The organism is Dongia sp. (genome assembly GCF_041906375.1).
Taxonomy (GTDB): Bacteria; Pseudomonadota; Alphaproteobacteria; order Dongiales; family Dongiaceae; genus Dongia.
On the sequence record NZ_JAYRJJ010000002.1, the window covers coordinates 671,653 to 893,995 of the forward strand.

222 protein-coding genes and 2 tRNA genes (2 of these 224 running past the window's edge) are annotated in these 222,343 nt (G+C 63.3%); 99 read left to right on the forward strand and 125 right to left on the reverse strand.

Annotated features, from left to right (window positions below; genetic code table 11):
- On the reverse strand, positions 1-1,019 hold the 5' portion of the coding sequence (locus ACE3OA_RS09970; protein ID WP_374310544.1) for a cupin domain-containing protein. 37 nt of this gene lie to the left of the window's left edge; only the first 1,019 of its 1,056 coding nucleotides appear in the window; it begins with the start codon at positions 1,017-1,019; its stop codon lies off the left edge, out of view.
- 66 nt (positions 1,020-1,085) lie between these two features.
- Here ACE3OA_RS09970 and ACE3OA_RS09975 point away from each other — a divergent pair, with 66 nt between their 5' ends.
- The 4 genes from ACE3OA_RS09975 (at position 1,086) to ACE3OA_RS09990 (ending at position 3,270) form a co-directional block, all read left to right on the forward strand.
- A complete protein-coding gene (locus ACE3OA_RS09975) occupies positions 1,086-1,454 on the forward strand; it encodes a DsrE family protein (protein ID WP_374310547.1) in 369 nt (122 codons plus the stop codon).
- A 117-nt stretch (positions 1,455-1,571) separates the two neighbouring features.
- Positions 1,572-2,150, forward strand: a complete 579-nt coding sequence (locus tag ACE3OA_RS09980) for a YqaA family protein (protein ID WP_374310549.1) — start codon at positions 1,572-1,574, stop codon at positions 2,148-2,150.
- A 19-nt stretch (positions 2,151-2,169) separates the two neighbouring features.
- On the forward strand, positions 2,170-2,670 hold the full coding sequence (locus tag ACE3OA_RS09985; RefSeq protein ID WP_374310551.1) for a disulfide bond formation protein B: 501 nt from the start codon (positions 2,170-2,172) through the stop codon (positions 2,668-2,670).
- 27 nt (positions 2,671-2,697) lie between these two features.
- Positions 2,698-3,270 carry a demethoxyubiquinone hydroxylase family protein gene (locus tag ACE3OA_RS09990; protein ID WP_374310553.1) on the forward strand — a complete coding sequence of 191 codons (573 nt, stop codon included), beginning with the start codon at positions 2,698-2,700 and terminating at the stop codon, positions 3,268-3,270.
- On the opposite strand, the gene ACE3OA_RS09995 is transcribed toward ACE3OA_RS09990, so the two are convergent.
- Both ACE3OA_RS09995 and ACE3OA_RS10000 read right to left on the reverse strand, forming a co-directional pair.
- Positions 3,267-3,764 (reverse strand): hypothetical protein, encoded by a 498-nt coding sequence (locus ACE3OA_RS09995; protein ID WP_374310555.1) that lies wholly within the window; start codon positions 3,762-3,764, stop codon positions 3,267-3,269. The genes ACE3OA_RS09990 and ACE3OA_RS09995 overlap by 4 nt on opposite strands.
- A gap of 127 nt (positions 3,765-3,891) precedes the next feature.
- Positions 3,892-5,079: an MFS transporter gene (locus ACE3OA_RS10000; protein ID WP_374310557.1), complete on the reverse strand. Its 1,188-nt coding sequence runs from the start codon at positions 5,077-5,079 to the stop codon at positions 3,892-3,894.
- Positions 5,080-5,347: 268 nt separating this feature from the next.
- Here ACE3OA_RS10000 and ACE3OA_RS10005 point away from each other — a divergent pair, with 268 nt between their 5' ends.
- Both ACE3OA_RS10005 and ACE3OA_RS10010 read left to right on the forward strand, forming a co-directional pair.
- Complete coding sequence (locus ACE3OA_RS10005) at positions 5,348-5,794, forward strand: Lrp/AsnC family transcriptional regulator (protein WP_374310559.1); 447 nt, start codon at positions 5,348-5,350, stop codon at positions 5,792-5,794.
- A gap of 15 nt (positions 5,795-5,809) precedes the next feature.
- Entirely contained in the window at positions 5,810-6,754 is a 945-nt protein-coding gene (locus ACE3OA_RS10010; RefSeq protein WP_374310561.1) for a threonine/serine dehydratase, read from the forward strand.
- Here the strand turns inward: ACE3OA_RS10010 and ACE3OA_RS10015 are convergent.
- Positions 6,735-7,634, reverse strand: a complete 900-nt coding sequence (locus tag ACE3OA_RS10015; protein WP_374310563.1) for a DMT family transporter — start codon at positions 7,632-7,634, stop codon at positions 6,735-6,737. The genes ACE3OA_RS10010 and ACE3OA_RS10015 overlap by 20 nt on opposite strands.
- A gap of 96 nt (positions 7,635-7,730) precedes the next feature.
- Here ACE3OA_RS10015 and ACE3OA_RS10020 point away from each other — a divergent pair, with 96 nt between their 5' ends.
- Positions 7,731-8,414, forward strand: a complete 684-nt coding sequence (locus ACE3OA_RS10020) for a helix-turn-helix transcriptional regulator (RefSeq protein ID WP_374310565.1) — start codon at positions 7,731-7,733, stop codon at positions 8,412-8,414.
- Here the strand turns inward: ACE3OA_RS10020 and ACE3OA_RS10025 are convergent.
- Positions 8,411-9,103 carry a FecR domain-containing protein gene (locus ACE3OA_RS10025; RefSeq protein ID WP_374310568.1) on the reverse strand — a complete coding sequence of 231 codons (693 nt, stop codon included), beginning with the start codon at positions 9,101-9,103 and terminating at the stop codon, positions 8,411-8,413. The genes ACE3OA_RS10020 and ACE3OA_RS10025 overlap by 4 nt on opposite strands.
- A gap of 368 nt (positions 9,104-9,471) precedes the next feature.
- Here ACE3OA_RS10025 and ACE3OA_RS10030 point away from each other — a divergent pair, with 368 nt between their 5' ends.
- Positions 9,472-10,944: a P-loop ATPase, Sll1717 family gene (locus tag ACE3OA_RS10030; RefSeq protein ID WP_374310570.1), complete on the forward strand. Its 1,473-nt coding sequence runs from the start codon at positions 9,472-9,474 to the stop codon at positions 10,942-10,944.
- A 45-nt stretch (positions 10,945-10,989) separates the two neighbouring features.
- Here the strand turns inward: ACE3OA_RS10030 and ACE3OA_RS10035 are convergent, their stop codons facing one another.
- The 5 genes from ACE3OA_RS10035 to trpS all read right to left on the reverse strand — a co-directional run bounded on the left by ACE3OA_RS10035 (position 10,990) and on the right by trpS (position 15,698).
- Positions 10,990-11,493, reverse strand: coding sequence for a universal stress protein (locus tag ACE3OA_RS10035; RefSeq protein ID WP_374310572.1), 504 nt, complete (start codon positions 11,491-11,493; stop codon positions 10,990-10,992).
- Positions 11,494-11,536: 43 nt separating this feature from the next.
- Positions 11,537-12,280, reverse strand: coding sequence for a TIGR02186 family protein (locus tag ACE3OA_RS10040; RefSeq protein WP_374310574.1), 744 nt, complete (start codon positions 12,278-12,280; stop codon positions 11,537-11,539).
- Complete coding sequence (locus ACE3OA_RS10045; protein WP_374310576.1) at positions 12,277-13,236, reverse strand: sulfite exporter TauE/SafE family protein; 960 nt, start codon at positions 13,234-13,236, stop codon at positions 12,277-12,279. Before ACE3OA_RS10045 ends, ACE3OA_RS10040 begins: the two co-directional genes overlap by 4 nt.
- Before the next feature lie 183 nt (positions 13,237-13,419).
- Positions 13,420-14,457 carry a DUF2333 family protein gene (locus ACE3OA_RS10050; protein WP_374310578.1) on the reverse strand — a complete coding sequence of 346 codons (1,038 nt, stop codon included), beginning with the start codon at positions 14,455-14,457 and terminating at the stop codon, positions 13,420-13,422.
- 209 nt (positions 14,458-14,666) lie between these two features.
- Entirely contained in the window at positions 14,667-15,698 is a 1,032-nt protein-coding gene (gene trpS, locus ACE3OA_RS10055) for a tryptophan--tRNA ligase (protein WP_374310581.1), read from the reverse strand.
- Positions 15,699-15,926: 228 nt separating this feature from the next.
- Here trpS and ACE3OA_RS10060 point away from each other — a divergent pair, with 228 nt between their 5' ends.
- The 7 genes from ACE3OA_RS10060 (at position 15,927) to ACE3OA_RS10090 (ending at position 22,367) form a co-directional block, all read left to right on the forward strand.
- Positions 15,927-16,631 (forward strand): Bax inhibitor-1 family protein, encoded by a 705-nt coding sequence (locus ACE3OA_RS10060; RefSeq protein WP_374310584.1) that lies wholly within the window; start codon positions 15,927-15,929, stop codon positions 16,629-16,631.
- A 200-nt stretch (positions 16,632-16,831) separates the two neighbouring features.
- Positions 16,832-17,956 carry an ABC transporter ATP-binding protein gene (locus tag ACE3OA_RS10065; protein ID WP_374310586.1) on the forward strand — a complete coding sequence of 375 codons (1,125 nt, stop codon included), beginning with the start codon at positions 16,832-16,834 and terminating at the stop codon, positions 17,954-17,956.
- Positions 17,957-18,056: 100 nt separating this feature from the next.
- On the forward strand, positions 18,057-19,199 hold the full coding sequence (locus ACE3OA_RS10070; protein WP_374310588.1) for a PotD/PotF family extracellular solute-binding protein: 1,143 nt from the start codon (positions 18,057-18,059) through the stop codon (positions 19,197-19,199).
- A gap of 158 nt (positions 19,200-19,357) precedes the next feature.
- Positions 19,358-20,230 carry an ABC transporter permease gene (locus ACE3OA_RS10075; RefSeq protein WP_374310590.1) on the forward strand — a complete coding sequence of 291 codons (873 nt, stop codon included), beginning with the start codon at positions 19,358-19,360 and terminating at the stop codon, positions 20,228-20,230.
- Between the two features lie 11 nt (positions 20,231-20,241).
- Positions 20,242-21,060, forward strand: coding sequence for an ABC transporter permease (locus ACE3OA_RS10080; RefSeq protein WP_374310592.1), 819 nt, complete (start codon positions 20,242-20,244; stop codon positions 21,058-21,060).
- 96 nt (positions 21,061-21,156) lie between these two features.
- The gene (locus ACE3OA_RS10085) at positions 21,157-21,798 is read left to right on the forward strand and encodes a glutathione S-transferase family protein (RefSeq protein ID WP_374310594.1); all 642 of its coding nucleotides are present in this window, start codon (positions 21,157-21,159) and stop codon (positions 21,796-21,798) included.
- Positions 21,795-22,367, forward strand: coding sequence for a DUF924 family protein (locus tag ACE3OA_RS10090; RefSeq protein WP_374310596.1), 573 nt, complete (start codon positions 21,795-21,797; stop codon positions 22,365-22,367). The genes ACE3OA_RS10085 and ACE3OA_RS10090 overlap by 4 nt, the downstream gene beginning before the upstream one ends.
- On the opposite strand, the gene ACE3OA_RS10095 is transcribed toward ACE3OA_RS10090, so the two are convergent.
- On the reverse strand, positions 22,364-22,717 hold the full coding sequence (locus tag ACE3OA_RS10095) for a DUF1636 family protein (RefSeq protein WP_374310598.1): 354 nt from the start codon (positions 22,715-22,717) through the stop codon (positions 22,364-22,366). The genes ACE3OA_RS10090 and ACE3OA_RS10095 overlap by 4 nt on opposite strands.
- A 145-nt stretch (positions 22,718-22,862) precedes the next feature.
- Here ACE3OA_RS10095 and ACE3OA_RS10100 point away from each other — a divergent pair, with 145 nt between their 5' ends.
- The 12 genes from ACE3OA_RS10100 to ACE3OA_RS10155 all read left to right on the forward strand — a co-directional run bounded on the left by ACE3OA_RS10100 (position 22,863) and on the right by ACE3OA_RS10155 (position 39,879).
- The gene (locus ACE3OA_RS10100; protein ID WP_374310600.1) at positions 22,863-24,194 is read left to right on the forward strand and encodes a tetratricopeptide repeat protein; all 1,332 of its coding nucleotides are present in this window, start codon (positions 22,863-22,865) and stop codon (positions 24,192-24,194) included.
- Positions 24,195-24,386: 192 nt separating this feature from the next.
- Positions 24,387-26,066 (forward strand): hypothetical protein, encoded by a 1,680-nt coding sequence (locus ACE3OA_RS10105; protein WP_374310602.1) that lies wholly within the window; start codon positions 24,387-24,389, stop codon positions 26,064-26,066.
- A gap of 264 nt (positions 26,067-26,330) precedes the next feature.
- On the forward strand, positions 26,331-27,530 hold the full coding sequence (zapE, locus tag ACE3OA_RS10110) for a cell division protein ZapE (protein ID WP_374310604.1): 1,200 nt from the start codon (positions 26,331-26,333) through the stop codon (positions 27,528-27,530).
- A 152-nt stretch (positions 27,531-27,682) separates the two neighbouring features.
- A complete protein-coding gene (gene mdh, locus ACE3OA_RS10115) occupies positions 27,683-28,648 on the forward strand; it encodes a malate dehydrogenase (RefSeq protein ID WP_374310606.1) in 966 nt (321 codons plus the stop codon).
- Positions 28,645-28,797, forward strand: coding sequence for a hypothetical protein (locus tag ACE3OA_RS10120; protein ID WP_208109817.1), 153 nt, complete (start codon positions 28,645-28,647; stop codon positions 28,795-28,797). Before mdh ends, ACE3OA_RS10120 begins: the two co-directional genes overlap by 4 nt.
- Positions 28,798-29,075: 278 nt before the next feature.
- Positions 29,076-30,242 (forward strand): ADP-forming succinate--CoA ligase subunit beta, encoded by a 1,167-nt coding sequence (gene sucC, locus ACE3OA_RS10125; RefSeq protein ID WP_374310608.1) that lies wholly within the window; start codon positions 29,076-29,078, stop codon positions 30,240-30,242.
- 6 nt (positions 30,243-30,248) lie between these two features.
- Complete coding sequence (gene sucD / locus ACE3OA_RS10130) at positions 30,249-31,124, forward strand: succinate--CoA ligase subunit alpha (RefSeq protein ID WP_374310610.1); 876 nt, start codon at positions 30,249-30,251, stop codon at positions 31,122-31,124.
- A 422-nt stretch (positions 31,125-31,546) separates the two neighbouring features.
- Positions 31,547-34,429 carry a 2-oxoglutarate dehydrogenase E1 component gene (locus tag ACE3OA_RS10135; protein WP_374310612.1) on the forward strand — a complete coding sequence of 961 codons (2,883 nt, stop codon included), beginning with the start codon at positions 31,547-31,549 and terminating at the stop codon, positions 34,427-34,429.
- Between the two features lie 50 nt (positions 34,430-34,479).
- Positions 34,480-35,718: a 2-oxoglutarate dehydrogenase complex dihydrolipoyllysine-residue succinyltransferase gene (gene odhB, locus ACE3OA_RS10140; RefSeq protein WP_374310614.1), complete on the forward strand. Its 1,239-nt coding sequence runs from the start codon at positions 34,480-34,482 to the stop codon at positions 35,716-35,718.
- Between the two features lie 5 nt (positions 35,719-35,723).
- Positions 35,724-36,419: a peptidase C39 family protein gene (locus tag ACE3OA_RS10145; RefSeq protein WP_374310616.1), complete on the forward strand. Its 696-nt coding sequence runs from the start codon at positions 35,724-35,726 to the stop codon at positions 36,417-36,419.
- A gap of 132 nt (positions 36,420-36,551) precedes the next feature.
- Complete coding sequence (gene lpdA / locus ACE3OA_RS10150; RefSeq protein WP_374310618.1) at positions 36,552-37,955, forward strand: dihydrolipoyl dehydrogenase; 1,404 nt, start codon at positions 36,552-36,554, stop codon at positions 37,953-37,955.
- A gap of 37 nt (positions 37,956-37,992) precedes the next feature.
- The gene (locus ACE3OA_RS10155) at positions 37,993-39,879 is read left to right on the forward strand and encodes an ATP-binding protein (protein WP_374310621.1); all 1,887 of its coding nucleotides are present in this window, start codon (positions 37,993-37,995) and stop codon (positions 39,877-39,879) included.
- Here ACE3OA_RS10155 and ACE3OA_RS10160 read toward each other — a convergent pair.
- The 5 genes from ACE3OA_RS10160 to ACE3OA_RS10180 form a co-directional block, all read right to left on the reverse strand.
- Positions 39,854-40,849, reverse strand: a complete 996-nt coding sequence (locus ACE3OA_RS10160) for a glycoside hydrolase family 5 protein (RefSeq protein WP_374310623.1) — start codon at positions 40,847-40,849, stop codon at positions 39,854-39,856. The two genes, ACE3OA_RS10155 and ACE3OA_RS10160, sit on opposite strands and share 26 nt — an antisense overlap.
- Positions 40,850-40,866: 17 nt before the next feature.
- Positions 40,867-42,306 carry a sensor histidine kinase gene (locus ACE3OA_RS10165; protein ID WP_374310903.1) on the reverse strand — a complete coding sequence of 480 codons (1,440 nt, stop codon included), beginning with the start codon at positions 42,304-42,306 and terminating at the stop codon, positions 40,867-40,869.
- Positions 42,307-42,436: 130 nt separating this feature from the next.
- Entirely contained in the window at positions 42,437-42,931 is a 495-nt protein-coding gene (locus ACE3OA_RS10170) for a GNAT family N-acetyltransferase (protein ID WP_374310625.1), read from the reverse strand.
- Complete coding sequence (locus ACE3OA_RS10175) at positions 42,928-44,748, reverse strand: LTA synthase family protein (protein ID WP_374310626.1); 1,821 nt, start codon at positions 44,746-44,748, stop codon at positions 42,928-42,930. Before ACE3OA_RS10175 ends, ACE3OA_RS10170 begins: the two co-directional genes overlap by 4 nt.
- Complete coding sequence (locus ACE3OA_RS10180) at positions 44,745-46,622, reverse strand: LTA synthase family protein (protein WP_374310627.1); 1,878 nt, start codon at positions 46,620-46,622, stop codon at positions 44,745-44,747. Before ACE3OA_RS10180 ends, ACE3OA_RS10175 begins: the two co-directional genes overlap by 4 nt.
- Before the next feature lie 397 nt (positions 46,623-47,019).
- On the opposite strand from ACE3OA_RS10180, the gene ACE3OA_RS10185 reads away from it, so the two are divergent.
- Positions 47,020-48,906, forward strand: coding sequence for a sugar-transfer associated ATP-grasp domain-containing protein (locus tag ACE3OA_RS10185; RefSeq protein ID WP_374310628.1), 1,887 nt, complete (start codon positions 47,020-47,022; stop codon positions 48,904-48,906).
- A gap of 30 nt (positions 48,907-48,936) precedes the next feature.
- On the opposite strand, the gene ACE3OA_RS10190 is transcribed toward ACE3OA_RS10185, so the two are convergent.
- The 3 genes from ACE3OA_RS10190 to ACE3OA_RS10200 all read right to left on the reverse strand — a co-directional run bounded on the left by ACE3OA_RS10190 (position 48,937) and on the right by ACE3OA_RS10200 (position 51,344).
- Positions 48,937-49,257: a heavy metal-binding domain-containing protein gene (locus tag ACE3OA_RS10190; protein WP_374310629.1), complete on the reverse strand. Its 321-nt coding sequence runs from the start codon at positions 49,255-49,257 to the stop codon at positions 48,937-48,939.
- A 50-nt stretch (positions 49,258-49,307) separates the two neighbouring features.
- A complete protein-coding gene (locus tag ACE3OA_RS10195; RefSeq protein WP_374310631.1) occupies positions 49,308-50,519 on the reverse strand; it encodes an argininosuccinate synthase in 1,212 nt (403 codons plus the stop codon).
- Positions 50,520-50,741: 222 nt separating this feature from the next.
- Positions 50,742-51,344, reverse strand: coding sequence for a hypothetical protein (locus ACE3OA_RS10200; protein WP_374310632.1), 603 nt, complete (start codon positions 51,342-51,344; stop codon positions 50,742-50,744).
- A 553-nt stretch (positions 51,345-51,897) separates the two neighbouring features.
- Here ACE3OA_RS10200 and ACE3OA_RS10205 point away from each other — a divergent pair.
- Positions 51,898-52,827: an ArsR/SmtB family transcription factor gene (locus ACE3OA_RS10205; protein ID WP_374310633.1), complete on the forward strand. Its 930-nt coding sequence runs from the start codon at positions 51,898-51,900 to the stop codon at positions 52,825-52,827.
- A gap of 30 nt (positions 52,828-52,857) precedes the next feature.
- Here ACE3OA_RS10205 and ACE3OA_RS10210 read toward each other — a convergent pair whose 3' ends face one another.
- From ACE3OA_RS10210 to ACE3OA_RS10230, 5 genes are all read right to left on the reverse strand, one after another.
- Positions 52,858-53,943: a tetratricopeptide repeat protein gene (locus ACE3OA_RS10210; protein ID WP_374310634.1), complete on the reverse strand. Its 1,086-nt coding sequence runs from the start codon at positions 53,941-53,943 to the stop codon at positions 52,858-52,860.
- Positions 53,944-55,113, reverse strand: a complete 1,170-nt coding sequence (gene rlmN / locus ACE3OA_RS10215) for a 23S rRNA (adenine(2503)-C(2))-methyltransferase RlmN (RefSeq protein ID WP_374310635.1) — start codon at positions 55,111-55,113, stop codon at positions 53,944-53,946.
- A 17-nt stretch (positions 55,114-55,130) separates the two neighbouring features.
- On the reverse strand, positions 55,131-55,676 hold the full coding sequence (locus tag ACE3OA_RS10220; RefSeq protein WP_374310636.1) for an invasion associated locus B family protein: 546 nt from the start codon (positions 55,674-55,676) through the stop codon (positions 55,131-55,133).
- A 155-nt stretch (positions 55,677-55,831) separates the two neighbouring features.
- The gene (locus ACE3OA_RS10225) at positions 55,832-56,404 is read right to left on the reverse strand and encodes an RNA methyltransferase (protein WP_374310637.1); all 573 of its coding nucleotides are present in this window, start codon (positions 56,402-56,404) and stop codon (positions 55,832-55,834) included.
- A gap of 39 nt (positions 56,405-56,443) precedes the next feature.
- On the reverse strand, positions 56,444-57,307 hold the full coding sequence (locus ACE3OA_RS10230) for a DMT family transporter (protein ID WP_374310638.1): 864 nt from the start codon (positions 57,305-57,307) through the stop codon (positions 56,444-56,446).
- A gap of 83 nt (positions 57,308-57,390) precedes the next feature.
- Between ACE3OA_RS10230 and ACE3OA_RS10235 the strand changes: the two genes are divergently transcribed.
- From ACE3OA_RS10235 to ACE3OA_RS10265, 7 genes are all read left to right on the forward strand, one after another.
- Complete coding sequence (locus tag ACE3OA_RS10235) at positions 57,391-57,966, forward strand: CGNR zinc finger domain-containing protein (protein WP_374310639.1); 576 nt, start codon at positions 57,391-57,393, stop codon at positions 57,964-57,966.
- A gap of 70 nt (positions 57,967-58,036) precedes the next feature.
- A complete protein-coding gene (locus ACE3OA_RS10240) occupies positions 58,037-59,098 on the forward strand; it encodes an asparaginase (RefSeq protein WP_374310640.1) in 1,062 nt (353 codons plus the stop codon).
- A gap of 13 nt (positions 59,099-59,111) precedes the next feature.
- Positions 59,112-59,486: a VOC family protein gene (locus tag ACE3OA_RS10245; protein WP_374310641.1), complete on the forward strand. Its 375-nt coding sequence runs from the start codon at positions 59,112-59,114 to the stop codon at positions 59,484-59,486.
- Between the two features lie 99 nt (positions 59,487-59,585).
- Entirely contained in the window at positions 59,586-60,860 is a 1,275-nt protein-coding gene (locus tag ACE3OA_RS10250) for a cystathionine gamma-synthase family protein (protein WP_374310642.1), read from the forward strand.
- A gap of 158 nt (positions 60,861-61,018) precedes the next feature.
- Entirely contained in the window at positions 61,019-61,342 is a 324-nt protein-coding gene (locus ACE3OA_RS10255) for a hypothetical protein (protein ID WP_374310643.1), read from the forward strand.
- A gap of 97 nt (positions 61,343-61,439) precedes the next feature.
- Positions 61,440-62,420: an NADPH:quinone oxidoreductase family protein gene (locus ACE3OA_RS10260; protein ID WP_374310644.1), complete on the forward strand. Its 981-nt coding sequence runs from the start codon at positions 61,440-61,442 to the stop codon at positions 62,418-62,420.
- 145 nt (positions 62,421-62,565) lie between these two features.
- Positions 62,566-63,177, forward strand: a complete 612-nt coding sequence (locus ACE3OA_RS10265) for a class I SAM-dependent methyltransferase (protein ID WP_374310645.1) — start codon at positions 62,566-62,568, stop codon at positions 63,175-63,177.
- Between the two features lie 151 nt (positions 63,178-63,328).
- On the opposite strand, the gene ACE3OA_RS10270 is transcribed toward ACE3OA_RS10265, so the two are convergent.
- Both ACE3OA_RS10270 and ACE3OA_RS10275 read right to left on the reverse strand, forming a co-directional pair.
- A complete protein-coding gene (locus tag ACE3OA_RS10270; RefSeq protein ID WP_374310646.1) occupies positions 63,329-63,832 on the reverse strand; it encodes a DinB family protein in 504 nt (167 codons plus the stop codon).
- 277 nt (positions 63,833-64,109) lie between these two features.
- Positions 64,110-64,367, reverse strand: a complete 258-nt coding sequence (locus ACE3OA_RS10275) for a DUF1127 domain-containing protein (protein WP_374310647.1) — start codon at positions 64,365-64,367, stop codon at positions 64,110-64,112.
- Between the two features lie 164 nt (positions 64,368-64,531).
- Between ACE3OA_RS10275 and ACE3OA_RS10280 the strand changes: the two genes are divergently transcribed.
- Positions 64,532-65,470 carry a transcriptional regulator GcvA gene (locus ACE3OA_RS10280; protein ID WP_374310648.1) on the forward strand — a complete coding sequence of 313 codons (939 nt, stop codon included), beginning with the start codon at positions 64,532-64,534 and terminating at the stop codon, positions 65,468-65,470.
- Entirely contained in the window at positions 65,470-66,201 is a 732-nt protein-coding gene (locus ACE3OA_RS10285) for a hypothetical protein (protein WP_374310649.1), read from the forward strand. The genes ACE3OA_RS10280 and ACE3OA_RS10285 overlap by 1 nt, the downstream gene beginning before the upstream one ends.
- Here the strand turns inward: ACE3OA_RS10285 and ACE3OA_RS10290 are convergent.
- From ACE3OA_RS10290 to ACE3OA_RS10305, 4 genes are all read right to left on the reverse strand, one after another.
- The gene (locus ACE3OA_RS10290; protein WP_374310650.1) at positions 66,198-66,518 is read right to left on the reverse strand and encodes a YkgJ family cysteine cluster protein; all 321 of its coding nucleotides are present in this window, start codon (positions 66,516-66,518) and stop codon (positions 66,198-66,200) included. The genes ACE3OA_RS10285 and ACE3OA_RS10290 overlap by 4 nt on opposite strands.
- Before the next feature lie 76 nt (positions 66,519-66,594).
- Complete coding sequence (locus ACE3OA_RS10295; RefSeq protein ID WP_374310651.1) at positions 66,595-67,089, reverse strand: hypothetical protein; 495 nt, start codon at positions 67,087-67,089, stop codon at positions 66,595-66,597.
- A gap of 241 nt (positions 67,090-67,330) precedes the next feature.
- Positions 67,331-67,813: a PAS domain-containing protein gene (locus ACE3OA_RS10300; protein ID WP_374310652.1), complete on the reverse strand. Its 483-nt coding sequence runs from the start codon at positions 67,811-67,813 to the stop codon at positions 67,331-67,333.
- A gap of 393 nt (positions 67,814-68,206) precedes the next feature.
- Positions 68,207-69,703: a M17 family metallopeptidase gene (locus ACE3OA_RS10305; protein ID WP_374310653.1), complete on the reverse strand. Its 1,497-nt coding sequence runs from the start codon at positions 69,701-69,703 to the stop codon at positions 68,207-68,209.
- Between the two features lie 193 nt (positions 69,704-69,896).
- Here ACE3OA_RS10305 and ACE3OA_RS10310 point away from each other — a divergent pair, with 193 nt between their 5' ends.
- The 7 genes from ACE3OA_RS10310 (at position 69,897) to ACE3OA_RS10340 (ending at position 75,483) form a co-directional block, all read left to right on the forward strand.
- Positions 69,897-70,625 carry a glutathione S-transferase family protein gene (locus ACE3OA_RS10310; protein ID WP_374310654.1) on the forward strand — a complete coding sequence of 243 codons (729 nt, stop codon included), beginning with the start codon at positions 69,897-69,899 and terminating at the stop codon, positions 70,623-70,625.
- Between the two features lie 4 nt (positions 70,626-70,629).
- The gene (locus tag ACE3OA_RS10315) at positions 70,630-72,396 is read left to right on the forward strand and encodes an ArnT family glycosyltransferase (RefSeq protein WP_374310656.1); all 1,767 of its coding nucleotides are present in this window, start codon (positions 70,630-70,632) and stop codon (positions 72,394-72,396) included.
- A 154-nt stretch (positions 72,397-72,550) separates the two neighbouring features.
- On the forward strand, positions 72,551-72,922 hold the full coding sequence (locus ACE3OA_RS10320) for a hypothetical protein (RefSeq protein WP_374310658.1): 372 nt from the start codon (positions 72,551-72,553) through the stop codon (positions 72,920-72,922).
- A 100-nt stretch (positions 72,923-73,022) separates the two neighbouring features.
- Positions 73,023-73,394, forward strand: coding sequence for a PilZ domain-containing protein (locus tag ACE3OA_RS10325; RefSeq protein ID WP_374310660.1), 372 nt, complete (start codon positions 73,023-73,025; stop codon positions 73,392-73,394).
- A gap of 13 nt (positions 73,395-73,407) precedes the next feature.
- Positions 73,408-74,127, forward strand: a complete 720-nt coding sequence (locus ACE3OA_RS10330) for a DUF599 domain-containing protein (protein ID WP_374310662.1) — start codon at positions 73,408-73,410, stop codon at positions 74,125-74,127.
- On the forward strand, positions 74,124-74,837 hold the full coding sequence (locus ACE3OA_RS10335; RefSeq protein WP_374310664.1) for a DUF599 domain-containing protein: 714 nt from the start codon (positions 74,124-74,126) through the stop codon (positions 74,835-74,837). Before ACE3OA_RS10330 ends, ACE3OA_RS10335 begins: the two co-directional genes overlap by 4 nt.
- On the forward strand, positions 74,824-75,483 hold the full coding sequence (locus tag ACE3OA_RS10340) for a glutathione S-transferase family protein (protein WP_374310666.1): 660 nt from the start codon (positions 74,824-74,826) through the stop codon (positions 75,481-75,483). The genes ACE3OA_RS10335 and ACE3OA_RS10340 overlap by 14 nt, the downstream gene beginning before the upstream one ends.
- A gap of 15 nt (positions 75,484-75,498) precedes the next feature.
- Here ACE3OA_RS10340 and ACE3OA_RS10345 read toward each other — a convergent pair whose 3' ends face one another.
- From ACE3OA_RS10345 to ACE3OA_RS10380, 8 genes are all read right to left on the reverse strand, one after another.
- Positions 75,499-76,314 carry an acyl-ACP desaturase gene (locus ACE3OA_RS10345; protein WP_374310668.1) on the reverse strand — a complete coding sequence of 272 codons (816 nt, stop codon included), beginning with the start codon at positions 76,312-76,314 and terminating at the stop codon, positions 75,499-75,501.
- Between the two features lie 89 nt (positions 76,315-76,403).
- Complete coding sequence (locus ACE3OA_RS10350; protein WP_374310670.1) at positions 76,404-76,820, reverse strand: F0F1 ATP synthase subunit epsilon; 417 nt, start codon at positions 76,818-76,820, stop codon at positions 76,404-76,406.
- 25 nt (positions 76,821-76,845) lie between these two features.
- Entirely contained in the window at positions 76,846-77,295 is a 450-nt protein-coding gene (locus ACE3OA_RS10355; RefSeq protein WP_374310672.1) for an NUDIX domain-containing protein, read from the reverse strand.
- Positions 77,296-77,312: 17 nt separating this feature from the next.
- Positions 77,313-78,734, reverse strand: coding sequence for a F0F1 ATP synthase subunit beta (gene atpD, locus ACE3OA_RS10360; protein WP_374310674.1), 1,422 nt, complete (start codon positions 78,732-78,734; stop codon positions 77,313-77,315).
- A 35-nt stretch (positions 78,735-78,769) separates the two neighbouring features.
- Positions 78,770-79,651, reverse strand: a complete 882-nt coding sequence (locus ACE3OA_RS10365) for a F0F1 ATP synthase subunit gamma (RefSeq protein ID WP_374310675.1) — start codon at positions 79,649-79,651, stop codon at positions 78,770-78,772.
- A 24-nt stretch (positions 79,652-79,675) separates the two neighbouring features.
- Positions 79,676-81,205, reverse strand: coding sequence for a F0F1 ATP synthase subunit alpha (gene atpA / locus ACE3OA_RS10370; RefSeq protein WP_374310676.1), 1,530 nt, complete (start codon positions 81,203-81,205; stop codon positions 79,676-79,678).
- A complete protein-coding gene (locus ACE3OA_RS10375; protein WP_374310677.1) occupies positions 81,205-81,780 on the reverse strand; it encodes a F0F1 ATP synthase subunit delta in 576 nt (191 codons plus the stop codon). The genes atpA and ACE3OA_RS10375 overlap by 1 nt, the downstream gene beginning before the upstream one ends.
- A gap of 229 nt (positions 81,781-82,009) precedes the next feature.
- The gene (locus ACE3OA_RS10380; RefSeq protein WP_374310679.1) at positions 82,010-82,687 is read right to left on the reverse strand and encodes a glutathione S-transferase family protein; all 678 of its coding nucleotides are present in this window, start codon (positions 82,685-82,687) and stop codon (positions 82,010-82,012) included.
- Positions 82,688-82,856: 169 nt separating this feature from the next.
- On the opposite strand from ACE3OA_RS10380, the gene ACE3OA_RS10385 reads away from it, so the two are divergent.
- Positions 82,857-83,186, forward strand: coding sequence for a GIY-YIG nuclease family protein (locus ACE3OA_RS10385; protein ID WP_374310680.1), 330 nt, complete (start codon positions 82,857-82,859; stop codon positions 83,184-83,186).
- On the opposite strand, the gene ACE3OA_RS10390 is transcribed toward ACE3OA_RS10385, so the two are convergent.
- The 4 genes from ACE3OA_RS10390 to ACE3OA_RS10405 form a co-directional block, all read right to left on the reverse strand.
- Entirely contained in the window at positions 83,150-83,983 is an 834-nt protein-coding gene (locus ACE3OA_RS10390) for a glycosyltransferase family 2 protein (RefSeq protein WP_374310682.1), read from the reverse strand. The two genes, ACE3OA_RS10385 and ACE3OA_RS10390, sit on opposite strands and share 37 nt — an antisense overlap.
- Before the next feature lie 100 nt (positions 83,984-84,083).
- Complete coding sequence (locus ACE3OA_RS10395) at positions 84,084-85,868, reverse strand: ankyrin repeat domain-containing protein (RefSeq protein ID WP_374310683.1); 1,785 nt, start codon at positions 85,866-85,868, stop codon at positions 84,084-84,086.
- Between the two features lie 90 nt (positions 85,869-85,958).
- Positions 85,959-86,954 carry a neutral zinc metallopeptidase gene (locus tag ACE3OA_RS10400; protein ID WP_374310684.1) on the reverse strand — a complete coding sequence of 332 codons (996 nt, stop codon included), beginning with the start codon at positions 86,952-86,954 and terminating at the stop codon, positions 85,959-85,961.
- 137 nt (positions 86,955-87,091) lie between these two features.
- Entirely contained in the window at positions 87,092-89,299 is a 2,208-nt protein-coding gene (locus ACE3OA_RS10405) for a primosomal protein N' (RefSeq protein ID WP_374310685.1), read from the reverse strand.
- 154 nt (positions 89,300-89,453) lie between these two features.
- Here ACE3OA_RS10405 and fsa point away from each other — a divergent pair, with 154 nt between their 5' ends.
- The 3 genes from fsa to ACE3OA_RS10420 are packed head-to-tail and all read left to right on the forward strand — an operon-like array spanning position 89,454 to position 91,825.
- Positions 89,454-90,110, forward strand: coding sequence for a fructose-6-phosphate aldolase (gene fsa, locus ACE3OA_RS10410; protein ID WP_374310686.1), 657 nt, complete (start codon positions 89,454-89,456; stop codon positions 90,108-90,110).
- Between the two features lie 27 nt (positions 90,111-90,137).
- Positions 90,138-90,860, forward strand: coding sequence for a DUF484 family protein (locus ACE3OA_RS10415; RefSeq protein ID WP_374310687.1), 723 nt, complete (start codon positions 90,138-90,140; stop codon positions 90,858-90,860).
- The gene (locus tag ACE3OA_RS10420; protein WP_374310688.1) at positions 90,857-91,825 is read left to right on the forward strand and encodes a tyrosine recombinase XerC; all 969 of its coding nucleotides are present in this window, start codon (positions 90,857-90,859) and stop codon (positions 91,823-91,825) included. Before ACE3OA_RS10415 ends, ACE3OA_RS10420 begins: the two co-directional genes overlap by 4 nt.
- On the opposite strand, the gene ACE3OA_RS10425 is transcribed toward ACE3OA_RS10420, so the two are convergent.
- Positions 91,822-92,238 carry a LysR substrate-binding domain-containing protein gene (locus tag ACE3OA_RS10425; protein ID WP_374310904.1) on the reverse strand — a complete coding sequence of 139 codons (417 nt, stop codon included), beginning with the start codon at positions 92,236-92,238 and terminating at the stop codon, positions 91,822-91,824. The two genes, ACE3OA_RS10420 and ACE3OA_RS10425, sit on opposite strands and share 4 nt — an antisense overlap.
- The gene (locus ACE3OA_RS10430) at positions 92,139-92,699 is read right to left on the reverse strand and encodes a LysR family transcriptional regulator (protein WP_374310689.1); all 561 of its coding nucleotides are present in this window, start codon (positions 92,697-92,699) and stop codon (positions 92,139-92,141) included. Before ACE3OA_RS10430 ends, ACE3OA_RS10425 begins: the two co-directional genes overlap by 100 nt.
- Positions 92,700-92,830: 131 nt before the next feature.
- Between ACE3OA_RS10430 and ACE3OA_RS10435 the strand changes: the two genes are divergently transcribed.
- Positions 92,831-93,604: a sulfite exporter TauE/SafE family protein gene (locus tag ACE3OA_RS10435; protein WP_374310690.1), complete on the forward strand. Its 774-nt coding sequence runs from the start codon at positions 92,831-92,833 to the stop codon at positions 93,602-93,604.
- A 94-nt stretch (positions 93,605-93,698) separates the two neighbouring features.
- Here ACE3OA_RS10435 and ACE3OA_RS10440 read toward each other — a convergent pair whose 3' ends face one another.
- Both ACE3OA_RS10440 and ACE3OA_RS10445 read right to left on the reverse strand, forming a co-directional pair.
- Positions 93,699-94,721 carry a PstS family phosphate ABC transporter substrate-binding protein gene (locus tag ACE3OA_RS10440; protein ID WP_374310691.1) on the reverse strand — a complete coding sequence of 341 codons (1,023 nt, stop codon included), beginning with the start codon at positions 94,719-94,721 and terminating at the stop codon, positions 93,699-93,701.
- Between the two features lie 128 nt (positions 94,722-94,849).
- Positions 94,850-96,193 carry an ATP-binding protein gene (locus ACE3OA_RS10445; RefSeq protein ID WP_374310692.1) on the reverse strand — a complete coding sequence of 448 codons (1,344 nt, stop codon included), beginning with the start codon at positions 96,191-96,193 and terminating at the stop codon, positions 94,850-94,852.
- Between the two features lie 168 nt (positions 96,194-96,361).
- Here ACE3OA_RS10445 and ACE3OA_RS10450 point away from each other — a divergent pair, with 168 nt between their 5' ends.
- Positions 96,362-97,285: a hypothetical protein gene (locus tag ACE3OA_RS10450; RefSeq protein WP_374310693.1), complete on the forward strand. Its 924-nt coding sequence runs from the start codon at positions 96,362-96,364 to the stop codon at positions 97,283-97,285.
- 10 nt (positions 97,286-97,295) lie between these two features.
- Here the strand turns inward: ACE3OA_RS10450 and ACE3OA_RS10455 are convergent, their stop codons facing one another.
- The 3 genes from ACE3OA_RS10455 to ribA form a co-directional block, all read right to left on the reverse strand.
- A complete protein-coding gene (locus ACE3OA_RS10455) occupies positions 97,296-98,132 on the reverse strand; it encodes a class I SAM-dependent methyltransferase (protein WP_374310694.1) in 837 nt (278 codons plus the stop codon).
- 94 nt (positions 98,133-98,226) lie between these two features.
- Positions 98,227-99,369 (reverse strand): hypothetical protein, encoded by a 1,143-nt coding sequence (locus tag ACE3OA_RS10460; RefSeq protein ID WP_374310695.1) that lies wholly within the window; start codon positions 99,367-99,369, stop codon positions 98,227-98,229.
- A gap of 78 nt (positions 99,370-99,447) precedes the next feature.
- Positions 99,448-100,644, reverse strand: coding sequence for a GTP cyclohydrolase II (ribA, locus tag ACE3OA_RS10465; RefSeq protein WP_374310696.1), 1,197 nt, complete (start codon positions 100,642-100,644; stop codon positions 99,448-99,450).
- Between the two features lie 250 nt (positions 100,645-100,894).
- Between ribA and ACE3OA_RS10470 the strand changes: the two genes are divergently transcribed.
- A complete protein-coding gene (locus tag ACE3OA_RS10470) occupies positions 100,895-101,584 on the forward strand; it encodes a response regulator transcription factor (RefSeq protein WP_374310905.1) in 690 nt (229 codons plus the stop codon).
- A gap of 10 nt (positions 101,585-101,594) precedes the next feature.
- Here the strand turns inward: ACE3OA_RS10470 and ACE3OA_RS10475 are convergent, their stop codons facing one another.
- A complete protein-coding gene (locus ACE3OA_RS10475; protein ID WP_374310697.1) occupies positions 101,595-102,749 on the reverse strand; it encodes an MFS transporter in 1,155 nt (384 codons plus the stop codon).
- 191 nt (positions 102,750-102,940) lie between these two features.
- Between ACE3OA_RS10475 and ACE3OA_RS10480 the strand changes: the two genes are divergently transcribed.
- Both ACE3OA_RS10480 and ACE3OA_RS10485 read left to right on the forward strand, forming a co-directional pair.
- Positions 102,941-103,789: an MBL fold metallo-hydrolase gene (locus ACE3OA_RS10480; protein WP_374310698.1), complete on the forward strand. Its 849-nt coding sequence runs from the start codon at positions 102,941-102,943 to the stop codon at positions 103,787-103,789.
- Positions 103,790-103,800: 11 nt separating this feature from the next.
- On the forward strand, positions 103,801-104,322 hold the full coding sequence (locus tag ACE3OA_RS10485; RefSeq protein ID WP_374310699.1) for a L,D-transpeptidase: 522 nt from the start codon (positions 103,801-103,803) through the stop codon (positions 104,320-104,322).
- A gap of 2 nt (positions 104,323-104,324) precedes the next feature.
- Here ACE3OA_RS10485 and ACE3OA_RS10490 read toward each other — a convergent pair whose 3' ends face one another.
- The 9 genes from ACE3OA_RS10490 to ffh form a co-directional block, all read right to left on the reverse strand.
- On the reverse strand, positions 104,325-106,355 hold the full coding sequence (locus tag ACE3OA_RS10490; protein WP_374310700.1) for a methyl-accepting chemotaxis protein: 2,031 nt from the start codon (positions 106,353-106,355) through the stop codon (positions 104,325-104,327).
- 148 nt (positions 106,356-106,503) lie between these two features.
- Positions 106,504-108,975 carry a methyl-accepting chemotaxis protein gene (locus ACE3OA_RS10495; RefSeq protein ID WP_374310701.1) on the reverse strand — a complete coding sequence of 824 codons (2,472 nt, stop codon included), beginning with the start codon at positions 108,973-108,975 and terminating at the stop codon, positions 106,504-106,506.
- Positions 108,976-109,270: 295 nt separating this feature from the next.
- Positions 109,271-110,671 (reverse strand): 3-isopropylmalate dehydratase large subunit, encoded by a 1,401-nt coding sequence (gene leuC / locus ACE3OA_RS10500; RefSeq protein ID WP_374310702.1) that lies wholly within the window; start codon positions 110,669-110,671, stop codon positions 109,271-109,273.
- Between the two features lie 171 nt (positions 110,672-110,842).
- A complete protein-coding gene (rplS, locus tag ACE3OA_RS10505) occupies positions 110,843-111,256 on the reverse strand; it encodes a 50S ribosomal protein L19 (protein WP_374310703.1) in 414 nt (137 codons plus the stop codon).
- A gap of 61 nt (positions 111,257-111,317) precedes the next feature.
- Positions 111,318-112,070, reverse strand: coding sequence for a tRNA (guanosine(37)-N1)-methyltransferase TrmD (trmD, locus tag ACE3OA_RS10510; protein ID WP_374310704.1), 753 nt, complete (start codon positions 112,068-112,070; stop codon positions 111,318-111,320).
- Between the two features lie 11 nt (positions 112,071-112,081).
- Entirely contained in the window at positions 112,082-112,621 is a 540-nt protein-coding gene (rimM, locus tag ACE3OA_RS10515) for a ribosome maturation factor RimM (protein WP_374310705.1), read from the reverse strand.
- Positions 112,622-112,647: 26 nt separating this feature from the next.
- Complete coding sequence (gene rpsP / locus ACE3OA_RS10520) at positions 112,648-113,019, reverse strand: 30S ribosomal protein S16 (protein ID WP_374310706.1); 372 nt, start codon at positions 113,017-113,019, stop codon at positions 112,648-112,650.
- 42 nt (positions 113,020-113,061) lie between these two features.
- Complete coding sequence (locus ACE3OA_RS10525) at positions 113,062-113,466, reverse strand: VOC family protein (protein WP_374310707.1); 405 nt, start codon at positions 113,464-113,466, stop codon at positions 113,062-113,064.
- A complete protein-coding gene (gene ffh / locus ACE3OA_RS10530; RefSeq protein ID WP_374310708.1) occupies positions 113,463-114,863 on the reverse strand; it encodes a signal recognition particle protein in 1,401 nt (466 codons plus the stop codon). The genes ACE3OA_RS10525 and ffh overlap by 4 nt, the downstream gene beginning before the upstream one ends.
- A gap of 259 nt (positions 114,864-115,122) precedes the next feature.
- Here ffh and ACE3OA_RS10535 point away from each other — a divergent pair, with 259 nt between their 5' ends.
- Both ACE3OA_RS10535 and ACE3OA_RS10540 read left to right on the forward strand, forming a co-directional pair.
- A complete protein-coding gene (locus tag ACE3OA_RS10535) occupies positions 115,123-116,283 on the forward strand; it encodes a Fic family protein (protein WP_374310709.1) in 1,161 nt (386 codons plus the stop codon).
- 12 nt (positions 116,284-116,295) lie between these two features.
- Positions 116,296-116,913 (forward strand): imm11 family protein, encoded by a 618-nt coding sequence (locus ACE3OA_RS10540; RefSeq protein ID WP_374310710.1) that lies wholly within the window; start codon positions 116,296-116,298, stop codon positions 116,911-116,913.
- Here ACE3OA_RS10540 and ACE3OA_RS10545 read toward each other — a convergent pair.
- The 3 genes from ACE3OA_RS10545 to xylF all read right to left on the reverse strand — a co-directional run bounded on the left by ACE3OA_RS10545 (position 116,910) and on the right by xylF (position 120,100).
- Positions 116,910-117,659 (reverse strand): ATP-binding cassette domain-containing protein, encoded by a 750-nt coding sequence (locus ACE3OA_RS10545; protein WP_374310711.1) that lies wholly within the window; start codon positions 117,657-117,659, stop codon positions 116,910-116,912. The two genes, ACE3OA_RS10540 and ACE3OA_RS10545, sit on opposite strands and share 4 nt — an antisense overlap.
- A 14-nt stretch (positions 117,660-117,673) precedes the next feature.
- Positions 117,674-118,939, reverse strand: coding sequence for a sugar ABC transporter permease (locus ACE3OA_RS10550; RefSeq protein ID WP_374310712.1), 1,266 nt, complete (start codon positions 118,937-118,939; stop codon positions 117,674-117,676).
- 87 nt (positions 118,940-119,026) lie between these two features.
- Entirely contained in the window at positions 119,027-120,100 is a 1,074-nt protein-coding gene (gene xylF / locus ACE3OA_RS10555; protein ID WP_374310713.1) for a D-xylose ABC transporter substrate-binding protein, read from the reverse strand.
- Between the two features lie 270 nt (positions 120,101-120,370).
- Here xylF and ACE3OA_RS10560 point away from each other — a divergent pair, with 270 nt between their 5' ends.
- The 5 genes from ACE3OA_RS10560 to ACE3OA_RS10580 all read left to right on the forward strand — a co-directional run bounded on the left by ACE3OA_RS10560 (position 120,371) and on the right by ACE3OA_RS10580 (position 125,375).
- The gene (locus ACE3OA_RS10560) at positions 120,371-121,558 is read left to right on the forward strand and encodes an ROK family protein (RefSeq protein WP_374310714.1); all 1,188 of its coding nucleotides are present in this window, start codon (positions 120,371-120,373) and stop codon (positions 121,556-121,558) included.
- 107 nt (positions 121,559-121,665) lie between these two features.
- Positions 121,666-122,619, forward strand: a complete 954-nt coding sequence (locus ACE3OA_RS10565) for a glycosyltransferase family 2 protein (RefSeq protein WP_374310715.1) — start codon at positions 121,666-121,668, stop codon at positions 122,617-122,619.
- Complete coding sequence (locus ACE3OA_RS10570; RefSeq protein ID WP_374310716.1) at positions 122,609-123,058, forward strand: GtrA family protein; 450 nt, start codon at positions 122,609-122,611, stop codon at positions 123,056-123,058. The genes ACE3OA_RS10565 and ACE3OA_RS10570 overlap by 11 nt, the downstream gene beginning before the upstream one ends.
- Positions 123,055-124,209, forward strand: coding sequence for a glycosyltransferase family 87 protein (locus ACE3OA_RS10575; RefSeq protein WP_374310717.1), 1,155 nt, complete (start codon positions 123,055-123,057; stop codon positions 124,207-124,209). Before ACE3OA_RS10570 ends, ACE3OA_RS10575 begins: the two co-directional genes overlap by 4 nt.
- Complete coding sequence (locus tag ACE3OA_RS10580) at positions 124,206-125,375, forward strand: glycosyltransferase family 87 protein (RefSeq protein WP_374310718.1); 1,170 nt, start codon at positions 124,206-124,208, stop codon at positions 125,373-125,375. The genes ACE3OA_RS10575 and ACE3OA_RS10580 overlap by 4 nt, the downstream gene beginning before the upstream one ends.
- Positions 125,376-125,430: 55 nt before the next feature.
- Here the strand turns inward: ACE3OA_RS10580 and ACE3OA_RS10585 are convergent, their stop codons facing one another.
- The 5 genes from ACE3OA_RS10585 to aroA all read right to left on the reverse strand — a co-directional run bounded on the left by ACE3OA_RS10585 (position 125,431) and on the right by aroA (position 130,358).
- Positions 125,431-125,775 (reverse strand): lipopolysaccharide assembly LapA domain-containing protein, encoded by a 345-nt coding sequence (locus tag ACE3OA_RS10585; protein WP_374310719.1) that lies wholly within the window; start codon positions 125,773-125,775, stop codon positions 125,431-125,433.
- Between the two features lie 93 nt (positions 125,776-125,868).
- Positions 125,869-126,231, reverse strand: a complete 363-nt coding sequence (gene ihfB / locus ACE3OA_RS10590) for an integration host factor subunit beta (protein ID WP_374310720.1) — start codon at positions 126,229-126,231, stop codon at positions 125,869-125,871.
- A 271-nt stretch (positions 126,232-126,502) separates the two neighbouring features.
- On the reverse strand, positions 126,503-128,239 hold the full coding sequence (rpsA, locus tag ACE3OA_RS10595) for a 30S ribosomal protein S1 (protein ID WP_374310721.1): 1,737 nt from the start codon (positions 128,237-128,239) through the stop codon (positions 126,503-126,505).
- A 92-nt stretch (positions 128,240-128,331) separates the two neighbouring features.
- Complete coding sequence (cmk, locus tag ACE3OA_RS10600; protein ID WP_374310722.1) at positions 128,332-129,012, reverse strand: (d)CMP kinase; 681 nt, start codon at positions 129,010-129,012, stop codon at positions 128,332-128,334.
- Complete coding sequence (aroA, locus tag ACE3OA_RS10605) at positions 129,009-130,358, reverse strand: 3-phosphoshikimate 1-carboxyvinyltransferase (RefSeq protein ID WP_374310723.1); 1,350 nt, start codon at positions 130,356-130,358, stop codon at positions 129,009-129,011. The genes cmk and aroA overlap by 4 nt, the downstream gene beginning before the upstream one ends.
- 207 nt (positions 130,359-130,565) lie before the next feature.
- Here aroA and ACE3OA_RS10610 point away from each other — a divergent pair, with 207 nt between their 5' ends.
- Complete coding sequence (locus tag ACE3OA_RS10610) at positions 130,566-130,904, forward strand: TIGR02300 family protein (protein ID WP_374310724.1); 339 nt, start codon at positions 130,566-130,568, stop codon at positions 130,902-130,904.
- A gap of 145 nt (positions 130,905-131,049) precedes the next feature.
- Positions 131,050-131,125: transfer RNA gene (locus ACE3OA_RS10615), tRNA-Ala, on the forward strand.
- 78 nt (positions 131,126-131,203) lie between these two features.
- Here ACE3OA_RS10615 and ACE3OA_RS10620 read toward each other — a convergent pair.
- The 4 genes from ACE3OA_RS10620 to ACE3OA_RS10635 all read right to left on the reverse strand — a co-directional run bounded on the left by ACE3OA_RS10620 (position 131,204) and on the right by ACE3OA_RS10635 (position 134,511).
- Positions 131,204-131,341: a hypothetical protein gene (locus tag ACE3OA_RS10620; RefSeq protein ID WP_374310725.1), complete on the reverse strand. Its 138-nt coding sequence runs from the start codon at positions 131,339-131,341 to the stop codon at positions 131,204-131,206.
- A gap of 210 nt (positions 131,342-131,551) precedes the next feature.
- Entirely contained in the window at positions 131,552-133,243 is a 1,692-nt protein-coding gene (locus ACE3OA_RS10625; RefSeq protein ID WP_374310726.1) for a methyl-accepting chemotaxis protein, read from the reverse strand.
- A 213-nt stretch (positions 133,244-133,456) separates the two neighbouring features.
- Positions 133,457-133,963, reverse strand: a complete 507-nt coding sequence (locus tag ACE3OA_RS10630; protein WP_374310727.1) for a PAS domain-containing protein — start codon at positions 133,961-133,963, stop codon at positions 133,457-133,459.
- An 8-nt stretch (positions 133,964-133,971) separates the two neighbouring features.
- A complete protein-coding gene (locus tag ACE3OA_RS10635; protein ID WP_374310728.1) occupies positions 133,972-134,511 on the reverse strand; it encodes an ankyrin repeat domain-containing protein in 540 nt (179 codons plus the stop codon).
- Positions 134,512-134,752: 241 nt separating this feature from the next.
- Here ACE3OA_RS10635 and ACE3OA_RS10640 point away from each other — a divergent pair, with 241 nt between their 5' ends.
- Both ACE3OA_RS10640 and ACE3OA_RS10645 read left to right on the forward strand, forming a co-directional pair.
- The gene (locus tag ACE3OA_RS10640; protein WP_374310729.1) at positions 134,753-135,238 is read left to right on the forward strand and encodes an Hsp20 family protein; all 486 of its coding nucleotides are present in this window, start codon (positions 134,753-134,755) and stop codon (positions 135,236-135,238) included.
- A gap of 2 nt (positions 135,239-135,240) precedes the next feature.
- Entirely contained in the window at positions 135,241-135,504 is a 264-nt protein-coding gene (locus tag ACE3OA_RS10645) for a DUF1150 family protein (protein WP_374310730.1), read from the forward strand.
- 81 nt (positions 135,505-135,585) lie between these two features.
- On the opposite strand, the gene ptsN is transcribed toward ACE3OA_RS10645, so the two are convergent.
- From ptsN to ACE3OA_RS10690, 9 genes are all read right to left on the reverse strand, one after another.
- Positions 135,586-136,053, reverse strand: coding sequence for a PTS IIA-like nitrogen regulatory protein PtsN (gene ptsN, locus ACE3OA_RS10650; protein ID WP_374310731.1), 468 nt, complete (start codon positions 136,051-136,053; stop codon positions 135,586-135,588).
- A 63-nt stretch (positions 136,054-136,116) separates the two neighbouring features.
- Positions 136,117-136,713 (reverse strand): ribosome hibernation-promoting factor, HPF/YfiA family, encoded by a 597-nt coding sequence (gene hpf / locus ACE3OA_RS10655; protein ID WP_374310732.1) that lies wholly within the window; start codon positions 136,711-136,713, stop codon positions 136,117-136,119.
- Positions 136,714-137,080: 367 nt separating this feature from the next.
- Positions 137,081-138,664, reverse strand: a complete 1,584-nt coding sequence (rpoN, locus tag ACE3OA_RS10660) for an RNA polymerase factor sigma-54 (protein WP_374310733.1) — start codon at positions 138,662-138,664, stop codon at positions 137,081-137,083.
- A 12-nt stretch (positions 138,665-138,676) separates the two neighbouring features.
- Entirely contained in the window at positions 138,677-139,432 is a 756-nt protein-coding gene (lptB, locus tag ACE3OA_RS10665) for an LPS export ABC transporter ATP-binding protein (RefSeq protein WP_374310906.1), read from the reverse strand.
- A 104-nt stretch (positions 139,433-139,536) separates the two neighbouring features.
- Positions 139,537-140,418 (reverse strand): LptA/OstA family protein, encoded by an 882-nt coding sequence (locus ACE3OA_RS10670; RefSeq protein WP_374310734.1) that lies wholly within the window; start codon positions 140,416-140,418, stop codon positions 139,537-139,539.
- Positions 140,419-140,429: 11 nt separating this feature from the next.
- Complete coding sequence (lptC, locus tag ACE3OA_RS10675) at positions 140,430-141,110, reverse strand: LPS export ABC transporter periplasmic protein LptC (RefSeq protein WP_374310735.1); 681 nt, start codon at positions 141,108-141,110, stop codon at positions 140,430-140,432.
- Between the two features lie 10 nt (positions 141,111-141,120).
- The gene (locus ACE3OA_RS10680) at positions 141,121-142,173 is read right to left on the reverse strand and encodes an SIS domain-containing protein (RefSeq protein ID WP_374310736.1); all 1,053 of its coding nucleotides are present in this window, start codon (positions 142,171-142,173) and stop codon (positions 141,121-141,123) included.
- A 201-nt stretch (positions 142,174-142,374) separates the two neighbouring features.
- The gene (locus tag ACE3OA_RS10685) at positions 142,375-142,998 is read right to left on the reverse strand and encodes a ribonuclease D (RefSeq protein ID WP_374310737.1); all 624 of its coding nucleotides are present in this window, start codon (positions 142,996-142,998) and stop codon (positions 142,375-142,377) included.
- A gap of 128 nt (positions 142,999-143,126) precedes the next feature.
- Positions 143,127-143,211, reverse strand: a tRNA-Leu gene (locus tag ACE3OA_RS10690).
- Between the two features lie 223 nt (positions 143,212-143,434).
- Here ACE3OA_RS10690 and ACE3OA_RS10695 point away from each other — a divergent pair.
- Together ACE3OA_RS10695 and ACE3OA_RS10700 are read left to right on the forward strand one after the other, a co-directional pair.
- Positions 143,435-144,376: a complex I NDUFA9 subunit family protein gene (locus ACE3OA_RS10695; protein WP_374310738.1), complete on the forward strand. Its 942-nt coding sequence runs from the start codon at positions 143,435-143,437 to the stop codon at positions 144,374-144,376.
- 17 nt (positions 144,377-144,393) lie between these two features.
- Positions 144,394-145,128, forward strand: coding sequence for a type 1 glutamine amidotransferase (locus ACE3OA_RS10700; protein WP_374310739.1), 735 nt, complete (start codon positions 144,394-144,396; stop codon positions 145,126-145,128).
- A 109-nt stretch (positions 145,129-145,237) separates the two neighbouring features.
- Here the strand turns inward: ACE3OA_RS10700 and ACE3OA_RS10705 are convergent, their stop codons facing one another.
- The gene (locus ACE3OA_RS10705) at positions 145,238-146,494 is read right to left on the reverse strand and encodes a glycosyltransferase family 87 protein (RefSeq protein WP_374310740.1); all 1,257 of its coding nucleotides are present in this window, start codon (positions 146,492-146,494) and stop codon (positions 145,238-145,240) included.
- Positions 146,485-147,303, reverse strand: coding sequence for an undecaprenyl-diphosphate phosphatase (locus ACE3OA_RS10710; RefSeq protein WP_374310741.1), 819 nt, complete (start codon positions 147,301-147,303; stop codon positions 146,485-146,487). The genes ACE3OA_RS10705 and ACE3OA_RS10710 overlap by 10 nt, the downstream gene beginning before the upstream one ends.
- A 317-nt stretch (positions 147,304-147,620) precedes the next feature.
- Here ACE3OA_RS10710 and ACE3OA_RS10715 point away from each other — a divergent pair, with 317 nt between their 5' ends.
- From ACE3OA_RS10715 to ACE3OA_RS10730, 4 genes are read left to right on the forward strand one after another with little or no spacing between them, the layout of a single operon-like run.
- The gene (locus ACE3OA_RS10715) at positions 147,621-149,063 is read left to right on the forward strand and encodes an NAD(P)-dependent oxidoreductase (protein WP_374310742.1); all 1,443 of its coding nucleotides are present in this window, start codon (positions 147,621-147,623) and stop codon (positions 149,061-149,063) included.
- A 12-nt stretch (positions 149,064-149,075) separates the two neighbouring features.
- Positions 149,076-153,608 (forward strand): glutamate synthase large subunit, encoded by a 4,533-nt coding sequence (gene gltB, locus ACE3OA_RS10720; RefSeq protein WP_374310743.1) that lies wholly within the window; start codon positions 149,076-149,078, stop codon positions 153,606-153,608.
- 2 nt (positions 153,609-153,610) lie between these two features.
- A complete protein-coding gene (locus ACE3OA_RS10725; RefSeq protein ID WP_374310744.1) occupies positions 153,611-154,099 on the forward strand; it encodes an NUDIX pyrophosphatase in 489 nt (162 codons plus the stop codon).
- Complete coding sequence (locus tag ACE3OA_RS10730) at positions 154,099-154,635, forward strand: RBBP9/YdeN family alpha/beta hydrolase (protein ID WP_374310745.1); 537 nt, start codon at positions 154,099-154,101, stop codon at positions 154,633-154,635. Before ACE3OA_RS10725 ends, ACE3OA_RS10730 begins: the two co-directional genes overlap by 1 nt.
- Here the strand turns inward: ACE3OA_RS10730 and ACE3OA_RS10735 are convergent.
- On the reverse strand, positions 154,632-155,048 hold the full coding sequence (locus ACE3OA_RS10735; protein WP_374310746.1) for a hypothetical protein: 417 nt from the start codon (positions 155,046-155,048) through the stop codon (positions 154,632-154,634). The two genes, ACE3OA_RS10730 and ACE3OA_RS10735, sit on opposite strands and share 4 nt — an antisense overlap.
- A gap of 482 nt (positions 155,049-155,530) precedes the next feature.
- On the opposite strand from ACE3OA_RS10735, the gene ACE3OA_RS10740 reads away from it, so the two are divergent.
- From ACE3OA_RS10740 to ACE3OA_RS10770, 7 genes are all read left to right on the forward strand, one after another.
- A complete protein-coding gene (locus ACE3OA_RS10740) occupies positions 155,531-156,016 on the forward strand; it encodes a hypothetical protein (protein ID WP_374310747.1) in 486 nt (161 codons plus the stop codon).
- 65 nt (positions 156,017-156,081) lie between these two features.
- Positions 156,082-157,185, forward strand: a complete 1,104-nt coding sequence (locus tag ACE3OA_RS10745) for a hypothetical protein (RefSeq protein WP_374310748.1) — start codon at positions 156,082-156,084, stop codon at positions 157,183-157,185.
- A 33-nt stretch (positions 157,186-157,218) separates the two neighbouring features.
- Entirely contained in the window at positions 157,219-157,797 is a 579-nt protein-coding gene (locus ACE3OA_RS10750) for a histidine phosphatase family protein (RefSeq protein ID WP_374310749.1), read from the forward strand.
- Complete coding sequence (locus ACE3OA_RS10755; RefSeq protein WP_374310750.1) at positions 157,794-158,450, forward strand: Crp/Fnr family transcriptional regulator; 657 nt, start codon at positions 157,794-157,796, stop codon at positions 158,448-158,450. Before ACE3OA_RS10750 ends, ACE3OA_RS10755 begins: the two co-directional genes overlap by 4 nt.
- A 90-nt stretch (positions 158,451-158,540) precedes the next feature.
- Positions 158,541-158,732: a DUF2892 domain-containing protein gene (locus ACE3OA_RS10760; RefSeq protein WP_374310751.1), complete on the forward strand. Its 192-nt coding sequence runs from the start codon at positions 158,541-158,543 to the stop codon at positions 158,730-158,732.
- 114 nt (positions 158,733-158,846) lie between these two features.
- The gene (locus ACE3OA_RS10765) at positions 158,847-159,890 is read left to right on the forward strand and encodes a pentapeptide repeat-containing protein (RefSeq protein WP_374310752.1); all 1,044 of its coding nucleotides are present in this window, start codon (positions 158,847-158,849) and stop codon (positions 159,888-159,890) included.
- Positions 159,887-161,059, forward strand: a complete 1,173-nt coding sequence (locus tag ACE3OA_RS10770) for an adenylate/guanylate cyclase domain-containing protein (protein ID WP_374310753.1) — start codon at positions 159,887-159,889, stop codon at positions 161,057-161,059. Before ACE3OA_RS10765 ends, ACE3OA_RS10770 begins: the two co-directional genes overlap by 4 nt.
- On the opposite strand, the gene ACE3OA_RS10775 is transcribed toward ACE3OA_RS10770, so the two are convergent.
- From ACE3OA_RS10775 to ACE3OA_RS10795, 5 genes are all read right to left on the reverse strand, one after another.
- On the reverse strand, positions 161,056-161,832 hold the full coding sequence (locus ACE3OA_RS10775) for a succinate dehydrogenase iron-sulfur subunit (protein ID WP_374310754.1): 777 nt from the start codon (positions 161,830-161,832) through the stop codon (positions 161,056-161,058). The genes ACE3OA_RS10770 and ACE3OA_RS10775 overlap by 4 nt on opposite strands.
- A gap of 11 nt (positions 161,833-161,843) precedes the next feature.
- Positions 161,844-163,667: a succinate dehydrogenase flavoprotein subunit gene (gene sdhA / locus ACE3OA_RS10780; protein ID WP_374310755.1), complete on the reverse strand. Its 1,824-nt coding sequence runs from the start codon at positions 163,665-163,667 to the stop codon at positions 161,844-161,846.
- A gap of 27 nt (positions 163,668-163,694) precedes the next feature.
- Positions 163,695-164,090, reverse strand: coding sequence for a succinate dehydrogenase, hydrophobic membrane anchor protein (gene sdhD, locus ACE3OA_RS10785; RefSeq protein WP_374310756.1), 396 nt, complete (start codon positions 164,088-164,090; stop codon positions 163,695-163,697).
- Positions 164,090-164,509, reverse strand: a complete 420-nt coding sequence (gene sdhC / locus ACE3OA_RS10790; RefSeq protein WP_374310757.1) for a succinate dehydrogenase, cytochrome b556 subunit — start codon at positions 164,507-164,509, stop codon at positions 164,090-164,092. The genes sdhD and sdhC overlap by 1 nt, the downstream gene beginning before the upstream one ends.
- Positions 164,510-164,732: 223 nt before the next feature.
- Positions 164,733-165,794 carry a MaoC family dehydratase gene (locus tag ACE3OA_RS10795; protein WP_374310758.1) on the reverse strand — a complete coding sequence of 354 codons (1,062 nt, stop codon included), beginning with the start codon at positions 165,792-165,794 and terminating at the stop codon, positions 164,733-164,735.
- A gap of 103 nt (positions 165,795-165,897) precedes the next feature.
- On the opposite strand from ACE3OA_RS10795, the gene ACE3OA_RS10800 reads away from it, so the two are divergent.
- The 3 genes from ACE3OA_RS10800 (at position 165,898) to ACE3OA_RS10810 (ending at position 168,947) form a co-directional block, all read left to right on the forward strand.
- Complete coding sequence (locus ACE3OA_RS10800; RefSeq protein WP_374310759.1) at positions 165,898-166,644, forward strand: SDR family oxidoreductase; 747 nt, start codon at positions 165,898-165,900, stop codon at positions 166,642-166,644.
- A 102-nt stretch (positions 166,645-166,746) separates the two neighbouring features.
- On the forward strand, positions 166,747-167,592 hold the full coding sequence (gene pdxY / locus ACE3OA_RS10805; protein WP_374310760.1) for a pyridoxal kinase: 846 nt from the start codon (positions 166,747-166,749) through the stop codon (positions 167,590-167,592).
- Positions 167,593-167,762: 170 nt separating this feature from the next.
- A complete protein-coding gene (locus ACE3OA_RS10810) occupies positions 167,763-168,947 on the forward strand; it encodes a hypothetical protein (protein WP_374310761.1) in 1,185 nt (394 codons plus the stop codon).
- 26 nt (positions 168,948-168,973) lie between these two features.
- Here the strand turns inward: ACE3OA_RS10810 and ACE3OA_RS10815 are convergent, their stop codons facing one another.
- From ACE3OA_RS10815 to ACE3OA_RS10870, 12 genes are all read right to left on the reverse strand, one after another.
- Positions 168,974-169,444 (reverse strand): N-acetyltransferase family protein, encoded by a 471-nt coding sequence (locus tag ACE3OA_RS10815; RefSeq protein WP_374310762.1) that lies wholly within the window; start codon positions 169,442-169,444, stop codon positions 168,974-168,976.
- 138 nt (positions 169,445-169,582) lie between these two features.
- Positions 169,583-170,611, reverse strand: coding sequence for an aspartate-semialdehyde dehydrogenase (locus ACE3OA_RS10820; protein WP_374310763.1), 1,029 nt, complete (start codon positions 170,609-170,611; stop codon positions 169,583-169,585).
- Between the two features lie 134 nt (positions 170,612-170,745).
- Positions 170,746-170,871 carry a hypothetical protein gene (locus tag ACE3OA_RS10825; protein ID WP_374310764.1) on the reverse strand — a complete coding sequence of 42 codons (126 nt, stop codon included), beginning with the start codon at positions 170,869-170,871 and terminating at the stop codon, positions 170,746-170,748.
- Between the two features lie 119 nt (positions 170,872-170,990).
- On the reverse strand, positions 170,991-171,254 hold the full coding sequence (locus ACE3OA_RS10830) for a hypothetical protein (protein WP_374310765.1): 264 nt from the start codon (positions 171,252-171,254) through the stop codon (positions 170,991-170,993).
- A 67-nt stretch (positions 171,255-171,321) separates the two neighbouring features.
- A complete protein-coding gene (locus ACE3OA_RS10835; RefSeq protein WP_374310766.1) occupies positions 171,322-172,203 on the reverse strand; it encodes a universal stress protein in 882 nt (293 codons plus the stop codon).
- A gap of 251 nt (positions 172,204-172,454) precedes the next feature.
- Entirely contained in the window at positions 172,455-173,570 is a 1,116-nt protein-coding gene (leuB, locus tag ACE3OA_RS10840; RefSeq protein WP_374310767.1) for a 3-isopropylmalate dehydrogenase, read from the reverse strand.
- Positions 173,571-173,751: 181 nt separating this feature from the next.
- A complete protein-coding gene (gene leuD, locus ACE3OA_RS10845; protein ID WP_374310768.1) occupies positions 173,752-174,363 on the reverse strand; it encodes a 3-isopropylmalate dehydratase small subunit in 612 nt (203 codons plus the stop codon).
- 232 nt (positions 174,364-174,595) lie between these two features.
- Positions 174,596-175,195 carry a histidine phosphatase family protein gene (locus ACE3OA_RS10850; RefSeq protein ID WP_374310769.1) on the reverse strand — a complete coding sequence of 200 codons (600 nt, stop codon included), beginning with the start codon at positions 175,193-175,195 and terminating at the stop codon, positions 174,596-174,598.
- A 151-nt stretch (positions 175,196-175,346) separates the two neighbouring features.
- Entirely contained in the window at positions 175,347-175,649 is a 303-nt protein-coding gene (locus tag ACE3OA_RS10855) for a SelT/SelW/SelH family protein (protein ID WP_374310770.1), read from the reverse strand.
- Positions 175,642-176,940, reverse strand: a complete 1,299-nt coding sequence (locus ACE3OA_RS10860) for an MFS transporter (protein WP_374310771.1) — start codon at positions 176,938-176,940, stop codon at positions 175,642-175,644. Before ACE3OA_RS10860 ends, ACE3OA_RS10855 begins: the two co-directional genes overlap by 8 nt.
- A gap of 61 nt (positions 176,941-177,001) precedes the next feature.
- Complete coding sequence (locus ACE3OA_RS10865; RefSeq protein WP_374310772.1) at positions 177,002-177,334, reverse strand: helix-turn-helix domain-containing protein; 333 nt, start codon at positions 177,332-177,334, stop codon at positions 177,002-177,004.
- A gap of 86 nt (positions 177,335-177,420) precedes the next feature.
- Positions 177,421-177,924 carry a hypothetical protein gene (locus tag ACE3OA_RS10870; RefSeq protein ID WP_374310773.1) on the reverse strand — a complete coding sequence of 168 codons (504 nt, stop codon included), beginning with the start codon at positions 177,922-177,924 and terminating at the stop codon, positions 177,421-177,423.
- Between the two features lie 378 nt (positions 177,925-178,302).
- Here ACE3OA_RS10870 and ACE3OA_RS10875 point away from each other — a divergent pair, with 378 nt between their 5' ends.
- The 3 genes from ACE3OA_RS10875 (at position 178,303) to ACE3OA_RS10885 (ending at position 183,447) form a co-directional block, all read left to right on the forward strand.
- Entirely contained in the window at positions 178,303-180,066 is a 1,764-nt protein-coding gene (locus ACE3OA_RS10875; RefSeq protein ID WP_374310774.1) for a putative bifunctional diguanylate cyclase/phosphodiesterase, read from the forward strand.
- Positions 180,067-180,156: 90 nt separating this feature from the next.
- The gene (locus ACE3OA_RS10880) at positions 180,157-182,940 is read left to right on the forward strand and encodes an ATP-dependent DNA helicase (protein WP_374310775.1); all 2,784 of its coding nucleotides are present in this window, start codon (positions 180,157-180,159) and stop codon (positions 182,938-182,940) included.
- A gap of 96 nt (positions 182,941-183,036) precedes the next feature.
- Positions 183,037-183,447, forward strand: a complete 411-nt coding sequence (locus ACE3OA_RS10885; RefSeq protein ID WP_374310776.1) for a tellurite resistance TerB family protein — start codon at positions 183,037-183,039, stop codon at positions 183,445-183,447.
- Positions 183,448-183,575: 128 nt separating this feature from the next.
- On the opposite strand, the gene ACE3OA_RS10890 is transcribed toward ACE3OA_RS10885, so the two are convergent.
- From ACE3OA_RS10890 to ACE3OA_RS10900, 3 genes are all read right to left on the reverse strand, one after another.
- Positions 183,576-184,430: a branched-chain amino acid aminotransferase gene (locus tag ACE3OA_RS10890; RefSeq protein ID WP_374310777.1), complete on the reverse strand. Its 855-nt coding sequence runs from the start codon at positions 184,428-184,430 to the stop codon at positions 183,576-183,578.
- Positions 184,431-184,610: 180 nt separating this feature from the next.
- On the reverse strand, positions 184,611-185,096 hold the full coding sequence (locus tag ACE3OA_RS10895; RefSeq protein WP_374310778.1) for a hypothetical protein: 486 nt from the start codon (positions 185,094-185,096) through the stop codon (positions 184,611-184,613).
- Positions 185,097-185,227: 131 nt separating this feature from the next.
- Complete coding sequence (locus tag ACE3OA_RS10900) at positions 185,228-185,941, reverse strand: helix-turn-helix transcriptional regulator (RefSeq protein WP_374310779.1); 714 nt, start codon at positions 185,939-185,941, stop codon at positions 185,228-185,230.
- A gap of 425 nt (positions 185,942-186,366) precedes the next feature.
- On the opposite strand from ACE3OA_RS10900, the gene ACE3OA_RS10905 reads away from it, so the two are divergent.
- From ACE3OA_RS10905 to ACE3OA_RS10915, 3 genes are read left to right on the forward strand one after another with little or no spacing between them, the layout of a single operon-like run.
- A complete protein-coding gene (locus ACE3OA_RS10905) occupies positions 186,367-187,428 on the forward strand; it encodes a quinone-dependent dihydroorotate dehydrogenase (protein ID WP_374310780.1) in 1,062 nt (353 codons plus the stop codon).
- Between the two features lie 52 nt (positions 187,429-187,480).
- Positions 187,481-188,860 carry an EAL domain-containing protein gene (locus tag ACE3OA_RS10910; RefSeq protein ID WP_374310781.1) on the forward strand — a complete coding sequence of 460 codons (1,380 nt, stop codon included), beginning with the start codon at positions 187,481-187,483 and terminating at the stop codon, positions 188,858-188,860.
- A 15-nt stretch (positions 188,861-188,875) separates the two neighbouring features.
- On the forward strand, positions 188,876-189,733 hold the full coding sequence (locus ACE3OA_RS10915; RefSeq protein WP_374310782.1) for a TIGR01459 family HAD-type hydrolase: 858 nt from the start codon (positions 188,876-188,878) through the stop codon (positions 189,731-189,733).
- A 15-nt stretch (positions 189,734-189,748) separates the two neighbouring features.
- Here ACE3OA_RS10915 and ACE3OA_RS10920 read toward each other — a convergent pair whose 3' ends face one another.
- From ACE3OA_RS10920 to ACE3OA_RS10935, 4 genes are read right to left on the reverse strand one after another with little or no spacing between them, the layout of a single operon-like run.
- Positions 189,749-190,363: a flavin reductase family protein gene (locus ACE3OA_RS10920; RefSeq protein ID WP_374310783.1), complete on the reverse strand. Its 615-nt coding sequence runs from the start codon at positions 190,361-190,363 to the stop codon at positions 189,749-189,751.
- Positions 190,364-190,375: 12 nt separating this feature from the next.
- Positions 190,376-190,801, reverse strand: coding sequence for a DUF6691 family protein (locus tag ACE3OA_RS10925; RefSeq protein WP_374310784.1), 426 nt, complete (start codon positions 190,799-190,801; stop codon positions 190,376-190,378).
- 5 nt (positions 190,802-190,806) lie between these two features.
- Positions 190,807-191,259, reverse strand: a complete 453-nt coding sequence (locus ACE3OA_RS10930) for a YeeE/YedE family protein (protein WP_374310907.1) — start codon at positions 191,257-191,259, stop codon at positions 190,807-190,809.
- Positions 191,256-191,573, reverse strand: a complete 318-nt coding sequence (locus tag ACE3OA_RS10935; RefSeq protein WP_374310785.1) for an ArsR/SmtB family transcription factor — start codon at positions 191,571-191,573, stop codon at positions 191,256-191,258. Before ACE3OA_RS10935 ends, ACE3OA_RS10930 begins: the two co-directional genes overlap by 4 nt.
- 142 nt (positions 191,574-191,715) lie before the next feature.
- Between ACE3OA_RS10935 and ACE3OA_RS10940 the strand changes: the two genes are divergently transcribed.
- The gene (locus ACE3OA_RS10940) at positions 191,716-193,383 is read left to right on the forward strand and encodes a methyl-accepting chemotaxis protein (RefSeq protein ID WP_374310786.1); all 1,668 of its coding nucleotides are present in this window, start codon (positions 191,716-191,718) and stop codon (positions 193,381-193,383) included.
- Positions 193,384-193,391: 8 nt separating this feature from the next.
- Here ACE3OA_RS10940 and ACE3OA_RS10945 read toward each other — a convergent pair whose 3' ends face one another.
- Positions 193,392-194,969 carry a winged helix-turn-helix domain-containing protein gene (locus ACE3OA_RS10945; RefSeq protein ID WP_374310787.1) on the reverse strand — a complete coding sequence of 526 codons (1,578 nt, stop codon included), beginning with the start codon at positions 194,967-194,969 and terminating at the stop codon, positions 193,392-193,394.
- A 216-nt stretch (positions 194,970-195,185) separates the two neighbouring features.
- Here ACE3OA_RS10945 and ACE3OA_RS10950 point away from each other — a divergent pair, with 216 nt between their 5' ends.
- Together ACE3OA_RS10950 and ACE3OA_RS10955 are read left to right on the forward strand one after the other, a co-directional pair.
- Entirely contained in the window at positions 195,186-195,962 is a 777-nt protein-coding gene (locus ACE3OA_RS10950; protein WP_374310788.1) for an SDR family oxidoreductase, read from the forward strand.
- Positions 195,963-196,023: 61 nt separating this feature from the next.
- Positions 196,024-196,440 carry a cupin domain-containing protein gene (locus ACE3OA_RS10955; RefSeq protein WP_374310789.1) on the forward strand — a complete coding sequence of 139 codons (417 nt, stop codon included), beginning with the start codon at positions 196,024-196,026 and terminating at the stop codon, positions 196,438-196,440.
- Positions 196,441-196,451: 11 nt separating this feature from the next.
- Here the strand turns inward: ACE3OA_RS10955 and ACE3OA_RS10960 are convergent, their stop codons facing one another.
- Complete coding sequence (locus tag ACE3OA_RS10960) at positions 196,452-197,312, reverse strand: LysR family transcriptional regulator (protein ID WP_374310790.1); 861 nt, start codon at positions 197,310-197,312, stop codon at positions 196,452-196,454.
- Between the two features lie 120 nt (positions 197,313-197,432).
- On the opposite strand from ACE3OA_RS10960, the gene ACE3OA_RS10965 reads away from it, so the two are divergent.
- Positions 197,433-198,431, forward strand: coding sequence for a zinc-dependent alcohol dehydrogenase family protein (locus ACE3OA_RS10965; RefSeq protein WP_374310791.1), 999 nt, complete (start codon positions 197,433-197,435; stop codon positions 198,429-198,431).
- Here the strand turns inward: ACE3OA_RS10965 and betC are convergent, their stop codons facing one another.
- Positions 198,432-199,958, reverse strand: coding sequence for a choline-sulfatase (betC, locus tag ACE3OA_RS10970; protein ID WP_374310792.1), 1,527 nt, complete (start codon positions 199,956-199,958; stop codon positions 198,432-198,434).
- Between the two features lie 112 nt (positions 199,959-200,070).
- Here betC and ACE3OA_RS10975 point away from each other — a divergent pair, with 112 nt between their 5' ends.
- From ACE3OA_RS10975 to ACE3OA_RS10985, 3 genes are all read left to right on the forward strand, one after another.
- Positions 200,071-200,973, forward strand: coding sequence for a LysR substrate-binding domain-containing protein (locus tag ACE3OA_RS10975; RefSeq protein ID WP_374310793.1), 903 nt, complete (start codon positions 200,071-200,073; stop codon positions 200,971-200,973).
- 122 nt (positions 200,974-201,095) lie between these two features.
- Entirely contained in the window at positions 201,096-201,884 is a 789-nt protein-coding gene (locus tag ACE3OA_RS10980; RefSeq protein ID WP_374310794.1) for a sulfurtransferase, read from the forward strand.
- 19 nt (positions 201,885-201,903) lie between these two features.
- Positions 201,904-202,683: a sterol desaturase family protein gene (locus ACE3OA_RS10985; RefSeq protein ID WP_374310795.1), complete on the forward strand. Its 780-nt coding sequence runs from the start codon at positions 201,904-201,906 to the stop codon at positions 202,681-202,683.
- On the opposite strand, the gene ACE3OA_RS10990 is transcribed toward ACE3OA_RS10985, so the two are convergent.
- The 7 genes from ACE3OA_RS10990 to ACE3OA_RS11020 all read right to left on the reverse strand — a co-directional run bounded on the left by ACE3OA_RS10990 (position 202,680) and on the right by ACE3OA_RS11020 (position 209,649).
- A complete protein-coding gene (locus tag ACE3OA_RS10990; protein WP_374310796.1) occupies positions 202,680-203,069 on the reverse strand; it encodes a DUF1801 domain-containing protein in 390 nt (129 codons plus the stop codon). The genes ACE3OA_RS10985 and ACE3OA_RS10990 overlap by 4 nt on opposite strands.
- Before the next feature lie 37 nt (positions 203,070-203,106).
- A complete protein-coding gene (locus ACE3OA_RS10995) occupies positions 203,107-203,883 on the reverse strand; it encodes a substrate-binding periplasmic protein (protein WP_374310908.1) in 777 nt (258 codons plus the stop codon).
- Entirely contained in the window at positions 203,883-204,746 is an 864-nt protein-coding gene (locus ACE3OA_RS11000) for a carbon-nitrogen hydrolase family protein (RefSeq protein ID WP_374310797.1), read from the reverse strand. Before ACE3OA_RS11000 ends, ACE3OA_RS10995 begins: the two co-directional genes overlap by 1 nt.
- 132 nt (positions 204,747-204,878) lie before the next feature.
- The gene (locus tag ACE3OA_RS11005) at positions 204,879-205,682 is read right to left on the reverse strand and encodes a M55 family metallopeptidase (protein WP_374310798.1); all 804 of its coding nucleotides are present in this window, start codon (positions 205,680-205,682) and stop codon (positions 204,879-204,881) included.
- A gap of 91 nt (positions 205,683-205,773) precedes the next feature.
- Positions 205,774-206,994 carry a polyphosphate kinase 2 gene (gene ppk2, locus ACE3OA_RS11010; protein ID WP_374310799.1) on the reverse strand — a complete coding sequence of 407 codons (1,221 nt, stop codon included), beginning with the start codon at positions 206,992-206,994 and terminating at the stop codon, positions 205,774-205,776.
- A gap of 97 nt (positions 206,995-207,091) precedes the next feature.
- Entirely contained in the window at positions 207,092-208,684 is a 1,593-nt protein-coding gene (locus ACE3OA_RS11015; protein ID WP_374310800.1) for a trimethylamine methyltransferase family protein, read from the reverse strand.
- Positions 208,685-208,815: 131 nt separating this feature from the next.
- Positions 208,816-209,649, reverse strand: coding sequence for a pirin family protein (locus tag ACE3OA_RS11020; protein ID WP_374310801.1), 834 nt, complete (start codon positions 209,647-209,649; stop codon positions 208,816-208,818).
- Positions 209,650-209,821: 172 nt separating this feature from the next.
- Between ACE3OA_RS11020 and ACE3OA_RS11025 the strand changes: the two genes are divergently transcribed.
- The gene (locus tag ACE3OA_RS11025) at positions 209,822-210,637 is read left to right on the forward strand and encodes a phosphodiesterase (protein WP_374310802.1); all 816 of its coding nucleotides are present in this window, start codon (positions 209,822-209,824) and stop codon (positions 210,635-210,637) included.
- A gap of 80 nt (positions 210,638-210,717) precedes the next feature.
- Here ACE3OA_RS11025 and ACE3OA_RS11030 read toward each other — a convergent pair whose 3' ends face one another.
- From ACE3OA_RS11030 to ACE3OA_RS11065, 8 genes are all read right to left on the reverse strand, one after another.
- A complete protein-coding gene (locus ACE3OA_RS11030; RefSeq protein ID WP_374310803.1) occupies positions 210,718-212,235 on the reverse strand; it encodes an ABC transporter substrate-binding protein in 1,518 nt (505 codons plus the stop codon).
- Positions 212,228-213,220 carry an ABC transporter ATP-binding protein gene (locus tag ACE3OA_RS11035; RefSeq protein ID WP_374310804.1) on the reverse strand — a complete coding sequence of 331 codons (993 nt, stop codon included), beginning with the start codon at positions 213,218-213,220 and terminating at the stop codon, positions 212,228-212,230. The genes ACE3OA_RS11030 and ACE3OA_RS11035 overlap by 8 nt, the downstream gene beginning before the upstream one ends.
- Positions 213,217-214,218: an ABC transporter ATP-binding protein gene (locus tag ACE3OA_RS11040; protein WP_374310805.1), complete on the reverse strand. Its 1,002-nt coding sequence runs from the start codon at positions 214,216-214,218 to the stop codon at positions 213,217-213,219. Before ACE3OA_RS11040 ends, ACE3OA_RS11035 begins: the two co-directional genes overlap by 4 nt.
- Entirely contained in the window at positions 214,215-215,060 is an 846-nt protein-coding gene (locus ACE3OA_RS11045; RefSeq protein WP_374310806.1) for an ABC transporter permease, read from the reverse strand. Before ACE3OA_RS11045 ends, ACE3OA_RS11040 begins: the two co-directional genes overlap by 4 nt.
- Positions 215,061-215,073: 13 nt before the next feature.
- Complete coding sequence (locus ACE3OA_RS11050; RefSeq protein WP_374310807.1) at positions 215,074-216,018, reverse strand: ABC transporter permease; 945 nt, start codon at positions 216,016-216,018, stop codon at positions 215,074-215,076.
- Positions 216,018-216,905 (reverse strand): proline iminopeptidase-family hydrolase, encoded by an 888-nt coding sequence (locus ACE3OA_RS11055; RefSeq protein WP_374310808.1) that lies wholly within the window; start codon positions 216,903-216,905, stop codon positions 216,018-216,020. The genes ACE3OA_RS11050 and ACE3OA_RS11055 overlap by 1 nt, the downstream gene beginning before the upstream one ends.
- Before the next feature lie 185 nt (positions 216,906-217,090).
- Positions 217,091-218,089: a phosphotransferase enzyme family protein gene (locus tag ACE3OA_RS11060; protein ID WP_374310809.1), complete on the reverse strand. Its 999-nt coding sequence runs from the start codon at positions 218,087-218,089 to the stop codon at positions 217,091-217,093.
- A 122-nt stretch (positions 218,090-218,211) separates the two neighbouring features.
- On the reverse strand, positions 218,212-218,994 hold the full coding sequence (locus tag ACE3OA_RS11065) for a carbon-nitrogen hydrolase family protein (protein WP_374310810.1): 783 nt from the start codon (positions 218,992-218,994) through the stop codon (positions 218,212-218,214).
- 104 nt (positions 218,995-219,098) lie between these two features.
- Between ACE3OA_RS11065 and ACE3OA_RS11070 the strand changes: the two genes are divergently transcribed.
- The 4 genes from ACE3OA_RS11070 to fdhF form a co-directional block, all read left to right on the forward strand.
- Positions 219,099-219,626, forward strand: coding sequence for a GNAT family N-acetyltransferase (locus ACE3OA_RS11070; RefSeq protein ID WP_374310811.1), 528 nt, complete (start codon positions 219,099-219,101; stop codon positions 219,624-219,626).
- A gap of 178 nt (positions 219,627-219,804) precedes the next feature.
- Entirely contained in the window at positions 219,805-220,308 is a 504-nt protein-coding gene (locus tag ACE3OA_RS11075) for a formate dehydrogenase subunit gamma (RefSeq protein WP_374310812.1), read from the forward strand.
- Positions 220,308-221,870: a formate dehydrogenase beta subunit gene (locus tag ACE3OA_RS11080; RefSeq protein ID WP_374310813.1), complete on the forward strand. Its 1,563-nt coding sequence runs from the start codon at positions 220,308-220,310 to the stop codon at positions 221,868-221,870. Before ACE3OA_RS11075 ends, ACE3OA_RS11080 begins: the two co-directional genes overlap by 1 nt.
- Positions 221,871-221,885: 15 nt before the next feature.
- Positions 221,886-222,343, forward strand: the 5' end (the start) of a protein-coding gene (fdhF, locus tag ACE3OA_RS11085) for a formate dehydrogenase subunit alpha (protein ID WP_374310814.1). Its footprint extends 2,377 nt past the window's final position; the window shows 458 of its 2,835 coding nt (coding positions 1-458); its start codon is at positions 221,886-221,888; its stop codon lies beyond the right edge, outside the window.

Consider the following 222,343-nt stretch of genomic DNA (forward strand, 5'->3'; position numbering starts at 1 on the left):
GGCGGCACACCATAGGCCCGCGCGAAGGCCCGGTTGAAGGCCGCTTCCGTACCGTAGCCGGCCTCGAAGGCGATGGCGGAGACGCCTTTGGTGCCGCTGCGCAAGGCCGAGCGCGCAAGCGACAGACGCCAGGCCCGGACATAGCGCATCGGCGCGATTCCCAGCACCGCATCGAACCTTTCCGCAAGCGCCGAGCGTGACAGGCCGCTGCGCGCTGCCAGTTCCTCCACCGACCAATCATGGGCCGGATCTTCATGGACGAGGGCAAGGCAACGTGCGAGCGCCGGATCGCTCAGGGCCGCCAGCCAGCCAGCTTCTTCTGTCGCCGCCGCGTGCATCCGGTGCCGCAGCAACTCGATGAAGGTGACCTCGGTGAGGCGTTCCAGGATCGCCGCGCCGCCGCTCCGGGGCCGGTCGAATTCGGCCACGATCTGCCCGATCGCGGCTTTCAGCCAGGTGGCATCCGCATCGGCGCGGGTGCGGACATGCAGCAGGCTGGGCAAAGACTTGCGCAGCGGCTCGAAGCTCATCGCGTCGCATTGCAGATATCCGCACAGGATGCGCACTTGCGGCCCGTCGCTCCCGTAATGGAGAGTCGGGATGTCGCGCCAGGGCTTGGGCGGCAGATCGTCGACCGGCTTGATCATGCCGCCGTCGCTGCCCGCCCCCAACTGGTGCCCGGTCCCGAACGGAAAGGCCACCACGTCGCCGGGCACAAGTTCGACATGGCGGCCTTCCATCTTCATCCAGCAATCGCCGTCGACCACGATGTGGAATGGGATCGTGCCGCTGCTGCCCAACGCCTTCGCGCCGGCGTCCTTGGCACCCAGATTCTTCAACGACGGCTTGTCATCGGTCATCCAGACGCCGTTCGCCATGAAGCAGAATTGCAGCGAACCGGAGAGGCGGATGTGGCGCAGCACATCCGACAGGACGTCCGCGCCGGCAGCGGCAAGGCCTGGCGAGGCCAGTTCTTGAACCGGCGGCGTCTTGATCAATCCTTTCAGCGATCCGGCCAAAGACGGTGTCCTCCAGCAACGATAAAAAGCCGCCCACCTTAACGCACTCAAGGGTGGAGAATATTCATGAGCCAAGCTACTGACAAACTCGTAATCCTGGTTACCCGCGGTATAGATTCTGAACTGTCCTCGGTCGCCTTCACCATTGCCAATGGCGGCATCACGGCGGGCCTCAAGGTCTCGATCTTCCTTACCAGCACGGCCATCGACCTGGTCCGGAAACGGGGCCAGGCCATGACCCATGTGGCGCCCCTGCAGCCGCTCCTCGCCCTCATCGAGGATTTCCAGAAGCGCGGCGGCGTGATCTGGGCTTGCCCGCCTTGCGTCGAAAGCCGCGGCTACACCCAGGCCGACCTCATCGACGGCGTGGTAATCGTCGGCGCCAGCGCCATGCATGCGGAGATCAAGCAGGGGGCGGCGACCCTGTCCTTCTAGGGACATTTCCGGCCAAGGACATTTCCGGGACCTTCGCTGCAGCGCGGAAAGGCGCGGTTGTGAAGGTCCCGGCGACCTGATAGGAGGTTGGGCAGCCGAACAAGGATCTGGTGCCCTTTGCTGCGTCGTCTTTACGATTGGATCATGCGTTTGGCCGAGAGCCCGCGCGCCCTGTGGGCGCTGGCCCTCGTTTCCTTCGCTGAAAGCTCGTTCTTCCCCATTCCGCCGGATCCGATGCTGATCCCGATGGTGCTGGCCAATCGCCACCGCGCCTGGGCATTTGCGGGTGTGGCGACGCTCGCCTCGGTGCTGGGCGGCATTGCCGGCTATTTCATCGGCGCGTCGCTGGAATCGCTCGGACAATCGATCCTCAGCTTCTACGGCCATCCGGACGCGATGACCGAGTTCCAGCACATGTTCGCGCATTGGGGCCTGTGGATCATCCTGATCAAGGGCCTTACCCCTATTCCCTATAAATTCGTCACCATCGCCTCCGGTATGGCCGGCTTCGACCTCAAGATCTTCATCATCGCCTCGATCGTGACGCGCGGCGGCCGCTTCTTCATCATCGCCGCCCTGCTGCGCATTTTCGGCGAGCCCGTGCGCGACTTCATCGAGCGGCGCCTGACGCTGGTGACGACCCTCTTCGTCGTGCTGGTGGTGGGTGGCTTCGTCGCCTTAAAATACATCTTCTGATATCCGAGCAGGTGCGATCTTGTCCCGACACGGTCAACAGAGCTTCATCGATCCACGGCACGTCCCCTGGCTGACGGCCGGCATGAGCCTCGCGGCACTCTGCGCCGCGTGGCTCGCGCAATACGGTTTCGGCCTGGCGCCCTGTCACCTCTGCTATCTGCAGCGCGATGCCTATTGGGCGGCGATTGTCCTTTCGGTCCTGGCCATCGTGCTGGGCCCGCGTTCTCCCTATCGGCGCTGGGCGGTGGCCCTCATCGGCCTTGCCTTCCTTACCGGCGCCGGCCTCGCCCTCTATCATGTCGGGGTCGAGCAGAAATGGTGGGTGGGCTCGGAAGCCTGCATCGGCGGCATCGCCGGCCTTTCCGGCGCCGATCTCGAAGCGGCCATCATGAACGCGCCGGTCACGCGCTGCGATGAAGCGGCCTTTGAATTGTTCGGGATCTCCATGGCAGGCTATAATGGCTTGTTGTCGCTGGCGCTGGCCGCCTTCGCCTTCTGGGGCTTTGCCCGTGCCCGGTAACGATGGCCCGGTAAGGATGAACAAGACATGAGCGAACCCGCCCTGCCGCCGCAACCCACCCGAAATCGTCCCTTGCCGGGCGACCTCTCGCCACGGTCTCTGGTCGAACGCGTCATCCGCGTCGACCATGCCGGCGAATACGGCGCCAAGCGCATCTATCAAGGCCAGCTGGCGGTCCTGGGGCAAAAGGCCGAGGGTCCGGTCATCCGCCACATGCTGGAACAGGAACTCCGCCACCTCGAGGCCTTCGAGAAGCTGATGGTCGAGCGGCGCGCACGGCCCTCGCTGCTCTTTCCCATCTGGCATGTCGCCGGCTTTGCGCTCGGCGCCGCCACGGCCTTGATGGGGCCGAAGGCCGCCATGGCCTGCACCGTCGCCGTCGAGGAAGTGATCGACGAGCATTACCGGCAGCAGATGCATGAGCTGGCCGACAGCGAACCGGCCATCACCGAAAAGATCGAAATCTTCCGTGCCGAGGAAGTCGAGCACCGCGACACGGGCTTGGCCCATGGGGCCGAACAGGCACCTGCTTATCCGGTACTGAGCAGCGCCATCAAGGCGGGCTCCCGCCTCGCCATCTGGCTGGCGGAACGGTTCTAGCGGATCAGGTCGCCGGTACTGGCTTGCGCACCGGGACCCATCGCTTCCGTCACCAGCCCTTCCAGGCGCTGGGCAAGCTTGGCGCCCAATTCGCCGCCATCGCCGCGGATGCCCTGGGCGAGCACCAGGCGCATGGCGTCGAGATGCGCCTGGATGAGGTTGAGATCGGAATCCGGGAAGGGGCGCTTTCCGCGCGTCAGCCGGCAGAGTGAATCACCGAGCCGCGTCATCAGCGGAAAGCCGAAGGACGACCCCTGGCCCTTGATGTTGTGGGCGATGGCGTAGAGCGCCTGGACGGCGATGATGCGGTCGTCGACAGCGCCTTCGGGCAGATTGCCGGTCGGTGCCGCGGCGCGGGCGAGGGCCAGATGTTCGACGCATTTTTCGACATCGGCCGAGGCCCAGCCGACATAGCTTTTGGCAAGATCGGCCACCGCTGCCTCGGCGCGGGCGAGGCGGCGCGCCATTTCGCCTTCTTTACTGTCATCGGTCATCTGGTTGCGCATTCCGTCGCCACGAATTCCGGCCCTTCCCTGGAGAATCAACGGCTTATCTTACCCGTCTTGTCACATTTCTCCTAGGGGGTTGCGACCCCGGCGGCAGCGCGCGGGAGGGTAGCGGCTAAAGACGCCGGGGCAAGTATTTGGCGAAGACGCCAACCACCAGCATGAGAAGGCCATAAGCGATATAGACCGCGCGCTGGTCGAAGAATTGGAGAAGTGCGCTGAAGACGGCGAAAGGCAGCAGATTGCCGATATCGATATAGGTGCGGAAGACCGACATCATCTGCGGCCGTTCCAGGGGCCGGACGGCGCGCAGGAACGGGATATTACCGAGCGAATCCAGCATTACCACGAAGAAGGCGGCGATGAGGAGCAGGGTGCCCACCGCCAGGGGACTGGCGAAGGCGAAGGGAATGGCCAGCGTGGTGAGGCCGGCGCCGAAGAAGGCCACCATGATCGGCAGGCGCACGCCAATCCGGCGCGCGATCCAGCCGAAGAAGGGAGCAAGGAACAGCAGCACGTTGGCGGCACCCGTGACGAAGCCCGACCAGGTATCGTCGACGCCATGATCGCGGAAATAGAGCGCCGGATAGACGAAGAACAGCGACCACCAGCCGGACCGCCCGAAGGCGATGGTCCAGGCGAGGCGCAGCCGCGGCTGGCCGAAGAAGCGGCCGATGCTGTGCAATGGGTTGGGCGGCGGCTTGGTGGCGGCGGCCACGGCCGGGTTTTCGGTCAGGCGCAGATAGGCAAAGAAGGCGACGGCGACCAGGGCCACCCCCATGCCGACCGCCGCCACGGCCCAGGTGCCGTAGCTCTTGTAGAGCACGACGCCGAGCATCGGCCCGAATCCCCAGGGGAGGCAGCCCAGCAGCAGTTTCAGCGGTTCATAGCGCACGAGATCCTCGCGCGGAATGAAGTCGAGCACGTAGAGCGTGAGGGCGACGATGCAGGCCGTGCCCGACAGCGTGCGCAGCACCTGTCCAGTGAACTGGCCCAGGGGATCGTCGAAGGCCAAAGCGACGACGGCGAGGCCGCCGATGATGAGCCCCATCGAATAGACCCAGCGGCGCCGATAGCGATGGATGAGCCGCGGCACCGCGAAACCGGCAAAGAGGCCGAAGATGGTGACGCCGAGATAGACCGCCGTCACCTTGGCGTCGGAACCGAAGATCTCTTTGGCCTGCAGCGGCATGACCGTCAGCACCAGCGCCCGCGTGGTCGATTCCAGCATGTAGAGAAAGGCAAAGACCATCGCACCGGGCTTGCGCCCGGAAAGCGGCAGAGAGGGGGTTTCGATGGCCATGGGATGGAAATTCCGGGGACGGTGGATTCCGGCAGGCAACGCGCAGCGATCCATGTGAATAGCATGCCCGGCCCCGCCTCACCCGAGCGGAAGCGTCATGGCTTGATTCCAATTCGGCATGACGGTTCGATGAACGGGGGGCGGCGCCCTGGCGGATTGTGCGGTGCAGGGCGGGCGTTCGTCACCCAGACCCGGCCCGCAAAGCTCCTTGCCTTCCGTCCGCAAAAAGGCGACAAGACATAAACTTACCGGCACTTCGACGGATGATATGGCGAAACGCAGCCTGGACGATATCGACCGCAAGCTCCTTTCTCTGCTGCGCAACAATGCGCGCACGCCGACAGCGGCGCTGGGGCGGCAACTTTCCCTCTCGCGCAGCGCCGTGCAGGAACGTCTGAAGCGCCTGGAACGCGACGGCATCATCGCCGGCTATACACTGGTGGTCGGCAAGGATGGCGAAGCGCCGGGTGTGGGCGCCCATGTGCTGCTGTCGGTCGACCCCAAGGCCCATGACCAGGCGATCGGCGCCCTCAAAAAACTGCCTGAGGTGCAATCGGCCTATACCGTTTCCGGCTCCTATGATGCGATTGCCATCGTCAGCGCCAGCAACGCCGCCCATCTCGACGAAATCCTGACCCGTATCGGGCATCTCCCCGGCGTGCAGCGCACCACCTCCTCCATCCTGCTCTCGACGGTGGTCGAGCGCCGTTCCTGATTGGACAGGCCTCCAATGGACAGGATCGGTGCCGACGATATCGAAGCTGCCGCGCGGCGCCTTCACGGCCATGTCCGGCGCACGCCGATCCTGCCGCTGGAACTGGGGTCGCTCGGCACCCGCGCGCATCTCACGCTGAAACTGGAACTGCTGCAGCATAGCGGCTCGTTCAAGGCGCGCGGCGCCTTCAATTCATTGCTCTCGATGTCGGTGCCGCCGGCCGGCGTCGTTGCTGCGTCGGGCGGCAATCACGGCGCGGCCGTCGCCTTCGCCGCCCGGAGCCTCGGCCATGTCGCCGAGATCTTCGTTCCCAGCCTTGCCAGCCCCGCCAAGATCGCCCGTATCGAATCGTTCGGCGCCAGGGTGCATGTGATCAATGGCGCCTATGCCGATGCCTTGGCGGCAGCCGAGAAACATCAGGCAACGACCGGCGCCATCGGCATCCACGCTTATGACGCACCGGCGACCGTGGCCGGGCAAGGAACGCTGGCGCGCGAGCTCGATGCGCAATGCACCCAGATCGACACCGTGCTGGTCGCGGTGGGTGGTGGTGGCCTCATCGGCGGTGTTGCCGCCTGGTTCGACAAGCGCGTGCGCGTGGTCGGCGTCGAACCGGTCAAATGTCCCACGCTGGAAAGCGCCTTCCGCGCCAAGGCGCCGGTCGATGTCGAGGTAAGCGGCATCGCCGCCGATTCCCTCGGCGCCCGGCGCGTCGGCGCCCTGCCCTTTGCCATCGCCAAGGATCTGGTCGAGGGTGTCGTGCTGGTCGAGGACGACGCCATCCGCGCCGCGCAGAATGTGCTGTGGCGCGACCTGCGCCTGGCCTCCGAACCCGGCGGCGCCACGGCGCTGGCGGCACTGCTCTCCGGCGCCTACCAGCCGGCCCTGGGCGAGAAGGTCGCCGTCATCCTGTGCGGCGGCAATGTCGACCCGGCGAGCCTCAACGAGATCGCGTCGTAAGGAGCAGGTAGAGGGCAACGCTGGCAAAGACGATGCCGCCGCCCAGCAGCGTGCCGGAACCAGGCACTTCGGCAAAAGCCAGCCACACCCATACCGGCGCCAGCGGCGCATCGAGCGCGCCGATGAGCGCCGTTTCGACCGGCGCCACGCGCCTGGCGCCGAGCGTGAAAAGAGCAAGACCCAAAGCCGAATTGACCAGGCCGAACAGGACCAGCAGGGTCAAATCGGCAAGCGCGATTTGACCGCCCCCGGTCGTCGCAAACGGTCCGCAGGCGAGACCGCTGAAAAGCGCCGAGAGACAGGCGGCCGGCAGGATCGGAATACCGGGCCGTGCCCGCGCGATGACCATCATCGCCGCCATCATGAACGTCATGCCGAGCGCCAACAGATCGCCCAGCCAGTTGCCCTCGGCCGAAAGACCCACCATGACCATGACGTCAATCAGGGCGGCGAGTGCTGCGAGCAGGGCTGATCGGGTTGGACTTTCGCGCAAGACCAACCAACCCAGAAATGCAGTCGCAAAGGGAACGACAGCATAGATCACCGCCACATGTGCCACCGTGGTGAGGCGCAGGGCATTGATGAAGAAGATCATGCCGACAGCAGAAGCTGCGACGAACAGCCAGCCGGCCCGACCAAGATGCGCAAAACTCTTCCGGCCCGCCCGTCCCTCCAGCCACAGGATGACAAGGAAGATTCCGAGCGCCCCGAAGAGGCCACGCCAAAAGAGCAGCGTCCAGCCGTCGAGCGGGATGGCGCGCGTGAAGAAACCCGCGGTACTCCAGGCGATGGCGGAACCGATGACGGCGAAGCGACCGGCTGACTGGCTGCCGATGATGCCGGCTGTAGAGAGATCGGATTGCCGATCGGCAGACTGCATGGGACGCCTCGCTTCGGCTGCTGTTTTTACTGCGCCGCATGCTAGCCAATGGCTACTGACATCAGGGTGTCAGCAGTCATTGGCTAATGTGCTGCGATGGAAAGATCCTCGCGCCTCTTTGAAATCATCCAGTTGCTGCGCAGTGCCACGGCGCCGATGACGGCCCGGGATATCGCCACCACTCTGGAGGTCACCACGCGCACCATCTATCGCGACATGGCGGTCCTGCAGGCGCGCCGCGTGCCGATCGAAGGCGAGGCCGGCATCGGCTATGTCATGCGGGCCGGGTTCGACCTGCCGCCTTTGATGTTCTCGCCTGAGGAGATGGAGGCCATCGCCATCGGCCTGTCGCTGCTGGGCCGCACTGGCGATCATGCCCTGCAGCTGGCGGCAAGGCGCGTGGCGCAGAAGATCGCCTGCGTGCGGCCCGAAACAAAGCGGGAGGCGACAGGGGAAGCGCATCTGCTGGCATCCGGGTGGCACGCCATCCCGGCGGCACCTGTCGACCCCGGCGCCATTCGCGCGGCGATTCGCGCGGCGCAATGCCTTGCCCTGCACTATACCGATGCCCAGGGGGTGCCATCGGAACGCAAGGTGCGCCCCGTGGCCCTCGTCTATTACGTCGATAGCATTGTGCTTGGCGCATGGTGCGATTTGCGCGCAGCCTTCCGCCATTTCCGGCTGGACCGCATCAGGTCATGCGCGGTGCTGGGGGAAAGCTTCGTGGCGACGGCTGCGGCATTGCGCATCGCCTGGCACCAGCACATCAAGGCGCCTTAATCGAGGGCGAGTCCGGCCTTGAGGGCGGCGAGTTTTTTCTCGTCCGCCTGTTTGGGTGCCAGGGTGGCCCCCAGCGCCATCTTGCCGATGGTGACGGATTGGCCAGCGGCCAACAGCATGGCCTTGTCCTGGTCGGCGCTGGAAAGGCTGCGGAAGCCGAGGGCCGATTCAGCGACGTCGACCTTGCCTTCCAGCACATAAACCGAGGTTTCGGCCTTGGCCGTATTCACGATCCAATCGGTCGAACGGGTGGCGGCCACGGCGTTGCGGGTGCGGATGACGAAGCTGGAGCCCGGCGCCGCCTTGGCGGTGATCGCCTGCAGCAAGCCGTCCTTGAGATCGAAGGCAGCTTCGCGCTTCAGATCCTCGGGCGAAAAATCGAATGCGGCGATGGTCATCTTGGTCAATTCGCCGAGATTGAGCTGCGAGCCGTCCTTGAGGCCGATGCGCAGGCGGCTCTCGGCCAAAGTCGTGACGACGTCGCCGGCAAAAACATCCTCGCCGCCGGCAAGGGCGATCTGCTGTCCGGCGCGCGCGAGAGAGGCCGTGCCGCGCGCCTTGGTGACCGAACCCACGGGCTGGGCAGCTGCTCTGGCAGCTTCCGGCCCGAGCAAAGCAATGGCCCCCAGCGCCCCGCCGAAACCGAGGCCCAAACGCAGGAATTGCTGTCTGCTGAATTGCGCGGTCATTCCCATCCTCCCATTCAGGCGGAAAACTCCACCCCTTCAGGCGGAAAACCTGGGGCGAGCTCCTGGGACAGTCGGAGATATTGGGCCGCATCGCCCTGACCTGCAATGATCGCCGTCACGTTCTAAGCTCTGATCGGGCTAGTAAACGCAAACTAACACAAGCCGCTTGGGAGACAAGGAGAGTGGTACGATCATCGTATCGAAAGCGAACATTTCTGTTTATTTTTCAACTGCTTGATTGCGGTCACCAGTCAATTGAACAGTCTTGGTTTCGGGTTACATGTCGCGGATGTTTTTACACCCAAAGTTTTGGAAAATCCGATACGCTGCCCTATCTGTGGTCTCTGGATTTCGCGGAGAATTGAAAAATGACGTTCAAGTTCACGCCTGAGAATATTGAAGAGCTGTTTGGCGCAGAAGCCGCCGAGCAAGAAGACACAAAGCGACTCAGGAAATACTTCTTTAAGAGCAAAACGTACGAGGACGTTCGCGCGAATCTGCCGCTCAGAATTCTTGTAGCCCATAAGGGCATAGGCAAAAGTGCAATGTTCAAGGTCTGTTTCAGCGAAGACCTAGATCAGAGAAGTTTGAGCCTATGGGTCCGACCAGATGACTTGCTGAATTTTCGGTTCGATGAAACTACCGACCTAAATGCCCTCATCAGAAACTGGAAATCTGGGCTCCTAGATTTGATCGCAAGCAAAGTGGTGTCTTTCGTTGGGGAAGCTCCAACGAGCACAGCAGTCAAGACAATTGCTATTGCGGGTGCTGGTATCACCAATGCATTGATCAGCTTTTTCAAGAAGAAGCTTGGGGATGCTCTTGATCCAGCCATTCAGGCAACGCTCGAAAAGTTCCTTACCTCAAAGAAGATCTTGATTTATATCGATGATCTCGATCGCGGCTGGGAGGGAAAACCTGTCGATATTCGACGAATCTCCGCTCTGCTCAATGCACTTCGCGATATGTCCACAGATTACCCAGGACTTCACTTCCGTGTTGCGCTTCGCGCAGATGTCTACTTTCTAGTAAGAACGTCAGATGAATCGACCGATAAGATCGAGCGTTCTGTTATTTGGTACAGTTGGACTAATCACGAGATTTTCCAGATCTTAGTCAAAAGGGTCGGTACTTTCTTCGATCGTCAACTCAATGAAAAACAACTTTCTGGCATGCAGCAATGGCAACTGGCCAAGGTACTCGACAGCATTATGGAGCCTCGTTTTGCAGGCAAGGGCCACTGGGAAAATGCACCAACTTTTAGGGTCCTACTTTCACTAGTACGGAAGCGACCCCGCGATTTGATCAAGTTATGTTCTGAAGCCGCGAACAATGCGCGACGGAGAGATGGCGAGCTAATCACAACGGCCGATCTAAAGGACGTTTTCGAGAGTTACTCGCAAGGTCGACTCCAAGATACAATAAACGAATACAGGACCGAGCTTCCTGCGATTGAGCGCCTGTTGTTCGGGATGAAGCCGGCGCGGCAGGAGCGCAAAACTGCGCAGGGCTATCAGTACGACACAGCCAAGTTGCTTGAGAAGATCGAGAACATCCAGCAGGGGGGCAAATTCTCATTCGCAACGGGCAAAACAGCGTCGACGAAGGACCTAGCCAGTTTCATGTACAAGATAAATTTTCTCACGGCACGCAAAGAACTTGCTAACGGCGAAATTGATAGAAAGTACTTTGAAGAGAATCGCTATATTTCAAGCCAGTTTGTTGATTTTGGATATGACTGGGAAGTTCATCCGGCATATCGGTGGGCGCTCCAACCTGACTCGATTGAAGATATTTTTGAGAGCCTCAAGTTGAGTAGCATGGACTTCGCCAAGACGTAACCGAACATTCTTAGAAGTCTGTAGGCGCCACCAATTTATTTTAGGTCAGGCGATGTTCTCGATATCGGCTTCCGAAAGGTTGCCGGGGACCACGGTAATAGGAATGCGCAGCTTGCCGATGGCCTTGCCGGTCAGCGCCGAAATGAGGGGGCCGGGGCCCTTGGAGCCGGTGGCGGCACCCAGCACCAGGATGGAAATGGTCGGCTCCTCGTCGATAAGCTTCATCACCTCTTCCTGGCGGTCGCCTTCACGGAAGAAGAGAATGGGGAAATTGCCGGAGAGCTTCTGCACTTCGCCCGCCATCTTCTGCATGATGGCCTCGGCCTGCTGGCGCGCCTCATCGCGGATGAGGTTGCTGACACCGACCCATTCCTGATAGTCGGCCGGCTCCATGACATAGGCCATGGCGACGCGGCCGCCGGATTTCGCGGCGCGCCGGCATGCATAGCGCAGCGCCACCTTGAGTTCGGGCGAATCGTCGATGATGACGAGGAAGACGCGCCCGACTTTGGGCTTCTCGCCCTGGGTTTGATCGCTCGGCTCACTCATCCCATCAACTCCCTGATCCCCCGCGCCAGATTGGATTCCGCCGCTATCTGCGCCGGAAGGCGAGGTGCGCCATCCAGCCGGCAAAGAGCGCCACCAGCACGGCGATGACACCATAAGCAGCGCTGTGGCGATGCGCAAAGTCGTAAATATCGGCGCCGAACCCGACCTTGCTGATGACCAGGGGCGTGGTCTGGGCGCCGACCACCTTCTGGTCGCGCACCAGATAAACCTCGGCCAGATAGGTTCCGGTCGGCACCGTCGACGGCACGCGCAAATTCACCCGGAACAGCCGGTCGCCGATAAAGAGGATGCGCGCCGGCAGATCGGAAAAGAGGCCGTTATGCTGCTTGGCGCGCACCAGCGCCGTGGTGAAGGTCTTGAGGTCGGTATCGTCCGGCGAGACTGGCGTCATGCGCACGTTTTCGATGCCCATCTGGTAGAAGGCGCGCTGGTCCGCGGGCAGCAATTCCTCGAGCGGCTTGGAGGCCGCCAGCATGTAGACCGCCGGCACGTTCTGGAAGCCGAGGCCCTTGCGGTTGATCCAGATGCCCCCCACCCGTTCCTTGCGCAGAACCTCGACATCGGCCGCCGGTCCCTTGACGACGACGATGACGTCGCCGGGGCCGTCAGTCGTGCCGAAAAGCAACACGTCGGCGCCGGCAAAGCCCGTGGTGATGGCGATGAGATGGTCATCGAGATCGGCGATGAGCGGCGCCTGGGCCCCCGCCGGACGAAGTCCGGCCAGCAGCAGAAACGCGAAGGCAAGGATGTGGAGGGAGGCCTTCAATGCCCACCTCCGGCGATGACGATGGAGAAGAGATCGGCCGGATGCGCCACCAGCTGGTAAAGGAGGCCGCCGGCCGTCACCAGGATGACGATGGCCATCAGGAAGCGGAGCTGTTCGCCGGGCAGCTTGGCGCCGAGGCGCCCGCCCACCTGTGCCCCCACGACACCGCCGATGGTGAGGATGAGGGCGAGGAGAATGTCGACGGTCTGGTTGGTGTTGGCCTGCCAGAAGGTGACCCAGGCCTGGACGAAGATGATCTGGAAGAGCGAGGTGCCGATGACGGCACCGGTCGCCATGCCGAGGAGATAGATCATGGCCGGCACCAGCAGGAAGGCGCCGCCGACACCCATGATGGCCGACATGATGCCGACGATGAAGCCGATCGAAGCCGGCAGCAGCGCGCTGATATAAAGGCGCGACTTGCGGAAGCGCATCTTGAACGGCAGGCCTTGCGCCCAATTGTGCTGATGCAGCTTCTTGGGCGCCATGGAGCGGCGCACCCGGCGCAGCGCCCGGATCGATTCCACCGCCATCATGATGCCGATGCCCGAAAGCGTGATGACATAGGCGATGGCGATGACCAGATCGATCTGCCCCAGCGTCTTCAACAGGGTGAACAGGAGCACGCCGATGCTGGAGCCCAGCATGCCGCCGGCCAGCATCACGGCGCCCATCTTCACGTCGACATTGCCGCGCACCCAATGCGCCAGCACGCCGGAGACGGAGGACGCCACCACCTGGTTGGATTGGGTCGCCACGGCAACCGCCGGCGGCACACCGACGAAAATCAGCAAGGGGGTGAGCAGGAAGCCGCCACCGACACCGAACAGGCCGGAGAGCACGCCGACGCCGGCACCCAGGCCCAGCAGCAGGAAGACATTGAGTGCCACTTCCGCGATCGGCAGATAGATCTGGAGCCCCAGAAACCAATCGAGGATGGCTGTCGCCCAGGTCACCGCTTTCCCCTTCATGGACGGGAGCGTGACCGAAACCCTGATCTACCGACGCCGCCGCCGCTCTGGCTCGCTTCTCAAAGGCCTTGCGACTCGGGATTTCGCACGGCTTTCGGCCACTCTAAATCACAGCGATTCCAAGGGAAAGCGATGGATCGCACAGTTTGTGCTGGACCCAGTTTTTTCTCACTTCTGGAGGATGTCGGTGATCTCTTCGAGTTGGGCACGGGCGCGCAGCAGATAGAAGCCCTGTTCGGCAAGATGATTGGGCTGGGCGAGCGAGGCCGTTTCGCCGTTGATGACGAACCAGGGCTGCAGCGCGGCCCCTTCCAGCATCGACCCCACCATGCGGCTCCAGATGCGCTCGGCGCCCTTTTCGGCCAGCACCGATTTGAAATCCTGGCCGAGCGCTTTCAGCAGCAGGCCGTAGGCATAGAGTTCGCCCTTGTTGCGATAGAAGATGTCGTCGGCATTGAGATCGAACCAGGCACCCGATTCCGTGTCGATTTCCTTGTCGATATCGTCCGACGCGGCGCCGAGATCCTTGCCGATGCGGTCGAGGGTCGAGAGCAGATTGTCGGCGCGCCGCTCGAACACGGCATCGCCCCGGGTCAGGCGGCCGTTGAAGTCGTTGAGGGACTTCATGGCGTCGTTGTAATAGCTTTCCGACGGCTTCATCGGCGCCCAGGAGCGGCTGAGGTCGATATACCAGAGGTCCGGCTGGTTGTTGAGATAGCTGGCGGCATCCTGCAGGGCCCGGTCCGAACTGCTGGTCCCGCGCGAGCGGCCGATCTGGTCGCGCAATTCGGTCACCACGCGCTGCAGCGCCTGGATCTCGCCGGATTGGAAGTTCGGCATGTTGTCGAGGATCGCCGCCGGGAAGAACCAGGGCGCATTGGCCGGCCAGGACGTGCCGTTGACCTCGCGGTCGATCAGCGCCGCCGCCATGGCAACGGTCTGGCTGGCCTCGGCCGGCACCGCGGGGGGCGCAAAACTGGGATCGTCGTCGATGTGATGAGTCAGCAGCGCACCCACGGGATAATAGAGCACGATGATCGCGGCGAGCAGGCCACCGCCCCAGCGCAGGGCGGTACCGAGGCGACTGCCGGTCGCCGGCGCGTCCACATCCATCGCGTCGTCCCGCCGCTTCCAGCTGGGCAGAAACCGGCGCCACCCCGTTTTAGTCCCCTGCGGCTGGGGCTCGAGATCGAAGTCGTCGCTCATGGTCTGGCTGTTCCCGTCTGGTGGGTGGCTGAGGGGAGATAAGCAATCTCCTTGGTCAAAACAATGACTCTACCGTCGCGAGGCCCCCTCACCCCAACCCCTCTCCCCAAAGGGGCGAGGGGCTTCGAGCCAATCGCAGCGCTAACTCCCTCGCCCCGCGATAGCGGGGAGAGGGTCGGGGTGAGGGGCACTGCCTGGTAAGGCCCCCCTTACGCCGACAGGAACCCGACCGCCTGCTCGATCTCCTTGAGGATCGGTTCGGAAATGGCGCGCGCCTTGGCGGCGCCGCGCGACAGTACCGCGTCAACCTCCGCCGTATTGGCGAGGAGGCGCTTCATTTCCGCCCCGATCGGCCCCAAAACCGAAACGGCAAGGTCGGTGAGCTCGCGCTTGAAGGCGGAAAATTCCTTGCCTTCGGTCTCGCCGATGACGGTGCCGATTTCCTTGTCGGAAAGCGCTGCGTAGATGGCGAGGAGGTTGTAGGCCTCGGGCCGCAGCGCCTCGGCTTCGGCCTTCACCTGGCCCTTTTCATCAAGGACCTCGAGCCCCGGCAGGGGTGCCGGATCGGTCTTCGCCTTCCTGAGCTTCAGGGCGATGGTATCGGCATCGTCGGTCATGTTGATGCGGCTGTAATCGGACGGATCCGATTTCGACATCTTTTTCGTTCCGTCGCGCAAGGACATGACCCGCGCCGCCGGACCGCCGATCACCGGCGCCGGCTGCACCAGGCAGTCGATCCCGAAATCGGTGTTGAATTTCTGGGCGATGTCGCGCGCCAGTTCCAGATGCTGCTTCTGGTCCTCGCCCACCGGCACATGGGTCGCGCGGTAGCCGAGGATGTCGGCCGCCATCAGCACCGGATAGGTGTAGAGGCCGACCGAGGCGTTCTCGCGATCCTTGCCGGCCTTTTCCTTGAACTGGGTCATGCGGTTGAGCCAACCCACCCGCGCCACGCAATTCAGGATCCAGGCCAGCTGCGCATGCACGCGGTTCTGGCTCTGGGCGAAGATGATCGAATGCGAGACGTCGATGCCGGACGCCATGAAGGCTGCGGTCACTTCGCGCGTGTTCTTGGTCAGTTCCGCCGGATCCTGGAAGACGGTGATCGCGTGCATGTCGACGACGCAGAAGATGCACTCATATTCCTTCTGCATGCGCACCCAATTGCGCACGGCGCCCAGATAGTTGCCAAGATGCAGGGTGTGGGTCGGCTGGACGCCGGAAAAGATGCGGCCCTTCATGATCCTTCAGGTTCCAATAGGGTTACCCAATAGGGTTACGGGGCGGTTTATGGCGGCTAAAAGCCCGATCCGCAATGGGTTTCGGCCGCAGAATCCCGTCTCGTTCGCGCACGGCGCCTATTGAAGTCCAAGCGTTCTGCTCTAAATTCTCTGCCATCCGCGACATTCGCGGGCAAGGTTAAAGAACGGGGAGTGAACAAAATGGTCACTAGACCAGATCAAGGCCGAATGATTGAGCGCGGTTACGCCCAGGCCCAATCGGCAGAAATCGATGCCGGCCTGCGCGCGCATATGCAGAAGGTCTACGCTTATATGGGTGGCGGCTTGGCCGCGACCGGTGGCGTTGCCTATGCCGTCTTCCGCAGCGCGGAGTTTGCGCCCGCCTTCTTCGAGGCGGTCATCCGCAACAACCTCGTCCTCATGCTGGTAGCGCTGGGCGTCGCCTTCTTCTTCAGTTTCCGGATCCACGCCATCCAGGCCAGCACCGCCAAGGCCCTGTTCTGGGTCTATGCGCTGATCCTGGGTCTGGGCCTGGCGCCGATCTTCGTTATGTATACCGGCGAATCCGTGGCGCGGACCTTCTTCGTCACCGCCGGTACCTTCGGCGCGATGAGCCTTTGGGGCTATACGACCAAGCGTGACCTCACCGGCATGGGCAATTTCCTGCTGATGGGCCTTTTCGGCATCATCCTCGCCTCGCTGGTCAACATCTTCCTCGCCTCGAGCGGTCTGCAATGGGCGATTTCGTTGCTGGGTGTGGTGATCTTCACCGGCCTCACCGCCTACGACACGCAGAAGATCAAGGAGATGTATTGGGATGCCGACGGCGCCGAAGTCGCCACCAAGAAGGCCGTTCTGGGTGCCTTCACCCTCTACCTCGACTTCATCAACCTGTTCCTGATGCTGCTGCGCTTCCTCGGCGACCGCCGTTAAGCCAGCGACCAGAGTTCTTCCAACCAACCACGGCGGCATCTTCGGATGCCGCCGTTTCTTTTTATTCCGATCCCAGAATGAAAATTATATCGGTCCTTTTCATTGCGAACCAAACGCAGTAAGACTCGCTGTTAAGGCGGCAGCGGCATCCATGGGTGCCGGACACGACCGCCACGAAAACAGGGAGTACGGCGATCTTGGTGGCAAACGCATCCGAGAAGGCCTTCGACGTCGAGTTTCGTTCGGTCGTCAAACATTTCGCCGACGTCAAAGCCGTCGACGACGTCAGCTTCGGCCTGCGGCAAGGGTCGTTCCATTCCTTCCTGGGGCCCTCCGGCTGCGGCAAGACGACGAGCCTCCGGCTCATCGCCGGCTTCGAGCAGCCCGATAGCGGTGCCGTGGAGATTGCCGGGCAGTCGGTGGTGGGCGTTCCCGCCCATAAGCGCCCGGTCAACATGGTGTTCCAGCATTATGCCCTGTTCCCGCATATGGATGTGGCGGCGAATGTCGGCTATGGCCTGAGGCAGCGGAAGCCGCGCCCCGACAGTGCCGAGATCGATAGGCGCGTCGCTGAAGCCCTGGAACTCGTGCGCCTGCCGCATCTCGGGCAGCGCCGCATCTGGGAATTGTCCGGCGGCCAGCAGCAGCGTGTCGCCCTGGCGCGCGCGCTCATCAACCGCCCGACCGTGCTGCTGCTCGACGAACCGCTGGCGGCACTCGATCGCAAGCTGCGGCGCGAGATGCAGATCGAACTCCAAAACCTGCAGCGCGAGGTCGGCATCACCTTCGTCCTGGTGACGCATGACCAGGAAGAGGCGCTCTCCATGTCCGATACGATCGGCATCATGAAGGACGGCAAGGTGGTGCAGTTCGGCAGCCCCGAAGAGCTCTATGACGCGCCGGTCAGCCGTTATGTCGCCGATTTCGTCGGCGAATCCAATTTCTTCAGCGGGGCGGTTGCCAGCGCCGATGCCGGCGGCGCCGTCATCACCACGGCGAGCGGGCTGAGCCTTGCCGCACCTTTCAGCCGCTTAGGTCCAAAACTGACCCCGGGCAGCCGTGCCGCTATCGCTGTCCGCCCGGAAGTGATCGGCCTGTGGCAGCCGGGGGCGGCACCCGTCGGCCTCGATGTATTGCAGCCGGCGCGTCTCATGAACCGCATCTATCTTGGCGACCACAGCGAGTTTCAGGTCGAGGCGGAAGGGTTGGGGCCGGTGCTGGTGCGCCTGCCCAAGCATTCGACCGAAGGGCAGGCATTGGAGCCGGGCGACGCGGTCGTTATGGGCTGGAAGCGCGAGCGCGCCTTGGCCCTGGCCGATCAGTGACCGATTTCAACGCAGCGCCGCTGGCGGTAGCGCTGCTGCAAAAAGAACAATAACCGCCATGACAGGTTTGGGGCTTCATCGTTTTTCCAGGGAGACTGAGATGACTGATCCACGCAAAGAATTCATCGCGCAACTGCGCCGTTACCAGATGGGCTCGATCTCGCGCCGCCATTTCCTCGGCGTCACCGGCCTTGGCACCGCGATGGCGGTGATGGCCGGCGCCGTTCCGGGCCTGCGCCCGCGTCCCTCTTTTGCCGGCGATATCGGCGACAAGGTGGCGCTGACCTCGTGGCCGAATTATCACGACCAAGCGAATCTCGATAAATTCAAGGAATTGACCGGCGCCGCGGTCGAACTCACCGTTTTCGGCTCGAACGAAGAAATGTACGCCAAGCTGAAGGCCGGCGGCACGGGTTGGGACGTCTTCGTCCCCACCAACTACACCATCGCCAATTATGTCGAGGCCGACCTCATCGACCCGCTCGATGTGTCGCAGATCTCCAATTACGACCTTGCCTCTTATTCCGATCCGCGCATGACCGAGCCCGGTACGGTCAATGGCAAGATCTATGCCCTGCACAAGGATTGGGGCACCACCGGCTTCGTGCAGAACACCAAGAGCCTGCCCGGCAAGCTCAGCAGCTGGAAGGAATTCTGGGACACGACCAAGGACAAGGCCTCGGGCCGCGTCATGGTCCATGACTACCAGCTCACCACCATCGGCAATGCGCTCAAATATTTCGGCTATTCCTTCAATTCGATCGACGAGAAGGAACTGGCCGATGCCGAGAAGCTGCTGCTCGAGGTGAAGCCGCATCTCTTTGGCATTTCTTCGGATTATCAGCCAGCCATGCGCAATGGCGATGCCTGGATGTCGGTCGCCTGGACCGGCGATGGCAAGCAGTTGCACAAGGACATTCCGGAAATCGACTATGTCCTCGGCAAGGAAGGCGGCGAGATCTGGTCCGACTTCTACGCCGTGCCGAAGGAAGCGCCGAACAAGAAAGGCGCCTATGCCCTCATCAACTTCCTGCTCGACCCGGAAGTGAACACCAAGGAATTGCTGTTCCACGGCTATCCGGTCGCCGACAAGCGCGTCATCGCCAAGCTGCCGCCGGAGATCGCCAACGATCCGATCATGTACCCGGCCGCCGAATTGCTGACGCCGCTCGAATTCGGCGCCGGCAATGTGCTGACCAACCCGGCCCGCGCCGAAATCATGGCGCGGTTCAAGTCGGCCTAAAGCAACGCGTCTGCCTCCGCGCTCACGCCCCTCGCCCCGCGCTTGCGGGGAGAGGGGTTGGGGTGAGGGGTCTTTCAACGAGTCCGGCCGTTCCACCCCTCACCCTGCCCTCTCCCCGCAAGCGGGGCGAGGGTTCCTAAAAGAGATCGCCCGCGTAAATGACCTCAGCCGCCATCACCGAAAAACGTCGCCAGCGCCTGTGGAGCACCCTGCTCCTGGCGCCGAGCGGCTTGTGGTATCTGGTGCTGCTGATCCTGCCGCTCATCGTCATCATGATCTATTCGGTGGGCGAGCGGGCGCCGACCGGCGGCTATCAGGCGGCCTTCACCTTCGACAACTACCTCAACATCGGCGCTCGCTGGACGGCGTTCAAGAACACGCTGCTGCTGGCACCCACGGGAACGCTCATCTGCCTGCTGGCCGGCTATCCCCTGGCCTATTTCCTGGCATTGAAGGCGAGCCCGCGCGCGCGGTTGTTCCTCCTCATCCTGGTCGTGGTGCCGTTCTGGACCAGCTTCCTCATCCGCACCTATGCCTGGATGTTCATCCTCGGCGGGCGCGGGCTGCCGCATCTCCTCGAACTCATCGGCATCGAAGGTGTTCGCTTCATCAACACACCTTTCGCGGTGCTGGTGGGCATCGTCTATGCCTATCTGCCGCTGATGGTGTTCCCGATTTTCGTCAGCCTTGAAAAACTCGACAAGCGCCTCCTCGAAGCGTCCGACGATCTCGGCGCCGACCCCATCGCCACCTTCCGCCAGATCACCCTGCCCCTTTCGGCCCCAGGCATGATCACGGGCTGCATGCTGGTCTTCATCCTGCTGATGGGCGAATACCTCATCCCGCAGATGCTGGGTGGCGGCAAAGTCTTCTTCATCGGCAACGCGCTGGTCGATCTCTTCCTGCAGAGCCTCAACTGGCCCTTCGGTTCGGCCTGCGCCATGGCGCTGGTCGTCATCATGGTTGTGACGGTCAGTCTCTACCTCCGCCTCACCCGTGCGACCGGCGGTCGCGACGTGTCGTTGATGTAGGGAGCGGGACCATGCTGCGCGCCTATTCGATCTTCATCTATCTCTTCCTCTATGCGCCGATCGCACTCATCGTGCTGTTCAGCTTCAACAGCGGCAACAATGCTTCCGACTTCCAGGGCTTCGGCATCGATTGGTATTTCAAGGCGGCCAACAACGGGTTGATGCTGTCGGCGCTGGAAAACAGCCTCATCGTCGCGGCGACGGCTTCCGTGCTCGCCACCATCATGGGCACGATGGCGGCGGTGGCGTTGCAGAATGTGCGCGGGCCGCTGCGCGTGCTGTTCGACGGCCTCACCTATATCGCCATCATGGTGCCGGGCATCGTCATCGGCATCGCGACACTGATCGCCCTGGTCACCACATTCGACGCCGCCAATACGATCCTGGCCAGCCTGTGGCCCGGCGATGCGCCGCCCAAGCTCAGCCTCGGTTATGGCTCCATCATCGCGGCGCATACGCTCTTTGCCATGGCATTGGTCATCATCATCGTGCGCGCCCGCATTGCCGGCATGGATAGGAGCCTAATCGAAGCCTCGGCCGATCTCTATGCCGATCCGGTCGCGACCTTCCGGCAGGTGACCTTGCCGCAGCTGCTGCCCGGCATCATCGCCGGCTTCCTCTTGAGCTATACCTTCAGCTTCGACGATTTCGTCATCGCCTTCTTCGTCGCCGGTTCGAAGAATACGCTGCCGATCTATGTCTTCTCCTCGATCCGCCGCGGCGTGACGCCCGAAATCAATGCCATCGGCACGGCCGTGATGATCTTCTCGCTCACGGCACTCATCTCGGCACAGGTTCTGCTGCGGCGCGGCAACAAATCCGGCCGCTGATCCATCCCCGCCGCGCATTCACACCATGCCGGCACGGCATTGGCGCCGGACACGGGCTTGTCCTATAAAACCGGGACGGAAATTGGGGGAGGTTTCATGTACACGCTCTATTGGTCGCATAATTCCGCATCGGTCGCGGCGCATTACTGCCTGGAGGAAGTCGGGGCACCTTATGATCTGGTACTGGTCGACATGGCCGAGGAAGCGCACAAGAAGCCGGAATTTCTGAAGGTCAATCCGGCCGGCAAGCTGCCGGCGCTGAAGCTGCCCGAAGGCGGCACCATTACCGAATGCGCCGCCATCTCGCTCCTCATCGCCGATCGATTCCCGCAGGCGGGCCTCGCGCCGGCCGCCGCCGACCCGCAGCGCGGTCCTTTCCTGATGTGGCTCTTCCACCTCAACAACACGCTGCAGCCGGCGATGCTGCGCTACTATTACCCTGAGCGCATCACGACCGAAGCCAATGGTACCGGCGGCGTGCAGCAAAAGGCGAAGGAAGAGATTGCGGCCTTGTGGTCGCGCATCGATGCACATCTGGCCAAGAACGGCCCATACCTCCTCGGCGACAAGTATTCCGCGGCCGACCCGCTGCTCTACATGCTCTCCACCTGGCAGGAATGCTGCCCGGATCTCTATAAGCGCTTCCCCAGCGTGCGGCGCCTGGCCGAAAAAGTGCGCGCCAGGCCAGCCATCGCCCGCATTGCGGAGATGAACCAGGTGGGGCCGGTCGCGGCGTGAGCGATCCCCGTTCCGTCATCGAGTTCTGGTATGCGGCGCGCGCCAAGGCACTGTGGTTCGAGAAGGACAAGGAATTCGACGCGGAGATCCGAGCGCGCTTCGGCGCCGCCGTGCATGCAGCGCAGATGGGTGAACTCGATGGTTGGGCGGATACGCCGATGGGGGCGCTGGCGCTCCTCATCCTGCTCGACCAGATGGCGCGCAATATCTATCGCGGGCAGGCGAAGGCGTTCCTGGGCGATGCGCGCGCCCTTGCCGTCGCCGATGCGGCCATCGCGCGCGACTTCGACAAGGACCTGCCCTTCAACCAGCGGCGCTTCTTCTATCTGCCCTTCGAGCATGCGGAGGATATGGCGAACCAGCACCGCGCCATCGACCTTTTTACCCGGCTCTATGGCGAGACCGGCGGTGCCGACCGGAAGGATGCCGAGGAACAGCTCGATTACGCCCATCGCCACCGCGATATCATCAAGCGCTTTGGCCGCTATCCACACCGCAATGAGGCCCTGGGTCGCCCTTCGACCGAGGATGAGATTGCGTTCCTGAAAACACCGGGCAGTTCGTTTTAGATGGCCGGGATGCGGCCGATGATCTTGCGCCGGATGGATTTGGGGCGTTCCAGCAGCTTGGTCTGGCCGTCTGCCTTTGATGCATAGAGCTGCGCCAGTTCCAGCAGAGCTGCGCGATCCTCGACCGGGTCGATTTCGGCCAGCATATAGGTGGCCTTGCCCGGAGCGGTTAGTGCCACGCTGAGGGGCCTGGTGCAGTTCGACATGCAGGCCGTCCCCCTTACGGTGAAGCCTGGCGGCAGGTCGGCACCCATGAGGTCCTCGATCAGCCCCGGCCCCAGCAAGGCGCCGTCGGGACCGCGCTTGCAGGTGGTGCAGATAAAGAGGACATGATTCTCGGCCGGTGGCATTGGATTCTGGCTCCGCTTTACGGGAGAGCAGCCTTAGCAAGGGCCAGGAGGGGGCGCAAGCAGGAGGGGGTCGGCTGGCTTTTATGGGACGTCTTGGTTAGATTGCGCGGCGATATCGGCCGTTTCAACCGTTCAGAGCCACAGCATGCGCCGTCTTCTGCTATCCACCGCCGCCCTCTTCCTGTCGGCGCAAGTGATCCTCAGCTCTCCCGCCCGCGCCGACTATGCTGCCGCAGAGGCAGCTTTGCAGGCCGGCAATATCGCCGGCGCGGTGCCGTTGCTGGCCGAGGAAGCCAAGCTCGGCAACCCGGTTGCAGCCTTCAACCTCGGCAAGATCTATCTGGACGGTGCCGCCGGCGCCCCGGATTTCACCCAGGCCGCCACCTATTTCCGCATCGCTGCCGAGATCGACACGGCCCCGCGCTATAACGGTGCGGCCCTCGGTGCGCAGGGACCGCAGCTCATCGCCGCGGCGCAAATGTATGGCCAGTACGAGCTTGGCCGGCTTTATGAGACCGGCAAGGGCGTACCGCAGGATTACAACGAGGCGGTGGGCTGGTACACGCGCGCGGCCGATCTCGGCAACATCAAATCCATGCTGAAGCTCGCCATCGTTCAGCGCGAAGGCCTGCCGGGCATTGCCCCCGACCTCGCCAGTTCCACATCCTGGCTGCAGCGCGCGGCGGAGGCGGGGTCGATTCCCGCTGCACTTGAACTCGGGCGCGCCTATCAGGGCGGCATCGGTGTGACGCCCAACCCGCAGGAAGCGGCGAAATGGTACGAGGCCGCCGCCGCCGGTGGCGCCATCAGCGCCGAATATGGCCTCGGCACGCTTTACCGGAACGGCATGGGCGGCCAGCCGGATTTCGTGCGCGCGGTCGAGCATTTCGAGCGCGGCGCCAATGCCAAGGACGCGGCCTCGATGCTGGCGCTGGGCGATCTCTATGCCAGCGGCCAGGGCGTGCCCGCCGACAAGGTGCAGGCCCATGCCTGGTACAGCCTGGCCGCCGACCAGGGTGCGACAGATGGCAGCGCCAAGGCCGCCGCTCTCGCACAAGGGATGACGCAGCAGGAACTCACCGCCGCGGTCTCGCTCCATGACAATTGGCGGCCGCAGGCGAAGGAAGAGGCCATGCCGGCAGCAGCACCTGCGCCAGCACCTGCATTGGCTAGTCCCGCTCCCGCAGCAGCACCGACAGCCAGCCCCGACTTGCCGCCCCTCTTCGAAGAATCGGCCCCGACGGCGCCGGCTGCAGCCGTTCCGGCGCCGGCTGCAGCCGTTCCGGCGCCGGCCCCTGCACCGGTGATCGTGCCCCCGGCCACGACCGAGGCGGTGCCTGCCGCACCGGCACCGCTGCCCACGACGACACCGCCGACCACAGATCCGTTTGCACCGACCGACCCGTTCGATCCGTTTGCGCCGCCGGCTCCGGGAGCGCCGCAGCCGGGGGCGAAGCCTTTCGAGCCGACGCAGTAAGTATTTCAGAATTGGCGTTGTGCGGCCGATCACACAAACGTCAGCGGAACAGGACCCGCGCCGCCGCTATCTGTTATAGGCGGCGTGATTCGACCCAAGGCATTGGCTGGCGATGGTCGCCGGCCTGCCATGTTTCGGCCGCAATGAACGTATCTGTTGGCGGCCGCTTTTAGCATGCAAGGAGTAGACAAGATGGGGCGTTGGTGGAATTCGGACCGGGCTGCGACATTCGGCTTGGTGTGCAAGGGCAGCCTTGCCGCCGGCAGTGTCGCGGCCATGCTGCTGCTGGCCGCCTGCGGCGACAAGGAAGACGAGCAGGCATCGGGCAGCGGCAACGCGACCGAGACGGCCGCACCCGCCGCGGCGATCGACCCGGCCCAGGCCCCCATCATCCAGAAGGCGATCGAGGATTATCTGCAGGTAGCCGAAGGTCCGGCCGAGCAGCGCATCCTGCATCATGGCGCCGTCAAGGTGACAGCGGGCAGCGACGCCTTCGACGTATCGATCGAGGGTGTGCGTGTCGGGCCCGACGGCGAAGGTAACCTCGATGTCGGCACCATCGGCTACCGCCTGACGCCCAAGGGCACCGACGGCTATATCGCCAGCAACCTCACCCATGCCGGCTCGATGCCGTTCAAGGAGAAGGACGGCAAGGAGAGCGGCGCGCTCACCTTCACCACCAAGGCCTTCAGCGGCGAATGGTCGAGCAGCCTGCAGACCTTCCTGGCGCTGGATTGGCAGGCGGCCGATCTCGTCGCCAAGGACAATGCCCCCGACGGAGGTAATTTCAGTGCCAAGGGGCTGACCGCCAAGATCGCCAGCACCGACAAGGGCAGCGGCCTGTTCGACCAGACCGGCGCCTTCGAACTCACCGATTTTGTCGGCAAGGACACGACGGGCGGCAGCTTCACACTGGCCAAGCTCGATCTTTCGGGCCTGATGACCGCCATCAAGCTGAAGGAATATGTCGCCAAGACCCGCGAGATGCAGACCCTGATGGGCGAAATCGCCGATGCGACGGCGAAGGCCGAAGCGGCCGCCGCTGCCGCCTCGGCCAGCGGCAATACGACGCCGACAGAACCGACGGCCGAACCCGCAACGGGCATCAGCGACGCGCAGGCGGCCAAGCTCGGCACCCTCATCAAGGACATGTCGGGCCTTATCGGCGGCGTCAAATACGACGTCGCCTTCAGCGAGGCCGGGTTCAAGAACAAGGATGGCAGCGAGCCGTTCCATCTCGGCCAAGGCGCCTTCAACATCGCCTTTGACGGTCTCGATAAGGAAAAGGCCGCGGTCAATCTGGGCCTCAGCCACGACAAGCTGGTGATCAACGACCCCGATCTCGCCGGCGATCCGCTGTTCGCAAAGCTGCTGCCGGCCTCCGGCAAGCTCGACCTCAACCTCACCGAGGTACCGTCGAAGGAGCTGTGGCAGCTGGTCGGCGACAACTTCCCGAACCTCGTCACCGCCGATCCGGCACGTTCCGATGCAGCGGCCGGCGTGATGTTCATTGCCCTGCAGCAATTGCTGCAGAAGGCGCCGATGAAGCTCGCCGTGGCCCCCTCGGGCCTCACTTCCGAGGTGATGAAGCTCGATGCCACCGGCAATTTCGACGTGAAGCCCGAAGCGACGCTGGGTGTCATCGGGGCGCTTGATATCGCGCTCTATGGCCTGGATGAAGCCATGAAACTGGCCAATGAGGCGGCACAAAGCTCGCCCAACGCAGCGCAGATCGTCGGTGGGCTGGCCATGATCCAATCCATGGCCAAGCGCGAAGCGGGCAGCGACGGCAAGCCCGTCGACAAGCTGAAGCTCGAGGTCGATGCCGCAGGTGATGCCAAGGTCAACGGCATGTCGCTCTCCGGCATGTGACCGCCGGCATGTGACCGATGGTCGCCATGGCGATGTGAACTCTTTCTTCACCTTCGCAATGTTAGAACCGCGCCGATCGAACAAGATCGGCGCGGTTTCTTTTTGCGGCGTCGATGCCATCCGCGAAGGCGATGAGACACTCCGCAATGATGTGCGAACTGTTGCCGCGATGACTCAGTCGAGACGAAATCTGTGGTGGTCATGCCACGCGCGAATCACTTCTCGGTGGATAAGCGCAAAAAAATATGTTGTGATATGCGCGACATGCATATTGACCGAGTCGCGATTTCAGCAACGACCGATGTGTTGGTCGCATCCATGAGTGATGACGGGCCGCTCCCCGCCTATCGCGCGATGCAGCGTGGCGGTCGCTTGCACCATGATCCTGCGCAGGAGCTTGCGGCTGAGAAGCTGCAGTCGCTCTACAATGCGCTCAAAGACTATCGCCCCGACAATGACAATGGCGGCGCCCTGCGTTCCTGGGTCGAGCGCTTGGGGCTGACACGCCGTCGCGACGAAGCCGCCCCCCAGGGCCTCTACCTCTATGGCGGGGTTGGTCGCGGCAAGTCGATGCTGATGGATATCTTCTTCGCGCATGTGCCGGTGGAGAAGAAGCGCCGCGTCCATTTCCACGCCTTCATGCTGGAAGTGCATGACCAGCTGCATCAGTGGCGGCAGGAGAAACCCAAGCAGATCGACCTTATCCCGGCCCTGGCCGAGAAGCTCGCCGGCGAGCTTACGCTGATCTGCTTCGACGAGTTTCACGTCACCAATATCGCCGACGCGATGATCCTGGGGCGCCTCTTCAGCGCGCTGTTCGAGCGCGGCGTGGTGATGGTGGCGACCTCGAACTGGGCGCCGGACGATCTTTACAAGGGTGGCCTGCAGCGCGACCAGTTCCTCCCCTTCATCGCGCTCCTGAAGGAGAAGCTCGACGTCCTCGAATTGGATGGCGGGCGCGATTACCGCATGGCGCGCCTCAAGGACATGAGCGTCTATCACTATCCGCTGGGCGATCTTGCCGCCCGCCAAATGCGCGAAGCCTTCGCGAAGATGACCGACAACGAGCCGCCGCTCGCCAGCCATCTCACTGTCCAGGGCCGCCGCATCGAGATCCTGCGCCAGGTTTCAAATGCCCATGGCCGCGTCGCCTGGTTCGATTTCGACGAGCTTTGCGCAAGGCCGCTGGGTGCCGCCGACTATCTGGCCATCGCCACCCATTACGATGTGGTGCTGCTGGACCAGGTGCCGACGCTGAGCACCGAACGCCGCAACGAGGCGCGCCGCTTCATGACGCTGATCGACGAACTCTACGAACATAAGGTGACGACGATCGTCGCTGCCGCCGACAAGGCGGAACGACTTTATCCCAGCGGTGACGGTGCTTTTGAATTCGAGCGCACCGTCAGCAGGCTCAATGAAATGCAGTCGGTCGACTATCTAACCCGACCGCATTTGACGTGAGTGAGGGGGAATTTTCGCGAGAAGAGTTAATGCCTCTTGCCCTTGTGGCAAATTCAGGTTATTAACTCAACATCTAGAGGAGTGCGCTAAGAGCGCAGGTACATTGCCTAAGCAAAATCGTGGCAATGCGTAAGAGACATCAGGATTACAGAATGGCACGGAAGAAGATAGCCCTAATCGGCGCGGGACAGATCGGTGGCACCTTGGCGCTGCTGGCAGGTCTCAAGGAGCTCGGCGACATCGTTCTTTTCGACGTGGTCGATGGCGTTCCGCAGGGCAAGGCGCTGGACATCGCCGAGGCCTCGCCGGTCGAGGGCTTCAACGCCACTTATGCCGGCGCGTCCGATTACAAGGCCATCAAGGGTGCCGACGTCATCATCGTCACCGCGGGCATTCCGCGCAAACCCGGCATGAGCCGCGACGACCTTATCGCCACCAATGCGAAGGTCATGGACGCGGTCGGCAAGGGCATCAAGAAATACGCGCCCAAGGCCTTCGTCATCTGCATCACCAATCCGCTCGACGTCATGGTCTATGTCCTGCAGCAGGCCTCGGGCCTGCCGGAAAGCCATGTGGTCGGCATGGCGGGCGTGCTCGATTCCGCCCGCTTCCGCTATTTCCTGGCCGAGGAATTCAAGGTCTCGGTCGAGGACGTCACCGCCTTCGTGCTGGGTGGCCATGGCGATACCATGGTGCCGCTCGCCCGCTATTCCACCGTCGCCGGCATTCCGCTGCCCGATCTGGTGAAGATGGGCTGGACGACCCAGGAAAAGCTCAACAACATCATCCAGCGCACCCGTGACGGCGGCGCTGAGATCGTCAATCTCCTGAAGACGGGTTCTGCCTTCTACGCGCCGGCATCCTCCGCGATCGCGATGGCCGAATCCTACCTCAAGGACAAGAAACGCGTGCTTCCCTGTGCGGCCTATCTCAACGGCCAGTACGGGGTTAAGGGACTCTATGTCGGCGTACCGGTTGTCATCGGTGCGGGCGGCGTAGAGAGAGTGGTCGAGATCGACCTCAACAAGGCTGAAAAGTCGATGTTTGATAAGTCGGTCGCGGCCGTAAGGGGCCTCATCGATGTGGTGAGGAAGCTTCAAAGAGGAGAGAAGCAATGAAGAAGACCATCGAACTGGCGGCCAAGAAGGTTGCCAAGAAAGCCGCCAAGAAGTCGGCGAAGAAGACCACGAAGAAGGCCGCTGCCAAGAAGCCGGCTGCGAAGAAGACTGCCAAGAAGACCGCCAAGAAGGCCGCGAAGAAGAAGTAACTTCCGGTCTGGTCTTTTTTGACCAAACGGCCTGCGACGGCGACAGTCCTATTTCCATGCTGTATCGACGGGTTTCAGTTCAATTGGCTTGAACCCGCCCGGCATGGTGATAGAGTGCGATCTGCTGCACCACAGCAAATCGTCGGCTGTCGCTGTCGCCCGCTTTTTTTCTAAAGAATTCCTAAAGACTTCCTAGGAAATAATCGCGCGGCCCGGTGGCTGGCGAAACGACCGCCGGGGTGCAGTCTTTCGCAACGCAGCATAGCGGGTCACCCCGGATGAACATCCATGAATATCAGGCTAAAGCCCTGATCAGGAAGTTTGGCGTCGCCGTCCCTGACGGTCACGTCGCCTACTCCGCCGACGAGGCGGTCCAAGCAGCCCAGAAATTAGGTGGCGGTCTCTGTGTCGTGAAGGCGCAGATTCATGCCGGCGGCCGCGGTAAAGCGGGCGGCGTAAAGGTCGCCAAGACCGAGGGCGACGTGCGCGACCTCGCCAAATCCATGCTCGGCATGACCCTGGTGACGCACCAGACCGGCCCCGTGGGCAAGGTCGTGAAGCGCATCTATGTCGAAGCCGGCTGCGACATCAAGCGTGAGCTCTATCTCGGCATGCTGGTCGACCGCGCCACCTCGCGCGTCACCATCATGGCCTCCGAGGAAGGTGGCATGGAGATCGAAGAGGTCGCCGCCAAGAGCCCGGAAAAAATTCTTAAAGTTGCCATCGACCCGGTCACCGGCGTGCAGCCTTTCCATGCCCGCCAGATCGCCTTCTTCCTCAAACTGACTGGCACCCAGATCGCCTCGGCCACCAAGTTCATCATGGCGCTCTACAAAGCCTTCATCGATCTCGACTGCTCGATCGTCGAGATCAACCCGCTGGTCGTCACCGGCGCCGGTGACGTGATCGCCCTCGACGCCAAGATCAACTTCGACGACAACGCGCTCTTCCGCCACAAGGATGTCGAGGAACTGCGCGATCCAGACGAAGAGGATCCGGCCGAGCTCGAAGCGGCCAAGCACAGCCTCAACTACATCAAGCTCGACGGCTCGATCGGCTGCATGGTCAACGGTGCTGGCCTTGCCATGGCGACGATGGACATCATCAAGCTCTATGGCGGGTCGCCGGCGAACTTCCTCGACGTGGGTGGCGGTGCCACCAAGGAACGCGTCACCGCGGCCTTCAAGATCATTCTCAGCGACCCGAATGTCGAAGGCATTCTGGTCAACATCTTCGGCGGCATCATGCGTTGCGACGTCATTGCCGAGGGTGTCGTGGCGGCGGCGCGCGAAGTGAGCCTGCATGTGCCGCTGGTCGTGCGCCTTGAAGGCACCAATGTCGAATTGGGTAAGAAGATCCTGGCGCAATCCGGGCTGCCCATCCTGTCCGCCGACAACCTCGCGGACGCGGCCGAAAAGGTCGTCAAAGCCGTGAAGGAGGCTTGAGGAATCATGTCCGTACTCGTCAATAAAAACACCAAGGTCATCTGCCAGGGCTTCACCGGCGCGCAAGGCACGTTCCATTCGGAACAAGCCATCGCCTATGGCACCAAGATGGTGGGCGGCGTCACCCCGGGTAAGGGCGGCACCAAGCATCTCGATCTGCCGGTCTTCGACACCGTTGCCGAAGCGGTCGCCAAGACCGGTGCCAATGCCAGTGTCATCTATGTGCCGCCGCCCTTCGCGGCCGACGCGATCCTTGAGGCGATCGACGCCAAGGTGGCGCTCGCCGTCTGCATCACCGAAGGCATTCCGGTCCTCGATATGGTGCGCGTGAAGCGTGCCTTGCAGGGTTCGGCGACGCGCCTCATCGGCCCGAACTGCCCCGGCATCATCACGCCGGAAGAATGCAAGATCGGCATCATGCCGGGCCACATTCACAGGAAGGGCAAGATCGGCATCGTCTCGCGCTCCGGTACCCTGACCTATGAAGCCGTCGCCCAGACCACGGCGGCGGGCCTCGGCCAGACTACCTGCATCGGCATCGGTGGCGATCCCGTGAACGGCACCAACTTCGTCGACTGCCTGGACCTGTTCCTGAACGATGACGAAACCCAGGGCATCGTCATGATCGGCGAAATCGGCGGCAATGCCGAGGAAGACGCCGCCGCGTTCTATAAGGCCGCCAAGAAGAAGAAACCCATTGTCGGCTTTATTGCCGGCGTCACGGCCCCTCCGGGTCGGCGCATGGGCCATGCCGGCGCCATCATCAGCGGCGGCAAGGGCGGGTCGGGCGACAAGATCGAGGCCATGAAATCAGCCGGTTTCGTCGTGGCCGACTCCCCGGCGGCGCTGGGCTCCTCCATGCTGAAGGCGATGGGCAAGTAACCGGTGCCAGAACGCATCGGGGGGCTTCCCCAAGACGGGCTCATTTCTCCGTCCATGAACACCCTACCGGGTCCCGGGTTGATATCCCGGGACCCGGTTGCTATCTCCAGAAAATCCTTCCCAAATCGGGGACTGCGGGAAACAGTAACCATTGGGTAACCATCCCATGCGCAAATGACCGGGAGCTGGATTTGTCGGGGAAGGTGCCGGGTCAGCCCACCACGCTCTGGTGGGGTCCCGGGCGCCTTCCCCGACGAATCCGCAATGGCCGGACGGGCGGAAGATCCGCCGGCCATTGGCTCGATGACCAGAATTGCCTTCACAAAGGCGAAGCCTCGGGACCTTGGATCAGGGGCCAGATTCCGATGCTAGACCTTTTGGTGGCTTGATCTCTTGTGGGCAGCGGCCCAAACGGGTGAACCATGAACCAGCCAATTCCGAATTTCCTCTCCGGCCCCAACGCGCCCTTCATCGAAGAGCTCTATGCCAAGTACCTGGCCGACCCCAATTCGGTCGACGCATCCTGGCAGACCTTCTTTGCCGAGCTTGCCGAAGAGGCGCCGGCGGCCCTCAAGGATCTGCGCGGGGCCAGCTGGGCGCCGCGCGAGCGCGATATCGAAATCGGAAACGGCGCCCTCAACGGCGGCTATGGCACGCCCGCCAATGACAGCGGCCGGCGCGCGCTTCCCGGCGGCCATGTCAGCGCCGCCGAGCAGCGCGCCGCTGCCCGGGATAGCTTGCGCGCCATCATGCTGGTGCGCGTCTATCGCGTGCGCGGTCACCTTGAAGCCAATCTCGATCCCCTGGAGCTGAAACCGCGGGCCAAGCATCCCGAACTCGACTATCGCACCCATGGCTTCACCGATGCCGATCTCGACCGCGAGATTTTCCTCGACGGTGCCATGGGCTTCGAGACGGCGACCCTCCGGCAGCTCATCCATGCGCTGCGCCAGACCTATTGCGGGTCGATCGGCGTCGAATACATGCACATCCAGGACAATGACCAAAGGAAGTGGCTGCAGCAGCACATGGAAGGCAGCCGCAACCACCGTGACTTCACGGATCGTGGGAAAAGGGCGATCCTCGAGCGCTTGACCGAGGCGCAGATGTTCGAGAACTTCCTCGACAAGAAGTATACCGGCACCAAGCGCTTCGGCCTCGACGGCGGCGAGACGCTCATTCCGGCCCTCGAACAGGTCATCAAGCGCGGCAGCCAGCTCGGCATCAAGGAAGTGGTCATCGGCATGGCCCATCGCGGGCGACTCTCCATGCTCGCCAATTTCATGAACAAGCCCTATGCGGCGATCTTCAGCGAGTTCCAGGGCAACCCCTCGAACCCCGAGGATGTGCAGGGCTCTGCCGACGTCAAATACCATCTCGGCACCTCGTCGGACCGCGAGTTCGACGGCCGCATTGTGCATCTGTCGCTGACCGCCAACCCGTCGCATCTGGAATGCGTCAACACGGTCGTCCTCGGCAAGGTTCGCGCCAAGCAGGACCAGCGCAAGGACAAGAACCGCGAGCAGGTCATGGGCCTGCTCCTCCATGGTGACGCGGCGTTTGCCGGCCAGGGCCTGGTGCCGGAATGCCTCGAGCTTTCCCAGCTCTACGATTACGAGGTGGGCGGCACGATCCATTTCATCATCAACAACCAGATCGGCTTCACCACCAGCCCCACGGCGTCGCGTTCCGGCCCCTATTGCTCGGACATCGCCAAGGCGGTGCAGGCGCCTATCTTCCACGTCAACGCCGACGACCCCGAAGCAACGCTCCATGTCGCGCGCATCGCCATGGAATTCCGCGCCGAGTTCAATCACGACGTCATCATCGACATGTTCTGTTATCGCCGTTACGGCCATAACGAGAGCGATGAGCCGGCCTTCACCCAGCCCTTGATGTACAAGAAGATCGCGACGCATCCCACGACGCGCACGATCTATGCCCAGCGCCTGATCGAAGAGGGCAGCATCAGCCAGGAAGAGGCCGATGCCATCATGAACAACTTCCAGGCGCGGCTCGATGCCGAGTTCGAGGCGTCCGCTTCCTACAAGCCGAACAAGGCCGACTGGCTGGAAGGCGCCTGGGCGGGCCTTGCCACCGCCTCGGGCGACGAGCGCCGCGGCGAGACGTCGGTCACCGAGGACAAGCTGCAGCTCATCGGCAAAGCGATGACGACGGTGCCCGGCACCTTCAATCTCAATCGCAAGATCGCGCGCCAGCTCGCCCAGAAGGAAGAGATGTTCAAATCGGGCGAGGGCATCGACTGGGCGACCGGCGAGGCCCTGGCCTTCGGCTCGCTGCTCGACGAAGGTTTCGGCGTCCGTCTTTCCGGGCAGGACTGCAAGCGCGGCACGTTCAGCCAGCGCCATGCCGTCTTCACCGACCAGGAGAATGAGGACGAATATGTCCCGCTCAACCACATCCGCGACGGCCAGGCCTTCTTCGAAGTGATCAACAGTCCGCTTTCGGAAGCGGGCGTGCTCGGCTTCGATTACGGCTATTCCCTGGCCGAACCGAAATCGCTGGTGCTGTGGGAAGCACAATTCGGCGACTTCGCCAATGGTGCCCAGGTCATCATCGACCAGTTCATTTCCTCGGGCGAGTCGAAATGGCTGCGCATGTCGGGCTTGGTCATGCTGCTGCCCCATGGCTATGAAGGCCAGGGACCGGAACATTCCTCGGCCCGCCTCGAACGCTATCTGCAGCTTTGCGCCGAAGACAACATGCAGGTCGCCAACATCACCACGCCAGCCAACTATTTCCATTCTCTGCGCCGGCAGCTGCACCGGAACTTCCGCAAGCCGCTGATCATCATGACGCCGAAATCGCTGCTGCGGCACAAGCTCGCCGTTTCCAAGCTCAGCGAATTCGGCCCCGGCACGACCTTCCACCGGCTGCTGTGGGACGACAATGCAAAGCTCGTCGACAAGAAGATCAAGCGCGTCGTCCTCTGCTCGGGCAAGGTCTATTACGACCTCTTTGAGGAGCGTGAGAAGCGCGGGCTCGAGGACGTCTACATCATGCGCGTCGAGCAGCTTTATCCGTTCCCGGATAAGGCGCTCGCCGCCGAGCTGAAGCGTTTCCCCGGCGCCGAGATCGTCTGGTGCCAGGAGGAGCCCAAGAACATGGGCGCCTGGTTCTTCGTCTCGCCGGAAATCGACACTGTGATGGAAGAGCTGGGCACCAAGCAGCGCCGCGTGCGTTATGTCGGGCGGCCCGCCTCGGCCTCACCCGCCACCGGCCTTTACAAGCGACACATCAAGGAACAGGCGAAACTGGTCGACGAGGCTCTCAGCTTCAGCTGAGACCCCGTTACCGGCAGCGCCCTCAAACTATCGGCTTTGGGAGAAAGAAGATGACAACCCCGATCACAGTCCCCGCCCTCGGCGAATCGGTCTCGGAAGCGACGATCGCCAAGTGGATGAAGAATGTCGGCGATCTGGTGAAGAAGGACGAGGCCCTGGTCGAGCTGGAAACCGACAAGGTGACCGTCGAGGTCTTTGCCAGCGCCGCCGGCACCCTGGGCGAGATCATTGCCCCGGCCGGCACCACGGTGAATGTCGGCACCGTCATCGGCAACATCGCCGCGGGTGGTGCGGCTGCGGCCCCGGCCGCCAAGCCCGCCGCTGCAGCGGCAACTCCGGCCAAGGCAGCACCGACCAAGGCAGCGCCAGCGCCGGCCGGCAATGGTGACGATCGCCTCTCCCCGGCCGTGAAGAAACTGGTCGACGAAAGCGGTGTCAGCCCCAGCGCCGTCGCCGGCACCGGCAAGGACGGGCGCCTGACCAAGGGCGACGTGCTCGATCATCTGGAAAAGCAGAAGGCCGCACCCGCTGCAGCGCGCCCCGCGCCGGCCCCGGCCCCCATCGTGCCGCATGTGCCGCGCAATCTCGCCGAGCGCGAGGAACGCGTGCCGATGTCGCGCCTGCGCCGCCGCATCGCCGAACGCCTGAAGCAGGCGCAGAACACCGCCGCCATTCTCACCACCTTCAACGAGGTGGATATGACGGCCGTGATGTCCCTGCGCGACAAGTACAAGGACAATTTCGAGAAGAAGCACAAGGTGAAGCTGGGCTTCATGTCCTTCTTCGTGAAGGCGGCCCTGCAGGCCCTGAAGGAGATCCCCGCCGTCAATGCCGAGATCGACGGCGACGACATCATCTACAAGAACCATTACGACATCGGCGTCGCGGTCGGCACCGAGCAGGGACTGGTCGTGCCGGTGCTGCGCAATGTCGATGCGCTGAGCTTTGCCGAAATCGAATCCGGCATCGCCGAGCTTGGCAAGCGCGCCCGCGATGGCAAGCTCGCCATCGAGGACCTCACCGGCGGTACGTTCACCATTTCGAATGGCGGCACCTATGGCTCGCTGATGTCGACGCCGATCATCAACCCGCCGCAATCAGGTATCCTCGGCATGCACAAGATCCAGCAGCGGCCGATGGTGGTCGACGGCAAGATCGAGGCGCGACCGATGATGTATCTGGCGCTGTCCTACGACCATCGCATCATCGACGGCCGCGAGGCGGTCACCTTCCTGGTGCGCATGAAGGAGTGCCTCGAGGATCCGCAGCGCCTGCTGATCGAGCTCTGATCTCGATGGCGCGCGCTGCGGCGAAAGCCGATCGCAAGAAAGCTGCCGCCAAGCCAAAGCGGCAGCGCCTGCCCTATTACAACCAGAGCACCGACTTCACCTGCGGTGCCGCCTCCCTTCTCATGGCCATGAAGGGGCTCGATCCGTCGACCCCTTTCGACCGGGTCCATGAACTGCAGATCTGGCGCGAGGCCAACACGGTCTATATGGGCGCCGGCCATGCCGGCTCGTCGCCCTACGGCATCGCACTTGCAGCCTGGCGCCGGGGCTTCCATGCCGAAATCTGGCTTTCGCACAAGGGCGCCATCCTGCTCGACTATCAGAAGAAGTCGGAATGGCGCAAAGCCGGCAAGCTGATGCAGGACGCGGATGCCCAGAGCGTGCGCGAACTGGCTTTGCCGATCGAGGTTCGCAAATGGGATGTGGCCGACCTTGCCCAGGCCCGTGCCGAAGGCGCCATTCCGATCGTGCTGGTGACGACCCGCGCCTTCCATGGCGACAACACACCGCATTGGCTTGTCTTCGCCGATAGCGACGATCATCAGGTCTATCTCAACGACCCGTGGATTTCGCGCAACAAGGGGCAGACGGCCCGGTTCCAGACCGGCCGTGCCGCCACCCACGCGGCATTCATGAACATGGCGAAATACGGCCCGCGCCAGGAGCGCGCCGTGGTCCTCATCCGGGGACCGCATATTTGAGGCGTCTTGAATTTGACTGTCATGCCCGCGAAAGCGGGCATCCGAGGGCCGATGAATTCCCGCTTTCGCGGGAATGACAAAATGGATCACTGATGCGCGCTCAAGGGCGCTGCGAGAAACGGAGTGCGTATTATGGCGGAAGAAATCTTCGACGTCGTCGTGATCGGCGGTGGCCCCGGCGGCTATGTCTGCGCCATCAAGGCGGCGCAGCTGGGATTGAAAGTGGCCTGCGTCGAAAAGCGCGGCAGCCTGGGTGGCGTCTGCCTCAATGTCGGCTGCATCCCGTCGAAGGCGCTCCTCGCCTCCTCCGAGAAGTTCGAGGAAGCCGGCCATCATCTCTCGGCCCACGGCATCAAGGTCGCCGGCGTTGCCCTCGACCTCAAGGCCATGCTGGCGCGCAAGGACAAGGTGGTCTCGGACCTCACCAAGGGCATCGAATTCCTCTTCAAGAAGAATAAGGTCACCTATCTCAAAGGCAATGGCGCGCTGCTGGGCGGCGGCAAGATTGCGGTGACCGGCGAAACCAGTCAGACGATCAGCGCCAAGAACATCGTCATCGCCACCGGCTCGGACTCGACCCCGCTTCCCGGCCTCACCATCGACGAGAAGAAGATCATCACCTCGACCGGCGCCTTGAGCCTGGAGAAGGTCCCCGAACATATGGTCGTCATCGGCGGCGGCGTCATCGGCCTGGAGCTCGGCTCGGTTTGGCGGCGTTTGGGCGCCAAGGTGACCGTGATCGAATTTCTCGACCGCATCGTCCCCACCATGGACGGTGAAATCGGCGCGATGTTCCAGAAGATCCTTACCAAGCAAGGGATGGAATTCCGCCTTGGCCAGAAGGTCACCGGCGCCAAAGCTAAAGGCGGCAAGACGGAACTCACTGTCGAACCGTCCAAAGGCGGCGCTGCTGAAACCGTGATTGCCGATGTCGTCCTGGTCTCGATCGGTCGGCGCCCCTATGTCGAGGGTCTTGGCCTCGACAAGGCCGGCGTGAAGCTTGACGAGAAGGGCCGTGTCGCCACCAACGGCCATTTTGCCACCAATGTTCCCGGCATCTATGCCATCGGCGACGTCATCGCCGGCCCCATGCTGGCGCACAAGGCCGAGGAAGAAGGCGTGGCGCTCGCCGAGATCCTCGCCGGCCAGAAGGGTCATGTGAATTACGAGACCTGCCCCAGCATCGTCTATACGAGCCCTGAGCTGGCCTCGGTCGGCAAGACCGAAGAGGAATTGAAGGCCGCCGGCATCGATTACAAGGTCGGCAAATTCCCCTTCATGGTGAACTCGCGCGCCAAGGCCGCGGGCGATACCGACGGCACCGTCAAGCTGCTGGCCGATGCCAAGACCGACCGCCTGCTCGGGGCCCATATCCTGGGTGCCGGCGCCGGCACCTTGATCCACGAATGCGTCATGGCGATGGAATTCCAGGCTTCGTCCGAAGACGTGGCACGCGCCTTCCACGGCCATCCGACCCATAACGAAGCGATCAAGGAAGCCGCCATGGCCGTGACCGGCAAGCCGATTCATATGTAGTTGCATTTCATCCTCCGCAGGAGCGCAATTGTCCGCCATGACAGAGGATGCAAAGACAAGGATCGACACGCTGCTGGAGGAGGCGGATGCCACCTTTGAAAGCAGCCACGCGCAGACTCTCAATCTCACGCTGAGGGCATTGGCGCTCGCCCTCGAAGAGGGGGATGAGGAACTGATCGCCGTTTGCCGGCTGGAATGCGCGCGCCAGCAGCGGATCATGTGCCAATATGCCGATGCGCTGGCCAATCTGGAGGCGAGCCACGGCTTCTTCATCGCCTGCGGCGACCGCCAGCGCGAAGGCATCGCACTCAGGACCTATGCCGCCATCTATGACGAAGTAGGCCTGTTCGACGAGGCCTTGGACTGCAACCAGCAGGCCCATGCCCTGTTCGAGGAAACGGGCGACATCTTCTTCCGCGCCATCTGTTTCGAAGATACCGGCAACATCATGCGCCGGCGCGGCTATCATGCCGAAGCCATCGCGGCCTTTGAAAACGGCTTGGCATTGCTCGACGAACTGCCGCCGAGCCACGCCGTCACGCGCTCAAGGGCGCATCTGGGCTGCGGCCTCCTTGACGCCTGCATCGAGGCCGGGGATGACGGCAGGGTGCTCGCCACCATCGGCCGCGTGCTCGATCTGGTCTGCTCGATCGGCAACGGCAATCTCGAAGCCTATTGCCACAGCATGGCAGCCTTGGCACAGGCCCGCCAGGGCGATGCGGCAGCAAGCCTTGCCACGGCCGCCGTCGCCCGCCACGCACTGGCACGCGCGGAATCTCCCTATGAGCGGGTGAGCTGCCTCATGCATCTCGGCCGCGCCCGCGACGCGCTGGGCGATTACGACCAGGCACACGCATTGCTGACCGAGGCACTGGAAGACGCCATCGTCGCCGGCATCCAGGATCTGACTTTGAAATGCCACGCGGAACTGGCACGCATCTGTGAAAGCGCCGGCGCGGTCGAAGCGGCACTGGCGCACCTCAAAGCGCTGCGCCAGCTGGAAGCGGATCTGCTCAATAGCCGCACCGATATCCGCCTCGACCGGCTGCGCCTGGAAGTCGACCGCGAGCGGTCGCGCCATTCCGAGGCCGACCGCGCCCGCCAGGAACTGGAGCGCGAAGTCGCCGCCCGCACGGTCGAACTGCGCGCCGCCAAGGAAGCGGCCGAACGCGCCAACCGGACCAAGAGCATGTTCCTGGCCAATATGAGCCATGAACTGCGCACGCCGCTCAACGCCATCAACGGCTATTCCGAGGCGATGGCGATGGAACTCTTCGGCGAACTCGGTGAGAAGCGCTATGTCGAATATGCTAACAATATCTGGCGCAGCGGGCAGCATCTGCTGTCGCTGATCAATTCCGTGCTCGACATTTCCAAGGTCGAAGCCGGCCGCATGGAGATCGTCTGCGAGACCGTACCGCTGCGCGTGCTGGTCGCCGAATGCCTGGCGCTGGTGCAGGTGCAGGCGGAACAGAACGGCCTGGTGCTGATTGCCGACGATGTACCGGCATTGAACCTCTGGGCCGACCCGCGTGCGCTCAAGCAGGTGCTGGTCAATCTCATCGGCAATGCCTTGAAATTCACGCCGCCCGGTGGCGAAATCCGCATCAGCGGCAGCGCCATCATGGGTGGCACCGAGATCGTCGTCGCCGACAGCGGGATCGGCATGGCGGAAGCCGACATTCCGCGCGCCCTCACCGTTTTCGGCCAGCTCGACAACGCCTATGCCCGCCGCCATGACGGTTCCGGCCTCGGCCTGCCGCTCGCCAAATCACTGATCGATCTGCATGGCGGCACGCTGACCATTGCGTCCAAGCCGGGCCAGGGAACGCGCGTCACCATCCGCCTGCCCCTGGTGGAAAACGCCACCATCAATGACGGCGGCGTGGAAGGCGGGCTCAGTTCGCGCGCAGGTAACGTTTGAGAAAGGCGCCCCAGGGCGTCAGCGAATGGCCATCCGATTTCCTCAAGGTCGGGCCGTAATCGACATTCCAGCACCAGCCCGTATAGGACAGCTTATAGGCATCCATCAGGGCGGCGAAGGGCTCGCCGAAACTCTTGGCGGTTCCGCTCCAATGCTCCTTGGAGCCCGGCTCGAAACCCCATTCGGTGACGATGACGGCCTTTTCTTCCCGCAATGTCGCCAGTGTGCCTTCGTAAGGCGCAAGGTCGCCCCCCGGATAGACATGCCAGACATAGGCGGTATGCGGGTCGGAAAGCGGCGTTTCCGCGACACCTGAAAGATCGAAGGCCCATTGCGCGCCCGCCGCCAGGATCACGTTTCTGTTGCCCTCGCTGCGGATGAGGCGTGTCAGTTCCTGCCAGAACGGCAGCAGCGCGCGCCAGCGCGACCCATCGCTCAAGGGCTGTTCCTCATTGCTCGAAACCGGCTCGTTCCACAACTCGAACAGGATGCCATTGTCCTTGAAGGTGCTGGAAACAGCGCGCCAGAAGTCCCGCGCCAGCGTCATGCGCGTATCGTACCAATCCGTGGTCTTGGTATCGGAGGCCACGAACTTGTCCTGGACATATCCGTCCGGCCAGCCGATGGCATGATAGTCAATGATGACATAGAGGCCGGCACTGCGCGCCCATTCGACATGCTGCGTGAGGCGCGCGAGCGCCCCCACCGCATCGTCGCGCCAGAAGCCGGGATGGATCGACAGACGCACGATATTGGCACCCCAATCACGGGCAATCTCAGGATAGGGATTCTCGTTCGCCGGCAGATCACCCACATCACCCATGGCGATGCCCTTGAGGCGGATGATCTGGCCCTGGTCGATGAAATGGGGTCCGCTGACGTCCAGCGCCGCGGCCGGCAGCGGCAGTGCAGCGACCGCCATGAGAAACCCCGCGAGCCCCCACAGGACCTGATAGACGGCGCGGTGCATTGCCTCGCTCCCTGGACCTAAACGGGGGTCGCTGCCGGTTCCTCGTATTCACGCGGCAGAATGAGTGTCGCCAGCATGCCACCTTCCGCGCGCCGCTCCAAGGTCAGGCTGCCGCCCAGCATTTCAGCGATGCGCCGGCAAAGCGGCAATCCGATGCCGAAACCGTCCTGGAACTGCGTCAGAATGTCCGTTTTCTGCCCGAAGGGCACAAAGACGCCGGGCAGTTCCTCGGCGGCGACGCCGACGCCGTCATCGGTCACGGTGAAGGCCACCATGTCCGGCCCCGGTACATATCCACCCAGCCAGACATGCCCGCCGGCCTTGTTGTAGCGAATGGCGTTGTCGGCAAGGTTGCGCAGGATCTGTCGCAGATAGCGCGGATCCGTCTTTACGTAGGCAAGCTCCGCCGGCAGTTCCTGGCAGGCGATGGAGACATCGGCCGCCAGGGCGGTATCGGCTACCTCGCGGATGACAGCCAGCAACAATTGCTGCGGGGCAATGAGATCGACCGCCGCCCGCACCACACCGCTATCGACCCGGATATAGTCGAGAATATTGTCGACACCGCGCAGCAGGCGTCGCCCGGAATCGAGAATATCGCCGGCATAGCGCACATAGCGCTTGTCGCCGATCGGCCCCAGTCTTTCGCTTTCGATCATCTCGGAGAAGCCGATGATGGCATTGAGCGGTGTCTTGAGATGATGGCTCATCGACATGAGCAACCGGGTCTTGGCATCCGCCGCCGCCCGCAGCGCCGCCATCGACGCCGTCATGGCGAGGCTCGTCTGATGTGCCCGGTCGATGTCGCGGGCGCCGAGCAGGATCACGAGCATAAGCCCGGCATAACCGAAACCGACGATAGAGAGCGTCAGCAATGTCTCCAGCAGGACGGATTGTCGGAAGGCCACTTCGCGATCGGTGACATCGCTGTAGATTTCAAAGAGACCGATGAAATTGGTGCGCGCGGCGTCGCCGAAGATGGGAATATAGCTGGCAACGACATTGCGGTTGGTCAGCTTCCCATGCACCGTATCGATCTGCGGGCGAAAGGTGACGTCGCTGGCGACAACCTTGTCGCGAAAGGCACGCGCGAAGGCCGAGTCTTCCTCGTCGCCCTCCTCGCCGATCTCTTCCGCCTCGGTTGAATAGATCAGCGTGCCCTTGGCGTCGAAGAGTTTTACCTTGAGCAGGGCTGAACCGCGCCCCAGTTGTGCAAAGGCCGTATCGAGCGTCCGCTCTATGCCGTCCGACTGCTGCCGGCTGGCAGCTTGCTGGTCATCCTGCAGAAGAATGCCGACCCGTTCGCGAATGAACAGGGCCAGCGTATTGGCCAGACTCTCGTTGTACGCCTCGGCAGTCGCGCGAATGTCGCGCTGTTCCAGATGAAAGCGGATCGGCGCGATCAATCCCACCGACAGCAGCATGATGACAGCGCCGATCACGGCGAAGCGGCGCACGAAACGCAAGCTGTGAGCCGGGCCGTGAGTTGGGCTGTGAGTCGGGCCGTGAGTCGGGAATTGCGGCAAGATATTCCTCCGCCCCCATATCACCGCGATATGATTAAAGACTGGTTAGAGGCCCGATATCTTAGAGATCTGGCATTCCGTCGGCGAGGTCGAGATACATCCAATCGAGGTCCGCGACCATGCGGCCACCGATGGCGCGGTAGAACGCGGCCGCCAGGACATTGGGACGATATACCGCCCACAGCAATTGGCTGGCCCCGCCGTCGTGCGCGGCGCGCGCCGCTGCGGCCATCAAGGCGCGGCCGGCACCGCTGCGCCGCGCCTTGTCGCGCACCATGAGGTCGATGACGATTTCGATGCGAATACCCTGATCGACATCGTAATTGGGCGCCATCAGCAGATAGCCGAGTGCCGCCCCGCCTCTTTCGGCGATAAAGCCGCGGAAGGCCGGATGGGGGCCGAAGCCATCGGCCAGATATCTTTCAGCCGTAAATCTGTGCTGCCAATTGTCGCCGAGGCTGCGGATGAAGGTGCCGAATTCCAGCACCATCTCCTGCACCGCGTCGACGTCCGCCGCCAGAAGCGGCCGGACCGACACCGTTGCCCGGTCCGTCATCTGGCTTTCGCCACGAGATTCGCAGCGCCCGTTCCCGGCCAGGCTGCGGCATGGCCGGCGCCGGCAAAGATGTCATGGGCGAGAAGATCCGTATCCGCGCGCCACTGCGCCACCCGGTCGCAGGGTGAAGCGGTGTCCGCGCCCTGGCACAGGAAGGGTTGCCCAGCCGCATCGAGACCGACGATATGGCCGGGCAGCGGTCGCAGGGTAAGGCCGGCGGGGGGTGCTGCAAGATCCGCAATGCCCTTCTCAGTCACGCCGACCAGATCCAGGAGCAGCGAGGGCAGGCGGTACATGGGCAGGCTGCCGACGCGCAAGGGGCCATTCTGCCCGTCGATCACGATGAGCGGCGTCTGCGTGCTGCGCGCCTGCAGGGCCGGCGAGACATGATCGTCAGGCCCGCCGAGGAATCCCGATTCGGCATAGCCAGCGAGGTTCTGCCCCAGCAACGGCAGGTGATCGCCGAAGACCACGATGACCGAATCCGGATCCTCACGCTGCCAGCGGTCGATCGCATCCATCATCTCCCGCGACTTCCAATGCACCACGGAGACATAGCGCCGGACCTCGTCGACGGCACTCTTGGTGTCGATGGCCAGGGGGCGCTTGTCGTCGACGTCATACATCCAATGGCCGTAATAGGTCACCGTGTAGTCGAAGACCGGCCGCGCATCCCGGATGGCTTGCAGCTTTTCCGCCACCTGCCGGTGCAGCGAGGCGTCGGAGAGGAAAATCGACGTCATGTCGTCGAGTGCGAAATCGGCGATCGACCAGAAGGTCTCGAAGCCCAGGCGGTCATAGCTCGCCTGCCGGTTCCAGAAGCCCGGCGTGTTGGGGTGGGAGGCCACGGTGCGATAGCCGGCCCGGGCCAGCTGGCGCGGCAGGCAGGGCAGGTCGTCATTGAGCGGCTGCTCGAAGCGCACGGCACCCTGTGCCAGCGGGAAGCCGCATAACACTTCGAACTCAGCATTGGCAGTCTGCCCGCCGAAGGCCGGCGACATCGCCGTCGAATGCCCGGCCGCCGCCCACAATTTCAGGAAGCGCGGATCGAGCGGCGATTCCTTCAGCCCAGCTGCCGTCAATGGCGCAGGGTCCCAGAAACTCTCCTCGAGGACCACATGAAGGTTGCGCCGATGCCCCGCCATTTGCGCCGGCTCGCTGGCTTCCATGCGCCGCGCGATCGTTGCCGCCACGTCATCCGCCTTGGGTGCCGGCGTCGCCAGCGCCACCACGCGCACCAGTTCCTGCAGCAGATGCACGGTACCACCACGCCAGACATAGTTCTCGCGCTGATCCCAGGGCTTGTCGCCCCAGATCTGGTCCATCCAGTCGATGAGGCCGATCGAACCGGCACCGGCGCTCAAGAAAAGGCCCGTGGCCGTCGCCAGCACCGATTGCCGCAACCGCCCGGCAAAGCGCAGATTGCCGAAGAAGAGAATGAGGATGAGGAGGCAGGGCAACCCGGCCACCGCCCAGCCCAGCGGGCCCATCAGCCGGATGAAGGCATCGAGGCTGTAGATATCCTCCGGCATCAAAGGGCGGCCGGTGATCGCACTCTTGGCGGCACTGCCGACATAGAAGGTCGCCACCAGCAGCGCCTGCAGAATCAGGAACAGCGAGATCCGCCGCGACAAGGCAAAGAGCAGCAGCGAGACAAGGAGCAGGGCCGCGAAATCGGCCGGCACGCGCCGCGGCACGATGGCGACGTTGAACAGGAACGATGAGGCGAAATAGGCCGCGCCATAGAAAAACGCGGTCGAGGCGACAGGCAGCAGCCAGACAGGCAAAAGCCGGCGATGCCGCAGCAGCCGATTCATTTGAGCGTCGCGGTGACCGGGTGGCGATGCCGTTCGATGAGACCCAGCGCATGGCCGTCGCCGTCGAAGATATCGCGCGCCACCAGCTTCACATCCTCAAGCCAGCTCTGCACACCGCCGCAGGTACCCGCGGTGACACCCGGATTGCACAGGAAGGGCTGGCCGGCAGCGTCATAGCCGATCACCGTGTCCGGGACCGGACGGATGACGAGGTCCTCGGGCGGCGGCACCAGCGCGCCGATATTGGGCAAATCGACGCCCAATCGGTCCAGCACCAGCTGGTTGAGGCGATAGAGCGGCTGCGTGCCCAGTTTCAGCGGCCCGCGTTCACCGTCGATGACGATGAGCGGCGTGGTGCGCGAACGGGCATACATGGCGGGCGAGAAATCGCCCCAGCCGCCGGCGAAGAAGCCGTTGTTCTTATACTCGCCCCAATTATAGCCGAGGTTAGGCAAGTGATCGCCGAAGGCGATGATGAGGGAAGTCGGATCGTCGCGCCGCAGGCGTTCGATCTCGTCCATCAGTTCGATCGATTTGTAATGCATCGCCGTGGCGAACTGGCCGAGTTCCGTGCGTTCCGGATCGATCGGCACCACGGCGGGCCGCTCCGGCACCATGTCATAGGTCCAATGGCCATAGAGCGTCACGATGAAATCGAGCACCGGGCGCCGGTCGGCATCGGCCTTCAGCTTGGCGGCGATCTGGCGATAGAGCGACCGGTCGGACAGCATCCAGACGATCATCTCGTCCAGCGTGAAGTCGGCCTTCGACCAGAAGGTCTCGAAACCGATGCGGCGATAGGCGTTGATGCGGTTCCAGAAGCCCGGCGCATTGGGGTGCGAGGCGACGGTGCGGTAGCCCTGCCCCTGCAACAGGGCGGGCAGGCACGGCGCCGTGTTGAAGCCCTGCTCGAATTTCACCGCCCAGCTGTCGACCGGGAAACCGCACAGCACCTCGAATTCGGCATTGGCGGTACCGCCGCTGAAGGTGGGCGACATCGCCGTGCTGCGTCCGGTCTCGTCCCACAATTTGTAGAAGCGCGGATCGAGCAGCGGTTCGCTCCGGTCCTGGGCGAGGAGCGGCGTCGGGTCCCAGAAGCTCTCCAGCAGGATGATATGGACATTGCGGGGCTTCGCCGCATCGAAGGCCACCGGCTGCACGGCCGGATCACGGTGCCGGGCGGCCGCGAGGTCACCGCCGGAACGCGCATTGATCCGGTCGAGGGCTGCCGCCACCTGCGCCTCGTCCGGCGCGGGCTTGCGCGTCGCATATGCGCGCAGGGTCTCCTGCAGGATATGCAGGGCCGGTCCGCGCATGGTGAAGTTTTCGCGCTGGTCCCAGGGATGGTTGCCGATGGCGATGTCGGCACCGCGCAGCGCCGTCTCGCCGAAAGCGCCAAAGCCCAGCGGCAAGGCCACCAGCGTCGCCAGCGACGCCTTGGCGGCACGCCCCTGCAGCTTGAGATTGCCGAGCAGCAGCCCGGCCATCAGCATCAGCGGCAGCGCCACGACGACCCAGCCGAGCCAGCCCATGATGCGGACCAGCGCCACCACGCTGTAGATGTCGTCCGGCATGACCGGCCGGCCAAGGAGGGCGATCTTGGCACTCGACCCGATGAAGAAGGCACCGATGAGGAGCGCCATCAGGGCGGCAAAGGCCCAGACCTTGCGCGAGATCGAAAAGACCAGCCGCGCGATGAGTGTGAGGAAGATGAGATCGATGAGCGCCCGGAGTGGTTCGACGATGACGCCGAAGCCCAGCGCCGAGACGGCATAGGCCAGCGCATAGCAGCTGCCCACCACCGTTGCCGGGATGCGCCAACGCTGCCAGTGATGCTGCCAAACTTGGCGCCAATCTTTACGCGATCTCGTCATGATGCCAACAACCGCCCGTCCCTGCGCTCAAAGCCGTGCTGTCTTTCAGAACCGGCAAGCCGTGCCCTCACCCTGCGGCAGCCGGCGCTTTTCTAACTGAATTTAACAAAAGAGTCTTGGATTGGTGCCGAGAAAGGTAACAAAACTGCGTGATCGGCCGGACGCCGGCAGGGTCGGAGGCCGGGAAGGTTGCTGCTGTTAAATATCCTGTTGGAACAATCAATTAACCCGCAAACGGGTGGCGTTAAGGCGTTTGTAAGCTTATTGTCAGGAAAGGGTCACCAGATTGCGGCTAAAGCTGCATCGCCCCCTCGCTTTCGTTAATATCCGGGCCCAACTGGCGCCAGCGGGACCGCCGCGCCAACGCCGCTGCCCTTAAAAGGATCTTCGTCTTTTCATGACCACCTTGACCGCTCCCTCGCTCGATCCTCGCGGCCTCATCGGCTCGGTACTGCTCTGGGCGCTGCTGATCCCGCTGGCGCTCATTGCCTTCCTCGGCGCCGAGATCACGCATCATGACCTGGTCGATCATGTGAACGGCATCGTCTACGCCTTCGGCATGTTGCTGGCCCTGGCGCTCGCCCGGCAGGCGAAACCCCAGCCTGACGGCGCCGACTCGGCCGAGGCCGATCCTTTCGGGCGCGCCTTCTGGCTGGTCGCGGCCGCTTTCTGCGCTGTCTTCGTCGCCTCCGAAATCGGCGGCGGCATGTTCGAGCGTTTTGAATCCCAGGTCTCGCCGGCCTGGATCGGCGACCTGATGTGCTGGCTGGCGGCTGGCGCCTTTGTCATGGCGGTGGCGCGCCTGCGGCCGCGCCGCAAGGTTCACGTCACCCGCAGGGTCACCCCGATCCTGTCGCTGCTGGCGATTGCCTTTGCGCTGCAGAGCATCTCCGTGGGCCTCGATATCGGCGAGCCGCATCTGCGGCATCATTTCGGGGTTGATGCGCAGACCTACGACAATTTCTCGGATCTGCTCGAATTCGCTTTCCTGCAGCTATACCTGCTGGGCTTCATCGCCCTCGCTGCCGAGATCTCGGCCCGCCATGCCTTGCGGGCACAGATTGCTCTGGCGGAAGGCATCGCTGAACCCGCCGCCTGCCTGCGAGCCGCCCAGCTCGCCTTCACCACGGCGGCCTTCAGCTCGCCCAATCTGAGCCGCCGCCGCTTCCGGCGCGCGGTCCAGGGCCTCATGTTCGGCAACGGCATCGGCGGCGTCGCCGCCGCTTACCGCATCACGCGCAAGCTTGGCCCCGGCATCAAGGCACGGACCGGCAAGTCCAAGCTGCGCCAGTTGGCCGAACAGATGCGCTTCATGTGGCGGTTCGGCCTGGCGCCCCATACCTATTATCTGTTCGAGCTCTTCGATCCCGAATGTGCGCGCGTCGCCGGCGCTTATCTGCAACGCAGCGAGACCAAGGCTGCGGCCTATAAGATCATGCATCGGAGCACCGGCCAGCGCCTCAGCGAGAAGCTTGAATTCCACGATCGTTGCCGCGAACTGGGCCTGCCCGTGGCCCCCGTCGTCTTTGCCGCCGCCGATGGCAAGCCCGATCCGCAATTCGCGCAGACCACGGAACTGCCGTCTTGCGATCTGTTCATCAAGCCCCGTAAAGGCAGCGGCGGCCGCGGTGCCGTCAAATGGCAATATGCGGAAGGCATCTTTGTCCATGCCGACGGCCGGCACATGACGCCCGGCGCGTTGCGCCAGGCGGTCGTCGAGCAATCGGCCGAGCTCAGCATGCTGGTGCAGAAGACCCTCACCAGCCATCCGGATCTTCAGAGCGTGAGCTGCGGAACACTCACCACCATCCGCATCGTCACCTGCCGCAATGAAAGCGGCGGCTATGAGGTGACCAACGCGGCCTTCCGCATGCCGCGTGTGTCAGGCTCCCCGGTCGACAATTTCCATGCCGGCGGCATTGCCGCGGCGGTCGATATCGTCACCGGAACACTGGGGCCGGCGACCGACCTCGGCCTCAATCCGACCACCGCCTGGTTCACCGAGCATCCCATCACCGGCGCCCCGATCATCGGTCGCGTCCTGCCCTGCTGGCAGGACGCACGCGAGCTGGTGGAAACCGCGCATCCGCACTTCAGCGATTTCGCCGTCATCGGCTGGGATATCGCCATTCTGGCGGACGGTCCCTGCATCATCGAGGCCAATGGCGCGCCCGATCTCGACATCATCCAGCGCACGGCACGCGCACCGCTCGGCAATGCGCGCCTCGGCAAGCTGATGGCCTGGCATGTGAAGCGCGACCTGCGCCGTGCGCTGCTGGGGTAAACGGGACGAAGCGAAGAGAATGCGCGTCCGTTACTCGACGACGACCGCAGTCCCGCTGACGCTCACCATCAGCATGCTGCCGTTCTTGCCGATCACTTCGTAATCGATGTCGACCCCGACGATCGCGTTGCCGCCGGCTTCGCGCGCGGCCTCCCGCAAATCATTGAAGGCCGTCTCGCGGGCGTCGCGCAGCGACGCTTCATAGGCGCCAGAACGACCGCCGACGATATCGGTCACCGCGGCGAAGATATCGCGAAAGATGTTGGCGCCGAGGATGGCTTCGCCGGCGACGACACCGCGATAGTCGACTATGCGCTTGCCTTCGATACTCGGTGTGGTCGTCACGATCATCGCTTTGATCCCTGCTTGATACACCCTAGCTCGAAGCCCGCGCAGACCCTTTAACCCCGCCCGTATTTCAGCAGTCGCAGGCGCAGCGCATTGAGCTTGATGAAGCCCTGCGCATCGCGCTGGTCATAGGCACCGGCATCGTCTTCGAAGGTGACGTGCTTCAGGCTGTAGAGCGACTTCTCCGACTTGCGGCCGACCACGGTCGCATTGCCCTTGTAGAGCTTCAGGCGCACGGTGCCCTCGACATGCTCTTGGCTTTTGTCGATGAGGGCCTGCAGCATCTCGCGTTCGGGGCTGAACCAGAAGCCGTTATAGACCAGCTCCGCATAGCGCGGCATCAGTTCGTCCTTCAAATGCGCGGCACCACGGTCGAGCGTGATGCTCTCGATGCCGCGATGGGCGGCATGGAGGATCGTGCCGCCCGGGGTTTCATAGACGCCGCGCGACTTCATCCCGACGAAGCGGTTCTCGACGAGGTCGAGGCGGCCGATGCCGTTGGCCTTGCCGAGCGCGTTCAGCTTGGTTAGCAGGCTGGCGGGCGAGAGCTTCTCGCCGTCGATCGAAACGGCATCGCCCTTCAGGAAGCCGATCTCGATATAGGTCGCCTTGTCGGGCGCCGCTTCCGGCGAGATGGTACGCTGATAGACCATCTCCTCCGGCTCCTGCCAGGGATCTTCCAGCACTTTGCCTTCGGATGAGGAATGCAGCAGGTTGGCATCGACCGAGAATGGCGCTTCGCCGCGCTTGTCCTTGGCGACCGGGATCTGATGCTTCTCGGCATATTCGATGAGCTTGGTGCGGGACGTCAGGTCCCACTCACGCCAGGGCGCGATCACCTTGATTTCCGGGTTGAGCGCGTAATAACCGATCTCGAAACGGACCTGGTCGTTGCCCTTGCCGGTGGCGCCGTGCGAGACCGCGTCGGCACCGGTCAACTTGGCAATTTCGATCTGGCGCTTGGCGATGAGCGGGCGGGCGATCGAGGTGCCCAAAAGATACTGGCCCTCATAGAGCGCATTGGCGCGGAACATCGGAAAGACGAAATCGCGGGTGAATTCTTCCCGGAGATCCTCGATGAAGATCTCCTTGATGCCCAGCATCTCGGCTTTTTTCCGCGCCGGTTCCAGCTCTTCGCCCTGGCCGAGATCGGCCGTGAAGGTCACCACCTCGCATCGGTAGGTCTCCTGCAGCCATTTCAGAATGACCGAAGTATCGAGACCGCCGGAATAGGCCAGCACAACCTTCTTGATATCGCGCGACATGAACCACCTTTTTCGAGGAAAAGCGGGCGGAACCTAGGGGAAATGGGGGGTGGTGGCAAGGGTGCCCACGTCGCGGAGTGGAACTGGACGTTTGCAAGAATTTTCGCTTCCGCCCCCCTAAAGGTGGGAGGGCTTTGGATCGAGGCCGATCGAGCCAGCTCGCTCTAAACTCCTCCCACCTTCAGGGGGGGAGGTCGGGAGGGGGGGCCGCCAGTGACGCCTCTATTTCATCCCCGCCATCGCTCGTTCCGCCGCCTGATATTCGAAGACATGCGCGGCGCCGGTCGCAAGGGCGGCGTGGAAATGGGTCTTGGCGGCCTCGACATCGCCTTTCAGATAGGCATGCCGGCCGATGTGGTATTCAGCGGCGCAGACCGCTTCCGCCCGTGCCGCCTGCGGCTGCGCCTCGGCCAGGGCCAGCGTCGCCTCGGGGCTCGCTTCTTCGAGGTAAAGCTCCGCCAGGGCGCGCGGCCAGGCTGGCAGTTGCTTGGCATTCGCCAGATAGGCGGAAAGCTCGGCGGCGCGGCTCTGCTTCAGGGTCGCTGCCGCAACATGGCGCCAGAGCTGTGCGCCGAAATGCCGCGGCTCTCGCCCCGCCGTCGCATCGAAATCCTGGAGGGCCGCGGCATCATCGCCGGCCAGCTCCGCGGCGAGGCCGCGCATGAAAAGGGCGGTGAGATTGCCGGCCTGGGCTCCCAGCACGGCATCGCAGGCTTTGCGGTCGAAGGCGAGGCAGGCGTCGAAATCGGCATTCTGGGCCTGGGCTTTACCGGCTGGCAGCAGCATCGCCATGCCCAGCAGCGCCACAAAAAAAACGGCGGGCAAGAGGGAATGACGCCGGGTCGGCAATCGTTCTGGCATGTGTGCGAGACCTCGTTCGACGGCGACGGTGTCGGAATTGCACCGGAGAGAAAGTTAACGCGAGGTTGAGAAAATGCGCAATCCAAGTGTTTTCCTTCAGCCTTTCGTAATATTTAGGCGTGTAATGTATGTTTACATGTCGCCTCTCTGTACGCGGCGTCGGGATCGGTTTTGCCTGATCCAGGCACCCCCTCGCCGACGTATCAGTTGGGCTTCATAACCGTTATTCGGGTAGCCGCGGTCCAGCGCCCAATCGTTGTCGGCGCCGTTGATCCCAAGCCGCTTGGCTATCTCGTGTTTGCTTGGATTCCCGCCGCAGCCCCGGAGGGAGTCCAAGTGCTCCCGGCGGGCCATCGCTCTTGCACACTCCCCCCATCGTGCAGATGGCCTGCCGGGCGCCCCTCCCTCAAATAAAGCCCAGCTTAACGCCTCGGATTTCTTAAAATCCTTCCTGTTCATCACCTTAAATGTTATAGATTTATCGAATATTCCATTTTTATCGAATTAAAGAACCGGCATGATCCCTGTTACCGTCTGCGCGGCGCCGCGTTTTGAGCTGTTCCTGGCCTTTGCGGCCGAGGCGCCGGAACGGTGGCCTGACAGCCCCTTGCCCGACAACCACCTGCCTGGCAATCCGCTTCCGGCACTTGGCGAGCTTGCCCCCGATATCAGCCTGGCCGAGCTTCTGAAGGCTTTGGAGCAAATGGCGGAAACCCTGCCGGACCGCCGGATCATCGCTTTCGCCGGCACAGCCTTCGCCCCCTTCTGGCGGGCCAACGCCGCCCATTATGCGGCGGCGGCGGCGCGCCTGCAGGCGCGGCTGGCGGCGCATCCACGGGCGGATCTCGGCGCCCTGTTCGGCTTTGAGGTCTCGCTCGACCTGCAGCATCTGGGCCTGCGCCAGCGCTCGGGCGCGGCGCGGCGCATTCCGGTGGGCCAGATCGCCGCCGTGCATCTCTACCCCAGCGCCTTCAACGCCGCTGCCTCCTGGTGCCTTGGCGCGGGCCGGGACGGCAGGCAGCGTGTCCATCTGCCGGTCCAGGACGATTTGCTGGCGGCGGCCATCCTGCCGCTGGCGGCGCCAATGGGGGCTGAGACACGGCTTCCTCGCGCCGGACGACCAGCCCAGGCGCCGCAATTCGCCGCGATCTGCCGGGCGCTGGGCGATGCCAGCCGCCTGGCGATGGCGGAGATGATGGCGCGGGAACCCATTACCGGCGCCGAGATCGGGCGGCGCCTGCATTTATCGACGCCGGCCGTCACCCATCATCTCAACATCCTGCGCCAGGCGGGCCTGGTCGATGAGGTCCGCCTGGGCACCAGTATCCAGCTCAGCCTGCGCCGGCAGACGGTGCAGGAACTGGGCCGTCTGGCCCTCGATCATTTTTCGGGTGCGGGTGCGGCGCCCGTGCCGCGCCGTTCGCGGCGGCGCAAGGGTGCCCTCTAGGCCAGCTGCGCCCTCAAGGGATCTGCGCCCTCAGGGTATCTGCTTCAGGCGCCAGCCGGCATCGATCGCTTCCGGCAGGCTCCGGTCGCCCTTGGCGGCGACGCCGAAATGCGCCCGCGCTGCCTTGGCATCCTTCTTCAGCAGGGCCGCTTCGCCGAGATAGTAATGCGCCTCCGCCTCGATCCGCCGCGCCACCTTCTTGTCGGCGACCGAAGTCGCGGCCAGCAGATCCTTTTCCGGCATCTTTCCGGCAAGGGTCGCCAGCACCGGCATCGGCCATTGCTCAAGTGCCGTCTTCGCCAGCGCGTCGGTGAGGATCTTCGCCGGCACCTTCTCCTTGGGAAGATCCTGGGCGGCCGCGAGATAGCGGCGCAAGGCCGCATAGGGATTGTCGGCCCGCAGCTTTTCGGCTTCAGCAAAATCCTTGGCCGCTGCCTTGAAGTCGCCGGCGAGGAACCCGGCCCGGCCGCGATTGTAAAAAGCCGCGGCCGCTTTCGGATCCTGTTTGGCGATGGCCGAGAAATCGGCGCCCGCTTCCTTGAACTTGCCCAGGCGCAGATAGAGGCCGCCGCGATCCATCAGCGCGTCGACATCGCCCTTGGCCTGAGCCAGCAACTCGCTGAGATCCTGCACGGCGGCATCGTCACGCCCCAGCGCCGCCCGCGACCAGGCGCGGCGATAAAGCGAATCGGGATCGCCCGGCACCAGCTTCAGCAAGGCATCGTAATCGGCGATGGCGAGGTCATGCCGCTTCATGGCGCCATAGACGGAGGCGCGCGCAAAGAGCACGTCGACCGCATCCGGCGTCAGCTTCAGGGCGGCGGAAAAATCATTGGCGGCGGCCGGCGCCTGCGCGCGCTGGACCTGGGTGAGGCCGCGCCGGAAGAGCGCGCTTGCCAGCGCGTCGCCTTTGAGCTGCCGGCTTTCGATCGCTGTCGTGCAGGCGCTGATGACCTCCTGCTGGTCGCCCGGCTTGAGGCAGGCATCGAGCAGGGGATTGAGCGGCGCAACAGCCTTTTCCGGTGCCTTGGGAGCCGGCGTCTCCTCCGCCACCGCCGGCAACGAGATCAGCAGCCCCAGGGTGAGGGCGGTGAAGCCACGCACAAGGAAATGCACTTACGCAGCCTCGCCGGCATTGGCGGCGGCCTTGTCGCTTTCAGCCTTGTCCCTCTCGGACCGGCGCTGCTTGACGCTGTCGCTTTTGAGCTGGCCGCAGGCCGCCATGATGTCCTCGCCGCGCGGTGTCCGCACCGGGCTCGAATAGCCGGCATCGAAGATGATGTCGGAGAAATCGCGGATGGCACCCGGCGTCGAGCGCTCGAAGGGGGCGCCCGGCCACGGATTGAACGGGATGAGATTGACCTTCGCCGGCACCTTGGAAATCAGCTTCACCAGCGCCCGCGCATCGGCGGGGCTGTCATTGACGTCCTTCAGCATGACGTATTCGAAGGTGATGCGCCGCGCGTTGGAGAGGCCCGGATAGTTTTCCAGGGCCTTCATCAATTCCTTCAGCGGATATTTCTTGTTGATCGGCACGATCTGGTCGCGAAGCTCGTCCGTCACCGCATGCAGGGAGACCGCAAGATTGACGCCGAGCTCGGCGCCGCAGCGTTCGATCATCGGCACCACGCCGGCGGTCGAGAGCGTGATGCGCCGCTTCGAGATGGCGATGCCCTCGCCATCCATGACGATCTTCAGGGCCTTGGCGACGTTCTCAAAATTATAGAGCGGCTCGCCCATGCCCATCATGACGATGTTGGAAAGCAGCCGCCCGTCCTTCGGGCTCGGCCATTCGCCCAGATGATCGCGCGCCATCATGACCTGGCCGACGATCTCGTCGGCGGCAAGGTTGCGCACCAGGCGCTGCGTGCCGGTATGGCAGAACTTGCAGGTGAGCGTGCAGCCGACCTGGGAGGAAACGCAGAGCGTGCCGCGATCCTCTTCCGGAATATGCACCGTCTCGACCTTCTGATCGTCGCGGAGGTTCAGCAGCCATTTATGCGTCCCGTCCTTGGAAGCGAGATCGACAGCGATCCCCGGCCGGCCGACGAAGAACTTCTCGTCGAGGCGTACGCGGAATTCCTTGGAGAGGTTGCTCATCCTGGCGAAGTCGCGCTCGCCGCGGTGATAGAGCCAATGCCACAGCTGGCGCGCGCGGAATTTGGGCTCGCCCACTTCCGCCATCAAGGCTTCCAGTTCTTCGCGCGACAGGCCGATCAGGTCGCGGCGCCCCTGTGCATCGAGCGCGGGGGCGGCGAAGGTCTCGGCGTGCTTTTCGGTGCTCATGTCAGTCGTCCGATTCTTCAGCTCGTGCAGGCTTTGCTCATGGTCTGATAGGCCTTGGTGAAACCGGAGAGGTCGTAGGTGTCCTGCACCTTGAGGCCTTTGCGCGTGGTCGCGGTCACGACCATCTGGTTCGACTTGCGCATCGCCTGCACCAGCGCCTTGTCGTCGGCGCGGGTCTTGGCCCAGGCGCGGTCATCCTCGGTCTCGGTGAATTTGAAGGTGAAGCCGCCGATCTTGACGATGACCGGCGATTTGGCCTGCGGCGAGAAACCGAGCACGATCGAGACCTGGTCGAGGGCGCCGATCTCGGGAAAATGGGTCACCATGGCCGCCACCTGGCCGCGGTCCTTCACATTGCCCTTTTTGTCGACCGGCTGGCTCATCGCGTAGCAGGTGCGGTTGCCGTCGGCATTCACCGTCATCGCGCGCCATTTCTTGAAGGCGCCGAGATTCTTGGGCGTCTCGGCATAAGCCGGCGCCAGCGTGCCCGCGGCAACGAGCCCCGCGGCAACGAGCAGGGTCAGCAGCAGCTTTCTGGCAAAGGCAAGACAATCCAAACGCATGGGGTATTTCCGATCACTGGGCATTTTTCGGCAACTGGGAACGCTGTCGGCGCTGCGACCCGCCGACAGCGGGGCCGGGAACGCGCGATCCATTCTCACCCTGTAGCAAGGATCGGCGCGGAAATCCACCCAAAGGGCACAAGGCAGCCTGTGGATCAATCAGAATTGTTCTGTTTTTTCAGTTGTTTCTGCTTCCACACGGGCAATCCGCGCCGATGTGCCGCAAGCGGCTGGGTGGGCCCGCCCACGCGCACCGGCCGCTCGGCAAAGCGGCCGAGGCTGATCATGCGGTCATACATGACGATGGCGCCCGCCACCGAGAGGTTCACGCAGAACCGGGTCGGGATCTTGATGATGAAATCGCAGCGTTCCTGCATGGCGGGGCTGAGCGAGTCCTTTTCGGCCCCCAGCACATAAATCGCCGCCGGCGGATGGGTGAAGGTCGGCAGGTCGATGGCATCGTCCGTGATCTCGATGCCGACGATGCGGCAGCCGAGGGGCGCCGTGAAGCTTGCGACGTCGGGATAGACCTGGACCGGCATGCTATCGAAGGCCACCGACGTGTCGGACGCCAGCACATCGCGCACGTTGAAACAGGCCCCCACGGTGAAGCAGAAGCTGGCATGGAAGGCGTGGGCGGTGCGCAGCACGGCGCCCAGATTCATCGGCTTCGAAATGCCTTCGACGCCGATACCGAAATAGCCGCGATTGACGGGATTGTTGCTCATGATGGCCGGGAAACTAGCGAACTGCCCGGCAAAACGCCACTAGCCGCGTGCAGCCGGCGCCTTGGCCCGGGCGGCGCAGGCAAGACCGATGAGAACGGTCGCCCCGCCGAGTAGCGCGAAATGGCCAGGTACTTCAGATAAAAGGAAAAAAGCGATCACGGAAGCAATCACCGGCTGGGCATAGCCAAGGATTGCGGCGACACTGGCCGCGACCCGGGTGAGGCCGATATTCATCAGGAAATAGCCGGCGAAGGTGATGAGGCCGTAAAGCGCCATGAAGCCGGCCTCCTGCCCGTTTTGGGGGATGCCGTGGTCTTCCCAGAAGAGCAAGGGGATGCAGAAGATTCCTGCGCTCAGCAATTCCCAGAAAGTGACGGCGCGGACATCGTAGCCGCGGCAGGTGCGGGCGGTGATGAGCAGGCAGCCGGCATAGAAGAAGGCGGCGGTGAGTGCCAGGAGGTTCCCGAAAGTGCTGGAATGACCCGTCCCGAATGAGCCCAAACCGGGCCCCAAGGTCATCAGAATCACCCCGGAAAAGGCGATGAGCCCGCCGGCCACCAGCTGCCAGCCCATCGGCCGTTTCAGGAACAGGATCTCGATCGCCGCCACCAGCAGCGGATAGAGCATGACCAGGAGGGCGGCCTCCATCACCGTCGTCGTCATGATGGCGATGTTCCACAAGACCAGATCGGCCGCCAGCAGGAAGCCCGCGAAAATCACCGCAAACAACACCTTGCGCGGCAAGGCGACGCGCAGGCGCGCGAACAGAAGCGACAATACCGCTGCCACCAGCAGCCGCCAGCAGGCGGTGGCCGCCGGATCGAGCGGGGAGAGTCGCACCAGGATCGGGCTGAAACCGGAGAGGAGGATGCCGATGCCGAGGGCGAGATGGGCCGGATGCATGCTGTAACCACCTAATTCGTGTTTGGTGGTTACATTCTCATGTGATATCGTAACCAGTCAATTGAGTTTTAATGGTTACAGATGTGAACCAGATCGACACCGTCCTGCCGGCCCGGGTGCCCAAATCGGAATTCGTGGCCGGGCGCCTCTCCCTCGCCTTCTGCAACACGGTGGCGCTGCCGAATGCGGCCGACCGGCTGGCGGATCCTTTGAGCCTTGCCGCCTGGGCGGCGCGGGCCGGCCGCGCCCTTGATGCGGCGCCGGATCAGGCCGCCTTCGAGGACCTGCTGCAGCTGCGCGACCTGCTGCGCGATATTTTCGGCGACCTTGCCGACGGCCTCGCCCCGCAACAGGCGAGCCTCGACCGGTTGGCAAGCCTGGCCGCCCCGCAGCGTCTGGTCTGGGACGATCGCGCCTATCGCGCCGATCTGCGCCCGGCCGGCGATGCCGTGACAAGGCTGCAACAGGCGCTCATCGCCGATGCGCTCGATCTTCTCACCGGCGACGCCTTGCTGCGGATCAAGCGCTGCCCCGCCCATGACTGCCGCTGGTTCTTCTTCGACACCAGCAAGAACGGGACCCGACGCTGGTGCGCGATGAGCGATTGCGGGGTCAAGCACAAGGTGCAGCGCTTTCGGGCGCAACACGGCGCTTTCTAGCGCCTGTTGCCAGTTGCCGGCGGCGGAGGCATTGTGCGCGAAAATCCGCTGCCGCAAAGAGTGCCTCAAGATGAACCAGCCGCATCCCCATATCCATGCCGAACTGCCGCAAGGCGACACGCCGATCCTGGTCGAGGTGTGGCGCGGCAATCTGGTCGAAAGCCGCCATCGCGCCATCGCCGCCGTGGTCGATGCCGACGGCACGGTGGTGAAGGCCTGGGGCGATATCGAACGACCGATCTATGGCCGTTCCTCGATCAAGCCGCTGCTGGCCATTCCGCTGGTGGAATCAGGCGCCGCCGACGCCTTCGGTCTTAGCGAGCGCGAGATCGCCCTGGCCTGCGCGTCGCACAATGGCGAGAAGGGTCATGTCGACGCGGTCAATGCGTGGCTGGCGAAGATCGGCCTCGATGCCGAGCATCTCGAATGCGGCGCGCATTTCCCCTATCATGAGCCGAGCCTGCACGAGATGCTGCGCGCGGGCGTCACGCCGACGCGTGCGCACAACAATTGTTCGGGCAAGCACAGCGGCTTCCTCACCACCGCCGTGCATCTCAAGGAAAAGACCAAGGGCTATATCAATTACGAGCACAGCGTGCAGCAGCGCCTGCTCGGCATTCTCGAGCAGATGTGCGGGCAGAATCTGGGCGACGTGCCGCGCGGCATCGATGGCTGCGGCATTCCCACCATCGCCTTTCCCGTCGGCCACCACGCTTTGGGCATGGCCAAGATGGCCGACACCAAAGGCCTGTCGGCATCGCGGGCCGCGGCCTGCGCGCGCATTCTCACCGCCATGTCACATGAACCCTGGTATGTTGCCGGAACGGGGCGTTTCTGCACCGATGTGATGAAGGTGACCGGCACCAAGGCCGCCATCAAGACCGGGGCCGAGGGTGTCTATATGGGGGCCTTGCCGGAGCTGGGCCTCGGTATCTGCCTCAAGGTCGAGGACGGCAATGGCCGCGGCGCCGAAGTTGTGATGGGCCAGCTGCTGCGCCATTTCGGCATCATCGATGCGGCTGAGGCGGAGCAGCTCAAGCAATCATTGACGCCCACCTTGAAGAACTGGGCCGGCACCGCCGTCGGTTCCATCAAACCGGCGCCGCTCCTCAATGAAACGGCGCCGTTCTAGCCGGGAGGCAGGCATGGCCTTTGTGAGCATCCGTTACATCGTTGACGACGTCGCCAAGGCTCTCGACTTCTACACCCGGCATCTGGGCTTCACATTGGAACAGGACGCCATCCCCGCCTTCGCCTCGGCGACGCGCGGAGAGCTGCGGCTGTTGTTGAGCGGGCCCTTGAGTTCCGGCGGCCGCACATTACCCGACGGCCGGCAACCCGTGGCAGGCGGCTGGAACCGCCTGCTGCTGATCGTCCCCGACATCAAGGCCGAGGTCGACCGGTTGAAAGCCGCCGGCGTCACCTTCCGCAACGAGATTCTGCCCGGCGTCGGCGGCGCACAGATCGTTCTCGACGATCCCGCCGGCAATCCGGTCGAGTTGTTCCAGCCGAAAGAGTAGACGCAAGATTTACTTTTGCGGTGCGATCGATCTGGCAGCACGCATCGGCAGGTGACATGATGCATGGCGAATGCACCTTTTTCCCAAGGAGCCGCCGCCATGAAGTCCAGCTATCGCCAGCGTTCGATTGGCAATCGCAAGCTCAGCCCAGAGACCTTGATGACGAGCTATGGCTACGATCCCTTCCTGTCGGAGGGGTCGGTCAAGCCGCCGGTCTTCCTGACCTCCACCTTCGCCTTCAAATCGGCCGAGGACGGCAAGGATTTCTTCGACTATGTCGCCGGCCGCAGGACACCGCCCAATGCGCAGGATGCGGGCTTGGTCTATTCGCGCTTCAATCACCCCAATCTGCAGATCGTCGAGGAGCGACTTGCGGTCCTGGAAGGCGGCGAAGGCGCCCTGATGTTCGCCAGCGGCATGGCAGCCATCACCGCGTCGATCCTGGCTTTCGCGCGGCCGGGCGACACCATCCTGCACAGCCAGCCGCTTTACGGCGGCACCGAGACCTTGCTGGTGGGCACACTGGCGCCGTTCGGCCTGAAGGCCGCAGGCTTCATGGATGGCTTGAGCGAGGCGTCCATCATGACGGCGGTCGAGCAGACGAAGACGGCCAAGGTGCCGATCATCTATGTCGAATCGCCGGCCAATCCCACCTGCGGCATCGTCGATTTCGATCTGGTGGTGAAGGCGGCGGACTTGATCGAGAAGCGGCAGGGATCGCGCCCACTCATCGTCGTCGACAACACCATGCTGGGGCCGATCTTCCAGCAGCCGTTGCAGCATGGCGCCGACATCATCGTCTATTCGCTGACCAAATATGTGGGCGGCCACAGCGATCTGGTGGCGGGTGGTGTCATCGGCCGTGCCAGCGACCTCATCGCGATCAAGAAAATCCGCAGCGCCTTCGGCATGCAGCTCGACCCGCATTCTAGTTGGATGCTGGGGCGCTCGCTGGAGACGCTTCATCTCAGGATGGAGCGGGCCAGCGACAGCGCCGCCAAGATCGCGCATTGGCTGGCCAGGCAAGCCAAGGTCGATGCGGTCTATCACCCCGACCTCATCACCCACGACAATTACCAGAAGGTCTACAAGAAGACCTGCCGCGCCGGCGGATCGACCTTCTCCTTCACCGTGAAGGGCGGGCAGGAAGGTGCGTTCCGCTTCCTCAACGACCTTCATCTCTTCACGCTGGCGGTGAGCCTGGGCGGCACCGAATCGCTGATCTCGCATCCCGCCTCGACCACGCATTCGGGCGTCGCCAAGGAGATCCGCGACAAGGTCGGCGTCACCGACAGCCTCATCCGCGTCTCGGTGGGCCTTGAAAATCCCGACGATCTCATCGCCGACATGGAAGAGGCATTGGGAAAAATTTGATTGGGCCGGGCGTCGCGCCCTTTCCTCACGCATTCGTGAGCAAGGCAGCGCCCGCGCCACCGAACAGTCACAGCGCGGTCACCGGCGCCCCACTTAATGTTCGACTCAGGCGGCGACGCTCGTCGCGCGCCGGCAGAACATTATCGAGGAGTGGGGACATGTCCACGGCACTTTCAAAGTCGAAGAGCAAGTCGGCCCTGACGACGGGCGCTGGATTGCTGGTCGCGATCGGCATGGCGCTGGCGGCCACACCGGCTTTGGCCGACGGCAAGCACAAGCATTGGCACGACAACGGCAATCATTACGGCCATTACAAAAAAAGGCCGGAGGTGGTCTATGTCGACCGCTATTACGATGACGGACCGGATGTCGTCTATGTCGACCGACCCGTCTATGTGCGCGAGCGCGTTTATGTCGAGCCGCGCCCGGTTTACGTAGCCCCGCGCCCGTCGATCAACATCGTCGTGCCGCTGTTCGATTGAGCGATGCCGGGGAAGGCGAGTCGGCGACCCGCCTTCCCCATTCCATCTTCCATGCTATATCTGCGCGCGCGAATTTCCTGAGTTGAGGAAGAAGCCCATGCGCGCCCTGATCTGCGACCAGCCGAACGGCTATGAGAGCCTGCGCCTTGCCGAGATGCCCGAGCCACAGGCCGGCCCCGGTGAATTGCTGATCGACATCGCCGCCGCCGCCATGAATTTCGCCGATACCTTGATGGCCGCCGGCAAATATCAGGTGAAACCCAACCCGCCCTTCGTGCCCGGACTGGAACTGGCCGGTACGGTTGCCGCCTTGGGCGCCGGTGTCACCGGCTTCGTCATCGGGCAGCCGGTGATGGCGGTGGTCGATCATGGTGCCTTTGCTGCCCGCGCAGTCGCCAAGGCCAGCGACACCTTCGCCATACCCGCCGGCCTTGGCTTCCCCGCCGCCGCCGGCTTTCCCATCGCCTATGGCACCTCCTATGGCGCACTGGTATGGAAGGCGCGCCTGCAAAAGGGCGAGACCCTGCTGGTGCATGGCGCCGCCGGCGGTGTCGGCCTGACCGCCGTCGAGATCGGCAAGGCGCTGGGTGCGCGCGTCATCGCAACGGCCGGCGGGGCCGACAAATGCGCCATCGCCGCCGCCCATGGCGCCGAAGACGTCATCGATTACAAATCCGAAGATGTGCGCGAGCGCGTCAAGGCGCTGACCGCCGGCCGGGGCGCCGACGTCGTCTATGACCCGGTGGGCGGCGACCTCTTCGAGGCGTCCTTGCGCGCCATCGCCTGGAACGGGCGGCTTGTCGTCATCGGCTTTGCTGCCGGCAAGGTGCAGCAGATTCCCGCCAACATCCTGCTGGTGAAGAATGTCGACGCGCTGGGTTTCTATTGGGGCTCCTATCGCGCTCACGCGCCGGAATTGATGGCGGGGGCCTTCCGGGCCCTGGCCGACATCTACGCCAAGGGCCAGCTGCGGCCCCATGTGTCGCATGAATTGCCCTTGAGCGACTGGCGGGAGGGGTTCGAGACTCTGCTGGGGCGCCGCTCGACCGGCAAGATCGTGCTGCTGCCCCAATCCTGATGCCAAGCCGGGCTGATCCAGGCCAAGCCCCTCAAATAGCCCGATTTATCGTGAACGAGGCCCAAAGCGCATTGCCGACAGCGCGCCGAAGTGACAGATTGGCCCAGATCCAATAGGGCCTTCATCAGGTAATCCGCGCCGACCCATGCTCAAAGACTCCCGCCTGCTTTTCAAACTGTGGCTGAAGAATCCGCGCAGCATCGGCGCGGTCGCCGTTTCCGGTCAGGAACTGGCTGCTGCCATGGCGCGGCAGATCCCGAAAAACGCCGAGGGCTATATCGTCGAACTGGGCGGCGGGACCGGGGCGGTAACACGGGCCATCCTGGCATCGGGCGTCGCGCCGGAACGGCTGGTCGTCATCGAGCGCGATCCCATGCTGCACAAGCATCTGGTCGAGCGTTTTCCGACGGCGAAGGTCCTGTTGGGCGATGCGCTGCACCTGCCCTCGCTCCTCAAGCGCCACGGTATCGCGCCGGTGGCGGCGATCGTCTCCAGCCTGCCGCTGCTCTCGCTGAAGAAATCGATCCAGCTGCGCATCGGCGCCCAGGCCTTCACGGTGCTGGAACCGGGGGCCCCCTTCATCCAGTTCACCTATGGCCTGTTCTCGCCCCTGCCGCGCGGCCGCCTCGGCATCGTCGGCGAGGTCGAGGAACGGGTGCTGCAGAACCTGCCGCCCGCCAGCGTCTGGCGCTATTGCCGCCCCGCCGGCGCGATCGCCCGCGCCCATGGCAAGAGCAAGCTCGACCACGCGGCTTAGTCACCCCTCACCCCAACCCCTCTCCCCGCAAGCGGGGCGAGGGGCTTTGAAAGCCGGGTCGACTGCAAACTCCCTCGCCCCGCGATAGCGGGGAGAGGGACGGGGTGAGGGGTCGTCGTAAAACGCTCTTCTATGGAGAGTTCTTCGCCGCCTAGGCGGCGCTCTCTTCGCGCAGAAACACAATCATATCCAGCGAGGGCGGGGCGACTGTCGTGCCTGAGAGCATGCCATGCGCCTGGCCGCGATGGTGGGTCTGGTGGTTGAACATATGCGCCAGGACCATGTCGACCGGCGTCTCATAGGGTGCCCCGGCCATGGTCTTGTAGACGAGAATCTCACCGAGGCGTGCCGGCGGCAAATCGGCCACGAAACCGATGATGCGATCGTCGAGAGCGGCACGCCGGGCGGACAGATCCGCGAATTCGGCAGCGATGATCTGGTCGAGCGCCCTGGCCTCCGGATCCGGTGTCGCCGTGAGGCGGGAAAGCCAGATACGGTCGGTGACGATGAGATGGTTGAGCGTCTTCAGCAGTGACGGGAAGAAGCCGGTGCGGGGCACGGCGATTTCAGCCGGCGGCAATTCGCCGATTGCACCATAGAGGCGGCGGTTGGCCCATCGGTTGTAGCGGGCCAGGGTCTGGAAATAGCTTTTCATGATGCCAGTCTAGAGAAGGATTGCCCGGGGAAGGATTGCCTGGAGAAGAATTACTGGAGCGGGATCGAAAATATGCCACCGGCCGGGAAGGAATCCAGGCCGGTGGCTTCAAGTCTCCAGGGATGGACCGAATGGGGGTTCGGTCCACAAGGCATCTCCCCAATGGGGCGGGGAAGGATGCCGGACACCGCCCAGGGTCATGGCCAAAGTCATGGCCTGAATCATGGGACCCGTGACGGTGATCTCGAGAAACGCAGGCGCCCGCATGGGCAGCACCTCAGCCGCGCCAGAAAGGCTTTGCGAACTCCTCCTCGGCGTCGAGGCGGTTGAGGCCGATATCCTTGAGCTGGTAGTCGCTAAGGCGCATCAGGTCGCGGCGGGTGCGGTAGCGCTCCTGCCATTCCTGGAAGGCAGCAACCAGGGCGCCGAGGCGGCCCAAAGTGGCAAGCGGCCGGGTGGAAATCAGATGGGTGGCGCGCGGTGCACTGCGCTGCGATGAGGCGGCCGACCCGGAGAACAGGCTGATCTGAGTCATTGTATCCTCACATTTAACTAACCGGCACCATTGCCGTTGAGGAGAAGTTATGCTTGCATTGCTGCGGAGACAAACGACCGTTTCTCACTTGTTCTGTTAGCTGAGATCAAGCATGGTCGGGGTCAATTCACCTGCCCATTGATTCCTTTGTGAAAGCAACGCCGATGCGCCTGCCACCGTTGAAAGCCGTGCGGTACTTCGAATGCGCGGCGCGCCATTTGAGCTTCACCAAGGCCGCGGACGAACTCAACGTCACCCACAGCGCCATCAGCCACCAGATCAAGGCGCTGGAGGAATGGCTGGGGGTGAGCCTGTTCGACCGCGGCGCGCGCTCGCTCTCGCTGACTGAAGCCGGGCGGCGCTTCCTGCCCCCCGTCCGGGCCGCGTTCCACCAACTGGCCGAGGCATCGGCCGAGATGCGCCTCTTCCCCGGCGGCGGGCCGCTCACCGTCAGCACCCTGCCCTCTCTGGCCTCGAAATGGCTGGTGCCGCGACTTTATGATTTCCAGGCGCGGCACCCGGAGATCGAGGTGCGCATTTCCGCGATCGACCGCCTGGACCCCGTGGGCGAGGGCGATGTCGATATCGGCATCCGCTACGGACGCGGCGCCTGGCCCGGGGTCGAAGCCGAATTGCTGTTGCAGGACGAAGTCTTCCCCGTCTGCTCGCCGGCGCTGATCAACGGCACCCAGCCCTTGAAGGAACCGCGCGACCTCGCCCGCTTCTCGCTCATCTCGGACATGGATTGGCGGCGCGCGCAGTTCGACTTCTGGCCGCGCTGGCTGGCCGCGGCCGGCGTGCCGGATCTGGAACTGAAGACCAACCTCACCTTCAACTATTCGAACCTGATGATCCAGGCGGCGATCGATGGGCTGGGCATCGCGCTCGGCAACACCATGCTGGCCGGCGACGATTTGCGGAGCGGGCGGTTGGTGCAGCCTTTCCCGCAGACGGTGCTGCTGGAAACCGGCTATTACCTCATCTATGGCAAGGGGGCGTTGCGCCAGGCCAAGGTGAAGGCATTCCGCGATTGGATCATGGGCCAGATGACGGCGTTCCGTGAAAAATCGGCCGCCACGACCAACAAAGAAGGAGCGGCCTGATGCTGCGTATCGTCCTCGCCATCATCCTGAGCTGCGCGCTGGTGTCGCCTGCCGCGGCGGAAACGGCGCGCTGGCGCATCAACAACATCCCCCTCGACATGCCGCTCAATGACGAACTGGATGGTGAGTTCCTGGAAGGGATCTATCAGGAAAAGCTGATGGACCGGCTGATTTCCAGCGTCCTCAATGAATGGCCGAGCTATCACATCAACTCGACCCTCAAGGTCGGCAAGGGCAAGGTGACGCAGAAGGATTCGGCGCCGGGCGCCGATACCGATCCGAAGAACGAGCAGATGGAGCTCTACTTCTCGAGCGCTGCCGACGGGCACCGTATCTTCTGGATCCGCAGCCGCAAGCCGATGAACGCGCCCGCCGACGCGGAAGGCACCGCCAAGATCATGGCGCTGGTGGAAGCGAGCTTCGGCAAGCCGGACCGCATCGTCACGGAAGCCGAGCGTCCCGGCGATGCCATCCTCATCATGGTCGATCCGCAATTGCCGGCGGATGAGCAGCAGAAAATCAAGGCGGCGCTGCCCGACCCGCTCACCCTCGATCACAACGACTATATGGAGTTCTGGAGCATGGATTTGCAGCGCCGTGCCAAGGTGCTGGGGCCGAATTTCCGCGGCGCCATCGTTGAGCTCATCGCCTTCCAGGGGAAATTGGAGTCGATGCAGGTCGAGCTTCTCGATCTCAAGCGCGCACAGACAGTCTTCAACTTAGGCAACTAAAGCGGCGCGAAGCCGTATCTGGCGCGGGCGATGTTGCATTCCGGGTCACCCGGCTGGCAGGCGCGGCAGACATCGGGCCTCAGGCCATAGATGGTGCAGCCCACATGCCGGCCGATTTCGCCAGAGAGGGCCGCGCAGCGGTGCCCGTCCCAGCGCATGCCGCTCTTGTCGGCGGCAACCAGGTTTTCAGGGATAAGGGCCAAATCCTCCTCGGCTTCCAGCGAGAAGCGCGGCCAGCTGGCGTCATAGGCGCAGCAGGCGCCGCAGCTCTGGCAGGGTGAGATGGCGGCAGGCGCTATGGCGGGAGGCTGGCTCATGGCATCCGATCAGGACGGGGTGTCGGCCAAGCTATAGCCGATCCGCCACCAGCCCGTCACCGCGCCGGCCCGAAGATCAGGCGAGATAGTCGGTCGGCATCATTTCCACGGCCAGGATCAGCAGGGCGTCGACCTCTCCGCCATCGGGTGCCAGCGGCAGATAGAGCACGTCGTAATCGACCAGCATGCCGTCGGCCGAGATATGGCTGACGCGGTCGGCGACCGGCCCCCGCTTGGTCCGCGCGACATTGCAGCCGGCTAGCGGAATATGCTGGAACAGTGTGGGCTCGAGACCCGGGGCTCCCTTCTCGCCGGCCGTCACATGATGCGCCAGGGGATGGAAGAGATAGGGGTGCAGGCTGCTTTCCGGCATGGCCCGCGCAAGCAGGATGCCGTCGAATCCGCCGGCCAGTTCGGCCAGGTCGAGATCAGCGAGCGTCGGCAGCGGTTTGGTCCCGCTACTTGCCTGCCAGGAAGCGTAGAGCTGCTGCTGCTGCGGCGTCTGGTCAGCCAGCCACGCCGGCGGAGTGGGTTGCGGAGTGGCTTCGTTCTCACAATATTGTGTATTCATGATGCAACAATCCTTTTGAAGATCGGCATCCTGGATGTTGGGCTAGTTCTGCTAAATAGCTAGGTAATTTAATGCGTTATCGGGCATTTGACGAGAATTGTGGCCATTGCCCACGGCCCCCGAAAAGCCCAATCATATCCGATGGGTTCCGGGTCATTCTCCGTCTTTCATCGACGAATGAACTCAATTCGAGTTAATCCTGCCAAGTCCCTGTTTTGACACATGTTGCGTCAAGTCGGGTCTAGCTGAGCTTTTCCTGCACCGTATAGACCAGGATGATGTCGACCGCCCGGCCGTCACTCGACAAGGGCAGGAACAGCTTGTCGAGATCGAGGATCATGGCGTCGAAGGAAAGTAGCTGCGCGCGGTCGATCCAGGGCGCACGGGTAGCGACGACCTGATCGTAGTTTTCCAGCGCGTCATCGAGCGAGCGGCCGAAGCAATGCGTGGTGACCGGCTTGCCGGTGGGGTCGCTGCCGCGCACCGCCACCTCGCGGGTGCCGACCAGACGGTAGATGTAATTGGGCCGCTCCGGTCCCGGTTCGACATCCACCAGCATCAGGCTGGGGAGATAAGGGACGAGATCGGCCGGATCGAGATCGGCGCGCGACGGCATCGGCCGGGCGGCCGCCTTCCCGCGCCAATAACGATAGATGGCGACGATGTCGGGATGCACCTCGCCCAACCAGGCAGGGTCGATGCCCGGATCGATAGCGGCGTCCATCAGGGCGATTTGAGACGGTGCTGTCACCGCCCGGCCCGATAGCTGAATTCAGATTGGCGCACGTGAGAAACACCCTAACGCGGAGGTCTGGAGTTTATACGGGCTGCAGCCGAAAAAAGTGAAACTTTTTAATGCGTTAGTTTACAATTTAGCTTTGTTCGAGTTTACTTTGCCTTAACCGTAAGCAGCCTGCTGCGCGGGCGCAGATTATCCTGCCCGTCGAAATGCTTGGCGCAGAGGACATCCCCGCCGCAGGGCGGAAAGGACTGCCGGCGTTAAGCAAACATCGCCATACGCAAATTAGAATGATGCGGCAAAGCGAAGGTACGGGAGCTTCGGGGCCCGACCTTCAGCGCCATGATTTCAACGTCGGGGAGTTCAACGTCGGGGACGTTAACGTCGGGCGCGCGGGCGCGGCAGCGGCCTTTTCGAGGCAGCACGGGAGACCGTCTTGGCCCGAGGCGCGGCGCGGGCCGGCAAAACGGGACTTTTGGTCGCCTGCTTCAGCCAATCCTCGACGAAGGCAAAGAGGCCGCGAATGCCCAATGGCTCGCCACCATCGGGGCGGCCGGCGCCGAGGCCCGCGGTCCAGCCATAGGTGTCGATATGCATCCATTTGGTCGAGGCCGAGACGAATTCGGCGAGATAGAGCGCCGCCGTGATGGCGCCGCCGAAGCTTCCCGGTTCGCAATTGGCGATATCGGCCACCTTGCTGTCGAGCATGCGGCGATAAGGCTTCCACAAGGGCAGGCGCCAGAAGGGATCGCCTTCGGCGCGGCCATGGCGCAGCAGGCTGTCGGCGAGGTCGTCATCATTGGCAAAGAGCACGGGAAGATCCGGCCCCAGCGCCACGCGCGCCGCACCGGTCAGCGTCGCCATGTCGATGATGAGGTCGGGCTTGTGCGCATCCGCCTCGGCCAGGGCGTCGCCGAGGATCAGGCGGCCTTCGGCATCGGTATCGTTGATTTCGACGGTGAGGCCCTTGCGGGTCTTCACCACATCGAGCGGGCGGATGGCATTGCCGGAGACGGAATTTTCGACCGCCGGAATCATCAGGCGCAGGCGCAGGGGAAGCTTGGCCTCCATGATCATCTGGGCGAGCGCCAGCACCGAAGCAGCCCCGCCCATATCCTTCTTCATCATCATCATGCCGCCGCGCGGCTTCAGATCGAGGCCGCCGGTATCGAAGCACACACCCTTGCCGACGAGGGTGAGGAGCGGCCCCTTCTCAGCCCCCGGACCCTTCCAGGCGAGGTCGATGAGGCGCGGCGCGCGGTCGGTCGCCGCCGCCCGGCCGACAGCATGGATGGTCGGGTAGTTCTGCTTCAAGAGGGCGTCGCCGACGATGGTCGTGACCTTGGCCTTGTGCGCGGCGCCCACTTTTTCGACCGCCTTGGCGAGATCGGCCGGCCCCATATGTTCGGCCGGGGTGTTGATGAGATCGCGCCCCAGGCCGATGGCGCGGACGGCGCGCTCAACGGCCGGCTTGTCGGCGGCCTTGGGCCAGACCAGGCTGGAGAATTCCTTGGCGTCGGAGCGGTAGCGGGCGAAGCGATAGCAGCCCATTGCCCAGGCGAAGGCATGCGCGGTGGCCTGGGCCGGCGACAGTTCGTCATCCTCAAGATGATAGGCGCCGTGGGGCAGGCCCGCCGGCAGAGCTGCCAGCGACCAGCGATCGATGCCTTCCTCGACACCGGCCAGAAAGCGGACGGCGCGGCCGGCTTCGTCGGGCAGCAGCAGGAAGCTGCCGGGCTTTGCCTTGAACCCCGCTGCCTTGACCCAGGCCTGCACTGCGGCCGATTGCACCTTGCTCCAATTGCCCAGCGTTTTTTCGCTCAAAGGCAGGATAGCGGTGGATTTGGCGGCGCGCGCGACGAGATGATCAAGCAAGATCGTGGTCCTTGATGGGGGCGGGGTGGGTTGATTCGAGCGCGATCTTAACCGCAGCCAATGGGCGCCGTCACGACCTATCCAATAGTCGGTGCGGGTCGTGATCGGTTCCCGGAAACGCACCCGGGGTGCATGTTCGCGTCCTATCGCCTATGATGCCGGCAATGTCGCAAGCGGGGGCAATGGAAGGCGCATGGCAAAGGATCACAAGACGGGCGATCATAAGACGGGCGACCACAAGACGGGCGATCTGACACTGATCGTCGGCAGCAAGAACTACTCGTCCTGGTCGCTGCGGCCCTATCTGGCGCTGAAGGCGACGGGCTTGCCGTTCCGCGAAGTGCTGATTCCCCTGCGCACCGACGACACCTACCGGCACATCCGGCTCTATTCGCCGAGCGGCACCGTGCCGGTACTGCTGCATGGTGACATCAAGGTGTGGGAGAGCCTCGCCATCTGCGAATATCTCGCGGAACTGGCGCCGGCGGCGCATCTGTGGCCCGAGGATTCCGAGGCACGCGCCTTCGGCCGCTCCATCGCCAATGAAATGCATGCGGGCTTTGCAGCGCTCCGCCAGAACATGCCGATGGATCTGGCGCGCGACCGGCGGCAGGAATCGCGCGCGCATCTGGTGACCGACCAGATCGCACGGATAAGCGCCATCTGGAACGAGGCGCGCGAACGCTTCGGCCAACGCGGCGCCAATGGAGAAGGCCCGTTCCTGCTGGGCGGGTTCAGCATTGCCGATGCAATGTTCGCGCCGGTGGCGACGCGCTTTCGCACCTATGGCGTCGCCCTGGATGAGACCAGCCAGCATTATTGCAATGCCGTTTTTGCCTGGCCCGGGTTCAAGGAATGGGAAGCGGCGGCCCTGGCCGAAACCGCCATCTTCCAATTCGACGTCTTCCAGAAGGCGGATTGACGCGGTGACGCAGCAGGACCCAGACAATGCGCTGAGCCTGCCGGACGAGCACGCGCCGCCGGGGCCGATCTTCCTGCGCTGGGGCCTGGTGGCGCCGTTCCTGCTGTGGCTGATCATCGGCATCGGTGCGCTGCTCGGCCGGCCGCCGACGGCGCCGGCCGAACTCGAAACCCTGGCTGCCGCCTGGCATATCTGGCAGGCCCATGGCTGGGTCCCGTTGCAGAGCGGGCCGGGCAGCGGCGATCAGCCGCCCTTGCCGCTCTGGGTCATCCTGTGGGGCTGGCAATTCTTCGGCGTGGGCGATGTATGGCCGCGCATCATCAGCCTGTTGTCGAGCCTCGGCACTCTGTGGCTGGTCGGGCGCAGCGCCTTGTCGCTGTGGCCGCATCGGCAGATGACTGAGCTTTACGCGCGCATCCTGCTCGGCGGCGTCATTGCCTTTGCCCTCATCGTCACCATGGTGCAGGCCGAACCCCTGGGCCTGCTCTTCACGGCGCTCGGTTTTCATGCCCTGACGCGCCTGTGGCACAGCGGCACGCGTGGTGGTGCTGCGTTGCTGTGGTGGGTGGTCTTCGGCGGCGCCGTTCTGCTCAGCCTTTTTGCCATCGGCAATGCCGCCTGGGCGATGTTGCCGCTCATCGCCGCCTTGGCGCCGCGCCAGAACGTAACACCCGCAAGGCATAATGGCCCAAGACCGCCGGAAGGCGTGGCCGGCTCGGCCCGCCTGATGCTGGGCTTCGCTCCGGCCTGGCATCTGCCGTTGCTGCTCAGCCTGGCGCCGACGGTGATCTGCTGGGTTGCCTGGATCATGTGGCTGCGCCGGGACGGTATGGCCGCCGGATTCCTGAGTTTCGGCAATGGCTGGTTTCATCCGGCCACCGAAGCCAGCAGGCGCGATCTGTGGTCGCTGCTGCTGGTCCCCGTCCTGCTTTACCCATGGATCTGCTGGAAGACGTTGTGGCGGGCGCTGGAAAAACAGCTGCGTGGCCGCGTCGGACGCAGCTTCCGCCTGTGCCTGGCGTTCCTCGGCGCCGCGGTGATCGGCGGCTTTGCCAGCGGCTGGCAGATGCAGGGCATGATCTACATCATCCTGCCCCTGTCGCTGCTGGGTGCGCGGTTGCTGGCGACGCAGGAGATCCGCGCGAAGGATTTTCACGCCATCGTGCCCTCGCTTCTGGCTTTGCTGCTGGGTCTCTTCTTCTTCCTGATGAACATCGTGCCGACGGCGCATCTCGACGCCCTGTGGCGCGAGTTGTTCGACGTACCGCTGCCGATCTGGATCGGCGGCATCGGCATGACGTCGGGCCTGGTGCTGCTGGTGGCCGGTTACAGCATCGCGCAGCTCTCGCCGATGCATCTGCTGTCGCGCACCATCCAGGTGGCGACCCTGCCGGTGCTGCTGCTGACCTGCGTCAACCTCGAATTCCCCTTCAACCTGCGACAGTTCTTCGACCTGGAACCGGTGGCGCAGCGATTGCGCGAGTTGGAGAGTGCGGGCCAGCCTTTGGCTGTCTATGGCCCCTATCGTGGCGAATTCGACTTCTATGGGCGTCTTGCCAAGGCTCCCATAGCACTGCCGGACCGGGCCGCGGCCCTGGCCTGGGCCAAGGCCAACCCAGCCGGCGTCATCGTCAGTTATTTCGACGGCTCGCCCTTGCGCCTGCCGGCTTTGCCCTATTACCGCGGTGTCGCCCGCGATCGCTGGGTCGCTATCTGGCCGACCAGCGCCGTCATCGCCACGGAAGGCAAGACCCTAGACCGCAGCTTCTAGGCGTGCGTTCCAGCAGGCGCCGGAATCCTTACAACTTTTAGAGCATTTTTATCAATTAAATCTTGGCGGCAACGGGAGTTTGCTGTTGCCAAACCCAGCGCTAGGATTTAGGTCAGTACTGCACTCAGGATGTATTCCCAAATCGGATTATTTAATGTCCAGCTACACCATGGGCTTCAGGAAAGTCGGCAATGCCGAGCACCGGCGCGACAAGCGCCTGCGCCTGCCGATCTTTACCGTGAAGATCGCCGGTGGTTGCTATGACAGCCTGAACTGGTCTCTGGGCGGCATCCTGCTCGGCAATTATGACGGGTATTTGTTCCAGGGGATGGCCATCCCGATCAGCATTCGCGTCAAGGATCCAGGCCAGCCCGATTGGGCTGCCGAGGATGGGTTGGTCATCGAGGCCCTGGTCATCCGCCATGATCTGGAGAAGCGCCAGCTGGCGCTGAAGTTTGCCCGCCTCACCCCGACGGTCCTGGACTTCTTCGAACGGGCCTACAATTTTCACGGCCGACGCCGCTGACCGACCGCTGGCCGTTCTAAGGCGCTGGTGCGGGAATCTTTGCATCTGTTACACTTAACCGACAGCCCAACCGGAACGGGCCGAGCGGAAGAGAGTGCGGATGACCAGTTTTACCATGGGATTCACCAGGGTACGGGGTGCGGAGCATCGGCGCGACAAGCGCATGCCGCTGCCCATCTTCACCGTGCGCATCGGCGGGCAGGTCTGCGACACGCTCAACTGGTCGCTGGGCGGGCTCCTCATCGAGAATTACGAAGGCCATCTGCTGGTCGAGATGCCGGTCGATATCGACATCAAGATCAAGGACGAGCATGCCGAATTCAGCATGAAGATCGACGCCAAGGTGGTGCGCAACGACCGCGAGAACCGGCGCCTGGCGGTGAAGTTCGAATCGCTGAGCCCGGCCATTTACGATTTCTTCGAGCGGGGCTTCAGCAAGCGCTTCCACCGCCACGAGCGCAGCCCGGCCTGAGCCCGGCCACCGCATGAGCAGCAACTGGCTCGACGGCAGCATGATGGATGTATTGGCATTCGGCTGGATGCTGGTGCTGTGGTTCGTCTATGGCCGCTTTGCCGACAAGCTGCCGGGCGACGAGGTAGCGCCCGCCAATCTCAACCAGATGATGCACCAGCTGCGGCGGCAATGGATGCGGCGCATGCTCGACCGGCCGGAGCGCATCCTCGATTCCTCGCTCACCGGCCATTCCGTCTCCGCGACCACCTTTTTCGCCTCGACCTCGATGCTGGTGATCGCCGGCCTGCTGGGCGTGCTGGGCCGCGCCGCCGACGCCCATGCGGTGGTGCAATCCTTCGGCTTCACCGTGCTCTCCTCGGAGCTTCTGTTCGAGCTCAAGGTGCTGGGCCTCATCGGGCTCTTCATGGTGGGCTTCTATAAATTCACCTGGGCGCTCAGGCAGTTCAATTTTGCCTGCACGCTGATCGGCGCCGCCCCCCTGCCGCCGGTGACGGGTCCGTCGCGCGACCGCTTTGCCGATCATGCCGCCCGCGTGATGTCGCTGGCCGTGGTGAGCTTCAACGGCGGCATTCGCTCATATTATTTCGCCATGGCGTGGCTTGGCTGGTTCATTCATCCGCTGGCCTTTGCCGCCGGCACCAGCGCTGTCGTGCTGGTCCTGCTGAAGCGCCAGGTCAGGAGCCGCAGCCAATCCAGCGTCGCCGAATTCTACGAAGCGACCGGACGATGAACCTCGTCGATTTCATCGGCCTGGGCTTTTTCCTGATCGTCTTCTTCGGCTATCAGCGCATCGCGCAGATTGTGGGACGCGGCAAGAACGTGAATGCGCTGATGCATCAGACGCGCCGCGTCTGGATGCAGCGCCTGATGGAACGCCCGGACCGCATCGTCGACGCGGCGCTGACCGGCCACACGGTCAATTCGATGTCCTTCTTCAGCTCGGCCACCATCCTGGTCGTGGCCGGTCTGCTGGGCGTGCTGGGCAAGGCCGCGGATGCGCAATCCGTCCTCGCCGGCTGGACTTTCGTCACCCACAGCACCGCCACCATCTTCCAGCTGAAGCTCATCGGCCTCATCGCCATCTTCGTCTATGGCTTCTTCCGCTTCACCTGGGCCCTCCGGCAATACAATTACTGCTGCGCTCTCATCGGCGCGGCACCGCTCGCCAAGAACGATTATCCGCACCGGCTTGAACTCGCCGACCAGATGGCCATCGTCTATACCAGCGCGCTGACGGCGTTCGGTGGCGGCATTCGCTGTTATTATTTCGGCCTCGCCTGGATCGCCTGGCTGGTCGACCCGCTGGCCTTCATCGCCGCCATCCTCGGTATCCTCATCGTGCTGCTGCGCCGGCAGGTCTACAGCCACAGCCATGTGGCCATCCGCCGTTTCGTCGAACTCAATCCGCCGGAGGAAATGAAGCCCGATGACCGCGCGTAAGACCGAACGGCCGCAGCTGCTGGGCGCTCCCTACAGCGTCTACGTGCGTATCGCGCGCCTCGCTCTGGCGGAAAAGGGCGTCGATCATGACCTGGTTGAGATCGACATCTTCGGCGCCGATGCCGGCAATGACGCCTATCGCAAGCTCCATCCCTTCGCGCGCATCCCCGCTTTCCGCCATGGCGAATTCACGCTCTACGAGACGGCGGCGATCACGCGCTATGTCGACGAGGCCTTTCCCGGACCCTCGCTGCAACCCATCGAACCTCGTGCCCGTGCACGCATGGCGCAGATGATCTCGGTCATGGACAGCTATCTCTATCGGCCGCTGGTCTGGGGACTTTATGTGGCACTTGATGATGCGGCCAAGACCGGCAAGCCCGCCGATGCCGGTGCCCTTTCCGTGGCCATGGCCAAGGCGCATCTGGCACTGACGGCTCTCGACGATCTCTGCGCAGATGGGCCGTTCCTGTTGGGCGACGCGTTGTCGCTTGCCGATCTGCATCTGGTTCCGATGCTGGCCTATGGCTGCAGCACCGATGAGGGCCGCGCGCTGCTGAGCGAGCAGAAGAAATTGCAGCACTGGTGGGATGGAATGAAAGCGCGCCGAAACGTTGCCGAAACGCGCTTCGCAGGGGAGAGATAAAGTCTCTGCGGCCCGTCAGGCCCCCGCCGCCGACAGCTTGGCCACGCGGCGTCGCATGAACCAGATGGCGAAATGCGAGAGGGGCTTGTGCAGCAGCCCTTGCGGGTTGAGCCCCGCCGCCTTCAGCACCATGGCGATGCCGCGCTGGATATGGGTCGGCCGGTAATAGGCGTAAGCGCGCTTGGCATAGGCGCTGGAGAAGCGCTTGCGTTCATAGGGCTCGCCGGCGTGATTGGCGGCGTAATAGGCGAAGGCCAGCTCGTCATCTTCCGATTCGGTGATACGCGAGAGGGCCACCTTAAAGCGACCCCAGGCCCCCAATCCTTCCTGCGCCAGATAGCGGTTGAGATGGGTGTAGAAGAGCTTGTAGTGCCGCAATTCATCGGCCGCGATCTTGCGGCAGATTGCCTTGAGAACCGGCTCGTGCGCGGCTTCGGCGAGGGCGGCATAATAGGACGAGGTCCCGGTTTCGACGATGCAGCGCGCCACCAGCTCGCCGCAGCGGCTGCCGCGGACGGAGGCGTTGACGTCGAGTGGGATCTTGTAGCCGTCGATGAAGCGCTTGAAGGACGCGTCGAAATCGAAATCGGGATCGGCGAGCCTGGCCCAGTGAGCCAGCGCCGCCCCATGCTGCACTTCCTCCAGCGCCCAATCCCTGGCGACGGATTGGAAGTCGTCATCATCGTGAAACACGTTGCTGAGATAAGTGGCGTAGTCGCCGCCGTTATATTCGACAAGGGCGGCCGCCTTGACGAGCTTGACGATGTCGGGATCGATCGCGGCCGGCTGGAAGTTGTGCCAGGGAATCTGATCGAGGGTCCAATGCGCCATGATTGGCCGTTGCTCCCGCTGCTAAGTCAGTATCCCGAACTAGGCCCGCCGGAAGTCAGGCAGGCAAGTGGCGATCAAGAAGCGCTCAATCAATAAATGCTGGTACCCAACGCGTGGACGCGCGCCTCGGCGATGGCCAGGGCAGCGGCAGCGGCGGCACGTTCCGAGTCGTTCTTGGCATCCGCCACATCTTCGCGCGCATCGGCGAGGGCCTGGTCGGCGGTGAGGCGATCGATGTCGGCAACATTCTGCGCGCGCTCGGCCAGGACCGTGCAGCCGGCGGCGTTCACCTCGGCAAAGCCGCCTTCGACGAAGATGCGCTCGCTGACCGCATTGCCGTCGCCCAGAATCTGGATGACGCCCGGACGGACGGTCGAGATGAGGTTGCTGTGGCCGGGAAGGACGGCAAAGTCACCCTCGGTGCCGGGAATGACGATTTCGCCGACATTGGCCGAGAACAGCAGCCGTTCCGGCGAGACGAGCTCGAAATGCACCTGATCCGCCATGACCCAACCTTCTCTCTTTGTCTATTCAGAAGCCCAGCTGCGCCGCCCAATCGTGGATGCTGCGCCGATAGCCTTCCGGCATCCGCAGCGCCGCGATCTCGTCGATCGAAAAACGCCCCAGCGCCTTGTGTTCGTGACTGAGCTGCAATTCCGCCTGTTCGAGCGGTTGCAGCCCATAGGTGACGATCAGAACCTCGCGCGCTGGCAGAACCGGATAGCGCCAGCAATCGAGAAGGCCCGCAACCCTCACCGCGATCCCCAGCTCCTCCGTGATTTCACGGATGAGGCAGAGATCAGGTTCCTCACCGGCCTCGAGCCGGCCGCCCGGAAGCTCCCATTCATCGCGCTCGTTCTTCAAGAGAACGACTTGGCCTTCGACGAAGAGAACCCCCTTGATCGAAACCGGCCAGACGGGTGACGAACCGGCCGGCGGTTTCGGATATTCAACAGAAGCGCCGGTCGGTTGTTCCCCCACCGGCGCCTCCCTGTTCCTTACGCCGCTTCGGCCATCTTGCGGGCCTTGGCAACCGCTTCCTCGATCGTGCCGACCATGTAGAAGGCCGATTCGGGGAGATCGTCATAGAGACCTTCGACGATGCCCTTGAAGCCCTTGATGGTGTCTTCGAGCTTCACGAGCACGCCCGGCGTGCCGGTGAAGACTTCGGCGACGTGGAAGGGCTGCGAGAGGAAGCGCTGGATCTTGCGGGCGCGGGCGACGGTGAGCTTGTCTTCTTCCGACAGCTCGTCCATGCCGAGAATGGCGATGATGTCCTGGAGGGCCTTATAGCCCTGCAGCACTTCCTGGACGCGGCGCGCGGTGTTGTAATGCTCTTCGCCGATGACGCGCGGATCGAGCATGCGCGAGGTCGAGTCCAAGGGATCGACCGCCGGGAAGATGCCGAGCTCGGCGATCTGACGGCTGAGCACGGTGGTCGCGTCCAAATGGGCGAAGGACGTGGCCGGTGCCGGATCGGTCAAATCGTCGGCGGGCACGTAAATGGCCTGCACCGAGGTGATCGAACCCTTCTTGGTCGAGGTGATGCGTTCCTGGAGTGCACCCATGTCGGTGGCAAGCGTCGGCTGATAACCGACGGCCGACGGAATGCGGCCGAGCAGCGCCGACACTTCCGAACCCGCCTGGGTGAAGCGGAAGATGTTGTCGACGAAGAACAGCACGTCCTGGCCTTCGGCATCGCGGAAGTATTCGGCGACGGTCAAGCCGGAGAGGGCGACGCGCGCACGGGCTCCCGGGGGCTCGTTCATCTGACCGTAGACAAGGGCGCATTTCGACCCCGGGCCGTCGAGCTTGATGACGCCCGATTCGATCATCTCGTGATAGAGGTCGTTGCCTTCGCGGGTACGCTCGCCGACGCCGGCGAACACGGAGTAGCCGCCGTGGGCCTTCGCGACGTTGTTGATGAGTTCCATGATGGTGACGGTCTTGCCGACGCCCGCACCGCCGAACAGGCCGATCTTGCCGCCCTTGGCGTAGGGGGCCAGAAGATCGATGACCTTGATGCCGGTGATGAGGATCTGCGCCTCGGTCGACTGCTCCGAGAATTCCGGGGCAGCGCGATGGATCGGCAGGGTGTGCTTGTGGCCGATCGGGCCGCGCTCGTCGATCGGGTCGCCGATGACGTTAATGATACGGCCGAGCGTCTCGGGACCGACCGGCATCGAGATCGGGCTGCCGGTGTCGACGGCTTCGGCGCCGCGCACCAGACCGTCGGTCGAATCCATGGCGATGGCGCGCACGGTGTTTTCACCGAGGTGCTGGGCCACTTCCAAGACCAGCAGCTTGCCCTGGTTCTGCACATGCAGCGCGTTCAAGATCGCGGGCAGGGCTTCGCCGAACTGCACGTCAACGACGGCGCCCGTGACCTGCGTGATCTTGCCGACGATGTTCTTCGACATAATGGTTGCTCCTTAAAACGATCTCGTGTTCCGGATCAGACGGCTTCGGCACCGGAGATGATCTCGATCAGCTCCTTGGTGATGTTGGCCTGGCGGGTCCGGTTGTAATTGATGGTCAGCTTGTTGATCATTTCGCCCGCGTTGCGGGTCGCGTTGTCCATGGCGGTCATGCGCGCGCCATGCTCGGACGCGGCATTTTCCAGGAGCGCGCGATAGATCTGCATGCTCATGTTGCGCGGCAGCAGGTCGGCGAGGATCGATTCCTCGTCCGGCTCGTATTCATAGAGCGCCGAAGCCGCCGCATTGTTCTCGTTGGCCGAGGCCAGGGCGAACGGGATGAGCTGCTGCGGCGTCACGATCTGCGCGATCGCCGATTTGAACTTGTTGTAGACGATGGTGCAGACGTCGAACTCGCCCGCTTCGAACATCTGGCGAATCTGCACGGCAATCTTGGCGGCGGCGTCGAAGGTCAGGCGCGGCTTGCCCACATCCTCGATTCCACCGACGATCTGCTGCGCGAATTCGCGCTTCAGCTGGTCCTTCGCCTTGCGGCCGATGGTGAAGATCTTCACCGTCTTGCCGTTGCTCTTCAGATCACGCGCCATCTTGCGCGCCTGGCGCACGATCGACGAGTTGAAGGCACCGCACAGGCCCCGGTCCGAGGTCATGACGACCAGCAGATGAACCTGGTCGGAACCGGTCCCGGCCAGCAATGCCGGGGCGTTGTCCTTGCCCGCCATGCTGGCGGCCAGCGACCCCAGCACGCGCTCCATGCGCTCGGCATAGGGACGGGCCGCAATGGCCTGTTCCTGCGCGCGGCGCAGCTTCGCTGCGGACACCATCTTCATCGCAGAAGTGATCTTCTGCGTGTTCTTGGTGCTGTTGATGCGGACCTTCAGGTCCTTAAGGCTCGGCATTGCTGCCCCTTCTCAACGAACAGATTACGCGAAGGACTTGGAATAGGCCGCCATCACTTCGTGCAGCTTGGCTTCCGTCGCCTTGGAGATCTCGCGCTCGGTGCGGATCGCGTTGAGGACGTCGCCATGCTTCGCCTTGATCTCGCTGAGCAGGCCAGCCTCGAAACGACCGATCTGGTTGACATGGATACCGTCAAGATAGCCACGCACACCGGAGAAGATCGAGACGACCTGCTCTTCGACCGGCATCGGCTTGAACTGGCCCTGCTTCAGGAGTTCCGTGAGACGCGCGCCGCGCGCCAGGAGCTTCTGGGTCGACGCGTCGAGGTCGGAAGCGAACTGAGCGAAGGCCGCCATTTCGCGGTACTGCGCCAGTTCCAGCTTAATGGAGCCCGCAACCTGCTTCATCGCCTTGATCTGCGCGGCGGAGCCGACGCGGCTCACCGACAGACCGACGTTGATGGCGGGGCGGATGCCCTTATAGAACAGCGCCGTTTCCAGGAAGATCTGGCCGTCGGTGATCGAAATCACGTTGGTCGGAATGTAGGCCGAGACGTCGCCGGCCTGCGTTTCGATGACCGGCAGAGCGGTGAGCGAACCGGCGCCGAACTTGTCGCCGAGCTTCGCCGCGCGTTCCAGCAGACGGCTGTGCAGGTAGAAGACGTCGCCCGGATAGGCTTCGCGTCCCGGCGGACGGCGCAGCAGCAGCGACATCTGGCGATAGGCGACGGCCTGCTTCGAGAGATCGTCGTAGAAGATAACGGCATGCATGCCGTTATCGCGGAAGAACTCGCCCATGGCGCAGCCGGTATAGGGCGCCAGGAACTGCAGCGGGGCCGGTTCCGACGCGGTCGCGGCGACGACGATGGAATATTCCATCGCGCCATTGTCCTCGAGCGTCTTCACGATCTGGGCGACGGTCGAACGCTTCTGGCCGATGGCGACGTAAACGCAATAAAGCTTCTTCGATTCGTCGGTGCCGGCGTTGATCGCCTTCTGATTGAGGATGGTGTCGACGATGACGGCGGTCTTGCCGGTCTGACGGTCACCGATGATGAGTTCGCGCTGGCCGCGTCCGATCGGCACCAGGCTGTCGATGGCCTTCAAGCCCGTCTGCATCGGCTCATGCACCGACTTACGCGGGATGATGCCGGGCGCCTTCACTTCGACGCGGGTGCGCTTGACGTCGGTCAAGGGACCCTTGCCGTCGATCGGGTTGCCGAGACCGTCGACCACGCGGCCGAGCAGGCCACGGCCGACCGGCACGTCGACGATGGCGCCGGTCCGCTTGACGGTGTCGCCTTCCTTAATGTCGCGGTCGTCGCCGAAAATGACGATGCCGACATTGTCGGTTTCGAGGTTCAGGGCCATCCCGCGGACACCGCCCGGAAACTCAACCATTTCGCCGGCCTGGACATTGTCCAACCCATGCACGCGGGCAACACCGTCGCCCACGCTGAGGACCTGCCCCACTTCGGTGACATCGGCCTCGTTGCCGAAATTTTCAATCTGCTGCTTGAGGATCGCAGAGATTTCGGCGGCACGGATTTCCATTATCCAACCCCTTTCATGGCGAGCTGCAGTTTTTGCAGCTTGGTTCGAATAGACGAATCGATCATGCGGCTGCCCACTTTAACGACGAGACCGCCGATGAGATCAGGATCGACCTTGACCTCCATCGTGACCTTGGCGCCGTGGGCACGCTTGATGGTTTCAGCGAGGGCGCTCTGCTGTTCAGCAGAAAGCGCACGGGCCGACCAGACCTGCGCGGTCATTTCACCGCGGCGGTCGGCCAGCATCTTCTTGAAGGCCTGGATCATCGCCGGCAGCGCAAAGAGGCGCCGGTTCTGAGCGAGGAGGCCAAGGAATTTTGCGGTGAGCGGGCCGAACTGGGCTGCCTGGACGATGCCGGTGATGGCCTTGCCTTGGTCGGCGCGCGAAATGACGGGGGAATTGATCAGTCGACGGAAGTCGGCCGATTCATCGATCATCTTGTCGATGGCACCCAGATCGCCGACGACGGCGTCCAGCTGATGCTTGGAATCGGCCAGCTCGAAGAGGGCTGCTGCATAACGCTGCGCCAGACCGCCATTCGCGGTGCTTCCCTTGTCGCTAGCTTGGGCTGCCACGATCTCGCCCCCATCCCTGGTCTTAAAGAGTTGATTTTGCGGAGAAATTTTCAGCGGCACGGGTGCCGGCACAAACTCAACCGGCCCGTCTCAGCAGATTTCCGCGCTGCGACAGGCGGCGGGTTAGTAACATATGGTTTCAGGCTAATCAACAGGCCCCAACCCAGTGCGCAGCCGATTCATCAACCGGCTGAAATCGCTTTATAAATCCGCGCTGATAAAGGTCGCGTCAGCGAGCCGCGAGGGCCGGCGACAATTCCCTGTCCGCCGCGGCGATTTCAGCGGCGGCCTTGGCGAAGGCGGGACGCGCCAGTAAACGGCGATACCAGCCCTCCAGCGCCGGGTAGGGGCTGAGCTGCGGCCCGCTGAGGCGCTGGGTGAACAGCACCGTCATGAAGAGGCCGATATCGGCGACCGAGAGGCTGCCGCAGAAGAAATCGCGCCCGGCCAAACGCAAGTCGAGCTCATTGAAGCGCGCTTCTATGAGCTTTTCCGCCTCTTTCCCGGCGGCCACATTCGCCGCGTGCCGGACCGGGTCCGCATGCGGCGGTTCGGTGCGGAAAAGGAGCTGGCGCACGGGCGCAAACAGGATCTCGTCGGCGTCGAGCTCCGCCAAGCGGCAGCGCGCCCGCTCCTGCGGTGTCGCCGGATAAAGCGGCGGATCGGGGTAAAGTTCGTCGAGATATTCGAGAATGACGGTCGAATCGAAGAGGCTGAGGTCGCCATCGACCAGCACCGGCACCTGGCGCTTCGGATTGGCAGCGAGGACGGCCGGGTGCCGCGGCTGATAGCCGCGCTCCTGGGTGAAGGCCACGAATTCCCGCTCATAGGGGATGCCCTTTTCGCCCAAGGCGATCTCAACCTTGCGCGAGAACAGGCTCAGCGGCCCGGAATAGAGCTTCAGCATCGGCGGCCTCGATTGACATTGAGTTGGAACAATATAGGAACATATGATCATGTTCAAGGCACCCGTCACTCTGCTCATTCTGCATCGGCGAATTATTTACCCGGGTAAAACTCTTGCGTCAATATTACCCGGGTGATAATACGCCCCGCACAGGAAAAGGGAGCGACCCATGCCGGACAAAAAAGCAGCCATTGCAGCCTATAAGGAGCGGAAATCTGCCCCCGGCATTTACGTTCTGCGCTGCACCCCCACCGGCCAGTGCTGGGCCGGCCGCGCACCCGACCTCGGCACCATCCGGAACCGTCTCTGGTTCTCGCTCCGCCTGGGCACCAATCCGCATCGCGACCTGCAGGCGGCTTGGGCGACGGCGGGCGCCGATGCCTTCACCTTCGAGCCGCTGGAACAGCTGGCGGACGATGTGCCCGCCATCGCCCATGAACGTGTGCTGAAGGAGCGGCTGGCCTATTGGTGCGAGAAGTTGGGGGCGGCGCCGATCTGAGTGGCGGCGAAGGTCTGATAGTCCAGGCCGGGATTCAACTGGCTCGCCGCGGCAAAAGCCGCGTTCATCTGCTGCCAGCGATCGAAGACGGCGATGGCCGCATCGCGCTGCGCCGCAGGGATGAGTGTTTGCCCATCGCGGATCATCTTCTGCAGGCGGTCATAGCCCGCGCCGATCTCATTCACGAAGGCATGCCCGCGCGTCATCGATTGCGGCCGCAAGCGCAATTGATAGACGGCGTCCTCCGCGAAAGGCGCGGTGCCGCCGGCAAGCGCCAGCGTCTCCATGTCGAACAGCACGTCTTCCGCAAGCTCATCCCGCCAGCGCCGTTCCGGCACATTGCGCGTGAGGCCGTGGAGCGAGGCAAAGGCCGTCGCGAAATCGGGAAGACCAACCGCCCCGTTTTTCCCCCGCACCTCGCGCAGCATGTTGCCTTCCCAATCGGTGAGGCGGGTCCGCCCGAAAGCGGCACCCTGCCCTTGGGCGAGCGGCAGCAGCGACGAAAGATAGTTGGGTGAGATAAGGTCATCGGCATCAAGCAGCGCGATGAAGCCCCCGTGCGCCACATCAAGCGCCCTGTTCCGCGCGGAACCCGGGCCGGTTGGACGCGGCACACCCTGCAGCACGCGCACCCGTGGATCGAGGCTTCCGAGAAAGCCGTAATCCGCCTGCTCGTCGGGCGCGACGATGATCTCGATCTCACGCATATCCTGCGCGCAAGCGGATGCCACCGCCTCAGCGATGAAATCCTGCGCCTTGTAGGCAGCGATGAGGATGGAAATGGTTGGCTCGCTCATGCGACCGCAATTTAATGGAAGGGCCGCGACGAGACAAACGGTTCACGATAAAGTGCCGGCCAGTATCGCTTATCAGAGCCTTTCTGCACCCGGAGAGACGTCAAGGTTGGCTCGCGGCATCAGCATAGCCGGCGTCACGCACTAACCGCTCGGATTTCCGCCGCTCCCGATCCGGCAATGCCGTGTTGCGCGCAAGATATCCCAGCGCACCCCGCCCCTCGGAGTCCCGGGCGTTAGGATTTGCGCCGGCATCTAGAAGCAAGCCGACCATCTGTGGGTCGGCATTTTCCAATGCGTACATGAGTGCCGTCCGGCGCGTGATGCCAATGCTGCGAAAGGCGCTATAGCAATTCCAGGTGATCTCACCGTCCGCGTCTTGGTTGGACGTTTCCCTGTTCGCATCTGCCCCCGCTGCAATAAGAGCTTTGGCGCTCTCCAACTGGTTCAAATGAGCTGCGTACATCAGCGCCGTCTTGCCGAAACCATTCGGCTCGTTCACATCGGCGCCTTGCTTTATTAGCAGGGCGAGGCTTTGCGCATGATCTAGCGCATAGAATAAGCGCGGTTCCTCGAAGCAACTGGGATCAATGCCTGGCCAATCATGCCAATCGTACTCTTCTGACCCGCTCGTGGCCGCTGCCGGCACTCGGCCCTCAAGCAGCGAGGCCCTGGGATTCTGAAGGATAATCGATCGAAGCTTTTCGGTGAGCGCCGGATCGGCAACAATCCGTTCTCCCCATTCGCCACGAAAAATGAAGAAGCTGCTGATGAGCGATTCTGTCGCGGCCTCAGCCAGACCATCCGCAGTGCTTTGCGATAAGTCAAAATCATCACGATAGTATTTCGCGAGATTCTTCTTCGTGGCGCCGGCGACTTTCAACAATCTCTGATATTGCCGATAGTTCCAGATCGAAGCATGGCTCCAGATCCAAAGCGCCAAATCGCGTGGCTGTCGCGTCTCCTCGGTAGTGGCTGCGACGACCCAGGGCCGCAGAGAAATGCGCGCAGCGGTCCGACCAGCTCCCATAAGGATGCGCTCGTGAGCATGGAGTGTGCCACCTGCGAACTCCTGGCCCGAAATTGCACCAAGGACGCTTTGCAATTTCCCCAAGCTTCCTGGTGCCAGCGAGCTGGCAGTGAAACCTCTGTCATCCGAGAAAGTCGCGACCTTGCATGAAACTGAGACCGACCCTTTCGGCGGGATCTTCCACAATGTCATGGCGATATCGTCGTCATATACTTCGCCTTGGTCCAAGACGTAGACCGAGCCATTGATCTTCAAGACGTCGCGCTTAGTCCAAGTCCATTTCCATGAAGACACATCGTCATCGCTCTGCGCATCCGCCGTGCTTTCTGTCCCTGAGGACGCGCCCGGGGTCATGTCCTGCGATGGGGCAAGTATGGTTGGAATCGTGGCCCTCTCACCCACCGGCGGCGCTGTCTCGGGTTCGGCAAGCAGTTTTGCCTGCCGGAAGCTGGAAAAGTCCGGGTAAAGTGCCAGGAAATTCATGTTCCCGCGCCAACTATGCTCCCAGGCGGCTTGGACCAGAAACTCTTCACGGCCGTCACCATTCCGGTCAATTCGCGCGCCCAAAAACTCCTGAGCCGGATAGGCGTATGCTTGCGATGTATGAACGCCAAGGTCTGTGAACTGAAGCCTTTCCACCTTCACCTCGGGCCATTCCAAGCCATCGATCGAGATCTGGAAGTCGGGCCCCTTGAACGCCTCGATCACCACGGATTCAAATGAACCGCAGACCGTGCGCTCATTGTTGATGGTGAGCTGCGGCAGGAAAGGGTAAGCCGCCGGTTCTATTGGGTCGGCCAAGGCGGATTGCGATGCAAGACTTGCGACGAGCACGACGAGGCCAAAAACAGCACGCATTTTATGTATCCCGACCCGATGCGATGGATTGATTTTCTATCGCATAAATTGGGCGGAATTGCGTCCTGATTTGGCGTGTCGATGGGTTTTCTAGAGCTGATCCGCGTTGAAGGTGTCGCAGGCTTCCATGTCGCCGGTGTCGAGGCCGCGCTGGAACCAGCGGACGCGCTGGGCGGAGCTGCCATGGGTGAAGCTGTCGGGGACGATGCGGCCGGTGGATTCTTTCTGCAGGCGGTCGTCGCCGATGGCACTGGCGGCATTCAAGCCTTCTTCGATGTCGCCGGGTTCGAGCCGCAGATTCGCGTCATCCGCCTCGATCTGATGCGCCCAGATGCCGGCGAAGCAATCGGCCTGCAATTCGACGCGGACCGAGAGCGCGTTGGCATCCGCCTTGTTCATATGTGCGGTGGCGGCGCGCACTTTCTTGTCGATGCCGAGCAGGTTCTGCACATGATGGCCGACCTCGTGGGCGATGACATAGGCCTGGGCGAAATCGCCCGGCGCTTCAAACCGGCTGCGGAGGTCGCGGTAGAAATCGAGGTCGATATAGACCTTCTCGTCGGGCGGGCAATAGAACGGACCCATCGCCGCATCGGCATAGCCGCAGGCCGATTGCGTGGCGCCGGAGAAGAGCACCAGCACGGGTTGGCGGTAATCGCCGCCGCCCTGGCTGAAGACCTTGCCCCAGACATCCTCGGTGCTGGCGAGGATCACCGAGACGAAATCCTTGAGCTCGGCCTCGGTTGCGGCATCGCCGGTGCCTGTGGTGGTGCCTGTCGCCGCCGGTTGTTCATAGCGCGACTGACCGGAGAGGATATCGCCGACCTCGGCATTCCCCGAACCGGTCGAGGAGCTACCGGAGAGAATGGCCATCGGGTCGAAGCCCATCAGGCTGGCGATGATGAAGAAGGCAATGATGCCGACCAACCCCAGGCCGCCGACGCGCGGGCCGCGGCCGAAGCCACCACCACCCAGGCCGCCACCCAGCCCGCCACCCAGGCCACCGCCAAAACCGCCACGACCGAAACCGCCGCTGCCGCGCTGGTCAGAAACATTGGAACTGCGCCGCCCACCGCGCCATTGCATGATGCAGGCTCCCCGAGACGAATTGTTTTATTATTCTAGCACAAACATGATCGCGCGCCGAATACCCCGGCACGTAACAAGGCCGTGACGGCGAAGTTCCGCCCCGCTGCGGAATCACCGGCTGCGAAATCACCGGGTCACATGAAGCTATAAGGGTCGATGTCGATCTGCAGCCTGAGATCGCCCGGGAACTTGTGGCCGCGCAGCCAGGTTTTCAGCACCCCTTGCGGAGCGATGTCGCGCCTTGTCTTGAGGAGGAAGCGGATGCGGTGCCGGCCGCGGAGCAGCGCCAGCGGTGCCGGCGCCGGGCCCAACACATGGACGCCTTCGCCGTGCGGGGCACTTCGCGCCAGTTCCTGCGCCTTGGCCGTGATGGCGCCCTGGTCGCGGCTGGAGAGAATGAGGGCCGCCAGCCTGCCGAAAGGCGGCATGCCGGCCTGGCGCCGGTCGTCGGCCTCGGCCGCCATGAAGGAATCGCGGTCGCCGGATTTCAGCGCCTGCATCACGGCACGATCGGGATCGTAGGTCTGCAAATAGACGCGGCCCGGCTTCTCGGCCCGACCGGCGCGGCCCGCCACCTGGCTCATCAGCTGATAGGTGCGCTCGGCCGCCCTGAGATCGCCGCCATGAAGGCCGAGATCGGCATCGACCACGCCGACCAGCGTGAGGTGCGGGAAGTTGTGACCCTTGGCAATGATCTGCGTGCCGATGACAAGATCGACCTCGCGCTCGGCCACCATGCGCATGAGGGATTCCGCCTTGGCCGGTCCCGTCACCGTGTCGCTGGTCAGCACCAGGCGCCGCGCATCGGGAAAGAGTGCTGCCGCTTCCTCGGCCAACCGCTCGACGCCGGGACCGCAGGCGGCAAACGATCCTTCCGATTGGCAGGCGGGACAGGATGGCGGCATGGGCGATTCGAAGCCGCAATGATGGCACATCAGCTTCTGATGGAAGCGATGCTCGACCAGCCAGGCCGTGCAGCGCGGACATTGCAGCCGATGCCCGCAGGTGCGGCACAAGGTAAGTGGTGCATAGCCGCGGCGATTGAGGAACAGAAGCGCCTGTTCGCCGGCTTCCAGCGTGCGTTCGATCTCGGTCTTCAGGCTGGGTGCGATCCAGGAATTGCGCGCGGGCTTGTCGAGCCGCAGATCGATGGTGTGGATGCTTGGGAGTGTGGCACCGCCATGACGGTTGGGAAGATGCGCCGCGCGGTAGCGGCCGGTCTCGACATTGACCATGGTTTCCAGCGACGGCGTCGCCGAGGCGAGCACGACGGGGATCTTGGCAAGGTGCCCGCGCACCACCGCCATGTCGCGCGCCTGATAGATGACGCCCTCTTCCTGCTTGAAGCCGCTTTCATGCTCCTCGTCGACGATGATGAGGCCAAGATCGCGATAGGGCAGAAAGAGACCGGAGCGCGCGCCCACGACAACCTTGGCCGAACCATCGAGCACCGCACGCCAGGTGAGCCGCCGTTCCAAGCCCGTCAGTTCCGAATGCCATTGCGCCGGCAGCGTGCCGAAGCGCGCTTCGAACCGCTTCAGCCATTGCGGCGTGAGGGCTATCTCCGGCACCATCACCAGCGCCTGCTTGCCGGCGCGAAGTGCCGCCGCCACCGCTTCGAAATAGACCTCGGTCTTGCCGGAGCCGGTGACGCCGTCGATCAAGGTGACGCCGGGTTGCAGCGTGCTCAAGCTCGCGGCCGCCCGCGCTTGGGCGTCGGACAGTTTGGGACCTGACGCATCGGCATCCGGGTCGCCGAACGGCCGCTTCAGAGGCAGCGGCACGGATTTCAACAAGCCCGCCTTGCCCATATCGGTGACGACGCCGGCGCTGACGCCGGCGAGGCGCGCCAGTTCGACCGGCGGCAAGGGTGGCGACGCACCGAGTACGTCGACCACGCGCTGCCGGGTGGGTGTGAGCTTGGCGCCGGCGATGTTGCCCAGCGTCCAGGCTTTCAACGTCCGTTCCGCTTCCAGCGCATCGGGGACGCTCATCGCCATGCGCAAGACGGCACCCAGCGGCGCCATCGTGTACTGCGCCACCCAATCGACGAAGTCGCAGCTCATTGCCGGCAAGGGCGGCACCGGGAGGCGCTGGACGACCTGTTTCAACTTCCCGGGCTCGACATCGCCCATGGCGGCGCCCCAGACCACGCCGGTAACGCTGCGCCGGCCGAGCGGCACCGTCACGAAATCGCCGCGCGCCAGCGACAAGCCCGCCGGCACCAGATAGTCATAGGGCTGAAACAGGGCGAGCGGCAGCAATACGCCGATTGCCTGTGGCGCGGACGTCACAGCACCGTCGCTTTCATCGCCCCAGAGGCTATCGGTTTCGGTTGGCATTGCGGGGCTCGGGGGCTAGACTCGAAGAATGAGATTCGGGGGCGTGGTTGATTCGTCGCTGAGGCGCGATGAGTAGCACTTGCATCTGCCATCTACATAGCCTAGTGCGTGGCGCATCGCCGATAAAGGCCACCATTATTCCAGGGACACCATCATGAAGTTTTTTGTCGACACCGCAGACGTCAAGGAAATCCAGGAGCTTGCCGCCACGGGCTTGCTTGATGGTGTAACAACGAACCCGTCCCTGGTCGCCAAATCCGGGCGCCCGTTCCTGGAAGTCATCAAGGAAATCTGCGGCATCGTCGACGGCCCGGTCAGCGCCGAGGTGACGGCGACCGATCACAAGACCATGCTGCTCGAAGGCCATAAGCTTGCCGGCCTTGCCAAGAATGTCTGCGTGAAGGTGCCGCTCACCATGGACGGACTGAAGACCTGCAAGGTCCTGTCCTCGGAAGGCATCCAGGTCAATGTGACGCTTTGCTTCTCGGCGGCACAGGCGCTGCTGGCCGCCAAGGCCGGCGCCACCTTCATCTCGCCCTTCGTCGGTCGCCTTGACGATATCGGCCAGGACGGCATGGAACTCATTGCCGACATCATCCAGATCTATTCCGCCTATCCGGCGCTGAAGACCGAGGTGCTGGTCGCTTCCGTGCGCCACCCGATTCACGTGGTTGCCGCCGCGAAGATGGGCGCCGATGTGGCGACCCTGCCGCCGGCGGTGCTGAAGCAGATGTTCAACCACCCGCTGACCGATAAGGGCCTTGCCGCCTTCCTCGCGGATTGGGCCAAGACCGGCCAGTCGGTTCTCTGATCGTCAACGGCGCGAGCAAAGGGCGCAATGTCCGATCCTGTCGAAGAGGTCAAAGCCAAACCGAGCGCCGGTGTCACCGCGGCGCAGGTTGCGGCCTATCTGAAGCGCAACCCGGACTTTCTCGCCCGCCATCCCGAATTGCTCGACGCACAGGTCAGCCCCAAGCGCCACAAGGGCGACGGCGTGGTCGATCTGCAGCAATTCATGATGGAGCGGCTGAAGACCGACGTCGCCAAGCTGCGCGCCGACCAGGACGAGATCATCGCCAACAGCCGCGACAATCTCAACACCACCGAGCGCATCCACAACGCCGTCATAGCCCTCCTTGAAGCGGAGAGCTTCGAGCAGTTCATCGAGATCGTCACCGGGGACCTCGCCTTCCTGCTCGAAGTCGATGTCGTTTGCCTGTGCCTCGAGCTCACCGACGTCACTTCACGCCGCCCCAAGCATGACGGCATCCAGTTCCTCGACCGGGGTGCCGTCGACCGGCTGATCGGCAAGAACCGCAAGGTGTGGCTGCGCGACGAGGTCGAGGGCGATCCCGAGATTTATGGCGGTGCCGCTGATCTGGTGCGCTCCGACGCGGTCCTGCGCCTTGCCATCAGCAAGGTGGCACCGGCAGGGCTCATCGCCTTCGGCACGCGCCATCCCGGCTATTTTCATGCCGGGCAGGGCACCGAGCTGATGAATTTCTTAGGCCGGATCATCGAGTTCGGCATCCGCTCATGGCTGGACCTGCCAAAACCATGAGCCAGCCCGCAGCGGTGAAGGTCGATGCCAACCCGCTGCTCTTCGCCAAGGCCGATCTGGTCGCGGCCCTCAAAGGCTGGCTTGGTCACCTCGCCCAGGAACGGCGCGCCGCCAGGCTCACCATCGAGGCCTATCAACGCGATGTCGGCGACTTCCTGCGTTTCTTAAGTTTCTATGACGGCGATGCGCCGAATGTGGCGCGCCTGGGCGCCCTCACCCGCGCCGATATTCGCGCCTGGCTGTCGGCGAGACGGGAGCGTGGCCTGATCGCCGCCAGCAATGCCCGCGCGCTCTCGGCCGTGAAGAGCCTGGCCCGCCGCCTGGTGCGCGACGGCAGGATCGAGATCGGCGTGCTCGGCACGCAGCGCGGCCCCCGCCTGCCCCGCTCGGTGCCGAAACCCTTGAACGCCGCCGAAGCCGAAACCCTGTTCGACAATGTCGAGCTGGCCAGTGACGAGCCCTGGCTGCAGAAGCGCGATCTTGCCGTGCTGTTGCTGCTTTATGGGTGCGGCCTGCGCATCTCCGAGGCGTTGGGTCTTACCCGCGCCGATGCGCCGAAAGCCGGCGGCACCCTGCGCATCACCGGCAAGGGCGGCAAGACGCGGCTGGTGCCGGTCCTGCCCGTGGTGGCCGAGGCGATCGAGGATTATCTCGCCGCCTGCCCCTGGCCAGTCGCCAAGACCGGATCGCTTTTCCTCGGCGCCAAGGGCGGGCCCCTCAATCCCCGCATCATCCAGCGCAATCTGCAAAGTTTAAGGGCGCAATTGGGCCTGCCGGAGACGGCAACGCCGCATGCCCTGCGGCATTCCTTCGCGACGCATCTGCTGGCCGGCGGCGGCGATCTCAGGGCGATCCAGGAACTCCTGGGCCACGCCTCCCTCTCCACCACCCAGCGCTACACCGAGATCGACGCCGCCCAGCTCCTCAGCGTCTATCAGGCGGCGCATCCACGGGCACGCAACTAATCCCCTACCGCCGCGAAGAGTCCTGCCAGCCAATCAATCACGACGGCAAATCTGGCCAGCGGGCGCAAGTCACGATGTGCGAGCAGCCAGAGCTCGCGTCTTGGCGGCGATAACCCTGGGAGATCGACACGCTTCAGCCCGGAAATGCGGTCGCCGATCAAGCGCGGCAGCAGCGTGCGGCCCAGCCCTGATTGGACGCAATGCACCAGGACGTCGCCGTCATTGACCGCCACGGCAGCCAGGCCACCGTGTTTAGGCGCCATTTCCGCCATCCAGCGCGCCTGCGGCAGATGGGCCATCCCGGCCTCAAGGGTCAGCCAGGGCAGCTCGGCGCCCCTGCCACGCGCTGCGGAAGGCACATAGACGGCATAATCGAGCGTTGCAATTCGCCGTGCCAGCACCCTTGTCCCCAGCGACGATTCCGGGCGGGCGAAACGCAGGGCGATGTCCGCCTCGCGCCGCACCAGATCATAGCCGCGCGCATCGGCGATGAGTTCGATGGCAGGCCGCGATGCTTGTCCAGCAAGGCCGGCAGGGCTGGAATGAGCAGCCGGTTCGCGATGATCGGCACCGTGGTCAGTCTGACATTGCCCGTTGCTGGCTGATCGGCGCCTTTTACCGTTGCGGTCAGGCTGCCTATCTCGGCCTCGATCGCCTCCGCCCGCGCAATCGTGATCTTGCCCGCAGCCGTGGGAGCAAGGGCGCCGTTGGCATCGCGCGTGAACAGGCTGACAGCCAGAAGCGATTCGATTGCCTTGATCCGCCGCGCCACCGTTGTGCTGTTGACCTGCAGCAGGCGGGCGGCACCGGAATAGGACCCGGCCCGACCGAGCGCGAGGACGTGGCGCAGGTCGTTCCAATCAGGTGTCTGCATTATTGCAGCTCCATTCGGCAGCAATAGATCGTGACCTGCAATTCTGCAGCATTATCCTGCCATGATCCAGTCGGGAAGCGACCCCGGGCTGGCCCGGCACGCACGCCTCGCGACATTGAAATGAGCGGATCATGTCGACCTTTTGGAATGAGATCGCCACCGGCTACGCCAGCCATGAGATCGGTCTGCTGATCGGTGTCGCCTTCATAGCCGGCCTGGCGCGGGGCTTTGCGGGTTTTGGCGCCGCGCTCATCTTCGTGCCGGTCGCCAGTTCGGTGATCGGACCTGTTCTTGCAGCGCCGATTCTGCTCTTGATCGATACGAGCATGGCCCTGGGCCTCCTGCCCGATGCCTGGCGGCGCGCCGACAAGCGCGATGTCGGCTTCATGGCATTGGGTGCGCTGCTGGGTGTTCCGCTCGGCACCACGGTTCTTGCCGTCGCCGACCCGCTGCTTGTGCGATGGGCGCTGCTTGCTGTCGTGGCCGGGTTGCTGGTCCTGCTGACGTCGGGCTGGCACTATCGGGGGCAACCAAGAAAGCTGCTGACCGTCGGCGTCGGCGGCATTGCCGGGCTCTTCAGCGGCGCGGCGCAGATCGGCGGCCCGCCGGTGGTGGCATATTGGCTGGGCGGTGCGCTTCAGAGCGTCAACATCCGCGCCAACATCGTGATCTATTTCGCTGTTTCCAGCTCGCTCTCGATCGCGAGCTACGTGGTCGGCGGACTGATGACGCGACCGGTCTTCCTCCTGGCAGTGGCGACCGGTCCGGCCTATGGGCTCGGCACCTTCCTCGGCGCGCGCCTCTTCAGGAAATCCAACGAGATCCTGTTTCGTCGGATCTGCTATTCACTGATCGGCCTTGCCGCTCTCGTCAGCATGCCCCCGCTCGATCATGTGCTTCGTTGAGGTGCCGGCCGCACAGATGGTTCCGTCCAAAGAAAAACCCTCCCCCGTTTCCGGGGGAGGGTTCTTTCTTCCGTGAATGTCAGCGCGGGGGCGCTTACATCATCGGGGTGAGGCTGGCGGCCTTCTGCTGAACGTCCTTCAGCATGTCGGCGGGAAGCGGGATCATACCCTTGTCGGCAAGATAGCCCTCGTCGCCCGCGGCCTTGTCGCTGGTGAATTCGGCGATGAATTCGCGAATGCCCGGGACCTGGCCTTCATGCTGGTTCTTCACATAGAAGTACAGCAGGCGCGAGACTTCGTACTTGCCTTCGACGATGTTGTCGAAGCTCGGCTCGACGCCATCCATCAGGCTGCCCTGCAGCTTGTCTTCGTTCTGCTCGAGGAAGGAGTAGCCGAAGATGCCCAGAGCGTTCGGGTTGGCTTCGAGCTTCTGGACGATCAGGTTGTCGTTCTCGCCGGCATCGATATAGGCGCCGTCTTCACGGATCGAACCGCAAGCGCCCTTCTTGGCCTTCTCGTCTTTGATCGCGTCGACTTCGGGAACGCCCTTGCAGCCCTTGTCCATGACGAGCTCGACGAAGGCATCGCGGGTGCCGGAGGTCGGCGGCGGGCCGAGGACTTCGATCTTCTCGGCCGGAAGGGCCGGATTGACGTCCTTCCAGGTCTGGTACGGGTTGGCGGCGAGCGCGCCGTTCACCGGCACTTCCTTCGCCAGAGCCAGCCAGAGATCCTTCACGGTGAGTTCAAAGCGGCCGTGGCTCTTCGAATTGGCGACGACGATGCCGTCATAGCCCACGGTCACTTCGGTGATCGAGGTGACGCCGTTGGCCTTGCAGGTCTCGATTTCGCTGTCTTTGATCTTGCGGCTGGCATTGGCGATGTCGGGGGTATCTTCGCCGACACCGGCGCAGAACAATTTGATGCCGCCGCCGGTGCCGGTTGATTCGACGATCGGCGTCTTGAACTTGCCGCTCTTGCCGAATTCCTCGGCGACCGCGGTCGAGAACGGATAGACAGTCGACGAACCGACGATGTGGAGTTGGTCGCGGGCCTCGGCAGCACCGGCCGTCAGAACGACGATGCCGGTCGCGGCGAGAGCAAGAGAGATGCGCTTCATGGCAGAAACCTTTTTTGGGTGAAACCAAGCAGCGCTGTATTAGGTCTCTTCCATGACAGCCGGTTTTCGATTTCGTGACGCTTATGTGACAAGCGCCTCGGAAAGCGCGGAAATCCGCGGCTTTCGGCTCAGGCGGCTGATTCGGAAGGGGTTTTTGCCGGGGGGCCGGCGTCGAGCGGCAGGTAAATGGTAAAGATACTGCCATCACCCAAGACGGATTGGATTTCCAGCTTGCCGCGATGCCTGTTGACGATGTGCTTGACGATGGCAAGGCCAAGCCCCGTCCCGCCCATCTCGCGCGAACGGGCGGTATCGACCCGGTAGAAGCGTTCGGTGAGGCGCGGCAAGTGTTCGCGGGCGATGCCCGGACCCTGGTCGCGGAAGCTCAGGCCGACGGCGGCCGGGACGCCCTTGGGATGCGGCAGATGCAGGCGCAGCAAGGCGGGATCGGTGATGATTTCGGCCTTGATCGTCACCACCGCCTGGTCGCGGCTGTATTTGAGCGCATTGTCGACCAGGTTCTGCACCACCTGCGTCAGTTCATCGGCATCGCCGGGCACCACCGGCAGCAGTTCGGGAGCCGGGCGCTGGATGACGATGCCGCGCCGCTCCGCCTTCAGCGCCAGCCCGTCGACCACGCTGCCGACCAAGCGCTTCAGATCGGCCGCGCCTTCCGGCGGCTGGTGCTCGTTAAGCTCGATGCGCGAGAGGGAAAGCAGATCGGCGACGATGCGGCTCATGCGCTGCGCTTCGGTCAGCATGATGTCGAGGAAACGGCTGCGGGCCTGTTCGTCGTTGCGCGCCGGGCCTTTCAGCGTTTCCAGGAAGCCGATCAGGGTGGCGAGCGGCGTCTTCAGCTCATGGCTGACATTGGCGACAAAATCGCTGCGCAAGCTCTCGGCCCGGCGCAGGTTCGAGACATCGTGGAAGACGATCAGCGTCCGCCCGAGCTCCGCGCCGGCGGGATCGATCGATGCCAGCTCGGCCACCATCGAATGGCCGGCGAGTTCTGGGAGTTCGATCGGCTCGGGCGTTTCGCCGCGCGCCAGCGCATCGAGGGCGGTAAGCAGGATCGGCTGGCGCAGGACCGAGAGCAGGCTGCTGGCCTCGATTTCGGTACCCAGGAGATCGCGCGCGGCGGTGTTGGCCAGGCTGATCCGCCGCTGGGCGTCGAGCACCAGGACCGGGTCCGGCAGGGCATCGAGCAGGGCGCGTGGCGCCTCCAGCAGGATTGCCACCCCATCGGTCTCGGCCCGATCGGCTTCTCCAAGGCGATCGGGGGCGGTTTCTCGCGGTTTTTCGTCCTGCGGCGCCTGGTGGCGGAGGAGAATGAAGGCCAGCGCCGACAGGGACGCCGCCAGAAGGACCACCAGGAGGGGCCAATCGCTGCGTCCGGTGAAGCCCACCAAGGCAGCCATGGCCACCACGACCACGGCGAGGTCACGAAAAAGTGTCGCGAAGCCCTTCCGCACGCAAGCCCTCTCATCCCATAATGGGATCGACGTGATGTGGATCGACTGTGGCCGGCAAGCGTTACGACAATCAGGCGTTATGACAAGACGCTTGCAACCGCGGCGGATCGGTAAACGGACGAATCCTTATAATATTAAAGAAAACTGCCGAAGAGAGGAAACCCTGTCATGGATAATTCATCACACGCCCCCCGAGGGCTGAGGAAGGCATTGCTGGCCAGCGCCGTTTCGGCGGCCCTCATCACCGGCTCCCTGCTGCTGCCTGCCGCTGACGCCCAGGCGGAGAACGCCGTTCCGACCTATCAGCCCTGGACCGGCACGACCCAGGGCAAGGCCACCCAGAAGCTCATCGCCGACCTCAAGGCCAAGATTGCACAGGCGGAAAAGGACCAGGCGGCGTCGCCGGACTTCCTGGACGACCTGAAGAAGACACTCAACGAATATGAAGCGGCGACGATGGTGTCGCAGGCGCAGCCCTTCCTCGACAATTTCAGCGACGGCGAGTTTACCACCAATGCCACCTGGAAGGTGACCGCCGGCCAGTGGCAAGTCGACAAGTCCGGCAGCAATCGCGGCCTGGTGAGCAAGATCCGCCAGCAGGCCAATCTCAACAATCTGCTCGGCAATCTCCTCAACCCGCAAGGAACGCAGCAGCAAGGCACCGGCGCGCAATATGCCGCGATCTACACCAAGGCGAAGCTGCCCGGCGCGTTCACGGCCAGCACCAAATTCACCTCGAAGGATCGTTACGGCGGGCTGCAGCTCAGCCTCTATCAAGGGGCCTCGGCGCAGAACCAGTACCGCGTCGCCTATCAGCCGGGCAATAATCAGGGCCTGATGCTGCAGAAGGTCACGGCCAACGGCGCGACCACGCTGGGTGCCTATAACGGCGCCATCAACCTCGAAGACGGCGGCGCCCACGAATTGACGATGACGCGCGATGCCAATGGCAAGATGACCGTGCTGCTCGATGGGCAGCTCGCCATCAATGCCAGCGACACCAGCCTCAAGGGCGATCTCGATGGCATCCTCATCACCAATGTCGGCGGCAGCTATTGGCTGCGCGAAGTCTCGGTGAAGCCGCTGCAGTAACCCCTGCTGCTCAGGCTTTCTCCAGCCACAACGACGTGGCGAGATTTTCATGTCCAGGCAGCGTCGCGACCAGCGACGCTGCCACTTCCTTACCCATGCGCGACTGCACATAGCGGCTGGCAAAGAGCGGTCGGTAGGCCCCGCCCGCAAGCAGCGGCAGGACTGCCAGCTGCTCGTTATAGCCGCGCCAGACCCAATGGACCGGATAATCGTCGGGCAGGAAGATGTCGTGGATATGCACCAGGACACCGCGCGGCAAGGCTGGCAGGATGCAATTGAAGAGCCGGTCGACATCTGTTCCCGGCATCAGGATATGGCTGGAATCGACGAAGAGAATGTCGCCCTTGCCGAGCGCCCCAAAGAGCGCGGAATCGGCATCGTCCAGCACCTGGCGATGCAGGTCGACCTTTAGCCGGCTGCAATCGGCGCGCGGCGCGGGGTCGATCGCAACATGGGCGGTCGTCAGTCCGCCATCGGCGATGGCGCGCGCGGCAAAGCGCGTCGAATGGCCGGAGCCTACCTCCAGCAGACGGGCCGGGCGGTGCGACCGGATGATGGCATAGAGCATCGCCGCGTCGAGGGTCGCGAACCAATCCTGGCCCCAGCGCGGCGACGGTGCCGGTGCTTGCGCCGGAATGCGCAGCAATTCATCGCGGTAGTCGGCAAGGTCATGCAGCGCCTTGGCAAAGATCGGCTGCGCCGCCGCCAGCAATGCCTCGGCCGGCGGATAGGAGGCGGGCGCGCGCAATTGATCGGCATAGCGATAAGGGATGAAGAAGCCCCGCGGCCTTGCGCCCAGCAAAGTAGACAGACCGAAGGTCAATTTTCGCCAATAGGCCGACGGCATGAACGCTGCCTTGGATGGTAGCCGGAAGTGGTGGGTTGATGGCGGCGAAAATGACCGCTCAGCGCTACTTAGGCAAGGGGCGCCGCGAACCCGATCAATCGCGGCCGATTCCGGCGCTGTCCCGGGTCCAGGGTTCCGCCGTCGGCACCGCGGCCACCTGGATGTTCGGGTCCTCGGCAACGGGCGCCGCCGCGGCCTGATCGGTCGGCTGTGTCACCAGATGGAGATTGGCTTCTTCCGGCGTGCGATTGTCGATGCCGAGCACCCTGGCCGCCATATCGGTCCCGGCATCGCGCCCGGTTTGCGCCCGGATCACGGTATCCGCGACGGCGCTGGCGACGGAAACCACGCCAAAGGGCAAGGCACCGATGAAGTTCGACAGGCCATAGGCCTGGTCCCCGGTCACCGCCCGGTAGATCTGGGCCACGACCGGGATGTGCTGCAGCGGGTTGATGATGTCGATGAAATCGTCCCAGCCGAACTCACCATCAGGACCCAGGAAGAGTTCACGGGCTCCCGGCGTTTCCTTCATGCGCCAGGTCTTGCCCTGCGCCGCAATCTGGCGCTGTTCCTCGCGGTCGGGATAGGTATCCAGCATCACCACCCGGCTGTTCTCGTCGCTGGCGGGTTTTGCGGTGGCGGCCGGGACGTCGGCGCCGTCGGAAGGCAGGACGGGAATGCCGTCCGCCGTGCCGTCCGCCGCATCGGCGGTTTCGGGGACTGCGGCCGTTTGCGACATGGCTGCCACGGCGGGATCGGATTCCGTCACCGTTTCGACCGGCCCGGTGGCGAGCGGCACACCGCTTTGCGCCGAAATGGGCACGGTTTCAGGGACGGCATTGGGCAGCGGCATGCCGGTGAGGGCGGCAAATTGTTCCAGGCTCAGGGTCGGAATGCCGTCCCCGGCCGCAGGCGCCGCCGCCTTGACCTGTGGCGCTGCCTGGGGTGCCGCCTGGGTTGGCGCCTGGGTTGCCGGGGCCCGCTGGGCGGTCGGGATTCCGGCAAGCTTGCGATAGTCGGCAAGGGTCAGGCCCTTGACCGGCTGGACCCCCTTGCCCTGCTGCTGCGCTCTATATTGTGCCTGCAGCATCTGCTGGAACTGGCTCTGGTCGATGGCTCCCGGGCGCAGCGCATCGCCGGGGATGGAGCCGCTATCCCCCTGCGGTGGAATCTGGCTCATCCCCGCATAGGTGGGGTAAGGCGCCGATGTCGCTGCGATGGTCGGAAATTCCGCCAAGGGGGCCATCCCTGAACCCGCGCCGACACCATGTCGGCACTCCGTCAGGAAAGCATGAGCAAACCCCGTGCCAAGCTCTTAGAACATATGGCCGAAACGGATGGCCTTGGTGGAGAGATAGCGTTCGTTATGGTCATTGGACGGGAACACGTGCGGAACGCGCTCCGTCACGTTGATGCCGCATTGGGCGAGGCCGGTGACCTTTTCCGGGTTGTTGGTGAGGAGGCGCACTGCCCCCACGCCGATCTGGCGCAGCATTTCCGCCGCCGGCTGATAGAGCCGTTCATCGGCACCGAAGCCCAGTTGCAGATTGGCGTCCAGCGTATCGGCACCGGCATCCTGCAGGCGGTAGGCGCGCAGCTTGTTGACGAGGCCGATGCCGCGCCCCTCTTGCGCCAGATAGAGCAGCACGCCGTTTCCGGTCCCATCGGGCGCCGAATTGGCGATGGCCGAAATGGCGCCGCGCAGCTGTTCGCCGCAATCGCAGCGCAGGGAACCGAGTAGGTCGCCCGTGAAACATTCCGAATGCAGACGGGTCAGCACCGGTTTGGTCGTGTCGAGCTTGCCGATGATGATGGCGAGATGCTCCTTGCCGCCGTCATGGGGGCGGAAGGCGATGATTTCGGCGTCTTCAGCGCCTTCGAGCGGCACGCGGGCCGAGCTTACCCGGCGCAGATCGGCGGCGGCATTGCGGCGCCAATGGGCCAGATCGCGCGCTTCCATGCGGAAGGCTGCATCGACCCAATGATCAAGACCGGCCCGGGGCACCAGTACCAGGATCGCCGCCGGCAACAGGCGCGCGGCCTTGGCCAGTTCGATGGCGCCTTGGCAGAGGGCCGGCGAGACGTCATTGGTGGCCGCAACCCCCAGAGCCTGGGCATCGAAGGCCGCAACGGTAGGATCGGCCAACTGGCGTACCGCTTCAGCGGCCAGCGTACCGGCGACGGCAAGCAGGCGATAATCCTGGACCGGCAGATTGGCCGGCAGCATCAACCCCCGCTTCTGCAGGGCCTGGGCACGTTCAATGGTGAGGACCAGGCGCACCTCGCCCTTCTTCCCGGCAGCACCGGTCATGCCATTGCTGGCGGTCTGCAGGGTCGCCAAAGCCGGCTGTTCGACCGTTTCGGCCGCCAGCACCAGGGCCGCAAGGTCGCCCTCCAGCAACGCCACGACGCCGCCGCGGCGCAATTCGGCCACAGCGCGTTCAACTTGGGCAAGGCAGGTGGCAGTCCAGACACTGGGGTCGAGGGCCGCCGGATCGATCGGCGTCATCATTTATCCGATGTTGGCAATCCAGGATGGGCTCGTTCCCCGCATATGGGGATTATTTAATGATCCGGTCAAGCCCACCCCGGGCGACCCACCCATGCGCCCCCGGGGGAGCCTCCCTCGACCTTGTCGTCCTATCGCTAAGTCCGCGAGAATACGGAACTTTCCGGGAGTCGGCCGGGGAGGATACCTTGTCAGGCGGATGGGGCAATGTTATCTCACACTTATAAAGAGGGGAGTTCCCGTATCCATGAGCTTGACCCACCAGCGCCGTATCCTGCTCGTCGATGACGACGAGGCCCTGCGCAAGACCCTGGCAGAGCAGTTGGCCATCGATGGCGAGTTTGCCTGTGTCGAAGCCGGGACGGCTGGCGACGCGCTCAGCGTGGCGCTGAAGGAAAAACCGGACGCGATCCTGCTCGATGTGGGCCTGCCCGATGGCGACGGCCGGCAGGTCTGCGAGGCCATGCGCAAGGCCGGGATCAGCGTCCCCATCATCATGGTGACGGCGTCGTCAGGCGAGGCGGATACGATCCGCGGACTCGACATGGGCGCCAATGATTACATCTCGAAGCCCTTTCGGCTGGGCGAATTGCTGGCGCGCTTGCGCGCGCATCTGCGGCAGCACGAGCATAGCGAGGACGCGCTCATTCCGATCGGCCCCTATGTCTTCAAGCCCAATGTGAAGATGCTGGTCGACGAGAAGGCCAACAAGAAGATCCGCCTGACCGAGAAGGAAACGGCGATCCTCAAATATCTCTATCGCGCCGAACAGCGCGCGGTCGGGCGCGAGACCCTGCTCGGCGAAGTCTGGGGCTACAATGCGGGCGTCACCACACACACGCTGGAGACCCATGTCTATCGCCTGCGCCAGAAGATCGAGAAGGATCCGGCCAAGGCGCAGATCCTGGTCACCGATGCCGGCGGCTACAAGCTGATACCCTGACCCGTCCGCTCTATTTGAGACGCCGCGCCAGGGTCAGCGCCAGCAGCGCGGAGAGCACGCAGATGGCTGCGATGACGACGGCGGCGCCGGACCAGCCGAGGCTGCCCTGAAACAGCCAAGCCATGAGGATCGGCCCCAGAAACACGCCTGAATTGCGGCCCGTCATCAGCACGCCATAGGCCTTGGGCCCGGCCTGCATGCCATCGAGATTGTGCGGCAGATGGAAGAAGCAGGCCGGCGCCACGCCGGCGCCGATGCCGAAAACGATCAGCATGAGAATGCCCGGAACACCGTCGAGCCATGGTGCGCTGAGCCACACAACGGCCTGCAACAGCAGCGCTGTGAACAACGCCGGCAGCAGCTTCAACCCGCGCGCCAGGGCCCAGCCGGTGGCGATGTTGCAGCTCATCACCACGATGACGGGAAGCAGATAGGCCAGGATCGCCGCGGCGGCGCTCAAATGCAGTTCGCCGGTGAGGTATTTGGTGAGCCAGGTCATGAAGGCGAAGAATTGCAGCGACCAGAGCAGAAAGATGCCGGCCCCAATGATGAGGCCCGGATGCGTCTTGGTGGTGCCGGCACCGCCGCCCGGCCGCTTCACCGGACCCAGCCAACGCCGATAGAGAAGGGCTGCGGCAATGAGCGGCAGCATGAGGGCGAGATTGATCAACCACAATTCCCGCCAATCGGCGCCGGCCAAGGCGAGCAGGCCCGCCAGAAGCTGGCCGATCGGAATCCAGGCGGCAATGAGGCCGGTCACCAGGCCGAGGTCGCGCCGCGCCGTCGCCGAATTGGCGATGACCGGGCCGATCACCGCGAAGATGGCGAAGGTGAGCCCCTCCAGCCCGCGCGCCAGCAGCATCAGCCCCGCCGATTGCGGTGCCGCCAGCCCCAGAACGATGCCGATGGCGGCGATGCCGAGGCCCAGGCTGAAGGCAATGGAAAGCGCGTGATGCTCGATCAGCCGGCCGAGCGGCGCCGATGCCAGCAGGCCCACCAGGGCGAAGACCGACATGAACCAGGCGGCAATTGTGGCGCTGTGGGGATAGGCCGCCAGGAATGCCGGCAGGACGGGGGGCAGCTTGAATTGCAGAAAGGCACCGAAAGCACTGATGCCAACGCCCAGCAAGGCCACGGGCCAGCAGGTCCGCTCAACCGAGGTCAATAACCATACTCCTTTTGGCAATTTATCTGCCGCAATCTGACAAATGCTGGCGCGGCAAAAGCTTACAGGCTCACTTTGCAAGCGGCGCAAACAATGCCATCATTCGCCCGCGCCGGATAGCGGGGTGAAACCGGGCGGTTCAAGGGATGGCGGTCTAAGAAGACGGGGACGCCGAAAAAGGATTGAGTGTTTTGTCGCAATCGGTTGGTGCCTCGACGGCTGATTTGTCCGTTCGCTTTTGGGGAGTACGTGGCTCCCTTTCCTGTTCCGGTCCAGAATATGTGCGCTATGGCGGCAATACCTCCTGCCTGGAAGTGCGCGCTGGCCCCTATGTGCTTGTCTTCGATGCCGGCACCGGCATCCGGCAACTGGGCCGCGAGCTCGCGGCGAAGGGTCCCGTCGAAGCGGAACTCTTCTTCACCCACACGCATATCGATCATGTTGTCGGCCTGCCTTTCTTCGCGCCGCTCTATCTGCCGGGATCGAAGATCCGTATCTGGGCCGGGCACCTCAAACCGGAGCGCGGTCTCAAGGAAGCGCTGTCGGGCCTGATGGCCGAGCCTTTCTTTCCGGTGCCGCTCGAGATCTTTTCGGCGCAACCCGATTATCACGACTTCATCGCCGGCGAAGTGCTGGAGCCGCGTCCGGGCCTCAAGGTGCAGACCTGCCCGCTCAATCATCCCAACGGCGCCACCGGCTACCGTGTCGATTGGCAAGGGAAGTCGGTCTGCTACGTGACCGATTGCGAGCATGACACCAAGCAGCTCGACCCGGTGATCCTGGCGCTGATCGAAGATGCCGATGTGGTCGTCTATGACGCCACCTACACCGATGAGGAGTTCACGCGCTTCAAGGGCTGGGGCCATTCGACCTGGCAGGAAGCGGTGCGCCTGGCGGATGCGGCCAGGGTGAAGACGTTGGTGCTTTTTCACCATGATCCGTCGCATGACGATGCATTCATGGACCGAGTCGCCATCGATGCCGAAAAGGCGCGACCCGGAACCCTGGTGGCCAGGGAAGGCCTGATCCTCACCCCTTAAACCGAAGGCGCATGATGGAATTGATCGTCACGGCCGAGAGCAAAGGCGCCACGCAAGGCTGGGCCACGTTGAACGGCCAGCGCTTTCGCTGCGCGCTGGGCCGTGGCGGCATCATTGTAGATAAGCGCGAAGGCGACGGCGGCACGCCGGTCGGCGCCTTTCCGCTACGCCGGCTGCTCGTTCGCACCGATAAGGGCCGGCAACCTGCGACCCGCTTGCCGGTAACGGTGATCGAGGAGGATGACGGCTGGTGCGACGCGCCGGAGGACATCGCCTATAACCGCGCCGTCGCCCTGCCCTATGCCGCCAGCCATGAGCGATTGTGGCGCGGCGATCATCTCTACGACCTTGTTCTGGTCATCGGCCACAATGACGATCCGGTGGTACCCTTCATGGGCAGCGCCGTCTTCGTCCACCTCGCCCACGCGGATTACCGGCCGACCGAAGGCTGCATCGCCTTCGACCGCCCCGATCTGGAAAAGATCCTGGAGACCATGGGGCCGGGCGACCGGGTGGTGGTCCGGGAACCCTGATATCAGGCGACCTTGCTGGCCTGCCGCGTCTCTTTTGCCCGTTCGATAAAGCCGGCAAGCGCGCGCGATTCAGCGTCAGTGAGTTCAAATTTACCGCGCAACATGGTCTCCACCTGCTCCTTGACCGTGAGGCGCAGGCTGCTCAAGGAGGGCCCCAGATCGAGGTTGATCTGTGCAGCGGGTTTCCTGTCCGCCGGCCAGTTGAGACGCGCCCCGCCCAACGAGAGATCGACGAGTTCGGCAGTGAAACGATCGGCACCGCTGCTGATGTCGACCTTGCGGGAGATACCATAGCGTTCGTGCCGGCGCCGGTTGACCGAGGCATCGACATGCCGCACGGCGCGAACCACGGCAGAGCGCAGATCACGGATGGAGCCATCGACGTCACCGGCCAGCGAATGAACGTTGGCGGCCTGGTCGCCGGTCATTTCCGCCTGATCGGCCACGAGATTGATGCGTTCGGCAACTTCCTTGGCGGCTTCCGCCGCCTGGCCGACATTGCGCGCGATCTCGGCTGTCGCAGCTGATTGCTGTTCAACCGCCGAGGCGATGGAGGTTGCAAAACTGTCCACCTCGCGGATCTTGTCGACAATGGCATTGACGGACGTCACCGAGACGTTCGTGGCCGCGCGCACTTCGCCCACGGTCTTTTCGATTTCCGCCGTGCTGTTCGCAGTCTGAGCGGCGAGGTTTTTCACTTCGTTGGCGACCACAGCAAAGCCCTTGCCGGCATCACCGGCACGGGCCGCTTCAATGGTGGCATTGAGCGCCAGCAGATTCGTCTGCGCCGCCACATCGCGAATGACGCCCGTGATGACCGATATCTGATCGACCACGTTGGACAGCTTCTGAATGTCCTGCATGGTCGATTCGGACGAGGCCATGGTGGCCCGGCTCACCTTGACGGTCTGGTCAAGCTGGCCGGCGATTTCGCGGATCGACAGGGCCAGTTCTTCGGTGGCGGAGTTGACCGTCTGGGTGTTGGAGAGCATCTGCGTTGCCGCGGCCGACACGGCCTGCGAGTTCTCGCTGACCTTTTGCGCTGCCTCCGCCATGTTGCGCGCGCTGCCGGACATGTTCTCGGTAAAGCCGGCGACAGTGCCGACCGCACCGGCGATCTGTTCTTCGACCGTATCGGCCATGTCGCGCAGCACCTTGTTGCGCTTGGCGACGGAATGGCGATCGAGTTCCACTTTTTCTTCCACCGCGAAACTGAGCTGCGCCTTCATGGCACGGACGATGTTGCTGATGGGGCGGAACTCGACGATGGGATCGTCCGGTACGGCACGGCCGAATTCGCCGCGCGTGATGGCGGTCAGCTGCTGCTGCAACCGGCCGAGCGGCGCGTTGACGTTGCGGTAGATGAGGACGCACATGAGACCGGCGAAGGCGAAGCCGAACGTCGCCACGATCCACATCGCTTGCAGCGCAGCACTCGATTCTTCCGCGCCGCCCGATTCTTCCACGCCGCCAAGACCGATCGCGGTAATGGTGATGAGACACCCGATCATGATGGCCAGGGTCGCCACGATGCGGGCGGCAAGGCTCTGCTTCACTTCGCGCAGCTTGGCCAGCAAGCCGCCTTGCTTGACGCGGCCCCCTTCGACCTTGAGATTGCCCTGCCGACCGGCGCGGATCAGGTCGTAGATCTTGCCGGCCGCCGTCACTTCGGCGCGGCTCGGTTTGGCGCGCACCGAGATATAGCCGGTGACGGCGCCATTCTCGATCACCGGAGTGACATTGGCGCGGACCCAGTAATAGTCGCCCGATTTGGCGCGGTTTTTGACCGGCGCCTCCCAGGCATGGCCAGCCTTGATCGTCGACCACAGATCGGCAAAGGCTTCCTTGGGCATTTGCGGATGCCGCACGATGTTGTGCGGCTGGCCCATCAATTCCTCCTCGGTATATCCGCTGATCCTGAGGAAGGCCTGGTTGACGAAGATGATGCGCCCCCCGGCATCGGTCCTGGTTACCAGGACGTCACCGTCCTGCATCTGGATTTCATGATCGGTGATGGGTTCGTTGAGGCGCAAGATTGACTCCGTCCGGACAAGGTGACGGGATCAGTTACCTATTCTTGTGACAACAAAGGATTAACATCTCAGCCCTCCGGCACCGGCAAACCGCCGCTTTCCTGCCACGGGCGCCGAATGGGCTGAAATAGTAGCAGACCTAGATTGCTTACTCGGCTGCCAGCCGAATCATTTCCGGATGTTCGATCGCGCTGATGAATTTAACCAACGGTTGACGAGCAGCCTCCTGAAGCTCCCATTTTCCGCGCAGCAGTCCGCCACTATGTTCTTTCACGGTGAGATATATTTCGGGCACGCCGTTGCCCAGGCGAACGATGACCGACCGGCCGATGCTGGAGCCTTCAGGGATCGAGAATCTGGCGCCGCCCATGGAGACGTCAGACAGCGCCGCGCCAAAGGTCTTGCCCTCGGAAATGAGCTGAACGGTCGTCGACATGCTGGGTGCAACGCGCTTATTGCGGCGGCGATCCACATCCTTGTCGAATTCGCGCACGACCCGAACAATCGTGCCACGCAAATCCTGGATGCTCTCATCGACATGGGAGGCAAGTTCGTTGACATTGGCCGCCTGCTGGCCGGTAAGCTCAGCCTGCTCGGCGACCTTGTTGATCCGCTCCGCCACTTCCTTGGCTGCGTCCGCCGCCTGACCGACACTGCGGGCGATTTCACCGGTCGCCGCCGACTGCTCCTCGACCGCTGAAGCGATGGAGCTTGCATAGGAATCGACGTCGCGGATCTTGGTGACGATGCCGCTCACCGAATGGACGGTAGCCTCGGTCGCGACGCGGATCTCGTCGACGATCTTTTCGATCTCGGAAGTACTGTTGGCGGTCTGGGCGGCGAGGTTCTTGACTTCGCCTGCGACGACGGCAAAGCCCTTGCCGGCATCACCGGCCCGGGCTGCCTCGATCGTGGCATTGAGCGCCAGCAGGTTGGTCTGCGCCGCAACTTCACGGATGACGCCGGTGATGTTGGAGATGCGCTCGACAACGCCGGACAGTTTCTGCATGTCCTGCATCGTTTCTTCCGAGGCAGCCATGGTCTGCCGGCTGATGGCAACGGTGCTGTCCAGCTGGCTGCTGATCTCGCGAATCGAGGCCGCCAATTCTTCGGTCGCCGTGCTGACGGTCTGCGTGCTGGCCAGCATCTCTGTCGCCGCTGCCGAAACGGCCTGTGAATTCTCGCTCACATGCATCGCGGCATCCGACATGTGGCGGGCGCCATCGGACATGTCGCCGGTGAATTTGGCAACGGCGGCCACCGCACTGGTCGTCTCAAGCTCAACCGAATTGGCCATCTTTTCGAGCGCCGTCTTGCGCTTTTCGGCCGCCTGCGTATCCAGCTCTCGCTTCTCCAACACGCCATAGGCCAATTGCGAGCGCATGGCGCGAACGATGGCGCTGATCGGCCGGTACTCGACGATGGGATCGTCATCGACCGCCAGATCGTATTCGCCGCGCGCGATGGCCGACAATTGACGGTCGAGCCGGACGACGGGGCCCCGCAGACTGCGATAAACCACGATGCACATGATGGTCGCAACGATGAGGCCGACAACTGTCATGGCCGCGGCGATTGCGGCGTGCAGGTTGAAATCGGCATTGACTCCGGCCACCATCTCGCCGGCCACGCGCGGCTGCAGCGCAACCAGTTCAGAAATCTTGGCCGAGATCGGGTCGATTTCCTGGTAGAGCCTGTCCTTGACGAACGTGTCGAGCGCCGCCTTGTCTTGGGCGGTGAAGATCTTCTCGAGCTCGTCGATCGCCGTGCCCGCTTCCTGCATCAAGGGCAGGGCTTCATCCTTCAGCTGCGTTTCCTCTTGTGTATGAGGGCTCGCGGCGTAAGTCGACCATTGCTCGGCGATCGTCTTGCGGGCCTGTCCGATCGACGCAAGACCGGCATTCCAGTCCAGGCCGCTGCTGCCGCCATTGCGTACCTTGTGCGTCGTATCGACGATATTGACTGCATACATATCGGCGACGGATTTCAGCTGCTGCAGCGGGATGACACGGTCCTGGTACACGGAATCGGCGGATTTGTGCGCATCGCTCATCCCAGTCAGTCCGATGGCGGCGACGGCCGCCACGATGACCGTCAGGATAGCGACGGTGGCGCCGACACGCGCGATGATGCTTTGCTTGAGGCGCGCCAGCCGGGAACCGATGCCGGTCGTCACCACGCGGCCACTGGCGATCTTGCGGTTGCCCTGGCGCTTGTTGCGGAAGAGTTCGTAGGCACCTTCTGCCGCCGCGATGTCCTCGCGGCTGGGCTTGCTGCGCACCGACATGTAGCCGACGACGGCGCCCTCTTCGACCAGCGGCGTCACGTTGGCGCGGACCCAATAGAAATCGCCGCTCTTGGTGCGATTCTTGACGAGGCCCTCCCACGCCTTGCCGGCCTTGATGTCGGCCCAGAGGTCGGCGAAGGCCTCCTTGGGCATGTGCGGGTGGCGCACGAGATTGTGCGGCTGTCCGATCAGTTCCGCTTCGGTGAAGCCACTGATGTCGATGAAGGCGCGATTGACGAAGGTGATGCGACCACCGGCATCCGTCTTGGATACCAGGGCCTCGCCTTCCTTCATTTGGACTTCGCGATCGGTGATCGGTTCATTGACGCGCACGGCAGTCTCTCCTCCAATATGCTTGGGAAGAGAATGAACGTCGCGGGAAAATAAGTCGTAAATACCTTTGCGTGTAGGTTCCGATCCAATTCCTCGCTTTAAGCGATTATTGCCAGATCGCTACGCGCATTCTGCCAAACCGAGGAAGAACAACCCAACTGAGACAATCGACCCATGAGACATCTCGCCGCATAGGCCAGCAGGTGCCGGGCCCTGATCACAGATTCGAAACACTGGCTCGAATCCCAGACTCGAATCACTGACTCAAATCATTGGCCCGGCACGGCCGGTTTCATCAGGCGAGTTCGCGGACGTCGGCAAGATGGCCGGTGATGGCGGCGGCGGCGGCCATCGCGGGGCTGACCAGATGCGTGCGGCCACCGCGACCTTGACGCCCTTCGAAATTGCGGTTCGAGGTCGAGGCGCAACGTTCGCCTGGCGCCAGCTTGTCCGGGTTCATGGCAAGGCACATGGAGCAGCCGGGCTCACGCCAGTCGAAGCCGGCTTCGATGAAGATCTTGTCGAGGCCTTCGGCTTCGGCCTGCGCCTTCACGAGACCGGAGCCGGGAACCACCATCGCGTTGACATGGGCCGCGACCTTGCGGCCCGCGGCGAGCTTGGCAACTTCGCGCAGATCCTCGATGCGGCCATTGGTGCAGGACCCGATGAAGACACGGTCGACCTTCACTTGCGTCAGCGGCGTGCCGGCAGTGAGGCCCATATAATCAAGCGCGCGCTGCATGGCACGGCGCTTGTCCTCATCGGCCACATCGGCCGGGTTCGGCACTTTGGCGGTGATGGGCAGCACGTCTTCGGGGCTGGTGCCCCAGGTAACCTGAGGGACGATGTCCTCGGCCTTCAGCTCGATCTCGACATCGTATTTTGCGTCCGGGTCCGAGGGCAGGGTTTTCCAAAAGGCCACCGCCTGTTCCCAGGCAGCACCCTTGGGCGCCAGCGGGCGGCCCTTGATGTATTCAAAAGTGGTTTCGTCCGGTGCGATGAGGCCGGCGCGGGCGCCGGCTTCGATGGTCATGTTGCAGACCGTCATGCGGCCTTCCATCGACAGGCCGCGAATGACGGAGCCGGCGAATTCGACGACATAACCGGTACCGCCGGCCGTGCCGATCTTGCCGATGATGGCCAGCACCACGTCCTTGGCGGTCACACCCGGCAGCAGCTTGCCTTCAACCGAAATGCGCATGTTCTTGGCCGGGCGCTGGATCAACGTCTGCGTTGCCAGCACATGTTCCACTTCCGACGTCCCGATGCCGAAGGCAAGGGCCCCGAAGGCGCCATGGGTCGAGGTGTGCGAATCGCCGCAGACGATGGTCATGCCCGGCTGGGTGAAGCCCTGTTCCGGACCGATGATGTGCACGATGCCCTGGCGGATATCGTCCATCGAGAAATAGGGCACGCCGAAATCGCGGCAATTCTGTTCCAGTGTTTCGACCTGGATGCGGCTTTCGGGTTCGGTGATGCCCTTGGAACGGTCCGAGGTGGGCACGTTGTGGTCGGCGACGGCAAGGGTCGCCTGCGGACGGTGCACCTTGCGGCCGGCCGTGCGGAGGCCTTCAAAGGCCTGCGGGCTGGTCACTTCGTGCACGAGGTGGCGGTCGATATAGATGAGACAGGTGCCGTCATCCTGACGATGCACCAGGTGATTTTCCCAGATCTTGTCGAACAGCGTCTTCGCCATTTTGCGTCCTTGGGGCCCCTAAACGCGCGAGCCGGTATTGCCTTGATTCCCTCCCGCTCCGCGATCGCCCCGAAAATGGGACGATCGCGAACGAGAAAGGACTGGGTCGTTCATCGATCCCCGACCAAGCCGAAACGCCCGGCCAAGGTTCGCCTTTGCAGAAGGGCTGGCTTACTCGCCGGCCGCTTCCGCCGCCGCGTTCGCGCCCGTATTGGCCCCGGTGTTCGCCTGGGCGCGCTCGCTGATGCGGGCAGCCTTGCCGCGCAGGCCGCGGAGGTAATAGAGCTTCGAGCGGCGCACGTCGCCGTGACGGACAACTTCGATGCTGACCAGGCGCGGCGAGTACAGCGGGAAGACGCGCTCGACGCCTTCGCCATAGGAGATCTTGCGCAAGGTGAAGGAGGAGTTCACGCCGGCATTCTTGCGGCCGATGCAGACGCCTTCGAAAGCCTGCACGCGCTCGCGCTCGCCTTCGACGACCTTCACGCTCACCTTCACCGAATCGCCCGGACGGAAATCCGGCACCTTGGTGGCGCCCTGGAGCTTCGCGAGCTGGGCGGCTTCAAATTCATGCAACATGGTCATGGTCTAGGTCCTTTCTTCTTTCAACTTCTTGGACAGCGTTCGCACGCAGCCCGATTTTCTTTCAGCGGTTCTTTTCAGCACCGCGTTTCCGATAGACGTCCCACAGATCGGGCCGCCGCAATCTTGTCGTCTCCTCGGCTTGGGCATTCCGCCAGCTCTGGATCTTATCGTGATGCCCGGAGATCAGGACCTCCGGCACCTTGCGCTCATTCCATTCAGCCGGCCTGGTGTAATGCGGATATTCCAACAGGCCGGCTTCAAAACTCTCCTCGTCCAGCGTCGCTTGCGCCCCCATCACCCCGGGCAGGAGCCGGACGCAGGCATCGATCAAGGCCAGGGCAGCCGGTTCGCCGCCCGAGAGCACGAAATCGCCGAGGCTCACCTCCAGCAACCCACGCGCCTCGATCACCCTTTCGTCCAACCCCTCGTAGCGGCCGCAGAGCACAACCACACCCGGTCCCGCCGCCAGTTCCCGCACCAGTTCCTGCCTGAGCAGGCGCCCGCGCGGGGTGAGGTAGATGGCTGGCCCATTACCCTTGGTGCCGAGCCCATCCGCCGTCGCTGCGGCCAGAGCCACGTCGACCACATCGGGCCGCATCACCATGCCGGCACCACCGCCGAAGGGTGTGTCGTCGACCGTGCGATGCTTGTCGGTCGCGAAATCGCGAATCTGCATCGTCTCCAGCCGCCAGATCCCCTTCTCCAAGGCCTTGCCGGCTAGGCTCTGACCCAGGGGCCCCGGAAACATTTCCGGGAACAGGGTCAGGATCCGTGCCGTCCAGGCGCTCTTGGGTGGCTGCGTCGCTTGCGTCACCTCCACTTGCCTTAGTTCAAGACCGGGTCTTCCGGCTCACCTTCGGGACGGTCGAAGAAACCGTCGGGAAGATCGAGCTGGAGGCGACCGGCCTTGACGTCGACCACCGGCACCAGCGCCCTGGTGAAGGCCACGTCGAAGGCACCCTTGGGGCCACCTTCGAGCGAGAGCACGTCACCGGCGCCGTAATTCTCGACCGCGACGACGCGGCCGTGCTGGGTGCCTTCCTGATCGACCGCAGAAAGGCCGATAAGGTCCGCCAGGTAGAACTCCTCCTCATCCGCAATCTGTGGCAGGCGATCGCGCGCCACAAAAAGTTCGACGCCTTTCAGCGCCTCGGCTGCGTTGCGATCGGCCACACCTTTGATGCGGGCGATGAGGGTGTCCTTGCCGGCGGTTGCCTTGCCGACCAGAGCAAGATCGAAGGTCCGGCCCTTGGCATCGACCAGCGCCCCATAGGTCGCGATGGCCGCAGGCGTGCCGGCGAAGGACTTCACCTTCACCTCGCCCTTGATGCCATGCGCACCGATGATGGCGCCCATCAAGACCATTGCCGGCTTCTCCGCCAAAACGGACCTTAGGCCTCGGCAGCCGGAGCTTCAGCGGCCTTGGCAGCGGCTTCGGCATTCGCCTTGGCGCGTTCCTGGGCCTTCGCTTTCGGCTTGTCCTGCTTGGTCTGCTCGTGGCGCTTCGGGGCTTCCATGAGGCCGAGCTTGGCGAAGAAGTGCTGCACGCGCTCGGTCGGCAGGGCACCCTTCGACAGCCAATGCTTGGCGCGCTCGACTTCGATCAGAACGCGGTTCGGGTCTTCCTTGGTCAGCATCGGGTTGTAGGAACCGATACGTTCCACGAAGCGGCCATCGCGGGCGAAGCGGCTTTCGGCCACGACGATGCGGTAATACGGACGCTTCTTGGCGCCACCACGGGCGAGACGGATCTTCAACGACATGAGGGTAGTTCTCCTTTCAGATTCGAAACTTCGTAAATGTTGTTATTCCGGTAGATGACAGCACGCTTCGATCTTGTTCCCGTCGGGATCGAAGACGAAGGCGCCGTAGTAATTGGGGTGGTAATGCGCGCGGATGCCGGGAGCGCCGTTGTCCTTGGCACCGCCGCGGATGGCCGCGAGGTAGAAGGCGTCGACCTCAAGGCGGGTCTTGGCCTGGAAGGCGAAGTGATTGCCGCCGTTGCGATTGGCTTCCGGATTGATCTTGTCGGGAACGCCGATCCAGAAGCGTGCCTGGGAGCCGGCCTCGCCATAGCCATGGGCAACGAGGCCCTGGCCGGGGATTTCGACGTCATGCACGCGCACATAGGAAAGCGCCAGGAAGACGACGTCGTAGAATTCGCGCGCCTTCTTCAAATCGGAAACGCCGATGGAGACGTGATCGATCATCGCATCCCTCCGAAGCCGCCACCGCCACCCATACCGCCCATGCCACCCTTCATCAGGGCCGCCATGCCGTGGCGCATCAGGCCTTTCTGGCCCATCTTCGAGACCTGCTTCATCATGCGCGCCATTTCCTGGTGCTGCTTCAGAAGCTTGTTCACATCCTGCACTTGGACCCCCGCACCTTTCGCAATGCGGGTCTTGCGCGACGCCTTGATAATGTCGGGAACGCGGCGTTCCTTGGGCGTCATCGCCGAGATAATGGCGAGCGAGCGCTTGACGATCTTCTCGTCGACCTTGCCTTCGAGCTGCTTCTGCATCTTGCCGATGCCCGGCAGCATGCCGATGATGCCGCCAAGGCCGCCCATCTTCTGCAGCTGCTTCATCTGCTGGGCGAGATCATTGAGATCGAACTGGCCCTTCTGCATCTTGAGGGCGAGTTTTTCGGCTTCTTCCTGTTCCGTCGCTTCCATCGCCTTTTCGACGAGGGAGACGATGTCGCCCATGCCGAGAATGCGGCCGGCGACGCGGTCGGCGTGGAAGTCTTCGATCTGGTCCAGCTTTTCGCCGGTACCCAGCAGCTTGATCGGCTTGCCGGTGACGGCGCGCATCGACAGGGCCGCACCACCGCGCGCATCGCCGTCGATGCGGGTCAGCATGATGCCGGTGATGCCGATCTTGTCCTGGAAGTGCTTGGCCGTATTGACCGCGTCCTGGCCGGTCATCGCATCGGCGACGAGCAGGCTCTCATGCGGCTTCACCGCATCGCGGACTTCGGCCAACTCCGCCATCAGCTCGTCATCGATCGCCAGGCGACCGGCGGTGTCGAGCATGACGATGTCATAGCCTTCGAGGCGGCCCATATTCATGGCGCGCTTGGCGATGGCGACCGGCGGTTCGCCGGGAACGATCGGCAACGTCTTGACGCCGGTCTGCTCGCCGAGGATGGCGAGCTGCTGTTGGGCGGCGGGGCGGCGCGTGTCGAGCGACGCCATCAGCACCTTCTTGCCCTGTTTCTCAGCAAAGCGGCGCGCGATCTTGGCGGTCGAGGTGGTCTTGCCCGAACCCTGCAGACCCAGCATCAGGATCGGCACCGGCGACGGGTGGTTGAGGTCAAGGCCGGTAGCCTCATTGGCCGCCGGCTTCAGCACGTTCACCAGCTCGTCATGGACGATCTTGATGACCATCTGGCCGGGGGTGACCGATTTGATGACCTTTTCGCCCACCGCCTCGGCGCGGACGGAAGTGATGAAATCCTTCACGACGGGGAGAGCGGCGTCAGCCTCGAGCAGGGCCACGCGCACTTCGCGCAGCGCCTCGTCGACGTCAGCCTCCGACAACTGACCGCGTTTGGTCAGTTTATCGAGGACACCGCCTAATCTTTCGCTCAGCTTCTCGAACATACCGTTCCCGTCAAAATCCCTTGTTCGTCAAGGCCTTAAGGTATGAGCGAATGGCCCAAAACGCATTCGCGCCCGTGTGCGAAACTCGCAGACGGGCGGGGCCCCTCGGGGCCAAGGCTCTGCCAAAGAAGGTAAAGCGGGCCGCAAACTAGGCTTTTCGGGGGGAGGAGTCAATGTGGCGGGGCGAGCGATAGGCGCACTTCCTATAGCTCAATATTCTCCCTACTATGAGGCATAGAAACAATCTCTATAGCTCACCATGTGGAACTGGCAGGCACCCGGCTGGCCCTTTTTTACCTATGAAGCCGGCGCCCTGGAAGCGCTGGAACGACGCTTCCTGCTGCGTGCCGGCGCCTTCATGGGGACCCTGAAGCATGTCAGCGCCGAAGACGGCGCCGCTTTCCGCATTGAGCTGATCAGCGACGAGGCCTTGAAGACCTCCGCCATCGAAGGCGAGATCCTGAACCGTGAGAGTGTGCAGATGTCGCTGCGGCGGCAATTCGGCCTGGGACCCGCCGACGCGGGAGGTGGCCCGGCGCGCATCCCGCCCCGGGAACAGGGCATCGCCGAGATGATGGCCGATCTCTATCGCCATGGTCCCGCCCCGCTCGACGAGGGGACGCTGTTCGGCTGGCACCGCATGATCATGAGCGGCGATCGCCGGCTGGGCGTGATCGGCGGCTACCGGACGCATGCGGAGCCGATGCAGGTGGTGTCCGAAAGCCTGCACGAACCGGAGGTCTTTTTCGAAGCGCCGCCATCGGCGCGCGTGCCGGATGACATGGCAGCCTTCCTGCGCTGGTTCAACGAATCCGGACCGCAAGGGCGCACACCCCTGCCGGCGCTGGCGCGAGCGGGCATGGCGCATCTCTATTTCGTCTGCATCCACCCGTTCGAAGACGGAAACGGTCGCATCGCGCGGGCGCTGGCCGAAAAGTCACTGGCGCAGCATCTGGGCCAACCCAGCCTCATTGCCCTCGCCTTCACCATTGAGCGGGCGCGGAAGGACTATTACGCGGCCCTCGCGCGGAACAACCGCAGCACCGAGATCACCGATTGGCTGGTCTATTTCGCCGAGACAATCCTGGCAGCGCTGGAGAACACCCAGGCGCGGATCGATTTCTATATCGCCAAGACCCGTTTTTGTGACGCCCATCGAGGCCGGCTGAATGCACGGCAGGAAAAGGCGATCTTGCGTTTGTTCCGCGAAGGGATCGATGGATTCAAGGGCGGGCTGAGTGCCGAAAACTATATCAACATTACCAAGACATCCCGCGCCACCGCGACACGCGACCTACAGGATTTGGTCGAGAAGGGTGCGCTGACGAAAACCGGATCGCTGCGGCACACGCGCTATTGGCTGAAGCTGCCGGTCGTTGCAGATATTAAACTGGGTACGAGCGATCGAACGCATTCGTGAGATGGTGGCGAGATGGCATGGTATATCGAAGGCTTCAGCAACTGGGATAAGCGCTATAGCGTGCGGTGCAATCTTGTCCCCTCTTCATACTGGTTAAAAGGCGAGGACTTGGGGAAAGGCGTGCGCGTTGACGGCTATGCAGGACAAGTCCTAAAGGCGACGCAGGTTAGCAATCATAAGGTGCTCCCAGACTTCTTTAGAGTTGGAACCATGCCTGTCTGTTCCGATGCTTTCCGGGTAATCGTCGAGAAGCTCGAACCGAATATTCATCAGTTCTTTCCAATTGAGTTCGACGGCGGTGAAAGGGGCATAAATGATCCAAAATACTTTGTCTTCAATGTTCTAAGCGCGCTAGACGCGATTCTGGTCGAAAGATCAGCGGTCTTTCAACGTGAATGGGAAGCGCTATCCGGGACTGGAAAGATGACAAGATACTCCCGAGTGGAGATCAGTTCGCCAGCAGGCTTGGTCGTGAAGAAGGAAGAGATCAAGGAGCACCACATGTGGCGCACAGCAAATGTGCTCCCACGCTTGCTGTTCTTCTCGGATGAGCTAATGACACAAGTCGCTGCGGCGAAATTAAAGAAGCTCACCGCTTTTCCTGCGGCCGAAGAGTATTTCGCGCACTAAGCCGCCGCCACCGCCGGCTGTTTCCCCAGGATAATCATCCCCAGCACGTCGTCCTTGGTGACATCCTCGGTCCGCACGGTGCCGACGAGTTTGCCGTTCTTCATGACCGAGAGGCGATCCGAGAGGTCGAACACGTCGTGGAGGTCGTGGCTGATGAGGAAGATGCCGATGCCTTCCTTTTTGAGCTGCTGGATCAGCTCGGCAACCATCTTGGTTTCCTGGACGCCCAAGGCCGCGGTCGGTTCGTCCATGATGAGGATGCGGGCGTCGAAATGGACGGCGCGGGCGATGGCGACGGATTGGCGCTGGCCGCCGGAGAGGGCGGAAACGGGCGCGTGGTATTTCTTGAAATTGGGATTGAGGCGGCCGATGACCTTGCGCGCCGCCGCTTCCATGGCCGGTTCGTCGAGAAAGCCCGCCGCCGTCATCTCGCGCCCTAAGAACAGATTGGCGCAGGCGTCGAGGTTATCGGCCAAAGCAAGGTTCTGGTAGATCGTCTCGATGCGGTGGTCGCGGGCATCGCGCGAGGAGCGGATATCGGCCACCTTGCCGTCGATCAGGATCTCGCCCTTATCGGCCTGGTAGGCGCCGGAGAGAATCTTGATGAGGGTAGATTTGCCCGCACCATTGTGGCCGAGAAGGCCGACGACCTCGCCGGGGTAAAGATCGATCGAGACATCGTCGACGGCGCGGACACCGCCGAAGCTGATCGAGATGTTACGCATTTCAACGAGAGGCGTTGCCATCGGTTTCACTCCTCTCAGGACGGGCGGCGTTGCTGATAAAGGCGGTCGATATAGACCGCCAGCACCAGGACGAGGCCGGTCACGATATTCTGCAGGGACGCGTCGTAACCCAGCAGCGACATGCCGCTCTGCAATGACTGGATGACGACGGCGCCGAGGATGGCGCCGGCAATCGTGCCGGACCCGCCCGCAAGGCTGCAGCCGCCGATGACCGCGGCGGCGATGACGCGCAGCTCGTCCAATGAGCCGATGGAATTGCCGGCCGATTGCAGGCGCGCGGACGCCACGATGGCAGAAACACCGACGAGTGCCCCCATCAGCACGAAGACAAGTACGGTCATGCGCTTGACGTTGATGCCGGCACGCTCGGCGGCCTCGAGGTTGCCGCCCATGGCAAAGACATAGCGGCCGAAGCGGGTCTTGTTGAGGAGCAACGAAACGATAACCGCCAACGCGGCGAGAATGAGGACGGGAATGGGAATGCCCATGAAGATATGGAGGCCGCCCTCCGGGATCTCCCAGCCCTTCATCTCGGCCAGCTTCTGCGCAGCGACGGCCGGCATTTCATAGGCGTTGAGGACGGCTGCGAAACCGATCGGCAGCAGGCACTGCACAGCCACCACGGCGATCTCGGCCCAGGCCGGGCGCACGGGAAAGCCATAGGCGATATGCTGGCGCCGGCGGCGGTGGGCGGCAAAGGCGATGGCGACAGCGGCGATGAGGGCCACGATCCAGCTGGCCGTTTCACCGATCGTGCCATAGACGCCGCCACCCAGCAGGGTGAAGGTCTCGTCAAGCGGCGCCACCGTCTGGCCCTGTGTCACCCACCAAGCACAACCGCGCCAGATGAGGAGGCCGCCCAAGGTCACGACGAAGGACGGCACGCCGAGATAGCCGACCATCAATCCGTTGATGCCGCCGAGCGTCGCCCCAATGAGGATGCCGGCGAGGGCCGCGATGATCCAGATGAGTGGATGCCCACCCCCCAGCAGCTGCGGCAACCAGAAGGTCTGGATGACACCGATGATCATGGCGGTGACACCCAGCATCGATCCCACGGAGAGATCGATCTGGCGGATGATGATGATCAGCACCATGCCGATCGCCATGATGGCGACGGAGGTCGTCTGCAGAGAGAGGTTATAAAGATTGCGCGGCGTGATGAAGCGGCCGTCGGACAGGATATGGAATCCCACCCAGATACCGATGAGGCAGAGGATCATTCCGAGCAGGCGCTCGTCGATCTCCAGCCGCGCAAACAGACCTCGCACTGCGTTCATGGCGTCAATTCTTCAAAATCAGATAGGCCGGAAAAAGAATACCGTGGTTGGCGTTGCTGCCAACCACGGTACAGGCAGGCTCAAGCTTTATTGGCAGGCCGGCACTTTGGATGCATCGGCGCCCTGGCAGGCCTCTTCCTTGCTGATCCAGCCGGCCTTGATCACCACGTCGAGATTGTCCTTGGTGATCGGCACGGGCTTCAGGAAGGTGGCATTCATCGCGACGCCCTTGGGGCTGGTCCATTTCTGGGTGCCCGGCACGTCGGCCAGTTTGGTGCCCTTGGCGAGGTCGATGGCGATGGTCGCCGCCGCCTTGCCGAGGTCGCGCGCGTCTTTCCACACCGAGACCGTCTGCGTGCCGAGAGCCACACGGTTCAAGGCCGCCTTGTCGCCATCCTGGCCGGAGACCGGGATGCCGGCGAGACCCTGCGCCGTCAGCGCCGCGATGACGCCGCCCGCGGTGCCGTCATTCGAGGCCACGACCGCATCGACCTTGTTGTCGTTGGCGGTGAGGATCTGTTCCATGTTGCGCTGGGCCACGGCCGGTTCCCAGTTTTCGGTGTACTGCTCGCCCACCACCTTGATGTCGCCAGCATCGATGGCGGCCTTCAGCACTTCGAGCTGGCCTTCATGCAGGAAGTCGGCATTGGGGTCGGCCTGGTTGCCTTTGATGAAGACATAATTGCCCTTGGGCTGAACGGCGAAGACGCCAGAGGCCTGCATGCGGCCCACTTCCTTGTTGTCGAAAGTGAGGTAATAGGCATTGGGGTCTTCGATGAGGCGGTCATAGCCAACCACGGGAATGCCGGCATTGCTGGCAGCGGTGATGGCCGGGCCGATCGAGGCCGAATCCTGCGCCAGGACGATCAGCGCATTGGCGCCGCCGGCGATGAGGCTTTCGATATCGGACAATTGCTTCGACGGATTGCTCTGCGCGTCGGCGCTGATGTATTTGACGCCGGCGGCATCGAGCACGGCCTTGATCGCGGCTTCGTCGGTCTTCCAGCGTTCTTCCTGGAAGTTCGACCAGCTGACGCCGACGACGAGGTCTTCCGCCTTGGCGGCATGAATGCCGGCCAATGACGTGCCGGCCAGCAAGCCGGCGCCAAACATTGCGAGCGCCACGCGCCGAGCGAACGGACGCGCCAGAAAATTCTTCATTTGGATCTCCTCCCAGAGCTAAAACTTTCAGCGTTGGCGTTGTGCCAAGAACTGGTTGCGTCAGGTTTGTCCTGATCTTTTATTTCGTATGTTGAAATTAATATCACTCGCGTCTCGCGCATGCGTCAAGCTGATTCCTCTATTTCGCAACCGCAGCAAGATTTGTGTGATTAATTAAGAGATTCTGATCCGCATTAGCGCTCGATTTCTTTCGGATGTTGAAATAAAAAGGCCTATCCCATGTGCGCCCATTCGGAACTACAACACGCGATGGATAGAATCGAACACGACCACAGCCAGTCGCAGAACCGCCACCGCATCCTGCAGGCCGTCAGGCTGCATGGTCCCCTGGCGCGGGTGGATCTGGGCAGCATCGTCGGTCTGTCGCCGGCCAGCGTTTCCAGCATCACCGGCGAGTTGATGCGCGACGGCCTCATTCGCGAAGTGCCGGGCGGCGATGGCGGCCGCAGCCGCGGTCGACCCAAGGTGATGATCGAGCTCACCCCCACCGCCGCCTGCATGATCGCGGTGAAGCTGTCCATCAACCGCATCGAGGTCACCCTAGGCGATTTTGCCGGCGGCATCGGCAAGGTGACGGTGCGACCCCTCAACACGCTGGAACTCAGCGGCGACGATCTCATCGCCGTGCTGGGTGACATGATCGCCACCTGCATCGGGTCGATACCGGCTGATTTCGGGCCGCTGACCGGCATCGGTCTCGCGGTCCAGGGCCTGGTGCACAAGAACGAGACCCTGGTCTGGTCGCCGGCCCTGTCGGTACGGCAGATCAATATCGCCGCCCCCCTGGCGGCGCGCTTCAACCTGCCCGTCATTGCCATGAACGATGCCGATTGCATCGCCCTTTCCATCCGCCATCGCGCCGAATTGCAGTTGGTCGAGAATCTCGCCGTCGTCATGCTGGGCACCGGTATCGGCATGGGCCTCGTCATCGGCGGCAGGCTGCATTCCGCAAGTTCCGGCGCCGGCGCCGAATTCGGCCATACGAAATACCAGATCGACGGGCCGCTCTGTCATTGCGGCAGGCGCGGCTGTATCGAAAGTTTCGTCGGCGACTACGCGCTCTATCGCGACGCGCGCTCGATGCTGGATTTGCCCAATACAGATGCCCTTCACCCCTCGGAAGAGCAGATGCAGGCACTGGTCGATCTGGCGCGCAGCGGCCACCCGGTCGCCACCAGCCTGTTCCAGCAGGCCGGCCGGGCGCTGGGCTATGGCCTTTCCAACCTCATCGCCCTCATCGGGCCGGACCTCGTGCTGATCACCGGCAGCGGTGTGCGCGGCTATGACCAGATGGAAGCCGAGATGCGCCGCAGCCTCGACGAGGCCCTGGTCGACACCCTTCTCGCCCAGACCGAGATCCGACCCTATCCGTGGACCGCGGACCTCACCATCCGTGGCATCGTCCTGCAGGTCCTGGACGGCGGCCGCGCGAACTGAACGCCTGCTTTTAGGGAATGGGTATGCCCGGAATGGGTACGCTCAGGTGATGCACTGAGAAGTCCGGTCTGCTACAGTTCCGCCGCGATTGGGGGTGCTGGCGGTTCATGAGCGATTTGACGAAAACTGTTTCGATCGTGGCCCCCTTCTTCAATGAAGGTGAGAATGTCGATCACTTTCAGCGCGGCCTTGCGCCCCTGCTGGACCGGCTGCCGGGCATCGCCTTCGAGATCATCTGCGTCGATGACGGCAGCAGCGACGATACGCTGGCCCGGCTGATCGCCCTTGCCCGCAGCGACCACCGGTTCAAGGTGATCGAGCTGTCGCGCAATTTCGGCAAGGAAGCGGCGCTGACCGCCGGCATCGACCATGCCACGGGCGACGCCGTCATTCCGATCGATGCGGATCTGCAGGACCCGCCGGAAATGATCCCGCACATGATCGAGGCGTGGCGGAACGGTGCCGAAGTGGTGCTGGCGCGGCGCAGCGACCGCAGCGTCGATCCGGTACTGAAGCAGCAGACCGCCGCCTGGTTCTATCGCATCCACAACCGGCTTTCGAATCTCAAGCTGCCGGAGAATGTCGGCGATTTTCGCCTGATGGACCGCATCGTCGTTGATGCGCTGAAATCGCTGACCGAACAGCAGCGCTTCATGAAGGGGCTCTTTGCCTGGGTCGGCTTCAAGACGGTGACGCTGGATTACCAGCGGCGCGCCAGGGCCAGCGGGACCAGCAAGTTTTCCGGCTGGAAGCTATGGAACTTTGCGCTGGAGGGCCTCACCAGTTTCACCACCCTGCCGCTCAAAGTGTGGACCTATATCGGCGTCATCGGCGCGCTGACGACGGGGTTTTATGCGATCTTCATCATCCTGCGCACGCTCATCGTCGGCGTCGACGTGCCGGGCTATGCCTCGCTGCTGGTGGCCGTATTGTTCATCGGCAGCCTGCAATTGGTAAGCATCGGGGTGCTCGGCGAATATATCGGCCGCATCTACATGGAAAGCAAAAGGCGGCCGACCTATATCGTGCGTCGCCGCTATGGCGGCAGCTATGCGGGCTAAGCTCCGCGCCGGAATCGACCAGACACGCAGCGCATGGAACCGGGACGGGGTCGCGGCGATTCTGTCACTGCCGATCGTGAAACGCGCCCTGCGGTTCGGGACGACCGGCGTGATGCTGACATTCCTTCATGCCGCCGTTGCGACCGGCCTGATCGAAGGTGTGGCGCTGAACCCAGTTGCCGCCAACATCATCGCTTTCATCTTCGCCACCCTGGTTTCATATCTCGTCAACACCTATTGGAGTTTTTCACAGCGGCCGGATGCCGGTAGCCTGGTCCGCTTTGTGATCGTGGCGCTGTGCGGCCTGACGGCAACGGCCTGTGTTTCGGGATTCGCCGAATGGCTTGGCCTGCCCTATTGGATCGGCATCATGGGTGTCGTGGTGACGGTGCCGCTCATCACCTTTCCGCTTCACGCCTTCTGGACCTACCGAAAATGATCGACAAGCTGTCATCACACCGGATCGGCGCGTTCTTCCTGTTCGGCCTGGGGCCGCTGGTCTCGCTGATCTATCTCGTCGCTTGTGAGGATCCGTTGCTCGGCACCGAGCGCGATTTTAGCGTCTTCTGGACGGCAGGCGCGCTGGCAGCCAAGGGCGATATTGCGACGATCTTCAATCCGAGCGCCTTTGAACAGGCGTTGGCAAACTTGGTTGGCTCCAAGGCAAGTAATCTGCCTTTTCTCTATGCACCAAACAGCCTGCTGTACTTCGTCCCACTTAGCTTTGTGCCCCCCCTGGCCGGGCTGATCATTTGGCTCATCGCGACTTTCAGCTTGATGACCGTGATGCTTTGGCCCGGCTTGGTGCGACCGCGGGCAATGGTGGCGGCACTGCTGCTCTGCCCCGCCAGCACCGTCAACATCATCTGCGGCCAGAATGCCTATCTCTCGACCGCACTTCTTGGTGGCGCCTTACTATTGTTGGAGAAAAGGCCAGTTCTCGCGGGTGTTTTGCTGGGGCTGCTCAGCTACAAGCCGCAATTTGGACTCATGTTGCCCCTCCTGTTACTGGGAACAGGGAATCTGCGGGCATTCTCCGCTGCCACCATGACGACCCTGGCTTTGTTGTTCGCCACCACCCTGTTCTTCGGCACGGAGGTATGGGCAAGCTATCTTCAAGGCGCGGCGGGACTGAGGGGCTTCGTCGACCAGTGGAACTTCATCTCCTATACTTTCTACATGGCCTTCCTGCGCTATGGTCTGGCCGGCTGGCAGGCGGGGCTGATCCACGCAACGGCAGCCTTGTTCACTATCGCAGCGACGATATGGATATTCCGCCAATCCGTTCCGCATACATTGAAGTGCAGCATCGCGATGGTGGGTGTCACGCTGGTTGCTCCCTATTTCCTGCCCTACGACATGACGATCATTTCTGCCGCCGTCTTGCTGGCATTGCCGAGCTTCATTAAATCCGGCTGGGAACGGTTCTTTCTGGGTTTCATCTGGGTGCTGCCGGCCCTTGCCTTCGAGGCCGGAACGCCAGCAGGACCTATCCTGATCATGGTCCTGTTCCTGCTGCTACTGCGCCAGGCGTTGATTATTTCTGCAGTCGATCGGCCCGGCATGGCAGACGGAGGAGCCGTGGCATGACCGGCTTCGTTGAAGCGCTGCGCAAAGTGAACGCGTCCCGAATTCTCACCTGGGTCCTGCTTCTCGGGGTTGGACCGCTATTGTCGCTGGTCTATGCCCGCAGCATCGACGACGTCATCTTCAGTGAGCATCGCGATTTCGGCGTCTTCTGGACAGCATCGACATTGCTGTGGCATGGCGAGGTTCTGCAGCTTTTCGACCCCACCGCTTTTCGAACGGCATTGGCGCAGGTGATGGGGACCGACTTTCCCTATCTTTCCTTCCCCTATCCGCCGCATAGCCTGTTCCTGTTGGCGCCTCTCTCCTTCTTTCCTTACCTTCTTTCGCTGGTCTTCTGGTTGACGATCACTTTCGCTGCCATGACCGTCGCGCTCTGGCGGCGGCTTGAACAGCGCTGGGTCATGATGCTGGGCCTTCTGTTATGCCCGGCCGGTGCCGTCAACATGGCCGGCGGACAAAACGGCTTTCTGTCGACTGCCTTTCTGGGCGCAGGCCTGCTCTGTCTCGAGCGGCGGCAGATTCTTGCCGGCATCTGCATCGGCTTCTTGAGCTATAAGCCGCAACTGGGTTTGCTGTTGCCGCTGCTCCTCATTGCCGGCGGGTATTGGCGCGCGTTCCTCTCCGCCAGCGCTACGGTAATTCTGCTGGTGCTGCTCAGCACATTGTCGTTCGGTTCCGAATCCTGGCTGCTCTATCTCACCAAGAGCGGCCCCTATCAGATGGAGATTGCACAGCATTGGATCGGCCGGTTCCAGTTCATGTCGCCGACCTATTTCATGGCCGGACGGCTGCTGAATTTGCCATTGCCGCTGGCCTGGACCATCCAGATCGCCGCCACTGTGCTGGCATCAGCGGGCGCTGTCTGGACCTTCCGTCAGGATACACCCCACATGTTGAAAGCGGCTCTGGCCATGGTCGCCGTCTTTCTCGTCTCGCCCTACGCGCTGACTTATGACCTCACCATCGTCAGTGCCGCGATTGTTCTGGCTCTTTCGAGCTTCACGCCCAAATTGTGGGAATACGCCGCCTTCGTGGCGGTCTGGCTGCTGCCTGCCTTGACCCTGCCCGCGAGCATGCCGATCGGCCCGGTGCTCATATCGATATTGTTTCTGATTCTGCTGCGCCGTGTCCTGTTGATGCGCGCGCCCGGCAGGGCGGCGGCATGAAAACAGTTTCCGTCGGGGCCCAAGGGTCAGAGGCCGCGCATCGCCTTGTGTCGCTTTAAGCCGCCGGCGGCAGGGCAGTGGGCGGGCGGTGCAGGATCGCTTTGCCTGTCTCGGCTGGGCCCTGCTGGCGCTTGAGGATGGCAAGCTGGTCATGGGCGTCGGCGAGTTCGCGCTTGGCGGCCCGCAACTTCTGGCGCGTGGTGCCGCCCGAGAGCCAGGTTGCGAGAGCGCCGAACAGAAAACCGAACAGGATGGCGCCGAGGGTGAAGAGAAAAAGCGGCGCGGTGAGATCCCAGGGCAGCGGCCACAGGCTCAGGCTGACTTCCTGACGGTTCATCAGCGCGAAGAGAATGACCAGCAGAGCAACCGGCAGGGTGACGATCCAGGCAAGGCGGTTCATGGGCTTTGCTTCCCTTTGATGACACATCAAGCCGTGGCTTGAGCGCCAAGCGACCGAGGCCAGCCTTGCTTAACGCGAGAGCCGACCGGCGGCTCAGTTGCTGCCAGGTTCCTTGGCGGGCTGGCTGGACACCGGGGCTTGGGCGGCGGCTTCCGCCGGCTTTGCCGGCGCGTCGCTGCGGGCATTGAGGCGGTCGCGCAATTCCTTGCCGGTCTTGAAGAAAGGCACCACCTTCTCGTCGACCGCGACGGTTTCGCCGGTCCGCGGATTGCGCCCCTTGCGCGCATCGCGCTGCTTGACCGAGAAGGCACCAAAGCCGCGCAACTCGACGCGGTCCGACCGCGCCAGCGCGTTGGTGATTTCCTCAAAAATAGCAGTGACGATCCGCTCCACATCCCGGTGATAGAGATGCGGATTGAGTTCGCCGATGCGCAGAATCAATTCCGATTTGGTCATGTTTTAGGTCCCCATCCGCCCGTGAGCCCCAAACGGTCATTTTTCTTGCCCGCCCAAGGCCCTGGGCGCATCCCCTGCCCATATTGTGGTGGCAAGCGTGCCGGGAAAAATCGGCCTCGTCAAGGATAAGCCGCTCATTTCTCTATGTTTTTTGGCGGAGAGGGAAATCCGAAACGGCGACGGGCCGGAAAGGTCGCCCTTTCCGGCCCGTCTGGACCCATTTTGACACTTCTAAGGCGTCAAATGCGCAACAAAATTACTCAAATTTGAGTTATTCGTCGTCGCCCTTCTTCTTCTTGGCCTTGTTCAAGGCCGCACCCAGGATGTCGCCAAGGCTGGCGCCCGAATCGGACGAACCGAATTCGGCCATCGCCTGCTTGTCTTCTTCCATTTCGCGCGCCTTGATCGACAAGGTGAGCTTGCGGGTCTTGGCATCGACCTGAGCGATCTTCGCATCGACCTTTTCGCCGACGGCGAAACGGTCGGGGCGCTGCTCGGCCCGCTCGCGCGAGAGGTCCGCCTTCTTGATGAAGCCCGGGATGCCGTCACCGACGGTAACCTCAAGGCCGCCATCGGTCACTGCGGTCACGGTGCAGGTGACGACGTCACCCTTCTTCATCGTGCCGGCGGACTCAGCGAAGGTGTCCTTCTTGAGCTGCTTGATGCCAAGGCTGATGCGCTCTTTCTCGATGTCGACATCGAGCAGCTTCACCTTGACCATCTGGCCCTTCTTGTAATCCTGCACGGCTTCTTCGCCCGGGCGATCCCAGTCGAGGTCCGAGAGGTGGACCATGCCGTCGATATCGCCGGGGAGACCGACGAACAGACCGAATTCGGTGATGTTCTTGATCTCGCCTTCAAGCTCGGAGCCAGCCGGATGCTTGTCGATGAAGGACGACCACGGATTGTCCATGCACTGCTTGAGGCCGAGGCTGATACGACGCTTGGTCGGATCGACGTCGAGCACCATCACTTCGACTTCCTGGCTGGTCGAAACGATCTTGCCCGGATGCACGTTCTTCTTGGTCCAGCTCATTTCGGAGACGTGGACCAAGCCTTCGATGCCCGGCTCGAGTTCGACGAACGCGCCGTAATCGGTGATGTTGGTGACGCGGCCCTTGAGCTTCGCACCGACCGGATACTTCGCGGCAACGCCTTCCCACGGATCGGCCTCGAGCTGCTTCATGCCGAGGCTGATGCGCTGGGTTTCCGGATTGAAGCGCACGACCTGAACGTTGACGTTCTGGCCGATGTGCAGAGCTTCAGACGGATGGTTGATGCGGCGCCACGCGATATCGGTGACGTGCAGCAGACCGTCGACACCGCCGAGGTCAACGAACGCACCGTAATCGGTGATGTTCTTCACGACACCCTGCAGAACCTGGCCTTCCTTGAGGTTGGCGACGAGTTCGCTGCGGGCTTCCGCACGGCTCTCTTCGAGCACGGCGCGACGCGAGACGACGATGTTGCCACGCGCACGGTCCATCTTGAGGATCTGGAACGGCTGCGGCGTGCCCATGAGCGGGCCCACATCGCGCACCGGGCGGATGTCGACCTGGCTGCCGGGCAGGAAGGCGACGGCGCCGGAGAGGTCGACCGTAAAGCCACCCTTCACGCGACCGAAGATCACGCCGGTGACGCGCTGGTTGTCCTTGAACTGCTTTTCGAGGGCGGTCCACGCTTCTTCGCGCTTCGCCTTCTCGCGCGAGAGCATCGCTTCGCCGTTCTTGTCTTCCATGCGCTCGAGATAGACTTCGACGACGTCGCCGATCTTGATCTCGGCCTTGCCGGCCGGGCCGCCGAACTCACGCAAGGCCACGCGGCCTTCGGACTTCAGGCCGACATCGACCAGAGCGAATTCGCCATCGATGGCGACGACGGTGCCGGACAGCACCGAACCTTCGAGACCCTGGGCAAAGCCCAGCGATTCTTCGAGGAGGGCCGCAAAGCTTTCCTTGGCGGCGGGAATGTCGTGGGTGGCAACGCGGGCCACAGCAGATTTAGCCATTAGAGGGTAGTTCCTTTCTCAATCATCTTTTCCGGCCAGCCGGTTGTCTCCGGCGGTCTGGGTACGCGGTTGAAAAAAACGGATGCAGGAGATCAGCGCCCAAGACCTGACGATGGTTTCAGGCGCTCATCCACGATCGCCTTGGCTTTCGCAAAGACCTGATCGATATCGAGATCCGAGGTATCGAGGTGGACGGCGTCATCGGCCGGCTTCATCGGGGCATCGGCGCGCGCTGCATCGCGGGCGTCGCGGGCCCTGATATCCTCTAAAACCCGGGCGTATATAGCTTCTTCGCCACGGGCTTGCAACTCTTTGAGGCGGCGGTTGGCACGGGCTTCGGCGCTGGCCGTGACATAGATCTTAACCTCCGCCTCGGGGCAGATCACGGTGCCGATATCCCGCCCATCCAGAACAGAACCAGAACGCGCCGACCCATCCGCTGCCGGTTGTGGGTCGGCCGCAAAACGACGCTGCCAGTCGAAGAGCGCTGCCCGGACGCCGGGAATGGCTGCCACCTTGGAGGACGCGTCGCCGGCCGCCGCCGAGCGCAGATCCGGGTCCTGGAGCAGGTCATGGGAGAGGGTTTGAGCGGCCGCCGTCGCCGCGGCGGCATCGGTCGGGTCCTTGCCCAGGCGCAAAACGGCCAGGCCGACCGCCCGGTAAAGCGAGCCCGTATCGAGGTAAGCGAGGTTGTAATGGGCGGCGAGACGCTTGGCGAGCGTGCCCTTGCCGGCCGCCGCCGGCCCGTCGAGGGCGATAACGAAGGGCTTCATGCCGTCACCGCTGCGATCGTGGCGCCGAGGCCGTTCATCAGTTCGACAAAGCCGGGAAAGGAGGTGTCGATGGGTGAGCCGTCATCGATGCTGACCGGCTTCTCGGCGGCAAGGCCCAGGACCAGGAAGGACATGGCCGGCCGGTGGTCGAGATTGACGGCGATATGGGCACCACCCTTGGGCCGTTTGCCATTGCCTTTGACAGCCAGCCAGTCGGGCCCCTCTTCGACCAAGACGCCGCAGGCAGCAAGACCACGCGCCATGGCGCCGAGACGGTCGCTTTCCTTGACGCGCAGTTCCGCGAGCCCCAACATCTTCGTCTCGCCTTCGGCAAAAGACGCGGCGACCGAGAGGATCGGATATTCGTCGATCATGGACGGTGCGCGTGCCGCCGGCACGGTGACACCCTTAAGATGCGAATGCTTGACATGCAGGTCGCCGACCTTCTCGCCGGCCTCGATGCGCGCATTCCTCACCTCGATCGCAGCGCCCATTTCGAGCAGCGTGTCGATGAGGCCGATGCGATGCGGGTTAAGGCCGACATTTTCGATGAGGATATCGGAACCGGGCAGGATGAGTGCGGCCACGATGGGAAAGGCGGCCGAGCTCGGATCGCCCGGCACCACCACCTTGCGGCCCTTGAGTTCTACCTGGCCGACCAGCGATGAGGCCCGTCCTTCAGGCGTTTCTTCCACTTTTACTTCGACGCCGAAACCGCGCAGCATGAGCTCGGTATGATCGCGCGTCGCTTCCGGCTCGATCACCGTGGTGATGCCGGGCGTGTTGAGGCCGGCCAGCAGGATGGCCGATTTCACCTGGGCGCTCGCCACCGGCAGCTTGTAGGTGATCGGCACCGGCGACGCCGTGCCGATGACGGCCAAGGGCGGTCGACCTTTGCTGCGCGTCACGAACCGGGCACCCATCAGCTGCAGCGGATCTGTGACACGTGCCATCGGGCGCGAGCGCAAGGATGCGTCGCCGGTGAAGAAGGTCGTCATCGGATAGGGCGCCACGAGGCCCATCAGCAGGCGCGTGCCGGTGCCGGCATTGCCAAGATCCAGAACGTCGGCCGCTTCGGCCAACCCACCGTTCCCACGACCGCGCGCGCGCCAGATGCCGTCGGCGCCCTTTTCCGTTTCGCCGCCGAGGAGCCGCATCGCCGCCGCGGTGCGCAGCACGTCCTCGCCTTCCAGCAAGCCGTGGATTTCGGTCTCGCCCAGGGCCAGGGCACCCAGCATGAGAGCGCGGTGCGAGACCGATTTGTCGCCGGGCACACGCAGGGTCCCGCGCAATCCGCTGCCGCTGCCCGAGGTCAGGGCGCGGGGGGTCGATTGATGCTTGCTCATGCCAATTCCGGTCAGTAGAGATTCTCCGGCCCGGGATGCGGGCGCCGCGTTTCTCTAGCACAGGGCGGGCGGCCAACGGAAATCCCGATTTTCCGCGCTTCCGCTGGCCTCCCTGCAGGGATGTTTCCGGCTCAATTTGAAGGCGTTGACAGTCCGTCGGGGCTATGGCAATTGGCACCCCGATCCAGAATTCAGCGGAGAGATCACGTGACCAAGCCGGAATGGGGCACCAAGCGCATCTGTGGCAGCTGTGGCGCGCATTTTTACGACATGCGCAAGGCAACGATCGTCTGCCCGAAATGCAAGACCGTCTATGACCCCGATGCCGTGATGAAGAGCCGTCGCCGGGTCGCCGAGAAGATGACCCCGGTCAAATCCGCCGTGGCGGAGCCCGGCGTTGACGACGTCGTCGTTGATGTCGAGACGGATGTGGAGGATGAGGATCTCGGTGATGAGGAGGATGTGGTCCTAGAGGACGCGTCCGAACTCGGCGAGGATGACGAGGATATCTCGGAGGCGATCGAGAAAGGTGAGGATGAAGGCTGAGTTTCAGCCGCTCCCGCGCTCTACCTTTGAAATCATTGTCCTTTTTTCTTCTTGAATTCCGGGCGGCGTCCACTTAGGTTCCAGCCCGTTCGATCGCCCCCCAGAGAGGGTCCTGCAAAGACCTTCCGGCGATCACCCGATCTTCGGGCCCATAGCTCAGCTGGGAGAGCGCCACAATGGCATTGTGGAGGTCAGCGGTTCGATCCCGCTTGGGTCCACCAAATCAAAACCCCCGCACCGGGCGATCCGGGCGGGGGTTTTTTCATCGCAATGGCGGAAACGCTGATGTTTGCCCGGACCTACTTCTTCTTGTTGGCATAGGCCGACGAAGCGGGGTTGGATGAGGCGGACGCAAAAGTGCCAGTCGGGCTGGCCTTCGCCTTTTCCTGTTTCGGCTTCTTCTTTTCGCGGTTGCTGCGCATTTGACCTTTAGCCACGGCGTCTCTCCTGTCTTGAGCGGAACAATAGCGCGGGCCCAGGAAGCCTTGTCCCGGATCGGATCCGGAACGGGGCAGACTGAAAGCTGGTCATTCAAGACGAGAATGCCGGCGCGAGCGCAGCCGACAGGATAGCTGAAGGTCCGCCCCAAGTAACCAACGCATATGCGCCGGCCGGCTTGGGGCGGAGAGTCTTCGTATGGTGCCGTGTCAGCCGGCGCGGATACGATCGAGGAAGCGGCTGATCTCGCTGCGCATGATATCCGCCTGCTGCGAAAGATCCGAGGCGGCACCGAGCAGACCGCCGGCAAGGCGACCCGATTCAGAGAGCGCACCGGAAACACCGGCGATGTTCTGCGACACGTCCCGCGTGCCGTCAGCCGCCTGTTGGATGCTGCGCGAGATTTCACGGGTCGCTGCACCCTGTTCCTCGACCGCGGCCGCGATGGTGCTGGCAATCTGGTCGATGCGCCCGATCGTGTCGGTGATGCCACGAATGGCCTGCACTGCATCGCCCGTCGCATTCTGGATGCTGCTGATCTGCCCGGTGATTTCCTCGGTCGCCCGTGCCGTCTGGCTGGCGAGATTCTTCACCTCCGACGCCACCACCGCAAAGCCCTTGCCGGCGTCACCGGCGCGGGCGGCTTCGATGGTCGCGTTGAGCGCCAGCAGGTTGGTCTGGTTGGCGATGTCGCGGATGAGATTGGCAACGTCACCGATGCGTTGGCTGGCCTGCGCCAGACCATTGATGGTCTGGTCGGTCTGCTTGGCTTCGGTCACCGCCTGCGAGGCGATCGCCGTCGATTGCGCCACCTGCTGGCTGATCTCGGTGATAGAAGCGCTCAGTTCCTCGGTCGCCGCGGCAACGGATTGCACGTTGCTGAAGGCGAGTTCCGATGCATTGGCGACGATCGACGCCTGGCTGGTTGTCTGCTCGGTATTCCCGGCCATCGATTCGGCCGAGGCCTGCAGTTCAACCGACGCGCCGGAGACCTGATTGACGACGCTCTGCACCGATCCTTCGAAGGAATCGGCCAAGGCCAGCATCGACTGTCGCTTTTCCTCGCGGGCCCGTTCTTCCTGGGCGGCACGGTCGCGTGCCAATTGCTCCATCGCCAGCGCGTTCTCCTTGAACACCGACAGCGCGCGGGCGAGATCGCCCATTTCCGCCTTATTGTCGGTGTCCTCGACCGAGATGGTCTTATCCCCATCGGCCAACCGCATCATGCTGGCCGTCGTGCGGGCAAGCGGCCGCGAGATGCTGCGGGCGATGAAGAAGCTGATGACGACGGTGACCAGCAGGATGGCGACAATGACGCCGCCCTGAACCATCATCTGCCGATAGAAGATGCGATTGACGTCATCGATGTAGATGCCCGAACCGACGATCCAACCCCAGGGCGCATAGCCCTTCACATAGGAGACTTTCGGAACCGGCTGATCGGAACCGGGCTGCGGCCACATGTATTCGACGAAACCGGCACCCTGTGCTTTCACGACAGCAAGCATTTCGGAGAAAATCGCCTTGCCGTTCGGATCCTTGAGATCGGCCAGCGTCGGCGCCTCAAGCAACTTCTTCGAGACAGGATGCATCAGCATCCGCGGCGTCATATCGTTGATCCAGAAATACTCCTTCTCGTCATAGCGGAGCTTTTCCAGCGCCGCCATGGCTTCCTTCTTGGCGTCGTCCTCAGAAACAGTGCCGGCTTTGGCCTCTTCGGCGAAATGAGAAATGATGCCATGCGCCACTTCGACGACATGTTGAGTCTTGACCTTGCGATCCTCAAGCAGAGTGGAACGCAGCTCGATGCCACCGAGAACGCCGATCGCTATCATGCCCGCCACGGCGACGAGCACGACCAGTGCGAGACGCGTCGCAATCCGAAAATCTTTGAAGCGCATGTGCACTCCTCCTTCCGAGGATGTCCCAGGCGCCGACAAGACCTTGCTGCCGAAACGCCTATCTATATGCCCGGAGAATAGGAGGGGTCTCTAAAGTATTACTTAAGGTCAACAGATCGATTTGTGTGTGAGTCTAGGCCTAATTTCTTGAGTCGCGGCGATTCTAGGCCTCAGTTCCTTGAATTGATCCGTTTCACCTCAAACACAGTTCCGTCAGGCCAGATCAGCGCGGGTCAGATCGCCATAATCCTCGGCGGCAAGGCAGCGGTCGACGACGCCGTCGGCGGGACGCACCAGCGGCCAGATGCCGGTGAACAGGCGCCGAGGCGCGCCGCTGGTGGTGATGATGTTGACCTCGCCGAAGAGCGGGGCGCGGCTGGCGATCACGCGCTCGAACGCCTCGCGCGCATTGGCCTGGCCTGTGGGCGAACTCCATGGCACCTGGCCCAGGTAGTGGCCGGTAATTTCGCCGCGGAATTCGACGATCAATGTTCCGGCCAGGCGATAATAAATGTGCAAGGGATCGTGTTCGATACCGGCGACGATGAGGTTGGGCAGCAGCGTCGGAATTTCCGTCGGATCGATGTCGGACCAGCTTGGCAGCGCCTCGCCGCGGCGCTTGCTCTGCCAATAGGCATCGACCCCGCGGATGACGGCCGAGGCGATGCGACTTACATCCGTTTCGCGTCGCAGGACCTGATGCTGGGTCTGCCCGCTCATCGGCCGGCCTATGGCACGAGGAGTAGCGCTGCGTCGCGATGCCCCTTGAATTCGGCAATCTGCTGCGGAATGCCACCGCGATACATCTTGGCCCGCTTGTTGGCGCCGTGCTTCAGCAGCACTTTGATGGCGTCGATGGAGCCGGCTTCGGCCGCATGGTGCAGCGGCGTGAAGCGGGTGCGGTTCTGCGATTCGATATTGGCACCGGCCGCGAGCAGTGCTTCGATCACGTCCGGCTTGTTATTGAGCGCCGCATAATTGAGCGCCCGCCGGCCATTCTTGTTTTCGGAAAAATCGATGCCTTCGATATCGGCGCCGGCGGCCAAGGCCGCCTTTACCCCCGCGACGTCGCCATCCTGTGCCGCCTGCCACAGATCCTTGGTGGCGGCGCTGGCGGGCTGATCGGGGATTTCCAGGCGCCCCAAGCCGCTATCGGCACCGCCGCCGCCCGGACCGGCACAGGCGGCCAGGAGCGGTGCTGCAAACGTCAGGATGCCGAGACCGCCAAGATGGCTCAACAATTGGCGGCGCGTTTCTTTCACGATCATGTAATTCCCCCAAATTCCCTGTCCCCTGAATACTTTAGCGTGCAACGAGAACAGCGCAAGGGGTTGCGTCACCAGCCTGACTTGATTTCTTAACCTAGATTACTATTTCTCTATGCAAGGTGCCCAAGGGATTGCAACGTCATCACGGGTTCGACGTTGGAGAGGATGGGACCGAATGCCGGTGCGCCGCCTGCGGGCGCCGGAAGGAATTCAAAGCGTCGCTCGCTCGAAAGGAGGAGCCATGTCGCGCCTGTCACTCTTCAACAGCCCGCTGCTGCTGGGCTTTGACCAATTCGAGCGCACGCTCGACCGGGTCGCCAAGGCCGGAGCCGAGGGCTATCCACCCTATAATATCGAGCAGATCAACGAGCATCGCCTGCGCATCACGCTCGCCGTGGCCGGTTTCAGCCTCGACGATCTCGATATCCAGCTTGAAGACAACCAGCTTACCGTGCGCGGCAAGCAGAAGGACGATCCCGCCCGCGTCTTTGTCTATCGCGGCATCGCCGCGCGCCAGTTCCAGCGCAGCTTCGTGCTGGCCGAAGGCATCGAAGTGGCAGGCGCCACCTTGGACAACGGTCTGCTGTCGATCGACCTCGACCGGCCCAAGGTCGAAACCCAGATTCGCACCGTGCCGATCCGCAAAGCTGGGTCCGAGCACAGTGAAGGTCGCGTCGCCATCGACAAGAACGCCGACACCGCACGCACCGCAAGACAGGAGCAATAATCATGGCCAAGAGCAACACGACGGGCAACACGACGGGCAAGACCGCGGCCAAGACCGAGCATACTGACGTGCACGCCATCACACGCCAGCAATTGCTGGCCCTCGGCCTCAACGACGTTGCCTATGTGCGCGACGTGGAAGTCGACGGCGCCACCGCCTTCGGCATCTTCGCCGCCAATGGTCAGCAACTGGCCGTGATGCCCGACCGCGAGGCGGCCGTGGCGGCGGCCTGGGAGAATGGTTTGGCGCCCGTCACCATTCACTGATCCGATTTTCGGCGCTGTCCTGAAATGCCAACGCCCCGCGTAGAGCGGGGCGTTGTTGTTTTCTGCGTCGCGTTGCGGGCGTTACGCCGCGTGCGAATGCGCCCCGTCGGTGAGCAGGGCATAGATCGCGTCTGCTTCCGTGGTGCCGCGCAGCTTTTCGCAGATGGTGCGGTCGCGCAGGAGGCGGGAGACTCGGGCCAAGGCCTTCAGATGATCGGCACCAGCGCCTTCGGGCGCCAGCAGCAGGAAGATGAGATCGACCGGCTGTTCGTCGATGGCGTCGAAATCGATCGGCGTTTCCAGCCGGCCGAACAGACCGAACATCTTCTTGGCGTCAGGCAGCTTGCCGTGCGGAATGGCGATGCCGTTGCCGACACCCGTGGTGCCGAGACGCTCGCGCTCCAGCAGCACGTCGAAAATGGCGCGTTCATGCAGGCCGGAAAGTTCGGCCGCGCGCCGCGCCATATCCTGCAGGGCCTGCTTCTTGTTGCCGGCTTTCAGCCGCGCCAGAACATGAGCCGGGCTTGCAAGGAGGTCTTCGATTTCCATTTGTCTTGCCTCGTGCGGCGCCACCGGCCTTGACCCGGCCGATGGCGCCCTAAAGAAACGCGCCTATTGGCGCGTGGCAACTTCGAGACCGGGATCGACCCAGCCGATATTGCCGTCATTGCGTCGATAGACCATGTTCAACCCGCCATGGGCGCGGTTGTGGAACATCATGGCCTGCTGATTGGCGAGGTCGAGGCGCATGACCGCTTCACCGACCGTGAGAGTCGGGATGTTGGTCTGCATTTCCGCCACCACCACCGGATGATGCGCGTCGCCCGAGCCGTTCACATGTTCCGGCTCTTCGGCCTCTTCCGGCTCCTGGGCAAGCACGTAATATTGGGAACGACGATCCACCGTCTCGGCGCGATGATGATCGCGCAGGCGCCGCTTGTAGCGTCGCAGGCGCTTGGCCAGCGTCTCGGCCGCCGTGTCGTAGGCGGCGTTGGCCGTTTCGGCGGCGCCTTCCGACTGCAGCATGATACCGCGTCCGACGTGGACGGAGATCTGCGCAGTAAAGAGATGCGCCTCGCGCGACATCGTGACCGCGGCTTCGATCGGATTCGAGAAATACTTCCCGAAGATATGATCGAGGCTGTCCGCCGCGCGCGTCTTCAGCGCGTCGCCGACATCGATGTTCTTACCTTTGACGGTCAGGTTCATGGGCGTGTTCCTGCAAACATGGCGCGATGGTCGGTCGTATCCGGGACCATCGAACTCATCGATACTTCAGTTGGTCATTTCAGCGATTGCCGGAATCAGCGGATCGCAATGCCAACCAATGGAGATCCACAACCCTTGGGAATCCCTCTAGAAGCATCACGCCGCCGGTCTCCATGGAGGACCGGCGGCGCGGCCGGGACCATAGCGACCTTCCTGGCGATGTCAACGTCTAGAGCGGGGGGTCGAGGACCGGTCTTCAGGGCCTCATCCTTCCGGCGTTAACACCTCCTATACTCTGGTGGGCGTTAAGGAATTGCTGCGATCTGGAACGACCGCCGATCCCCTCACGAAGATGATGTGGCCCCTCTCAGGCCGAACGCAAGGCTTTCTCGCGGCGGCGCTGCACCGATGATGAAATTCTTAATGATTCCCGATACTTGGCGACAGTCCGGCGCGCGATATCGACACCCTGCCCCTGCAGGATCGTGACCAGTCGGTCATCCGACAGAATGTCGCTGGCCCCTTCGGCATCAATCAATTCCTTGATGCGCTGCCGCACGGCTTCGGCCGAATGGGCGGCCCGGCCGTCGGCGCCCTGGATGGCGGCGGTGAAGAAATAGCGCAGCTCGAACACACCGCGCTGTGTCGCCATGAATTTATTGGTGGTGACGCGGCTCACCGTGCTTTCGTGCATGCCGATCGCATCGGCAATGTCGCGGCGAATGAGCGGCTTCAGATGCTGCACGCCGTGCAGAAAGAACGCTTCCTGCTGGCGCACGATTTCAGTCGCCACCTTGAGGATCGTGGTGGCGCGCTGATGCAGGGTCTTCACCAGCCAGTTCGCCGTGGCGAGACGTTCGTTGAGATAGTCCTTCTCCGCCTTGCTCTGGGCCTTAGGCAGGATGCGCGCGTGATATTGCTGGTTGACCAGCAGGCGCGGCAATTGTTCGGAGTTGAGTTCGATCGACCAGGAACCGTCCTGGCGACGCCAGACCATGATGTCGGGCACCACCGCCTGCACGTCGGCCTGTTCGAAACTGGCGCCTGGCTTTGGGTTCAAGGCGCGGATCTCGGCCACCATGTCGGCCAGGTCCTCGGCATCGATGCCGCACAGCTTCATCAACTGATGACGGTCATGCTTGGCCAGGAGTTCGAGATTGTCGAGCAGCGCCTGCATCGCCGGATCGAGGCGGTTGCGCTCCTTCAACTGCAATGCGAGACATTCGGACAGGGACCGCGCAAAGACGCCGCAAGGATCGAATTGCTGCAGCCGGGCAAGAACGGATTCAACCTGCGCCAGCGAACAGCCGAGCCGTTCGGCCAAGGACGGCAGGTCGCCCACCAGATAGCCGGCCTCGTCGAGCATGTCGATCAACTGCAGGCCGATGAGGCGGTCGGTCGGGTCCTGAATGTCCAGATAGAGCTGGCGTTCGAGATGCTCGCGCAGCGTCTCCGGCTTGCTCAGCGTCTGCTCGAGGCCGAATTCCGAATCGGAGAAATCGTTGCGTCCGGTCCCGGAGCTGCTGCCCGACCAGTTTTCGGCAAAGCCCGTCTCTGGGGTGCCGCTACCTTCGCCGCTGCCGCGTTCCGCCGCGCGGTCCTCGGCGGTGTTGTAGAGATTGTCGTAATCGGTATCGAGCGGCGACTGGCGGTCGTCGCCCATGGATTCGCTTTGCACATATTCGCTGCTGTCCATGACCCGGTCGGGGGCCGGCGCATCGACTGGCTCGCTGGTCATGGCTTCCTGGGTCGCCAGGCGTCCGCCTTCCTCGCCCAGAACCGCGCGCTCGTCTTCGCCGCGCTCGAGCAGGGGATTCTGCTCCAGCTCCTGCTCGACATAGGCCGCCAGCTCCTGGTTGGAAAGCTCAAGCAGCTTGATCGCCTGCTGGAGCTGCGGCGTCATCACCAGGCTCTGGGCCTGGCGTAAGTCCATGCGCTGCGTTATCGCCATAGCTTAAACGTACTACAGCGAGAATCTTTCTCCAAGGTAAACGCGGCGGACATCCTCGTCGGAAACGATGTCGGCGGGGCTGCCTTCGCGCAGCACTTCGCCTTCGTGCAGGATATAGGCGCGATCGACGATTTCCAGCGTATCGCGGACATTGTGGTCGGTAATGAGGACGCCGATCCCGCGATCCTTGAGGTGCGAGATGATGTCGCGGATGTCGTTGACCGCAATCGGATCGATCCCGGCCAGGGGTTCGTCGAGCAGGATATAGCTGGGGCGGGTCGCCAGCGCCCGAGCGATTTCCACCCGCCGCCGCTCGCCGCCGGAAAGCGCCATGGCCGGCACCTTGCGCAGGTGTGCAATCGAGAAGTCACCCAGCAACTGGTCCAGCCGTTTCACGCGCGAGGCGGCGTCGCTGTCGACCACCTCCAGCACGGCCATGATATTGTCTTCGACCGACATGCCGCGGAAGATCGAGGCTTCCTGCGGCAGATAGCCGATGCCGCTGCGCGCCCGTTCGAACATTGGCTGATCGGTCACTTCCTGGCCATCAAGGTAGATGGCGCCGGCGTCGGCCTTGATGAGGCCGGTAATGATATAGAAGCAGGTCGTCTTGCCGGCGCCGTTGGGCCCCAGCAGGCCCACCGCCTCGCCACGCTGGACGCCGATCGAGACGTCGCGCAGCACCGGCTTCTTTTTGTAGCGCTTGCCCAGATGATAGGCGCAGAGCCCCTCGACCACCGTCGGGTCGATCGCCGCGCCGTTGACCATGTAGGAAGGATGGCCGTTGACGGCGCCCTCCGGCGACGACGCTGGTTCACGGGCCACTGTCGGCGACGGCGATTCTTCCCGATCCGTATTTTCTCCGCCGACGGTCATTGGGCTGTATTGCTCGATTTCGGTTTGATGAAGGTATGCACGCGGTTGGAGGCGCCGCCCCCAAGGATGCGGCTGATCTTGCGCTTGTTGTCGATCTCGGCACGCTCGCCCGTATACTCATTGCCGCCGTCGATGATGCGGACACTGCCGGTCATCAGCGCAATATCGGTATCCGGATTGTAGGCGAAGTGCTTCGAATAGATGGTCTGGCCGTTATTGAGCACCTTCACCTTGCCGTCGGCCTCGATCTGGCTGAGCTTGCTGTTGCCTTCCGCATCGTCGGCAAAATAGAGGGTCGCCGTATTGCCGTTGATGCGCGTGTCGTCGCGCACCACGGTGGCATTGCCGATGGCGGTAATGGCGTTGCGGCCGGTCCAGTATTCGATGCGGTCGCGCGCCGTCACGGTGTCGCTGTCGCTGACGATCTTCAGATTGGAACCGGTCAGCAGCAGCAGCTTTTCGGTGGCGTTGTATTCGCCCTTGTCGCCATAGCCCACCGAACTGCCGGAGGTTACTTTGACATTGCCGGTCGCCACGATGCGGTCGAATGAGCCTTCATCACCGCTAGTATAGAAGACCAGCGTATCGGCGGCGATGGAGGAATTTCCCTGCTTGGCGACGGCGTTGCCGCGGGCGGTATAGGTCTTTTCCTTGCTGCGCCATTCGATGCCCTGATCGGCACCCAGTTCGAAGGGCTGCGTATCATCGCCGAAATCCATGCCGCCGCCCGTCGCTGGGGCCGTGACCGGCGCTGCGGCGGCAGCATCCTGCGTCGCCTCATCCTGTGCCAGGGCCGGTGCGGCAAAAGCCAGCGGCAGCAGCATCGCAGCACCCAGCAGCCAAGCTTTCTTGCACCGCGCGCGACGCGCTTCGGTCATGGCAAGCCCCCTCATTCGCCGCTTCCCTTCTCTTTGGGCAGTATCTTGAGATTCGACCGGCCCTTGAACAGCACGGTGGCACCGTCATCGATCATCTCGAAGCCTTCCGCCGACAATTCGCGCCGTTCGTCGCGGCCTGTCACGGGCACTGAACCGGAGGCGGTATTGGTCTTGAGATCCATCGCTGCCCGTTCGGTCGAAAAGGTCAGTCCATTGTCGTGATAGACGGTGACTGCGCCGTCAAGGTCGACCTTGTCGAGCTTGCGGTCATAGCGGCCATGTTCGGCCGTGACGGCGATCCAGGTCTGCTCTGAAAGTTCGATTTCGGCCTGCGGCTCTTCGAGGTCGATGATGTCCTTGTTGTCCTTCGTCTCGGTGGCGCTGATCGCCGTCACCGAGAAGGGGCGATCAGATTTGCTTTTGCCTTCAAAAGCGATCCCGCTCACCTTCATGCCGGCATCGAGCTTGGGCATGTCCTCAACCACGGGGATGCTCACCACCGTGTCGCTCTGATGCTTGTAATTGAGGTAGGTCAGCAAACCGATGATGCCGATCGCCACCAGGGGCAGCCCGTATTTGAGCCAGGCGAGGCGGCTGCGGCGGCGATTGAAGATGGCGCGGGGATCAGAGACCGCTGGACCGACCAGGCTCTTCGGCGCTCTCAGTTTGTCGATGAAGTCGCGCATTGCCATGGCGTCTACCTCAAGCCACGCCGGCGCGCAGGCAATCGTGCAGCCGGATGATGCCCACCGGCTTCGTGCCGTCGACCACGAACAGCGTCGTGATGGAGCGTTCGTTCATGATCAGCACCGCTTCGGCAGCGAGCGCCTGTGCGGTGATGGTGAGGGGCCGCGCCGTCATGACGGCTGCCACATCCTGTTTCAGCAGCGCATCGCCCATGTGCCGGCGCAAATCGCCATCGGTGATGATGCCGACCAGGTCGCCCTCGGCATCGACGGCACCGACACAGCCGAAGGTCTTGCTGGTCATTTCGATGAGCGCCTGGCCCATCGGCGCGGAAGCAGCGATGAGCGGCACTTCGCTGGCCGCGGCCCTGTGCATGAGGTCGCCGACGCGGAGCAGCTTCTGCCCGAGCTTGCCGCCGGGATGCAGCTGGTGGAAATCCTCGGCCGAGAAGCCCTTGCGCTCCAGCAGGCCCAGGGCCAGCGCATCGCCCAGCGCCAGCATCATCGTGGTCGAGGAGGTGGGCGCGAGACCCAGGGCACCGGCTTCGCCGGTCGGCGGCAAGGCCAGCGTCACGTCGGCGGCATTGCCGAGGGTCGACTTGCCGCGGCTGGTCATGGCAATGAGCGGAATGCGCCAGCGCCGCGAATAGGTGATGAGGTCGGCCAGTTCCACCGTCTCGCCGGAATTGGACAGCGCCAGCACCGCATCGGCCGAGGTCACCATGCCCATGTCGCCATGGCTGGCTTCCGCCGGGTGAACGAATTGCGCGGGCGTCCCGGTCGAGGCCATGGTCGCGGCGATCTTGCGCGCCACATGGCCGGATTTGCCCATGCCGGTGACGATGACCCGGCCAGTGACGGCATGAAGGATGTCGAGGGCGCGGCCGACCAGCTGGCGTCCATCGCCGGAGTCGAAGGTCGCAAAGAGATCGCGGAGTGCTTCGCTTTCCTGACGGAGCACGGTCAGAGCTGCGCCGAGCCCGGCTGCGGCGTGATCCGCCTGCGGCGCTGGGCCGGGATTCCGGGGCGAGGTCGTTTCCCCGGCTTTCGTGGCGCTCGCTTGGCTCATTCTAGGGCACCCAAGCCATTCTCAAATGGTCAGAATCAGGAAGTTTGGATTGATGAATTTCTCTGTCGGGTCATCAAACTAGCGCCAAATGAGGGGCGAATCCACCAAGAGCGCAAGTGCCGCCCTAACTAGGGTGGGCACCAGGCCCTGTCAAGGAAAAGCCCCCAATTCCGACAAGGGGTTAGAGGGCTTATGACGGCTTCAATGCGCGAAGATGTCGGGGTCGTCGTAGCCCAGCAGGTCGACCTTGGCGCGGGTCGGCAGGAAGTCGAAACAGGCGCGCGCCAGATCGAGGCGTCCTTCGCGCGCCAGCAAATCGTCGAACTTCTCTTTGAGGCGGTGGAGATGGAGGACGTCGGAAGCGGCGTATTTCAGCTGCTCCTCGGTCAATTGCGGGGCGCCCCAATCCGAGCTTTGCTGCTGCTTGGAGATCTCGACGCCGAGCAATTCCTTGCACAGATCCTTGAGCCCATGGCGGTCGGTGAAGGTCCTGGTCATCTTGGCGGCGATCTTGGTGCAATAGACCGGCTTGCAGTCGATGCCGAGATAATGCCACAGCACGCCGAGGTCGAAGCGGGCGAAATGGAACAGCTTGAGGACCGCCGGATCCTCCATCAGCGCCTGCAGGCGCGGGGCGCGATGGGGCTTGTCGGGACGGCAGAGGGGGATCTGGACAAGGTGGCAGATGCCGTTGCCGGAGGACAATTGCACCAGGCACAGCCGGTCGCGATGGGGATTGAGACCCATGGTTTCGGTGTCGATGGCCACGGAGGCACCGAAATCGAGGCCTTCCGGTAGATCGCCCTGGTGCAGATGAATGCTCATGTCGCCTCCCGCCAGCGCTGCTGAATGCGAACGCAACTTCATGCCGAAGCTTCGGCGACTCAAGCCGATGCTGCGCGGGGCCTGTGCTCCGATAAGGGAGGATGAGCCCCCAACATGAAGCTGGAGTTTGGTGCCCAGGAGAAGACTCGAACTTCCACGGGTTGCCCCACAGGTACCTGAAACCTGCGCGTCTACCAATTCCGCCACCTGGGCAGGGGGCCGAAAGCCCGCGCATTCTCGTCAGGGGCGGTCGAAAGTCAACCCCGATCTGACCCTTTGCGTGGAGTTTTTTGCAATAGACTCAAAGGGGCTGGATATCCTCGATTTCATTGCCAAATTGCCGTCTCTGTCCCTATTTTAGGGATATTGCCGAACGGGCGGTGGCTGGACCCGGATCCGTTTGGCGTATGGCTCGGCAGTAAATGGGGATGATCAGATGGCGCGCGGCTTGGTGACCGTATTCGGCGGCTCGGGCTTCATTGGCCGTTATGTCGTGCAGCGCCTGGCGCGCGCCGGCTGGCAGGTGCGGGTGGCGGTGCGGCGCCCCAACGAAGCCCTGTTCCTCAAGACCAGCGGCGATGTGGGCCAGGTGACACCGGTTGCCGCCAATATCCGCGACGACCGTTCGGTGGCCGCGGCCGTTGCCGGGGCCGATGCCGTGATCAATCTGGTCGGCATCCTCTATGCTTCCGGCAAACAGAGCTTCGACGCCGTCCAGGCCAAGGGGGCGGCGCGCATCGCTGCCGTCGCCAAGGCTGCCGGCGCCAAGCGCTTCATCCAGATCTCGGCGATTGGGGCCGACCCGGCTTCCGATTCTGCCTATGCGCGGTCGAAGGCCGAGGGCGAGCAGGCGGTGAAGCTCGCCTTCGCCAACGCCACGATCCTGCGCCCCTCGATCGTGTTCGGGCCGGAGGATGATTTCTTCAACCGTTTTGCCCGCATGGCGATGATGTCGCCGGCCCTGCCCTTGATCGGCGGCGGCCACACCAGGTTCCAGCCGGTCTATGTTGCCGATGTCGCCGACGCCGTTGCGCGCGCGCTGGAGGATGACGGCACGATGGGCAAGACCTACGAATTGGGCGGCCCGCGCAGCTACACCTTCCGCGCCCTCATGGACATGCTGCTCAAGGAGATCGGTCGCTGTCGCCTGCTGGTGCCGCTGCCGTTTGCGCTGGCCACGCTGAAGGCCTCCTTCCTGCAATTGCTGCCCATCAAATTGCTGACCGTCGACCAGGTGCGGCTGCTCAAGCGCGACAACGTCGTGGGTGCGAATGCGCTGGGCTTCAAGGATTTGGGCCTCACCCCCACGGCGCTCGAAGCCATCCTGCCCAGCTATCTCGATCAATACCGCCCGCTCGGCTATTACAACCGGGCCTGAACCGGAGGGAGGCCCACATGCGATTTCTGGTTTTTCAGCACATCGCCTGCGAACATCCCGGCATCTTCCGCGACTTCCTGAAGGCCGACGGCATCACCTATGACGCCGTCGAGCTCGACGAAGGCGAGGCCATCCCGTCGCTTGAGCGCTATGACGCGCTCTGGGTCATGGGCGGACCGATGGATGTGTGGGAGGAAGACCTGCATCCCTGGCTGATGGCCGAAAAAGCCGCCATTCGCGAAGCCGTCCTGGAACGCGGCATGCCCTATATGGGCCTGTGTCTGGGCCATCAATTGCTCGGCGCTGCCTTGGGCGGCAAGGTCGGTAAGATGAAGTCGGCCGAGGTCGGCATTCTGGATGTCGAGCTCACGGCGGAGGGCCGCGCCGATCCGATTTTCGCCGGCATGGCGCAAAGCCAGAAGGCGCTACAATGGCACGGTGCCGAAGTGCAGCTGGCACCGCCGGGCGCGGTCATCCTCGCCGCCTCGCCACTCTGCCCGAACCAGGCGATGCGCGTGGGGCGTCACGCCTATGGCCTGCAATATCACGTCGAACTCACCAGCCGCACGGTGCCGGAATGGGGCGACGTGCCGGCCTATGCCTGCTCACTAGACGAAACCTTGGGCAGCGGCGCCCTGCCGCGCCTGCGCGATGAGGCAGCGGGGTTGATGCCGGAATTCAACCGGTCAGCCAGGCAGCTCTACGACAATTTCCTGAATCTCATCCGCAGCCGGGCGAAAGCGGCGCAATAGAAATCGGGCATCGCTGCCGGCTCTTGGGGAACCGGCGGCGACACCCGAGGCAGCCGCCCTGGCACAGGGGACGGCCGGCCGGAATCGGCTGCCGGATATTCCGTCGCGCCTAGGGCGCTTTCGGTTCAAAACGATTTGCGGTGCGGAACAGCAACAGCACCAGCAAAGTCAGCAGCACCGGGGCCACGATGATCTGCACCTGGTGCAGCGGGATCATCAGCCAGGGCAGCAGCCAGGCGAGGATCAGCAGCAGGCGTCGCCAGTGGTTATCGAGGTTGAGGAGCGCCGGGTCGCGCCACGCCCACAGCACCACCGGCGCCGTCAGCACCAGGTCGTAATTGTGGATGTAAGGCGTGACGAGCACGCTGCCCAGCAGCAGCAAGGCAAGTTCCGGCCGTGAGGCGACGGCATTCGCGCCGCGATTGCGCCAGGCGAGACGCAGCCAAAGGGCGGCGATGACGACCGAGATGATCGACTGGATGAGAAATGCCGCCTGCGTCGGCACGTCAAGCAGCTGAAGAGAGCTGGCCCAATTGGGCCGCATCAACCTCGCGGCCGGCAATTCGCCCGACAGCATCACCTCGCGCATCGCCGGCGTGGTGACGTTGATGAAGCCTTCCCAGGCCGGCCAGCCGACGGTGGCGATGCTGATCGCTATCAGCAGCAAGGTCGCCAGGATGGCAAAACCGATCGCCCTGAAGCGCCGTTGCAGCAGCCAGGCGATCGGCAGCAGCATGCCGTATTGCGGCTTCACCGTGAGGAGTGCGGCGGCGATGCCGGCCAGGAAGGGGCGGCGCGCGGCATAACCCAGCGCCAGCATCAAGCAGCCTGCGGCCAGCGCCCCGGTCTGGCCGACAACGATGTTCATGGCGATCGCCGGCGAGGTGGCGAGGAGCAGGAGATCAACGCCCCTAAAACCCAGCGACCGCGCGCCCCAGAGGAAGAGCAGCAGCGTGAGCGCGCACCAGAGCGCGTAGCCGGCAACATAGGGAACCGCTCCCAAAGGCGCGATGAGGGGCAGCAGATGCGGTGGATAGGACCAAATATGGCCGGGCAAATCGGCCCCGAAGAATCCCTGCAGCAGCTTGTTATACGCGCCGAAGTCGAACAACGCACCGACATCGCCGGCCAGGGTCAGTCTTGCGCCGAGCCAGGTGTTGACGAAATCGAGGCCGATGACATGGTCGCGGAAACCGAGATCGCCCGTGATGATGGCTTTGAGCCATTGTGTCAGCAGCGCCAGAACGACCAGGAAATTGGCAAAGACCAGCGGCCCCATGCTGCGCCACGCATTACTGCGCCGCACATTGCTGCGCCACGCGTCGCCGCGCCACGCATTCGAGAGGGGCGCCTCCCTCAGGGACATGCGCTCTGCCAGCCGCCATAGATCGACCACAGCAGCACGAGCCCCAGGATGATGCGATAGGCAACGAAAGGCGCGAAGCTGGCGCGGCGCAGCCAGTACATCATGAAGGCGATGGCAAGGAAGCCGGTGACGGCGGAGAAGCCCGCCATCATCGCGGCCCGCTCCATTTCGGCAAAATTGCCGGAGCTGACCAGCTGATAGCCTTTGTAGAGACCGGCCGCGGCGATGGTCGGGATCGAAAGCAGGAAGGAGAAGCGCGCCGCCTCCTTGCGCTCATATCCTAGGAGCCGCGCCATGGTCATGGTGATGCCGGAGCGGCTGGTGCCGGGAATAAAAGCGAGGCACTGGAAGAAGCCGATGGCCAAGGCCGAGCCGGCCGTCATGTGTTCGATGCGGCGCACGGTGAGGCCCAGACGGTCGGCAAGATAAAGAAGGATGCCGAAGCCGATGAGCGTTGCCGCGATGATGCGCTCGTCGCGCAGGGCATCGCCCGCCCAGCGGTCGAGCACGAAGCCGACCGCCAGTGCCGGGACCGAGGCCACCAGCAGCAGCCAGACCATGCGGGCGCGGTTATCGCGCTTGCCGCGGGCCAGCTTGACGAGGCCGCCGCCCATATTGGCCACGTCACGCCAGAAATAGACGAGAACCGCGACCAGGGTCCCGATATGGGCCGCGACATCCAGGGTCAGGCCCTGATCCGGCCAGCAGAACAGCTTCGGCACCAGGATGAGGTGGCCGGAAGAGGAGACGGGCAGAAACTCGGTAATGCCCTGAACCACCGCCAGGACCAGAATGTCGATATTGGGCACGCTGCGGCCATCCCCATGGCAAGCAGCCGAAGAAGCTGCCGCCGTTCCAAGAGACTCAAGTGAATCAGTGCCTTGGCTTATAGCACGTGACCGGAATCCTGCCGATTGGATATTTGGTACCGTTTCGGTCCTATTTTTTGGGTTTTTCCATCGCGCCGCAAGTGCGTACCGCGTCTTTTGACCTTACGGACAGAAAATAAGACAGCTTAATTGTCCTAAAGACGCATTTCGTCATTGCTCTGACAAATCACTTTGCTAATGTGTCCCGCCCGGACCTGCCGGGCGCAAGAAAGCGGTCGAGCCAAAGCGAGGAAGCCATGGCGGAGAAGTTGCTGAAATTCGTGTCCGTCAGCCGGGCCATGCCGGATAAGCGCCAGGCCGCCGAGCGCCGGGCCGATTTCGGCGAGATCTATGCCGATTTCGCTGCCCGGATCGCGCAGACCCAGGCCAGCCGCTGCTCGCAATGCGGGGTCCCCTTCTGCCAAGTGCATTGCCCGCTCAGCAATAACATCCCCGACTGGCTGAAACTGACCGCCGAGGGGCGCCTTGAGGAGGCTTATGAGATCTCCTCGGCCACCAACACTTTCCCCGAGATCTGCGGCCGCATCTGCCCGCAGGATCGCTTGTGCGAAGGCAATTGCGTGATCGAGCAATCCGGCCACGGCACGGTGACCATCGGCGCCATCGAGCGGCACGTGACCGACACCGCCTTCGAAATGGGCTGGGTGCAGCCGGTGAAGCCCATTCACGAACTGGCGCAGAGCGTCGGCATCATCGGCGCCGGCCCGGCGGGACTTGCCGCCGGCGAGGCTTTGCGCCGCAAGGGCTATCAGGTCACCATCTATGACCGCTATGACCGCGTCGGCGGCCTGCTCATCTACGGCATTCCCAATTTCAAGCTCGACAAGCAGGTGGTGGCGCGGCGTGAGAAGCTGCTGCGCGAAAGCGGCATCACCTTCAAGCTGAACGTCGAGATCGGCCGTGACATTTCCCTGGACGATCTGAGGCAGCGCCATGACGCGGTGCTGATCGCGACCGGCGTCTACAAGGCGCGCGACCTGGCCGCTCCCGGTTCGGGCGCCAAAGGGATTGTGCCGGCACTGCAATACTTGACCGCCGCCAATCGCGATGGCCTCGGCGACCAGGTGGCCGAGATTGCCAGCGGTGAACTCAACGCCAAGGATAAAGACATCGTCGTCATCGGCGGGGGCGACACGGCGATGGATTGCGTGCGCACGGCCATCCGCCAAGGCGCCAGATCGGTGAAATGCCTCTATCGCCGCGACCGCGCCAATATGCCGGGTTCCCAGCGCGAAGTGACCAATGCCGAGGAAGAAGGCGTCGAGTTCATCTGGCAATCGGCACCGGCGGCCTTCCTCGACGACGACATGGGCAAGGTCAAGGCCGTCCGCGCCGAGCGCATCCATCTCGGCATGCCGGACGCAACCGGCCGCCAGACACCTCGCCTTATCGAGGGATCGGCCTTCGACCTGCCTGCCGATCTCGTCATCAAGGCCCTGGGCTTCGAACCGGAAGATTTGCCGCAGCGCCTCAAGGCGCCAGCCTTGTCCATCACCAAGGCCAGCACGGTGCGCGTCAACTGGCGCAATCTCACCACCACCATTCCCGGCGTGTTCGCCGCCGGCGACATCGTGCGCGGTGCGTCCTTGGTCGTCTGGGCGATTCGCGACGGCCGCGATGCGGCCACCGGAATCGACGCATACCTGCAGGAAACCTCGCGCAAAGCCGCGGCGGAATAAGGAGCAGCACCCATGTCGCAAGAAATCGAGCTGTTCCGCCGGAACGCTGTCCACCTTTCCGCCACCGGCATGTACGATCCCGCCGATGAAGGCGATGCCTGTGGTGTCGGGCTAATTGCAGCACTCGATGGCAAGCCGCGGCGCGAGGTCGTGCTGATGGGGATCGAGGCGCTGAAATCGGTCTGGCATCGCGGCGCTGTCGACGCCGATGGCAAGACCGGCGACGGTGCCGGCATCCATGTGCAGATCCCGCACGCCTTCTTCGAGGATTTCATTCGCCGCGCCGGGCAGACCCTGCAGCCGGGAAAGTTCGCTGTCGGCCAGATCTTCCTGCCGCGCAACGATCTGGGCAAGCAGGAGAGCTGCCGCGTCATCATCGAGCAGGAAATCCTCAACGCCGGCTATACCATCTATGGCTGGCGCCAGGTGCCGATCGACATCAGCATCATCGGCGAGAAAGCTAACGCGACGCGGCCTGAGATCGAGCAGATCATGATCGCCAATTCGCGCGGCGTCTCGGAGGAGGATTTCGAGACCGATCTCTACGTCATCCGCCGCCGCATCGAGCGCGCGGCGGTGGCCGCCCAGGTGCCGGAGCTTTACATCTGCTCGCTCTCCTGCCGCTCGGTCATCTATAAGGGCATGTTCCTCGCCGAACAGCTGACCTCGTTCTACCCCGACCTCCTCGATGAGCGCTTCGTTTCCAATTTCGCGATCTACCACCAGCGCTATTCGACCAACACCTTTCCGACCTGGAGCCTCGCCCAGCCCTTCCGCGTCATCGCCCATAACGGCGAGATCAACACGCTGAAAGGCAACGTCAACTGGATGAGTGCCCACGAGACGCGGCTCTATTCCAGCGTCTATGGCGACCGCATGGCGGATTTGAAGCCCGTCATCCAGGCCGGCGGGTCGGATTCGGCACAGCTCGACAATGTGTTCGAGATTCTCACCACCCATGAACGGCCGCTGCCGATGGTGAAAAGCCTGCTCATCCCCGATGTCTGGGACGGGCGCGTGACCATGCCCCAGAACATCAAGGACATGTTCAGCTACTGCAATTCGGTGATGGAGCCCTGGGATGGCCCGGCCGCCATCTGCGGCTTCGCCGGCACCTGGGTCGTGGCAGGGCTCGACCGCAACGGCCTGCGCCCCCTGCGTTACGCCATCACCGAGGACGGCATCCTGGTGGCCGGGTCGGAAACGGGCATGGTGCGGCTCGATGAATCGCGCCTGAAGACCAAGGGGCGCCTGGGGCCAGGACAGATGCTGGCGCTCGATCTTTCCGAAGGAAGCCTCTACGACAACAATTCGATCCTCGACAAGCTGGCTGCCACGGCCGACTTTTCGGCCTGGGTCAAGAACATCACGGTCATCGACGACCTCATCAAGAAGACGCGCGGCGAACCCGCCATCTTCGAGAAGGATTTCTTGCGTCGCCGCCAGGTGGCGGCCGGCCTCACCATGGAGGACATGGAAGTCGTCCTCCAGCCGATGGTCGAGGAAGCGAAGGAAGCAATCGTCTCGATGGGCGACGACACGCCGCTCGCTGTCCTCTCCGACCGCTATCGCGGCCTGCATCAATTCTTCCGGCAGAATTTCAGCCAGGTCACCAATCCGCCGATCGACTCACTGCGTGAGAAGCGCGTGATGAGCCTGAAGACGCGGCTCGGCAATCTCGGCAACGTGCTCGACCAGGATGAAAGCCAGTGCCGGTTGCTGCAGCTGGATAGCCCCGTGCTCACCACTGCCGAGTTCCAGGCGATGCGCGCCTATATGGGCGAGAGTGTGGCCGAGATCGACTGTACCTTCGACGTCACCGGCAATGACAATGCGCTCCGCGAAGCGATCCAGCTGGTCCGCCGCCAGGCCGAGGATGCCGTGCGCGGCGGTGCCACGCATCTCATCCTCTCCGACGAGCATGTGAGCGCGACGCGCGCCGCCATCCCGACCATCCTGGCGACGGGTGCGGTGCATGTGCATCTCTTACGCCAGCAGCTTCGCACTTTCACCAGCCTCAACGTGCGATCGGGCGAATGCCTCGACGTCCACCATTTCGCCGTCCTCATCGGCGTCGGCGCCACCACGGTCAATGCCTATGTGGCGGAAGCGGCGATCGAGGATCGGCGTCAACGCGGCCTCTTCGGTGAGTTGCCGCTGGAGGACTGTCTCGACAATTACCGCGCGGCCGTCGACCAGGGCCTCCTCAAGGTCATGTCGAAGATGGGCATCTCCGTCATCTCCTCCTATCGCGGCGGCGCCAATTTCGAGGCGCTCGGCCTGTCACGCACGCTCGTCGCTGAGTACTTCCCCTCCATGCCCAGCCGTATTTCCGGCATCGGCATGACCGGCATCCAGCATCGGGTGGTGGATCTTCACAGGCGCGCCTGGCATGAGAATGTCGTGGCGCTGCCGGTCGGCGGTTTCTACAAGTTCCGGAAATCCGGCGAGACCCATGCCTGGGCGCCGGAGCTCATCCACACGCTGCAATCGGCGGTCGCCAGCGAATCCTACCAGACTTTCAAGCGCTATTCGGAAGCGGTCGCCAAGCTGCCGCCGGTTGCCATTCGCGACCTCCTCGATTTCGTACCGGGCACCACGCCCATTTCGACCGATGAAGTCGAAAGCATCACCGAGATCCGCAAGCGCTTCGTGACACCCGGCATGAGCCTGGGCGCCTTGGGGCCGGAAGCTCACGGCACGCTCAACATCGCCATGAACCGCATCGGCGCCAAATCCGATTCGGGCGAAGGCGGCGAGGACCCGCTCCGCTTCAAACCGCAGCCCAATGGCGACAACGCCAATTCGGCGATCAAGCAGATCGCCTCGGGCCGTTTTGGCGTCACAGCGGAATATCTGGTCAATTGCCGCGAGATCGAGATCAAGGTGGCGCAGGGCGCCAAACCGGGCGAAGGCGGCCAGTTGCCGGCTTTCAAAGTAACATTGGAGATCGCCAAGCTGCGCCACGCCACGCCTGGCGTCTCGCTCATCTCGCCCCCGCCGCATCACGACATCTATTCGATCGAGGATCTGGCCCAGCTGATCTATGACCTGAAGCAGATCAACCCCGAGGCCAAGGTCTGCGTGAAGCTGGTGGCGCGATCCGGCATCGGTACCATCGCCGCCGGTGTGGCGAAGGCCAAGGCGGATGTGATCCTCATTTCCGGCCATGTCGGCGGTACCGGCGCCTCGCCCCACACCAGCATCAAATATGCCGGCATCCCGTGGGAAATGGGTCTGGCGGAAGTGCACCAGGTGCTGACGCTCAATCGCCTGCGCCACCGCGTGAAATTGCGCACCGATGGCGGCATCAAAACGGGGCGCGATGTGGTCATCGCCGCGATCCTGGGCGCCGAGGAATTCGGCATCGGCACCGCCTCGCTCGTCGCCATGGGCTGTATCATGGTGCGGCAGTGCCATTCCAATACCTGCCCGGTCGGCGTCTGCACGCAGGACCCGGCCTTGCGGCAGAAATTCACCGGCACGCCGGAAAAGGTCGTCAACCTGTTCAGCTTCATCGCCGAGGAAGTGCGCGAAGTGCTGGCCCAGCTCGGCGTCAAGACCTTGAACGACGTCATCGGCCGCACCGAGCTGATCGAACAGGTCAGCCGCGGTGCTGCCGATCTTGACGATCTCGACTTGAACCCGATCCTCAGCCAGGCCGATCCGGGGAACGAGGCCCGCTATTGCACGCTGGAAGGCCGCAACGAGGTGCCAGACACCTTGGATGCGCGTATGGTGACGGATGCGGCGGCCTTGTTCCAGGCCGGCGAGAAGATGCAGCTGCAATACAATATCCGCAACACCTACCGCGCCATCGGCACGCGGCTCTCCTCCCACATCACCAAGCGATTCGGCATGGCGGGGCTGAAGCCCAATCATCTGACCGTGCGCTTGCGTGGGAGCGCCGGGCAGTCGCTGGGCGCCTTCGCGGTGCAGGGGCTGAAGCTCGAAGTCTTCGGCGATGCCAATGACTATGTCGGCAAGGGATTGTCGGGCGGCACCATCGTGGTGCGCACCTTGCCTTCCTCGCCGCTGGAAAGCAACCGCAACACCATCATCGGCAACACGGTGCTTTACGGCGCCACCGCTGGCAAATTGTTCGCCGCCGGCCAGGCCGGTGAACGCTTCGCCGTGCGCAATTCCGGTGCCGACGTCGTTATCGAAGGCTGCGGCTCCAATGGCTGCGAATACATGACCGGCGGCACGGCCGTCATCCTAGGGCCCGTCGGCGACAATTTCGGCGCCGGCATGTCGGGCGGCATGGCCTTCGTCTATGACGAGGACGGCCGCTTCCCCTTGCGCCTCAATGGCGACAGCGTCACGTCACAACGCCTGGAAAGCGCCCATTGGGAAGGTCACCTGAAGGCGCTCATCGAGGCGCATGCCGCCGAAACGCAATCGAAATGGGCGGGTTCCATCCTCAACGATTGGGCTGAGGAGAAGAAGAAGTTCTGGCAGATTGCGCCCAAGGAAATGCTCGACAAGCTGGAGCATCCCTTAAGTGATCAACCGGCCAGGCCTGCCGCCAAGAAGGCGAAATAGGGATGGGCGGCCGCTATGGCGACGTGCCCTTGCGGTGCCGCGCCGTGGCGGCGGCCATCATCGCCGGACCCTTCGGTTCAGAGGGGGGTGACACCGCGCGCATTCTGGCTTTGCGCCGGGCGGGTGAGGTTGCCGGTGGCGCCTGGGGATTGATTACCGGCAGCATCGAGCCGGGCGAAACCGCCATCGAGGCGATCCTGCGCGAAGTGGCGGAGGAAACCGGCATTCGCGCCACCGAGCTTTTCACCGCCGGCCTCACCGAGACCTTCTATTTCGGTCCGGATAACGTACTTGAACTGATGCCGATCTTCGTCACCTTTGTGCCGGAGCCGGTCTCGGTGACGCTCGATCATGGCAGCGATCAGTTTCGCTGGTGCAGCCTTGCGGAAGCCCGCGACCTGTTCAGCTTCGCCGGCCAGCGTCGCGCCCTGGCCGACATCTGGCATGACTTCGTCGACCGGGCCCCGGCCCCGTTCAGGAGACTTCTTTAATGCTTCCCGTCGTGATCGTTCCGGGTCTCGGCAATTCCGGACCGCAGCATTGGCAGCGCCTGTGGCAGGCGGAACTGGGTGGGGATGCACACGCTGTCGAGCAGGCAGATTGGGACCAGCCCGATTTCACCGACTGGCTGGCCCGGCTCGACATGGTGGTCGCGGCGATGCCGTCGCCGCCGGTGCTGGCAGCGCATAGCCTCAGCTGCGCACTGGTGGCGCATTGGGCGACACGACAGGCGCGTCCCATTGCCGGCGCCCTGCTGGTGGCGCCGGCCGATGTGGATTCGGATACGCACACACCGCCAGAGACCCACGGCTTCCGGCCGATGCCGCTATCGCCCTTGCCCTTTCCCAGCATCGTCGTTGCCAGCAGCGACGATCCCTTTGTGGCGCGCGACCGGGCGGCCGACTTCGCGCGCCACTGGGGCAGCCGCTTCGTCGATATAGGTCCCGCCGGCCATATCAACACCGATGCCGGTTTCGGCGCCTGGCCGCTCGGCCGGCTGTTGCTCGACGAACTGTGCCTGATTTAGCGCAGACTGAGGATCGGCGCCCATGGCTTTTGCCGGGTGCGTTTTTCCGCCTCATCCAATGCCACGGCATGCGCGACGCGCCAGCGACCCTCGACATGGCGCAGGGTGTAGTGGCTGGCAAAGCTCGCGACATCGTGTCCACGCGCATTGCTGAGCGACCAGATCGCCCGGGCTTGCGCGAAATCGCCGGACAAGGTGGAGATCGTCAATGAAGCAAGGCTGGCGCCGGTGAGACCTTGTTGCCGGTACCCGGCGAACACCCGTGCGAAAGCGGCACGCAATTCGCCGCGCGCGGTGAAACTGCCGTTTCCCTGCTGCGCCGAGAGCAGGCAAGGCAGGTCATAAAGGCTTGCCACCGCGTCGGCATCGAAATCGAGGTAGGCGGCATCGTAGGATTTGAACAGGCGCTGCAATTCGGCCCTTGGATCGGCCGGCGCTGTGGCAGCCGGTGCAGGTTGCGGTCGGTGACGCGATTGAGCTCTGAGAAGAGATTCAACAAACATGGGTTTCGACCTTGGCTGGCGGCGGCGCGCCCGCTGATCTGGCGGGGCACGCGCATGCCGCAATGCTGAAGAAAAAGCGCCGCTGCGAAGGATCGACGGATCTCGAAAGATCGGGACGAGACTTGCGGGCGCTAGCCGACGGGCCCGGCCTGAATGGATCAGGCCGGGTTGCTAATTCGCGCCCGGGAAACCCGCTGGGGGCGGCGCATGCGGGCACACGCCATGTCAAGGTCTCGATGCATGCGGACAGGATGCGCGAAGCAAGGCGGCGGCGTCAAGCGCGCCGCCGGAAACAATCTTCCGTTGTTTGAAAGAAAGACCCATCAAATGCCTACCATTAATGGTTGACATGATTCTGTGCCGCAGGCAGCTTTGCCGTGTGGCCGCGAATCATGACGGGCTGGGTGAAGACGGATGGGAGCCACACATTGACAAAATTGCTGCTCGGCCTGTGCGGCATGTTCGCTCTTTTTCTGCTGCTGGTGAGCCCGCTGCGTTTCGCAGATTTCACGCCACCAGAGAAGGCAACCGAGTTCGTCGATACCTCACCTGAGGCAGTCTGGCTGGCGCAACAGATAAGCGAAGGCAGGCTGCGACCCGCCTATCATGGCGAAATAGTGACCTGGTTGGAAGCGGAACCGACTCTCAGTCCATTCGATGCCGATATGCTGACGGGGGCCAAACTTTTCCCGCCCGGCCTCGAGCTCAGCGGCTCATACGTCATCCTCGCGCCGGTCGATTTCAATACCGCGCCACCTTCATTGAACAGCGGGCGGTTCCTCGCTGAATCGGCGGCGTTGGTCCCCGGCTATGCGCCGCGCGGCATAACGATCTGGTCCATCAGTCCGCATCAATGCTTCGGCAGCTCGTGCCGGTGAATCCAGGCGTGATATTCCATTCGGGCGGCGTTGCCGCCCTTCACCACAACCAACAAGGATCCTGAATGTTTGGGCGCGCTATCTACTACACAGTCCTGATCATCGCGGCCGGTGCCTTTCTCGTCATCTTCGGACCGGTCATCATGCTGAGCATCGGCATCGGCGGCCGCAGCGATATGGAGGACGCGACGCCGCTCAACAACGATGATCCGATTGCAGAGGAGGTGAGCATCGCGACGCCGGTCTGGGCGCTGCGACCCAGTTGTGAAATCAACTCGCGCCCGCCCAACGCGCGAATTCATGCGGTGACCCTTTACAAGGGCGGTATCGAGACACCCGCACAGGCCTTTGGCACGCCGGCGCGACAGGTCAATGTGATCGTCACCGACAAGAGCGGCCCCGTTTTTCTGCTGCTTTCCGCGCGCAATGCCGTGATCTGGAATATACGCATGGCACCCAAAGTTGTTCTGGGCGGCATCGTGACGACCGGGTTCGACCGCCAGACGGTGGTCACCAGGGGTGCGCGTGTGCCCATGCTGGCGGCGGCGGTCGCCGACAAGCAATGCAGCAACGTATTCCGCCGCGGCATGAACATGGGCATGCTCGACGCTGTTTCGGCCGACGAAATTGCCCAGATGTCGACACAGGCTTTCGGCCGCGTGCCGGACAATTTGGTCGACAAACATTCGCTTGAGTCGATCGTCCTTGGGCCGGAGGAGGATGCGGCCCAATTGCCGGCCGAAGCCGAGCCGTTCGTGGTGCCCGATTTCCTGGTCGACCAGCATCGGCCCATCCTGTTCGGCCGCCCGGCATTGGCACGCCTGGTCAGCGAAGGCATTCTTGCGCAGGCGACCGAGGCCGATTTGGCCAGTTGGCGTGCCGCCGGACCCCTATCGCCCAATTTGCCGAGCTACATCGTCAATCTTGACCTGGCGCGCACCTATGTCATCAAGCGGCCGTTCCGGCTGCCTCTTGGACTCGTGGGCGAGGCATCGGCAGCGTTCATTCAGCCGGCCGGCATGAAGCAGCCGGATGGCTGGGTTGGCGAAAACGCCTTTCTCAAATACAGTCCGTTCGGTTGTGCTGCGGCCAGGATCTGGAACGGAAATTGTGACAAGAAGGATTTTGGCGACTTCGAAAGCGTGGGCACAACTTTCAAATCTCAATAGAGCCCGTTGCCGAACAGGATCCAATGACCCGAAATGCCGCTCGCTTCCCTTCCGCTCACCGCCTTTCACTTCGTGCGCCATGGCGAGACCGATTGGAACCGGACCGGACGGATGCAGGGCTGGCGCGACATTCCCCTGAACGCCACAGGCGAGGGGCAGGCGCGGGCCCTGCGTGCTGCGATGTCGGGCTACCGCTTCGGCAGCATCGCGGCCTCGCCCTTGTCGCGCGCGCGTCGGACGGCCGAGATCCTCAATGCGAGGCTCGGCCTCGACATGCATTTCATCGAGGATCTGCGCGAATTCGACGTCGGTCCTTATGAAGGTTCCGAGGCGCGCGGCTGGTTCGCCGACTGGCGAGCAGGCGCCACGCGCGATGGCGTCGAGAGCTTCGCCGACTTCACCAGGCGCATCCACCGCGGCATGACAACGGCACTTGCCCTGCCGGGTCCCATCCTGGTCGTTGCCCATGGCGGCGTCGTCTGGGCTTTGGAGCATCTGCTGGCCCTCCCCGTCGGCATGGATATCGCCAACACGACGCTGGTGCATTTTCGGCCCGAGGGGGATCACTGGCAGCTCGACATCGTCGCGGACGGGTTGGAGAGCGAAGCATGATCGACCGCGCCTTGCTGGCCGCCTTTCCGCCACTCAGCCAGCTGGACGCGGCAGCGACAATGCGCCTTGCCGAAGGCGCGCGGCCGGTCGCGGCCCCCGCCGGTGCCATCCTGGCGCGGCCGGGCGAGTCGCTGCCGCATTTCGTCCTGCTCACCCAGGGTATCGTCAAAGTCCGCGGCGTTAGCGAAGGTGGGCGCGAGATCGTGCTCTACCGTGTTGCTGCCGGCGAGACCTGCGTGCTGTCTGCGGCAGCCTTGCTCGGCCAGCTGTCTCTGGGTGCCGAACTCATTGCCGAAACCGACATAGCCGGCTTCGCCCTGCCCGACAGCCTGTTTCAGGAGCTGGTCGCCGACGCCCCCGCCTTCCGCCAGTTGATCTTCGCCACGCTGGCGGCGCGGCTGCAGGAGATCGTTGCGCTGCTGGAAGACGTCGCCTTCCGTCGCATCGATGCGCGCCTCGCCGGCCACCTGATGGCGCCAGGCAGTGCGTTGCTCACCATGACGCACCAGGACATCGCCGCCGAACTTGGCACCGCCCGCGAGGTCGTTAGCCGGCAATTGAAGGAATTCGAGCGACGCGGGTGGCTGAAGCTCACGCGCGGCCAGATTCAGATCATCGATCGGGACGCCTTGTCGCACCTTGCCGGCACCTGAAAACTCGCCTGCGGTGACCAAGTCACAGAGTGTGTGTCAAAATCCGGCTAACCTCTTTCTATCGCTCAATCCACGAGAGGAGATTTTGTTATGGGGAAGAATGTCGGCGGCATCGACCGCGCATTGCGTCTCATCGTCGGCGTCGTGCTGATTGCCCTGGTCTTCGTCGGCCCGCAAACACCGTGGGGCTGGGTCGGCATCATTCCGCTGGCGACGGCGCTTTTCGGCTATTGCCCGGCCTATCGCCTGATCGGCCTCAATACGTGTAGCGCCGGCAAGTAATCCAACCGCTTGGAAGGCCCGGAGTTGGGCGGGCCCTGGCGCAACATGGCGCTTGTGAGGCGCTGAGGGGAACGGCACCATAGCGGCATCCGAGTCGCTTTATTGGTGCCATGAATGGATCCGCAGGCGCCCAAAGTCCTGAAGAAACTCACGCTCAATGCCGGGGCGCTTCGCCGGCTGGCTGAAGTGCATCGCAATTGGCGGCTGGGCCGGGTCAACGGCCAGCGCCTGATGCTGAGCGAGTGCAATCTTTCCAAGCTCGACCTCAGCCATATGGACTTCACCGACGCCTATATGGTGCGGTGCAACCTCGAGCGGTCGACCTTGCGCGGAACCTTGTTCCGCGGCGCCATCCTGACCGGCACGATCTTCGATGAAGCTGACATGACCGGCGCCAATTTCGAACGCGCCGATATGCGTGGCGCCGTCTTTCACGGCAGCGACATGACGCGGACGGCGCTATCCGCTGCCGATCTCAGGCAGGATTTCACCCAGCGCAGCGGGGGTGATGCCAATTGGGATGAGGCGCCGGCCTGCCGCTTCCGGGGTGCCAAGCTTGCCCAGACGGTGTTCAAGGACGCCAAGCTCGTCAGCGTCGATTTCTCCGGCGCCTATCTGCTGGAGACCGATTTCTCAGGCGCCGACATGCGTCGCGCCAATTTCGCCGCCGCCGAATTGCAGGCGATCCGCCTCAACCAGGCGGAGCTTGAGCAGGCCGATTTCAGCCATGCCTCGGTCGATCAGGCGACCCGCGACCAGGTCCGCGCCGCGCAATTGCCCGTCGGCTCGGCGCCGCGCCTTTCGGAGGCCGAAGTCCGGGAACGCCTCGGCCAGCATGCGCGCTGGGTGAGCACGCTGGGCCAGGCCGGACAGCGCCTGGAACTCGAGGGTTTCGACCTTTCCGGCCTCGATCTCTCGCGCACCAATCTCGCCGCGGCGAGGCTGGTGGGTTGCCGCCTCACCCGCGCCAATCTGAAGCGCGCCTGGCTGCTGGCGACCGACCTGCAGGGTGCCAATCTGTCCGACGCCGATATCAGCGACGCTGATCTGCGCGGGGCCGATCTGCGGGAGGCACATCAGCGCGGCCTGGAATCAACCGGCGCCAAGACCGGCGAGATTCCGGGCCTCTCCGTGAAGACCCGCGGCCTGCGGAATTGACGGCGCCGGATTCCGAGCTCTACGCCTGGCTTGCCGAAGCAAGCTTGCGCGGCACGCCGCTCAGGAACGTCATGGAGGGCTTCTGCGCGCAGATCAATGCGGCGGGCCTCGATCTTGCGCGGGCACTCATCGCCACGGCAGCACTCGATCCGTCGATCCGCGCGCAATCGCTGATCTGGGAGCCTGAGACGGGCTCGCAGATGGAGAGTTTCCCGCATGGTGAATCGAGCATCGCCTGGCGCGAAGGGCCGCTCGTCGTCATGATTCGCAGCGGTACCGGCATGATGCGCCGCCGCCTCGGCCAGCCTTTGGCCATCGACGATTACGCGCTCTTTGCCGAGCTCAAAGAGCAGGGCTTCACCGATTGGATCGCCTATGCGCATTGGTTTCATTGGGAAGTCGAACATATCGAAGGCGGCGGCATGGGCATGGTGAGCTCATGGGCGACGCGCGATCCGGCCGGCTTCTCGGATGGGCAGCTTGATTTCCTGCGCCCACGCGTGGGCGCCCTGGCCGCCGCCGTCAAGTCGCTGGTCGTCGTCGAAAGCGCCTGCAATGTCCTCTCTGCCTATGTCGGCGAAGATGCCGGACATCGCGTCATGCGCGGCGCCATCACGCGGGGCAGCGCAACCGATGTGCGCGCGGTCCTGCTGTTCGCGGATCTGCGCGGCTTCACCCGCTTCAGCGCCGAACAGCCGATCGACGTGACGCTGGACACGCTCAACCGCAGCTTCGATTGCGTTGGCGAAGCGATCGCCGCGCAAGGTGGACAGATCCTAAAATTCATGGGCGACGGCGTTCTGGCAATCTTCCTGCTGGGTCAGGAAACACCTGACGAGATGGTGGCTGACCGGGCCATCACGGCGGCGGTGGAAGCCCAGCGCCGGCTCGGCGCGGCGGAACTCCCGCTCTCCCTCGACATCGCCCTCCATGTCGGCCATGTGAGCTACGGCAATATCGGCACCGCGCGACGGCTCGACTTCACCGTCATCGGCCAGGCCGTCAACGAGGTGGCGCGCATGGAATCGCTCTGCGGTAAGCTCAGCGAACCGATCCTGATCTCGGGAGCGCTGGCCGACATGGCGTTGACAAACAAAAAGCGCCTGCGACCCTTGGGATCGCAGGCACTGCGCGGATTGGACGGAAAGATGCCGCTCTACGGGCTCTAGCGGCGCTCGACCATCAGCTTCTTGATCTCACCGATGGCCTTCGCCGGGTTCAATCCCTTCGGGCAGGTCTTGGTGCAGTTCATGATGGTATGGCAGCGATAGAGGCGGAAAGGATCTTCGAGTTGATCTAGCCGTTCGCCGGTCGCCTCGTCGCGGGTGTCAGCGATCCAGCGATAGGCCTGCAGCAGGATGGCGGGACCGAGATATCGATCGCCGTTCCACCAATAGCTGGGGCAGGAGGTCGAGCAGGAGAAGCAGAGGATGCATTCCCACAAGCCGTCGAGCTTGGCGCGCTCTTCCGGCGATTGCAGGCGTTCGCGGGTTTGCGGCGGCGTATCCGATTTCAGCCAGGGCTCGATCGTCTCGTACTGCGCGAAGATATGGGTGAGGTCGGGCACCAGATCCTTCACCACCGGCATATGCGGCAGCGGATAGATCTTCACGTCACCCTTCACTTCCGCGGTGAACTTCGTGCAGGCCAGCGTGTTGGTGCCATCAATGTTCATGGCGCAGGAACCGCACACACCCTCGCGGCAGGAACGACGGAAGGTGAGGGTCGAATCGATCTCGTTCTTGATCTTGATGATCGCGTCCAGGATCATCGGGCCGCAGGAATCCATGTCGACTTCGTAGGAATCGACGCGCGGATTGGCGCCGGTATCCGGATCCCAGCGATAGATCTTGAACACCTTGATGTTCTTCGCCCCCGCCGGCGCCTTCCAGGTCTTGCCGATGGTGGGTTTCGAATTTGCTGGCAGTGTCAGCTCGGCCATGATGCTGGTCCTTAGTACACGCGGGCTTTGGGCGGGAAGACCTGAACGTCGTTGCTCAAGGTCGTCAGATGGACGGGACGATAGTCGAGCGTCACCTTGCCGCTTTCGTCGATCCAGGAAATGGTGTGCTTCATCCACTTCTCGTCATCGCGATTGGGGAAATCCTCGCGCGCCTGGGCGCCGCGGCTTTCCTCGCGATTGGCGGCCGATTCAATCGACACCAGCGCCTGGTACATGAGGTTGTCGAGTTCCAGGGTCTCCACGAGATCGCTGTTCCAGATGAGAGAGCGGTCCTCGACCTTGACGCGGTGACGCTGGCCGAACACGTCGCGGATCTTGTCGACGCCTTCCTTCAGCGTCTTCCCCGTGCGATATACCGCGCAATCGTTCTGCATGATCTTCTGCATGTCGAGGCGCAGCTTCGCCGTCGGAATATCGCCCTTGGCATTGCGCAGGCGGTCGAGGCGTTCGATCGCCTTGTCGCCGGCATCCTTGGGCAGGTTGCGATGCTTCTCGCCGCTCTTCACCAGTTCGGCAGCGCGGATCGCGGCCGAACGACCGAAGACGACGAGATCGAGCAGCGAATTGGACCCCAGGCGATTGGCGCCGTGGACCGAGACGCAGGCCGCCTCGCCGATGGCCATCAGGCCCTGAACGACGCTGTCCGGATTGCCGTCCTTCTTGGTGACCACTTCGGTGCGATAATTCGTCGGCACGCCGCCCATGTTGTAATGGCAGGTCGGCAGCACCGGAATCGGTTCGCGTGTCACATCGACGCCGGCGAAGATCCGCGCCGTCTCGGCAATGCCCGGCAGGCGTTCGTGGATGATCTTCGGGTCGAGATGTTCGATATGCAGATGGATGTGGTCCTTGTGCGGGCCGACACCGCGGCCTTCGCGAATTTCCATCGTCATGGCGCGGGAGACGACGTCACGCGACGCCAGGTCCTTCGCCGACGGCGCATAGCGTTCCATGAAACGCTCGCCCGCCGAATTGGTGAGATAGCCGCCCTCGCCGCGCACACCTTCGGTGATGAGGCAGCCGGCGCCATAGATGCCGGTCGGGTGGAACTGGATGAATTCCATGTCCTGGAGCGGCAGGCCAGCGCGGAGCGCCATAGCGTTGCCGTCGCCGGTGCAGGTATGGGCGGAGGTGGCCGAGAAGAAGACGCGGCCATAGCCACCGGTCGCCAGCACCACGAGCTTGGCGTGGAAGCGGTGGATGGTGCCGTCATCGAGGTTCCAGGCGACGACACCCACGCAGGCGCCGTCCTCATCCATGATGAGGTCGAGGGCGAAATATTCGACGAAGAATTCGGCGCGGTGCTTGAGCGCCTGCTGGTAGAGCGTGTGCAGGATGGCGTGGCCGGTGCGGTCGGCAGCGGCACAGGTGCGCTGCGCGATGCCCTTGCCAAATTCCGTGGTCATGCCACCGAAGGGACGCTGATAGATCTTGCCTTCCTGGGTGCGGCTGAAGGGGACGCCGTAATGCTCGAGCTCGATGATCGCCGGCACCGCCTCGCGACACATATATTCGATGGCATCCTGGTCGCCCAGCCAATCGGAGCCCTTGACCGTGTCGTACATATGCCAGCGCCAATCGTCCGGCCCCATATTGCCCAGCGAAGCGGAGATGCCGCCCTGGGCTGCCACGGTGTGGGACCGGGTCGGATAGACCTTGGAAATGCAGGCCGTCTTGAGGCCTTTTTCCGCCATGCCGAAGGTGGCGCGCAGACCCGCACCGCCGGCGCCGACCACGACGACGTCATAGACGTGATCGACAAAGGGATAGGCAGTCCCGTTGATGTTCGGCGCGCTTTTTGCTGTATCAGCCATGATGCTTCACTTCTTGAATGTGCTGGCTCAACCGGCGAAGGCGATGACCAGCAGCGAGACGATCGCCGCGACCACCAATGCTACGCCGCTCATCGGCAGCAGGATCATGAGGATGAGCTTGGTCGGCTGGGCATGGATGTAATCCTCGACCACGACCTGCAGGCCAAGGACCGCATGATAGACGGTGATGAGGATGGTGAGGCCGAGCGCGCCCAATGTGAACGGGCTGGAGAGCCATTGGCTGACCACGGCGTAATCGGCGCCGGCATTGCAGACGAGGGCCGCCACCAGCCACAGACTCAAGGGAATGAGCGCCAGGGCCGACATGCGCTGCGCCCACCAGTGATGGACACCTTCATGGGCCGAGCCGAGGCCGCGCGCCTGGCCGAGCTTGGAGCGCAGCGAGTTTTCCGAATGCGCCATCAGAACGCCCCCATCTGGAAATAGCCGATGACCCAGGCGGCAACGGTCAGGATCGCGGTGCCGATGAAGACCGCATAGCCGGATTTGGCGGCGGTGGGCAGCTCGAAGCCAAAGCCCGCATCCCAGGCCAGATGCCGGATGCCGTTCAAGAGGTGATAGAAGAAGGCGACCGACCAGCCGAACAGCAGGGCGCGGCCGATGAGCGAACCGTTGAAATCCTGCAGGCGGTCGAAGGCTTCAGCGCCTTGCGCGGCGGCGATCAGCCAGCACAGCAGATAGAGCACACCGCCCGACAGCGCGATGCCGGAAAAGCGGTGCAGGATCGACGTAATCGAGGTCAGCTGCGGCTTGTAGACCTGCAGATGTGGGCTGAGCGGTCTTGGATGGCGTTTTGCGCCCGAGGACTGGCTTTCGGCCATGATATTTCCCGTCCGATACCTTGCACCTGCCCTTGGGAGGATTTGGGCGGCCGGCGCAAGCTGGTTTACCTCAGGAACCCACCCTCTCCCGATCGAGCTCCTTGGGTTCTGGACCCTTGGATAACGGTCCAAATGCTTCTGCAGTGCAGCAGAAGGCGTGATCTTGATACTGAATTGTTACCACACCGTCAACGAACGCAAGCCGATAGCGACAAGTTTATGCTCAGCCGCGCCGTTTCATCAAAACAGTATAGTCCAAATCGAGGACGACGCTTTCGGGATATTTTCCTGTCGCATCCGAACCCGGGAAGCTGGAACAGGGAAGGTCCTTGGTGGCAATGGTTCGCAACCGCAAGGCGCCAAGATCGGCGCGCCCGGGCAACGCGATCTTCTCGATCACCTCCGACCAGGCATAGATCGTATCGCCCGCGAAGCTCGGATTGACGTGGCGCCCGCCATTGATGGCGGCGATGCGGAACGCATTGGCAAGGCCGTTGAACGAGAGCGCGCGGGCCAGGCTGATGATATGCCCGCCATAGATGAGGCGGCGGCCGAAACGCCCCTGCCCCTCGGTATGCTGGTTGAAATGCACCTTGGCATTGTTCTGGTAAAGGCGCGTCGCGGTCATATGGTCGGATTCTTCCAGTGTCATGCCGTCGACATGGTCGATGCGCTCGCCCGCCTCGTAATCCTCCCAGAGGAAAGGCGAACCCGCGAGTTCGGCATCATAAGCCGTGAGGTCGAGATCCTCCGGCACCTCGAACTCGCCCACATCGAGCATGGGCGGCAGCTGCGGAAGATGCGCCTCCGGCGCCGGGGCGACACGGTCGCGCTTCCTCACCATCACCCAGCGCACATAATCCAGCACCACCTCGCCGGCCTGGTTGCGCCCGACCGAATGCACATAGACGATGCCGGTCTCGTGGTTCGAATTCTCCTTGAGCCCGATCACCTTCGACTGCGCGATGATCGTATCGCCGGGATAAAGCGGCACCCCGAACTTCCCCACCGCATAACCCAGGTTCGCAACGGCATTGAGCGAGATGTCGGCAACCGTCCGCCCGAAGATGAGATGAAAAGCAAGGAGGTCGTCGATCGGGGCGCCGGCAAAACCGATGCTCTGGGCAAAACTGTCAGACGAGGGCAAGGCAAAGCGCGAACCAGTGAGCCCGATATAAAGCGCCACATCCCCTTCCGTCACCGTACGCGGGACGGCATGCAGGATCTCTTGGCCCAGCCTGAAATCCTCGAAGAAATTGCCTGGGTTGGTCTTGGGTGTGGTCACTGGCCGGGTTCCTGTCGATCGCTTGTGCCTAGTCAGGATGCCAGCATATCGCATAGGCTTTGCCGCAGTGCAAATCGAGACCAAGGTCGCAGACGGAGGCAACATGTCGCGCAATATCCTCATCACCGGCGCATCGCGCGGCATTGGTCGCGCTGTCGCTATCCAATGCGGCAAGCGCGGCTGGTCGGTGGGCGTCAATTATGCCGGCAATGATCAGGCGGCAATGGCGACTGTGACAGCGGTCGAGGCAGAAGGTGGCAAGGCCGTTGCCATTCAAGGCGACGTGGCGGTCGAGGCCGATGTCATCCGCATGTTCGACGCGACGGAGAAAGCCTTCGGCCCCATCACCGGTGTCGTCAACAATGCGGGCATCGTGGCGCCCGCTTCGAAGGTGGCCGATATGAGCGCCCTGCGCCTCACGCGCATGTTCGCGGTGAACGTCACGGGCGCCTATCTGGTGGCGCGCGAGACGGCGCGGCGCATGGGCACGGATCGCGGCGGAAAAGGGGGGAGCCTCGTCAACCTCTCCTCCGCAGCCGCTCGCCTCGGCTCGCCGGGTGAATATGTCGATTACGCCGGCTCCAAGGGCGCCATCGACACGATGACGGTAGGCCTCTCCAAGGAGCTGGCGCCGGTCGGCATCCGCGTCAATGCGATCCGCCCCGGCCTCATCGATACCGAGATCCATGCCAGCGGCGGCGAACCCGACCGCGCCTTCCGCCTCGCCGTCAATGTGCCGCTGGCCCGCCCCGGCACGGCGGACGAGGTCGCCAACGCCATCCTCTTCCTGCTGTCCGAGGAATCCTCCTACATCACCGGGGCGTTGCTGGATGTGAGCGGCGGGCGTTAACGCCCAACTGTACCGAGACATGATCGGCGTTGCGGAGCCCCGGCCGATTGCCTAGGCTCCGGGCCGTGTTTGCCCCCTAACGACAGCGCCAGTACCAAGCCCATGCCCATCCTTTCCATCCAGTCCGAGGTCGTTTACGGCCATGTCGGCCACCAGGCCTCGCGCTTCATCCTGGAGCGCATGGGGCATCCGGTCTGGGCGGCGCCCACGGTGCTGTTCTCCAATCATCTGGCGCACAAGACCGTCACCGGGCGCGTGCTCGACGCAGCACAGGTGCGCGAACTTATCGACGGGGTAAGGAAGCTCGGCGTCCTCGGCAAGGCCAATGCGATCCTCACCGGCTATCTCGGTGCCCCTGAAACGGCCAATCTGGTGGCCGAAGTGGTGGCCGAGATCAAGGCGCTCAATCCGCGCGCGATCTATATCTTCGATCCCGTCATCGGCGACCAGGGCGCCATGTATGTGAAGCCGGAACTGGCGCTGGCGCTCTCCTCGATCCTGGTTCCCATCGCCGACGTGCTCTCGCCCAATGTCTATGAGCTGGGGCATCTGACGGGGCGTGAGGTGGGCAGCCGTGCCCAGGCGGTCGAGGCCCTTCACGCCTTGGCCAGGCGCACCCCCGCCCGCGCCATCATCGGCACCGGCGTTCCCGATCCCGACCACCCGGACGAGCTTGCCGTCATCGCGCTGGCGCGAAAGAGCGCCGGCGATCCCGGTACCATCTCGATGGCCACGACCCGCCGCCACCCGCTCTTCGCCTCCGGCACGGGCGACGCCTTCGCCGCCCTCTTCACCGCCCGCTACCTGCGCGACCAGGACCTCAAAGCCGCCATCGAAGCCGCCGTCGCCGGCATGAGCCACATCGTCGCCGAAACCGCCGCCACGGGTTCGGATGAATTGAAGATCATCGAGACCCAGGACAAGTGGGTGGCGGCGCTAGCGCGCTGATCTCCTATCCACCGGGGTTTGAAAAGGTTTTTCGACCTGGTGTCAGCGCAACTATAAAAAGGACAAACAGCGAACTTATCCTGATGACCCGGATCTGCCCGCAACACCGCCGCGCTGAGTTTTATGGGCTGTTATTTTAGGCCTTTGACATTCTCATGGAGTGGCACGCAATGGCACGCAGGAACGAATTCGTCCGCATGAGCTGGTGGGAAGTGGCGCCATATCTGACAATGCAGGATGTGGCGGCGCTCCAATCAGAACTCAAGCGTCTCTATCCGACCCTTGTGATGTTTCCGCGATCGCATCATTTTCATGAACTAGGTCAAGAGCCGCGCCGGCCCGATTTCGTGGACGACATGGTTGAGCATTTTAAGCCGAAGCTGAACGCCGCCGGCAAATATGCACATAACTATGCGCTCGCTCTCAGGGTGCCGTGGCCTGAAGATATAGCAACCGGCAATCCGCAGCGCTTGATCGGCCGGCCGCATCGCCGACCCTATCAGGATTCGAAAGAGGCTTTTCGACGATTCGGCAGGACGGTCTACTTCAAGGCTCCAACCACTGAATGCGGTATGATGTTGTGCGGCATAACCATTGAACCGCCACCCGCCGCCGTCGCGGCCGCGCTTAAAATACCGGAAAAGGCGATACCACCTTTCCGGATACTCGCTTCGCTCGGCGGGTTCAGGGCGGAGCTTCCCTATGACACCGAGGATCCGGAGGTCACCGCTTTTGCCAAGACCGTTTCCGGCATTCTCAGCAGACAAGCCGTCAGAACCTCCTGCACCTATGACGGCATGACCCGGGAACCGGTTTTCACTTCCTCTCACCTGCCGATCAGCAAGAGCTTCCTTCAGCGCTGCGCCATCGAACCTGGTCTTCATCTTCACTTGGGCGGCGTCTACCAAGGACGCCTGTTGTTCTGCGGGCCGACACCGGCGCAACGATGGAAGTGGCGGCGCGAGGCGGGCCTGCCGCCGGAGCCAAAGCCCGCCCCATTGCAAGTGCCAAAATTTCTGCCACATGAATCGCTGAAATGGTCCCGGGAAAACTCACAGCAGAGGATCCCTGTCGATCTGCATGTTGCAATGAACAAAATGGCCAATCGCGCGATGTATGAGCACGTGGCTGCTCAAACCATCGGCTTTGTTCCTTCCGCTGACATTCCAGTTCCAACAATTCTGCCGGAGACGGATATCTGGGAAGGAGCTAGGAAGGCAGAAGAACAACTTAGATTGTTTGAGGCGGGAGTTATCACGGTTTATCCCGGAACGGAATCGCTTCAGCGGCGCCTCGACGAGATTGAAGCGAAAAGATCAAAGCGGAGCCTGAAGCAGTCGAAGCCACGAGAATAGATTGGGCGCGAAGGCAACGTGCGCCGCTATTTGCTGAGATTGCAGCGCAATCGAACGCTATCTTCGACAAACCCGGTCCTTTCATAGAATCGCCGGGCGGTCTCATTGCTCGCAAACACGTCTAGCAGCAGTGACGGATATCCCTGCTCCCTCGCCCAGCTCTCCGCCGCTTCCATCAGCTTCCTGCCAACGCCCTGGCCGGCTGCCTCCTCGGCGACGGCGATGATGCTGACATAGCCGGTCTCGCGGTCGAGCACGTCGCCATGGGTGGGTTGAAGGTGGATGTAGCCGAGGATTTTGCCGTCGCCATCGGCTGCAACAATGAGGCGGCTTTTGGGGTTGGTGTCGGCGAGGGCCTTGTCGGTGAAGCGGCGTTGGAAGCGCTGGAAATCGGTGCGGGTGGCGCCGGGCAGGCTTGCTTCGGCGATGAGGCGATCGTCGAGAGCGCGCAGCGCCTCGTGATCGGCTTCAGTCGCGGGACGGAGGGTTGCGGGCATTCTTCTAATATCTAGACCATTGAAGCGCCCCTCACCCCAACCCTCTCCCCGCGAGCGGGGCGAGGGAGTTTTTCGGCACCTGCTGCAAGCCCCTCGCCCCACGACAGTGGGGAGAGGGGTTGGGGTGAGGGGTATTGCTTACGCCGCCTTCTGCTTCAGATAGTCCTGCGCCAGGACTTCGGCGATCTGCACGGCGTTGAGGGCCGCACCTTTGCGGAGGTTGTCGCCGACCACCCAGAGCACGATGCCGTTCTTCACGGTCGGGTCCTTGCGGATGCGGCTGACATAGACATTGTCCTCGCCGGCGACTTCGAGCGGCGTCACATAGCCTTCATCGGCGCGGTGATCGACGACGGTGATACCCTTGGCCGAGCGCAGGGCCGCGCGCACTTCTTCGACCGAGATGTCGCGCTCGAATTCGATGTTCACGGCTTCGGAATGACTGATGAAGACCGGCACGCGCACACAGGTCGCCACGACATTGATGTTCGGATCGAGAATCTTCTTGGTCTCGACCGTCATCTTCCATTCTTCCTTGGTGAAGCCGTCCTGCATGAAGACGTCGATATGCGGAATGACGTTGAAGGCGATCTGCTTGGTGAACTTGGTGCGTTCCGGCGACTGGTTCATATAGACGCCGCGGGTCTGGTTGAAGAGTTCGTCCATGCCTTCCTTGCCGGCGCCCGAGACCGATTGATAGGTCGAGACGACCACGCGGCTGATCTTGGCGATGTCATGGAGCGGCTTCAGCGCCACCACCATCTGGATGGTCGAGCAGTTCGGGTTGGCGATGATGTTCTTCTTGGTGTAGCCGGCGATGGCCTGCGGGTTCACTTCCGGCACCACCAGGGGCACATCCGGGTCCATGCGGAAATGGCTGGTATTGTCGATGATCACGGCGCCGGCGGCAGCAGCCTTCGGCGCGAAGGCCGCTGAGATCTTGGCGCCGGCCGAGGAGAGGACGATGTCGGTACCCTTGAAATCGAACTTGTCGAGCGAGCGAACCTTGAGCACCTCATCCTCGCCGAAGGAGATCTCGGACCCCGCCGAGCGCTCGGATGCGAGGGCGATAACTTCCGAAACCGGGAATTGGCGTTCGGAAAGGATCTGCAGCATTTCCCGCCCGACATTGCCCGTGGCGCCGACCACGGCTACGCGATAACCCATGATGTCCTCACTTCTTTCTCACACATGGCGCCCAGCCAAATCCTGCTGGGAAAACCGGTCAACAAATGCCCAAAAACAAAAAGGCCGCATCGAACTGCGGCCTTTGTCCTGGGATGAAAACCCAATGGCCGCGTTTAGACCCCGGTGGTTTTGCCGGTGGTCTTGGTGGCGGTCTTGGTGGTGGCGATAGCGCAGGCGAGGATGCCGGCCGGCAGAGCCGTCCCCATCACCTTCGTCCCATGATCCGCAAAAACGCGCATCGCCATCGATCCTGACAAAACGACGGCTGAACCGTCGAAACGGCGTTTTTTATACCGGACCGGCCGGCCTTGTCGAGAGACTTTGCGCCGCAGGTGGCTCGGGAAAAACACGCGCAACTTTATTGCGCGACGAAGATCGGGTCCCAGAGCAGCGGATTGGCCATCCGATCGAGCGTGGGGGTCGGCATCTGCCGCGCTATCTGCTCCATACTGGGCAAGGCCGTGACCGCCACGGCCGGTTTTGGCGCCACGCGCTGCGGCTGGTGGAGGCGCGGCCCAGGCAGCTGCGGCGGGAACATCGAGACCGTGCCGTAAAGCTCGATCATCTTCGATTTGGGGCAGGGGCAGTTGGCGGCGGCGGGGAGGCTGCTCCCCGCCAGCACGACCAAACTCAGCAGAAGCGATCGCCGTCCCGCTCCCATCGCGCCCTCGCGCCCATCGCCCCTTGTCTCAATGCGCCATCAGCACCGGCAGATCGGCGGCATCGATCATATGACTGGTCACCCCACCCAAGACTAGCTGGCGCAAACGGCCATGGCTATAGGCGCCCATGACGATGAGCGTCGCCTTCGCTTCGCGCGCGGCGGCAAGGAAATGCTCGGCGGTCGCCTTGTGGGCGTCGCCCGGCACTTCGCCGACGCTGCACGAGACACCGTGCCAGGCCAGGAAATGCGTGAGGTCGCCGGCGGGATGGGCATCGCGCTTGCCTTCCTTGATCGAGACGACACGTACCTTGCCCATCGCCTTGATGAGGTCGAGCCCGGCGGTGACAGCGCGGGTCGCTTCGATCGAACCGTTCCAGGCGACCAGCGCCGGCCCGTCTTCGAGATGCGCCAGCGTCTCGGCTGACATGCCGTTGGGCACCAGCAGCACCGGCCGGCCGGCGCCGAACAGCACATCCTCGATGCGGACGGCGATGAGGTCGGCCGCTTCGTTCTTCTTCGGGCGCGCCAGCACGACGAGATCCGTGAGGCGCCCATAGCGGCTGATGAGGTCTTCCTCATTCCCCTTGATGTTCTGGAAGGCCGTGGTGACGGCCGGGTGCACGCTAGGCTGCGCATCGACCGGGATGCCGGTCGCCGCCTGCCAATCGGCAAAGGTCTTGGCGGCATTCTTGGCGCGGTGCTGGGCATGGCGCTCGGCCGCCTCGACCAGTTCGGTGATGGCGACGCCGACATCGACCATCAGCGGCGTCTGTTCCAGCGGGTCGGTTTCGACATGCAGCACCGCGATATGCGCGCCGTGGCGCTTGGCGACCACCAGGGCGGCGTCGAGCGAAGTGCGGTCGCCGTCATAACCGAACAGCGGCACGAGGATATGTCGGATGGCCATGGCGGAAACTCCCGATGTCAGATGCGGATGATTGTCAGTTAGATCGATGTCACTCTGGCGCCTGCCGAAGCGATGCGGCTTGATCGAAATCAATCCGACGCATCGCGCCGGCGCTCAGCCTTAAGAGGTGTAAGGTCTTATTGTTTCGGGCAGATGATGGGACGCCGATGGGGGCCGTGGCAAGCACAAACAAAACGCCGGCAACGAACCCGCTGCCGGCGTTTCTGACCTGCTGAGATCGAGCCGCGGCGTCAGGCGGCGAGCCGGTCCAGTTCCTTCAGGATCTCGTCGCCCATTTGGCTGGTGCCGACCAGCGTGCAGCCGGGCGCCATGATGTCGCCGGTGCGGAAGCCCTTGGCCACCACATTGTTGGCGGCCTTGTCCAGGAGATCGGCATCGGCGCCGAGGTCGAAGGAATAGCGCAGCATCATCGAGAGCGAGAGCAGGCAGGCCAGCGGATTGGCCTTGCCCTGGCCGGCGATGTCCGGGGCACTCCCATGCACCGGCTCATAGAGTGCCTTGCGCTTGCCGCCGGCATCGGCAGCACCCAGGCTGGCCGAGGGCAGCATGCCGAGCGAGCCGGTGAGCATCGCCGCGCAATCGGAGAGCAGGTCGCCGAACAGATTGTCGGTGACGATGACATCGAACTGCTTGGGCTGACGCACCAGCTGCATCGCGCAATTGTCGGCATACATGTGGGAAAGCTGCACGTCCTTGTATTCGGTATCGCCCAGCTTCTGCACTTCCTCGCGCCACAGCACGCCGGATTCCATGACATTGGCCTTCTCGACCGAGCAGAGCTTGTTGTTGCGCTTGCGGGCGAGTTCAAAGGCCACGCGCGCCACGCGCTGGATCTCGCTGGTCGTGTAGACCTGGGTGTTGATGCCGCGGCGCTCGCCATTGGGCAGGGTCTCGATGCCGCGGGGACTGCCGAAATAGACGCCGCCGGTGAGTTCGCGCACGATCATGATGTCGAGGCCCTTCACGAGCTCGGTCTTCAGCGACGAGGCCTCGGCCAGTGCGTCGAACACCAAAGCGGGGCGCAGGTTGGCGAACAGTTCCATGTCCTTCCGCAGGCGCAGCAGGCCGCGTTCCGGCTTGTCCTTGAACGGCAGATTGTCCCACTTCGGTCCACCGACGGCGCCCAGCAGCACCGCATCGGCGTCGATCGCCTTCTGCATGGTGGCGTCGGTCAGGGGCGTCCCATGCTTGTCGAAGGAACAGCCGCCGACCAGCCCGTCCTCGGTCTCGAAACCACGGCCGCGGCGCTTCTCGAACCAGGAAAGCACACGCTTCACTTCGCCCATGACTTCAGGGCCGATGCCGTCGCCGGCCAGGATCAGGATCTTCTTCGAATTGCTGGACATGTTTTTTTCTCTGGATCGGACGGAGTTGGCGGGAAAAAGTCCCCTCACCCCAACCCCTCTCCGCCGTCGGCGCAGGCCGACATTCGTCGGCTGGGGGCCGAGGGGCTATGTGCCGATCTCGGCAGGAACTCCCTCGCCCCGCGATAGCGGGGAGAGGGTCGGGGTGAGGGGTGTTAGCTCGTTAGTTCCACAGCCAGGGCTGGCTGAGCTTGTTCTTGGTCTCGAAATCGTCCATCGACGACTTCTTCTGCAGCGTGAGGCCGATATCGTCGAGGCCGTTCAACAGGCAATGCTTGCGGAAGGCGTCGACTTCGAACTTGATGCAGCCGCCGTCGGGGCCGCGGATTTCCTGGGCCTCGAGATCGACCGAGACGACCGCGTTCGAGCCGCGCTCGGCATCGTCCATCAGCTTGGCGACGTCTTCCTTGGAGACCTTGATCGGCAGGATGCCGTTCTTGAAGCAGTTGTTATAGAAGATGTCGGCGAAGCTGGTGCTGATGATGCAGCGGATGCCGAAATCGGCGAGCGCCCAGGGGGCGTGCTCGCGCGACGAGCCGCAGCCGAAATTGTCGCCGGCGACCAGGATCTGCGCCTTGCGGTATTGCGGCTTGTTCAGCACGAAATCCGGGATCTCTTTGCCATCCGGCGTATAGCGCATCTCGTCGAACAGGTTCTTCCCCAGACCGGTGCGCTTGATGGTCTTCAGGAACTGTTTCGGGATGATCATGTCGGTATCGACATTGCGGATCGGCATGGGTGCTGCGATCCCGCTGAGTTTGGTGAATTTTTCCATGTTCCGCCAACTTGTTCCCTAGGGTTCCAGAGCCGTTCTGGAACGGGCGGCGGGTGTTATGTCACGCGGGGGGCCCCCATGCAAGATTGGGGGCAATATTGGGGGCCTTCCGGTCGTCTTCCCCGGGCTTGACCCGGGGATCAGGGGCGACCGGGCGCGATAGTCATTGCTTGCCGGCAGATCCCCGGGTCAAGCCCGGGGATTACGTGTAACTATATGATATTCATAATATTTAAGCTGCCGCGAAGCCATCGATCCGGGCCCGGCGCCAGGGCAGCAGCGACTTGGGCGGCGGGGCGTGGAACAGGGGCACGCCGTTGGGGATGCGCTCGCGGCGGGAAAGGCCGGCGAAGCGCTCGATCGCCCAATAAATGCCGCCATGGGCGACGATGAGGACCGGGCCGGGATTGTTGCGGGGGCTCATCAGTGCCTCGTTGAGGCCATCCAGCGCCCGTTCCATGAAATGGCTGAAGCGTTCCGCCCCGCGCGGGGTCTCGCCCCCATTTTCCTCACCTCTGCGCCAGGCATCGTACCAAGGGCCCTTGGGATGACCTTCGCGTTCGCCGAAATTGCATTCCTTGAGCGCCGCGATCTCGCGCACCGGCACATGAAGGCCGGCTGCCACGATATCGGCGGTGAGGCTGGCGCGGTCGAGGGGGCTGGTGCAGATCGTACCGATGCCCTGATCCCGCAGGATGTCGCGCGCCGCGCGCGCCTGGGCAAGGCCGGTGCCGTTCAAGGGCATGTTGACCTGGCCCTGCACGAGGCCGATGCGGTTCCAGTCGGTTTCACCGTGGCGCAGAAAGAAGAAGGTCTGGCGGAGAAGCTGCATGGGATTCCCCTTCCCTGTTGAGCAAGTGTGTCACGCGATTCGTGATGCGCGGGAGACTCGCTCTCAATCGGGGCGGAAATGGGGCAGCGCGATGAAAATTCGACGAACTTCGCCCGCCGGATCGTCAGCAATTCGACAGGTCACGAATTCATCACGGCGTGTCGCCGTCGGCCTTCTTGTCCGAATGTCCAAGAGGCCGCTCCGGCGCCACCAGATCGCGGATGCGCTGCTTGAGTTCCTTGAGCTCGGGAAAGCGGCCCTCGACTTTGCGCGACCAAGCGATGACGCCGTCCACCGTCACATCGAACACGCCGCCGCTGCCGGGAATGAGCGTCACCCCGCCCAATTCATCCTCGAACGTCACCAGCAATTCCTGCGCCGTCCAGCCAGCCCGCAACAGCCAGCGGCATTGTGTGCAATAGGTGATGGCGACGATGGGCTTGGTGTCAGTCATTCGGTTTTTGGGTAAGGCCCTGCGGATAGAGCCGCGCGATCCAGAGCAGCAACAGCAGGCCCGGGACCGCCATGAAAGCGGTAAGCGCCCAGAAGCTGATCCAATCCATGTGATCCGCAAGCCACCCGCTGCCGCTCGACATCACCGTGCGGCCCTGCGCCATGAAGGAAGTCAGCAGCGCATATTGCGTGGCGGTGAACGCGACGTTGCAGAGGCCCGAGAGATACGCCACGAACGCCGCCGCGGCAATGCCGCCGGCAAGATTATCGGCGGTGATCGCAACGCCCAGCCAGAGGAGGTTGTTACCCTTAAGGGCCAGATAGCTGAACAGCAGATTGGTGACCGCCTGCAGCACGCCGCCGATGAGCAGCGTCTTGAACAGGCCGATCCGTGCCACGACGAGCCCACCCAGCACACCGCCCACCAGCGAGGCGATCAGTCCATAGACCTTCGACATCGCCGCGATCTCGGTGCCGGTAAAGCCGAGCTCGTTATAGAAGGGCGTCGCCATCGTGCCACCGAAGGCATCGCCGAATTTGTAGAAGAGGATGAAGAGCAGGATGACCACCCAGCCGCGCCGCCCGATGAAATCGGCGAAGGGCTGGATGACGGCCTCGGTCAGCCATTCGGCATAGCTTCCCTGGCGTTGGGCTCTGACAGCGACCTTCGGTTCCGGAATGAGAAGGGTGAAGATCGCGCAGAGCAGCATGGCGCCGGCCAGAATGGCGAAGATGGTGGGCCAGGCGATGAAGTCCGACATGGCAACCGCACCCGCACCCGCCAGCAGCATGCCGATGCGATAGCCGACTTGCGTGGTGCCGGCGCCGGCGCCCTGCTCGTCATCGTCCAGCAATTCGATGCGATAGGCGTCGATGACGATGTCCTGGCTTGCTGCAAAGAAGGCCACCAGGATCGTCATCAGCGCCGTCGCCGTCGGTGCTGCTACAGGGTCGGTCTGTCCCATGCCGAAGATCGCCGCAGCCAGCAGGATCTGCAACACCAGCAGCCAGCTCTTGCGCCGGCCAAGCAGGCGAGTCAGCACAGGCAGCGGCATCTGATCGATGATCGGCGACCAGGCGAATTTGAAGGTATAGGGCGCGCCGACCAGCGCAAAGAGGCCGATTGTCGTCTTGTCGACGCCGAGTTTAGAGAGCCAGTAGGACAAGGTCGAGAGCGTCAGCAGAAGCGGCAGACCGCTGGCAAAGCCCATGACCAGGATGATGATCTGGCGCGGCGTGAAATAGACGCTCAGCGCCTCAGCCCAACCGCCGGTCCGTTCGACTGCCATCATATGCCCTTCAAAACAGCACGCCCGACTCGGGATGCTCAACGGGGTGCATGCTGAAGGAAGTCTATTTCGGCTTCAATTGCTCGTTGAGGCTGGTCAAGGTTGCGGCGTCTAGATCGCCGATGCGTTTGGCGAGGCGATTGGCGAGTTCGGTGGCGAGCGGCGAGAGGCCGCCGGTATCGATGCTGATCTTGGGATCGGAGAGGTCGGCCAGCGCCTGGAGGTCGTCGACTTCGTCCCAGGCGAGGTTGAAATAGGCCGCCACCTGCTGCACGAAGCCGGTCTTGGGCCGCGCCCGGTGGCCATGTTCGAGGGCCGAGAGATAAGCGGAGCTCACTTTCAGCGCCTTGGCCATGTCCTTGAGCTGCCGGCCATGGGCCTGGCGCAAATCGCGCAATCTTTGTCCGAAAGGTGTCATGCGGGGCCGAGCTTAACGACCCCGCCGTGACCGCCGCAACAAGATCAGCGGGCGATCAGTTCAGATCAGACCGCGATCTTGAAGCGCGCGGTTGCGGTCTCGGCATCGTTCAAGGGCGGCTCGGCGCCGGCCTGACGATAGGCGCGGTCGGCGGCCTTGACCGGGGGATCATAAAGACCCGGGGCCAGTTGTTCCTGGGCGATGAGTTGCGCGAGAAAAGTGGCGACCGGGGTCCCGGCCGGCACCGTACCATTGCCGGATTTGCTGGCCGATGGCGTGCTTCCGATGGCGGCACGACCTGAGCGGGCGCTGGCCGTGTCGGCCTCGGCCGCGTCCCTTTGCGTACGCGCCGGCACCTCGGCATTGCCAAGCTGATCGCTGCGCCCGCCGTCGACAACACGGAAGCGGAAATTCTTGGCGCGGGGGCCGCCGGTCGCATCGCCGGCGGCTTCGACCTGCGTGAGCGCGGCATCCTCGCGCGCGTCGCCCTTGCCGTTCCGCACAGACGTGACGCCACGGCCGCTGAGGGCGGTCGGTGGCGGCAGCAGGAGCGGACCGATTTCGGCCATGCGGCGGAAGTTCCCCCGGGTGACATTGACGTAACGGTGCGGCGCCCGAACCGAAGGCCCCAGCGTGCGGTCAGGCCTCAGATCCGAATTAGATAGAATTTTAGATAAATTGGAGTTAGGGACAAGCCCATTCAAGGGCGACCCTTGAGAATCTGATCACATCATCGTGCGACTCCGGCATTAATTTCGTCAATTTTACCAAATATTTACCATGCCACCCGAGACTCCTGTGGATATCTCCGCGTCGCTCCCGCGACCCCTCTCTGGCGCCTCCCGGGGGCCGGAAAAATACCCAACCAGTCAGCTTTTAGGACTTTGTTTAGACTCTGGCGTTAGGGTCGCTGGATGGTACCGAGTGACGGCGACAGAGGAGCGCTCGTGACGGCTTTGAGGAACGAGCAAGGGCTGACTTCCCTGGCGCCGGAAACGGCACAGGACCCTGCTTATGCCGAGCCGGTCCACGGTGGCGCAGCGACCCCGAATGCGGATTGGCTGCGCACAGCCATCGGCGCATCGGGCGATATTCTTTACAAATGGGACATCCTCTCCGACCGCCTTTCCTGGGCGGGCGAGATCGAGGAGGTGCTGGGCGAGGGCGAGAACGCCATCGCCAGCGGCCATGGCTTCAACAACCGCATCCACCCCGAGGATCTTCCCCGGCGCTTGAAGGCCCTCTCCGACCATTTCAGCCAGGGCGACAATTACGATTGCGAATACCGCGTCCGCAATGGGCAGGGTGTCGTCATCTGGGTACATGACCGCGGTCGCGTTGAGATCGACGCCAACGGCATGCCGGTCGCCATGTCCGGCGTCATGCGCATCATCACGCAAAGGAAGCAGAACGAGGCACGGCTCGAGCGCATCGCCAATTACGACGAGCTCACCGGCCATTTCAACCGCGCGCGCCTGCGCGACGAGCTGGAGCACGCCCTTTCCTTCAGCCGCCGCTTCAAGGTCGACGGCGCCTTCTTGGTCATCGGCGTCGACAAGCTCGCCATGGTCAACAACGCTTATGGCTACGAAATCGGCGACGCGGTCCTGGTGGCCATTGGCCAGCGGCTCGACCGCATGCTGCGCGCTTCAGACGTCATCGGCCGGCTGGGCGGCGACCGTTTCGGCGTCCTCCTCACCAATTGTCCGGACGAATGTATCGTCAGCTGCATGGACCGCATCATCCAGACCATGCGCGAACAGGCGATCGAGATCGACGGGCAGTCAATCCCCATCACTGTTTCCGTCGGCTGCGTCATGTTCCCGGGCCTGGTCAACACCGCCTATGAAGTGATGACCAAGGCGGAATCGGCCCTCACCTATGCCAAAAAGGCTGGACGCTGCTGCTACAACGTCTATCGGCCGTCGGAACAACAGACCCTGCTGCATCGGCGCGCCATGGATATCGGGACCCAGGTGCAGCAGGCGATGCGCGAGCAGCGCCTCATCTTCACTTATCAGCCGATCATCCATGCGCAATCGATGACGGTCTCGAAATACGAATGCCTGCTGCGCATGAAAGACCCCAAGGGCGAGATCCTGCCGGCCGGCGCCTTCATCCCGGTGGTCGAGCAACTGGGTATGACGCGGCTCCTGGATCGCTACGTGCTCGACATGACGGTCGAAGAGCTGCGCAAGGATGCGGCCACGGTCCTCTCGCTCAATATTTCCGGCCTCACCGCCACCGATCAATCCTGGCTGCGCGCCCTCATCGCCGCGGTCAAATCGACGCCGAATATCGCGCCGCGCCTGATCGTCGAAATCACCGAGACGGCGGCCCTCCACGACATCGAGGAATCGGCCCGCTTCGTCAATGTCGTGCGCGATGCCGGCTGCCGCGTCGCCATCGACGATTTCGGCGCCGGCTTCACCAGCTTCCGGCATTTGAAGGCACTCACCGTCGATCTGGTGAAGATCGATGGTTCCTTCGTGCGTAACCTTGCCAACAATGTCGACCAGCAGCTCTTCATCCGCAACCTGATGGGATTGGCCGGCACCTTCGGCCTGGAGACCGTGGCCGAATTCGTCGAGAACGAGGCCGATGCCCAGGTCCTCATCAAGGCCGGCGTCCACTACCTCCAAGGCTATCATTACGGCCGCCCCCAATTCGACCGCCCCTGGACCGTCGGCCAGCGGATCTTGTCTGCGTAAGCCGAGCTCCGATTCCAATCCCCTCCCTTCACCCCCTAGTTGATCCCCCTTAGTTGATCTGGGGCCGCTGCTGGTTCATAAAGCGGCGTGATGAACGAAACCGGTACAATCAGCCAGCGCGCCGCCAACCTAGCCGAGCTTCCGGCCCTCATCGCCTATCATGGCGAGGCGGTATGGCTGGAGCACGCAGCGGCGACACCACAGCGTGTCAGCCATGGCACCGCCTCCTTGTCGGGACGCGCCCGGGCGCCGCTGCTGGTGCATGCGCCGGCCACCGCCCGGCGCCTGAAGGTCGAGCGATTCTTCGCCTTCGATCTCCTCGAGCTTTATGCCTTCGTGCGCCCGGCCAGTTTTTCGCTACCGACACCCAAGGGTCTTGCCGAGATTCTCGGCCTGCCCGTACCGCCGCATCATGACCCGCTGGTGGAAGCAAGGCTGCTGCATGAATGCGCGCGGTTGCTGCTGACCGAGCTTGCCACCCTGTCGCGGCAGCGGCGGCGCACCACCGGCATTGCCTGGGCGATGGCGCGGGCCGGCTGGGCCTGGGGCCCCTTCGTGCTGCGCGCCCTCGACTTCCAGGCGGAGGGCGGTTCGTCCCCCGGAATTAACATCTGGGACGAGCTTCCGGAATGGAGTGATGGCGCACCACCGCCGGAACCAGATCATCTGCCCATCACGGCCGAGGAAACTCGCCGCCGCCTTGCCGACCTCATCGGCGAAGGGGCCGAGCAGCGCGCGGCGCAGGCTGATTTTGCCGCCGGCCTCACCCCCGCCTTCTGCCCGCGCCCCGAAGAGGGTGCCCCCAATGTCGTTCTGGCCGAGGCCGGCACGGGTGTGGGCAAGACGCTGGGCTATATCGCGCCGGCGAGCCTCTGGGCGCAGCGCAACCAGGGACCGGTCTGGATCAGCACCTATACAAGGCATCTGCAGCACCAGATCGATGGCGAGCTCGACCGGCTTTATCCCAACCCGGCGCAGAAGGCGCAGAAGGTCGTCATCCGCAAGGGGCGCGAGAATTATCTCTGCATCCTCAACCTCGCCGAAATGGGTGGGCAGCTCGGCAGCCGCCCGGTCGATGCGGTGGGCTTCGGCCTGGTCGCGCGCTGGGCCATGACGACGCGCGACGGCGACATGGTGGGCGGCGACTTTCCGGGCTGGCTGCCCGATCTCATCGGGCAGGGCCGCTCCTATGGTCTCGCCGACCGGCGCGGCGAATGCATCTATGCCGCCTGCCCGCATTACACGCGCTGCTTCATCGAACGCTCGGCACGCCGCGCCAGGAAAGCCGAGATCGTCATCGCCAATCATGCGCTGGTGATGATTCAGGCAGCGATTAATGGCGGCAACAATGACGAGCAGCGCCTGCCGACACGTTACGTGTTCGACGAAGGCCATCATCTTTTCAGCGCGACCGATGGCGCCTTTGCGGCCCATCTCACCGGCCAGGAAATGGGCGATCTCCGGCGTTGGCTGCTCGGTGCCGAAGGCGGCCGCTCCAGCCGCGCGCGGGGTCTCAAACGCCGTCTCGATGATCTCATCCTCGACGATGCCGAGATGCCGGCACTGGTGGATGCGATCCTGCAGGCGGCGAGAGCGCTGGTGAGCGAGGGCTGGCAGCAACGCATGGCGGAGAACCAGTCATTGGGTGCTGCTGAGAAGTTCCTCCACGCCGTGCGCCACCAGGTGCTGGCGCGGGCTGCGGCACCGCGCAGCGGCTACAGCCTGGAATGCGCCTGCGCGCCGCTGGAACCGGACGTCGCCTTGGCCAGCGTCGCCCTCGACCGCGCGCTCAGCGCGCTGATGGAGCCGATGCTGGCGCTGGCGGCAAAACTGCTGCGCCGTCTCGACGATGAGGCGGAAGCGCTCGAGAGCGCGGAACGGCAACGCATCGACGCGATGGCGCGCGGCCTGCAGCGGCGCGGCGACATGGAGATCGGCGCCTGGCGCGCCATGCTGAAGGCGCTGGCCAGCAACCAGATACCTGATCCGATCGGCGATGCACCGCTCTTCGTCGATTGGTTCGGACTGGAGCGCAGCGACGGGCGTGAGCTCGATGTCGGCATGTATCGCCATTTCCTCGATCCCACCCGTCCCTTTGCCGAAGCGGTGATGAAGCCCGCCCATGGCGTGGTCGTGACCTCGGCGACGCTCACTGACGGCAGCGGGTCGGAGCAATCCTGGGCCGGGGCCGAGGCGCGGGCCGGCACCAATCACCTGCCCCTCCCCGCCTATCGCCTGCGCGTGCCCTCGCCTTTCGATTATGCCAAGCAGACCCGCGTCTTCATCGTCACCGATCTCGACAAGGACGACATGGCGCAGGTGGCTGCGGCCTACCGCACGCTCTTCCTCGCCGCACGCGGTGGCGCGCTTGGCCTCTTCACCGCCATCCAGCGCCTGCGCGAGGTGCACCGCCGTATCGCGCCGGCGCTGGAGGCGGAAGGGCTCAACCTCCTCGCCCAGCATGTCGACGCGATGGACAATGCGACCCTCATCGACATTTTTCGCGGCGATCTCGATGCCTGCCTGCTTGGCACCGATGCGGTCCGCGACGGCGTCGACGTGCCGGGGAATGCGCTTCGGCTCATCGTCTTCGACCGCGTGCCATGGCCGCGACCCGACCTCCTCCACCGCGCCCGGAAGGCGGCCTTTGGCGGCACGGCTTACGAGGACCAGCTGACGCGGCTGAAGCTCAAACAGGCCTTCGGCCGGCTCATCCGCCGCGCCGACGATCACGGCGTTTTCGTGCTGCTCGACAAGGCCATGCCCTCGCGCCTGCTCACGGCCTTTCCGGCGGATGTGGCGGTGGAACGCATCGGCCTCAAGGCCACGATCGACCTCACCGCCGCTTTTCTGGCCGAAACCGTTAATAAATAAGGCCCCGGAACGGCTATTGGCCCAGGGGTTGAGCGGGAACCCGCCCACCGCTATTGTGCGGGCGATTTACGTCATCAGGTATAGGAACGAATGAAAATGGCCGTGCAAGCTCACCATACCGCCCTCATCTACACCATGGTGCTGATGGCGGCGGCGGACCGCGACATGTCGGATGCGGAGATGTCGTCGATCGGCGATATGGTCGGCCATCTGCCGGTCTTCCGCGATTTCGACCGCGCGCATATCGCCAAGACGTCGGCCTCCTGCGTTGATCTCTTGAACGGCAAGGACGGGCTCGATGCGGTGCTCAAGAAGATCAGCACCTCCCTGCCGGAAAAGCTGCGCGAGACGGCCTATGCCATCGCCTGCGATGTCGCCGCGGCCGACAGCACGGTGACGGAGGAGGAATCGCGCCTCCTTGACCTGCTGCGCTTCGAGCTGAAGATCGGCAAACTCGTCGCCGCCGCCATCGAACGTGGCGCCCGCGCGCGCCATCTGACGGTTTAATCCCGAACTTAGCTTTTGTCGTCATGCCCGGGCTTGACCCGGGCATCCGTCAGCAACCGATAGACAGAGCGCAATCACGCCAGATCCCCGGGTCAAGCCCGGGGATGATGGTGGAAAGTGATTGCTGGCTACGCCGCCGAGCGCAGGCCGCCATGGGCGAAGTCCATGTAGAGTTCGCGGGCGCGGCGGGTGATCGGGCCGATTTCGAGCTTGCGGTCTTCGATCTGCCTCATCGGCATCACCTTGCCGAAATTCCCCGATGAGAACAGCTCGTCACATTCGAGAATGTCCTTGGGCGTCAGCGTGCGTTCATAGACTGGGATCTTCGCCGCGTTGAAGAGGCGGATGAGGCGCTGGCGCGTGATGCCGTTCAAGAAACAGCCGCTGGCGGCCGGCGTGATCGCCGCACCATCTTTGGCAATCCAGAGATTGGCCGAGGCAAATTCGGCGATGTTGCCGAGCGGGTCGAGCATCACCGCTTCGTCGAAGCCCTTGGCACGCGCTTCACCCGAGGCGCGGCCGGCCTGGGCATAGAGGCAGACGGCCTTGGCATCGGTCGGCGCCATTTCCGGCGAGGGCCGGCGCCATTTGGAAATCATCGCACTGGCGCCCTTGGTGGCGTCGGGCAGCGGCGTCAGCACGACGGAAATGCAGATGCGCGTCGAGGCAGGATCCGGCGCCATCCAGCCGTCTTCCGACCACATGAAGGGGCGGATATAGAGATGGCTGCCGCGCGGAAAGCGCGCGATGCCGTCGCGGCAGATTTCCTCGATTTCGCCCGCCGACAAGGGCGAACGCAAACCCACATTGCTGGCGGAACGGACGGCACGGCGGCAATGGAGGTCGAGATCGGGCGTCACACCGTCGAACGCGCGGGCACCGTCGAAGATACCGCCCATCAGCCAGGTCGCATGATCGAATGCGCGCATCAGCGGCGGATTGCCGGTGACCCATTTGCCGTCAACAAAATGCCATTGTTCCATGGCCAGCCTCACTCATGAAGAAGACCCCGCCGCAGCCAAGCAGCATCGCGCGAGAGGATCATCGGATAGCAGAGTGAAACGCTAGGACGCTTTTTCCCGCCGCGCAAGCGCCGTGGCAGTGGCGCGCGGTCACCCTTTTCAGGCGCCGCCGCACGCCAGCCATGCCAAGTTCAGTCGGAATCAGTCATTTCGGTCGTAATAGCGCGCGGGCAGCGGACGCGGATGCAGCTTCTGCTGCGTCACCTGTGACAATTCTTCGCCGTCGCGGAAATAGAAGAGGACATTGCCCATCTCGCGCAACGCGGCGCGTTCCCGCTCCAGGGCCGCGAGATCGCGCGGAACCGATGGGACTGACGACCGAATGGGATCGGCATTGCATTCCTGCCCTAGGACAGGAGCAATTTCCCCCGCGCCAATTTCCCCCGCGCTAATTTCCCGGGGCCGCAGGATTTCCCGGAGCCGGGCAGCGACGATGCGGGAGCCGAGCCCCGTGACCTGGCGGTCGACCAGGCGCAGCTGGGCCCGCCGCTCGGCCGCTTCCGCCGCAGCCTCGGACCCGAAGCGGCGGCGGTGCCGCAATTCCTGGGGCAGGAAGTCGAAAGTGGCCTGCAGGACCGCCTCATCTGCTTCGAGGTCGAGATCGATACGCCGGGCTGAACGCGCCATCGCCATTCTCCTTCAAAACTTGAATAAGAACATATAGGGAACAATATGAACATGTCAAGCCGCCGGCGGGATTTCTCACCCGCCGGCGGCTGAAACGAGGTTATCGCCCGTGGATTACAGGCTGACGGGAATTACTGGCTGACCCACTGGATGCGGGCGGTGAACCGCACCTGGTCCTGGGGCACGAATTGCGGCTGGCCCGGCTGGCGGACGGCTTCGAGGTAGTAGCCGTCGGCATCGTGGCGCACCACCTTTCGCACCAGGACTGTGCCGGCGCTGGTGCCGATAATGATGCGATCGCCGCGCCGGATTTCCGCCCCGCGGGCGGCGATCAGCGTATCGCCGTCGCGGTAGATCGGGTCGAAATCGGTGCCGGTGATCTCGACGCCGAAATAGTCGCGCCCGGCGCCGGTGAATTCCAGATGGCCCCAATCCGGGCCCATCGGCATGCCGCTGGCGTCAAAGCAATCGCCGGCAGCGAGGCGATCGAGCGTGATGACGGGAATGGTGCGGGATTGCCCGCGCGCCACGACGCGGCCACCGCTGACGGCCTGGTCATAGGCCGCGGCACCGCCATGGCCGTTGCCATTGGCCTCGCCATTGCCGGCGCCAGTGAGGAGAACGAAATCGACGAAGGGCTCGCCGGTGACGGTCAGGATCTTGGAAAGCGATTCCGTGCTCGGCCAGCGTGGGCGGCCTTCGCGCGTGATCCGCTTTGAAGGGTTGAACGCCGTCGGGTCGAGGCCGGCGCGACGCGCGAGACCCGAGGCGGATAGCCCGTGCTTGGCGGCGAGCCTATCAATGCCGCGCCAAACATCAGCATGCTGCAACATGGGAACTGACACGATCGCTTCTCCTAAAGTTCAAGCTATGACGACGCGCTTGCCGCAGCCCAGGACGAAGCGTCTCCCTTCCTAAATCCGACACTGAACCCATGAGGTTCAGGATCATCTTCCGATGATTACACCGCCTCCCCCCGAAGGCTCTGCATCACCAGCACGATGAAAAGCATTTTAGCCGATGAAATCGATAGAAAGAACATCTCATTTATAAATAATAGGATTAGAGCGCTCTATACTTCGGTATAAGTATGAATGCCGTTAAGTTCCTCTTAACAATACTTTTTCGGAATGTTCTCGTGTCTTTTCAATACCTTTAGGGAAACGGTCGGCGGGAACAGGAAAATTTCGCGTCATGAGGAATAGACCCTCATGAAAAATCGTTACGGCGCTTGCCCCGGCCCGGCGCATCCGTTAGGTCCAGTTTCCACATGACCTGTCTCGATTCACTTTATCCGTTTTTGCGCCCGGCCCTGTTCCACCTTGATGCGGAGAATGCGCATCGCCTGGCCGTGCGTGCGCTGGCTGTACACAGCACCGTGCGGCGTGGCCCCGTTGATACGCGGCTCGCCCAGCGCCTGTGGTCGCTGGATTTTCCAAATCCCATCGGCCTTGCCGCCGGCTTCGACAAGAATGCCGAATGTTATCGCGGGGCGCTCTGTCTCGGTTTCGGCTTCGTCGAGATCGGCAGCGTCACGCCGCGCCCGCAGTCCGGCAATCCGCGCCCGCGCCTCTTCCGCCTTGTGGCCGACCGTGCCGTCATCAACCGCATGGGCTTCAACAATGACGGCATGGAGGCAGTGGCCACCCGGCTGGCCACGCGCGAGCGGGGTGCGGGCATCGTCGGCGTCAATCTCGGCAAGAACAAGGAAACCGAAGACGCCGCCGCCGATTACGAATTGGGCGTGGCGCACCTTGGCCCCCTGGCCGACTATCTCGTCATCAACGTCTCCTCGCCCAACACGCCGGGCCTCCGCGCACTTCAGGGCAAGGAGAAGCTGGCCGAGCTCATCCGCCGCACGCGCGCGGCACGCGACGCTTTGCCGAAGCGCCCCCCGCTGCTGCTCAAAATCGCCCCCGACCTCACCGAGGATGACCAGCGCGACATCGCCCTTGTGGCGCTGGACGAAGGGCTCGACGGACTCATCATCAGCAACACCACCATCGCGCGGCCGCCTTTGGCTTGCAGCGACCTTGCCAAGGAGACCGGTGGGCTTTCCGGCGCACCCCTGCTGCAGCCATCGACGGCGCTGCTGGGGCGCATGTACCGGCTGACAGAGGGCCGCCTGCCGCTGATCGGCGTCGGTGGTGTCGCCAGCGCGGCCGATGCCTATGCCAAGATCCGTGCCGGCGCCTCGTTGGTGCAGATCTATTCGGCCATGGTCTATGAAGGGCCGGGCCTTGCCGCCAGGATCATCGCCGGCCTGGGCCCGTTGTTGAGCGCCGACGGTTTTGCGCGGGTGACGGATGCGGTCGGGGCCGATCATCGCTAGGATGCCGCATCTCTTAACAGGCTCTTAACCAAAAGGTTGCTAGGGCTAATTCATGACTCAGCGCGCGCATATCCTCATCTTCCTGCTTTATGCCCTGGGTGCGGTCGTGCTGGCCCTGTGGCTGCCCGAATTCCTCCCCAGCGTCTCGCCGATCCTCGGCGCCATCGCCGGCGGCTTCGTCGTCATGGCGGGTGGCCTTGCGCATCAGGCGGCTCTCGGCAAGGCGCGCAACCGGGCGAGCGCGCAATCGCTGACCGAGCTCAACCGCCTGCTCGCCGACGTCCTCCGCGACCAGCGCAAGCTTGAAGACGACATGCTGCAGCTTCGTGCAACCCTCGCCAACCTCGCCACCGCCCCGCAGCAGGATGTGGGCGAGGTGGTCAATGAGGTGAAGGTGCTGCAGAAGCTGATCGAACAGCTCTACGGCGCCCGCACCGCGAAAGGTGCCGCCAAGCCGACGGGCGCCAAGCCAGCGGTGGAAGCAGCCAAGGTGCAAGCTCAGGCACAGACTCCGGCTTCGGCCCCGGCAAAGCCCGTGGCGCCCAAAGTCGTGCCGGTCGACGAGCCCGTGGTGGTGGCGCCAGCGGCGCCCCCGGCATCACCCGCGGCCGCAGCAACGCCCGCTGCTGCCGGCAGCGCCAGCCTGCCCATGCCGCCCATCGCCTATGACCTGGCCGAGGACGAAATCCTCGACGCCTTGCGCGACGGCCTGCGCGAGAACGGGGTCGAGCTCGCTTTGCAGCCCATCGTCACCCTGCCCCAGCGCAAGCGCCGCTTTTTCGAATGCTTCTCGCGCGTGCGCATCAGCGACGGCCGCGTGCTGACGCCGGAACAATATCTCGACCTCGCCGAGCGGCACGGGTTGGTGACGGCGATCGACAACATGCAATTGTTCCGCTGCATCCAGATCCTGCGCCGCATCCGCAAATCCAATGCCGGTGTCGGCTTCTTTCTCAACATCTCGCACCACACGCTGGGCGACCGTGACTTCTTCCGCGAATTCATCAATTTGATGGCGCAGAACGCGGAGCTGGCACCGGCCATCGTGTTCGAGTTCTCGCAGCGCGCGATGGAACTGGCCGACGAGGCACTGCTGCGCGACCTCGACCGGCTGGCGCAGCTCGGTTATCGTTTCAGCCTGGACCAGGTGACGCATTTCGATCTCAACCCGGCCCAGCTGTCGCGGCATCATTTCCGCTTCATGAAGATCGAGGCGGAACGCCTCATCGCCGCCGCCCGCGCCGGCGCGCTCGGTGACGATCCGGAAGAATTCAAGCGCATGCTCGATTCCTTCGCCATCGACCTCGTCGCCGACCATATCGAATCCGAACCGATGCTGCTCGAACTCCTCGACATGCACCTCGATTTCGGCCAGGGCTATCTCTTCGGCGAGCCCCGCATCGCCCGGGCCGAGACAACCGCCCTCCACTAAGCAGACAAGAGCATCATGACCCAATTTCCCGCTGGCCTCGAAGCCATCATCGGCGATGTCGACCTCGTTGTGATGGATCTCTGGGGCTGCATGCATGACGGCATCAAGGCCTATCCGGCCGCGGTCGAGACGCTGCGTCGGTTGAAGCAATGCCGTATTCCGGTGGCGCTGGTATCGAACGCGCCGCGCCGCATCGAAACGGTGCGGCCGCGCCTCCAGGAGATGGGTATCGGCGACGATCTCTATGAGGGCTTCTATACCTCGGGCGAGGAAGTGTGGAACCACATCGCCAGGCGCGACCTGCCGGGCTATGCGGCGCTTGGTGAAAAGGCCTACCAGATCATCGGCGCGCAGGACCGCACTTTCACCCATGGCCTCGAGCTCGACGTCGTCCATGATATCGACCATGCCGACTTCCTGTTGGTGCTCGGTGTCGCGAGCCCCGATGACCGGGTCGCCGATTTCATGCCCGTGCTTGAGAAGGCCCGGGCGCGCAACCTGACCCTGGTCTGCGCCAATCCGGATCTTGTCGTGCATCGCGGCGGTGTTGCCGAGATCTGCGCCGGCGCCATCGCGGAAAGCTATCAGCAGATGGGCGGCAGCATCCTCATCGAAGGCAAGCCGCATGCCGGCATCTATCGCCGCGTGCTGGCCGATTTCGGCGTGCCGGCGGAACGGCTGATCGGCATCGGCGACGCGCTGCGCACCGATGTGGCCGGCGCCAAGGGCATCGGCGCCAAATCGCTGCTGATCGGCGGCGGCATCCACCATGCCGTGCTGCTGACCGCGCAGGGGATTGACCAGGCGGCATTGGCAAAGCTTGTCGCCGGCGGCCCACAGCCAGATTTCGTACTGCCTTATCTTCGCTGGTAGATCGATCGGTTCGGATTAATCGGGCCGCGTCATGCGGAAAGTCTGGTCGACCACCGTATAGAGCGAATAGCCCATGCGTGCGATGGGCTTCGCCTTGGTGATGTCGACGCGGCCGTTCTCGATGAGGTGATCGGCCACATGCACGCCGACCACGTCGCCGAACAGCACCGTATTAGGTTCACCCGGATCGAGGCTCGGCAGCTCCACGCTCTGGAGGTAGCGGCATTCGAGGGCCACCGGCGAAGCCTTGACGCGCGGCGGCGCCACGATGGTCGAGGGCACCATCTCCAGTCCAGCCACCTCCGCCTCGTTGACGCCCGCGGGCTGCCTTGCCGAAGTGGCATTCATCTGCTCCCGCAGATCCCAGGTGGCGAGGTTGACGACGAAGGCACCGACCGCTTCGACATTGCGCAGCGAATCCTTCGGGCTGCCGTCAGGCTTCAGCCCGCTGGGAGCGAACATGACGATGGGCGGACTGTCCGCCACCATGTTGAAGAAACTGAACGGCGCCAGATTGACGCGGCCCGCGAGATCGACGCTGGAAATCCAGCCGATCGGCCGCGGCACGACCAGCGCCTTCAAGGGATCGATGGCAAGCCCGCTGTTCTGCAGCCGCGGTTCGTAGAACATGCGGGGGCCTTTCTAGCGTCGCGCGGTGACGGCGAAGAGGACCATGCCACCCAGCATGGCGGCGAAGAAGATGAGCGCCGCGGAACCGTCGAGCGCCAGCAGGGTCAGTGCCGGTCCCGGGCAGATACCGGCCAGGCCCCAGCCGATGCCGAAGATGACACTGCCGAATATCAGTTTCCCATCGATTGCGTTGGCTTGGGGCCATTGGAAGCTGTCCGCGGCGATCGGATGGGCGCGGTGCCGCGCGAAGGCAAAGCCTGGCAGGGTGACGGCCAGCGCACCGCCCATGACGAAAGCGAGGCTGGGGTCCCAGCCGCCGGTGGAAATGGCGCCGAGATCGAGAAAGGCCAGCACCTTGGTGGGATCCGCCATGCCGGAAACGACAAGGCCGACGCCGAAAACGAGGCCGGCAACCAAAGCAAGGATCGGTCGGTTCATGATGGTCAGCCTCCGATCAGATGACGGGTGACGAAGACGGTCGCCATGGCACTGGCCATGAAGATAACAACTGCCGCCAGCGAACGGGGTGACAGGCGCGCCAGACCGCAGATGCCGTGGCCGCTGGTGCAACCGGCACCGAGGCGCGTGCCATAGCCCACCAGCAGGCCGGCGACGATCAGGCCCGGTGTGTCGGTGACAAGGCGCGGAATGAAACCGCCAAGCAGCTGCGCTGCGGCGAGCGCCCCCAGCGGCAGGCCGATGAGAAAGGCGAGCCGCCAGGGTGTATCGGTATCGGGTCGCCGCAATAGGCCACCCAGAATGCCGCTGATACCGGCGATGCGGCCCAGCATGAGCAGTAGCAGCAGCGACGCAAGACCGATGAGGGCGCCGCCGGCCAAGGCGGCGAGAGGGTTGAAGGCGTTCCAATCCATGATCTTTTCCTTATGCTTGTTCAGCGCCGCGTTGGCGGTGGACAGAAGGCAGCCTTGAGCACGCCGGCGATCTCGCGCGCCGGTTCGCTTGCCACCTCATAGAAAATGCTGGTGCCTTCGCGCCGGGAGGCAACCAGCCCCTCGGTGCGCAGGCGCATCAGATGTTGCGACACCTTGGGCTGGGCGAGTCCCAGCTGGCCCGCGATCTCGCCCACGCTGAGCGGCCCGGCCTCCAGCGTGCACAGGATCGCCAGCCGATGCTCATGCGCCAGCGCGCGCAGGAAGGCCGCAGCCTCGGCCGCCTTGGCCAACAGATCGGCGCCCTCAGCGGCCGCCATGCGCATTTTCTGTCCATTCATATATGCGAATATACGAATAAAACTTAGGTAATCAAGTAAATTGAATGCATTTATAATCTGTTAAATCAGCGACCCTAAGCTGCCGCCAACAATATAAAATATACGCAACTTGGGGGATCCAATGACCATCGGCGGCAAGCTCGGCATGGCTTCGGGCATCAATATCTTTTTGATCCTGGCGCTGACGGCGCTCAGTTTCTTTACCGTCTCGCAGTTGCGCGGGTTGCAGGACGAAGGCGCTGAGCGGGCCGAGGACGCCGTCTACGTCACCGGCGCTTCCGCCGCCGGGGCCGAACTCTACCAGATCATCGCCGATGCCGTGATCAACCGCGACCTCGCCGCGACAGCCGCCGATTGGTCGGCCAAGAAGCAAGCGGTCGAACAGGAATTCGTCAAAATCGGCGAGATTGTCGATACCGATGCTGAAACGGCCAAGCTTGCGCAGGCGCAGCAGGCTTATCGGGATCTCACCGCCGCTTTTGAGACCGAGATGCTGCCGCTGCTGCAGCAGGGTGGCGCCGTCGACGAACAGGTGCGGGCCATCGACGACAAGATCGACGGCGCCGCCGCCGGGCTGGCCGAAGGCCTGCTGGCGATCCGCCAGTCGATCGACGCTGAATCCGTCGAGCATGACGCTGTCTTCGACGAGACCGGTGCGCGCAATGCCTGGGCGGGCATGGGCCTTGCCGCTGTCGCCGCCCTGGTGGCACTCGGCGTCGCCTTCGCCCTGACGCGAACCATCGCGCGGCCCGTGAAGTCGATGACCACCGTCATGAACCGCCTGGCCGGCGGCGACACCGGCGTCACCATCGAGGGGACCGGCCGGCGCGACGAAATCGGCGACATGGCCAAGACCGTGCGCGTGTTTCAGGAGAACATGATCGAGAGCGACCGGCTGCGGGCCGAGCAGGAACGCATGAAGGAGCAGGCGGCAGCCGAGCGCCGTTCCGCCATGATGAAGATGGCCGATGAATTCGAGGCAGCAGTGGGCTCGGTCATCCGCGTCGTGTCGTCAGCCGCCGCGGAATTGCAGGCAGCAGCGGAATCCATGTCGGTCACTGCCGAGCGTGCCGCAAAGCAATCGACCATCGTCGCTTCGGCCTCGGACGAGGCTTCGACCAATGTTCAGACCGTGGCGGCAGCGACCGAGGAACTGACCAGCTCGGTCCAGGAAATCTCGCGCCAGGTGGCGCAGTCGAACACCATGACCGCCGACGCCGTGGCCGATGCCGAACGGACCAATGCCCAGGTCGAGACCCTCGCGCAGGCCGCACAAAGGATCGGCGATGTCGTGCGCTTGATCAGCGATATTGCCGGCCAGACCAATCTGCTGGCGCTCAACGCCACCATCGAGGCAGCACGCGCCGGCGAAGCGGGGCGCGGTTTCGCCGTGGTGGCGTCGGAGGTCAAGAATCTGGCCGGCCAGACGGCCAAGGCCACCGAGGAGATCACCGAACAGGTCAGCGGCATCCAGACAGCCACCGAAGGATCGGTCCGCGCCATCGCCGGCATTGGCGCGACTATCCGCACCATCAGCGGCATCACCAGCACCATCGCCGCCGCAGTCGAGGAGCAGAGTGCTGCCACCCAGGAGATCTCGCGCAACATCCAGCAGGCGGCGATCGGCACCGGCGAGGTTTCGTCGAATATCGGCGCCGTAAACCAGGCAGCGAGCGATACCGGCAGTGCCGCCACGCAGGTCCTGTCCGCCGCCCGCGAATTGTCGCAACAGGCGGAGGCGCTCGGCACCGAAGTCGGTCGCTTCCTCGACACGATACGCGCGGCCTAAGCGGCGAGCTATTCGGGCAGTCCCGCTTTTCGGAGACCGTCGGCGAGCGTTATGCGGTCTTCCGGGCGCCGAAGCGGCAACCAGTCTTTTAGCATCGCGACGCGCAAATCGGGATCGAGCTTGCGCAGATGATCCATGGCATGGCCGGCCGCTGTCACCCGGCCGGCCAGCGCATGGCTGGCAGCGACGACACAGGCGGCGAGAAGAAAACTCGGCAATGTGCCGGCGGCCTTTTCGCCCCAGGACGATGCCTGGTCGAAGCGGCCCGCCAAAAGATGCGCCAGTCCGGTTCCCGCCTGCATGCGCACCATCTCCGGGTCCAGCGGACTGAGGCGCATGGCGCGCGAGATATGCCCGATCGCTTCGTCCTGCTCGCCGCGGGAGATGCGCTGGAAGCCGCCGAGATACCAGGCGGCCGCCAGATTGGGATTGAGTATCAGCGCCCGGTCGAGCAAGCCGATGCAGCTGTCGAGATCGCCGCCGAAATGGCCCAGCGCATGACCCCCGCGCGTGAGCGCCACCGCATCGTCCTTGCCGAGATCGACCGCCCGGCGCGCCAGCCTCGCACCTTCCGCCATCTCCGCCGGCCGGTCCGTCATCCAGCCGTTGATCTTGCGCCAGAAATAGCACCAGGCCCCCATGCCATAGGCCGAGGCGAAATCGGGGTCGTGCTCTATCGCCTCGTGGAAGAGCGGCAACGCTTCTTCGATGGCGTCCCGCGTTCCCAGATGAAAATTCGCCATGCCGCGCAGATAGAGGTCGTAGCCATCGAGATTTTCGGTGGGCTTCCGTTTCGCGCGCTCGATTTCAGCCCGCTCCAGCTGGGGCGAGACGGCGCCGACGACGCTCACGGTGATCTGATCCTGCAGATCGAAGATATCGTCGAGCGTGCCGTCGAACCGGTCCGCCCAGATATGTGTGCCCGTCGTGGCGTCGATGAGCTGGCCGGTGATGCGCACGCGATTGGCCGCCTTGCGCACGCTGCCTTCCAGCACATAGCGCACACCGAGTTCGCGCCCGACCTGCTTCACGTCGACGACCCGGCCCTTGTAGGTGAAGCTTGAATTGCGCGCGACGACGAACAGCCAACGCATGCGCGACAACGCCGCGGTGATATCTTCGACCACGCCGTCGGCGAAATATTCCTGCTCGGCATCGCCGCTGAGATTGTGGAACGGCAGGGCGGCGATGGACGGCTTGTCGGGAAGTGCCAAGGGGCCGGACGGCACCGCTGCGTCATGTGGTTCGGCCGACATGCCCGGTTGATGGGCAGCCATTTCCTCGCGCACTTCGCCCACGAAGCGCAGGCCTTTGCGGGAAACCGTGCGGATCAGGCGCTGCTCGGTGCCGTTGTCGCCGACCGCCTTGCGCACCGCGTTGATATGGCTGGTGAGGGTGGATTCCGAGACGATGCGCCCGCCCCACACCGCGTCCAGCAGATCGTCCTTACTGGCGACCCGGTCACGGTTGCGCAGCAGGTAAAGCAACAGGTCGAAGACCTGCGGCCCGATGGCGATCACCTCGGCACCGCGGGTGAGCTCTCGCCGCTCCGGGTCGAGCCGGTAGTTTTCGAAAGCGAACCGCAATTCGACGCTCCATGGCCCGGCATAGCTGAATGCCCGGCATACCTGAATGGTCCGGTGTCACCGAGATATTACCGGGCCGTGCCGTCCTTTTGGACAAATATTCAAGGCAAATCCAAGGACGCTTGAAGGCGCTCGCAAAGTCTTCCGGCCGGCCTCCAGGCATCCTCCATCCATCGACCGCGATCACCGCGGCGATTCTTGAGACAGGAGGTTTCCATGGGCAATCAGCAATCATCTAAAAAAATTGTGGTCATTGGCGGCAGCGGTCTTATCGGCGGCAAGCTGGTGAGCCGGCTGCAGGGTCTTGGCCACGACGTTCTCGCCGCCTCGCCCAGCACAGGCGTCAACAGTGTCACCGGCGAAGGTCTGGCCGGCGCCTTGGCCGGTGCCAGCGTCGTTGTCGATGTGGTGAACTCGCCTTCTTTCGAGGAGAAGGCCGTCCTGGAGTTCTTCGAGAAATCGGGCCGCAACCTGTTGGCTGCGGAAGCGGCCGCGGGTGTCGGCCACCATGTGGCCTTGTCGATCGTCGGCACCGAGCGCCTGGCCGATAACGGCTATTTCCGCGCCAAGCTCGCCCAGGAAAAGCTGATCAAGGAATCGAAGATCCCCTACACGATCCTGCGCGCCACGCAGTTCTTTGAGTTCGTCGGCGCCATCGGCGAGGCCGCGGCCGAGGGGCAGACGATCCGCCTCTCTCCGGCGCTTTTCCAGCCGATTGCTTCGGATGACGTCGTCGCCGCCCTGGCCGACGTGGCCCTTGGCGCACCGGTCAATGGCACGGTCGAAGTGGGCGGCCCGGAGAAGATCAGCCTCGACGAATGTGTGCGGCGCTTCTTCAGCGCCAGGAAGGACACGCGCAAGATCGTCCCCGATGTCCATGCGCGCTATTTCGGTTCCGAGCTCAACGATCTCTCGCTGACCGCCGGTGCGGGTGCCCGCCTCGGCACGGTGCGGTTCGACGAATGGCTCGGCCGTTCGGTGCACTCCGCCTGATGCCGGCAGCTTGGCCGCGCGCCTTCACCCGCCAAACTGGATCCAGATAGGGAGAATTGAGATGTTCGCAAAATTCCTCGTCGGAATTGTCGTCGCCGGGCTCACGCTCGGCGCGGTGTCGACCCAGGACGCGCATGCCGACCAGCGCAAGGTGACGGTGGTATTCGACCGCGTCTTGCCGAACGTACCCGGCATGAGCATGCGCGGCGTGCTCGTCGAATATGGCCCGGGCGGTGCCTCGCCGTCGCATACCCATCCGGCCTCGGCCTTCATCTATGCGACGGTGCTCGAGGGTGCCGTTCGCATTCAAGTCGATGACGAGCCGGAAAAGATCTACCACACGGGCGAAAGCTTCGTCGAAATGCCGGGCAGCCATCATCGCGTCAGCGCCAATGCCAGCGACACCGAACCGTCACGGCTGCTGGCCGTCTTCGTCGTCAAGACCGAAGAGACGAAGCTGGTGACCGAAGACAGATAGCGATCCGCGGCTCAAGCCAGCCGCTGAGCCACGAAATCGAGCAGGGTGCGCAGCCGCGCCACGCGCTTGAGATCGCGGTGATAGCCCACCCACACGTCACGGCCCGGAATATCGTTTCCGGGTCGTGTTTCACCAAGATCGATGGGCATAAGCCCCGGCATTCCGTCGCCGAGGAGGCGCGGCAGCACCGCGAGCCCGGCACCATTGAGGCAGGCCCGGGCCTGGACGTCGCGGTTGTTGCTGCGAAAGCCGATGCGCGCCTTAGGGAATCGGCGCTGCAGCCAGATCATATCGGGCAAATCGCCGAAGGCTGCATCCATCGTCACCAGCACCAGCCCGCTGCCGTCGCCCAATAACGGCGGCGCCGCATCCTTGGGCGCATAAAGTGCGTATGCCATGTGCAGGCATTTGCGCTGCACGATTTCCGGCTCGTCGAAGGGCGCTATGCGGAAGGCAAGATCCGCTTCGCGGCGGGCCAGGCTGAAGGGGCGCTGATCGGTGATAAGTTCGATGCCGATGGCGGGATGTGCCCGGCCGAACGCCGCAAGAATGGGTGTCAGCACATGGGCGCCGAACCAGTCCGACGACGCGATGCGGAGCTGGCCCAGCAATTGCCCGCCCCCCGCCCCCAGGCGCTCGACCGCCAGCGTCTCCTCCTCGATCCGCTCGGCATGCGGCAGGACCTCCTGGCCTTCGTCAGTGAGGATGAAGCCCTCGCTGCTGCGCTGGAAAAGCGTCTGCCCCAAGGCCTGTTCCAGGGCACGCAGGCGCCGCCCCATGGTGGGCTGCGTGAGCCCGACCTGCCGCGCCGCTGCCCCCAAGGTGCCGGCGCGGGCGATCGCCAGAAAGATGCGCAGATCACTCCATTCCATGGCGCATCCTAGACTATTCCATGCAGAATTGCATGGACTTTAGTTTTTCTTTTTGCTCTCGAAATATCCTTGCATGGCGTATCTCTGTTGCATCTCAGCCAAGCATTCGAGGAGAGAGCCATGAGCATCCCGACTATGCGTGCCCTGCAGGCGACGGACCCGGCCTCACCCCTGCGCTTGATCGACCTGCCGCGCCCGGTCCCGGGCCGGGGCCAGGTTCTGGTCCGCATCAAGGCCAGCGGCGTCAACCCGCTCGATCTCAAGATCCGATCCGGGACGGCCGCCCATGCCCGCCATGCGCTCCCCAACATTCTCGGCATCGACCTCGCCGGCGTGGTGGCGGATGTCGGACCCGAGGTCAACCGCTTCCGTGCCGGCGATGAGGTCTTCGGCATGGTGGGTGGTGTGGGCGGACATCAGGGCACGCTCGCCGAATATGCCGCGGTCGATGCCGATCTGCTGGCCCTGAAGCCCCGCGCGCTCGACATGCGCGCCGCCGCCGCCTTACCGCTCATCTTCATCACCGCCTGGGAAGGCCTGGTCGACCGCGCCCAGGTGCAGGCGGGCGAGCGCGTGCTCGTTCACGGCGGTGCCGGCGGTGTCGGCAGCATGGCCGTGCAATTGGCCAAGGCCCGGGGTGCCGAGGTTTTCGCGACGGAAAGTGCGGAGCGCCGCCGCCTCGTTGAACAACACGGCGCCACCTTCATCGACCGCCGGGATGATGTCGCGACCTATGTTGCCACCCATACCGGCGGCGAGGGATTCGACGTGATCTACGATACCGCCGGCGGTCCCACGCTCGATGCGTCCTTCCAGGCCGTGCGGCCTTATCGGGGTCGCGTGGTGAGCTGCCTCGGCTGGGGCACCCATGCGCTGGCCCCGCTTTCCTTCCGGGCGGCAAGCTATGCCGGTGTCTTCACCCTGCTGCCGCTCCTCACCGGCAAGGGCCGCGCCCATCACGGCGACATTCTCGCCGCGGCGTCCCTGCTGGCCGATACCGGGCAGTTAAGGCCGCAGCTCGACGCCCAGCGCTACACACTGGAAACGGCCGATGCCGCCCATGACGCCATCAACCAGCGCCGCAGCAGCGGCAAGGTCGTGATCGAGATCGACGGCTGATTACTCCGCCGCTTTCTTGAACGCCGGGAAGCGGGAGCGCATTTCGAGTTCGAAGATCGGTACGGTATTGCGGATATAGAGGTTCCGCGCATCGGCGATCGGCTGGTAGTCCCAGGCAACACCTTGCGCTCGGATGATGTCGTTGAGGTAGCGGCGGCGACGCTGGCTCGCCACCACCTGTTGGCGGATGCCTTCCATGTCCCAGCCCTTGGCGATCTCGGCGCGCAAGGCAGCGACGCGCGCGGCATGGGCAGGATCGTTCGCAAGATTGATGACTTCCAGCGGATCGGCCTCGATGTCATAGAGCTGGTCGGGGTCGGTCTGGAAATGGACAAACTTGTAGCGCCCGCGCCGGATCATGATTCCCGGCGCCTTGGCGCCCTCGCCCATATATTCGCCGATCACTTCGTCATGGCCCTCACCGCCGGTGAGATGCGGCACCAGCGAACGGCCCTCGGTCACCACTTGCTCATGCAAGGGCGCCCCGTCGGTGGCGAGGTCGAGGAGGGTGGGGAGGATGTCGATCTGCGAAACCGCTGCCTTCACGCGGCCGGTCTTGAGGCCGGGCCCGTTGATGATCATCGGGATGCGCGCCGAATTTTCGTACCAGTTCATCTTGAACCACAAGCCGCGCTCGCCCAGCATGTCGCCATGATCGCCCGTGACGATGGTGACCGTGTTGTCGGCAAAGCCGCTTTCCTTCAAGGCCTGCATCAGATCGGCGAAGCGCTCGTCGATATAGGAGACCGAGCCGTAATAGGCGTGGCGCGCATTGCGGATGGCATCCTCGGTCGGTGCCGGGTCCAGCATGCCGATGCCGTTGGCAATGCGTTGGCTGTGCGGGTCCAGGGGAACCGCGCCGGCTTTCACTTTCGGCATGTCGATATCGTCATGCCGGTAGATATCCCAATGTTCCTTCCGCGCCAGATAGGGATCATGCGGACTGATCAGCGAAACGACCAGGCAGAAGGGCTGGTCGCTGTCCTTCCGGGCGAGGTCGAAGAGATGGCGTTTGGCCTGGAACACGACCTCGTCATCGAAATCGAGATAGGCCGAGCGCGTGCAGATGCCGGCCTGATGGACGACGTCCATATTGTGGAACCAATCGAGCTTGGCCTCCGGCCGGTCCCAATCGGGGACCCAGGCGAAGTCCGACGGATAGACGTCGGTGGTGAGACGGCGGTGGAAGCCATGGAGCTGGTCCGGCCCGCAGAAATGCATCTTGCCGGAGAGGGTCATGTCATAGCCCAAGGCAGAGAGGTGATGGGCGAAGGTCGGGATCTCGGCCATGAACTCGGCCGCATTGTCCCAGGCGCCGATCTTGGTGGGGAGGCGTCCGGACATGAACGAGTAACGCGCCGGCGCGCAGAGCGGGTAGTTGCAATAGGCCGCATCGAAGACCATCGATTTTTCCGCGAAAGCGGAGAGGGCAGGGGTCTTCACCACCTTATGCCCATAGCTCGGCATGAATTGGGGCGCCAACTGGTCGAGCATGAAGATGACGAAATTGGGTTTCCGCTTGGTCATCTGGGTTCCCTCTCATTCTTGGATGCTAGGCCAAGTGTCCTCTTTGCATATGGCTTCGACAAACGAGAAATATTAGAGTCATAGGCTAAGTTGGACTTAGCCTGGAGTCACCATGACCTTCCGCAAGCTGCCGCCCTTGGGCATGTTGCGCTCCTTTGAGGCGGCGGCGCGCCATATCAGCTTTGCCCGCGCCGGGGAGGAGCTCGGCGTCACCGCCGCTGCCGTCAGCCAGCAGGTGAAGGGGCTTGAGGAGCATCTTGGTCAGACATTGTTCCTGCGCCGGCCGCAGGGATTGAGCCTGACCGAGGCCGGCCTTTCCTATCTCACCATCATCCGCGACGCCTTTGACCGGTTGGGGGCGGGGACCGACGAGCTGTTTCATGGCCGCTCGGGCAGCGACGTCTCGGTCCGCGTCACGGCGGGCTTTGCGCATCTGTGGCTGGTGCCGCGGCTGCATCGGTTCCTGAATGTCGCCCCCGATCTGCGCCTGCGCCTCCTCACCACCTTGTGGACACCCCTTGAGATCGATGCCGAGGCGGATTTTGAGATTCGCTGCGGCATCGGCGCGTGGCCGCAGCTCACCGCCTATAGGCTCACCCGCGACCGGCTGTTTCCGGTCTGCGCGCCGGCGCTCGTCGCGCATTTGCCCAAACCCCTGGCGCCGGAATATCTGGGCGCGCAGCGCCTCATCCATGTCGCCAATTTTGCCGAAGGCTGGGCCGACTGGTTCCGCGGGGCGGGCGGAAGCGCCGCGCCGGCCGCGACAGGCGGCATCGTCTTCGATACGGCGACACTCGCCGTCGACCTCACCCTCAATGGCGGCGGTTTCATGCTGGGCCGCTCCTGCTTCGTCGACAGCCACCTCGCCGACGGCCGCCTGGTGGCGCCCTGCGCCGCCAAGATCAAGAGCACCGAGGCCTTCTACCTGGTCGAGCGGGCCGGGGAACGCCTGGCGCCGCCGGCCCGGCGCTTCCGCGATTGGGTGCTGGCCGAGGCCGCTCAACAGAATTCCTGAAGGCTCGCCTGAATTTTTCTCTCTTTACTCTATCGGTCTAATAGTGTTTAAAGTCGGATGAATAGGTTCGCTTCGCTGACCTTGTGTCGGCTGATCAGGCGGGCCCAGGCATTTGAGGACGGATGATGCTTCAGCCCAAATCCTTGATCATTCTGGCTTTTCTGGCAGCAACCCCGATCGCCGTCGGGGCCGTGGCGACCCTGACAGGCCTGGCCTCCACCCCAGCGGTCGCCGTGGACGTCATCGGTTTTGACCGCAAATGGTTGCTGTCGGTCGACGAGGCCCGCGCCCTCATCGCCAGCGGCGCCTTGGTCATCGACGCCCGCAATGCCGAGCTACGCGCCCATGCGCCGATCCGCAACGCGCTGGCGCTGCGCGCAGAGGATCTGGCCGGCAGCGATGCCGATCTCACCGCCAGGCTGCGCGATTTCGGCCTTGATGCCGCCACCCCGATCGTCGTGCTGGGCGATTCCGCCCATGGCTTTGGCGAGGATGCCGAACTGGTCCTCGCCCTCCGTTCGCTCGGCCATCCGCGCGTCGCCATGATCGATGGCGGCCTGCCAGCGCTCCTTGCCGCCGGTCTCCCCACCGTGCAGGCCCCTTTCGGCCGCGGCAATTTCACCATCGCCCGCAACGACAGCTGGTCGCTCGCAGCGCCGGAGATGAAGCGCCACAGCTACCAATTGCTGGCAAATGATCTTTCAGAAGATCTCTCAGGCGACCTCCTCGCCAATGACGGTCGTCTGAAGACCGCGGACCAGATCGCCGCCATCCTGGCCGCCAGGGGCATCGACCGCGATTCCCGCGTAGCGACCGAGGCCGCCTGGCTCACGACCGTGCTGCTCGACCAGGGCTATGACGCCCGCCACCTGGTAAACGCCGCCGATAACCAGTTGACCGCAGCCAACTGAAAGCCGCTCTAATGGCTGCATGAACGAAGCCGCCTTCCGTCTTTCCGTTTTTCTCATCCTCTTTGCGCTGCTGGGCCTCGCCGAACTGCGCTGGCCGCGCCGTCCCTTGCGCGATGACAAGGCGCGGCGCTGGCGCACCAATCTCGGCCTCGTCGCGCTCAACATCCTAATCCAGCGCGTCACCTTGGGTGCCGCGGTTCTCGCGACGGCTCTTTATGTCGGCGACCGGGGCTTCGGCCTCTTCAACCAGATCATCCTGCCCCTCTGGCTGGAAGCGGCTCTCGCCCTGCTCGTGCTCGATGCCGCCATCTATCTGCAGCATGTGGCAACGCATAAGGTCCCCTGGCTGTGGCGGCTGCACCGGGTGCACCACACCGATCTCGATGTCGACATCAGCACGGGCCTGCGCTTCCACCCGGTCGAGATCATGCTGTCCCTGCTTTACAAGGCGGCCATCGTGGCGCTGCTCGGCGCCGACCCGCTCATCGTGCTGATCTATGAAACGCTGCTCAGCGCCTTCGCGCTCTTCACCCACGGCAATATCGCCCTGCCGGAAAGATGGGACGGGACTGTCCGCCTTTTCTTCTGCACGCCCGACATGCACCGGCGCCACCATTCGACGCAGCCGGACGAAACGGATTCCAATTACGGCAACATCCTCTCGCTGTGGGACCGGCTGGCGCGTACCTATTTCGAAAGCCCGGCGCTCGGCCAGCAGGGCGTCATGCTAGGACTTGCCGAGGAGCGCAAGGGCGAGAAGCTTGGGCTCAAGCGCCTGCTCTTGATGCCCTTCCGCTAGCGCGCCGGCTTTCGCTTGGCCGCATTCAAGGCGATTGCGGCGCGGATGAGCGCCTTCAGCGCCGCCTCGTCTATCTTCTCGCCTGCATGAATGTCGATGGCGCGCCTGGTGTTGCCATCAAGGCTGGCATTGAAGAGACCCTTCGGGTCTTCCAGGGAGGCTCCCTTGGCGAAGGTCAATTTGACGGCGCTTTTGTAGGTCTCGCCCGTGCAGACGATGCCGTCATGCGACCAGACGGGAACGCCGCGCCATTTCCATTCCTCGACGATCTGCGGATCTGCCTGCTTGATCAGGGCGCGGACCCTGCTCAGCATCTCGCCCCGCCAATCGCCCAGCTCCTTGATCCTGGCATCGATCAGCTGGGAGGGCGATTTCCTGTCCGTCATGCCCGATTCTCCCGAACCAACACTTTGCAACCCGCCCTTAAGGTGCCCCGGCGACGCTGAAGCGCACGGCCCAGCGCTGCTCGATTTCGTCATAGATACCGTTGGCGCGGATGATCTCCAGCCCGCGATCGAGGGCTGCCATCGCCGCCGCCGCATCCGGCCGGCGCTTCGAGAAGGAGACATAGAGCTCGGGCCGGGCCAGCAGCCCAACTACCTTGACCTTTCCGGCCAGCTCGCCGCCATGTTCGGCGAGCAGATGCGCCATCACCTTATCATAGATGACGCCGTAAGCCGCGCGCTTCCGCGCCACCAGCCGCAAGACACCCAGATCCGACGTCGCATTGTCCTTGATGACGCTGCCGTCGCTCTGGAACGGCTCGCCATAGGTATAGCCGTTGGTGACAGCGACGCGCTGGCCCTTGAGGTCGGCCGGCGTCAGATCTTCCGCCACTGAATCAGCCGGCGCGATGATGACGATGGCGGCAGAGAAGAGCGGCTTCTCATGAAACAGGAAGCGCGCTTCGGTCGAGGGCTCGCGGATCGTGTCGAAACAGCCGAGCTGCAGCCCCGCCTCGACTTCGCCGAGACAGCGCGCGTAGGGCAGGCTCACCAACTCGACCTTGGCGCCTGCAGCTTTGTAAGCCGCACGCACCAGATCGACTGCCAGACCTTCTGGCCCGCCATGGCGTTCGGCGGAAAAGGGGAACCAGTCATTCTCGGCCACCAGCCGAATCGGCTCGTCGGCGCGAGCGTTTGAAAGCGCCATACCGAGGAGAAGCAGGGCGGCGCAGCCCAGTCGCCGTAATTTCCACATCACGGCCGCGTCGTCTTCACCGCCACCTGGCCATAGAGGTCGGGGCGCGTCTGGTCGTTGAGCGGCCACCAATTGCGCACCCGCCGCACCTGGTCGAGGTCGATGGTGGTGGTCAGCATCGCCTCTTCATCCGGCGCCCCGGCGAGGATAACGCCCCAGGGATCGACCACGCTGGAGCGGCCGATGAAGCCGATGCCGGTGACCTTCTCCTTGCCCGTCATGCCGGAGGCGGCGATGAACATCTGATGATCGGTGGCGCGTGCTTTCAACAGGAAATCCCAATGGTCGAAGCGGGGCGAGAGGAAGGCGGTCGGCAGCAGGATGAGCTCGGCCCCCGCCTTGGCATAGGCCCGGAACATCTCCGGGAAACGGATATCGGCGCAGATGCCTAGCCCAAAGCGGCACAGATTGGTGTCGTAGAGCTGCAGCTCCTTGCCCGGTGTCACCTTGCTTGATTCCATGATGCCGGGCGGCAGATCGGTGCGGTTGGGCACGTCGAAGAGATGGGTCTTGCGGTAGCAGCCCAGCAGGTCGCCGCCAGGGCCGATGACCGGCGCTGTGTTGTAGATGCGCCCGTCGGCGCCTTTTTCGTAGAACGAGCCGGTCACATACATCGCATGTTTGCGTGCGGCCGCCGCCATCATCGCAAGCGTCGGTCCCGGAATGGGCTCGGCCAGCATCTGATGGGCCGTGCCGCTGGAAAAGCCGGTGCCGGTGAAAAGTTCCGGCAGCACCACGATGTTGCTGCCGCGCGTGCCGGCGAGATCCAGGTAATGCTGCGCCTTGGCGAGATTGCCTGGCTTCTCGTCATCCTGCGCGTTGAACTGGGCAATCGAAATGGTGACCGGCCGCGCGTCGCTCATATCCCGCCTCTCATTCTGCGGGAGCGACGATAACCGAAGCGGCAGCGCCGATGTAGCCCCTATTTAGGTAGGGGCGGAGACCCCTCACCCCGCCCCTCGCCCCGCAAGCGGGCGAGGGGCCTCGCTTGCCGATCAGATCCCTAAGATGAATTTCTGCGCCCGCATGATCTCGAAGAAATCGGCGGCCGCGAACTGCACCGTGCGGTTGCCGGTATGCTTGGCGCCGGGATACCAGGACGCCCGGTAGGCATCGGTCGGGTTGTTGAACACAACCTCCAGCACGGTCACATCGGCGATGGGCAGCAGCAATTTGCTGCGGTCGAGGCCCAGCGCCTTCTTGACGCCAGCCTTGATCTTGGCGCGGGCGACCGCGGGAGCGACCGAAATGGTCGACCGGCCGATCCCTTCCAGCACCGGCACAGTCACCATGCCCGGATTGAGCTTCTCGGCATCGGCGCAGATCCCCTTGTCGCCGGAGATGAAGACCGCCGGTACCTTGTAATAGGCCGCGGCGGTGCCGTGGAGATGGAATTCCGAGGCCGGCACGCCGTTGAGGCGCAGCTCGGAAATGCGCAGATTCATCGTATGCGCCAGCGGATTGGTCTCCGACCCGGCGCGACTGTGATAGCCGGTGAAAATCACGGCATCGAAACCGTCCTCGATACCCTGCACCATGCTCAAGGGACTGCCGCTCCAGCCGCGGATGATCTTCACGCAAGCGGGTAGCTTCTCGGTGATGATGTTGCGCCCTGAATCATGGGCGTCCTTGAGAAGGATCTCGGTGGCCCCCGCCTCGATGGCGCCGTCGATCGCCGCCAGTACCTCACCGGTCATCAGTTCGCGAAACTCCGGATAGGAATCATGCACCTTCTCGGCCTCGTCCCAATGCGTGATGCCGGCGGTGCCTTCGATATCGCTGCTGATGAAAACCTTCATGAAACTCCCCAATCATACGGCCAGAACCCGCCGCGATTGATGCATGATCGACCGGGGAAATGCAATCGGGCTCGGTAGCAGCCGCCGGCGCTCAACTCCGCTTGGAGAGGAACAGGCTCGATTGCATGCCGGCGCGGTCGATCACATGGGTGGCAGACCCGACGATCAGCGGATCGGGTGTCGCCGCCACCAGGGGATCCTTGTTGGGATAGGGCAGTTGCGAGAGGAAATGCAGCATGCAATTGAGCCGCGCGCGCTTCTTGTCATTGGATTTGATGATGGTCCAGGGGGCGTCGGCGGTGTCGGTATAGAAGAACATCGCCTCCTTGGCCTGGGTGTAATCATGCCATTTGTCGATCGATTGCAGATCGATCGGGCTGAGCTTCCACAGTTTCAGCGGGTCGTTCTTGCGGCCATGGAAGCGCTTCTTCTGCTCGTCGCGGCCGACCGAGAACCAGTATTTGAAGAGCCGCAAGCCGCTATTGACGAACATGCGTTCCAGTTCCGGGCATTGGCGCATGAATTCCAGATATTCGCTGGAACTGCAGAAGCCCATCACGCGCTCGACCCCGGCGCGGTTGTACCAGGAGCGGTCGAACAGCACGATCTCGCCCACCGTCGGCAGCTGCTCGATATAGCGCTGGAAATACCATTGCCCGCGTTCCTTGTCGGTAGGCTTTTCCAACGCCACCACGCGGGCACCGCGCGGATTGAGATGTTCCATGAAGCGTTTGATGGTGCCGCCCTTGCCGGCGGCGTCGCGCCCCTCGAACAGCACGACGACACGTTGCCCGGTATCCTTGACCCAGGCCTGCACCTTGAGGAGTTCGACCTGAAGCTGCGCCTTCTGCGCCTCGTAATGCGCCGTCTTCAGTGCTGTTTCGTAGGGATAGGCATCGCTCTGGAAGTTGGCGCGGAGCTTGGCTTCATCCTGCAGCATTTCCCTGAAGCCCGGCGTCGCCAGTGCTTCCGTGAGGCCTGCGCGCACCCAGGGCTTGGCCGGCCGTCCTGCCGCCTGATGCGCCGTATCATCCTCGCCGCCGATCCTCAGGTCATGCAGCTTCGCCGCGCCGGCCTTGATTTCCTTGGCGATGGATTTGGCGGCCCTGGGCGTTTGGGTCTTGGCTATCACCGCCGCCGCATCCGCCTTTGGTTCGGCCGCAATGGGTTCGACCGCAGTCGGTTTGGCTGCAGTCGGTTTGGTTTCCGGCGGCACGCTTCCCGCTGCAGCGCTCGGGGATGCAGCCGGCGCGACGCTCGGGGCTTCTTCCGTCGCGGTCGCGGTGATCATCGGTTTCGCTGCTTGCGCCATCCATTTCCTCCTGCCGGCAGGTGTCACGAATATGACGTCCCGATGACAGGGGCCCCGCATTGATCTGCGTCAAGCTGCGGCTTGATGGATTGGGTGCTTAGTCCTGCGCGTTCTTGCGCTCGACCTTTCGGCGCGTCACGAATTCCTGCAAGGCTTCGGCGACGCCCGCATCGAGCGGTGGCGCCGCATAGGTGTTCAGCGCCTGCTGCCACACGGCGGTAGCGCGTTGCGTCGCGTCCCTGGCGCCGTCCTGTGCCCAATTGGGATAGGAACGCCAATCGGCGATAAGCGGCTTGTGGAAAGCTGTCTGATAGCGCGCCAGCGTGTGCTGGGCGCCGAAGAAATGGCCACCCGGCTGAACTTCGCGCTGCGCATCGAGGCCCAGTTCGGCATCGTTGATGGTGAATGGCTGCACCAAGGCCGCCATCATCTGCAGCATTTCGACATCGAGCACGATCTTTTCGAAGGAGGCGCAGAGGCCTCCCTCCATCCAGCCGGCACCGTGATAGACCAGATTGGCCCCGCCCAGCACCGAGGACCACAGCGACATTTCCGATTCATAGGCCGCCTGCGCATCCACGGTGTTGCTGGCGCTGGCATTGCTGGCGCGGTAGGGCAGGCCATAGCGCCGCGCCAATTGCCCGCCCACCAGCGTCGCGCGCGCATTTTCCGCCGTGCCGAAGGCCGGGGCGCCGGAGCGCAGATCGACATTGGACGTGAAGGCGCCATAGACCACCGGAGCGCCGGGCCGGGTCAGCTGGGTCAGCACGATGCCGGCCAAGGCTTCCGCATTCTGCTGCGCGAGGGCCGCGGCCAGACTGACCGGCGCCATCGCCCCCATCAGGGTAAAGGGCGTGATGACGGCCGCCTGGCCCCATTCACTCATCGCCATCAGCCCGTCGCTCATCGCCTCGTCAAAGCGGCGCGGCGAGTTGACCGAAATGATGGTGAGAACGGAAGGATCGTCGATCAGATCTTCGCGCGTCTTGCCCCTGGCAATCGCCATCATGTCGATACCGTCGAGGGCGCGCTCGGCCCCGATCGCCGTGCAATGATAGACCTTGTCCGAGTAAGTGAGGTTGGCGAGATAGCAATCGAGATGGCGGCTTTGCGCGGGCAATTCCTGCGGCGCCGTCGGCTGGTTGCCGATCAGATGGATGATGTCGAAACTCTGCGCCAATTGAATGAGGCGCTGATAGTCGGGGAGATTGCCGGCGCGCCGGCCATTGATGCGATCTTCGACCGTGGGCGGACCGGCGACCAGGCCGAAGGCCAGCGCATCGCCGCCGAGTTCGATGCGCCGCGCCGGATTGCGCGGCGTCAGCGAGAATCTGCGCGGCGCGGTCTTCAACGCGTCCTGGATCAGTTCGCCGGGTATGCGCACCAGGCCGCTGCTATGATCGACCTTGGCGCCCGCCTTGGCGAAAACGGCACGCGCCTTGGCGCCCATGAATTCGATGCCGATCTCATCGAGGATGGTCAGCGAGGCGCTATGAATGGCCTGCAGCTGCTCTTCATCCAGCGGCTCGACAGGTTTGAGGCTGCGCCGCAGGATGGAAGGGAAATGCCCCTGCGAGAGCCCGCTTTCTCGCGGCCGCCGCGGATGATCCTCGCCCCGCCGCCGCACCCGCGCCCCGCTTTCGATCTCGCCGGTCATGCCTGGCTGCCCGTCCCCATCATTCTCCGTCATGCCCGTGCCAAGCACGGGATGACGCGTGGTACTGGGGTGGAGCTTAGCGAGCCGCGCTCGGCCTGAACAGAACGCGCGATAACAATTATGAACTGGCGCGATGCGATATGCTCATGGCCGCATCGCGGCGTTCAGCCGAAGCGGCCGGCCTGGTAATCCATGAAGGCCTGCTCGATCTCGGCCCGCGTGTTCATGACGAAAGGCCCGGCGCGCACGACCGGTTCGCCGATGGGACGGGCGGCGAGGATAAGCACCCGGGCGCCCGCCGGTCCTGCCTTGATCGCGATTTCGTCACCGTCGCCCAGCACCGCCATCTGCGTCGTGCCAAGGCTGCGGCCGCCAATTTCGGCCCCGCCCTCGAACACATGGGCGAGCACGGTGGCGGCCGGATCGACCTTGTGGCGCCAGGCGATGCCCGCCGGCAGGGTCACGTCGACCAGCAAGGGCTGGCGCGATACGCCGTTCACGGGTCCACTCACCCCTTCCGCCTCGCCCGCCACCACTTTCAGCACGGTCCCGTCGGCCAGCGTCTTCACCGGCACCTGGTCGGGCCGGTAATCCTGATAGCGCGGCGCCACCATCTTTTCCGCCGCCGGCAGGTTGATCCAGATCTGGAAGCCGCGCATCAGCCCGTCCGTCTGTTCCGGCATTTCCGAATGGATGAGGCCGCGCCCGGCCGTCATCCATTGCGCACCGCCCGGTTCCAGCAGGCCGCTATTGCCGCGATTGTCGAAATGGCGCATCAGCCCGGCCAGCATATAGGTGACCGTTTCGAAGCCGCGATGCGGATGGTCGGGAAAACCGCCGATATAGGTGTCGGGATCGTCCGAGCCGAATTCGTCGAACAGCAGGAACGGGTCGATCTGCAGGATGCCCTGGGCCGGGAACAGGCGTTTCATATGCACCCCGGCCCCATCCGAGGTTTCCTCGCCCGTGATGATGTGCTGGGTCTGTCGCAACGTCATGGTTCTGGCCTCATTGGTTGGGGCAAAGATAGGGCGGTCCGCCGGTGCGAACAATGCGCAGGATTGTGACCAGATTGTTCACCAACCCACAACAGTCCCACCGGAACCCATTCGCGACACCACCAAGCCCCGCTATAGTCGCGGCCAACTCTTGATTGCGCGGGCCCCTGCCATGCTGAAATTCATCCACGTCACCGACCCGCATCTGGTCGAACCGGGCCAGGCGCTTTACGGAACCGATCCTGCGCAGCGCCTGCGGCGCTGTGTCGGCGATATCGCGGCACGCCATGGTGACGCCGCCTTCGTCATCGTCACCGGCGATCTCACCCATGTCGGCGGGATGCCGGCTTTCTCCGGCTTGCGCGACATCCTGGCGTCCCTGCCCATGCCGGTGCATCTCATCGTCGGCAATCACGACACAAGGGAGGATTTGGCTGCGGTCTTTCCCGGAACGCCGCGCGATCCCAACGGCCTCATCCAGGGCGTTGTCCCGTCGCCCGAGGGCGACTTCATCCTCCTCGACACGCTTGAGACCGGTGTTTCACACGGTGTCTTCTGCGCGCGGCGCGCCGATTGGTTGGGGAGGGCCTTGGCCGGCGGCACGGGGCCGGTCTATCTCTGCCTCCATCACCCGCCCTTTCCGCTGGGGATCACCGGCATGGACGGCATCAGCCTGCGCGACCCGACGGATTTCTGGCGCGCGATCGAACCGCACCGGGCGCGCATCCGCCACATCTTCTTCGGCCATGTGCATCGGCCGGTGTCGGGCAGCTGGCGCGGCATCCCTTTTTCGACGCTCCACGGCACCAACCATCAGGTCGCGCTGCATCTCGGGACAGGCCTTTCGGTCGCCAAGGCGATCGCGGCCGACGAACCGGTGTGGAGTTCCGACGAGCCGCCGCATTACGGAATCGTGCTCATTGACCAGGACCATGTCGTCGTCCACCAGCAGCCCTTCCTGCGTGAGCCGGAATCGGTCGAGCTCTAAAGGAAGACGCCGCGGGCAAGGTGCCCGCGGCGTCATTAAAGTCTCAAGGCCCGGCAAGTCTTTAGGCCTGAGATGACGGGTCAGTTCTTCACCGTGTCCTCGAGGAAGAAGCGGCCGAGCGGGTTCTGGTAGAACCCCTCGATGTTCTTGCGCGTCACATTGCGATAGGGGCTGTAATAGAGATCGATCCAATGCGCCTCGTCCTTGGCGATGGTCTGGATCTCGATATACATGGCCTCGCGCTTCTTCGGGTCCATCTCGACGCGGGCTGCCGCCACCAGTTCCTTGACCTTGTCGTTCTTGTAATGGGTCATGTAGTTGTTGTTGGCGTCATGGCCCAGCACGAAGGTCGTCTTCTGGTCCGGGTCGATCACGTCATTGGTCCAATAGTTGATGGCAAGATCGTATTCGCCATCCACTTCCATCTGCCAGGACGAGCTTGGATCGACCTTGGTGATGTTGACCGTGACGCCGGCCTTGGCCAGCTGTTCCTGGATGAGGATCGCCGTCTGCTCCTGCACCTCGTCGCCGGTATCGACGATGAAGTTGAGATTGAGGTCGCTCACACCGGCATCCGCCAGCAGCTTCTTGGCAGCTTCCGGATCGTAGGGCCGCAGCAGGTTGTTATCGTTGTGATAGAGGGCGCCCTTGGGCACATAGGAATTGGCGACCTCGCCGAAGCCGAAGGTCGCGGTGTCGACGATGGCCTTCTTGTCGATCGCCATGTCGAGCGCCTGCCGGACCGGAATCTTCGCCAGGGTCTCATTGCGCTGGTTGATGAGGAGATGATCCTCGCGCGTCGAGGGATCGAGATGGACGGCGAGATTGGCGTCCTTCTGCAGTTCGGCGATGCGCGAGAAGGGCACGAAGATGGCGGCGTCCAATTCGCCCGCCTGCACTTTCAGCATGCGGGTATTGTCGTCGGGGATCGAGACCCATTCGACACCGTCGAGCTTGACGCGGTCCTTCTCCCAGAAATTCGGGTTCTTCTTGAGGACCACTTTTTCGCCGCGCTTCCACTCGACCAGCTCAAAGGCACCTGAGCCCAGCGGATGGTCCATGATCGCGTCCTCGCCCTTTTCCGTGACATATTTTTCGGAAAGGATCGAGGCGCCCGGCATGGCGAGCGAAGCAAGGAAGGGGGCCGCCGGCTGGTTGAGCGTGATTACCAATGTGTGGTCATCCTTGGCTTCCGCCGTCTTGATCACCTTGTAGCTGTCGGCCCAGAGCGAGCCGGGATTGTCGCGGATGCGAATGAGGCTGAAGGCCGCGTCCTTGGCGGTGAGCGGGGAACCGTCGGAGAAGGTCTCGTTGCGGATCTTGAAGGTATAGACCAGGCCGTCCGGCGAAATTTCCCAGCTTTCGGCGATGCCTGGCTCCAGCTTGGTGCCGGTCTTGTCGACGCGCACCAGCACGTCGAACACATTCGAGAACACCCAGAAATCGACGTTCTGCGTGGTCTTGATCGGGTCGAAGGTGGTACCGTCCTCGCGCCGGCCGATGCTCAGCACGCTGTCGGCCGAGGCGATGCTCGTGCCGACCGTCAGCAGCGCGAAGATGCTCGCGGCGCCGATACTCAGCCATTTTCTGTTAAGCATGGATTGTCTCCCTCTCCTGTTCACTGTGGATGCTTGGTGCGTCGTAAAGATGGCAATTCACGTCTGATCCGCCGATGGTTCGCTTCTGTGGAAGTTCGATGCGGCAGATGGGCAGGGCTTGCGGGCAGCGCGGATGAAAGGCGCAGCCTTGCGGGATGTCGAGCGGGCTCGGCGGTTCGCCGCCCAAAGGATCGTCGGGCAGGCCCCGATCCGGGTCGATCTCCGGGATCGCGCGCATGAGCGCCTGGGTATAAGGATGCTTGGGCGCCCCGAACACGTCCTCCGTCGCCCCTTCCTCGATAATGCGCCCCAGATACATGACGGCAACGCGGTCACACAGACGCCGCACCACGCCGAGATCATGGGCGATGAAGATGAGGGCGAGGTTCATGCGCCCCTTGAGTTCGATCAGCAGATTGATGATCTGCGCCTGGATCGAGACATCGAGGGCCGCCACGCATTCGTCGGCGATGATGAGCTTGGGTTCGATGGCCAGCGCCCGGGCGATGCCCGCGCGCTGGCATTGCCCGCCGGAAAGGGCCCGCGGCCGACGCGCGGCAAGATCGGGCGAGAGGCCGACGAGGCGCATCAGTTCGGCAACGCGCATGTCGATCTGCGCCGGCGGTACTTTCTGATGGACACGCAGCACTTCGGCGATCGCCTGGCCGATGGTGAGGCGCGGATTGAGCGCGTTATAGGGATCCTGGAAGATCATCGCCGTTTCGCGCCGGAGCCGCATGATGGCGTTGCGATTGCCGCCGCCCACATCGATGCCGTCGAAATCGACCCGGCCCTCGGTGATGTCGCCGAGCCGCAGGATAGCGCGGCCGAGCGTGCTCTTGCCGCAACCGCTTTCGCCGACCAGGCCCAGGGTTTCGCCCGGCTGCAGGCTGAAACTGACGCCGTTCACTGCGCGCACCAGCTTGCCCTTGGGACCACGGAAATGCACGTTGAGCCCATCGACATGCAGCAAGGCACCGCTCATGGCTGCACCTCCGCCGTCACCGGACAGGCCGCCAGATGATGGGGTGCGCGCGTGACCAGCTCCGGCATGCTCTCCCGGCAGCGCGCCTGCGCGAGATCGCAGCGCGGATGGAAGCGGCAGCCCGGTGGCATGTCGCCGGCACTGGGCGGCTGGCCCGGAATGCTCGGCAGAAGCCCGCTGCCCGCGCCCTGCGCCGCCAGTGAATGGTTTGGCTGGCAGGCGATGAGGCGGGCGGTATAGGGATGAAAGGGCGCCTTCAGCACGTCGCGCTTTGGTCCCGTCTCGACGATGCGCCCGCCATACATGACGGCGATGGAATCGCAGGCCTGCGCCACCACGCCCAGATCATGGGTCACCAGGATGATGGAAAGGCCGCGCTTGTCCCGGAGGTCCAGCAGCAGCCGCAGGATCTGGGCCTGCACCGTCACATCGAGCGCCGTGGTCGGTTCGTCGGCGATGAGGAGCTGCGGATCGCAGGCCAAGGCCGCCGCGATCATCGCGCGCTGGCGCATGCCGCCGGAAAATTCATGGGCATAGCCTCGGGCGCGCCGCGCGGGGTCGGGAATCCCCACTTGGCGCAGCAGGTCGATCGCCTGGCCCCAGGCTTCCGCGCGGGAGACGCCGCGGTGAAGCACGATCGATTCCGCCACCTGGTCGCCGATGCTCATGACGGGGTCGAGATGACTGGCCGGGTTCTGGAAGATCATGCCGACCGAGGCGCCCCGTTCGGCCCGGATATCGGCTTCCGACATCGCCGTGAAGTCACGGCCATCGAAAAGGATCCGGCCTTCGGGGATGGAAAGATTGGCGCCGGGGAGGAGCCGCAGGATGGCACGACAGGTGACCGACTTTCCCGAGCCGCTCTCGCCCACCAATCCCAGCACCTCGCCACGGCGCAGCGAAAAGGACGCTTGTTCCACTATGTTGAAGACACGCGACCCCAAACGGGCCCGCACGGAAAGGTCTTCGACGCGCAGCAGGGTGTTTCCGGGGCTCATTCCCTGACCCCCAGCTTTTCGCCCAAGCCATCCGCCAGCAGGCTGAAGCCCAGCGCCATGACAACGATGGCAAGGCCCGGAAAGGCCGTGATCCACCACGCGGTGGTGATGAAGTTCTGTCCTTCCGAAATCATGATGCCCCATTCCGCGGTCGGCGGCTGGACCCCGAGGCCGAGATAGGAAATGGCGGCACCGTTGAGCACTACCAGCACCACGTCCGACATCGAAAAGACGATCGAGCCGGTCAGCACATTGGGAAGGATGTGGCGAAAGAGGATGCGCGGATGCGAATAGCCGAGGCTCCTGGCCGCCAGCACGAAATCGGCCGATTTCAACACCAGCACCTGGGCGCGGATGAGCCGCGCATAGGAGACCCAGCCCACCAGCGCCATGGCGATGTAGAAGCTGGAGAGGCCCGGCTTCAGGATGGCGATGATGGCCAGCATCAGAACCAGGAAGGGAAAGGCCAGCACGATGTCGACCACCCGCATTGCCACCGCATCCACCGCCCGTCCGGCATATCCGGCGATGGCGCCGATGGTGGTGCCGATAAGGAAGGGGAAGGCGACGCCGATGAGGCCCATCTGCAGATCGATGCGCGCCCCCCAGATGATGCGCGAAAGGATGTCACGGCCGAAATTATCGGTACCGAACGGATGGGCGAAGCTCGGCGGCTGCAGCTTCACCTCGAGATTCTGCGCAATCGGGTCGAACGGCGCCACGATGGGCGCCAAGATCGCCAGCAGCACGATGGCGCCGATGAGCGAAGCGCCCAGCACCAGGGGCAGCGGATGCTTGCCGAGCCGCGGCAGCCAGGCAGGTCGCAAGGCGACGGCGCTCATAATTCTACCCCCGTCATAGCTCAACTCGGGGATCGATGGCGACGGTCAGCACGTCGGCCAGGAAATTGACGATGACCGTGGCACAGGCAAAGACCATGGCAACCGACTGCACCACCATGTAATCGCGCGTGAAGATGCCGCGCACCAACAGCTGGCCCATGCCGGGAATGGAAAAGACGGTTTCGATGACGACACTGCCGCCGATCAGCCAGCCGATATTGACAGCGAGGAGGTTGATGGCCGGGATGACCGCGTTGGGCAGCACATGGCGCCAGAAGACGCGGGCCTCGGAAAGGCCCCGCGCCCGCGCCGCGGTGGCATGGTCGGAGGCAAGCTCGGCGATCATGCTGGCGCGCAGGTTCCGCGTGATGACGGCGGAGAGTGCCAAGGCCACGGTAAAGCAGGGCAGCACCAGATGGTGGAGCTGGTCGCCCCAGGTGTCGCCATAGCCCGCCACCGGAAAGAGGTCGAGTTTCACGCTGAAGATGATGATCAGCATGATGGCAAGCCAGAAGGGCGGGAAGCCGAGCCCGGCGGTGGAAAAGAGGCGAATGGCATGATCGGCAAGGCGCCCGCGCCGTGTGGCGGCAAGCGATGCCAGCGGAATGGCCAGCGCCAGCGCCAGCAGCACGCTGCCGCCGATGAGGAACAGGGTCGGCAGCAGCCGCTCGGCGATGAGCTGCAGCACGGGAATCTTGTAGAGGATCGACTTCCCCATGTCGCCCAGGCCCAGATTCTTGAGGAAGTAGAGATATTGTAGCCAGATCGGCTCATCCAGGCCGAACTGGGCGCGGATGCGGGCGATGGCTTCGGGCGTCGATTTGGCGCCCAGCAGCACCCGCGCCGGATCGCCGGGAATGAGCCGCACCAGGACGAAGGTGATGACGCTGATGCCGAGCAGAACGGGCAGAAGCTGCAGCGGTCGCGTGAGGATGAAGCGATAGCGGTGCAGGTTCATCAGTTGCTGCGTCGCTTCAGGAAGCTGGTCAGCACCGGATAATAGGCGTCCGGCTCTTCGTAGAAGGGCATGTGGCTGGAATTGGGGAAGACATGCAGCTCGGCATTCTTCAAATGCAGCTTCATGCGCATGGAACAGGCCGGCGTCAGTTCGTCATGCTGGCCCGTGGTGATGAGAACCGGGCAAGGAATCTTGTGGAGGTCCGGGACGCGGTTCCAATCCTTGAGATTGCCGGTATAGAGGAATTCATTAGGCCCCTGCATGGTCACATAGGGTCCCATGTTCCAATCGTCGAGCGAGCGTTTCACCGGCGCCGGCCATTCCTGCAGACGGCAGACATGGCGGTAATTGAGGATGGTGACGGCGGCCTGGTATTCGGGATGGGTGAGCGTCCCTTGCGCTTCGTGACGCTGCATCATGGCAACCGTCTCGGACCCCAAGGCGTCGCGCAGGCGCATCAGTTCCGAAACCAGATGCGGCATGTCAGCATTGGTGTCTTCGAGGATGAGCGTTTTCAGATTCTGCGGATGCGTCAGCGCATATTCGATCGACAGCCAGCCGCCCCAGGAATGGCCGAGCAGATGCACCTTGCCGAGGTTCAATTTGGTGCGGACGGTTTCGACCTCGGCCACATAGCGTGTGATGTTCCACAAATTCGCATCGGTCGGCCGGTCGGACGCACCCGTGCCGAGCTGGTCGAAAGCAACCACGCGGTAACCTTGGTCGATGAGGCAGGAATGCGCCTCGCGCAGGTAGTCGCAGGGAAGGCCCGGCCCGCCATTGAGGCACAGCACGGTTTCAGGACCCTTGCCGAAGCTGTAGGCGATGACCTTATAGCCATCGACCGTGATTTCATGCCGTTCGTCGGCGGCAATCTCGCGCCACATCACCCGTCCCCTCTCGACCTCAAACCCCTGTATCGCCACGCGCTCTTATTCGGCACATGTGCAAGAACGATGCTAGGGCTTTCGCAGATGCGATATCAAGCGCATTCGCTGCCTGATGAGTGCAAAGCTAGGCTGCGCGGAGTGCAGGCGCTTGACGGGTGAACGCGTTCGCTTGACAGGGTGTGTCACCCGAAACGCGTGAGATACTTCTCTGCCAGTTCCGCGGTCCCCAGCGCGTAGCCCGGTCCTTCAGCGCGCGCGAGATCTGTTTCGCTATGCGAACCCATCCAGGCGAACAACGTGAGGCGTCGAAGCAGAATGAAGCTGTCGATTTCATCTTCTTCGGCAAGGCTCAAGAGGCGCCGGCGGCGATAGCCTTCCTTCCAGGCATCGATCAGCTCCGGCACGTCGGCCCGGGTCTCGAAGAAGCTGACCGCGGTCGCAGCGTCGTAGAGGAACCAGCCGAGGCCGCTATCGTCGAAATCGATCACGCGCACGTCGCCTTCGTGCAGCAGCAGGTTGGCGAGGCGGAAATCGGCATGGATATAGCCGTAGCGCTCGCGCTGCTGGCCGAACGCCGCGAGGCGCGTTTCCAGAAGATCGACCGCGCGCTGGATGATCGCCGCGCGATCGGGGGAGCAATCCGGCCCCTGGCGCCAATCGCCCCAATTGGGTGCGGCGCCGACGGCATGTTCGAAATCCCAGGCGAGGCGGTCGAAATATTGCGGGCGCTGCCAGCCTTCGCTGTGATTGTGGCAACGCGCCGCCACCTCTCCCAGTTGACGGAAGGGAGCGATGAGATCGTCCTGCGGCGGTTCGATGCCGTCGATGAATTCGAACAGCACGCAATGGCGAGACTCCTCCAGCGCCGGATGCGCCACCGTCTGGATGTCCGCGTGATCTCGCCCCGGAATGGCCTGTGGTGTCATCACACCGGCTTCAGCCTGGAGGGCCCGCATCCAGGCAAGCTCGCTGCGGATGCCATCGCGGCTGTGATAGCCCGCGCGGTGCACTCGCAAGATCACCGGCCGCGCGCCATGCCCGCGTTCGACGTGATAGGTCCAGTTCTCCGAATGATTGATCAGCCGGAGATCGGCCCCATCCAGGTCCCAGCGCGGCAAGGCGGATCTGGCGAGGTCGCTGACGAAGGGGGTCAGTTCGGCGGAGGTGAGCGGGTGGGTCATGTGTCTGTTCAGGTGATGCGTCGGCGAGCCAGTATTTTAGAGACAGTCTCTTAGAGTGTGGCCTGACACATTTGCAAGAGAGCGGCATGGTCTTGCCAAAAGATGCGATCACCGTCTGGGCGCTAGACCGGCCCCGTCACCTTAAAGCGTGCGTCGGCAAGATAGGGCAGCAGGGCGCGCGCCCGGGCGACCTGGGTTTTGTCGAGTTCGGCAAGAATGACCGCGGGCTGGTCGCCGGCGCGGGCCAGGGCTTGGCCTTCGGGATCGATGATGCAGGAGAGGCCGGCATAGTCCCAATCGGCTTCGGTGCCGGCCTGGTTGGCATAGGCCAGGAACACACCGTTTTCGAGGGCGCGGACCGGGATCATCATTTCGGCGATCTGAGCCCAGTGCTTGCGCAAGGCCGTGGGGGCGATGACGAGGTCGGCGCCGGCCCCGGCACAGGCGCGTACCGATTCTGGAAACTCGACATCGTAGCAGATGAGGGGCGCCACCTTGAATCCCTTGAGCTCGAAGGTGACGAGCCGGTCGCCCGCCTTGAACATGGCGCGCTCCTCGGCGGAGGGGAGATGGAGCTTGCGGTAGCGGGCGATGCTGTTGCCGCCGCCATCGAATACCTGGACCGAATTATAGACCAGCGCGCCGTCGCGTTCGGGAAAGCCGTAGAGGATGGCAACGCCGGTTTCCTTGGCAAGGGCTGCTACGCGCCGGGCGAAGGGGCCATCGGCGGGTTCGGCCAGGCGCCGCATGTCGTCGGCCGGGATGCGGTAGCCGGTCATGAAGAGTTCCGGCGTCACCAGCAGATCGGCGGCGCCGGAAAGATGCTGCGCCACCTCCGCCAATGCCGTGAATTGCCATTCGGTATCGAGCGGGACGGAATCGTTCTGCAGCAAGGCCAGACGCATGTTTTCCCCGGTTTCTTCGATCAAATTCGCGTGTCGCCAACCTAGCTTAAGGTTGGCGTCAGCCGACACAGGCTTATATCTCATGCTTGCAGAGGAAATCTGGCATGGATATCAAAGCCGCGCACCGCTCGGACCTTCCGGCGCTCATCGCCCTTCACGATGCCGCCTTCGGCACGCCCTATGAGGGGCGGCTGGTGGCGGATCTGCTGGCGGCGAACCTCGATGCCATTTCGCTGGTGGCCAGCAATAGCGTGGAGCTGCTCGGCCATATCCTGTTCAGCCCGCTGCTCGTCGAGGTGGATGGCGAAGCGATCGCCGCCTTGGCGCTGGCGCCCCTCGCGGTCATGCCGGGACGGCAAGGCCAAGGCGTCGGTACGGCGCTGATGGAAGCCGGGCTCGCCCAGGCCCGGGCGGAAGGCTGGGACGCGGTGGTCGTGCTGGGCCACCCCGAATATTACAGCCGCTTCGGCTTTACCGCCGCCGCACTGCAGGGTTTCGCGGCCCCCTTCGACGGCCCCGCCTTCATGGCGCTAGAATTGCGCAAAGGCGCATTAAGTGGTAGAAGGGGAAGGATAATTTATCCAGCACCCTTTGCCACCACTGACGCTCCGGCGGCTGCCCTGGCGATCTGATAGCGCTCAGCTATCAGCTTTGATAAATTTCTTTTATCAGATCATAATATCAAGCGATTTGAATCCCGCTGCCCGGTTGTGGATTTACTAGTCGGATGTCGTTTTCAGGACACCAAGGCCGGTGCCTCCGTCCTACACCAGACGGCATAAGAGCCGGCCATCGGGAGAAGTGACGCCAATGTCGGGATTAGCCGCCGCGAGGTCCCCAGGAAAGTCTTGGGATAAAGACGCTGCCTTGAGCATCGTCCAGGAGAAGAAAACGCTGGATGGCGCCTTGATGCCCATCCTGCACGCCCTCAACGACGCATTTGGTTATGTCGATGCCAGCATTGTGCCGGTCATCGCCGAGGAGCTCAACCTCTCTCGCGCCGAAGTGCATGGTGTCCTCACCTTCTATCACGATTTCCGGAAAAACCCGGCCGGCCGCCATGTGGTGAAGATCTGCCGCGCCGAGGCCTGCCAGTCGATGGCTGGTCGCGAGCTTGAAGAGCACATCAAGCGGCACCTCAAAATAGGCCTGGGTGAAACCACGTCCGACAAGAAGATCACCTTCGAGGCGGTCTATTGCTTAGGGCTTTGCGCCTGCGCCCCCTCGATGATGATCGACGGCAAGCTGCATGGCCGGGTCACCCCGGAAAAATTCGACAGCATCATGGCCAAGACTGCGGCGGGGGCACGCTGATGAGCATAACCCTTTATATCCCCGGCGATTCCGGAGCCCTGGCGCTCGGTGCCGACGAAGTGGTCGATGCGGTCAAGGTCGAGGCGTTGACGCGCAAGGCCGACCTCAAGATCATCCGCAACGGCAGCCGCGGCCTGTTCTGGCTGGAGCCGATGGTCGAAGTGGTGACGGCGGAGGGCCGCATCGCCTATGGCCCGGTAGCCCCCGAAGACGTGGCGGGCCTGTTCGAGAGCGGCTTCCTCACCGGCGCCAAGGGCCATAAGCTTTATCTGGGAAAACCCGAAGAGCTTTCCTATCTGAAGCGCCAGGAGCGCGTCACCTTCGCGCGCTGCGGCATCGTCGATCCCAGCGATATCGAAGACTATATCGCCCATGATGGCTATCGCGGCCTCAAGAACGCGGTGGCGATGCAGGGTGCGGCCATCGTCGAGCAGGTGCTGGAATCGGGCCTGCGCGGACGCGGTGGCGCGGGCTTCCCCACCGGTATCAAATGGAAGACGGTCGCAGGGCTGGAAGCGGACCAGAAATACATCGTCTGCAACGCCGATGAAGGCGACAGCGGTACCTTTGCCGACCGCATGATCATGGAAGGCGATCCCTTCCTGCTCATCGAGGGCATGACCATCGCTGGCCTTGCCGTCGGCGCCACCAAGGGCTTCATCTATATCCGCAGCGAATATCCGGATGCCTACAAGGCGATGGAAACGGCCATCGTTGCCGCCAACCGCAAGGGCTATCTGGGGCCCGACATCATGGGTTCCGGCAAGCGCTTCGATCTTGAACTGCGCTTGGGCGCCGGGGCCTATATCTGCGGCGAGGAGACCTCGCTGCTGGAAAGCCTGGAAGGCAAGCGCGGCATGGTGCGCGCGAAGCCGCCGCTGCCGGCGATCAAGGGCCTGTTCGGCAAGCCGACCGTGATCAACAACGTGCTGTCCTTCGTGGCGGTCCCCACCATTCTCGACAAGGGTGCCACGTTCTACAAATATTTCGGCATGGGCCGCTCGCGCGGCACGATGCCGTTGCAGCTCGCCGGCAATGTGAAACATGGCGGTCTCATCGAGATGGCCTTCGGCATCACCATTCGCCAGGTGATCGAGGATTTCGGCGGCGGTACGGCGACCGGCCGGCCGGTGCGCGCGGTGCAGGTGGGCGGACCGCTCGGCGCCTATTTCCCCGCTTCACTGCTCGACACGCCGCTTGATTATGAAGCGATGGCGGCGGCCAAGGGCATGCTGGGTCATGGCGGCATTGTCGTCTTCGACGACACCGTCGATCTTTCCCTGCAGGCGCGTTTCGCCATGGAATTCTGCGCGGTCGAATCCTGCGGCAAGTGCACGCCCTGCCGCATCGGCTCGACCCGCGGCGTCGAAGTCATCGACCGCATCCGTGCCGGCGAAAACCGGCAGAAGAACATGGAACTGCTGGCCGACCTTTGCGACACGATGCTGGATGGTTCGCTTTGCGCGCTGGGGGGCCTCACCCCCTTCCCGGTGCAGAGCGCCGTCCGCCATTTCCCGGAAGATTTCAACCGGCCCGCCGGCCAGCGCGCTGCGGCTGAGTGACGAGGAACCCAAATCATGTTGATCAAAGAAACTGATTACGGCACCCCGATCCGCCTTTCCACCAAGATGGTGACCCTTTCCATCGACGGCCAGCACGTGACCGTGCCGGAAGGCACCTCGATCATGCGCGCCGCGGCCGAGATGGGCACCAAGGTGCCCAAGCTCTGTGCCACCGACAGCATCGAGGCTTTCGGTTCCTGTAGGCTCTGCGCGGTCGAGATTGAAGGCCGCAAGGGCACGCCGGCGTCGTGCACGACGCCGGTCGAAAACGGGCTCAAGGTCTGGACCCAGACCGGGAAGCTCGCCAAGCTCCGCCGCAATATCATGGAGCTTTATATCTCCGACCATCCGCTGGATTGCCTGACCTGCCCGGCCAATGGCAATTGCGAATTGCAGGACATGGCGGGTGTCGTTGGCTTGCGCGACGTGCGCTACGGCTTCAAGGGCGCCAATCACCTGGATAGCGCCAAGGA

What these genes read in the sequence shown, in the direction of transcription:
- ACE3OA_RS09975 (WP_374310547.1), top strand. Translation starts at nt 1,086, where the DNA reads ATGAGCCAAGCTACTGACAAACTCGTAATCCTGGTTACCCGCGGTATA.
- ACE3OA_RS09990 (WP_374310553.1), top strand. Translation starts at nt 2,698, where the DNA reads ATGAGCGAACCCGCCCTGCCGCCGCAACCCACCCGAAATCGTCCCTTG.
- ACE3OA_RS09995 (WP_374310555.1), bottom strand. Translation starts at nt 3,764, where the DNA reads ATGACCGATGACAGTAAAGAAGGCGAAATGGCGCGCCGCCTCGCCCGC.
- ACE3OA_RS10000 (WP_374310557.1), bottom strand. Translation starts at nt 5,079, where the DNA reads ATGGCCATCGAAACCCCCTCTCTGCCGCTTTCCGGGCGCAAGCCCGGT.
- ACE3OA_RS10005 (WP_374310559.1), top strand. Translation starts at nt 5,348, where the DNA reads ATGGCGAAACGCAGCCTGGACGATATCGACCGCAAGCTCCTTTCTCTG.
- ACE3OA_RS10010 (WP_374310561.1), top strand. Translation starts at nt 5,810, where the DNA reads ATGGACAGGATCGGTGCCGACGATATCGAAGCTGCCGCGCGGCGCCTT.
- ACE3OA_RS10015 (WP_374310563.1), bottom strand. Translation starts at nt 7,634, where the DNA reads ATGCAGTCTGCCGATCGGCAATCCGATCTCTCTACAGCCGGCATCATC.
- ACE3OA_RS10020 (WP_374310565.1), top strand. Translation starts at nt 7,731, where the DNA reads ATGGAAAGATCCTCGCGCCTCTTTGAAATCATCCAGTTGCTGCGCAGT.
- ACE3OA_RS10025 (WP_374310568.1), bottom strand. Translation starts at nt 9,103, where the DNA reads ATGACCGCGCAATTCAGCAGACAGCAATTCCTGCGTTTGGGCCTCGGT.
- ACE3OA_RS10030 (WP_374310570.1), top strand. Translation starts at nt 9,472, where the DNA reads ATGACGTTCAAGTTCACGCCTGAGAATATTGAAGAGCTGTTTGGCGCA.
- ACE3OA_RS10035 (WP_374310572.1), bottom strand. Translation starts at nt 11,493, where the DNA reads ATGAGTGAGCCGAGCGATCAAACCCAGGGCGAGAAGCCCAAAGTCGGG.
- ACE3OA_RS10050 (WP_374310578.1), bottom strand. Translation starts at nt 14,457, where the DNA reads ATGAGCGACGACTTCGATCTCGAGCCCCAGCCGCAGGGGACTAAAACG.
- trpS (WP_374310581.1), bottom strand. Translation starts at nt 15,698, where the DNA reads ATGAAGGGCCGCATCTTTTCCGGCGTCCAGCCGACCCACACCCTGCAT.
- ACE3OA_RS10060 (WP_374310584.1), top strand. Translation starts at nt 15,927, where the DNA reads ATGATTGAGCGCGGTTACGCCCAGGCCCAATCGGCAGAAATCGATGCC.
- ACE3OA_RS10070 (WP_374310588.1), top strand. Translation starts at nt 18,057, where the DNA reads ATGACTGATCCACGCAAAGAATTCATCGCGCAACTGCGCCGTTACCAG.
- ACE3OA_RS10075 (WP_374310590.1), top strand. Translation starts at nt 19,358, where the DNA reads ATGACCTCAGCCGCCATCACCGAAAAACGTCGCCAGCGCCTGTGGAGC.
- ACE3OA_RS10080 (WP_374310592.1), top strand. Translation starts at nt 20,242, where the DNA reads ATGCTGCGCGCCTATTCGATCTTCATCTATCTCTTCCTCTATGCGCCG.
- ACE3OA_RS10085 (WP_374310594.1), top strand. Translation starts at nt 21,157, where the DNA reads ATGTACACGCTCTATTGGTCGCATAATTCCGCATCGGTCGCGGCGCAT.
- ACE3OA_RS10095 (WP_374310598.1), bottom strand. Translation starts at nt 22,717, where the DNA reads ATGCCACCGGCCGAGAATCATGTCCTCTTTATCTGCACCACCTGCAAG.
- ACE3OA_RS10100 (WP_374310600.1), top strand. Translation starts at nt 22,863, where the DNA reads ATGCGCCGTCTTCTGCTATCCACCGCCGCCCTCTTCCTGTCGGCGCAA.
- ACE3OA_RS10105 (WP_374310602.1), top strand. Translation starts at nt 24,387, where the DNA reads ATGGGGCGTTGGTGGAATTCGGACCGGGCTGCGACATTCGGCTTGGTG.
- zapE (WP_374310604.1), top strand. Translation starts at nt 26,331, where the DNA reads ATGCATATTGACCGAGTCGCGATTTCAGCAACGACCGATGTGTTGGTC.
- mdh (WP_374310606.1), top strand. Translation starts at nt 27,683, where the DNA reads ATGGCACGGAAGAAGATAGCCCTAATCGGCGCGGGACAGATCGGTGGC.
- ACE3OA_RS10120 (WP_208109817.1), top strand. Translation starts at nt 28,645, where the DNA reads ATGAAGAAGACCATCGAACTGGCGGCCAAGAAGGTTGCCAAGAAAGCC.
- sucC (WP_374310608.1), top strand. Translation starts at nt 29,076, where the DNA reads ATGAACATCCATGAATATCAGGCTAAAGCCCTGATCAGGAAGTTTGGC.
- sucD (WP_374310610.1), top strand. Translation starts at nt 30,249, where the DNA reads ATGTCCGTACTCGTCAATAAAAACACCAAGGTCATCTGCCAGGGCTTC.
- ACE3OA_RS10135 (WP_374310612.1), top strand. Translation starts at nt 31,547, where the DNA reads ATGAACCAGCCAATTCCGAATTTCCTCTCCGGCCCCAACGCGCCCTTC.
- odhB (WP_374310614.1), top strand. Translation starts at nt 34,480, where the DNA reads ATGACAACCCCGATCACAGTCCCCGCCCTCGGCGAATCGGTCTCGGAA.
- ACE3OA_RS10145 (WP_374310616.1), top strand. Translation starts at nt 35,724, where the DNA reads ATGGCGCGCGCTGCGGCGAAAGCCGATCGCAAGAAAGCTGCCGCCAAG.
- lpdA (WP_374310618.1), top strand. Translation starts at nt 36,552, where the DNA reads ATGGCGGAAGAAATCTTCGACGTCGTCGTGATCGGCGGTGGCCCCGGC.
- ACE3OA_RS10155 (WP_374310621.1), top strand. Translation starts at nt 37,993, where the DNA reads ATGACAGAGGATGCAAAGACAAGGATCGACACGCTGCTGGAGGAGGCG.
- ACE3OA_RS10160 (WP_374310623.1), bottom strand. Translation starts at nt 40,849, where the DNA reads ATGCACCGCGCCGTCTATCAGGTCCTGTGGGGGCTCGCGGGGTTTCTC.
- ACE3OA_RS10170 (WP_374310625.1), bottom strand. Translation starts at nt 42,931, where the DNA reads ATGACGGACCGGGCAACGGTGTCGGTCCGGCCGCTTCTGGCGGCGGAC.
- ACE3OA_RS10175 (WP_374310626.1), bottom strand. Translation starts at nt 44,748, where the DNA reads ATGAATCGGCTGCTGCGGCATCGCCGGCTTTTGCCTGTCTGGCTGCTG.
- ACE3OA_RS10180 (WP_374310627.1), bottom strand. Translation starts at nt 46,622, where the DNA reads ATGACGAGATCGCGTAAAGATTGGCGCCAAGTTTGGCAGCATCACTGG.
- ACE3OA_RS10185 (WP_374310628.1), top strand. Translation starts at nt 47,020, where the DNA reads ATGACCACCTTGACCGCTCCCTCGCTCGATCCTCGCGGCCTCATCGGC.
- ACE3OA_RS10190 (WP_374310629.1), bottom strand. Translation starts at nt 49,257, where the DNA reads ATGATCGTGACGACCACACCGAGTATCGAAGGCAAGCGCATAGTCGAC.
- ACE3OA_RS10195 (WP_374310631.1), bottom strand. Translation starts at nt 50,519, where the DNA reads ATGTCGCGCGATATCAAGAAGGTTGTGCTGGCCTATTCCGGCGGTCTC.
- ACE3OA_RS10205 (WP_374310633.1), top strand. Translation starts at nt 51,898, where the DNA reads ATGATCCCTGTTACCGTCTGCGCGGCGCCGCGTTTTGAGCTGTTCCTG.
- rlmN (WP_374310635.1), bottom strand. Translation starts at nt 55,113, where the DNA reads ATGAGCACCGAAAAGCACGCCGAGACCTTCGCCGCCCCCGCGCTCGAT.
- ACE3OA_RS10220 (WP_374310636.1), bottom strand. Translation starts at nt 55,676, where the DNA reads ATGCGTTTGGATTGTCTTGCCTTTGCCAGAAAGCTGCTGCTGACCCTG.
- ACE3OA_RS10225 (WP_374310637.1), bottom strand. Translation starts at nt 56,404, where the DNA reads ATGAGCAACAATCCCGTCAATCGCGGCTATTTCGGTATCGGCGTCGAA.
- ACE3OA_RS10230 (WP_374310638.1), bottom strand. Translation starts at nt 57,307, where the DNA reads ATGCATCCGGCCCATCTCGCCCTCGGCATCGGCATCCTCCTCTCCGGT.
- ACE3OA_RS10240 (WP_374310640.1), top strand. Translation starts at nt 58,037, where the DNA reads ATGAACCAGCCGCATCCCCATATCCATGCCGAACTGCCGCAAGGCGAC.
- ACE3OA_RS10245 (WP_374310641.1), top strand. Translation starts at nt 59,112, where the DNA reads ATGGCCTTTGTGAGCATCCGTTACATCGTTGACGACGTCGCCAAGGCT.
- ACE3OA_RS10250 (WP_374310642.1), top strand. Translation starts at nt 59,586, where the DNA reads ATGAAGTCCAGCTATCGCCAGCGTTCGATTGGCAATCGCAAGCTCAGC.
- ACE3OA_RS10255 (WP_374310643.1), top strand. Translation starts at nt 61,019, where the DNA reads ATGTCCACGGCACTTTCAAAGTCGAAGAGCAAGTCGGCCCTGACGACG.
- ACE3OA_RS10260 (WP_374310644.1), top strand. Translation starts at nt 61,440, where the DNA reads ATGCGCGCCCTGATCTGCGACCAGCCGAACGGCTATGAGAGCCTGCGC.
- ACE3OA_RS10265 (WP_374310645.1), top strand. Translation starts at nt 62,566, where the DNA reads ATGCTCAAAGACTCCCGCCTGCTTTTCAAACTGTGGCTGAAGAATCCG.
- ACE3OA_RS10270 (WP_374310646.1), bottom strand. Translation starts at nt 63,832, where the DNA reads ATGAAAAGCTATTTCCAGACCCTGGCCCGCTACAACCGATGGGCCAAC.
- ACE3OA_RS10275 (WP_374310647.1), bottom strand. Translation starts at nt 64,367, where the DNA reads ATGACTCAGATCAGCCTGTTCTCCGGGTCGGCCGCCTCATCGCAGCGC.
- ACE3OA_RS10280 (WP_374310648.1), top strand. Translation starts at nt 64,532, where the DNA reads ATGCGCCTGCCACCGTTGAAAGCCGTGCGGTACTTCGAATGCGCGGCG.
- ACE3OA_RS10285 (WP_374310649.1), top strand. Translation starts at nt 65,470, where the DNA reads ATGCTGCGTATCGTCCTCGCCATCATCCTGAGCTGCGCGCTGGTGTCG.
- ACE3OA_RS10290 (WP_374310650.1), bottom strand. Translation starts at nt 66,518, where the DNA reads ATGAGCCAGCCTCCCGCCATAGCGCCTGCCGCCATCTCACCCTGCCAG.
- ACE3OA_RS10295 (WP_374310651.1), bottom strand. Translation starts at nt 67,089, where the DNA reads ATGAATACACAATATTGTGAGAACGAAGCCACTCCGCAACCCACTCCG.
- ACE3OA_RS10300 (WP_374310652.1), bottom strand. Translation starts at nt 67,813, where the DNA reads ATGGACGCCGCTATCGATCCGGGCATCGACCCTGCCTGGTTGGGCGAG.
- ACE3OA_RS10310 (WP_374310654.1), top strand. Translation starts at nt 69,897, where the DNA reads ATGGCAAAGGATCACAAGACGGGCGATCATAAGACGGGCGACCACAAG.
- ACE3OA_RS10320 (WP_374310658.1), top strand. Translation starts at nt 72,551, where the DNA reads ATGTCCAGCTACACCATGGGCTTCAGGAAAGTCGGCAATGCCGAGCAC.
- ACE3OA_RS10325 (WP_374310660.1), top strand. Translation starts at nt 73,023, where the DNA reads ATGACCAGTTTTACCATGGGATTCACCAGGGTACGGGGTGCGGAGCAT.
- ACE3OA_RS10330 (WP_374310662.1), top strand. Translation starts at nt 73,408, where the DNA reads ATGAGCAGCAACTGGCTCGACGGCAGCATGATGGATGTATTGGCATTC.
- ACE3OA_RS10335 (WP_374310664.1), top strand. Translation starts at nt 74,124, where the DNA reads ATGAACCTCGTCGATTTCATCGGCCTGGGCTTTTTCCTGATCGTCTTC.
- ACE3OA_RS10340 (WP_374310666.1), top strand. Translation starts at nt 74,824, where the DNA reads ATGACCGCGCGTAAGACCGAACGGCCGCAGCTGCTGGGCGCTCCCTAC.
- ACE3OA_RS10345 (WP_374310668.1), bottom strand. Translation starts at nt 76,314, where the DNA reads ATGGCGCATTGGACCCTCGATCAGATTCCCTGGCACAACTTCCAGCCG.
- ACE3OA_RS10350 (WP_374310670.1), bottom strand. Translation starts at nt 76,820, where the DNA reads ATGGCGGATCAGGTGCATTTCGAGCTCGTCTCGCCGGAACGGCTGCTG.
- atpD (WP_374310674.1), bottom strand. Translation starts at nt 78,734, where the DNA reads ATGTCGAAGAACATCGTCGGCAAGATCACGCAGGTCACGGGCGCCGTC.
- ACE3OA_RS10365 (WP_374310675.1), bottom strand. Translation starts at nt 79,651, where the DNA reads ATGCCGAGCCTTAAGGACCTGAAGGTCCGCATCAACAGCACCAAGAAC.
- atpA (WP_374310676.1), bottom strand. Translation starts at nt 81,205, where the DNA reads ATGGAAATCCGTGCCGCCGAAATCTCTGCGATCCTCAAGCAGCAGATT.
- ACE3OA_RS10380 (WP_374310679.1), bottom strand. Translation starts at nt 82,687, where the DNA reads ATGCTGAAGCTCTATTCCGGGCCGCTGAGCCTGTTCTCGCGCAAGGTT.
- ACE3OA_RS10385 (WP_374310680.1), top strand. Translation starts at nt 82,857, where the DNA reads ATGCCGGACAAAAAAGCAGCCATTGCAGCCTATAAGGAGCGGAAATCT.
- ACE3OA_RS10390 (WP_374310682.1), bottom strand. Translation starts at nt 83,983, where the DNA reads ATGAGCGAGCCAACCATTTCCATCCTCATCGCTGCCTACAAGGCGCAG.
- ACE3OA_RS10395 (WP_374310683.1), bottom strand. Translation starts at nt 85,868, where the DNA reads ATGCGTGCTGTTTTTGGCCTCGTCGTGCTCGTCGCAAGTCTTGCATCG.
- ACE3OA_RS10400 (WP_374310684.1), bottom strand. Translation starts at nt 86,954, where the DNA reads ATGCAATGGCGCGGTGGGCGGCGCAGTTCCAATGTTTCTGACCAGCGC.
- ACE3OA_RS10405 (WP_374310685.1), bottom strand. Translation starts at nt 89,299, where the DNA reads ATGCCAACCGAAACCGATAGCCTCTGGGGCGATGAAAGCGACGGTGCT.
- fsa (WP_374310686.1), top strand. Translation starts at nt 89,454, where the DNA reads ATGAAGTTTTTTGTCGACACCGCAGACGTCAAGGAAATCCAGGAGCTT.
- ACE3OA_RS10415 (WP_374310687.1), top strand. Translation starts at nt 90,138, where the DNA reads ATGTCCGATCCTGTCGAAGAGGTCAAAGCCAAACCGAGCGCCGGTGTC.
- ACE3OA_RS10420 (WP_374310688.1), top strand. Translation starts at nt 90,857, where the DNA reads ATGAGCCAGCCCGCAGCGGTGAAGGTCGATGCCAACCCGCTGCTCTTC.
- ACE3OA_RS10430 (WP_374310689.1), bottom strand. Translation starts at nt 92,699, where the DNA reads ATGCAGACACCTGATTGGAACGACCTGCGCCACGTCCTCGCGCTCGGT.
- ACE3OA_RS10435 (WP_374310690.1), top strand. Translation starts at nt 92,831, where the DNA reads ATGTCGACCTTTTGGAATGAGATCGCCACCGGCTACGCCAGCCATGAG.
- ACE3OA_RS10440 (WP_374310691.1), bottom strand. Translation starts at nt 94,721, where the DNA reads ATGAAGCGCATCTCTCTTGCTCTCGCCGCGACCGGCATCGTCGTTCTG.
- ACE3OA_RS10450 (WP_374310693.1), top strand. Translation starts at nt 96,362, where the DNA reads ATGGATAATTCATCACACGCCCCCCGAGGGCTGAGGAAGGCATTGCTG.
- ACE3OA_RS10455 (WP_374310694.1), bottom strand. Translation starts at nt 98,132, where the DNA reads ATGCCGTCGGCCTATTGGCGAAAATTGACCTTCGGTCTGTCTACTTTG.
- ribA (WP_374310696.1), bottom strand. Translation starts at nt 100,644, where the DNA reads ATGATGACGCCGATCGATCCGGCGGCCCTCGACCCCAGTGTCTGGACT.
- ACE3OA_RS10485 (WP_374310699.1), top strand. Translation starts at nt 103,801, where the DNA reads ATGATGGAATTGATCGTCACGGCCGAGAGCAAAGGCGCCACGCAAGGC.
- leuC (WP_374310702.1), bottom strand. Translation starts at nt 110,671, where the DNA reads ATGGCGAAGACGCTGTTCGACAAGATCTGGGAAAATCACCTGGTGCAT.
- rplS (WP_374310703.1), bottom strand. Translation starts at nt 111,256, where the DNA reads ATGACCATGTTGCATGAATTTGAAGCCGCCCAGCTCGCGAAGCTCCAG.
- rimM (WP_374310705.1), bottom strand. Translation starts at nt 112,621, where the DNA reads ATGGTCTTGATGGGCGCCATCATCGGTGCGCATGGCATCAAGGGCGAG.
- rpsP (WP_374310706.1), bottom strand. Translation starts at nt 113,019, where the DNA reads ATGTCGTTGAAGATCCGTCTCGCCCGTGGTGGCGCCAAGAAGCGTCCG.
- ACE3OA_RS10525 (WP_374310707.1), bottom strand. Translation starts at nt 113,466, where the DNA reads ATGATCGATCACGTCTCCATCGGCGTTTCCGATTTGAAGAAGGCGCGC.
- ffh (WP_374310708.1), bottom strand. Translation starts at nt 114,863, where the DNA reads ATGTTCGAGAAGCTGAGCGAAAGATTAGGCGGTGTCCTCGATAAACTG.
- ACE3OA_RS10535 (WP_374310709.1), top strand. Translation starts at nt 115,123, where the DNA reads ATGTGGAACTGGCAGGCACCCGGCTGGCCCTTTTTTACCTATGAAGCC.
- ACE3OA_RS10540 (WP_374310710.1), top strand. Translation starts at nt 116,296, where the DNA reads ATGGCATGGTATATCGAAGGCTTCAGCAACTGGGATAAGCGCTATAGC.
- ACE3OA_RS10545 (WP_374310711.1), bottom strand. Translation starts at nt 117,659, where the DNA reads ATGGCAACGCCTCTCGTTGAAATGCGTAACATCTCGATCAGCTTCGGC.
- ACE3OA_RS10550 (WP_374310712.1), bottom strand. Translation starts at nt 118,939, where the DNA reads ATGAACGCAGTGCGAGGTCTGTTTGCGCGGCTGGAGATCGACGAGCGC.
- xylF (WP_374310713.1), bottom strand. Translation starts at nt 120,100, where the DNA reads ATGAAGAATTTTCTGGCGCGTCCGTTCGCTCGGCGCGTGGCGCTCGCA.
- ACE3OA_RS10560 (WP_374310714.1), top strand. Translation starts at nt 120,371, where the DNA reads ATGGATAGAATCGAACACGACCACAGCCAGTCGCAGAACCGCCACCGC.
- ACE3OA_RS10565 (WP_374310715.1), top strand. Translation starts at nt 121,666, where the DNA reads ATGAGCGATTTGACGAAAACTGTTTCGATCGTGGCCCCCTTCTTCAAT.
- ACE3OA_RS10570 (WP_374310716.1), top strand. Translation starts at nt 122,609, where the DNA reads ATGCGGGCTAAGCTCCGCGCCGGAATCGACCAGACACGCAGCGCATGG.
- ACE3OA_RS10575 (WP_374310717.1), top strand. Translation starts at nt 123,055, where the DNA reads ATGATCGACAAGCTGTCATCACACCGGATCGGCGCGTTCTTCCTGTTC.
- ACE3OA_RS10580 (WP_374310718.1), top strand. Translation starts at nt 124,206, where the DNA reads ATGACCGGCTTCGTTGAAGCGCTGCGCAAAGTGAACGCGTCCCGAATT.
- ACE3OA_RS10585 (WP_374310719.1), bottom strand. Translation starts at nt 125,775, where the DNA reads ATGAACCGCCTTGCCTGGATCGTCACCCTGCCGGTTGCTCTGCTGGTC.
- ihfB (WP_374310720.1), bottom strand. Translation starts at nt 126,231, where the DNA reads ATGACCAAATCGGAATTGATTCTGCGCATCGGCGAACTCAATCCGCAT.
- rpsA (WP_374310721.1), bottom strand. Translation starts at nt 128,239, where the DNA reads ATGGCTAAATCTGCTGTGGCCCGCGTTGCCACCCACGACATTCCCGCC.
- cmk (WP_374310722.1), bottom strand. Translation starts at nt 129,012, where the DNA reads ATGAAGCCCTTCGTTATCGCCCTCGACGGGCCGGCGGCGGCCGGCAAG.
- aroA (WP_374310723.1), bottom strand. Translation starts at nt 130,358, where the DNA reads ATGAGCAAGCATCAATCGACCCCCCGCGCCCTGACCTCGGGCAGCGGC.
- ACE3OA_RS10625 (WP_374310726.1), bottom strand. Translation starts at nt 133,243, where the DNA reads ATGCGCTTCAAAGATTTTCGGATTGCGACGCGTCTCGCACTGGTCGTG.
- ACE3OA_RS10630 (WP_374310727.1), bottom strand. Translation starts at nt 133,963, where the DNA reads ATGAGCGGGCAGACCCAGCATCAGGTCCTGCGACGCGAAACGGATGTA.
- ACE3OA_RS10635 (WP_374310728.1), bottom strand. Translation starts at nt 134,511, where the DNA reads ATGATCGTGAAAGAAACGCGCCGCCAATTGTTGAGCCATCTTGGCGGT.
- ACE3OA_RS10640 (WP_374310729.1), top strand. Translation starts at nt 134,753, where the DNA reads ATGTCGCGCCTGTCACTCTTCAACAGCCCGCTGCTGCTGGGCTTTGAC.
- ACE3OA_RS10645 (WP_374310730.1), top strand. Translation starts at nt 135,241, where the DNA reads ATGGCCAAGAGCAACACGACGGGCAACACGACGGGCAAGACCGCGGCC.
- ptsN (WP_374310731.1), bottom strand. Translation starts at nt 136,053, where the DNA reads ATGGAAATCGAAGACCTCCTTGCAAGCCCGGCTCATGTTCTGGCGCGG.
- hpf (WP_374310732.1), bottom strand. Translation starts at nt 136,713, where the DNA reads ATGAACCTGACCGTCAAAGGTAAGAACATCGATGTCGGCGACGCGCTG.
- rpoN (WP_374310733.1), bottom strand. Translation starts at nt 138,664, where the DNA reads ATGGCGATAACGCAGCGCATGGACTTACGCCAGGCCCAGAGCCTGGTG.
- lptB (WP_374310906.1), bottom strand. Translation starts at nt 139,432, where the DNA reads ATGGTCAACGGCGCGGCGATCGACCCGACGGTGGTCGAGGGGCTCTGC.
- ACE3OA_RS10670 (WP_374310734.1), bottom strand. Translation starts at nt 140,418, where the DNA reads ATGACCGAAGCGCGTCGCGCGCGGTGCAAGAAAGCTTGGCTGCTGGGT.
- lptC (WP_374310735.1), bottom strand. Translation starts at nt 141,110, where the DNA reads ATGGCAATGCGCGACTTCATCGACAAACTGAGAGCGCCGAAGAGCCTG.
- ACE3OA_RS10680 (WP_374310736.1), bottom strand. Translation starts at nt 142,173, where the DNA reads ATGAGCCAAGCGAGCGCCACGAAAGCCGGGGAAACGACCTCGCCCCGG.
- ACE3OA_RS10685 (WP_374310737.1), bottom strand. Translation starts at nt 142,998, where the DNA reads ATGAGCATTCATCTGCACCAGGGCGATCTACCGGAAGGCCTCGATTTC.
- ACE3OA_RS10695 (WP_374310738.1), top strand. Translation starts at nt 143,435, where the DNA reads ATGGCGCGCGGCTTGGTGACCGTATTCGGCGGCTCGGGCTTCATTGGC.
- ACE3OA_RS10700 (WP_374310739.1), top strand. Translation starts at nt 144,394, where the DNA reads ATGCGATTTCTGGTTTTTCAGCACATCGCCTGCGAACATCCCGGCATC.
- ACE3OA_RS10705 (WP_374310740.1), bottom strand. Translation starts at nt 146,494, where the DNA reads ATGTCCCTGAGGGAGGCGCCCCTCTCGAATGCGTGGCGCGGCGACGCG.
- ACE3OA_RS10715 (WP_374310742.1), top strand. Translation starts at nt 147,621, where the DNA reads ATGGCGGAGAAGTTGCTGAAATTCGTGTCCGTCAGCCGGGCCATGCCG.
- gltB (WP_374310743.1), top strand. Translation starts at nt 149,076, where the DNA reads ATGTCGCAAGAAATCGAGCTGTTCCGCCGGAACGCTGTCCACCTTTCC.
- ACE3OA_RS10725 (WP_374310744.1), top strand. Translation starts at nt 153,611, where the DNA reads ATGGGCGGCCGCTATGGCGACGTGCCCTTGCGGTGCCGCGCCGTGGCG.
- ACE3OA_RS10730 (WP_374310745.1), top strand. Translation starts at nt 154,099, where the DNA reads ATGCTTCCCGTCGTGATCGTTCCGGGTCTCGGCAATTCCGGACCGCAG.
- ACE3OA_RS10740 (WP_374310747.1), top strand. Translation starts at nt 155,531, where the DNA reads ATGACGGGCTGGGTGAAGACGGATGGGAGCCACACATTGACAAAATTG.
- ACE3OA_RS10745 (WP_374310748.1), top strand. Translation starts at nt 156,082, where the DNA reads ATGTTTGGGCGCGCTATCTACTACACAGTCCTGATCATCGCGGCCGGT.
- ACE3OA_RS10750 (WP_374310749.1), top strand. Translation starts at nt 157,219, where the DNA reads ATGCCGCTCGCTTCCCTTCCGCTCACCGCCTTTCACTTCGTGCGCCAT.
- ACE3OA_RS10755 (WP_374310750.1), top strand. Translation starts at nt 157,794, where the DNA reads ATGATCGACCGCGCCTTGCTGGCCGCCTTTCCGCCACTCAGCCAGCTG.
- ACE3OA_RS10760 (WP_374310751.1), top strand. Translation starts at nt 158,541, where the DNA reads ATGGGGAAGAATGTCGGCGGCATCGACCGCGCATTGCGTCTCATCGTC.
- ACE3OA_RS10765 (WP_374310752.1), top strand. Translation starts at nt 158,847, where the DNA reads ATGGATCCGCAGGCGCCCAAAGTCCTGAAGAAACTCACGCTCAATGCC.
- ACE3OA_RS10775 (WP_374310754.1), bottom strand. Translation starts at nt 161,832, where the DNA reads ATGGCCGAGCTGACACTGCCAGCAAATTCGAAACCCACCATCGGCAAG.
- sdhA (WP_374310755.1), bottom strand. Translation starts at nt 163,667, where the DNA reads ATGGCTGATACAGCAAAAAGCGCGCCGAACATCAACGGGACTGCCTAT.
- sdhD (WP_374310756.1), bottom strand. Translation starts at nt 164,090, where the DNA reads ATGGCGCATTCGGAAAACTCGCTGCGCTCCAAGCTCGGCCAGGCGCGC.
- sdhC (WP_374310757.1), bottom strand. Translation starts at nt 164,509, where the DNA reads ATGGCCGAAAGCCAGTCCTCGGGCGCAAAACGCCATCCAAGACCGCTC.
- ACE3OA_RS10800 (WP_374310759.1), top strand. Translation starts at nt 165,898, where the DNA reads ATGTCGCGCAATATCCTCATCACCGGCGCATCGCGCGGCATTGGTCGC.
- pdxY (WP_374310760.1), top strand. Translation starts at nt 166,747, where the DNA reads ATGCCCATCCTTTCCATCCAGTCCGAGGTCGTTTACGGCCATGTCGGC.
- ACE3OA_RS10810 (WP_374310761.1), top strand. Translation starts at nt 167,763, where the DNA reads ATGGCACGCAGGAACGAATTCGTCCGCATGAGCTGGTGGGAAGTGGCG.
- ACE3OA_RS10815 (WP_374310762.1), bottom strand. Translation starts at nt 169,444, where the DNA reads ATGCCCGCAACCCTCCGTCCCGCGACTGAAGCCGATCACGAGGCGCTG.
- ACE3OA_RS10820 (WP_374310763.1), bottom strand. Translation starts at nt 170,611, where the DNA reads ATGGGTTATCGCGTAGCCGTGGTCGGCGCCACGGGCAATGTCGGGCGG.
- ACE3OA_RS10825 (WP_374310764.1), bottom strand. Translation starts at nt 170,871, where the DNA reads ATGCGCGTTTTTGCGGATCATGGGACGAAGGTGATGGGGACGGCTCTG.
- ACE3OA_RS10835 (WP_374310766.1), bottom strand. Translation starts at nt 172,203, where the DNA reads ATGGCCATCCGACATATCCTCGTGCCGCTGTTCGGTTATGACGGCGAC.
- leuB (WP_374310767.1), bottom strand. Translation starts at nt 173,570, where the DNA reads ATGTCCAGCAATTCGAAGAAGATCCTGATCCTGGCCGGCGACGGCATC.
- leuD (WP_374310768.1), bottom strand. Translation starts at nt 174,363, where the DNA reads ATGGAAAAATTCACCAAACTCAGCGGGATCGCAGCACCCATGCCGATC.
- ACE3OA_RS10850 (WP_374310769.1), bottom strand. Translation starts at nt 175,195, where the DNA reads ATGCAGCTTCTCCGCCAGACCTTCTTCTTTCTGCGCCACGGTGAAACC.
- ACE3OA_RS10855 (WP_374310770.1), bottom strand. Translation starts at nt 175,649, where the DNA reads ATGACTGACACCAAGCCCATCGTCGCCATCACCTATTGCACACAATGC.
- ACE3OA_RS10860 (WP_374310771.1), bottom strand. Translation starts at nt 176,940, where the DNA reads ATGATGGCAGTCGAACGGACCGGCGGTTGGGCTGAGGCGCTGAGCGTC.
- ACE3OA_RS10870 (WP_374310773.1), bottom strand. Translation starts at nt 177,924, where the DNA reads ATGGCCGAAATCGGTCCGCTCCTGCTGCCGCCACCGACCGCCCTCAGC.
- ACE3OA_RS10880 (WP_374310775.1), top strand. Translation starts at nt 180,157, where the DNA reads ATGAACGAAACCGGTACAATCAGCCAGCGCGCCGCCAACCTAGCCGAG.
- ACE3OA_RS10885 (WP_374310776.1), top strand. Translation starts at nt 183,037, where the DNA reads ATGGCCGTGCAAGCTCACCATACCGCCCTCATCTACACCATGGTGCTG.
- ACE3OA_RS10890 (WP_374310777.1), bottom strand. Translation starts at nt 184,430, where the DNA reads ATGGAACAATGGCATTTTGTTGACGGCAAATGGGTCACCGGCAATCCG.
- ACE3OA_RS10895 (WP_374310778.1), bottom strand. Translation starts at nt 185,096, where the DNA reads ATGGCGCGTTCAGCCCGGCGTATCGATCTCGACCTCGAAGCAGATGAG.
- ACE3OA_RS10905 (WP_374310780.1), top strand. Translation starts at nt 186,367, where the DNA reads ATGACCTGTCTCGATTCACTTTATCCGTTTTTGCGCCCGGCCCTGTTC.
- ACE3OA_RS10910 (WP_374310781.1), top strand. Translation starts at nt 187,481, where the DNA reads ATGACTCAGCGCGCGCATATCCTCATCTTCCTGCTTTATGCCCTGGGT.
- ACE3OA_RS10915 (WP_374310782.1), top strand. Translation starts at nt 188,876, where the DNA reads ATGACCCAATTTCCCGCTGGCCTCGAAGCCATCATCGGCGATGTCGAC.
- ACE3OA_RS10920 (WP_374310783.1), bottom strand. Translation starts at nt 190,363, where the DNA reads ATGTTCTACGAACCGCGGCTGCAGAACAGCGGGCTTGCCATCGATCCC.
- ACE3OA_RS10925 (WP_374310784.1), bottom strand. Translation starts at nt 190,801, where the DNA reads ATGAACCGACCGATCCTTGCTTTGGTTGCCGGCCTCGTTTTCGGCGTC.
- ACE3OA_RS10935 (WP_374310785.1), bottom strand. Translation starts at nt 191,573, where the DNA reads ATGGCGGCCGCTGAGGGCGCCGATCTGTTGGCCAAGGCGGCCGAGGCT.
- ACE3OA_RS10940 (WP_374310786.1), top strand. Translation starts at nt 191,716, where the DNA reads ATGACCATCGGCGGCAAGCTCGGCATGGCTTCGGGCATCAATATCTTT.
- ACE3OA_RS10950 (WP_374310788.1), top strand. Translation starts at nt 195,186, where the DNA reads ATGGGCAATCAGCAATCATCTAAAAAAATTGTGGTCATTGGCGGCAGC.
- ACE3OA_RS10955 (WP_374310789.1), top strand. Translation starts at nt 196,024, where the DNA reads ATGTTCGCAAAATTCCTCGTCGGAATTGTCGTCGCCGGGCTCACGCTC.
- ACE3OA_RS10960 (WP_374310790.1), bottom strand. Translation starts at nt 197,312, where the DNA reads ATGGAATGGAGTGATCTGCGCATCTTTCTGGCGATCGCCCGCGCCGGC.
- ACE3OA_RS10965 (WP_374310791.1), top strand. Translation starts at nt 197,433, where the DNA reads ATGAGCATCCCGACTATGCGTGCCCTGCAGGCGACGGACCCGGCCTCA.
- betC (WP_374310792.1), bottom strand. Translation starts at nt 199,958, where the DNA reads ATGACCAAGCGGAAACCCAATTTCGTCATCTTCATGCTCGACCAGTTG.
- ACE3OA_RS10975 (WP_374310793.1), top strand. Translation starts at nt 200,071, where the DNA reads ATGACCTTCCGCAAGCTGCCGCCCTTGGGCATGTTGCGCTCCTTTGAG.
- ACE3OA_RS10980 (WP_374310794.1), top strand. Translation starts at nt 201,096, where the DNA reads ATGATGCTTCAGCCCAAATCCTTGATCATTCTGGCTTTTCTGGCAGCA.
- ACE3OA_RS10985 (WP_374310795.1), top strand. Translation starts at nt 201,904, where the DNA reads ATGAACGAAGCCGCCTTCCGTCTTTCCGTTTTTCTCATCCTCTTTGCG.
- ACE3OA_RS10990 (WP_374310796.1), bottom strand. Translation starts at nt 203,069, where the DNA reads ATGACGGACAGGAAATCGCCCTCCCAGCTGATCGATGCCAGGATCAAG.
- ACE3OA_RS10995 (WP_374310908.1), bottom strand. Translation starts at nt 203,883, where the DNA reads ATGTGGAAATTACGGCGACTGGGCTGCGCCGCCCTGCTTCTCCTCGGT.
- ACE3OA_RS11000 (WP_374310797.1), bottom strand. Translation starts at nt 204,746, where the DNA reads ATGAGCGACGCGCGGCCGGTCACCATTTCGATTGCCCAGTTCAACGCG.
- ACE3OA_RS11005 (WP_374310798.1), bottom strand. Translation starts at nt 205,682, where the DNA reads ATGAAGGTTTTCATCAGCAGCGATATCGAAGGCACCGCCGGCATCACG.
- ppk2 (WP_374310799.1), bottom strand. Translation starts at nt 206,994, where the DNA reads ATGGCGCAAGCAGCGAAACCGATGATCACCGCGACCGCGACGGAAGAA.
- ACE3OA_RS11015 (WP_374310800.1), bottom strand. Translation starts at nt 208,684, where the DNA reads ATGACGGAGAATGATGGGGACGGGCAGCCAGGCATGACCGGCGAGATC.
- ACE3OA_RS11020 (WP_374310801.1), bottom strand. Translation starts at nt 209,649, where the DNA reads ATGACGTTGCGACAGACCCAGCACATCATCACGGGCGAGGAAACCTCG.
- ACE3OA_RS11025 (WP_374310802.1), top strand. Translation starts at nt 209,822, where the DNA reads ATGCTGAAATTCATCCACGTCACCGACCCGCATCTGGTCGAACCGGGC.
- ACE3OA_RS11030 (WP_374310803.1), bottom strand. Translation starts at nt 212,235, where the DNA reads ATGCTTAACAGAAAATGGCTGAGTATCGGCGCCGCGAGCATCTTCGCG.
- ACE3OA_RS11035 (WP_374310804.1), bottom strand. Translation starts at nt 213,220, where the DNA reads ATGAGCGGTGCCTTGCTGCATGTCGATGGGCTCAACGTGCATTTCCGT.
- ACE3OA_RS11040 (WP_374310805.1), bottom strand. Translation starts at nt 214,218, where the DNA reads ATGAGCCCCGGAAACACCCTGCTGCGCGTCGAAGACCTTTCCGTGCGG.
- ACE3OA_RS11045 (WP_374310806.1), bottom strand. Translation starts at nt 215,060, where the DNA reads ATGAGCGCCGTCGCCTTGCGACCTGCCTGGCTGCCGCGGCTCGGCAAG.
- ACE3OA_RS11050 (WP_374310807.1), bottom strand. Translation starts at nt 216,018, where the DNA reads ATGAACCTGCACCGCTATCGCTTCATCCTCACGCGACCGCTGCAGCTT.
- ACE3OA_RS11055 (WP_374310808.1), bottom strand. Translation starts at nt 216,905, where the DNA reads ATGTGGCGCGAGATTGCCGCCGACGAACGGCATGAAATCACGGTCGAT.
- ACE3OA_RS11060 (WP_374310809.1), bottom strand. Translation starts at nt 218,089, where the DNA reads ATGACCCACCCGCTCACCTCCGCCGAACTGACCCCCTTCGTCAGCGAC.
- ACE3OA_RS11065 (WP_374310810.1), bottom strand. Translation starts at nt 218,994, where the DNA reads ATGCGTCTGGCCTTGCTGCAGAACGATTCCGTCCCGCTCGATACCGAA.
- ACE3OA_RS11070 (WP_374310811.1), top strand. Translation starts at nt 219,099, where the DNA reads ATGGATATCAAAGCCGCGCACCGCTCGGACCTTCCGGCGCTCATCGCC.
- ACE3OA_RS11075 (WP_374310812.1), top strand. Translation starts at nt 219,805, where the DNA reads ATGTCGGGATTAGCCGCCGCGAGGTCCCCAGGAAAGTCTTGGGATAAA.
- ACE3OA_RS11080 (WP_374310813.1), top strand. Translation starts at nt 220,308, where the DNA reads ATGAGCATAACCCTTTATATCCCCGGCGATTCCGGAGCCCTGGCGCTC.